The sequence below is a fragment of the Ruegeria sp. CDSC052 genome (genome assembly GCF_059610685.1).
The window spans coordinates 54,980-282,069 of record NZ_JBXWOB010000001.1 but is presented as its reverse complement, the minus strand read 5'-3'; the positions used below and the strand labels follow the sequence as shown (position 1 = coordinate 282,069).

At 56.7% G+C, this 227,090-nt stretch carries 216 protein-coding genes, 2 tRNA genes, 1 pseudogene and 1 riboswitch (2 of these 220 running past the window's edge); of the genes and pseudogenes, 112 read left to right on the top strand and 107 right to left on the bottom strand.

The window, feature by feature from the left end:
* Positions 1–897: the 5' portion of a pyridoxal-phosphate dependent enzyme gene (locus tag AC2FIM_RS01405; RefSeq protein ID WP_142634176.1), read on the bottom strand. It extends 147 nt beyond the left edge of the window; only the first 897 of its 1,044 coding nucleotides appear in the window; the start codon lies at positions 895–897; its stop codon lies beyond the left edge, outside the window.
* Positions 898–983: 86 nt separating this feature from the next.
* On the opposite strand from AC2FIM_RS01405, the gene AC2FIM_RS01400 reads away from it, so the two are divergent.
* From AC2FIM_RS01400 to argE, 3 genes and pseudogenes are all read left to right on the top strand, one after another.
* Positions 984–1,259 (top strand): aminopeptidase P family N-terminal domain-containing protein, encoded by a 276-nt coding sequence (locus tag AC2FIM_RS01400; protein ID WP_496710026.1) that lies wholly within the window; start codon positions 984–986, stop codon positions 1,257–1,259.
* Positions 1,255–1,500 (top strand): annotated as a pseudogene (locus AC2FIM_RS01395) (M24 family metallopeptidase); the annotation flags it as partial. The gene AC2FIM_RS01400 and the pseudogene AC2FIM_RS01395, both read left to right, overlap by 5 nt.
* Entirely contained in the window at positions 1,497–2,654 is a 1,158-nt protein-coding gene (argE, locus tag AC2FIM_RS01390) for an acetylornithine deacetylase (RefSeq protein WP_496677759.1), read from the top strand. The pseudogene AC2FIM_RS01395 and the gene argE, both read left to right, overlap by 4 nt.
* Here argE and AC2FIM_RS01385 read toward each other — a convergent pair.
* The 6 genes from AC2FIM_RS01385 to AC2FIM_RS01360 are packed head-to-tail and all read right to left on the bottom strand — an operon-like array spanning position 2,651 to position 8,339.
* Positions 2,651–3,517 (bottom strand): urea carboxylase-associated family protein, encoded by an 867-nt coding sequence (locus AC2FIM_RS01385; RefSeq protein WP_496677760.1) that lies wholly within the window; start codon positions 3,515–3,517, stop codon positions 2,651–2,653. The two genes, argE and AC2FIM_RS01385, sit on opposite strands and share 4 nt — an antisense overlap.
* A gap of 32 nt (positions 3,518–3,549) precedes the next feature.
* The gene (locus tag AC2FIM_RS01380) at positions 3,550–5,028 is read right to left on the bottom strand and encodes an aldehyde dehydrogenase (RefSeq protein WP_282021310.1); all 1,479 of its coding nucleotides are present in this window, start codon (positions 5,026–5,028) and stop codon (positions 3,550–3,552) included.
* A gap of 8 nt (positions 5,029–5,036) precedes the next feature.
* The gene (locus AC2FIM_RS01375; protein WP_496677761.1) at positions 5,037–6,071 is read right to left on the bottom strand and encodes an LLM class flavin-dependent oxidoreductase; all 1,035 of its coding nucleotides are present in this window, start codon (positions 6,069–6,071) and stop codon (positions 5,037–5,039) included.
* 12 nt (positions 6,072–6,083) lie between these two features.
* A complete protein-coding gene (locus AC2FIM_RS01370) occupies positions 6,084–6,992 on the bottom strand; it encodes a flavin reductase family protein (protein WP_496707836.1) in 909 nt (302 codons plus the stop codon).
* Positions 6,989–7,768 (bottom strand): alpha/beta fold hydrolase, encoded by a 780-nt coding sequence (locus AC2FIM_RS01365; protein ID WP_496677763.1) that lies wholly within the window; start codon positions 7,766–7,768, stop codon positions 6,989–6,991. Before AC2FIM_RS01365 ends, AC2FIM_RS01370 begins: the two co-directional genes overlap by 4 nt.
* Positions 7,740–8,339, bottom strand: coding sequence for an amino acid synthesis family protein (locus AC2FIM_RS01360; RefSeq protein ID WP_271946760.1), 600 nt, complete (start codon positions 8,337–8,339; stop codon positions 7,740–7,742). The genes AC2FIM_RS01365 and AC2FIM_RS01360 overlap by 29 nt, the downstream gene beginning before the upstream one ends.
* A 108-nt stretch (positions 8,340–8,447) precedes the next feature.
* On the opposite strand from AC2FIM_RS01360, the gene AC2FIM_RS01355 reads away from it, so the two are divergent.
* From AC2FIM_RS01355 to AC2FIM_RS01335, 5 genes are all read left to right on the top strand, one after another.
* Positions 8,448–9,296, top strand: a complete 849-nt coding sequence (locus tag AC2FIM_RS01355) for a LysR family transcriptional regulator (RefSeq protein ID WP_271946758.1) — start codon at positions 8,448–8,450, stop codon at positions 9,294–9,296.
* 85 nt (positions 9,297–9,381) lie between these two features.
* Entirely contained in the window at positions 9,382–10,632 is a 1,251-nt protein-coding gene (locus AC2FIM_RS01350; protein WP_271946755.1) for a sarcosine oxidase subunit beta family protein, read from the top strand.
* Positions 10,633–10,646: 14 nt separating this feature from the next.
* Complete coding sequence (locus AC2FIM_RS01345) at positions 10,647–10,934, top strand: sarcosine oxidase subunit delta (protein WP_271946753.1); 288 nt, start codon at positions 10,647–10,649, stop codon at positions 10,932–10,934.
* A complete protein-coding gene (locus AC2FIM_RS01340; RefSeq protein ID WP_496677764.1) occupies positions 10,931–13,876 on the top strand; it encodes a sarcosine oxidase subunit alpha family protein in 2,946 nt (981 codons plus the stop codon). Before AC2FIM_RS01345 ends, AC2FIM_RS01340 begins: the two co-directional genes overlap by 4 nt.
* Positions 13,869–14,429: a sarcosine oxidase subunit gamma gene (locus AC2FIM_RS01335; protein ID WP_271946747.1), complete on the top strand. Its 561-nt coding sequence runs from the start codon at positions 13,869–13,871 to the stop codon at positions 14,427–14,429. The genes AC2FIM_RS01340 and AC2FIM_RS01335 overlap by 8 nt, the downstream gene beginning before the upstream one ends.
* A gap of 7 nt (positions 14,430–14,436) precedes the next feature.
* Here AC2FIM_RS01335 and AC2FIM_RS01330 read toward each other — a convergent pair whose 3' ends face one another.
* Positions 14,437–15,441 (bottom strand): GlxA family transcriptional regulator, encoded by a 1,005-nt coding sequence (locus tag AC2FIM_RS01330; protein ID WP_271946744.1) that lies wholly within the window; start codon positions 15,439–15,441, stop codon positions 14,437–14,439.
* 43 nt (positions 15,442–15,484) lie between these two features.
* Complete coding sequence (locus tag AC2FIM_RS01325; protein ID WP_142634203.1) at positions 15,485–15,733, bottom strand: hypothetical protein; 249 nt, start codon at positions 15,731–15,733, stop codon at positions 15,485–15,487.
* A gap of 211 nt (positions 15,734–15,944) precedes the next feature.
* On the opposite strand from AC2FIM_RS01325, the gene AC2FIM_RS01320 reads away from it, so the two are divergent.
* On the top strand, positions 15,945–16,823 hold the full coding sequence (locus tag AC2FIM_RS01320; protein ID WP_271946738.1) for a LysR family transcriptional regulator: 879 nt from the start codon (positions 15,945–15,947) through the stop codon (positions 16,821–16,823).
* Positions 16,824–16,826: 3 nt separating this feature from the next.
* On the opposite strand, the gene AC2FIM_RS01315 is transcribed toward AC2FIM_RS01320, so the two are convergent.
* The 14 genes from AC2FIM_RS01315 to pyrH form a co-directional block, all read right to left on the bottom strand.
* Positions 16,827–17,504 (bottom strand): YrbL family protein, encoded by a 678-nt coding sequence (locus tag AC2FIM_RS01315; RefSeq protein ID WP_271946735.1) that lies wholly within the window; start codon positions 17,502–17,504, stop codon positions 16,827–16,829.
* A 40-nt stretch (positions 17,505–17,544) separates the two neighbouring features.
* Complete coding sequence (locus AC2FIM_RS01310; RefSeq protein ID WP_496677767.1) at positions 17,545–18,954, bottom strand: hypothetical protein; 1,410 nt, start codon at positions 18,952–18,954, stop codon at positions 17,545–17,547.
* Positions 18,951–19,700, bottom strand: a complete 750-nt coding sequence (locus tag AC2FIM_RS01305; protein ID WP_142634211.1) for a methyltransferase domain-containing protein — start codon at positions 19,698–19,700, stop codon at positions 18,951–18,953. The genes AC2FIM_RS01310 and AC2FIM_RS01305 overlap by 4 nt, the downstream gene beginning before the upstream one ends.
* 9 nt (positions 19,701–19,709) lie before the next feature.
* Positions 19,710–20,096: a GtrA family protein gene (locus AC2FIM_RS01300; RefSeq protein ID WP_271946729.1), complete on the bottom strand. Its 387-nt coding sequence runs from the start codon at positions 20,094–20,096 to the stop codon at positions 19,710–19,712.
* Positions 20,093–21,052 (bottom strand): glycosyltransferase family 2 protein, encoded by a 960-nt coding sequence (locus AC2FIM_RS01295; protein ID WP_271946727.1) that lies wholly within the window; start codon positions 21,050–21,052, stop codon positions 20,093–20,095. Before AC2FIM_RS01295 ends, AC2FIM_RS01300 begins: the two co-directional genes overlap by 4 nt.
* Before the next feature lie 363 nt (positions 21,053–21,415).
* Positions 21,416–21,505: transfer RNA gene (locus AC2FIM_RS01290), tRNA-Ser, on the bottom strand.
* Positions 21,506–21,593: 88 nt separating this feature from the next.
* Positions 21,594–24,020 (bottom strand): DUF3772 domain-containing protein, encoded by a 2,427-nt coding sequence (locus AC2FIM_RS01285; RefSeq protein ID WP_496677768.1) that lies wholly within the window; start codon positions 24,018–24,020, stop codon positions 21,594–21,596.
* On the bottom strand, positions 24,020–25,054 hold the full coding sequence (locus AC2FIM_RS01280; protein WP_142634220.1) for a cysteine synthase A: 1,035 nt from the start codon (positions 25,052–25,054) through the stop codon (positions 24,020–24,022). Before AC2FIM_RS01280 ends, AC2FIM_RS01285 begins: the two co-directional genes overlap by 1 nt.
* Positions 25,055–25,120: 66 nt before the next feature.
* Positions 25,121–26,239, bottom strand: coding sequence for an NUDIX domain-containing protein (locus tag AC2FIM_RS01275; RefSeq protein WP_496707839.1), 1,119 nt, complete (start codon positions 26,237–26,239; stop codon positions 25,121–25,123).
* Between the two features lie 28 nt (positions 26,240–26,267).
* Positions 26,268–26,708, bottom strand: a complete 441-nt coding sequence (locus tag AC2FIM_RS01270; RefSeq protein ID WP_496707840.1) for a TrgA family protein — start codon at positions 26,706–26,708, stop codon at positions 26,268–26,270.
* Positions 26,709–26,724: 16 nt separating this feature from the next.
* Positions 26,725–27,933: a class I SAM-dependent methyltransferase gene (locus tag AC2FIM_RS01265; protein WP_496707841.1), complete on the bottom strand. Its 1,209-nt coding sequence runs from the start codon at positions 27,931–27,933 to the stop codon at positions 26,725–26,727.
* 69 nt (positions 27,934–28,002) lie between these two features.
* Complete coding sequence (locus tag AC2FIM_RS01260; RefSeq protein WP_496677771.1) at positions 28,003–29,427, bottom strand: cryptochrome/photolyase family protein; 1,425 nt, start codon at positions 29,425–29,427, stop codon at positions 28,003–28,005.
* A gap of 48 nt (positions 29,428–29,475) precedes the next feature.
* Positions 29,476–30,702, bottom strand: a complete 1,227-nt coding sequence (locus tag AC2FIM_RS01255) for an aminotransferase class V-fold PLP-dependent enzyme (protein ID WP_496677772.1) — start codon at positions 30,700–30,702, stop codon at positions 29,476–29,478.
* 250 nt (positions 30,703–30,952) lie between these two features.
* On the bottom strand, positions 30,953–31,705 hold the full coding sequence (gene pyrH / locus AC2FIM_RS01250) for a UMP kinase (protein WP_271946712.1): 753 nt from the start codon (positions 31,703–31,705) through the stop codon (positions 30,953–30,955).
* 95 nt (positions 31,706–31,800) lie between these two features.
* Here pyrH and miaA point away from each other — a divergent pair, with 95 nt between their 5' ends.
* From miaA to AC2FIM_RS01225, 5 genes are all read left to right on the top strand, one after another.
* Positions 31,801–32,694, top strand: coding sequence for a tRNA (adenosine(37)-N6)-dimethylallyltransferase MiaA (gene miaA / locus AC2FIM_RS01245; RefSeq protein ID WP_271946710.1), 894 nt, complete (start codon positions 31,801–31,803; stop codon positions 32,692–32,694).
* Positions 32,695–33,014: 320 nt separating this feature from the next.
* Positions 33,015–34,685 carry an ABC transporter substrate-binding protein gene (locus tag AC2FIM_RS01240; RefSeq protein WP_142634235.1) on the top strand — a complete coding sequence of 557 codons (1,671 nt, stop codon included), beginning with the start codon at positions 33,015–33,017 and terminating at the stop codon, positions 34,683–34,685.
* 117 nt (positions 34,686–34,802) lie between these two features.
* A complete protein-coding gene (locus tag AC2FIM_RS01235; protein ID WP_271946707.1) occupies positions 34,803–35,849 on the top strand; it encodes an ABC transporter permease in 1,047 nt (348 codons plus the stop codon).
* Between the two features lie 13 nt (positions 35,850–35,862).
* Positions 35,863–37,326 (top strand): ABC transporter permease, encoded by a 1,464-nt coding sequence (locus AC2FIM_RS01230; RefSeq protein WP_496707842.1) that lies wholly within the window; start codon positions 35,863–35,865, stop codon positions 37,324–37,326.
* 91 nt (positions 37,327–37,417) lie between these two features.
* Positions 37,418–39,505: a dipeptide ABC transporter ATP-binding protein gene (locus AC2FIM_RS01225; protein WP_271946703.1), complete on the top strand. Its 2,088-nt coding sequence runs from the start codon at positions 37,418–37,420 to the stop codon at positions 39,503–39,505.
* A 93-nt stretch (positions 39,506–39,598) separates the two neighbouring features.
* On the opposite strand, the gene AC2FIM_RS01220 is transcribed toward AC2FIM_RS01225, so the two are convergent.
* The gene (locus tag AC2FIM_RS01220; protein ID WP_142634243.1) at positions 39,599–40,177 is read right to left on the bottom strand and encodes a lytic transglycosylase domain-containing protein; all 579 of its coding nucleotides are present in this window, start codon (positions 40,175–40,177) and stop codon (positions 39,599–39,601) included.
* 207 nt (positions 40,178–40,384) lie between these two features.
* On the opposite strand from AC2FIM_RS01220, the gene ssb reads away from it, so the two are divergent.
* A complete protein-coding gene (gene ssb, locus AC2FIM_RS01215) occupies positions 40,385–40,882 on the top strand; it encodes a single-stranded DNA-binding protein (protein ID WP_142634245.1) in 498 nt (165 codons plus the stop codon).
* An 18-nt stretch (positions 40,883–40,900) separates the two neighbouring features.
* Positions 40,901–41,971, top strand: coding sequence for a site-2 protease family protein (locus AC2FIM_RS01210; RefSeq protein WP_496677773.1), 1,071 nt, complete (start codon positions 40,901–40,903; stop codon positions 41,969–41,971).
* Here AC2FIM_RS01210 and aroB read toward each other — a convergent pair whose 3' ends face one another.
* Together aroB and AC2FIM_RS01200 are read right to left on the bottom strand one after the other, a co-directional pair.
* Complete coding sequence (gene aroB / locus AC2FIM_RS01205; protein WP_142634249.1) at positions 41,972–43,078, bottom strand: 3-dehydroquinate synthase; 1,107 nt, start codon at positions 43,076–43,078, stop codon at positions 41,972–41,974.
* Entirely contained in the window at positions 43,079–43,666 is a 588-nt protein-coding gene (locus AC2FIM_RS01200) for a shikimate kinase (protein ID WP_271946690.1), read from the bottom strand.
* Positions 43,667–43,745: 79 nt separating this feature from the next.
* Between AC2FIM_RS01200 and AC2FIM_RS01195 the strand changes: the two genes are divergently transcribed.
* The 10 genes from AC2FIM_RS01195 to AC2FIM_RS01150 all read left to right on the top strand — a co-directional run bounded on the left by AC2FIM_RS01195 (position 43,746) and on the right by AC2FIM_RS01150 (position 55,716).
* Complete coding sequence (locus tag AC2FIM_RS01195; RefSeq protein ID WP_185956616.1) at positions 43,746–43,895, top strand: hypothetical protein; 150 nt, start codon at positions 43,746–43,748, stop codon at positions 43,893–43,895.
* On the top strand, positions 43,885–45,408 hold the full coding sequence (locus tag AC2FIM_RS01190) for a hypothetical protein (RefSeq protein WP_142634253.1): 1,524 nt from the start codon (positions 43,885–43,887) through the stop codon (positions 45,406–45,408). Before AC2FIM_RS01195 ends, AC2FIM_RS01190 begins: the two co-directional genes overlap by 11 nt.
* Before the next feature lie 2 nt (positions 45,409–45,410).
* Entirely contained in the window at positions 45,411–46,364 is a 954-nt protein-coding gene (locus tag AC2FIM_RS01185; protein ID WP_496677775.1) for a site-specific tyrosine recombinase XerD, read from the top strand.
* A 63-nt stretch (positions 46,365–46,427) separates the two neighbouring features.
* Complete coding sequence (locus AC2FIM_RS01180; RefSeq protein ID WP_142634257.1) at positions 46,428–47,735, top strand: HlyC/CorC family transporter; 1,308 nt, start codon at positions 46,428–46,430, stop codon at positions 47,733–47,735.
* A gap of 93 nt (positions 47,736–47,828) precedes the next feature.
* On the top strand, positions 47,829–50,246 hold the full coding sequence (locus AC2FIM_RS01175; RefSeq protein ID WP_496707845.1) for a GcvT family protein: 2,418 nt from the start codon (positions 47,829–47,831) through the stop codon (positions 50,244–50,246).
* A gap of 31 nt (positions 50,247–50,277) precedes the next feature.
* Entirely contained in the window at positions 50,278–50,877 is a 600-nt protein-coding gene (locus tag AC2FIM_RS01170; protein ID WP_142634260.1) for a nucleotidyltransferase family protein, read from the top strand.
* 753 nt (positions 50,878–51,630) lie between these two features.
* On the top strand, positions 51,631–53,067 hold the full coding sequence (locus tag AC2FIM_RS01165) for a Do family serine endopeptidase (protein ID WP_496707846.1): 1,437 nt from the start codon (positions 51,631–51,633) through the stop codon (positions 53,065–53,067).
* A 183-nt stretch (positions 53,068–53,250) separates the two neighbouring features.
* Positions 53,251–53,931 carry a response regulator transcription factor gene (locus tag AC2FIM_RS01160; protein ID WP_142634264.1) on the top strand — a complete coding sequence of 227 codons (681 nt, stop codon included), beginning with the start codon at positions 53,251–53,253 and terminating at the stop codon, positions 53,929–53,931.
* Positions 53,924–55,294, top strand: coding sequence for a sensor histidine kinase (locus AC2FIM_RS01155; protein ID WP_271946675.1), 1,371 nt, complete (start codon positions 53,924–53,926; stop codon positions 55,292–55,294). The genes AC2FIM_RS01160 and AC2FIM_RS01155 overlap by 8 nt, the downstream gene beginning before the upstream one ends.
* A gap of 74 nt (positions 55,295–55,368) precedes the next feature.
* The gene (locus tag AC2FIM_RS01150; protein WP_496677805.1) at positions 55,369–55,716 is read left to right on the top strand and encodes a TfoX/Sxy family protein; all 348 of its coding nucleotides are present in this window, start codon (positions 55,369–55,371) and stop codon (positions 55,714–55,716) included.
* Positions 55,717–55,770: 54 nt separating this feature from the next.
* On the opposite strand, the gene ndk is transcribed toward AC2FIM_RS01150, so the two are convergent.
* A complete protein-coding gene (ndk, locus tag AC2FIM_RS01145) occupies positions 55,771–56,193 on the bottom strand; it encodes a nucleoside-diphosphate kinase (RefSeq protein ID WP_142634270.1) in 423 nt (140 codons plus the stop codon).
* A 117-nt stretch (positions 56,194–56,310) separates the two neighbouring features.
* Entirely contained in the window at positions 56,311–57,513 is a 1,203-nt protein-coding gene (locus tag AC2FIM_RS01140) for a multidrug effflux MFS transporter (RefSeq protein WP_271946668.1), read from the bottom strand.
* 106 nt (positions 57,514–57,619) lie between these two features.
* Here AC2FIM_RS01140 and AC2FIM_RS01135 point away from each other — a divergent pair, with 106 nt between their 5' ends.
* From AC2FIM_RS01135 to AC2FIM_RS01105, 7 genes are all read left to right on the top strand, one after another.
* Positions 57,620–59,473 (top strand): ABC-F family ATP-binding cassette domain-containing protein, encoded by a 1,854-nt coding sequence (locus AC2FIM_RS01135; protein WP_496707848.1) that lies wholly within the window; start codon positions 57,620–57,622, stop codon positions 59,471–59,473.
* Positions 59,470–60,090: a MarC family protein gene (locus tag AC2FIM_RS01130; protein ID WP_142634274.1), complete on the top strand. Its 621-nt coding sequence runs from the start codon at positions 59,470–59,472 to the stop codon at positions 60,088–60,090. Before AC2FIM_RS01135 ends, AC2FIM_RS01130 begins: the two co-directional genes overlap by 4 nt.
* A 40-nt stretch (positions 60,091–60,130) precedes the next feature.
* Positions 60,131–60,712, top strand: a complete 582-nt coding sequence (locus AC2FIM_RS01125; RefSeq protein WP_271946661.1) for a retropepsin-like aspartic protease family protein — start codon at positions 60,131–60,133, stop codon at positions 60,710–60,712.
* 48 nt (positions 60,713–60,760) lie between these two features.
* On the top strand, positions 60,761–61,387 hold the full coding sequence (locus AC2FIM_RS01120) for an ImuA family protein (protein WP_271946659.1): 627 nt from the start codon (positions 60,761–60,763) through the stop codon (positions 61,385–61,387).
* A 61-nt stretch (positions 61,388–61,448) separates the two neighbouring features.
* On the top strand, positions 61,449–62,663 hold the full coding sequence (locus tag AC2FIM_RS01115) for an MFS transporter (RefSeq protein WP_271946656.1): 1,215 nt from the start codon (positions 61,449–61,451) through the stop codon (positions 62,661–62,663).
* Positions 62,660–63,256 carry a YceI family protein gene (locus AC2FIM_RS01110; protein WP_271946653.1) on the top strand — a complete coding sequence of 199 codons (597 nt, stop codon included), beginning with the start codon at positions 62,660–62,662 and terminating at the stop codon, positions 63,254–63,256. Before AC2FIM_RS01115 ends, AC2FIM_RS01110 begins: the two co-directional genes overlap by 4 nt.
* 70 nt (positions 63,257–63,326) lie before the next feature.
* Entirely contained in the window at positions 63,327–64,550 is a 1,224-nt protein-coding gene (locus AC2FIM_RS01105) for an MFS transporter (RefSeq protein WP_496677779.1), read from the top strand.
* A gap of 30 nt (positions 64,551–64,580) precedes the next feature.
* Here the strand turns inward: AC2FIM_RS01105 and AC2FIM_RS01100 are convergent, their stop codons facing one another.
* Complete coding sequence (locus tag AC2FIM_RS01100) at positions 64,581–66,251, bottom strand: flotillin family protein (RefSeq protein ID WP_496707849.1); 1,671 nt, start codon at positions 66,249–66,251, stop codon at positions 64,581–64,583.
* Between the two features lie 34 nt (positions 66,252–66,285).
* The gene (locus AC2FIM_RS01095; protein WP_271946644.1) at positions 66,286–67,002 is read right to left on the bottom strand and encodes an OB-fold-containig protein; all 717 of its coding nucleotides are present in this window, start codon (positions 67,000–67,002) and stop codon (positions 66,286–66,288) included.
* A gap of 54 nt (positions 67,003–67,056) precedes the next feature.
* On the opposite strand from AC2FIM_RS01095, the gene AC2FIM_RS01090 reads away from it, so the two are divergent.
* From AC2FIM_RS01090 to AC2FIM_RS01075, 4 genes are all read left to right on the top strand, one after another.
* Positions 67,057–67,215 carry a hypothetical protein gene (locus AC2FIM_RS01090; protein WP_496677781.1) on the top strand — a complete coding sequence of 53 codons (159 nt, stop codon included), beginning with the start codon at positions 67,057–67,059 and terminating at the stop codon, positions 67,213–67,215.
* Between the two features lie 43 nt (positions 67,216–67,258).
* The gene (metG, locus tag AC2FIM_RS01085; RefSeq protein ID WP_142634291.1) at positions 67,259–68,977 is read left to right on the top strand and encodes a methionine--tRNA ligase; all 1,719 of its coding nucleotides are present in this window, start codon (positions 67,259–67,261) and stop codon (positions 68,975–68,977) included.
* A 289-nt stretch (positions 68,978–69,266) separates the two neighbouring features.
* A complete protein-coding gene (locus AC2FIM_RS01080; RefSeq protein ID WP_142634293.1) occupies positions 69,267–70,445 on the top strand; it encodes an efflux RND transporter periplasmic adaptor subunit in 1,179 nt (392 codons plus the stop codon).
* A 3-nt stretch (positions 70,446–70,448) separates the two neighbouring features.
* Positions 70,449–73,586, top strand: coding sequence for an efflux RND transporter permease subunit (locus tag AC2FIM_RS01075; RefSeq protein WP_496707850.1), 3,138 nt, complete (start codon positions 70,449–70,451; stop codon positions 73,584–73,586).
* Between the two features lie 37 nt (positions 73,587–73,623).
* On the opposite strand, the gene glpD is transcribed toward AC2FIM_RS01075, so the two are convergent.
* Entirely contained in the window at positions 73,624–75,201 is a 1,578-nt protein-coding gene (gene glpD / locus AC2FIM_RS01070; protein WP_496677782.1) for a glycerol-3-phosphate dehydrogenase, read from the bottom strand.
* Positions 75,202–75,406: 205 nt separating this feature from the next.
* Here glpD and AC2FIM_RS01065 point away from each other — a divergent pair, with 205 nt between their 5' ends.
* The 6 genes from AC2FIM_RS01065 to AC2FIM_RS01040 all read left to right on the top strand — a co-directional run bounded on the left by AC2FIM_RS01065 (position 75,407) and on the right by AC2FIM_RS01040 (position 80,159).
* The gene (locus AC2FIM_RS01065; protein WP_271946633.1) at positions 75,407–76,189 is read left to right on the top strand and encodes a DeoR/GlpR family DNA-binding transcription regulator; all 783 of its coding nucleotides are present in this window, start codon (positions 75,407–75,409) and stop codon (positions 76,187–76,189) included.
* Positions 76,190–76,286: 97 nt separating this feature from the next.
* The gene (locus AC2FIM_RS01060) at positions 76,287–76,442 is read left to right on the top strand and encodes a DUF5993 family protein (protein WP_271946630.1); all 156 of its coding nucleotides are present in this window, start codon (positions 76,287–76,289) and stop codon (positions 76,440–76,442) included.
* A 9-nt stretch (positions 76,443–76,451) separates the two neighbouring features.
* Complete coding sequence (locus AC2FIM_RS01055; RefSeq protein WP_496731702.1) at positions 76,452–77,021, top strand: disulfide bond formation protein B; 570 nt, start codon at positions 76,452–76,454, stop codon at positions 77,019–77,021.
* A gap of 34 nt (positions 77,022–77,055) precedes the next feature.
* Positions 77,056–77,418: a DUF3302 domain-containing protein gene (locus tag AC2FIM_RS01050; RefSeq protein ID WP_142634304.1), complete on the top strand. Its 363-nt coding sequence runs from the start codon at positions 77,056–77,058 to the stop codon at positions 77,416–77,418.
* Between the two features lie 21 nt (positions 77,419–77,439).
* Positions 77,440–78,585 (top strand): HlyD family secretion protein, encoded by a 1,146-nt coding sequence (locus AC2FIM_RS01045; protein WP_281994737.1) that lies wholly within the window; start codon positions 77,440–77,442, stop codon positions 78,583–78,585.
* A gap of 11 nt (positions 78,586–78,596) precedes the next feature.
* A complete protein-coding gene (locus AC2FIM_RS01040; RefSeq protein WP_271946619.1) occupies positions 78,597–80,159 on the top strand; it encodes an efflux transporter outer membrane subunit in 1,563 nt (520 codons plus the stop codon).
* A gap of 3 nt (positions 80,160–80,162) precedes the next feature.
* On the opposite strand, the gene mprF is transcribed toward AC2FIM_RS01040, so the two are convergent.
* Complete coding sequence (mprF, locus tag AC2FIM_RS01035) at positions 80,163–82,772, bottom strand: bifunctional lysylphosphatidylglycerol flippase/synthetase MprF (protein ID WP_496731700.1); 2,610 nt, start codon at positions 82,770–82,772, stop codon at positions 80,163–80,165.
* Between the two features lie 98 nt (positions 82,773–82,870).
* Positions 82,871–83,299: an Lrp/AsnC family transcriptional regulator gene (locus tag AC2FIM_RS01030; protein WP_142634311.1), complete on the bottom strand. Its 429-nt coding sequence runs from the start codon at positions 83,297–83,299 to the stop codon at positions 82,871–82,873.
* Between the two features lie 86 nt (positions 83,300–83,385).
* Here AC2FIM_RS01030 and rocF point away from each other — a divergent pair, with 86 nt between their 5' ends.
* The 3 genes from rocF to ocd are packed head-to-tail and all read left to right on the top strand — an operon-like array spanning position 83,386 to position 86,276.
* Entirely contained in the window at positions 83,386–84,306 is a 921-nt protein-coding gene (gene rocF, locus AC2FIM_RS01025) for an arginase (RefSeq protein WP_496677786.1), read from the top strand.
* A complete protein-coding gene (gene ctlX / locus AC2FIM_RS01020) occupies positions 84,306–85,226 on the top strand; it encodes a citrulline utilization hydrolase CtlX (RefSeq protein ID WP_496707854.1) in 921 nt (306 codons plus the stop codon). Before rocF ends, ctlX begins: the two co-directional genes overlap by 1 nt.
* Positions 85,227–85,235: 9 nt before the next feature.
* Positions 85,236–86,276 carry an ornithine cyclodeaminase gene (gene ocd / locus AC2FIM_RS01015; RefSeq protein WP_496707856.1) on the top strand — a complete coding sequence of 347 codons (1,041 nt, stop codon included), beginning with the start codon at positions 85,236–85,238 and terminating at the stop codon, positions 86,274–86,276.
* Positions 86,277–86,343: 67 nt separating this feature from the next.
* On the opposite strand, the gene AC2FIM_RS01010 is transcribed toward ocd, so the two are convergent.
* The 3 genes from AC2FIM_RS01010 to AC2FIM_RS01000 all read right to left on the bottom strand — a co-directional run bounded on the left by AC2FIM_RS01010 (position 86,344) and on the right by AC2FIM_RS01000 (position 89,462).
* The gene (locus tag AC2FIM_RS01010) at positions 86,344–87,747 is read right to left on the bottom strand and encodes a TRAP transporter large permease (RefSeq protein ID WP_142634319.1); all 1,404 of its coding nucleotides are present in this window, start codon (positions 87,745–87,747) and stop codon (positions 86,344–86,346) included.
* Positions 87,748–87,750: 3 nt separating this feature from the next.
* The gene (locus AC2FIM_RS01005; RefSeq protein ID WP_142634321.1) at positions 87,751–88,380 is read right to left on the bottom strand and encodes a TRAP transporter small permease subunit; all 630 of its coding nucleotides are present in this window, start codon (positions 88,378–88,380) and stop codon (positions 87,751–87,753) included.
* Positions 88,381–88,445: 65 nt separating this feature from the next.
* The gene (locus AC2FIM_RS01000) at positions 88,446–89,462 is read right to left on the bottom strand and encodes a C4-dicarboxylate TRAP transporter substrate-binding protein (protein ID WP_496707858.1); all 1,017 of its coding nucleotides are present in this window, start codon (positions 89,460–89,462) and stop codon (positions 88,446–88,448) included.
* Positions 89,463–89,892: 430 nt separating this feature from the next.
* Between AC2FIM_RS01000 and acs the strand changes: the two genes are divergently transcribed.
* The 8 genes from acs to AC2FIM_RS00960 all read left to right on the top strand — a co-directional run bounded on the left by acs (position 89,893) and on the right by AC2FIM_RS00960 (position 99,291).
* On the top strand, positions 89,893–91,857 hold the full coding sequence (gene acs, locus AC2FIM_RS00995; protein WP_142634325.1) for an acetate--CoA ligase: 1,965 nt from the start codon (positions 89,893–89,895) through the stop codon (positions 91,855–91,857).
* Positions 91,858–91,864: 7 nt separating this feature from the next.
* The gene (locus tag AC2FIM_RS00990) at positions 91,865–92,548 is read left to right on the top strand and encodes an adenylate kinase (RefSeq protein ID WP_496677790.1); all 684 of its coding nucleotides are present in this window, start codon (positions 91,865–91,867) and stop codon (positions 92,546–92,548) included.
* Positions 92,549–92,732: 184 nt separating this feature from the next.
* Positions 92,733–93,017, top strand: a complete 285-nt coding sequence (locus AC2FIM_RS00985; RefSeq protein ID WP_142634329.1) for a DUF4212 domain-containing protein — start codon at positions 92,733–92,735, stop codon at positions 93,015–93,017.
* Between the two features lie 6 nt (positions 93,018–93,023).
* Entirely contained in the window at positions 93,024–94,808 is a 1,785-nt protein-coding gene (locus AC2FIM_RS00980) for a sodium:solute symporter family protein (RefSeq protein ID WP_142634331.1), read from the top strand.
* A 111-nt stretch (positions 94,809–94,919) separates the two neighbouring features.
* A complete protein-coding gene (locus AC2FIM_RS00975; RefSeq protein WP_271946600.1) occupies positions 94,920–96,743 on the top strand; it encodes a DUF294 nucleotidyltransferase-like domain-containing protein in 1,824 nt (607 codons plus the stop codon).
* A gap of 26 nt (positions 96,744–96,769) precedes the next feature.
* Positions 96,770–97,288 (top strand): hypothetical protein, encoded by a 519-nt coding sequence (locus AC2FIM_RS00970; RefSeq protein ID WP_142634335.1) that lies wholly within the window; start codon positions 96,770–96,772, stop codon positions 97,286–97,288.
* Position 97,289: 1 nt separating this feature from the next.
* Positions 97,290–98,702, top strand: a complete 1,413-nt coding sequence (locus AC2FIM_RS00965; RefSeq protein ID WP_496677791.1) for a 3'-5' exonuclease — start codon at positions 97,290–97,292, stop codon at positions 98,700–98,702.
* A gap of 88 nt (positions 98,703–98,790) precedes the next feature.
* A complete protein-coding gene (locus AC2FIM_RS00960) occupies positions 98,791–99,291 on the top strand; it encodes a flavin reductase family protein (RefSeq protein WP_142634340.1) in 501 nt (166 codons plus the stop codon).
* Positions 99,292–99,294: 3 nt separating this feature from the next.
* On the opposite strand, the gene AC2FIM_RS00955 is transcribed toward AC2FIM_RS00960, so the two are convergent.
* From AC2FIM_RS00955 to AC2FIM_RS00945, 3 genes are read right to left on the bottom strand one after another with little or no spacing between them, the layout of a single operon-like run.
* Entirely contained in the window at positions 99,295–99,774 is a 480-nt protein-coding gene (locus AC2FIM_RS00955) for a DUF6505 family protein (RefSeq protein WP_142634342.1), read from the bottom strand.
* Positions 99,774–100,469: a biotin/lipoate--protein ligase family protein gene (locus AC2FIM_RS00950; RefSeq protein WP_142634345.1), complete on the bottom strand. Its 696-nt coding sequence runs from the start codon at positions 100,467–100,469 to the stop codon at positions 99,774–99,776. Before AC2FIM_RS00950 ends, AC2FIM_RS00955 begins: the two co-directional genes overlap by 1 nt.
* Positions 100,466–101,527, bottom strand: coding sequence for an Mrp/NBP35 family ATP-binding protein (locus AC2FIM_RS00945; protein ID WP_142634347.1), 1,062 nt, complete (start codon positions 101,525–101,527; stop codon positions 100,466–100,468). The genes AC2FIM_RS00950 and AC2FIM_RS00945 overlap by 4 nt, the downstream gene beginning before the upstream one ends.
* A 110-nt stretch (positions 101,528–101,637) precedes the next feature.
* On the opposite strand from AC2FIM_RS00945, the gene AC2FIM_RS00940 reads away from it, so the two are divergent.
* Complete coding sequence (locus AC2FIM_RS00940; RefSeq protein ID WP_142634349.1) at positions 101,638–102,366, top strand: c-type cytochrome; 729 nt, start codon at positions 101,638–101,640, stop codon at positions 102,364–102,366.
* On the opposite strand, the gene AC2FIM_RS00935 is transcribed toward AC2FIM_RS00940, so the two are convergent.
* A complete protein-coding gene (locus tag AC2FIM_RS00935; protein WP_496677793.1) occupies positions 102,360–104,312 on the bottom strand; it encodes a 4Fe-4S binding protein in 1,953 nt (650 codons plus the stop codon). The two genes, AC2FIM_RS00940 and AC2FIM_RS00935, sit on opposite strands and share 7 nt — an antisense overlap.
* Positions 104,313–104,542: 230 nt before the next feature.
* On the opposite strand from AC2FIM_RS00935, the gene AC2FIM_RS00930 reads away from it, so the two are divergent.
* From AC2FIM_RS00930 to AC2FIM_RS00885, 10 genes are all read left to right on the top strand, one after another.
* On the top strand, positions 104,543–105,097 hold the full coding sequence (locus AC2FIM_RS00930; protein WP_496731697.1) for a DUF3305 domain-containing protein: 555 nt from the start codon (positions 104,543–104,545) through the stop codon (positions 105,095–105,097).
* Positions 105,094–105,675, top strand: a complete 582-nt coding sequence (locus tag AC2FIM_RS00925) for a DUF3306 domain-containing protein (RefSeq protein WP_282021337.1) — start codon at positions 105,094–105,096, stop codon at positions 105,673–105,675. Before AC2FIM_RS00930 ends, AC2FIM_RS00925 begins: the two co-directional genes overlap by 4 nt.
* A 4-nt stretch (positions 105,676–105,679) precedes the next feature.
* Positions 105,680–106,291 (top strand): TorD/DmsD family molecular chaperone, encoded by a 612-nt coding sequence (locus AC2FIM_RS00920; RefSeq protein WP_271946579.1) that lies wholly within the window; start codon positions 105,680–105,682, stop codon positions 106,289–106,291.
* Positions 106,292–106,350: 59 nt separating this feature from the next.
* Positions 106,351–106,539 (top strand): ubiquinol-cytochrome c reductase iron-sulfur subunit N-terminal domain-containing protein, encoded by a 189-nt coding sequence (locus AC2FIM_RS00915; protein WP_142634359.1) that lies wholly within the window; start codon positions 106,351–106,353, stop codon positions 106,537–106,539.
* A gap of 107 nt (positions 106,540–106,646) precedes the next feature.
* A complete protein-coding gene (locus AC2FIM_RS00910) occupies positions 106,647–109,541 on the top strand; it encodes a formate dehydrogenase subunit alpha (RefSeq protein ID WP_281972245.1) in 2,895 nt (964 codons plus the stop codon).
* Positions 109,542–109,552: 11 nt separating this feature from the next.
* Positions 109,553–110,146, top strand: a complete 594-nt coding sequence (gene fdh3B, locus AC2FIM_RS00905; protein ID WP_085821701.1) for a formate dehydrogenase FDH3 subunit beta — start codon at positions 109,553–109,555, stop codon at positions 110,144–110,146.
* A gap of 121 nt (positions 110,147–110,267) precedes the next feature.
* Positions 110,268–111,449: a formate dehydrogenase subunit gamma gene (locus AC2FIM_RS00900; RefSeq protein WP_496707860.1), complete on the top strand. Its 1,182-nt coding sequence runs from the start codon at positions 110,268–110,270 to the stop codon at positions 111,447–111,449.
* Positions 111,450–112,712, top strand: a complete 1,263-nt coding sequence (locus AC2FIM_RS00895; RefSeq protein WP_496707861.1) for a c-type cytochrome — start codon at positions 111,450–111,452, stop codon at positions 112,710–112,712.
* A 13-nt stretch (positions 112,713–112,725) separates the two neighbouring features.
* The gene (locus AC2FIM_RS00890) at positions 112,726–112,851 is read left to right on the top strand and encodes a hypothetical protein (RefSeq protein ID WP_271946568.1); all 126 of its coding nucleotides are present in this window, start codon (positions 112,726–112,728) and stop codon (positions 112,849–112,851) included.
* On the top strand, positions 112,852–113,724 hold the full coding sequence (locus AC2FIM_RS00885; protein WP_271946567.1) for a substrate-binding domain-containing protein: 873 nt from the start codon (positions 112,852–112,854) through the stop codon (positions 113,722–113,724). It abuts the gene before it with no gap.
* A gap of 2 nt (positions 113,725–113,726) precedes the next feature.
* Here AC2FIM_RS00885 and AC2FIM_RS00880 read toward each other — a convergent pair whose 3' ends face one another.
* From AC2FIM_RS00880 to AC2FIM_RS00840, 9 genes are all read right to left on the bottom strand, one after another.
* On the bottom strand, positions 113,727–114,542 hold the full coding sequence (locus tag AC2FIM_RS00880; protein ID WP_271946565.1) for an ABC transporter substrate-binding protein: 816 nt from the start codon (positions 114,540–114,542) through the stop codon (positions 113,727–113,729).
* A gap of 18 nt (positions 114,543–114,560) precedes the next feature.
* Entirely contained in the window at positions 114,561–115,295 is a 735-nt protein-coding gene (locus AC2FIM_RS00875; protein ID WP_496731694.1) for an ATP-binding cassette domain-containing protein, read from the bottom strand.
* Positions 115,288–116,001, bottom strand: a complete 714-nt coding sequence (locus AC2FIM_RS00870) for an ABC transporter permease (RefSeq protein ID WP_281994749.1) — start codon at positions 115,999–116,001, stop codon at positions 115,288–115,290. The genes AC2FIM_RS00875 and AC2FIM_RS00870 overlap by 8 nt, the downstream gene beginning before the upstream one ends.
* Before the next feature lie 153 nt (positions 116,002–116,154).
* The gene (locus AC2FIM_RS00865) at positions 116,155–117,144 is read right to left on the bottom strand and encodes an ABC transporter substrate-binding protein (protein ID WP_496731692.1); all 990 of its coding nucleotides are present in this window, start codon (positions 117,142–117,144) and stop codon (positions 116,155–116,157) included.
* Positions 117,145–117,204: 60 nt separating this feature from the next.
* Positions 117,205–118,050, bottom strand: a complete 846-nt coding sequence (locus AC2FIM_RS00860; protein WP_496731690.1) for an ABC transporter permease — start codon at positions 118,048–118,050, stop codon at positions 117,205–117,207.
* Positions 118,047–118,979 carry an ABC transporter permease gene (locus tag AC2FIM_RS00855; RefSeq protein ID WP_142634380.1) on the bottom strand — a complete coding sequence of 311 codons (933 nt, stop codon included), beginning with the start codon at positions 118,977–118,979 and terminating at the stop codon, positions 118,047–118,049. The genes AC2FIM_RS00860 and AC2FIM_RS00855 overlap by 4 nt, the downstream gene beginning before the upstream one ends.
* Positions 118,972–119,766 (bottom strand): ABC transporter ATP-binding protein, encoded by a 795-nt coding sequence (locus AC2FIM_RS00850; RefSeq protein ID WP_496677797.1) that lies wholly within the window; start codon positions 119,764–119,766, stop codon positions 118,972–118,974. Before AC2FIM_RS00850 ends, AC2FIM_RS00855 begins: the two co-directional genes overlap by 8 nt.
* 54 nt (positions 119,767–119,820) lie before the next feature.
* Positions 119,821–121,275, bottom strand: coding sequence for a dihydropyrimidinase (hydA, locus tag AC2FIM_RS00845; protein WP_281972255.1), 1,455 nt, complete (start codon positions 121,273–121,275; stop codon positions 119,821–119,823).
* Positions 121,276–121,367: 92 nt separating this feature from the next.
* The gene (locus AC2FIM_RS00840; protein WP_142634386.1) at positions 121,368–122,618 is read right to left on the bottom strand and encodes a Zn-dependent hydrolase; all 1,251 of its coding nucleotides are present in this window, start codon (positions 122,616–122,618) and stop codon (positions 121,368–121,370) included.
* A gap of 169 nt (positions 122,619–122,787) precedes the next feature.
* On the opposite strand from AC2FIM_RS00840, the gene AC2FIM_RS00835 reads away from it, so the two are divergent.
* The gene (locus AC2FIM_RS00835; RefSeq protein WP_142634388.1) at positions 122,788–123,396 is read left to right on the top strand and encodes a TetR family transcriptional regulator C-terminal domain-containing protein; all 609 of its coding nucleotides are present in this window, start codon (positions 122,788–122,790) and stop codon (positions 123,394–123,396) included.
* 252 nt (positions 123,397–123,648) lie between these two features.
* On the opposite strand, the gene preA is transcribed toward AC2FIM_RS00835, so the two are convergent.
* The 3 genes from preA to AC2FIM_RS00820 form a co-directional block, all read right to left on the bottom strand.
* Positions 123,649–124,953 carry an NAD-dependent dihydropyrimidine dehydrogenase subunit PreA gene (gene preA / locus AC2FIM_RS00830; RefSeq protein WP_281994752.1) on the bottom strand — a complete coding sequence of 435 codons (1,305 nt, stop codon included), beginning with the start codon at positions 124,951–124,953 and terminating at the stop codon, positions 123,649–123,651.
* A 45-nt stretch (positions 124,954–124,998) separates the two neighbouring features.
* On the bottom strand, positions 124,999–126,333 hold the full coding sequence (locus tag AC2FIM_RS00825) for an NAD(P)-dependent oxidoreductase (RefSeq protein ID WP_496677798.1): 1,335 nt from the start codon (positions 126,331–126,333) through the stop codon (positions 124,999–125,001).
* A gap of 157 nt (positions 126,334–126,490) precedes the next feature.
* Positions 126,491–127,123 carry a cupin domain-containing protein gene (locus AC2FIM_RS00820; RefSeq protein ID WP_142634394.1) on the bottom strand — a complete coding sequence of 211 codons (633 nt, stop codon included), beginning with the start codon at positions 127,121–127,123 and terminating at the stop codon, positions 126,491–126,493.
* A gap of 171 nt (positions 127,124–127,294) precedes the next feature.
* Between AC2FIM_RS00820 and AC2FIM_RS00815 the strand changes: the two genes are divergently transcribed.
* The 3 genes from AC2FIM_RS00815 to AC2FIM_RS00805 all read left to right on the top strand — a co-directional run bounded on the left by AC2FIM_RS00815 (position 127,295) and on the right by AC2FIM_RS00805 (position 130,375).
* A complete protein-coding gene (locus AC2FIM_RS00815; RefSeq protein WP_496677799.1) occupies positions 127,295–128,290 on the top strand; it encodes a GT-B fold glycosyltransferase domain-containing protein in 996 nt (331 codons plus the stop codon).
* 72 nt (positions 128,291–128,362) lie between these two features.
* Complete coding sequence (locus AC2FIM_RS00810) at positions 128,363–129,655, top strand: O-acetylhomoserine aminocarboxypropyltransferase/cysteine synthase family protein (protein ID WP_271946534.1); 1,293 nt, start codon at positions 128,363–128,365, stop codon at positions 129,653–129,655.
* Positions 129,656–129,658: 3 nt separating this feature from the next.
* Positions 129,659–130,375, top strand: a complete 717-nt coding sequence (locus AC2FIM_RS00805) for a GNAT family N-acetyltransferase (RefSeq protein WP_271946531.1) — start codon at positions 129,659–129,661, stop codon at positions 130,373–130,375.
* Here the strand turns inward: AC2FIM_RS00805 and AC2FIM_RS00800 are convergent.
* On the bottom strand, positions 130,372–131,067 hold the full coding sequence (locus tag AC2FIM_RS00800) for an SIMPL domain-containing protein (RefSeq protein WP_271946528.1): 696 nt from the start codon (positions 131,065–131,067) through the stop codon (positions 130,372–130,374). The two genes, AC2FIM_RS00805 and AC2FIM_RS00800, sit on opposite strands and share 4 nt — an antisense overlap.
* A gap of 164 nt (positions 131,068–131,231) precedes the next feature.
* On the opposite strand from AC2FIM_RS00800, the gene AC2FIM_RS00795 reads away from it, so the two are divergent.
* Positions 131,232–133,109, top strand: a complete 1,878-nt coding sequence (locus tag AC2FIM_RS00795; RefSeq protein WP_271946526.1) for a hypothetical protein — start codon at positions 131,232–131,234, stop codon at positions 133,107–133,109.
* 43 nt (positions 133,110–133,152) lie between these two features.
* On the opposite strand, the gene hppD is transcribed toward AC2FIM_RS00795, so the two are convergent.
* Entirely contained in the window at positions 133,153–134,250 is a 1,098-nt protein-coding gene (hppD, locus tag AC2FIM_RS00790) for a 4-hydroxyphenylpyruvate dioxygenase (RefSeq protein WP_496707863.1), read from the bottom strand.
* A gap of 146 nt (positions 134,251–134,396) precedes the next feature.
* Here hppD and AC2FIM_RS00785 point away from each other — a divergent pair, with 146 nt between their 5' ends.
* Positions 134,397–134,852: an Lrp/AsnC family transcriptional regulator gene (locus AC2FIM_RS00785; protein WP_142634408.1), complete on the top strand. Its 456-nt coding sequence runs from the start codon at positions 134,397–134,399 to the stop codon at positions 134,850–134,852.
* 19 nt (positions 134,853–134,871) lie between these two features.
* Positions 134,872–136,752: a monovalent cation:proton antiporter-2 (CPA2) family protein gene (locus tag AC2FIM_RS00780; RefSeq protein WP_142634410.1), complete on the top strand. Its 1,881-nt coding sequence runs from the start codon at positions 134,872–134,874 to the stop codon at positions 136,750–136,752.
* A gap of 28 nt (positions 136,753–136,780) precedes the next feature.
* Here AC2FIM_RS00780 and cobT read toward each other — a convergent pair whose 3' ends face one another.
* Positions 136,781–137,794, bottom strand: coding sequence for a nicotinate-nucleotide--dimethylbenzimidazole phosphoribosyltransferase (gene cobT, locus AC2FIM_RS00775; RefSeq protein ID WP_142634412.1), 1,014 nt, complete (start codon positions 137,792–137,794; stop codon positions 136,781–136,783).
* 79 nt (positions 137,795–137,873) lie between these two features.
* On the opposite strand from cobT, the gene cobS reads away from it, so the two are divergent.
* Positions 137,874–138,638, top strand: coding sequence for an adenosylcobinamide-GDP ribazoletransferase (gene cobS / locus AC2FIM_RS00770; RefSeq protein WP_496707865.1), 765 nt, complete (start codon positions 137,874–137,876; stop codon positions 138,636–138,638).
* A gap of 83 nt (positions 138,639–138,721) precedes the next feature.
* Here cobS and AC2FIM_RS00765 read toward each other — a convergent pair whose 3' ends face one another.
* The 5 genes from AC2FIM_RS00765 to AC2FIM_RS00745 all read right to left on the bottom strand — a co-directional run bounded on the left by AC2FIM_RS00765 (position 138,722) and on the right by AC2FIM_RS00745 (position 143,750).
* Positions 138,722–139,240: a CarD family transcriptional regulator gene (locus tag AC2FIM_RS00765; protein ID WP_142634416.1), complete on the bottom strand. Its 519-nt coding sequence runs from the start codon at positions 139,238–139,240 to the stop codon at positions 138,722–138,724.
* A 282-nt stretch (positions 139,241–139,522) separates the two neighbouring features.
* On the bottom strand, positions 139,523–139,861 hold the full coding sequence (fdxA, locus tag AC2FIM_RS00760) for a ferredoxin FdxA (RefSeq protein ID WP_085821728.1): 339 nt from the start codon (positions 139,859–139,861) through the stop codon (positions 139,523–139,525).
* Between the two features lie 66 nt (positions 139,862–139,927).
* Positions 139,928–140,293: an RNA-binding S4 domain-containing protein gene (locus AC2FIM_RS00755; RefSeq protein ID WP_271946509.1), complete on the bottom strand. Its 366-nt coding sequence runs from the start codon at positions 140,291–140,293 to the stop codon at positions 139,928–139,930.
* A gap of 6 nt (positions 140,294–140,299) precedes the next feature.
* Positions 140,300–143,119 (bottom strand): helicase-related protein, encoded by a 2,820-nt coding sequence (locus tag AC2FIM_RS00750; protein WP_271946506.1) that lies wholly within the window; start codon positions 143,117–143,119, stop codon positions 140,300–140,302.
* A gap of 22 nt (positions 143,120–143,141) precedes the next feature.
* Positions 143,142–143,750, bottom strand: coding sequence for a tetratricopeptide repeat protein (locus tag AC2FIM_RS00745; RefSeq protein ID WP_142634422.1), 609 nt, complete (start codon positions 143,748–143,750; stop codon positions 143,142–143,144).
* A gap of 30 nt (positions 143,751–143,780) precedes the next feature.
* On the opposite strand from AC2FIM_RS00745, the gene AC2FIM_RS00740 reads away from it, so the two are divergent.
* The 3 genes from AC2FIM_RS00740 (at position 143,781) to AC2FIM_RS00730 (ending at position 146,935) form a co-directional block, all read left to right on the top strand.
* Positions 143,781–144,071, top strand: a complete 291-nt coding sequence (locus AC2FIM_RS00740) for an SCP2 sterol-binding domain-containing protein (RefSeq protein WP_142634424.1) — start codon at positions 143,781–143,783, stop codon at positions 144,069–144,071.
* Positions 144,071–145,012, top strand: a complete 942-nt coding sequence (locus AC2FIM_RS00735; protein ID WP_271946500.1) for an alpha/beta fold hydrolase — start codon at positions 144,071–144,073, stop codon at positions 145,010–145,012. The genes AC2FIM_RS00740 and AC2FIM_RS00735 overlap by 1 nt, the downstream gene beginning before the upstream one ends.
* Positions 145,013–145,114: 102 nt before the next feature.
* On the top strand, positions 145,115–146,935 hold the full coding sequence (locus AC2FIM_RS00730; RefSeq protein WP_271946498.1) for a M3 family oligoendopeptidase: 1,821 nt from the start codon (positions 145,115–145,117) through the stop codon (positions 146,933–146,935).
* A gap of 53 nt (positions 146,936–146,988) precedes the next feature.
* Here AC2FIM_RS00730 and AC2FIM_RS00725 read toward each other — a convergent pair whose 3' ends face one another.
* Positions 146,989–147,207, bottom strand: a complete 219-nt coding sequence (locus tag AC2FIM_RS00725) for a GDCCVxC domain-containing (seleno)protein (protein WP_271946496.1) — start codon at positions 147,205–147,207, stop codon at positions 146,989–146,991.
* A 4-nt stretch (positions 147,208–147,211) separates the two neighbouring features.
* The gene (locus AC2FIM_RS00720) at positions 147,212–147,535 is read right to left on the bottom strand and encodes a hypothetical protein (RefSeq protein WP_271946493.1); all 324 of its coding nucleotides are present in this window, start codon (positions 147,533–147,535) and stop codon (positions 147,212–147,214) included.
* Positions 147,536–147,624: 89 nt separating this feature from the next.
* On the opposite strand from AC2FIM_RS00720, the gene AC2FIM_RS00715 reads away from it, so the two are divergent.
* The gene (locus AC2FIM_RS00715) at positions 147,625–148,014 is read left to right on the top strand and encodes a MerR family transcriptional regulator (RefSeq protein ID WP_271946491.1); all 390 of its coding nucleotides are present in this window, start codon (positions 147,625–147,627) and stop codon (positions 148,012–148,014) included.
* 33 nt (positions 148,015–148,047) lie between these two features.
* Here AC2FIM_RS00715 and AC2FIM_RS00710 read toward each other — a convergent pair whose 3' ends face one another.
* The 4 genes from AC2FIM_RS00710 to AC2FIM_RS00695 form a co-directional block, all read right to left on the bottom strand.
* On the bottom strand, positions 148,048–148,317 hold the full coding sequence (locus AC2FIM_RS00710) for a DksA/TraR family C4-type zinc finger protein (RefSeq protein WP_271946490.1): 270 nt from the start codon (positions 148,315–148,317) through the stop codon (positions 148,048–148,050).
* 59 nt (positions 148,318–148,376) lie between these two features.
* Positions 148,377–149,354 carry a Gfo/Idh/MocA family protein gene (locus AC2FIM_RS00705; RefSeq protein ID WP_496707880.1) on the bottom strand — a complete coding sequence of 326 codons (978 nt, stop codon included), beginning with the start codon at positions 149,352–149,354 and terminating at the stop codon, positions 148,377–148,379.
* Between the two features lie 130 nt (positions 149,355–149,484).
* On the bottom strand, positions 149,485–150,381 hold the full coding sequence (rpoH, locus tag AC2FIM_RS00700) for an RNA polymerase sigma factor RpoH (RefSeq protein ID WP_142634432.1): 897 nt from the start codon (positions 150,379–150,381) through the stop codon (positions 149,485–149,487).
* A 145-nt stretch (positions 150,382–150,526) separates the two neighbouring features.
* Positions 150,527–151,561: an RluA family pseudouridine synthase gene (locus tag AC2FIM_RS00695; RefSeq protein WP_271946488.1), complete on the bottom strand. Its 1,035-nt coding sequence runs from the start codon at positions 151,559–151,561 to the stop codon at positions 150,527–150,529.
* On the opposite strand from AC2FIM_RS00695, the gene AC2FIM_RS00690 reads away from it, so the two are divergent.
* Positions 151,560–151,862 (top strand): DUF6476 family protein, encoded by a 303-nt coding sequence (locus AC2FIM_RS00690; protein ID WP_142634436.1) that lies wholly within the window; start codon positions 151,560–151,562, stop codon positions 151,860–151,862. The genes AC2FIM_RS00695 and AC2FIM_RS00690 overlap by 2 nt on opposite strands.
* 2 nt (positions 151,863–151,864) lie before the next feature.
* On the opposite strand, the gene AC2FIM_RS00685 is transcribed toward AC2FIM_RS00690, so the two are convergent.
* The 9 genes from AC2FIM_RS00685 to AC2FIM_RS00645 all read right to left on the bottom strand — a co-directional run bounded on the left by AC2FIM_RS00685 (position 151,865) and on the right by AC2FIM_RS00645 (position 162,413).
* The gene (locus AC2FIM_RS00685; protein ID WP_271946485.1) at positions 151,865–152,848 is read right to left on the bottom strand and encodes a hypothetical protein; all 984 of its coding nucleotides are present in this window, start codon (positions 152,846–152,848) and stop codon (positions 151,865–151,867) included.
* Positions 152,849–152,874: 26 nt separating this feature from the next.
* Positions 152,875–153,873 (bottom strand): glycosyltransferase family 2 protein, encoded by a 999-nt coding sequence (locus AC2FIM_RS00680; protein ID WP_271946483.1) that lies wholly within the window; start codon positions 153,871–153,873, stop codon positions 152,875–152,877.
* Positions 153,874–153,979: 106 nt separating this feature from the next.
* On the bottom strand, positions 153,980–155,995 hold the full coding sequence (locus AC2FIM_RS00675; RefSeq protein WP_496731687.1) for a hypothetical protein: 2,016 nt from the start codon (positions 155,993–155,995) through the stop codon (positions 153,980–153,982).
* Positions 155,995–156,930: a hypothetical protein gene (locus AC2FIM_RS00670; protein WP_271946477.1), complete on the bottom strand. Its 936-nt coding sequence runs from the start codon at positions 156,928–156,930 to the stop codon at positions 155,995–155,997. Before AC2FIM_RS00670 ends, AC2FIM_RS00675 begins: the two co-directional genes overlap by 1 nt.
* 5 nt (positions 156,931–156,935) lie before the next feature.
* Complete coding sequence (locus AC2FIM_RS00665) at positions 156,936–157,919, bottom strand: glycosyltransferase family 2 protein (protein WP_271946474.1); 984 nt, start codon at positions 157,917–157,919, stop codon at positions 156,936–156,938.
* Between the two features lie 266 nt (positions 157,920–158,185).
* A complete protein-coding gene (locus tag AC2FIM_RS00660) occupies positions 158,186–158,968 on the bottom strand; it encodes a dimethylarginine dimethylaminohydrolase family protein (protein WP_496707867.1) in 783 nt (260 codons plus the stop codon).
* A gap of 18 nt (positions 158,969–158,986) precedes the next feature.
* Positions 158,987–160,582 carry a 5-guanidino-2-oxopentanoate decarboxylase gene (locus AC2FIM_RS00655; protein ID WP_496678104.1) on the bottom strand — a complete coding sequence of 532 codons (1,596 nt, stop codon included), beginning with the start codon at positions 160,580–160,582 and terminating at the stop codon, positions 158,987–158,989.
* On the bottom strand, positions 160,579–161,766 hold the full coding sequence (locus tag AC2FIM_RS00650; RefSeq protein WP_496678107.1) for a pyridoxal phosphate-dependent aminotransferase: 1,188 nt from the start codon (positions 161,764–161,766) through the stop codon (positions 160,579–160,581). The genes AC2FIM_RS00655 and AC2FIM_RS00650 overlap by 4 nt, the downstream gene beginning before the upstream one ends.
* Positions 161,763–162,413 (bottom strand): TetR/AcrR family transcriptional regulator, encoded by a 651-nt coding sequence (locus tag AC2FIM_RS00645; RefSeq protein WP_142634456.1) that lies wholly within the window; start codon positions 162,411–162,413, stop codon positions 161,763–161,765. Before AC2FIM_RS00645 ends, AC2FIM_RS00650 begins: the two co-directional genes overlap by 4 nt.
* A 96-nt stretch (positions 162,414–162,509) precedes the next feature.
* On the opposite strand from AC2FIM_RS00645, the gene AC2FIM_RS00640 reads away from it, so the two are divergent.
* The 8 genes from AC2FIM_RS00640 to AC2FIM_RS00605 all read left to right on the top strand — a co-directional run bounded on the left by AC2FIM_RS00640 (position 162,510) and on the right by AC2FIM_RS00605 (position 169,938).
* Positions 162,510–163,286 carry an ABC transporter ATP-binding protein gene (locus AC2FIM_RS00640; RefSeq protein ID WP_142634458.1) on the top strand — a complete coding sequence of 259 codons (777 nt, stop codon included), beginning with the start codon at positions 162,510–162,512 and terminating at the stop codon, positions 163,284–163,286.
* Between the two features lie 31 nt (positions 163,287–163,317).
* Entirely contained in the window at positions 163,318–164,091 is a 774-nt protein-coding gene (locus AC2FIM_RS00635; RefSeq protein WP_271946456.1) for a transporter substrate-binding domain-containing protein, read from the top strand.
* A 47-nt stretch (positions 164,092–164,138) separates the two neighbouring features.
* The gene (locus tag AC2FIM_RS00630) at positions 164,139–164,852 is read left to right on the top strand and encodes an ABC transporter permease (protein ID WP_416383908.1); all 714 of its coding nucleotides are present in this window, start codon (positions 164,139–164,141) and stop codon (positions 164,850–164,852) included.
* Positions 164,852–165,622: an ABC transporter permease gene (locus AC2FIM_RS00625; RefSeq protein ID WP_425595839.1), complete on the top strand. Its 771-nt coding sequence runs from the start codon at positions 164,852–164,854 to the stop codon at positions 165,620–165,622. Before AC2FIM_RS00630 ends, AC2FIM_RS00625 begins: the two co-directional genes overlap by 1 nt.
* A gap of 627 nt (positions 165,623–166,249) precedes the next feature.
* Entirely contained in the window at positions 166,250–166,879 is a 630-nt protein-coding gene (locus tag AC2FIM_RS00620; RefSeq protein ID WP_496678112.1) for a hypothetical protein, read from the top strand.
* Between the two features lie 500 nt (positions 166,880–167,379).
* Positions 167,380–168,369, top strand: a complete 990-nt coding sequence (locus AC2FIM_RS00615) for a hypothetical protein (protein WP_496678114.1) — start codon at positions 167,380–167,382, stop codon at positions 168,367–168,369.
* 166 nt (positions 168,370–168,535) lie between these two features.
* Complete coding sequence (locus AC2FIM_RS00610; protein ID WP_496678120.1) at positions 168,536–169,228, top strand: DarT1-associated NADAR antitoxin family protein; 693 nt, start codon at positions 168,536–168,538, stop codon at positions 169,226–169,228.
* Between the two features lie 86 nt (positions 169,229–169,314).
* Positions 169,315–169,938 (top strand): DarT ssDNA thymidine ADP-ribosyltransferase family protein, encoded by a 624-nt coding sequence (locus tag AC2FIM_RS00605; protein WP_496678122.1) that lies wholly within the window; start codon positions 169,315–169,317, stop codon positions 169,936–169,938.
* A gap of 56 nt (positions 169,939–169,994) precedes the next feature.
* Here the strand turns inward: AC2FIM_RS00605 and AC2FIM_RS00600 are convergent, their stop codons facing one another.
* Complete coding sequence (locus AC2FIM_RS00600) at positions 169,995–170,498, bottom strand: DUF6538 domain-containing protein (RefSeq protein ID WP_496678125.1); 504 nt, start codon at positions 170,496–170,498, stop codon at positions 169,995–169,997.
* A gap of 44 nt (positions 170,499–170,542) precedes the next feature.
* Positions 170,543–170,629: transfer RNA gene (locus tag AC2FIM_RS00595), tRNA-Leu, on the bottom strand.
* A 142-nt stretch (positions 170,630–170,771) separates the two neighbouring features.
* On the opposite strand from AC2FIM_RS00595, the gene AC2FIM_RS00590 reads away from it, so the two are divergent.
* Both AC2FIM_RS00590 and lipB read left to right on the top strand, forming a co-directional pair.
* Positions 170,772–171,431, top strand: a complete 660-nt coding sequence (locus AC2FIM_RS00590) for a DsbA family oxidoreductase (protein WP_496678127.1) — start codon at positions 170,772–170,774, stop codon at positions 171,429–171,431.
* A 38-nt stretch (positions 171,432–171,469) separates the two neighbouring features.
* Positions 171,470–172,129 carry a lipoyl(octanoyl) transferase LipB gene (lipB, locus tag AC2FIM_RS00585; protein ID WP_496678129.1) on the top strand — a complete coding sequence of 220 codons (660 nt, stop codon included), beginning with the start codon at positions 171,470–171,472 and terminating at the stop codon, positions 172,127–172,129.
* Positions 172,130–172,421: 292 nt separating this feature from the next.
* On the opposite strand, the gene AC2FIM_RS00580 is transcribed toward lipB, so the two are convergent.
* A complete protein-coding gene (locus tag AC2FIM_RS00580) occupies positions 172,422–173,348 on the bottom strand; it encodes a cation diffusion facilitator family transporter (RefSeq protein WP_496678131.1) in 927 nt (308 codons plus the stop codon).
* A gap of 81 nt (positions 173,349–173,429) precedes the next feature.
* Here AC2FIM_RS00580 and AC2FIM_RS00575 point away from each other — a divergent pair, with 81 nt between their 5' ends.
* On the top strand, positions 173,430–173,843 hold the full coding sequence (locus AC2FIM_RS00575; protein WP_281972282.1) for a MerR family transcriptional regulator: 414 nt from the start codon (positions 173,430–173,432) through the stop codon (positions 173,841–173,843).
* A gap of 15 nt (positions 173,844–173,858) precedes the next feature.
* Here the strand turns inward: AC2FIM_RS00575 and AC2FIM_RS00570 are convergent, their stop codons facing one another.
* Both AC2FIM_RS00570 and AC2FIM_RS00565 read right to left on the bottom strand, forming a co-directional pair.
* Positions 173,859–174,278: an HIT family protein gene (locus AC2FIM_RS00570; protein ID WP_496678134.1), complete on the bottom strand. Its 420-nt coding sequence runs from the start codon at positions 174,276–174,278 to the stop codon at positions 173,859–173,861.
* Between the two features lie 81 nt (positions 174,279–174,359).
* A complete protein-coding gene (locus AC2FIM_RS00565; RefSeq protein ID WP_496678137.1) occupies positions 174,360–175,115 on the bottom strand; it encodes a glutathione S-transferase family protein in 756 nt (251 codons plus the stop codon).
* 188 nt (positions 175,116–175,303) lie between these two features.
* Between AC2FIM_RS00565 and ctaD the strand changes: the two genes are divergently transcribed.
* From ctaD to AC2FIM_RS00550, 3 genes are all read left to right on the top strand, one after another.
* Complete coding sequence (ctaD, locus tag AC2FIM_RS00560) at positions 175,304–176,977, top strand: cytochrome c oxidase subunit I (protein ID WP_142634476.1); 1,674 nt, start codon at positions 175,304–175,306, stop codon at positions 176,975–176,977.
* 139 nt (positions 176,978–177,116) lie between these two features.
* Positions 177,117–177,716: a 2-hydroxychromene-2-carboxylate isomerase gene (locus AC2FIM_RS00555; RefSeq protein WP_142634478.1), complete on the top strand. Its 600-nt coding sequence runs from the start codon at positions 177,117–177,119 to the stop codon at positions 177,714–177,716.
* A gap of 44 nt (positions 177,717–177,760) precedes the next feature.
* Positions 177,761–178,252: a DUF2244 domain-containing protein gene (locus tag AC2FIM_RS00550; protein ID WP_496695061.1), complete on the top strand. Its 492-nt coding sequence runs from the start codon at positions 177,761–177,763 to the stop codon at positions 178,250–178,252.
* A 21-nt stretch (positions 178,253–178,273) separates the two neighbouring features.
* On the opposite strand, the gene AC2FIM_RS00545 is transcribed toward AC2FIM_RS00550, so the two are convergent.
* Positions 178,274–178,753, bottom strand: coding sequence for a GatB/YqeY domain-containing protein (locus AC2FIM_RS00545; protein ID WP_142634482.1), 480 nt, complete (start codon positions 178,751–178,753; stop codon positions 178,274–178,276).
* A 184-nt stretch (positions 178,754–178,937) separates the two neighbouring features.
* Between AC2FIM_RS00545 and carA the strand changes: the two genes are divergently transcribed.
* Together carA and AC2FIM_RS00535 are read left to right on the top strand one after the other, a co-directional pair.
* The gene (carA, locus tag AC2FIM_RS00540; protein WP_496707868.1) at positions 178,938–180,104 is read left to right on the top strand and encodes a glutamine-hydrolyzing carbamoyl-phosphate synthase small subunit; all 1,167 of its coding nucleotides are present in this window, start codon (positions 178,938–178,940) and stop codon (positions 180,102–180,104) included.
* A 73-nt stretch (positions 180,105–180,177) separates the two neighbouring features.
* Positions 180,178–182,049: a glycosyltransferase gene (locus AC2FIM_RS00535; RefSeq protein ID WP_496707869.1), complete on the top strand. Its 1,872-nt coding sequence runs from the start codon at positions 180,178–180,180 to the stop codon at positions 182,047–182,049.
* Positions 182,050–182,052: 3 nt separating this feature from the next.
* On the opposite strand, the gene AC2FIM_RS00530 is transcribed toward AC2FIM_RS00535, so the two are convergent.
* Positions 182,053–182,700, bottom strand: a complete 648-nt coding sequence (locus AC2FIM_RS00530; protein ID WP_142634488.1) for a GntR family transcriptional regulator — start codon at positions 182,698–182,700, stop codon at positions 182,053–182,055.
* A 99-nt stretch (positions 182,701–182,799) separates the two neighbouring features.
* Here AC2FIM_RS00530 and AC2FIM_RS00525 point away from each other — a divergent pair, with 99 nt between their 5' ends.
* The 3 genes from AC2FIM_RS00525 (at position 182,800) to AC2FIM_RS00515 (ending at position 185,049) form a co-directional block, all read left to right on the top strand.
* Entirely contained in the window at positions 182,800–183,444 is a 645-nt protein-coding gene (locus tag AC2FIM_RS00525) for a pyrimidine 5'-nucleotidase (RefSeq protein ID WP_142634490.1), read from the top strand.
* Positions 183,445–183,529: 85 nt separating this feature from the next.
* Positions 183,530–183,778, top strand: coding sequence for a hypothetical protein (locus AC2FIM_RS00520; RefSeq protein ID WP_271946430.1), 249 nt, complete (start codon positions 183,530–183,532; stop codon positions 183,776–183,778).
* A 74-nt stretch (positions 183,779–183,852) separates the two neighbouring features.
* A complete protein-coding gene (locus AC2FIM_RS00515) occupies positions 183,853–185,049 on the top strand; it encodes a UbiH/UbiF family hydroxylase (protein WP_271946428.1) in 1,197 nt (398 codons plus the stop codon).
* A gap of 10 nt (positions 185,050–185,059) precedes the next feature.
* On the opposite strand, the gene AC2FIM_RS00510 is transcribed toward AC2FIM_RS00515, so the two are convergent.
* Positions 185,060–186,187 carry an aminotransferase class V-fold PLP-dependent enzyme gene (locus tag AC2FIM_RS00510; protein WP_142634496.1) on the bottom strand — a complete coding sequence of 376 codons (1,128 nt, stop codon included), beginning with the start codon at positions 186,185–186,187 and terminating at the stop codon, positions 185,060–185,062.
* 229 nt (positions 186,188–186,416) lie between these two features.
* Here AC2FIM_RS00510 and hutC point away from each other — a divergent pair, with 229 nt between their 5' ends.
* Positions 186,417–187,118, top strand: a complete 702-nt coding sequence (gene hutC, locus AC2FIM_RS00505) for a histidine utilization transcriptional repressor HutC (RefSeq protein ID WP_142634498.1) — start codon at positions 186,417–186,419, stop codon at positions 187,116–187,118.
* A 7-nt stretch (positions 187,119–187,125) separates the two neighbouring features.
* Here the strand turns inward: hutC and AC2FIM_RS00500 are convergent, their stop codons facing one another.
* Positions 187,126–187,584, bottom strand: a complete 459-nt coding sequence (locus AC2FIM_RS00500; protein ID WP_142634500.1) for an Lrp/AsnC family transcriptional regulator — start codon at positions 187,582–187,584, stop codon at positions 187,126–187,128.
* Positions 187,581–188,036 carry an Lrp/AsnC family transcriptional regulator gene (locus tag AC2FIM_RS00495; protein WP_271946422.1) on the bottom strand — a complete coding sequence of 152 codons (456 nt, stop codon included), beginning with the start codon at positions 188,034–188,036 and terminating at the stop codon, positions 187,581–187,583. Before AC2FIM_RS00495 ends, AC2FIM_RS00500 begins: the two co-directional genes overlap by 4 nt.
* A gap of 132 nt (positions 188,037–188,168) precedes the next feature.
* Between AC2FIM_RS00495 and ilvC the strand changes: the two genes are divergently transcribed.
* A complete protein-coding gene (gene ilvC / locus AC2FIM_RS00490; RefSeq protein ID WP_142634504.1) occupies positions 188,169–189,191 on the top strand; it encodes a ketol-acid reductoisomerase in 1,023 nt (340 codons plus the stop codon).
* Between the two features lie 39 nt (positions 189,192–189,230).
* On the opposite strand, the gene AC2FIM_RS00485 is transcribed toward ilvC, so the two are convergent.
* Positions 189,231–189,575: a hypothetical protein gene (locus AC2FIM_RS00485; RefSeq protein WP_142634506.1), complete on the bottom strand. Its 345-nt coding sequence runs from the start codon at positions 189,573–189,575 to the stop codon at positions 189,231–189,233.
* A 77-nt stretch (positions 189,576–189,652) separates the two neighbouring features.
* Between AC2FIM_RS00485 and AC2FIM_RS00480 the strand changes: the two genes are divergently transcribed.
* The gene (locus AC2FIM_RS00480; protein WP_496678149.1) at positions 189,653–190,561 is read left to right on the top strand and encodes a DMT family transporter; all 909 of its coding nucleotides are present in this window, start codon (positions 189,653–189,655) and stop codon (positions 190,559–190,561) included.
* Here AC2FIM_RS00480 and glmM read toward each other — a convergent pair.
* From glmM to AC2FIM_RS00435, 9 genes are all read right to left on the bottom strand, one after another.
* Positions 190,558–191,901, bottom strand: coding sequence for a phosphoglucosamine mutase (glmM, locus tag AC2FIM_RS00475; protein ID WP_271946415.1), 1,344 nt, complete (start codon positions 191,899–191,901; stop codon positions 190,558–190,560). The two genes, AC2FIM_RS00480 and glmM, sit on opposite strands and share 4 nt — an antisense overlap.
* Before the next feature lie 38 nt (positions 191,902–191,939).
* Positions 191,940–192,938, bottom strand: a complete 999-nt coding sequence (folP, locus tag AC2FIM_RS00470) for a dihydropteroate synthase (protein ID WP_496678151.1) — start codon at positions 192,936–192,938, stop codon at positions 191,940–191,942.
* A complete protein-coding gene (locus AC2FIM_RS00465; protein WP_271946412.1) occupies positions 192,935–193,855 on the bottom strand; it encodes a dihydroneopterin aldolase in 921 nt (306 codons plus the stop codon). The genes folP and AC2FIM_RS00465 overlap by 4 nt, the downstream gene beginning before the upstream one ends.
* A gap of 100 nt (positions 193,856–193,955) precedes the next feature.
* Positions 193,956–195,326, bottom strand: coding sequence for a multicopper oxidase family protein (locus AC2FIM_RS00460; protein ID WP_496731684.1), 1,371 nt, complete (start codon positions 195,324–195,326; stop codon positions 193,956–193,958).
* Between the two features lie 74 nt (positions 195,327–195,400).
* Entirely contained in the window at positions 195,401–196,042 is a 642-nt protein-coding gene (locus AC2FIM_RS00455) for a cell wall hydrolase (protein ID WP_496710154.1), read from the bottom strand.
* 186 nt (positions 196,043–196,228) lie between these two features.
* Positions 196,229–198,790 (bottom strand): putative PEP-binding protein, encoded by a 2,562-nt coding sequence (locus AC2FIM_RS00450; protein WP_496731682.1) that lies wholly within the window; start codon positions 198,788–198,790, stop codon positions 196,229–196,231.
* 36 nt (positions 198,791–198,826) lie between these two features.
* Positions 198,827–201,115: a glycine--tRNA ligase subunit beta gene (gene glyS / locus AC2FIM_RS00445; RefSeq protein ID WP_496678156.1), complete on the bottom strand. Its 2,289-nt coding sequence runs from the start codon at positions 201,113–201,115 to the stop codon at positions 198,827–198,829.
* A 9-nt stretch (positions 201,116–201,124) separates the two neighbouring features.
* The gene (gltS, locus tag AC2FIM_RS00440) at positions 201,125–202,327 is read right to left on the bottom strand and encodes a sodium/glutamate symporter (RefSeq protein WP_271946402.1); all 1,203 of its coding nucleotides are present in this window, start codon (positions 202,325–202,327) and stop codon (positions 201,125–201,127) included.
* On the bottom strand, positions 202,324–202,851 hold the full coding sequence (locus AC2FIM_RS00435; RefSeq protein ID WP_271946400.1) for a DUF6446 family protein: 528 nt from the start codon (positions 202,849–202,851) through the stop codon (positions 202,324–202,326). Before AC2FIM_RS00435 ends, gltS begins: the two co-directional genes overlap by 4 nt.
* 92 nt (positions 202,852–202,943) lie before the next feature.
* Between AC2FIM_RS00435 and AC2FIM_RS00430 the strand changes: the two genes are divergently transcribed.
* On the top strand, positions 202,944–203,576 hold the full coding sequence (locus tag AC2FIM_RS00430; RefSeq protein ID WP_142634527.1) for a MarC family protein: 633 nt from the start codon (positions 202,944–202,946) through the stop codon (positions 203,574–203,576).
* Between the two features lie 8 nt (positions 203,577–203,584).
* Here AC2FIM_RS00430 and AC2FIM_RS00425 read toward each other — a convergent pair whose 3' ends face one another.
* Positions 203,585–204,514 carry a glycine--tRNA ligase subunit alpha gene (locus tag AC2FIM_RS00425; protein ID WP_142634529.1) on the bottom strand — a complete coding sequence of 310 codons (930 nt, stop codon included), beginning with the start codon at positions 204,512–204,514 and terminating at the stop codon, positions 203,585–203,587.
* 204 nt (positions 204,515–204,718) lie between these two features.
* On the opposite strand from AC2FIM_RS00425, the gene AC2FIM_RS00420 reads away from it, so the two are divergent.
* A complete protein-coding gene (locus AC2FIM_RS00420) occupies positions 204,719–206,455 on the top strand; it encodes a serine protease (protein WP_496678162.1) in 1,737 nt (578 codons plus the stop codon).
* A gap of 45 nt (positions 206,456–206,500) precedes the next feature.
* Here the strand turns inward: AC2FIM_RS00420 and AC2FIM_RS00415 are convergent, their stop codons facing one another.
* The 5 genes from AC2FIM_RS00415 to metZ all read right to left on the bottom strand — a co-directional run bounded on the left by AC2FIM_RS00415 (position 206,501) and on the right by metZ (position 213,085).
* On the bottom strand, positions 206,501–208,084 hold the full coding sequence (locus AC2FIM_RS00415; RefSeq protein WP_142634533.1) for a thiamine pyrophosphate-binding protein: 1,584 nt from the start codon (positions 208,082–208,084) through the stop codon (positions 206,501–206,503).
* The gene (locus tag AC2FIM_RS00410; RefSeq protein ID WP_496678166.1) at positions 208,084–209,532 is read right to left on the bottom strand and encodes a TrkH family potassium uptake protein; all 1,449 of its coding nucleotides are present in this window, start codon (positions 209,530–209,532) and stop codon (positions 208,084–208,086) included. The genes AC2FIM_RS00415 and AC2FIM_RS00410 overlap by 1 nt, the downstream gene beginning before the upstream one ends.
* 50 nt (positions 209,533–209,582) lie before the next feature.
* Entirely contained in the window at positions 209,583–210,344 is a 762-nt protein-coding gene (locus AC2FIM_RS00405; protein WP_496678168.1) for a hypothetical protein, read from the bottom strand.
* Between the two features lie 275 nt (positions 210,345–210,619).
* A complete protein-coding gene (folE2, locus tag AC2FIM_RS00400; RefSeq protein ID WP_496678170.1) occupies positions 210,620–211,723 on the bottom strand; it encodes a GTP cyclohydrolase FolE2 in 1,104 nt (367 codons plus the stop codon).
* Between the two features lie 171 nt (positions 211,724–211,894).
* Positions 211,895–213,085: an O-succinylhomoserine sulfhydrylase gene (gene metZ, locus AC2FIM_RS00395; RefSeq protein WP_496678172.1), complete on the bottom strand. Its 1,191-nt coding sequence runs from the start codon at positions 213,083–213,085 to the stop codon at positions 211,895–211,897.
* A 62-nt stretch (positions 213,086–213,147) separates the two neighbouring features.
* A riboswitch (SAM riboswitch) is annotated at positions 213,148–213,225 on the bottom strand.
* A gap of 130 nt (positions 213,226–213,355) precedes the next feature.
* Between metZ and AC2FIM_RS00390 the strand changes: the two genes are divergently transcribed.
* The 4 genes from AC2FIM_RS00390 (at position 213,356) to AC2FIM_RS00375 (ending at position 215,947) form a co-directional block, all read left to right on the top strand.
* Positions 213,356–214,045 (top strand): glutathione S-transferase N-terminal domain-containing protein, encoded by a 690-nt coding sequence (locus AC2FIM_RS00390; RefSeq protein ID WP_142634544.1) that lies wholly within the window; start codon positions 213,356–213,358, stop codon positions 214,043–214,045.
* A 60-nt stretch (positions 214,046–214,105) separates the two neighbouring features.
* Entirely contained in the window at positions 214,106–214,732 is a 627-nt protein-coding gene (locus tag AC2FIM_RS00385) for a GNAT family N-acetyltransferase (RefSeq protein WP_496707870.1), read from the top strand.
* A gap of 136 nt (positions 214,733–214,868) precedes the next feature.
* Positions 214,869–215,192 (top strand): 2Fe-2S iron-sulfur cluster-binding protein, encoded by a 324-nt coding sequence (locus AC2FIM_RS00380; protein ID WP_142634548.1) that lies wholly within the window; start codon positions 214,869–214,871, stop codon positions 215,190–215,192.
* Positions 215,192–215,947 (top strand): FG-GAP repeat domain-containing protein, encoded by a 756-nt coding sequence (locus tag AC2FIM_RS00375; RefSeq protein WP_281972302.1) that lies wholly within the window; start codon positions 215,192–215,194, stop codon positions 215,945–215,947. The genes AC2FIM_RS00380 and AC2FIM_RS00375 overlap by 1 nt, the downstream gene beginning before the upstream one ends.
* Positions 215,948–216,033: 86 nt before the next feature.
* On the opposite strand, the gene purD is transcribed toward AC2FIM_RS00375, so the two are convergent.
* Positions 216,034–217,296 (bottom strand): phosphoribosylamine--glycine ligase, encoded by a 1,263-nt coding sequence (purD, locus tag AC2FIM_RS00370; protein WP_281972303.1) that lies wholly within the window; start codon positions 217,294–217,296, stop codon positions 216,034–216,036.
* A gap of 75 nt (positions 217,297–217,371) precedes the next feature.
* On the opposite strand from purD, the gene xseA reads away from it, so the two are divergent.
* A complete protein-coding gene (gene xseA / locus AC2FIM_RS00365; protein WP_271946371.1) occupies positions 217,372–218,865 on the top strand; it encodes an exodeoxyribonuclease VII large subunit in 1,494 nt (497 codons plus the stop codon).
* Positions 218,866–218,877: 12 nt separating this feature from the next.
* Here the strand turns inward: xseA and AC2FIM_RS00360 are convergent, their stop codons facing one another.
* Positions 218,878–219,273: a hypothetical protein gene (locus AC2FIM_RS00360; RefSeq protein ID WP_271946369.1), complete on the bottom strand. Its 396-nt coding sequence runs from the start codon at positions 219,271–219,273 to the stop codon at positions 218,878–218,880.
* A gap of 133 nt (positions 219,274–219,406) precedes the next feature.
* Between AC2FIM_RS00360 and AC2FIM_RS00355 the strand changes: the two genes are divergently transcribed.
* From AC2FIM_RS00355 to AC2FIM_RS00335, 5 genes are all read left to right on the top strand, one after another.
* Complete coding sequence (locus AC2FIM_RS00355) at positions 219,407–220,045, top strand: lysoplasmalogenase family protein (protein ID WP_271946366.1); 639 nt, start codon at positions 219,407–219,409, stop codon at positions 220,043–220,045.
* Between the two features lie 58 nt (positions 220,046–220,103).
* Positions 220,104–221,222, top strand: coding sequence for a signal recognition particle-docking protein FtsY (gene ftsY / locus AC2FIM_RS00350; protein ID WP_271946363.1), 1,119 nt, complete (start codon positions 220,104–220,106; stop codon positions 221,220–221,222).
* An 86-nt stretch (positions 221,223–221,308) separates the two neighbouring features.
* Positions 221,309–222,211 (top strand): EamA family transporter, encoded by a 903-nt coding sequence (locus AC2FIM_RS00345; RefSeq protein ID WP_496678178.1) that lies wholly within the window; start codon positions 221,309–221,311, stop codon positions 222,209–222,211.
* Positions 222,212–222,228: 17 nt separating this feature from the next.
* The gene (locus AC2FIM_RS00340) at positions 222,229–222,834 is read left to right on the top strand and encodes an inner membrane-spanning protein YciB (RefSeq protein WP_142634562.1); all 606 of its coding nucleotides are present in this window, start codon (positions 222,229–222,231) and stop codon (positions 222,832–222,834) included.
* A 142-nt stretch (positions 222,835–222,976) separates the two neighbouring features.
* Entirely contained in the window at positions 222,977–223,645 is a 669-nt protein-coding gene (locus tag AC2FIM_RS00335) for a Crp/Fnr family transcriptional regulator (protein WP_142634564.1), read from the top strand.
* A 215-nt stretch (positions 223,646–223,860) separates the two neighbouring features.
* Here AC2FIM_RS00335 and AC2FIM_RS00330 read toward each other — a convergent pair whose 3' ends face one another.
* From AC2FIM_RS00330 to hflK, 4 genes are all read right to left on the bottom strand, one after another.
* On the bottom strand, positions 223,861–225,351 hold the full coding sequence (locus tag AC2FIM_RS00330) for a Do family serine endopeptidase (RefSeq protein ID WP_496678180.1): 1,491 nt from the start codon (positions 225,349–225,351) through the stop codon (positions 223,861–223,863).
* A gap of 130 nt (positions 225,352–225,481) precedes the next feature.
* The gene (locus AC2FIM_RS00325) at positions 225,482–225,676 is read right to left on the bottom strand and encodes a DUF2065 domain-containing protein (RefSeq protein ID WP_142634568.1); all 195 of its coding nucleotides are present in this window, start codon (positions 225,674–225,676) and stop codon (positions 225,482–225,484) included.
* Entirely contained in the window at positions 225,676–226,572 is an 897-nt protein-coding gene (hflC, locus tag AC2FIM_RS00320; RefSeq protein WP_496678183.1) for a protease modulator HflC, read from the bottom strand. The genes AC2FIM_RS00325 and hflC overlap by 1 nt, the downstream gene beginning before the upstream one ends.
* On the bottom strand, positions 226,572–227,090 hold the end of the coding sequence (gene hflK, locus AC2FIM_RS00315; protein ID WP_496678186.1) for an FtsH protease activity modulator HflK. The gene runs 621 nt beyond the window's last position; 519 of the gene's 1,140 nt are visible here — the last part of the coding sequence; the start codon falls outside the window, past its right edge; it ends in the stop codon at positions 226,572–226,574. The genes hflC and hflK overlap by 1 nt, the downstream gene beginning before the upstream one ends.

The following is a 227,090-nucleotide window of genomic DNA, read 5'->3' as shown; positions in this document are numbered from 1 at the left end:
ATACCGCACCACGTCGTCATCCGAGAGCGTCAGAAAACAGTCTGCATCCCGCGCCAGACCATTCAGCGCGATCAGCGATGGTTCTTTACAGTCCAGCCGCCCCATGATGCTGTCAGGCCCATCCGCAAAGACGCAGGTACCTGCTTCGATACTGGCTTGCAACGCAGGGGCCGCTTCGGGTTCCACGACAATGATTTTGGGTCCATCACCCCAGGCATGGCGCGCATAAGCTGCAACCGACCCTGCCAGCCCACCTACCCCGGCCTGCAAAATGATATGCGTGGGCGCATTTGGGCATTGGCGCACCGCTTCTGCAGCCATCTGCAGATATCCCTCCATCAGGGTGTGCGGCAGCTCGTAATACCCGTCCCACGAACTGTCAGATAGCAATGTCCAACCGTTATCCTGCGCCGCTTTGCCAGCAGCCTCCATACTGGCGGCATAATCCGTACCTTGACGAACGACCCTGGCTTTTTGCGCACGAAGGCGTTCCGCGAAACTTTCAGGCACGGTTTCGGCGATATAGACCACTGCATCAGCCCCAAATATCCGTGCACCTGCTGCTACACTCATCCCGTGGTTACCCGCGCTAGCGGTGACATAGGTTTTCCCGCGTAAAGTAGACTTATCCGGTGTCTGCGCCAGATCAGCAGCGTGGCGGGCGATGACATAGGCAGCCCCCAAAGCCTTGAATGACCCGAGGTTCATGCGCCCACGCTCATCTTTGACCCATAGATCGGCGACATTGGCCAAATCCTTGGCTTCAACCAGATTGGTTTCCGCTGCTGCAGGGCATACTGTTAACAAATCAGCTACGCGAGCCGCGTTTATCGAAGGAAATGGAGCATCAGGAATCAATTTTTCCTTGCCGCGGTGTGGGTTTGAACTGAGTTTCAACAGTATTTCCTTCCTGAGTTGTCCGTTGACGTGATCGGATTCGTAAAGTTCTGTCAACACGTCTCTAATCACGACACGAGGACCCGATGAGCCAAGTGAATCCGGTATTCACACGGGGGGAATTTAACCGCCAGCTGTCCAAAACACGAAAAGCCATGGCCAAGGCCGGGCTGGACGCGCTGTTCTTCGAAGCCCCTTCGAACATGACGTGGCTAACCGGATACGAGGGTTGGTCGTTCTACGTCCATCAGGGCATTTTGGTCTTTCATGACGCAGACCCGATCCGGTGGGAACGCAATCAGGATACGAATGGGGAACGACGTACAGTGTGGATGCCAGATTGTCAGATACGTCCACATTGAATGCCGCGCGTGCTGCGGCTATCCAGTAGGTCTGAGCTATCTTCCGGACTGGGGTGAGCGCACGATATCTCTGCGTCCCGAGGATGAGACAATCCTGGAACCTGGCAAGACGTTTCACTTTATGCCTGGCCTCTGGTTGAATGACTGGGGGTTAGAGATCACCGAGTCGATCCTGATAACCGATACCGGTCCTGCCGAATGTTACTGTAACCGCCCAAGAAAGCTGTTTGTAAAGCCATGACCCTGCAAAGAACCCAAGATATCCTCGCCGATCTGATCGCGTTTGAAACGGTATCTGCAGACAGCAATCTTCAGATCATCAGCTATCTAAGGGACAGGTTGCAGGCCTTGGGTGCACGCTGCATCGAAACCCAGGATGATACTGGCACCAAGGCCAATGTATTTGCTTCCATAGGCCCAGACATTCCCGGCGGCATCCTGTTATCCGGCCACACGGACGTGGTTCCCGTCGCGGATCAGAACTGGACATCAGACCCGTTTTTGATGACCGAGAAAGATGGCAGACTTTACGGACGTGGCACCTGTGACATGAAGGGCTTCATCGCCGCCGCACTTGCACTTGCCGAAACGCTGGATGCCAGAAAACTGACCCAACCGCTGCACTTTGCCTTCACCTATGATGAAGAAACCGGATGTTTGGGCGCGCAGAACATGGTGAACGATCTTTCCGAACGAGGAATTGTGCCAGATATCGCAATAATCGGAGAGCCCACCGAAATGTGCCTGATCGAAGGGCATAAGGGGTGCTATGAATACACGACACGATTTGTCGGGCTCGAAGGACACAGCTCGGCCCCTGATGATGGGGTTAATGCGGCGGAATACGCGGCACGCTATGTAGGAAAACTTCTGGAACTGCGCCAGATATTGAAATCCCGCGCGCCAACAAACAGCCCCTTCGAGCCACCCTGGACCACTATAAACGTGGGGTTCTTCAATAGCGGCGTCGCCCATAACGTCATTGCCAGCAAAGCCGATGTCGGCTGGGAAATGCGCCCGGTTCAGGCCAGCGATGCGGATTTCGTCAAGCAAACCCTGTCTGACTATGTGACCCACAGCCTGCTACCCGAAATGCAGGCCGTCCATAATGAAGCCAACATCACGCAGGATATCACGGCCGAGGTTGCAGGCCTTGAGCCAATGGAAGAAAACGCCGCCCGCAAACTGGTTGCCGAGCTGACCGGGGCGAACGGAACAGGTGTTGTGTCATTCGCCACTGAAGCTGGCCTGTTTCAGCAGCTTGGCACCCATGCGATTGTCTGCGGTCCCGGCTCGATCACACAGGCCCATAAAGCAGATGAGTACGTCGAGATCGAACAGCTCGACCTATGCTGTCGGATGCTGGACCGGCTTGGGCAACGCCTGACCTCTTAACCTGCCCCATGGGTGCGATCATAAGCAGATCGCTTGGGCTGAATATGCGCGTTTCGGATGTCTTCACCGGGGTCATAGACTTCCATAACCAATGGATAACAGGCGGCTGCGTCCGAGGAATGCTCGGACGAGCAATCGCCCCCGGGACAAGCTGAAAGGCCGACGATCAGGTCAATCTCGGCGTAGAATTCCAGATAATCACCCGGACGCACCGGGCTTGCCTTCATGAAGTATTGGCCTGTGTCCTGCTTAAATCCGGTGCACATGAAGACGTTCAACACGTCGTGGACGTGCATTTCGGCCTCATGCAGCGGCAGGCCACAATGGCTGGCCAATGCCCGTGTCAGGTTGGAATGGCAGCAATAATGGTAGTCATCGCCAGACAGCAATCGCCCGGTATAGGGGTCACAGCGGGTCCCGATCACGTCATGCACCGATCCGCCGAATGCATCGAACCCATACCAATCCAGAGTATCCGTAACGATGGTCGCCATGGGCCGCATATTCGGAAAACTTGACCACATCCGATCCCCGGTCGACAGATGCGTGCCATGCAGCGCGCGGGTTTTGCCGGAATAGAACCGTTCGGTCAGGTCGTGCTTGTACCACATGTTCAGATCACCGACCTGCGCGCCATCGACCGACACCACCCGAATAAAGGCCCCCGCGGGCACTTCAATACAGGCCGCATCACGCGGGGCTGCTATGACTTCGGCGGTTTTCACCGCGCGCTGCCTCAGGTCGGTCAACGCAGCCAGATCAGGTTGCGGTATCGTTTCGGGCGGATAGCAAATGACCGGAGGGATCGCCCTCCGGTCATTTGCGTCTGCCGGAGGTTCAAAATTCGGATGTTTCAACTTCATGACCGCGCTCCGATATCTGTCTGACAACAGACCTAGCGCATCACAAACGGGTTCGCCATCGGCTCTTGCGAGGTGCTGATCCAGGTGGTCTTGGTCCGGGTGTAATCCAGGATCGCCTCAACCCCGGCTTCACGGCCATACCCTGATTGATTGAATCCGCCAAACGGCGCGATAGGAGAGATCGCGCGATAGGTATTAACCCAACAAATCCCGGACTTGATCCGCTTGGACACCCGATGCGCCCGCGCCAGGTTCTGCGTAAACACACCTGAACCCAGCCCAAAGACTGTGCTGTTGGCTAACGCGATGGCCTCTTCTTCGGTATCGAATGGCAGCAGAGACATGACCGGGCCAAACATCTCAACTTTCAACGTCTCGGTCTCGGGCGATATGCACTCGACCAGTGTTGGGTTCATGTAATTGCCGGGCCGATCCGCAGGTTGCCCGCCGAAATGGACCACGGCCCCCTGCTCCGCTGACTTGGCCAGGGTCTCTTCGATCTTGTTCACTTGCGCCATGGTACATAGCGGTCCGACATGGGTACCGGCCTCCAGCGGGTCACCCAGAACGATTGCACCCGCCTTTTCTTTGATGCGGCCGATCAGATCTTGCAGAACGGATCGCTGCACAAGCCCGCGCGTGCCCGCAACGCAACTTTGCCCCGACGCGCCAAAGTTTCCGGCGATCAGGCCATTTGCGGCCCCATCCAGATCCGCGTCTTCAAAAACAAGTATCGGCGATTTGCCACCAAGCTCCAGCGAGGTGACGGCGAAGTTTTCGGCGGAATTCCTGACCACATGGCGCGCTGTCTCGGGGCCACCGGTAAAGGCGATGCGATCCAGATCGGGATGGCGGGTTAGTGGAATTGCACAGTTTTCCGCATCCCCGGTGATGACCGAGACAACGCCCGCGGGGAATCCGGCCTGTTCAATCAAACGCGCGAACTCCAGCATCGGGGCGGGTGCGATTTCGGACGCCTTCAGCACGACGGTACACCCAGCCGCAAGCGCTGGGCCCAACTTGGTCGCTGTCAGGAACATTTGTGCATTCCAGGGCACAATAGCCGCGACAACACCAATGGGTTCGCGCGTGGTAAACACATGCATATCCGGCTTGTCGATGGGCAGAACCGTCCCTTCAACCTTATCCGCAAGCCCTGCGAAATAGCGGTAATAATCCGCGACATACCCAGTTTGCGCCGAGGTTTCTGCCAGCAGTTTGCCGCTGTCTGTTGTCTCAAATTCTCCAAGCCGTGCAGCGTTTTCGGCAACCAGGTCGGCCAGGCGATAAAGAAGCTTGCCGCGCGCTGTGGCCGTCATGTCGCGCCATTGCGGATCATCAAGCGCACGTTTGGCGGCGGCGACTGCCCTGTCGACATCCTCAGGTGCCGCACAGGAAAACGTAGCCCACCCCTGCCCAGTTGCGGGATTTGCAGATGTCATGACCTGAGACGTCGCCCCCTCAGACCAGGCGCCATCAATGAAAAGCTGAAAATGCGGTAGATTTCCCATAGTGTTCCTCACTGAAAGGCTGGCATGACATCGTCGATGAACCGCGCCAGAGAGGCACGTTTTCGCTCGTTCGTCATCCCGCTGTCGACCCAGAACGAAAACTCATCATAGCCCAAATCTTCATAACGTTTGATCCGGTCGATAACCTGCTGCGCTGTACCAACCGTCAGGTCGCGCGCCAGCTTATCACTTGTGTACATCTGGTTGGCATCCATCTCGTCCGGGGTGATCCGTTGGATCAACCCTTGCTCGACCGGGCGTTTGTTCATGAACCAGGCACCGAAATAGTTGTAATACCGGCGCAATTCCTGAACGCCTTGCGCAACATCGTCTGTGTCCTTGCCAACATATGTATGATGCAACAGCATGATTTTGGGGCGCGGTCCGGTATGGCTGTCGCAGGCTGCATTGAAGCGGTCCATCAGCGTTTCAATCTCTTCCATGCCCTGCCACAGGGGGGTGACCTGGATGTTAAACCCGTTGTGGACACCGAATTCATGACTATTGGGGTCCCGCGCCGCGATCCAGATCGGCGGACCGTTTTTCTGAAACGGTTTCGGCGCAGATGTGGTCGCCGGAAAGGAATAAAACTCACCCTCATGCGCACAATCGCCCTGCCAGATCTGCGGAAGCAAAGGGGTTGTTTCCCGCATCCGTTGGCCCGCTTCCCAGGCATCCATCCCCGGCATCAGGCGCTCATACTCATAAGAATATGCGCCGCGTGCGATCCCCAGTTCGATCCGGCCTTTGGTAATCTGATCTGCCGCGGCGGCCTCTCCGGCCAATTTGATCGGATGCCAGAACGGGGCGACTACCGTACCCGTCCCCAGCCGTACATTCCGGGTGTGATGGGCCAGATCGACTAGCGAGATAAAGGGGTTAGGCGCGATGGTGAACTCCATCCCGTGATGCTCGCCAGTCCAGACGGCCCGCATCCCGCCCTCGTCCGCCATTTTCACAAGGCTGACGAATTCGTCATACAGAACGTCATGCGGCTGATCTGGCGACAAACGTTCCATATGGGCAAACAGGGAAAATTCCATTGACCTGCTCCTTTATCGTAAGCTGTGAATGTCGCCCTGCGAGGCGTCACCAAGGTAGAGAGAGAAATCCCCCTCTTTGGCTTCCATCGCATAGCGGGTCATCATGTGGCGGACACCGCCGGACACGTATTTCAGGTTCGGAAGGTCATACGTTCTGATCCATTCGGCGCCCTCAAGCGGCGTTGGTCGGGAACAGCTGGCCAGAAAATAGGTGTAATGCTGCTTTGTTTCCGCATCGTCGAATGAGGAATAGACCTGTTCGACCTGTACCTTCAGCCCACGTTCGGACAGGCCCTGGGTCAACCGGTTTCTCTGCCCACCCCGCTCGACCCCGGCGATTTGAATGGGACAATAGGCACCGTTGCTCGGCTCCAGCAAGACGCTGTCGCCATTGCGAATGATCGCGCCGCAGATCGTCGGTACCATGGCGTCCACTTCCCGCTCGAGCCCCAGGCTGAAATACGACCCTCCGACATATCCAAGACCCTGCCCGACCGAGTGCGAGAACTCTGCCACTTCACCGATCAATAAGGTATGATCACCGGCGGGAAGGACCTGATGGGTCTCGCAGCAAAACTGCGCCAGCGCACCGTCGATTAGGGGTAGATCAAAAAGACCATTGCTGTGCGCGACCTTTGCAAACCGGTCCCCTTTATACCCAGCGAAAGTGTTCGATATCTCTTGCTGTCCATCTGCGAGCACATTCACCGCAAACCGGGTGCAGTTGGCGAAAATATCGTGGCTGGACAGAAACTTCCCCGGACACACCAGCAGCAATGGCGGGTCAAGTGACACAGACGAAAACGAGTTTGCGGTGAACCCGACCGGCGCGCCCTGCGGATCCCGTGCCGTCACAACTGTCACCCCGGTCATAAAGCTGCCAAAGGCGTCACGCAAAGCTCGGGGGTCCATACTTGTCATGGCTGGCACCCCCCCACAAATTCCAACAGCTGTGCGTTTACTTCGGCGGAATGAGTCATCGGCAACATATGTGCGGCACCTGCGATGATTGAAGCTTGTCCCGAGGGAACCAAACGCGCCATGTCCCGAGACATTTCAGGCGTCGAATTCGGCTCATCCGCGCCGGTCATGAACAAGGCGGGACAAGCGATACGGGCCAGTTCATCATCGGAAGGACCGTCCGTTTCGGCAAAAGCGGTATACGCGGATTTGTAGGCCGCCGGATCAACCTCAGTTAGCCAGCGCCTGCAGGCCTGTCGCTCGGCGGACGAGGCTTCGCCAAACCAACGTTGCAACGTGACCGTGGGATCATTTGGCCCCGATACCTCCAAGGCCGAGGCACGTGCGACGACAGCCTTGTGCGCGGCAACCGGACGCCGATGGATCGCATTCAATGCCGCAACGCCAAGAACGCTATCTGGCACATCCGCCGCCAGTCGGAGCGCTATCAGGGCGCCCATTGAATGGCCGATCAAGACAGCGGGCTCTGTCAGCACGGACGCCGTGCGGTGCACGTAGGCCTCCAAGCCAGTCGGATGATCAAAGCTCGACTGACCATGTCCTGGCATATCCGGGCACAAGACACGATACCCCGCCGCGACCAGGGCGTCGATCTGCGCGCCCCACGCCTCGGCCCGCAGGCCAACCCCGTGCAGCAGAATAACCAGCGGCCCTTGGCCCTGATCAATCACAGCCAGGGTGCTGAGTTCAGACCGAGGCCGGGTTGTCCACGTCATGGCCCAAATCCTTGAGGTCCTGATAACGGTCGCCGATCCGATGATGGGGACGGCCTGAGGTTGCGCCACCCAGCACGACCACAATTTCATCCGCACGCGGTGCATCGGGGATTGCAAACTGCAGCGTCAGATAATGCGATCTACGCCCGGCATCATTCTTGTCCATCATGGGCACCATGATCGGAGTGTTCGCCGGACCGCGGGTATTGGTGAAGGACAGATAGGACTTGGCCCCAACCGCTTGACGATAGTAATTCCCGAAATGCAGCGTGTGGATCAGGCCCGAGGCATGTTCGACCTCGCCATCCAGCCCAACGACCGCCGCTTTGCCATAGGCTTCGATCATCTCGCCGCCACCTGCAAGCGTGACCATCCGGTCAGTCAACATTTGCCCCAGCACAGGCCCATAGGCCAGAATTTCCGGTCTCAGATCCTCGACATACCGGCCAGCCCAGGGGTTCGACACAACCACCGCAACGGCAAACATGCGCCACGGGCGTTCCGCTGCCCGAAACCCTTCAGCCAGAACCTCTTCGTCGAAAGTCACTATTTTTCTGATATTTGGCTGCACTGCCGTCTCCCCAAATCTGCTTGAGGAAATATCACCGTTAGAAACATCTTTTGACAAACGAAAGAACTTGAGCCTTAGGTGTTAACAATACTAATAGGTCAGTTACCGATGGCAAAAACACTCCCTCCTCTAACGTGGTTTCGGTCGTTCGAAGCGGCCGCGCGGCGGCTCAGTTCGACCGCGGCGGCAGATGAGATCGGGTTGACGCAATCTGCAGTCAGCCAACAAATCAAAGCCTTGGAAACCCGGCTGGGCGTTGTCCTGTTCCACCGCCATGCGCGCGGCCTGTCTTTGACCGATGAAGGGCGGAAGCTGCTGCCACAGGTCGAGGCAGCCTTGGACATGCTGCAATCCGCCGCCTCGCCCTATTTGGCCGAGGAAAAGGCACGCCATATCACGGTGGCAGCCTCTATCAGCATCATCGAATGGGTCATCTCTCCGGCTTTGCCGGAATTTCAGGCCCAGCACCCCGAAACCTCACTCCGATTTGTCAGCACGATCTGGCCTGACGAATACGCAGCATCGCGCGCCGATATTGAGGTACGCTTTGGTTCAGAAAAACAAGTCGGGAAAAATGCGAAACCGTTAAATCCCAATCGCCTTGTCCCGGTGGTGTCGCCGAATCTAAGCGGCAATTGGCTTGAACTGCCCCTGATCGAATCCGTTGGCACATCGGACAGTTGGGCGTCATGGGGTGAAATCACCGGCCAGAAACTGCGCAAGCCATCATATTTTGTGGATTCCTATGGCCTCGCCCTGCAACTTGCCGTTTCAGGCAGCGGTGTTGCGCTGGTGAATTCTATCATCGCAGAGCAAGCCCTGAAATCGGGCAAAGTCCGCCTTGCCAGCAAAGATTCCGCACCCGCCTGTGAGGGCTATTTTTTATCCGTCCTTCGCAACTCAGCCGAGGTATCGGATTTCACCGATTGGTTTTCCGGCCTTATTTCTTGTGCCTAAGGGTCTGATTCAGACACACCCATGTCGCATATGGGGATATCGCTGCGCCCGAAAATAATGAAGTTTGGAAGAAAAGGTCCGATTCATGAGATATTCCGGCTTTCGAGTTATCAAAGAGGCGCTAACCGGCCACAAAGGGTGGAAACCGGTCTGGCGTGAACCTGAACCTAAGGCCCATTACGACATCATCGTAATCGGCGGCGGCGGGCATGGTCTGGCAACCGCGCATTACCTTTCCAAAATCTACGGCCAACGAAATGTTGCCGTAATCGAGAAAGGCTGGATCGGTGGCGGAAATGTGGGCCGAAACACCACGATCATTCGCTCGAACTACCTGCTGGATGGGAATGAGCCGTTCTATGAGTTCTCGCTGAAGCTGTGGGAAGCGCTCGAGCAGGACCTGAACTATAACGCAATGGTCAGTCAGCGCGGTATCGTCAATCTGTTCCATACAGACGGTCAGCGTGACGCCTATACGCGACGTGGGAATGCGATGATCCTGAACGGGGCCGATGCCGAATTGCTGGACGCAGATCAGGTGCGGCGCGAACACCCTTATCTGAATTTCGACGACGCTCGCTTTCCGATCAAGGGCGGCCTTGTTCAACGGCGCGGCGGTACCGTGCGCCATGATGCAGTGGCCTGGGGCTATGCCCGGTCAGCCGACCTTCATGGCGTCGATATTATTCAGAACTGTGAAGTTACCGGGCTGCGGATAGAAGACGGTAAATGTCTTGGGGTCGAAACGACTAAGGGCTTTATCGGCGCCTCCAAAGTCGGATGCGCAGTTGCGGGCAGTTCAGGGCGCGTTATGGGGATGGCCGGACTGCGCCTGCCTATCGAAAGCCACGTTCTGCAAGCCTTTGTATCTGAAGGGTTAAAACCCGTCCTACCCAGTGTCATCACCTATGGCGCGGGGCATTTTTATGTCAGTCAGTCCGACAAGGGCGGGCTGGTGTTCGGTGGCGATCTTGACGGCTATAACACCTATGCCCAACGCGGCAACTTGCCCGTGGTCGAGGATGTTTGCGAAGGTGGCATGGCATTGATGCCGATGATCGGACGCGCCCGGTTGCTGCGGATGTGGGGCGGCGTGATGGATATGTCGATGGATGGCTCACCGATCATTGACCAAACGCCGGTCGAGGGCCTCTATTTCAACGGGGGCTGGTGCTATGGCGGGTTCAAGGCCACTCCGGCTTCGGGCTATTGCTTTGCGCATCTGCTTGCGAAGGACGAACCGCACCCTGTCGCAACAGCCTATCGGTTGGACCGGTTCCGCACCGGCCGGATGATCGACGAAAAAGGCGCGGGCAATCAGCCCAACCTGCATTAAAGGGGACACCAGACATGATAATCAACCACCCCCTTCTTGGGCCTCGCGATGCATCAGAATTCACCTATCTGGGCGACGCCGCGCTGATTGATCGCCCCGATTGGCAGGCGGAAAATGCCGTCGAGGCCTTTCACGACTATGCCTATCTGCGCGACAACCCGGCAGGCGAACACCGTGAACTTTGGTACCACGAAACAGGTGACCGATCCTGGCTGGTAGTCACGCGCAACACGCTGACCCACGAGATTTCAAAGGTGGAACTGGCCCGCGATGTGGCCCGCGAACGGGGGCGCTCCAAATGACGCAGGTGAACCGGCTGAACGGCGGACAGATCGACCGCAATACAACGCTGAACTTCCGCTTTGACGGGCGCAGCTATACCGCCCATCCCGGCGACACTTTGGCATCTGCCCTGCTGGCCAATGATGTGCGTCTGATCGGGCGGTCTTTCAAATACCACCGTCCGCGCGGATTGCTGACCGCAGGATCCGAAGAGCCGAACGGCCTGGTCGAACTGCGCTCGGGCGCCCGCAAAGAGCCCAATACCCGCGCAACAACCATCGAGATGTTCGAGGGGCTTGAGGCGCGATCACAGAACCGCTGGCCCAGCCTGAAATTCGACGCGCTGGCCGTGAATGACATGTTTTCCAACTTCCTGTCTGCGGGTTTCTACTACAAGACGTTCATGTGGCCTGCAGCCTTCTGGGAAAAGCTGTACGAGCCTACAATCCGTCGCGCAGCCGGGCTTGGATCGCTTTCGATGCAAGAGGACCCGGACGAATACGACAAGGGCTTTCGCCATTGCGATCTGCTGATCATTGGTGCCGGACCAGCCGGTCTTATGGCGGCTTTGACCGCGGGTCGTGCGGGCTCGGATGTCATTCTGGCGGATGAGGATTTCGCCCTGGGCGGTCGCCTGAACAGCGAAACACTCACCATAGACGATGCTGCGGCGTCTGACTGGGCGGCGCAGGCTGTGGCCGAGCTGTCCGCGCTTCCCAATGTGCGCCTGATGCCGCGCACCACGGTGATCGGCGCGTTTGACCACGGAATTTATGGCGCGGTCGAGCGTACGGGCGATCATCTGCCCAGCCTGCCCGCAGGCAAACCCCGGCAAATCCTCTGGCGTATCTATACCCAAAAGGCGCTGCTGTGCGCAGGCGCGACCGAGCGGCCAATCGCATTCGAGAACAATGATCGCCCCGGCATCATGACAGCCAGCGCCCTGCGGACCTATGCCAACCGGTTTGGAGCAGCGGCATCGCAGCGCGTCGCCGTCTTTACCAACAATGATGACGGTCACCGCACCGCAGCTGATCTGCACGCCAAAGGTGTTAAAATCACCGCAGTGATCGATGTACGCAAGGACGCACCTATCAGCCACGATTACGAAGTTCTGCAAGGCGCGCAGGTCACAAATACCAAAGGCCGCCTGGGGCTGAGCTTTGTCGAAGTCGCCCTGCCCGATGGCTCAACCAGGACATTGGAATGCGGTGCCTTGGGCGTCTCGGGCGGTTGGAACCCCAACGTCCACATGACCTGCCACCAGCGCGGCCGCCCCGCATGGGATGAGACGCTGGCCGCCTTTGTTCCCGGCGCGGACCTGCCGGTAGGCATGTCCGTTGCCGGCGCGGCAAACGGCGATATGTCTACCCACGGTGCGTTGCGCTCTGGCGCCGAGGCCGCAATCGCCGCTTTGGACCTGACCAACGCCAAACCCGATCTGCCCGAGGCCGAGGACGCACCCATCGCGCAGACCCCATTCTGGTACGTTCAGGGCTGCAAACGCGCATGGCTGGACCAGCAGAACGATGTGACGGTCAAGGATGTCCGTCTCAGCTATCAGGAGGGCTTCCGTTCGGTCGAGCATCTGAAACGCTATACCACGCTGGGCATGGCCACGGACCAAGGCAAGACCTCGAATATCGGCGGGCTGGCGATCATGGCCGAGCTGGCCGGTAAGTCGATCCCCGAGACCGGTACCACCATCTTCCGCCCGCCCTATACCCCCGTCCCGATTGCTACTTTCGCAGGCCGGATGAAGGGCAAAGAGTTCCACCCTACCCGCCTGACGCCCTCACATCACTGGGCCGAAGAACGCGGCGCGGTGTTTGTCGAGGTTGGCAACTGGCTGCGTGCGCAGTGGTTCCCCCTGCCCGGCGAGACCCATTGGCGCGACAGCGTGGACCGTGAAGTGCGCCAGACCCGCGCCTCGGTCGGGGTGTGCGATTGTACGACTTTGGGCAAAATCGACGTCCAGGGCACCGATGCGGCAGCGTTCCTGAACCGCGTCTATGCCAATGCTTTCGCCAAGCTGGCAGTCGGCAAAACCCGCTATGGCCTGATGCTGCGCGAAGATGGCATAGCCATGGATGATGGCACAGCGGCAAGGCTGGCCGAGGATCATTTCGTCGTCACTACCACGACCGCAAATGCCGTAGTCGTCTATCGCCACATGGAATTCGTGCGCCAGTGCCTATGCCCGGACATGGATGTGCAGCTGATTTCCACCACTGAAGGATGGGCGCAATATGCCGTTGCCGGGCCCAATTCCCGTAAGCTGCTGCGAAAAATCATCGACCCGGAATTCGACATCTCGAATGAGGCCTTTCCCTTTATGGCCTGTGGAACCATCACCGTGTGCGGCGGCCTTCGGGCGCGGCTGTTCCGGATTTCCTTTTCAGGCGAGCTGGCATTCGAAATCGCGGTTCCCTCTCGCTATGGCGACGCATTGATGCGCAGGCTGATGGCCGAGGGCGAAGAGTTCGACGTTGTCCCATATGGCACCGAAGCACTGGGCGTCATGCGGGTCGAAAAAGGCCATGCTGCAGGCAGCGAGTTGAACGGCACCACAACCGCCCTGAACCTGGGAATGGGCCGCATGGTGTCCAAAAAGAAGGACAGCATCGGATCAACCCTGTCGGAACGCGAGGCACTGAACCAACCGGATGCACTGATGCTGGTGGGGATCAAACCGTTGGAGCCTGAAAACAAGGTAACCGCCGGTGGCCACCTGATGAAGAACGATGGCCCGGTCGATGCGGCCCATGATCAGGGCTATGTCACCTCAGCCGTCTACTCGCCCATTCTGAACAGTAGCATCGGGCTGGGACTGTTGAAAAACGGCGGCGACAGGCTGGGCGAAAAAATGCGCCTTGTCTCTCCGCTGACGGACCTGACGGTCGAGGTGGAAATTGTCTCGGCCCATTTCGTTGACCCGGAAGGAGAACGTCTGCGTGGATAATCTGGTTGCGATAACCGCCCTCGGCGCGGCTGACCCTCGGGTAGACACGGTTGGGCCTGTCACCTGTTCCGAGATACCGGGCGTGGCGTTGGCATCAGTCGCGGCGCGGCTCGGTCAGGAAACAGCGGCCAAAGCCGCATTGAAGAAACTAATTGGCGCTGAGGCACCAAAGGTCCAGAGGTTTGAAGGAACCGCAATCACCGCCTTTTGGGCGGGGCCAGAGCAATGGATGGTTGAAGCACCGCATGACACGCACGAGGACCTTGCCGCGCAGGTGAAATCTGCGGTTGGGTCTGCGGCCTCAGTCACTGAACAGACCGATGCCTGGGTGCGTTTCGACTTGGCTGGTGCGAACATTCAAGCAGTGCTGGAGCTTTTGTGCCAGTTGGATCTGCGCATATTGACTAAGGGAACGGCGGCGCGCAGCTCGATCCACCATATTGGCTGTTTCGTGCTGTGTCGTAGTTCGGATCACTACAGCCTGTACGGTCCGCGCTCGTCCGCCAAATCTCTGCACCATGCGATCCTGACGGCGATGCGATCGGCGCTTTAGTCAGCGCCTAGACCGAGGGCAAAGGGGCGTTATCCTCAACCCGGAAACGGTTGATGCGGCGCCTGTCCTCGCTGGGGCTCAGGCCAAAAGCCGACCGGTAATGCGTCACCAAGGGCGCGACAGATCCATAGCCGACAGCGGCCGCGATCTGGGAAATGGGGTCTTTGGTATAAACCACCATCTGCCGCGCCGCCTTCATCCGCATGGCACGGTAGTAATGGCTGGGGCTGTGTCCGGTTGCCTGTTTGAATGCCCGTTCGATCTGACGAGGTGTGACGCCCATTTGTTTCGCAACTTCGGCAATCGAGATCGCTTGACCAATATTGGCGGCAAACATTTCAACGCTGCGTGAAACAAGCGGTGGAAGGCGGTCTCCCGTTTTCGGCGCTGTCGCATTGGGCACCTGCTGACGCACTGCCGCACCGCGCATCATCGGATGTTGAAACCAGCACGCAACCTCATGCGCAATGTCACCGCCCAAGCGATCGTGAACCAAATGCAGTGCCAGGTCGAACCCTGCCGCTGCACCGGCGGCGGTATAGCGCGTCACGGTGCGCACGATCACTTCGCTCCGGGCGTCCATATCGGGAAACTCGGCCTCAAAAGCCGCCTCATAGCACCAGTGGACCGAGACCGGCTGACCTGCCATTGCACCGGATCGCACAAGAGGGAATACGCCACCGCTGATCCCACCCAGAACTGTTCCGTGCCTCCCGAGACCACGCAGCAAGGCATTGCCGCTAACAGCGTTGTCAAAGACCGAAGACGGGCTGCTGAGCAGGAATAAAATGTCGATATTCCTGCAGTCCGCCAACGCGCGATCTGCTTCGAACCCAACCCCTGCGCTTGACTGAACCTTTTGGCCACGTTCAGAAACCAGCGACCATCTAAACGCTTGATGACCTGCGATTTCATTGGCCGCCCGCAGGGGTTCAATCACCGATGTCAAACAAGCCATCGGAAATCCATCAAACAGCAGAAAGCCGATATCGATTCTGTCCTGATCCGTCATAGATCCGTCCTAACAAGTTCCTGGCGGCAACCCTACACCAAGTTTATGCCCAACGGATCAGTCCAATAATGGCAGAGGTCGCATAGAACGCCTGCAACAGCAAAAACGTCCAGCGCCGATCAATCAATGCCCATGCGGCAAACAGCGCCGAGGACACCAACAGTAGGGAGAATCCAAGAATCTCAGCGCCAATATTCGAAGCAATCAGCAAGGCATAAGCCATAGCCAGAACCGATCCGGTGATCTCAAACAGTGTTGTCAGGCGGCGGTTAGCTGTTCTGTCTTCCGTCATCAGTTACACTTTCCTTTGCCGAAAGAAGAAGACAGCGTCAGCGGACCAGATTTGCATGCCGACTGATGTTCGAAGTCTGTGATATCCTCCGGGTACAGATTGTTCATTTCGAAGCTCCGCGAACATTGTGTTCGCGATACCTAATCTGACATTTGCCTTTGCCGCAAATGAATGATTATCATTCAATGATCAAAATCTGTCATGGGTATTCATGAACGAACGTTTGGAAATAGACGCTTTGCGCGCGCTGCTCGCAATCGCGACCTATGGTGGTGTGACCAGTGCGGCCCGACACCTTGCGCTTTCGCAATCGGCAGTCAGCCATAAGATCGGCCGTTTAGAGCGCGCACTGAATTGCAAACTGCTGACTCGCCGCAAAGGTGCCCCCCTGTTCACCGAAGACGGGCTGCGTCTTTGTGAATACGCCCGTCGAATTACCACTCTGCATGACGAAGCGGTGGCCTCACTTGGTAACAGGCCGCTCACCGGCCACTTGCGGCTTGGCATGACCGAGGATGCGACAACCAGCGGGATCGCCCAAATTCTTGGACGTTTCACGCGGCTGTACCCCGATGTTCGCGTACGAACCCGCACTGGTCAAAGCCTGAATGTTCAGGATTGGTTGAAGGCTGGTGAATTAGACTTGGCGGTGATTCAGATATTTCGCAACGACGTGCAGCCCGAAGATCTGATCCTGTTTCAGGATTCCCTTCATTGGGTCAAATCACCCGACTATCGTCTGAATCTGTCAGAACCGGTTCCGTTTCTGTCCTTTGACACACAGTGTTTCTACCGAAGATGGGGAATGGAAGACAGTCAGCAGCAGGACCACCGTTTTGACAATATCCTGGAATGTCCAAGTGCAGCAGGAATCCAGTCGGCTGTTCGATCTGGGCTGGGCATAGCGCTATTGAACGGGATGCACATTACACCAGACATGGAAGTCATCAACGATGTCTTTCCAAACCCTCCAGAGCTTGCCTATGTCGCACGGGTTCAGATGAACAACCGCAACGCCGTGACAAAAGCCCTGATTGCGGAGATAGCAAAAGAAGTCGAACGCGCCTTTCCCCTGCGCGTAGCAGTTTAGTGGTCAGGTCTTCATTAAACCAAAGCCACTCGACATCCTCTGTCGCCGGCGGTCGATTGACTTGCGAAACGCTGTTTCGCTGACCAGTGACAGCGGAAAAAGAACCCTCTCGCCAACGCCGTCAATCACGGTCAGCTTGCCGCCTCTTTCCTGCGCACGAACGATGTTTTCGAACCCCATGTCACCCACAATGATCCGGCCGCTTTCGAGATCGTCAAACAGTTCCATCAATTCAGCATGAAGACGTTCACGTCCGGCGTGATCCTTGGCCAACGCGACGCGTTCCGAATGCAGGGTTGGCGCAAGATCTCCGTCCGGGCCGGTCAGTTTTTCCACCACTATCGCCGGGCCCGCTGATGTTGGCGCATATCCCATGAATTGCGCCAACCTTTCGATCTCAGGGCATCCACGGTTGAGCGCCGCCAGATATTCGTTTGCTTCGCGGTTCCATTGGCGCAGATTGCCATAGCGCCATTCGGCATAACGCGGCAGAAAATGGCTACGCACAGGTTCGTCCACCCGCACTTTCAGCAGCGCCCCTTCGACCTCGGGGTGCTGATAAATCAGGTAGTTGCGACTTTTTCGCAGGGGTTTGTGGTCGCTCAGGTCAATCATGTCCGGGTGTTCCAACAGGGGTTGGGGTCTGTGTCCTTGAATGCCGGACAGCCCAAGTGGGCGCATTCATAGAATTTTCTCAAACCTGTTACAACTCACCTTTTGATCAGGGCCCCAGATTGGGACGCGGCAAAAGGATAAAGGCCTGGTCACCAGTTGATGCGACAACAGGCGTCGAGACCCAGTCGCCTGGATCGAACGGAGGTGTAATCCCATCGCATCTATCGGGCTGCTTCCAGCACATGATGATCTCGGCCCCGGTCAGATAGTTTAACCGCAACCGCAGCCCCCGTTCGAATTGAACTCTGGCGTCTGCCGCGCCATTCACGCCAAGAAAATGCCCATAGATATATACGGTTTCGACCTGTTCAGGCAGGCTTTGCGCCAATGCGCTCGTTGCTTTTTGCCAAGGCGGGATGAACATAAACGATGTTTTGCCAATGAGCATCAAATTGATCATCAACACGCACATCAACAAGATACGCGAAACACTTAACCATCTTTTTGAAGACTGCAGAAACTGAACCCCACACGTGGTGAGCACGACTCCAAACAAGATCCAAAGCCAGTTCAATGCCCGAATAGGGACCTGCACCCCCGACATAATCGCCTTGAGGATAAGCGGTGCCAGACCAGCAAGTGCAGCCATCAGGATCGCGACGGCAAACATCCGTCTTCGGGTAAACAGGAACCCCCAGGCACCTGCAAATAGGGCCAAGAGCATCAAGCCATAACCGATTGTCCCTCCGCCCATTGTATAGATGATGGATCGGAGGAATACTTTGACCTTGGTAAGGTTCAGCAGCAGGTCATCGACCGAATTTACTTCGTTGGGCCCACGCCATTCAGCAACCGGAATACCAAATATCCCATGATAAAAGTAGTTCAGGGTGTAAACACTCAGCAACGCCAGAACCAGGCTGACAAAGAAAATGATCAGCGTAACAGCGACGCTGGTATAGGTTTTTGGCGCCTTGTTTGACAGCAGGATCAGTGTCAGTAACAGGAACGGATAGGTCGTGTAGGCCATGAAGGATAAGGGCACTGCCACAACCAAAAGGGCCAGCGACACACGATGCGGCAGAAACAGAACTGCCAGGCTGTACAAGGTGATAACCCAGATCCCCGGCAGCAACGTGTTGAACCAGTATGAAATCAGGAATGCTGGAACCGAAAACGCAATGAATAGCGCAAGATAACCTTTGTACCAGATCGGGTCCGAACGCTCCATGATCGCGACTGCCGCCGCAGCCGAGAACAAGCCCCAGGCTATGTTATAGAGATACATGCTTATCTGTGAGGGCCATAGAAATGGCCGGAACTGCCACCAGTAGTTCAACCAACGACCTTCATCCAAGGCCTTGTGGTAGGCAATCTCGGTCCAGCCCAGCAGCGCCGGGAAATCATCATGACGTACGAAAGGGTCGAAAAGCTGTGGCCAATTGATCAAGAACAACGCAGCGATGCAAAGCAGGGACAGAAAAAAAAACTCCTGCCGAGATGTTTTTTCCGTCATGATTTGTCGCCATATGACCTTGCAATAACAGAGGCCCGGACCTGCGCGATAGCGGTGACAGCCGACCGGGGCAAGGCACGCACAACCAGCTTGCGTAGGGTCCAGCCTAAACTGCCGACCTCTTTCAACGCGCCGGGCGCGACTTTGGTATCCAGCACGTCCTGAGACAGCCGGACTGCCCCTGATTGGTTCGCATAGAGGACAGAATTATACCGATACCAGGGTTCGATCGATTGATCCCCGAACATCTCAGGCCGCAAACAATCATAGGCCGTGTATCCCCGTTCAGCGAACAAACCCTGCCAAAAGGACAGGCGCTGTTCATTTATATGAAACTCGCCGCCCTGCCCCGGAACGGCGGCTGAGAACAGGACCAGATCGCTATGTGTGGTCAGGCTCTGAACCAGGCTGGCCGACGCGTCATGCGGCAAGTGTTCACCGACCTCAAGCGACTGAGCCAAATCAAACTGGCGTCCAAGCTCGACCGGTTTGGACAGATCTGCACCGATAAACGCCTCAGCCGGTATCGCAAGCTTGTCACGATCCACATAGTCGCCATCGACACCGGCAATATCCTTGCAACCCGCGGCCTGCCACTCCGACAGCCACACACCCCGCCCGCAGCCAAAGTCCACGACACTGTCCGCAGAGATTTTTCCTAGAAGGCAAGCAATTAGCCTGTTTGCGGACCGCCTGGCGCCCTGGTCAATATAGTCAAAGAACTCGTTTGAATAGATATGCGACATTGCCAATCTCTAGGTTGAATTCTGCGGTTTATAGACCCATAGCCGTAGGAACGCGAAGTTGATCACAGGCAGAACAACTACAACGACAGCGGCCGAGGCAGCTTCGCTCAGGCCAAAACGAGGACCGGCCAGTCCGGTAATCGCAGCTGAAACCAGCAGCCCAATCCCGACCATGCAAAGAAACCGCCCAAACTGTGCAGGAACCACCAGCGCCTGCCCGAAGGTCCAGACTGTTTGCCCAATATATTGGATCAGGATTGCGGACCCAAAAGCCAATGCATTGGCGATCCAAGGCGAATGAAACACGCGCAACAGGCCCAGATAGGCCAGCATGTAGTAACCAGCCACGCCTAAGCCCACGATGGCAAACCGGATTATGCGGCGCCGTTCGCTCATTTCTGCGCGGTCTTCTCTTCTACTATGGTGTCCGAAATCTCTGAGGTCTCTTGATCTACAAAATAGAGTGGTCGGTTTTTGGCCTCGATATACAGACGTCCGAGATATTCCCCCATGATTCCAAGTGTCAACAGCTGGATACCCGAGAAGAAACTGATCACCAGAACCGTCGACGCCCAACCCGCAACCGCGTTGTAAAGGATCAAGGACCAAAAGACGTAGACCGCCATCAGCGCAGCGATAATCAGTGTCAGAAAGGCCATTCGTGTGGCTATCTGCAGCGGTTTGATCGAAAAACTCGCCAGTGCATCAAGCGCAAAGCGGATCATCTTGGACATCGGGTATTTGGTCTCGCCCGCGATCCGTGGGTCGCGGATGTATTCGATCCCGATTTGACGGAAACCAACCCAAGCGAACATGCCCCGAACGAACCGCGCGCGTTCCGGCATACTCAGAACCGCATCCAGCGCCCGACGGCTAACAAGCCGGAAATCGCCCGTGTCATTTGGAATGGGTACGTCCGAAAGCCGGTTCAATATGCGGTAGAAACCATGAGCTGTTACTTTCTTAATCCAACTTTCGCCTTTTCGCTCACTCCGACGCCCATAAACCACATCATAACCCTGATCCATCATCGCCATCATGTCCGACAAAAGCTCCGGCGGGTCTTGCAGATCGGCATCCAACATGAATATCCGCTGCCCTTGGGCTGCATTCAGCCCCGCTGTCAGAGCGATCTGGTGACCGCGGTTACCCGATAGCTTCAAACCGCGAATACGCGGATGAAACTCGCTTTGGGCACAGATTGCGCGCCATGTTTCGTCATTAGACCCATCATCCACCAGAATAATCTCGGATTCGGCGTTCCACTGTTCAGTCGCAGCGATCAGGCGCTCCACCAGTAAGGGGATCGACTCCTCTTCGTTCATGCATGGAATGACGACAGACAGTAACATCTAACCTCCGGGCGCGATTTTACGGCGCACCTATCGCAAAACGGACCAGCCAAGGAATAACGTTCACTTGGCGTTATAGATGTATTGATATCTCAACAGACGCATCAGCGAACAAGCCGAGCGCCGAGTTTTCACCTGTAGTTACCCAACCGACACAGGAATAGGCCCTACCCAACAGATTGACTGCCTCGCATCCTGAAATTCCCTTGCCTGCAAGAAACAGTAATTCTGGGCCATCTAAATTGGATGAATTCGCTCAACATGGGTTATGTGAATCGCTTACCGAGCCTTTTTTGCTGGGGGGCTCCAAAACAATGTCTGAGATGTGAAACACCTAAGCGTCCAAGACAAGAGCTGGTGTTGTGGCGGAGAGACAGGGATTCGAACCCTGGAGACGGTCTCCCGCCTACACACTTTCCAGGCGTGCGCCTTCGACCACTCGGCCACCTCTCCGTGCGGGCGTTATTTGGACTATCGCCTGGGGATTTGCAAGGCCCGATTAGTGTAAAATTCTCTGGCTCGTTTCAGGCCCGAACTTGCCTCAGGGTTCGTCACCATCACCGTCGGAAAGATCAGCCTCGGTCAATTCGGCGGGCGAAGAGGCCGGGGGCGCTTTTGCCTCTGAAACAGGCTCAGATGGGGGCATTTGCGCGTTATCTGACGATTGAAGAGCCTCGGGGTTTCGCAGCCAGACATCACGCTGAGCAAACGGTATCTCGATCCCCTCTTCCACAAAGCGGCGATTGATCTCATGGTTCATGTCGGACTTCACCGAAAGAACCCAATTCACATCCCGCAAAATGGCGCGGATTTCAAAGTCCAGAGAATCCGCACCGAACCCCTGAAACACAACGTTGGGTGCCGGATTCGCCAATACCATCGGATGTGCGTTGGCGATTTCGCCCAGGATTGTCTCGACTACGCGGGTATCGGTACCATAGGCCACCCCGACCGGGACAATGACGCGTCCGATCGTATTTCCACGGGTATAGTTGGTGACAACACCGCTGATCAGGTCCGAGTTTGGGACAATGACATCTGTTCGATCGAAGGTCTCAATCCGGGTCGAGCGTACCGAGATGTCGCGCACATAACCCATCATCCCGTTTACGTCGATCCAGTCGCCTTTTGAGATCGGGCGTTCGACCAAAAGAATAATGCCGGACACAAAGTTCGAGACAATAGTTTGCAGACCAAATCCGATCCCGACAGAGAGCGCCCCGGCCACGATGGCCAGAGACGACAGATCGAAACCCGCAACCATGATGGCGACCAAGGCTGCCAGGAAGATACCGACATACCCCGTCCCTGAAACAATCGCGTTTTGACCACCGGGATCAATGCTCGTCTTTGGCAGCAAAGAGGTCCGCAACCCACCCTGCAGGGCGCGTGTCAGTCCGTATCCGATCAGGAAAACCACCAGAAAAGTAAAGAAATTACTGGGCGAGACGGTCACGCCCCCAATGTCGAACCCCAAAAGGAGCCGCGACCATGCCTCTAACAAATCGGTCTCGCGTGCGCCCCAGATCAGCGCCAGAACCGGCAGGGCCAAAATGGCCATGGCAAAGCCAATCAGAACCGAAAACAATGTGTCTCGGGCTGCCTCACCCTTGCGGGTTATCAATCCATAAACCGAAGTCAGGAATCGTTGAAGGATGATCAGTGCGGCAATCAGGATCAACGATTTTACCGCTGGAAAAACAATGGCCTCAGCAGCGTTGTTATAACCGATGGCGGCCAGAACTGGGCTGAAAACTCCCAACAGGAACAATGCTCGGCGCAAGAATTCGACCAGCTGGATGACCCCGGTTCCACGGGCATTGCCATCAGGTTCTGCCTGCACCTCGGCAAGCCGTATCTGCCGCGCACGCAACAGAACCAGAGCAGTTGCAAGAATAACTGGGAAGCCCACAACCGCGCGCGTCGCATCCGAAGTATTCTCGATCTGTTCGAAGAGATTCCCAAGATCATGCAAAATGAGAAAAACGGCAAGCAGATCCAGGTAGATTCGAAGCTCGGTGATCCGCTTTGGCGAGAGCTTTCTGAAACCCTGCGCCTGCTGCATTACATAGACCTGACGACCAATCCAGTCGTAGTACAGAACAATGGCCGCCCAGAACGGTACGTTTTGTATCAGAAGGGTTCCCCGCAATCCCAATATCCCCGTCAAGACGACGGCTTTTACCAGCAACAAAACACCCAGCCATGGCAGAATTATCCGAAACAGCGATGTCAGGAATGTCCATACGCCAGTTCCCTGCCCCCCTATGGTACGCAGATAGTTCCCGGCAGCCTCGGACCAACGTTTTCCATAGCCCAGCAAAACAATGGCCACGAAGACCAGCAATAGAATTCCAAGCCCCTGTTTGCGAAGCTGCTCATGCACCACATCTGTTTGGTAGTTCTGCACAGCCTCGTTGAAAAGGCTTCGGCCCGCTTCAGTCAGGTCAACCCAGGCTGGTCGCCAATAGCTGGGGTTCAGTGGCGATGGGCCGCGCTCCAACAGCTCTTTTTTCTGCCTATTTCGCAGGATTTGGTCAATTTCTGCGATCAGTCCGTTGGCGCGACTGAAGGCCTCGTCGGAAATGATATGCGGCACCCGCAGCGCGTTCAGTTGGTTTTCAAGATGTGAACGCAGCGTAGCAATGTCTTCCGGTTCGGTTGCATCACCTTCCGGTCCGGGACCCAAAGCCTTGATCTGGCTTTCAAGGGTCTGAATACGTTCGGTATTTGCACCACGCGCGCTGTTGAAAACATCTCGATAGGTATGAATTTCCGATCGCAGATTTTCCAGCGAAGCGTTCGAGGCCCGATTGGCCTCGATCACATCTTCGGCCCGATCCGCCGTTTTTACCCAACCCTGATAGTAGTCACTTTGCCGATCCGAAAGCTGGGCCGTTGCAGGGCCAGACAGAACTGCAAACAAAAGTGAAACAAGGGCCAGAAACAGGCGGACCTGCCGCAACATCATACGTCCTCGAAAACGCCCGGAATGCTACGCGGCGCCTCGGTCATCCAATCAGGAACAGGCAATTCTTTTTCGCGCAGGAATTCCGGGTTGAACAGCTTGGATTGATAGCGCGTGCCATAATCACACAGGATGGTAACAATGGTATGGCCCGGACCCAGATCCTTGGCCAGGCGCACGGCGCCAGCCATGTTGATGGCGGTCGATCCGCCCATGACCAGACCTTCGTCGCGCAGAAGGTCAAAGATATAGGGCAACGCTTCGTTATCCGTCATCTGATAGGCGAAATCCGGTTTGAACCCCTCAAGGTTCTTGGTGATCCGCACCTGGCCAATACCTTCCGCGATCGAGCTTCCCTCCATCGCGATCTCACCGGTTTTGTAATAGGAATACAACCCGGCCCCCATCGGATCGACCAATGCGATCTTGACGCCTTTGGGCTGCAGGGCCTCGGCCACACCGGCCAACGTGCCACCTGAACCAACCGCACTAACAAAGCCGTCGACTTTACCGCCGGTTTGCTCCCAGATCTCGGGGCCGGTGGTCTCGACATGGCTCTGACGGTTGGCGACGTTGTCGAACTGATTGGCCCAGATTGCGCCATTGGGTTCCGTCTGCGCCAGTTCTTCAGCCAGACGGCGAGAGTAATGTACAAAGTTGTTCGGGTTGCGATACGGCGCTGCCGGGACCTGAACTAACTGTGCGCCCGCAAGACGCAGCATGTCTTTCTTTTCTTCGGACTGGGTCTCGGGGATCACGATCACGGTCTTGAAGCCCATCGACGCCCCGACAAGCGCCAGACCGATACCAGTGTTTCCGGCGGTGCCTTCAACGATGGTGCCCCCAGGTTTCAGATCGCCCCGTGCTATGGCATCGCGAATGATATAAAGAGCGGCACGGTCCTTGACCGATTGACCAGGATTCATGAACTCGGCCTTGCCAAGAATTTCACACCCGGTTTCCTCACTGATACGGCGCAGCCGGATCAACGGAGTTTTCCCTACTGCGTCGGCAAGGTCTTTCGCAATGCGCATGGCGCCCTCATTTCTTTACGTATCAACGAAGATTTACAGATGCTGCGCAACAACCACAAGCCGCGATCACGCCCCACGCAGCCTGTCTCTGTGCCGAGCCAGCCAATGCGCCAGTGACAATAGCGGCAAATCCTTGAACCCATGCCCGTCAACTTGGTCCATGAACTGAGCAAAGGGAATGATTTTGGTGCGGATATCCTCACCTTCCGAGGCAAGCCCGCCATCGTCTATCGTTTTCTCAAGATCGGCCAACCCTACGTAAAGATAGACGTATTCGGTGGACGATCCGCTGGACGAATAGGCCTCTCCGGCAAATTCAAGCGACTTGAGGTTGATCTGGGCTTCTTCCATCGCCTCACGCCGCGCAGCCTGTTGCGGCGTTTCACCGGGGTCAATCATGCCTGCAACGGGTTCCCACATCCACGGCTCGGGGTCTTCGATCAGGAAAACCGGCGTCCTAAATTGTTCAACCAAAAGCACCGCATCACGCCCCGGATCATATGGCAGAACCACCACAGCACTGCCCTGCATCAATCCGTTGCGGTTCAGCACCGACCCCATCGTGCCGTCATTCCTTCGGTGTTGAAGCTGAACCTCCTGCATGCCGAAATAGTCAATATAGGCATGGGTATGCTCGTGTACGATCACATCCTTCTTCGGATCACGCGCGTCACCGGTTCCGCGTTTGCGTGCAGCCAGCTTGGCCCAGGCGCGGGTTCGGATCGACGGAAAACTGCGCGCGATCTTGAGGGCATCGGCCTTGCCGTAATAGCCCATGACCTCTTGCGCGGCGGTTAGGGTCAGATCCGCCCACGCGTCTGCCCAGTCCTGCAAGGACCATAGCTCATCGGGCGACCACAGGTCAGGCTCGGGAAAGAACACGCTGACTTCGACAACAGAGCCATCGGGCAATTCAACGGGCTGCCGCTGCAGATCATAATCAAACCCCCCTTCATAGAAAATCAGTCGCTTGAAATCCTCGGGTTCGAGGCCCTGAACCAGAAGGCCATCCGCAACGGCCCCACGTTCTGGCTTGATCATCGGAAATGCCTCGTCGCGCACGCCGTAAACCGCGTGATCCTTCAGCTTGGCCTCTGACAAAGTCAGGCATGACAGCGAACGGCCAAGCACCAGTTGCAGCAGTGGCAGATGCCGAAGCGTGCCATAGAAAAACAGATCGTTCACAAGGGTATCTCGCGTTGGTGTTTGGGTGCTAGCGCCAGCGGCGGCTTGCTTCTTCCGTCGCCAAACCGGCGATAAGAGCGCCAATAGCCAAAGTCCACAGAATTTCCGGAGCTAACAACTGTTCGCCATAGCCAACGCCAATCTTGAATATCGCCATAAGGGCCTCGAACGGGCCGTCATAGCGGTGGCGCATGGCCAAGCGGAACATCTCATAGGTGCCCTGAACGAAAAGACCCCAAAACACCAGCGAAGCAATGCCTGTCAGTCCGTTATTGACGGCAGCGGTCCACCCTTTGCCGGTTCGCTTACCCATGATTTTCCAACCACACGCGACCCCAAGGGCCATGTTGAAGACAGTGAAGTAGCCATAGCTTTTGCCTTCTTCACCATTTGCTATGATCATGCTGGAAACCAGAAATGCCACCACCGCCAGACAAAGGGCTGCGACAAGACGTGAGGCGCTGGGCATTCTAAAGGTCCGTTTACTAAGTAGGTTTCGCTATGGTGATCTGTGTCACATCACAGTTGCCGGTGTCAAAGGCCGCGCCGCAAGCGGTCAAATAATAATTCCACATGCGGCGAAAACGCTCATCAAACCCCATTCCCGAAATCTCGTCCCATTTGTCATTGAACGTCTCGTACCAGCGGCGCAGTGTCAGATCATAGCTTTTGCCGAATTCTTTTGACTTCACCACGGTCAGACCCGCATTCTCCACCTGCTCCTGCAGAATTGTCGGAGCCGGAAGCATCCCCCCCGGAAAGATATATTTCTGAATGAAATCAACACCATTCTTATACACATCCCAGCGATGATCGCCGACGGTAATGATTTGCAAGGTTGCCTGTGCGCCAGGTTTTAAGCGATCACGGATAGTGTCGAAATAGACCGGCCAATATTTCTGACCAACCGCCTCGAACATCTCAATAGAGGCGATCCCGTCATATTGGCCCCGTTCGTCACGATAATCCTGCAGCTTCAGATCAACTAAATCTGTAAGCCCTTCTTTTTCAATGCGTTGACGGGCAAAGCTCAACTGTTCCTTGCTGATCGTCAAGCCTGTGACCCGCAGGCCACGCTCTTTTGCTGCATATTCGGCGAAACCACCCCATCCGCAGCCAATTTCCAGAATATGGTCACCGGGCTTGGCACCCATTTCATCAACCAGACTGGTGTATTTAGCGGTTTGTGCCTTTTCCAAGCTTTCCTGCCCGGTTTCGAACAATGCACTGGAATAGGTCATGGTATCATCCAGCCATAACCCATAGAATTCATTACCTAAATCGTAATGATAAGAGATATTCTTTTTAGCCTGTCGACGGTTGTTTCGATGCAGCCAAAAGCGCAGGCGTTCATAGGCCTGTACCAGAAATTTCCCGGTGAAATCGTCGTACACGGTCTCGGTACCCAGATGCACTAGATCCATGAAGGCACGCAGATCTGGTGTGCTCCAATCGCCTTCCAGATATCCGTCTGAAAACCCCAGCTCACCCTCCCGGATAAGTCGTGCAAATACGTCCGGATTGTGAATATCGACCCGTGCGACAGGCCCAGGGCGTTTGCCTTCGGTGCGAAATACACGACCGTCTGGCAAGGCAATATCAAGCTGCCCCTGCTCCATCTGGTTCAGCATATTCAGAACATGTGCAAAATATCTTGGCAGGTCTGTCTGCCCTTCGATTGTAGTTAGAACCATCCGCTCTCCCCTGTGCGGTTGTTGTAGAAGGCTAAAACGAGTTTGTGTTTCTGGCAAGTTTTCAGTTCTTTACCGGCTTTTTCGGCCCTCATAGGCCGACAAGGCACGCGCGCGCCCTTCGGCCAAACCCACAACAGGGTTTGGGTATGGCGCAGACGGATCAAGACCCCACTTGCAAGGAATGGCTTCAAAATAATCAAGTGCGCTCGAGGGCGGGTTTGACTGTCCTTCGGCCACCCATTTCCGCACATAGTCGCAATAGGGATCATATTTTTTTTGCTGCGCCTCAGGGTTAAATATACGGAAAAACGGGGACGCATCTGGGCCGGACCCAGCAACCCATTGCCAACCCATCGCATTTGAGGCCGGATCCCAATCGGTCAGGCAATCGGAAAACCAGCCCATACCGATTTTCCAGTGCGCCATCAGATGTTTGGTCAAATAGCTGGCGACAATCATCCGGGCGCGATTGTGCATGCGACCTGTGACGTACATCTGTCGCAACCCAGCATCAACCACGGGAATGCCTGTCCTTGCCTGCTTCCAAGCAATGATCTCGGGGCTAGAGACGTTCTGGCCCCAAGGGAACTGATCCCATTCCGGTTTCCAGTTGTTGCTCAACAAATGAGGCGTATGGAACATCAAATGATAGGCAAATTCACGCCAAACCAACTGTCGCAAATAGGCTTGGGTACTGGACATGCCGAACATCTCTGCGCCCTGAAGGGCGTGCCAGACGCTACGTGGTCCAATCTCACCCAGCGATAGATATTCGGAAATGCCCGACGTTCCATCCTCGGCCAGCTGATCCCGGGCTTCGGGATACCCCGAAAGCCGTTCCAAGAACCGATGGAGCGTTTTGAACGCTGAGTCTTCCCCTGGCTGTACATAGCGGGCGCAAACTGATGCCCCGCGGTTCATTCCCGCGGCCAATCCCCACGACTCCAGAGTATCTGTATGCGGCCATTCCTTCGGCGGGGTCAGCGCGGCGGGTCGCGCATGTGGGAATGGAACCTCGCGTTTCTGTACCGATCGCCACATTGGTGTAAACACGCGAAAAGGCGTTCCGGTCTTGGTCTGGACGGTCCAGGGCTCAAAAAGCAGGTGCCCGGAAAACGATTTGGGCTGTACGCCCAGTTTGGTCAGAGCCGTCTTGATCCTTGTATCTCGGGCAATCGTGTCCGGATCGTAAGCCCGAGACCAATAGACCTCGGTGGATCCGGTTTCCTTGATCAGGTTTTGCAGAACCTCCAACGCATCCCCGCGCCGCAAGATCAGACGGCTTCCCAACTGCGCCAACGCACGGTCAAACACCTCCAGGCCCTTGCCGAGGCGCCATTTAGGAGCCGCACCCAAGGCCTGCCCGAGATCGTCGAAAATATACACCGGAATGATTGGCCGCCCCGTTGCCGAGGCAGCGCTGAGTGCAGGATGGTCCGACAGTCGCAAATCCTGTCGGAACCACACAATTATCGGCGGGCTCTTGGGTCCCATGACTGCTCCGTATTGTTTACCTTTCTACGCAGCAGTCTCAGAACTGGATCACAAAACAGCGTCCAACGCATTCAAAAGCTGATCAATTTCCCGTTTCGATGTGTAATGCGTAAAGCTGACTCGCAAAACACCTTGACCCAGATCCACACCCATGGCCTGCAAAGGACGCACGGCATAGAAATCTCCGCCACCGGCCATAACCCCATGCGAGGCAAGACTGGCAGCAACAGATTCAGCATTTCGGTTCAGCGCCAGCGCGACCGTTGGCGCACGCCGCGAGGCATCAGAGGTTCCGATCAGACGGGCTGCATTACGATCTTTAACCGCATCCAGAACCGGTTGTAGCAGGGCGATCTCGTGCCCGCGCATCAGGTCGTGGACAAACGCTCCCCGCGCTGCAGCACCAGTTCCGGGTCCGTCATGATGTTCGCATAATAGATCGACGTAATCCGCCATGCCCGCGCTGGCGGCGATCTGTGCGTGATCCGGCCCTGCAGGGGTAAATCGTTGATAAAGAACATCGCCGTTGAAATAGTGCCCCTGATTGGGCAACAGCTCCCCCAATGCCCGGCGGATCACCATGCATCCCTGATGAGGACCATAGGTTTTATACGCCGAAAACAGATAGATATCCGGTCCCAGATCACCGACATTCGGAAATCCATGCGGCGTGTAAGAGACACCGTCGACGCAGACAAACGCGCCTGCCGCATGTGCAATCGCAGTTATCTCGGTAACCGGATTGATTTCCCCGACCACGTTCGAACAATGCGGAAAACAGACCAGACGCACCTTTTCGTCCAGAATGTCCTCAAGATCCTGCGGGTTCAGAGACCCGGATTCGGGGTCTATCTGCCATTCGCGAACCTCTATGCCCTCATCAGCAAGACGGCGCCAAGGCCCCGAATTGGCCTCATGATCTTGATTTGTCACGACAATCGCATCACCCGGCTGCATCCACTGTCGGAATGCCTGCGCCAGAACATAGGTGTTCTGCGTGGTCGACGGGCCAAAGCTCAGTTCATCTGCATCCACACCCATGATCGCAGCCATTCGGGCGCGGGCCTCGTCCATTTCCTCTCCGGCCAGACGGCTGGCATCATAGGGGGCATAGGGCTGTACCTTGCGCTGGGTGTAATAGCGCGTCAAACGATCAAGCACCGGCTTGCAAGTATATGATCCACCAGCATTTTCGAAAAATGCCTGCCCCTGCAGGCTGGGTTCGGAAAAAGCCGGAAACTGCGACCGAACGAAATTGATATCCAGAGTGCTCATGGCACGTGCCTCCTTGATCATGCTTGCCTATCCAAGAGGTGCCCGAGCATGATTTCGGAACCCTCAGAAATCATGGCAGGTCTTCCAGCCCAGCCGACACGTTCAGGTGCCCGCAGAACCTGCGCCTTTGCCGCGCAAGTACGCCGACAAATTGCCCACAGCTTTTGCCATCGTCAAGAACACTGTGCCCTGAACCAAAGAAAAAGCCGGGCAACCATGCCCGGCCTTGAAAATGAGTATCGTTCGGGTGTCAGCCCTGAACTTTTGTGTAGGTTCCCTCACCGGCCAGGATACCGCGGAAACCGCCCGGCTCATCCAATCCGAATACGATCAGAGGCAGGTTATTGTCGCGCGCTAGCGCAATGGCCGATGCATCCATGACTTTCAGCCGCTTTGCCAACACGTCATCGTAGCTGACCGAGTCATAACGCACCGCATCCGCATGTTCTTTGGGGTCTTTGTCATAGACACCGTCCACGCCGTTCTTACCCATAAAGATCGCCTCGCAAGCCATCTCATTGGCGCGCAGTGTCGCTGCGGTATCTGTGGTGAAATACGGATTCCCTGTTCCAGCGGCAAAGATGCAGACCCGTTTCTTTTCCAGATGCCGCACAGCGCGGCGGCGGATGTAAGGCTCGCAAACCTCATCCATACGAATGGCCGAGATCACACGAGTAAATACGCCAACCTCCTCAAGCGCCGATTGCATGCCAAGCGCATTCATGACCGTAGCCAGCATACCCATGTAATCCGCCGTCGTCCGTTCCATCCCCTGGGCTGAACCGCTGAGGCCGCGGAAGATGTTGCCACCGCCGATGACCATGCAGATCTCGACCCCAAGGTCATGCACCGACTTTACCTCTTGCGCGATGCGCTGAACGGTGGGGGGATGCAGGCCAAAACCCTGATCTCCCATCAGCGCCTCGCCCGAAATCTTCAGCATCACACGGCTGTATTTCGCCTTGGTCGTATCGACAGTGTCGGTTGTGGGGGAAAGGGTCATATTGCGCTCCGGGCTGGCACGGGTTTAATTCCGGCGCAAAATGAAGCAAAAGCTCCGCAGGTTCAATGCGGATGATGAGGAATGAGGCAACCTGAATGGCCAATGCCGAGATGACGCAGTTTTGGGACCGCCTTCCCCCTATTCCTGACGACAAACCCGTCTTGATCGCCGGGCCCACCGCATCGGGGAAATCAGCATTGGCGCTGAAGATCGCCGAAACGTTCGGCGGCGTGATCGTCAATGCAGATGCAAGCCAGGTTTATGATTGCTGGCGCGTGATCTCGGCGCGTCCCTCCGCCGAGGAAGAAGCCCGCGCGCCGCATCTGCTTTATGGTCATGTGCCTTATGATCAGGACTATTCGACTGGCCACTGGTTGCGCGAGGTCAAGCCATTGCTGTCCGGCGGTAAGCGCCCCATCATTGTGGGCGGTACAGGTTTGTATTTTTCTGCCCTGACCGAAGGTATGGCCGATATCCCGGCGACTCCGACCAAAGTTCGGGCTGCCGCGGATCAACTGGACCTAGCTACACTGATTGATGGGGTCGATGCTAAAACCCTGGCCGGGATTGACACCCGGAATCGCGCCCGCGTTCAACGTGCGTGGGAAGTTCAGCAAGCCACCGGGCGCAGCTTGCGGGACTGGCAAGCCGACACCCCTCCTCCGGTCCTGAACCCGCAAGACGCCGTGCCCATTGTGTTTGATGTCGACAAAGAATGGCTATTGGATCGGATCAGGCGCCGGTTTGACCTGATGCTGGAAAGTGGTGCTTTGGAAGAAGTTGAGGCGATGCGAAACCGGTATGACGCCTCGCTGCCGTCTTTCAAGGCCATCGGCGTTCCCGAGTTGGTAGCCTATCTTGAAGGCCGTATCACACTGGATGACGCGCGCGAGCGTGCCACAATCTCGACCCGTCAATTTGCCAAACGTCAGCGCACGTGGTTTCGCGCACGCATGAGAAACTGGATTCGCGCTGATTTATCAAAGTGATACTTAAGGTCGTTACAAACACATTTTCAAAACAACAGCCGCAGGTTCGAAGTGATCGAATCTGATTGGCGGTCACTTATTTGAATTACCCGGAGCACAGATTAAGCATCCGCGATGACGGAAACTTCGGCCTCAAAATGTCGCTTTTGTGCAGTTGATGACGATTTCCGACATTGACCTCATGGGAAATCTGGTGCCGAATGACGCCATGGGGATGCTGCATATCCAAAAAAAAACACACGAACCTGCTGCCTGACACCAACCGGTCTGAGCGGTTCAGAGCTACTTCATCAAAATCGATGTCACAGGGAGAGACATTAATGAAACACCAAACCATTACCGGAGCGCCGATCCATCGTGCCGCGGAAATGCACGCGCAAGAGTACCGCGACGGGCAACTAAGCCGCCGCGAGTTTTTGGCGCGCGTGACGGCATTGGGGGTTACCGTCCCCGCCGCCTATGGAATGATCGGCCTGGCGTCTCCGGCACAAGCACAAGAGCCACCGCGCGGTGGAACTATCCGCTATCAGATGGAAGTGCGCGCCCTGAAAGATCCACGTACTTATGACTGGACGCAAATTGCGACCTTCACGGCTGGATGGCTGGAATATCTGGTCGAATACAACAATGACGGTTCGTTCAAGCCGATGTTGCTGGAAAGCTGGGAATCCAACGATGACGCGACTGAGCACACGCTGAACGTTCGCAAAGGCGTCAAGTGGAACAACGGTGATGACTTCACCGCAGCGGATGTCGCCCGCAACATCGAAATGTGGTGTGACGCGGCAGTCGAGGGGAACTCGATGGCATCGCGCATGTCATCCCTGGTTGACGAGGCAACCCAGAAAGCGGGTGAAGGTGCAATCACTGTGGTCGATGATCACACGGTCAAGCTGACTTGCAACACGCCCGATATCACGATCATTCCTGGTATGGCCGACTACCCCGCAGCCATCGTGCACAGCAGCCACGATCCCAACAATATGCTGGCCAACCCGATTGGCACTGGCTTCATGATCCCTGAAAGCCACGAAGTGGGCGTAAAGGGTGTACTGGTCCGCAATGAAGAGCACGACTGGTGGGGATATGCTGCGGGCAAAGGTGGCTATATCGATCGGATCGAATTCATCGACTACGGCACCGACCCTGCGGCCTTCCTGGCTGCTTATGAGGCCGAAGAGATCGACATGAACTGGGAGTCGGTCGGCGAATTCGTAGACATCTTTGACAGCATCGGCCTGACACGGTCCGAGATTCCATCGGGCTTTACAATCGTCATCCGCCCGAACCAGCTGGCCGAAGATGCCGACGGCAACAAGATCTACGCCGACAAACGTGTGCGGCAGGCCCTGGCCATGGCCGTCGACAACGCCGTCTGCCTGGAGCTGGGCATGTCGGGATACGGCATTCCTGCCGACAACTGCCATGTTGGCCCGATGCACCCGGAACATGATTCCGCTGTAACCCGCCTGCCCTTTGATCCCGCAGCGGCCAAAGCGCTGATGGACGAGGCCGGAATGGGTGACTTCGAGCATGAGGTTCAGTCCATCGACGACGACTGGCGCCGCAACACGACCGCGGCCGTGGTAGCTCAGTTGAACGATGCTGGCATCAAGGCACGTCATACGGTTCTTCCGGGTTCGACCTTCTGGAACGACTGGACGAAATACGCCTTCTCGTCGACCAACTGGAACCACCGCCCGCTGGGCACGCAGGTTCTGGCGCTGGCCTACAAATCGGGCGTAGCCTGGAACGAGGCTGGTTTCGCCAATGACGAGTTCGACGCGCTTCTGGCCGAGGCAAACTCGATCGCGGATGTCGACAAGCGTCGCGAAGTCATGGCCAAGCTGCAGGCGATCATGATCGAAGAAGGCGTGACCATCCAACCCTATTGGCGGACGGCGATGCGTCACCACCGGGACAATATGGTTGGGGTTGAAAAGCACATCGCCGACCTGCCACAAATCTATAAGTTCGGCGTTCTTTCCTAAGCCGACAGATACAAGCCGCGCCGATTGGGCGCGGCTTTTTCGTCCGTATCGTGGCGACCAAAAAACAGCGAAGTGTGGGGCTTTTGACACCTGCACTGGCCACCAACAGGGGCTAATATGGGACTATTCATTCTAAAGCGTGTCGGCATCATGCTCATCACAGCTTTGTGCCTGACATTCTTGGTCTTCTTCCTCACCAACCTGTATCCGAACCTCGAAAAGCTTGCGAAAACGCAGGGCAATTTTCGGATGTCCGACGAACAGGTTGAAAGCTATCTTCTGAAAAACGGGTATCTGCAGCCGACGCCGATCAAATACGGCGAGTGGTTGGGCGTGCTGCCTTCCTATCGGCACACCAACGAAGACGGCAGCATACAAGGAAGATGTATCCTGCCCGGTGAAACCGCCGAAACCTCGCCAAGTTTCTGCGGCATCCTGCAGGGATACTGGGGATACTCCTCGGTTTTCAAAGAGGAAGTTTCGAAAGTTGTTGGCACCCGGCTGGCCCTGACCGGTCGGCTGATGCTTTGGGTTATGTTGCTGATGGTCCCTTCGGCTCTGATCCTTGGAGTTCTGGCAGGTATGAAGGAAGGATCGGCCACCGACCGGACCCTTTCAACCTTTGCCATCACCACAACCGCGACGCCGGAATATGTGTCGGGCGTGATCTTCATCGCGATTTTCTCTTCATCTGCGGTGGGGTTGAAATGGTTCAAGGGCATTTCAACGCAGGCAATGGAAACGCCGACCTTTGAAAACTTCTTCCTCCCGGTGCTAACCATCTCGCTATACGGAATGGGCTATATCGCCCGCATGACCCGCGCCTCGATGACCGAGGTGATGACGTCGCAATACATCCGTACCGCGCGCCTTAAAGGGGTTTCCTTCCCGAATATCGTCATGAAGCACGCGCTGCGAAACGCGATGATTGCACCGTTCACAGTCATCATGCTGCAGTTTCCCTGGCTGCTGAACGGTGTGGTGATCGTCGAGACCTTGTTCCAGTACAAGGGCTTCGGCTGGGCACTGGTGGAGGCGGCTGGCAACAACGACATCCAGTTGCTGCTGGCGATCTCGGTCGTGTCGGTCTTTGTGGTGCTGGTAACGCAGCTGATCTCGGATATCGGCTATGTCTACCTCAACCCGCGCATTCGCATTTCGTAAGGAGGGACAGAACATGGAACCACTTACCTGGACCGGCTCTATCGCCATTCTGAACCCCTTGCTGATGATCGCACTGGTGGCGTTGGGGGTATCAATCATCGTCTGGATCTTGGGCAGCATCGTGTTGCCCGAAACGCCGGTCGTCGTGAATATCGACGGCACAATCAATGCAGATACCGGACTGCGCGGCCTGACGCAGATCGCGTTGAGGTACAGCTTTTTCGCCTGCGTCGCGCTGTGTCTGGCCTATGTGGTGCTTGGCATTTTGATGGGAACAAGCGCCGGGATCATCGGAGCGATCTCGCGGCAGTTCTTACCTGTCTGGATGTCGCTGATCATTCTGTTTGCAATGTCGATCGCCTTCAAGCGCAAGCTTGGCCTATATGGCAAACTGTTTGACAGCCCCATCGGCATGATCGGTTTTGGCCTTGTGATGTTCTGGGTCTTTACCGGCATTTTTGGTGCGCTGGACCTGATCGTCACGCATGATCCGCTGGCGCAGGTTTCAGGTATGAAGAACAAGTTGCCCGGAACTCCAATGCCCAGCACTGAGGACGGAACATATTCCTGGTATCTACTGGGTGGGGACAATCTGGCCCGCGATGTGTTCAGCCGGATGGTCAAAGGGGCATGGATCGTGGTGCAGATCGCACCGATGGCAACCATATTTGCCTTCATGGTCGGGATTACTTTGGGCCTGCCTGCGGGGTTTTATGGCGGACGTCTGGACACGCTCCTGTCCTTCCTGGCAAACCTGATACTGGCCTTCCCGGTAATCCTGCTGTTCTATCTGCTGGTCACGCCCGAGATCGTGGCAACCGGTGTGCCGAACTATATGGCAGCCGTGTTGTTCGTCTTTCCGATCCTGTTTCTTTGCGTCCTGCTGAATTCGCGGTTCTATACGCGGCCCAATTTCCGAACACCTCTGCTGATCGGAGTGTTGGGCATCGCGATGTGGCTCTATCTATCTCTGATTTCAACAGACGGCTACATCATCGAAACCAACAGCTACAACATCTGGGGACTGCCCACCTATCTGGACCTGTTCAATATCCCCGGCGGCATTCTGGTCGTGTTCGTTTCGGTGGTTTTCGTGAACTCACCCACGGTATTCCGTATCGTGCGTGGCCTGGCGTTGGACATCAAAACCCGCGATTATGTTGCCGCAGCGCAAACCCGTGGTGAAGGTCCATGGTACATCATGCTTTGGGAAATCCTGCCCAATGCGCGCGGGCCGCTGATCGTCGACTTCTGTCTGCGCATTGGCTATACGACCATCCTTTTGGGAACCTTGGGATTCTTTGGCCTCGGGCTACCACCCGAAAGTCCCGATTGGGGGTCGACGATCAATGAAGGGCGCAAGCTCTTGTCGATCTATCTGCACCCTGCCCTGCCACCTGCGCTGGCGCTGTTGACACTGGTTCTTGGGTTGAACCTGTTGGCTGATGGCCTGCGCGAAGAAAGTCTGAAGGACTGATGTATGAGCGGCCGGGGGCCTGCCCCCGGACCCCCGAGGTATTTTTGGCCAGATGAAGGGGATCCCCGGGATCTGGTGAGGAGCAACACAGATGACCAAACTTGCGTCCTATGAGGGCCCGATATTGGAGATCGACAAGCTGTCGATTTCGTTTTTCACGCGGTTGCGCGAGATCCCTGCAGTGATGGATTTTTCGGTCAGCGTGCAGCCTGGTGAAGCTGTGGGGCTGGTTGGGGAATCGGGGTGCGGGAAATCCACCGTTGCGTTGGGCGTGATGCAGGATCTGGGCAAGAACGGGCGTGTTGTTGGCGGATCCATCAAGTTCAAGGGTCGTGACCTATCCGAGATGACGGCCGAAGAACTGCGCGATATTCGCGGCAATGAAATAGCCATGATCTATCAGGAACCTATGGCCAGCCTGAACCCCGCGATGAAGATCGGTCGGCAGCTGATGGAAGTACCGATGATCCACGAGGGCGTCAGCAAGGACGAGGCCTATGCCCGTGCGCTGGAAGTGGTCACCGATGTACGCCTGCCCGACCCTGAACGGATGCTGAATTCTTTCCCCCACCAGCTGTCGGGAGGCCAGCAACAGCGCATCGTGATCGCGATGGCGCTGATGTCCAAGCCATCGTTGCTGATCCTGGACGAGCCCACCACCGCGCTTGACGTGACCGTCGAGGCCGCGGTGGTCGAGCTGGTCAAGGATCTGGGCAAGAAATACGGCACCTCTATGCTGTTCATCAGCCACAATCTGGGGCTGGTGCTGGAAACCTGCGACCGGCTGTGCGTGATGTATTCCGGCGAAGCGGTCGAGCGCGGCTCGATCAAGGATGTGTTCGACGAAATGCAGCACCCCTATACGCAGGCGCTCTTCCGGTCGATTCCACTGCCGGGTGCGGACAAGAACGCGCGCCCGCTGGTGGCCATTCCGGGCAATTTCCCCCTGCCTCATGAGCGCCCTTCGGGCTGCAACTTTGGCCCACGCTGCGACTATTTCGAGGAAGGTCGCTGTGACGCGCAGAACATTCTGATGGAGGCCGTGCCAGGCAATGACCGGCATCATACCCGCTGTCTGAAATTTCAGGAGATCGACTGGAACGCGCCCATCACCCTGGCCGAGCAAAAGGAAAAAGGTGAGATTGGCCGCGTTGTTCTGAAGATGGAAAATCTCAAGAAATACTATGAGGTTGCGGCAAATGCATTGTTTGGCGGCGGTGAAGCGAAGGTAGTCAAAGCAAACGAAACTCTGAGCTTTGAGGCGCATGAATCCGAGACACTTGCAATTGTGGGCGAATCCGGCTGCGGCAAATCCACCTTTGCCAAAGTTCTTATGGGGTTGGAGACGGCAACGGACGGGCAGATCCTGCTGGACAACCGCAATATCGAGGACGTGCCCATCGAAGAGCGCGACGCCAAGACGGTGGGCGAGGTTCAGATGGTGTTCCAGAATCCGTTCGACACGTTGAATCCTTCGATGACCGTGGGCCGTCAAATCATCCGCGCTCTGGAAATCTTTGGCGTCGGTAAGTCCGAGGCCGAGCGCAAGAAGCGGATGCTCGAACTGTTGGACTTGGTGAAACTGCCCCGCGCCTTTGCCGAGCGGATGCCGCGACAGCTATCGGGCGGGCAGAAACAACGTGTCGGCATCGCCCGCGCCTTTGCCGGGGATGCGCGGATCGTGGTGGCGGATGAGCCGGTCTCGGCGCTGGATGTATCGGTGCAGGCGGCGGTAACCGACCTGCTGATGGAGATCCAACGCGAGCACAAAACCACACTGCTGTTCATCAGCCACGACCTGTCGATCGTGCGCTATCTCAGCGACCGGGTGATGGTGATGTATCTGGGCCATGTGGTCGAGCTGGGCACCACTGATCAGGTGTTTGCACCGCCCTATCACCCCTATACAGAAGCCCTGCTGAGCGCGGTCCCCATCGCCGATACATCGGTCGAGAAGCAGCACATCGTCTTGGAAGGCGACATCCCATCAGCGATGAACCCGCCTCCTGGCTGTCCGTTTCAGACCCGCTGTCGCTGGAAATCCGAAGTCCCCAACGGTCTTTGCGAAAGAGATGTCCCACCCGTGAAAACCCTGGCAGACGGTCATCAGGTCAAATGCCATCTGGCAGACGACATCCTGGCACGTATGGAACCCGTCATAAAAATCGCCGCAGAGTGAGGGCGTGAGAACACCAAAGGCGTCGGAGAGCTTCCGGCGCCTTTTTCAAACCAAACAAGCTTGGCCAGCCATTCTTAGAATGCGCTGCCGGGCTTAACCGCCCCAAATCACCTTCACGTAATTCTGGGTTTCCTTGTAGGGTGGTACGCCGCCGTGTTTTTCAACAGCCTGAGGTCCGGCGTTATAGGCGGCCAGCGCAAGCCGCCAGGATTTGAACTTGCGGTATTGCCAGGACAGATACCGGGCCCCACCTTCAAGATTCTGTTTCGGGTCGCGCGGGTTCACGCCCAATAATTGCGCGGTCCCGGGCATCAACTGGGCCAGACCCAACGCGCCTTTATGTGACACGGCATGCGGATTCCATCCACTTTCCTGCTGAACAAGGCGCAGGAACAGCTCTTCGGGAACATCGTGTTTACGAGCCGCTTGCCGCGCCATCGTCAGGTACTCACCCCGATAGTTGCCGGAATATCGCTTACTGAATTGTGGTTGAGGCGTCTTAGGCTTCAACCGATCTGAATCGCGGTACTGGGTGGCCGCACGGCCGTCCAAATATTTGGATTGCTTCAGAAAGATGTCCTTACGGCTTTTGGTAGACAGCGTATCCGCCGCAGCGAGTCCACAGGTCAACGCAAAGCATAGAACCGATAAAAAACAAAATCTGAAACGCATTAATGCCTGTCCCGCACTGTCACGAACCCGAGTGAGTATATGTATTTCAGCCAATAATGAAAGCATGGTAAATTTTCTACGTGCAAACTCCCGACCAGTTCATTTCTCATGATCCATGTTCCAACCATGGTTCAGGGCGTATAGGGTCTCAGAAATACACAGCGCCAGATTCGGGCGCACTCAAGTCAGTTAAGAACGGGGAAATACATGGCGGGTTCTGTCAACAAGGTCATTCTGGTGGGAAATCTGGGGCGTGATCCCGAGGTACGGTCGTTCCAGAACGGTGGCAAGGTCTGCAATCTGCGCATCGCCACTTCCGAGACCTGGAAAGACCGCAACACCGGCGAACGCCGCGAGCGGACAGAATGGCACTCGGTCGCGATTTTTTCAGAACCATTGGCCCGCATTGCCGAGCAATATCTGCGCAAGGGCAGCAAAGTTTATATCGAAGGTCAGCTGGAAACCCGCAAGTGGCAGGATCAGTCCGGTCAGGACCGCTATAGCACTGAGGTGGTTTTGCGCCCCTATCGCGGCGAACTGACTTTGCTGGATGCGCGTGGAGAAGGCGGCGGCGGTGGCGGTGGTCAATCCGGCGGTTACGGTGGCGGCCAGGCAGGTGGTGGCTATGGTGACCCCTATGGCGGACAATCCAGCGCCCCGGCACCCGCGTCTGGTGGAATAGACGACGACGAGATTCCGTTCTAAGCACACCGGAGACACATCATGACATGGTCCTTCTCGCTCGGCCGACTTTTGGGGTCGGAACTGAAGGTCCATGTCACCTTTTTCCTCTTGTTGGCATGGGTTGGATTCGCTGCCTATTCTACCGGAGGGATGCAGGCCGCGATCGGGAATCTGATTTTCGTGCTTGCCCTTTTTGCATGTGTGGTCGCGCATGAGTTTGGTCATGCGCTGATGGCGCGGCGCTATGGCATAAAAACTCCGGACATTACTTTATTGCCGATCGGCGGTCTTGCCCGATTGGAACGGATGCCAGAGAACCCCATGCAAGAGGTATCGGTGGCTTTGGCCGGTCCTGCGGTAAACGTCGTCATCTGGATCATCCTCGTCTTTTTGGGCGCAGGAATGCCATTTGAAACACTCGCCAATATTGATTCACCCGAGACCGGGCTTTTGAACCGCCTCGCCTATGTGAACCTTCTTCTGGCTGCCTTTAATCTCATCCCCGCATTCCCGATGGATGGTGGACGCGTTTTTCGCGCACTGCTCTGCCTGAGGATGGATCGGGTCAAGGCCACGCGCATTGCCGCATTTGCCGGTCAGATAGTGGCGGTAGGATTGGGGTTTCTGGGGCTAAGCACAGGCAATCCGTTGTTGGTTCTGATCGCGGTTTTTGTATTCGTTGCCGCCAATGCAGAAAGCCAGGACGTCGCAATGCGATCAGTGGCGCGTCAGGTTCTGGCCCGCGACGCCATGATCACCGAGTTTCACGCCCTATCGCCAACCGACACGCTTGCGACCGCCGCTCAAGCGGTCATTCACACCACTCAGCATGAATTTCCATTGTTGGATGCAACGGGGAGACTGCAGGGCTTTGTCACGCGCGACCGGCTGTTTGCTGCCCTCGCCAAAGATATTCCCCGGTCAGAATTGGCCAGTTCAATCATGGTTGAGGATATCCCGACAGTGACCCTGAGCAGCGGGTTGGAAGCGGTTCTGAAACAGTTCCACGGGGGTGCCCCCGCAGTTGCCGTCTGCACGCGGTCAGATCAGATGGTCGGCTATATTACCCGTGAAAATATTGGCGAGTTAATGATCATTCGCGGGCGTTGATCAACCCAGCGCGTCCTTGAGGACACTCAAAACCGCATCCCGCGGAACATCCGACGTGACAAATGCCTGCCCGATGCCTCGGGCCAGAATGAAACGCAGTTGGCCATCGATAACCTTCTTGTCTTGCGCCATCAGCTCGACCAGCGCTTCGGCGTCGGGCAAATCCCCGTGGATATCGGAAATGTCGGTTTTCATGCCCATCGCACGCAGATGTGCCCGAACCCGGCTTGGGTCCTCTTGCGAACATAATCCAAGTCGCGCCGACAGTTCGAATGCCAGTGCGCATCCAATCGCAACGCCTTCTCCATGCAGCAAACGATCAGAATACCCGGTAGCAGCCTCAAGCGCATGACAGAACGTATGCCCGAGATTCAGCAGGGCGCGATCCCCCTGCTCGGTCTCATCACGAGCGACGATGTCGGCTTTCATCTGAACGGATCGGGTGACGGCCCGAACCCGCGCGGCCATATCCCCGCCCGAGACATCGGGGCCATTGCCCTCGAGCCATTCAAAGAATGCTGCATCCCCCAACAGCCCGTATTTTACGACCTCACCATAACCGGACAGGAAATCCCTGTCGGTCATTGTGCCCAGAACCGAAGTATCCGCCAGCACCAGTGAGGGTTGATGAAATGCGCCAATCAGGTTCTTGCCCTGCGGTGCGTTGATCCCGGTTTTGCCGCCGACCGAACTGTCGACCTGCGCTAGCAGCGAAGTTGGTATCTGAACAAACCGTACGCCCCGGCGCAAAACGGCCGCGGCAAATCCGGCGAGATCACCTATAACCCCACCTCCGAACGCAACCACCACGTCACGCCGCTCGATTTTCTCGGCTAACAACCATTCGACCGCACGCTCAAAATGCGGCCAGCTTTTGGTGGCTTCGCCCGCGGGCAGCGCCAATGCGGACATTTCGATCCCTGCGCTGGCCAACCCATCCCGCAACGCGTCAAGATGCAGGCTCGCCACGTTTTCATCGGTCAGAACCGCTACTTTGGGTCGCGGCAGCAAAGGTGCTATGCGCTGACCGGCCTGCGTCAGCAGATCGGGGCCGATCTCTACATCATAGGACCGATCCCCAAGCTCAACATGTACGGTTTGGTGCATCTATTTCCGTTCCAAAACATCAGGTCGCGTCATCAGAGCTTTGACGACACGCTCTACCATATCTTCAATCGAGACATCCCCGTCGGACGAAACCGCCAGATCGGCGCGTTCATAGATCGGAACACGCTGATCGTACAATGCACGAAGGGTCGCGAACGGGTTTTCGGTGCGCAAAAGCGGGCGCGTATCCTTGTGGCGAACGCGGTTCCACAACACACCCAAATCGGCGCGCAACCAAACGGACACCCCGCGTTGAGTGATCATGTCGCGGTTTTGTTCGGTCATAAAGGCACCGCCGCCGGTAGAAAGGATACCTTTTTCCTCGACCAAAAGCCGCCCGATGACCTGGCTTTCCTTGCTGCGAAAAAAGGCTTCGCCATCACGCTCGAATATCTCGGGGATGGTCATGTTGGCCGCTGATTCGATTTCGGCATCGCTATCGAGGAAAGGAACCTGCAACCGAGCGGCCAATGCGCGGCCTACGGCGGTCTTTCCGGCCCCCATCATACCTACAAGCACCACTGTTTTGTGCAGTGTATAGTCCGAAACGGCAGATGCCGCATGGGTGTTATGCTTAATTTCGCTCATTTCATCGTGAATGACGTGATCTTAGGAAAAATGCCAGTTATAACTTGGTCAAAAGAGAAAATTGAGGCAGCGTTTGACCATGGGCCGTCTGATCAAGTTCCTGATATATCTGATTTGCCTGTGTTTCATCGGGCTGGTGGGATATGTCTACCTGGGTGAGTTTTTTGGTGCAGATTTCTCTGCGCCGCAAAGCGAGGTCAGGGAGCCGGTAATACTGAATGTCGAATAAAGTGGCGGTGGTTGCACTGTTTCTTGCAGGAACAGCGCAGGCGCAGCAGGAACCCCTTTCTGTTATTGAATGGCTGGCCAATCCTCCGGAAAACCTTCCGGGGACGGTTTTGCTTGAGCCACCCGTGGCGCAGCCCGGCGGTCAGCCCGATGTTCTTGTGACCCCGCTTCAGGCATTGTCACAACCCCTGGGCCTGGTTGCTTCGACTGTCACAGGATTGCCTGTCGACATGTGGCAGAACAGCGATCCCCAACGCCTGTCCGAACTGATCGAAAGCGTCCCGGTCAAGTACAACCCTGCAATGCAGCGTTTGCTGTTCACGTTGCTTTTAACCGAAGCTCGGGCACCGACGTCCAGTAAAGGGGAAGAGATTTTGCTTTTGGCGCGGCTCGACCGCCTCATGCATCTTGGCGCTGCGGACCCCACGCAATCATTGGTACAGCTGGCAGGCCCGACGAACAGTCTTGACCGATTTCAACGCTGGTTCGACGCCACCCTTCTGACCGGGGATGAAGATCGCAGTTGCACGGCGCTGATTGCTCAGCCGCATTTGTCACGGGACTATGCCGCTCAGATTTTCTGCAAGGCCCGGCGTGGGGATTGGGACTCGGCCGCTCTCACGCTTGAGGCAGCCCATGCCCTACAGGTTCTGGCACCACAAGAGCTGGAGGTTCTGGACAGGTTTCTAAGCCCTGAACTGTACGAAGACGCCGAGTATCTGCCGCAACCGGACGACCCCTCGCCCCTGATGTTCCGCTTGTTCGAAGCTATTGGCGAACGTTTGCCCTCGGCTGCTTTGCCCCGCGTCTTCGCAAATGCGGATCTGCGGGATGTTGCGGGCTGGAAGGCTCAGGTCGAAGCCGCGGAACGGTTGACACGCGTTGGGGCGCTAACGCCAAATCAACTGCTGGGGCTCTATACAGAACGGTCTCCGGCTGCGTCTGGAGCCGTATGGGACCGGGTATCGTCGATACAGCGGTTCGAAAATGCACTTGATTCTGGCAATTCGGCAAAGATCGCCAAAGCTCTGCCGGTGGTTTGGAACCAGATGCGCAATATCGGCCTGGAAGTGCCATTCGCTGAACTTTTCGCCGGGCGCCTCTCTCAGGTCAAACTACAGAAACCCGCGGCCGAGGATCTGCGGTGGCGCATTCTGTTGCTGTCAGATCTATATGAAACAGCGGCGTTGTCGGCTCCGGACAATTCTGAAGAAAGTCAGTTTCTGGCTGCGCTGGCTCAGGGTGATCCGGGGCGCGCGCCCTCCCCTTCGCCGCTGGCGGATGCCATCGCAGAGGGGTTTGCATGGGCGGCGCCGGTGCCAACCGATATCAGCAACATGCTGGACGAAGGCCGCCTCGGTGAGGCGCTTCTGGAGACGATGGTGCTGTTTGCCCATGGATCGCGGGGAAATCTGGTCGACCTGACAGCAGCCATGGCAACCCTGCGCCGGGTCGGTCTAGAAGATACCGCGCGCCGCGCCGCGCTGAACCTGCTGATCCTGCAGGGCAAGTGATCATGACGTCTCCGGGCTCTGATGAAATCTGGATTTCGACCTTTCTGGAAGCACAGGCCGCCGAGTTAGGCGCTGCCCAAAATACGCTTGTTGCCTATGGCCGTGATCTCAAGGATTTTGCGGCCTGGCTGCGGCGCCGGAAAATTGGGTTTGCCGAGGCCGACGCCAAGCAGGTTGAGGATTACCTGATCAGTTGCGACGCACAGGGATTGGCTCAATCCACCCGCGCCCGCCGTTTGTCTGCCATAAAACAGATTTATCGGTTCGCATTCGAGGAAGGCTGGCGTTCGACAAACCCCGCGATCAAGATCAAAGGCCCAGGACGGCCAAAGCGGCTGCCGAAAACTCTGGATGTATCCGAGGTGGACCGGTTATTGGTTGCTGCGCGCGAAAGCGGGCGAAACAACATCGAAAAGCTGCGCAATACCTGCCTGATGGAAATCCTGTATGCCACCGGGATGCGTGTCACTGAACTGGTATCGTTGCCGGTGTCATCGGCGCGCGGCGATCCGAGGATGCTCTTGGTATTGGGAAAAGGCGGCAAAGAGCGGATGGTTCCACTGTCCCCTCCGGCTCGACAGGCGCTTTCGGCATGGTTGGCGGCTCGGGATGAGACTGAGGAAAAGCGTGTTACAAAGGGTGGGCAGAGTTCCCGATTTCTTTTTCCCTCACGTGGCAAGGCCGGGCATCTGACACGGCATATGTTCTATCATCTGATCAAGGAACTGGCGGTTCACGGTGGGGTTTCGCCCGAAAAGGTTACACCTCACACCTTGCGTCACGCTTTTGCGACACATCTTCTTGCCAACGGTGCCGATTTGCGATCGATCCAAACATTGCTTGGTCACGCGGATGTGGCGACCACAGAAATCTATACTCATGTCCTGGAAGAACGGCTGGCTGAACTGGTGTTGCAGCATCACCCATTAGCTAAAGATCCAGTTGAAAAGGGCTAACTCCTTGATCCAGTCAAGCCGCGCCCCCATAACAGACGCAGAAACACAAGCAGCTAAGGACCGATGGAACCCTCAACTTCTCTGATCGACGGCACATTCTGGCTTACGTCCGGTGCCATATTGCTATTGCTCTTCTTATCGGGGTTTTTCTCGGGTTCTGAAACGGCTCTGACGGCCTCGTCACGCGGCAAGCTGCGGGCGCAGGCGGACAAAGGGTCGCGCGGGGCGCAGAAGGCGCTGGACATCACCGACGACAACGAACGGCTGATCGGATCGGTTTTGCTGGGCAACAATCTGGTCAACATTCTTGCGGCCTCGTTGGCCACAGCGATGTTCACGCGCCTCTTTGGCGAAAGCGGCGTAGCGTTGGCAACCCTGGTCATGACCTTGCTGGTTCTGATTTTTGCTGAAGTTTTGCCCAAGACTTATGCCATAACCAATTCGGAAAAAGCGGCATCCGCCGTTGCTCCGATCATCAGCGTGGTTGTCACCCTATTCTCACCGGTCGTTTCGGCCGTACGCCTATTGGTACGGGGAGTTTTACGCCTCTTCGGTGTACAGATCGACCCGGATAGCAACATTCTGGCCGTGCGCGACGAAATCGTTGGGGCCCTGCATTTGGGCCATTCCGAAGGCGTGGTCGAGAAGGAAGACCGTGACCGCATTCTGGGCGCTTTGGATCTGGGTGAACGTGCGGTTGAAGAGATCATGCTCCATCGTTCGAATATCGAGATGGTTGATGCGGATGACGCTCCCGAGGCGATCCTGAAACAATGCCTTGAAAGCCCCCATACACGCCTGCCTGTCTTTAGGGACGAACCAGAAAACATCGTTGGGGTTGTTCACGCCAAAGACCTGTTCCGCGCTATGTATGCTCATGCAGGAAGCAGCGAACGTGAAAACAACCGACTGAAAGAGTTCGATGTCTCAAAGGTAGCGAACGCCCCTTATTTTGTGCCTGAAACGACCACTCTTGACGATCAGATGCGGGAATTCCTGCGGATGCATAGCCATTTTGCGCTGGTGGTCGACGAATATGGTTCACTCAGGGGTCTAATCACGCTTGAAGATATCCTCGAAGAAATCGTCGGCGAGATTGCTGATGAGTTTGACATTGATGAGGACGTCCCGGTAACGCGAACCGAAGACGGCCAGTACCTTGTTGAAGGCGCAATGACGATCCGCGATGTAAACCGCGCGATGGAATGGTCTTTGCCCGACGAAGAGGCCAATACCGTGGCCGGTCTGGTCATCCACGAAGCGCAGATGATCCCGATCACGGGTCAGGTATTCTCGTTCCACGGGTTCAGATTCGAAGTCGTCGCGCGCGAAGGCAACAGGATCACAGAGCTGAAGATCCGTCCCCTCTGATCCTCTCGCTGCGACAGCCTTTGTCGTGAACGGAACAGTATCCCTGGTTCTGCGATTGCAGGCTTTGACTATATCGCAAGGGGAGTCTGTGACGTGAAGACAACAACTCAGGTAGCTGTAATCGGTGGCGGCGTTGTCGGGTGTTCGGTTCTTTATCACCTGACCAAGCTGGGCTGGTCGGATGTGATGCTGCTGGAGCGGTCCGAATTGACCAGTGGCTCGACCTGGCACGCGGCGGGTGGTTTCCACACATTGAACGGCGACACTAATATGGCCGCACTGCAAGGCTATACGATCCGGCTGTATAAAGAGCTGGAAGAGATCACCGGCATGTCCTGTGGCCTGCACCACATTGGCGGCATAACGTTGGCCGACGACCGCGACCGGTTTGACATGCTCCTGGCCGAACGTGCCAAGCACCGCTTTATGGGGTTAGAGACCGAAATCGTAGGCCCTGAAGAGATAAGGAAAATCGCACCGATCACCAATACCGACGGCATCATCGGCGCGCTCTATGATCCGCTGGACGGGCATCTTGATCCGTCCGGAACCACCCATGCCTATGCCAAAGCGGCGCGGATGGGCGGCGCAACAATCGAAACCCATTGCATGGTGCACGAAACAAATCAGCGCCCCGATGGCACTTGGGATGTGGTCACCAACAAGGGCACGATTCACACCGAACATGTGGTCAACGCTGGTGGGCTCTGGGCGCGCGAGGTTGGCGCCATGGCCGGTGTCTATTTCCCGCTGCATCCGATGGAACATCAGTACCTGGTCACCGACTCGATCCCCCAAATCGAGGCAATTATCGACGCAGGCGGCGAACATCCCCATGTCATGGATCCCGCCGGCGAAAGCTATCTGCGGCAAGAGGGACGCGGTCTGTGCATCGGCTTTTATGAACAAACCTGCAGGCCCTGGGCTGTCGACGGCACCTCGTGGGATTTCGGTCACGAGCTTCTTCCCGATGATTTCGATAAGATCACCGATAGTATTGAATTCGCCTATCGCCGCTTTCCTGTTCTGGCCGAGGCTGGTGTGAAATCGGTGATCCACGGGCCGTTTACCTTTGCACCGGACGGCAATCCTCTGGTCGGGCCGGTTCCGGGGTTGCGCAACTATTGGTCGGCCTGCGGCGTGATGGCCGGGTTCAGCCAGGGCGGCGGCGTTGGTCTGACACTGGCGCAATGGATGATAGAAGGCGAGCCCGAGCGCGACGTCTTTGCGATGGACGTGGCGCGGTTCGGGGATTGGATCAGCCCGGGCTATACCCGTCCAAAGGTCATCGAGAACTATCAGAAGCGGTTCAGCGTCTCTTATCCGAACGAGGAATTGCCGGCAGCCCGCCCAGCCCGCACAACGCCGATGTATGATATCTTTACCGATCTTGGTGCTGTGTGGGGTCAGCAATACGGGCTTGAGGTGCCCAATTACTTTGCCCAAGGGGATGAACCGGGCTATGAAACGCCCTCGTTCCGCCGATCCAACGCATTCGATGCCACCGGGCGCGAAGTTCGGGCCGTGCGATCAGGTGTTGGCATCAACGAAGTGCACAATTTTGGCAAATACCGCATTGCTGGACCTGCTGCCCGCGATTGGCTGGATCGGATCATGGCGGGTCGAATCCCGAAACCGGGCCGCGTGTCGCTAACCCCGATGCTATCACCAAAGGGCAAGCTGATCGGTGATTTTACCGTTTCCTGTCTTGATGAGACCGAGTTCCGTCTGACCGCCTCCTACGGCTCTCAGGCGTTTCACATGCGCTGGTTCCTGCAAAATGCGCAGAATGGCGTGACTGTCGAAAACATCAGCGATCGGCAGAACGGGTTCCAGATCGCCGGTCCAAAAGCCACGCAGGTTCTGGCGGCCTGCACCCGTGATGACCTGAGCGGATTTCGGTTCCTCGATCTGCGCCGCATGACCGTTGGGATGACCGACTGCATCGTCCAGCGCGTCAGCTATACCGGCGATTTGGGGTACGAGATCTACTGCGATCCCATGGCACAAAGGCAGTTGTGGTGGACCTTATGGCAGGCCGGGCAAGAACGCGGCATCGTTCCATTTGGCATGCGCGCGATGATGAGCCTGCGTCTGGACAAGTTCTTTGGATCCTGGATGCGAGAATTCTCGCCTGATTACACAGCCGCGGAAACCGGTCTGGATCGGTTCATTTCATTCTCTAAGAACGCCGATTTCATTGGCCGCGCAGCTGCCGAGGCTGAACGCGCCTCTGGCCCTGCCCGTCGACTGGTTGCGTTCGAGGTTGATGCCGAGGACGCTGATGTCAACGCGTATGAGCCGGTTTGGCTGGGCGGAAAGGTCGCCGGGTTTTGCACTTCGGGTGGCTATTCACACTATGCAGGCAAGTCCTTTGCCATGGGGTTTCTACCAACAGACCGCGCTGCGGACGGGCTGGAAGTAGAAATCGAAATACTTGGCCAGTTGTGCAAGGCACGCGTGATCTCAGAACCGTTATTCGACGCCGATGGCGCGCGTATGAGGGGATGACACTGCTTTCATACGTCTGCATTGTCGGCGCATGACGCAAATACCCATCATCCTTCTGGCCGCCGGACAATCCCGGCGTATGCGAGGCGCAGATAAGCTGCTGCAAGAAATTGATGGCTGCCCGCTGCTGCTCCGTTCCGCCCAGACAGCACGGGCCGCATCGTCGGTTATTGTTGCCCTGCCGTCCAAGCCTCATCCCAGGTACGACGTGTTGCAGGGGCTGGACCTGCATCTGGTCGAAATCGCAGATGCGGAGGAAGGTATGAATGCCAGCTTACGAGGGGCTCTGTCCGCAGTTGGGCAAGAGGCCGAAGCCGTCATGGTTCTGCTAGCTGACCTGCCTGAAATCACTCTGGATGACCTTCAGACGCTGATCAAGGCAACTAAGGCGTATCCGGATAAGCTGATCTGGCGCGGGTCGACCGCGTCAGGACAGCCTGGCCACCCTGTGATCTTCAGCCGTCTCCTGTTCGATCAGATCAGCCGCCTGACCGGAGACGAAGGCGCACAATCTGTGGTTCGGGACCATCCGGACAAGGTCCATCTATGTGTGCTCCCCGGCCAACATGCCGTGCTGGATCTGGACACGCCCGAAGCATGGGATATCTGGACCAAAAATCGCAACAGTTAAAACGAGTACGGCCCGGTCAATGAAGACCGGGCCGGTTACCCAATTAAGGACTACCACTTTTCACTGATCCTGAAAGCGCGTCCAGAACACACTAGGCATTCCGAATATTCCGCAACCGAACCTAAACAAGACCCCCTCGTTAACATGCCGCTCAGCGCTTCCAGAGACTGTGACAAGCCGTTGGCACCCCCTAGTGCCGCCGACTTCCCTTCGCTTGGGCAAGACCATCGTCACCTATCAGATGCTCTCAAACAACGTAAAATTGGCCTAAACTTGCATTTTCTGATGTATCAGTTTGGTTTTTACGCAACATTTCTCTCAATGTGTTTCTACTATAGGTTGTTCGTCCGAGAAAATCTAAATGCAAGTACACTCCATTTATCACAGACCATATATATAACATGTTCATAATATGATATGTTTCCGGCAAATTCAGCCTATGACATCAGATCAACTCACAACCAATGGCTGTGTCATGAATCCATCAATTTCTGAGCGCTCGCTTTGTTTATCAAACAGATTTAATTCAACTAAAATCATCATTTGACTGCCGAACAGGCAACAATCCACCGATTCTCACCTTATGATTCGGAAGATTTCCGCGAATCTTTGCCACCCGACGCCGGGATAGAGCCTCTCGTTTGTGGCAAAATTAAGATTTATTAACCAACCAATCAGGAAAGTCACAGACTGATGCAGCATCTCTTGATCCAAGGCGCGGCCAGTGTCGCGTGCTTCAATCAGGAGACCAAAATGAGCATCCGTAAATCCTCTCTTCTTATGCCACGCACATCAAACTGGCTAGGCGTCTCAGCGCTGAGTGCGGCATTGTTGGCGACGACTGCCCTGCCCTCGAAAGCTGACGAAGCGCTGGCTGATTTAGTTGAGAGCGTGTCACCTTCTGTCGTGACCATCATCGCGGAACAAAACGCCGCCAAGGGCCCGAAAAATGGACAGCAGTTTGATTTCGAAGGCCAACCATTCGGTGAATTCTTCAAACGCTTTGGCGTGCCTGAAGGGTTCGATGCCCCCCGTCGTGGTCCTTCTCAGGGTTTGGGGTCAGGTTTTGTGCTGGATGAAGCCGGGTACATCATTACGAACCATCACGTGGTCGACGATGCCGCGACCGTGACCGTGCGCCTGAATGATGACCGAACTTTTGAGGCTGAGGTGATCGGTACCGACCCGTTGACCGATATCGCGGTTCTCAAGATCGACGCGGGCGAGCCACTTCAGGCCGTAGAGCTTGGCAATAGCGATGTAATCCGTGTGGGCGAGGATGTCGTCGCCATCGGGAACCCGTTTGGCCTCAGCTCGACCGTGACGACCGGGATTGTATCGGCCAAGGACCGCAATATTTCGCAGGGACCTTATGCCGAGTTCATCCAGACGGATGCGGCCATCAACAAAGGCAATTCCGGTGGCCCGCTGTTCAACATGGATGGTGAGGTTATCGGCGTGAACTCGGCCATCTATTCCCCGAGCGGTGGGTCGGTCGGGTTAGGTTTTGCCGTCACGTCGAACATTGTGGACCATATTGCCGCGGATCTGCGCGATGATGGCCAGGTCAGCCGCGGTTGGCTGGGTGTGTCAATCCAGAATGTCAGCCCTCAGATCGCTGCGGCGATGGGAATTGATGCCTCAAACGGCGCATTGGTTTCGGACGTTGTTGCCAACAGCCCTGCCGAAGGCATCCTGGAACAGGGCGACGTCATCCTGACCTTTAACGGCGAACCCGTCGCGTCCAGCAGCGACCTGCCGATCCTTGTCGGAACTACCAAGGTTGGAACAGAAAGCACGCTTACGGTTTTGCGCAACGGCAGTGAGCAAGACATAAAGTTGACGATTGGACAGCATCAGTCCGCATCGGCCAAAATTGACAAGTCAGTGGATGAAGGCATTTCGGGCACCGCCCTGGGCGTCACCGTTGCACCACTAACAGAAACCAACCGTGCGGAACTGGGCATGGCCGAGAATATTGACGGTGTGATCGTCACGGACCTGAAACCGGACAGCCCTGCAGCCAAAGCCGGTCTTCAGCGTGGCGACGTGATCGTGAAGCTGGGCAACCAGGATACGGCCACTCCTGACGCGCTGAAAGACGCGCTGGACAGCGAAAAAACCGATCCCGCGCTTGTCCTGATCAACCGTGGCGGCAACCAGATCTTTGTTGCGGTGGAAATCGCCTGATCGAACACCTGCGCGCGCCACGTGATGGGGAGATCTGGCGGGCGCCTCTCTGGCATGATTGAATTGTCCGCAATCTGCCGGAGCAGCCGGGTGCGCAACGACGCACCCGGCATCTAAACTGGTCAAATCTTGTACTTTGTTTGAAAAATTGTGTTTAAGTTCCGGTAGAAAGGATTTCAGATCATGAGCCGACGCCTGTTGATCGTTGAAGATGATGAAGACACCCGGGAATTCATAGCAAAAGGGTTCAGCGAGGAAGGATATGTCGTCGAACAGGCCGCGGATGGGCGCGAAGGGCTGTATCACGCCACAGATGGTGGCTTTGACGCCATCGTTCTGGACCGAATGCTGCCCGGTCTAGACGGCCTGTCACTGATCAAATCCATGCGCGCAGCGGGTCTGAAAACTCCGGTTCTGATGTTAACCGCAATGAGCGCGGTCGATGAGAGAGTCAAAGGCCTGAGGGCCGGTGCAGATGATTATCTGGTCAAACCGTTCTCTTTTCAGGAACTGCATGCGCGGATCGAAGCTCTGTTAAGACGCCCGCAGGAATCTGAGGAAAACCCAACCCTGACCTGCCGCGATCTGGATATGGATTTGCTGACCCGCAAAGTCACCCGCAACGGGCGAGAGATTACCCTGACACCGCGTGAATTTCAGATTTTGGAATTCTTCCTGAGACGCAAGAACCGCGTAGTGTCACGCACCATGTTGCTGGAAGGTGTCTGGGATTATCATTTCGACCCGAACACCAATGTGGTTGACGTCCATATCTCGAAACTGCGCCGCCAATTGGATGAAGGCGGAGAGATCCCGTTGATTGAAACAGTCCGGGGCGCAGGTTACATGATATCTGATGGATAACCTACGGCTTTCGTTCAATAATTCCAGAACGCGTTTGGTTCTGGCCAGCATGGTTCTGAGCACATTGCTGACAGCCACCGTGCTGGCCCTTGTCTATGTCACCGCAAATCGCAGTATCGAAAGCGAAACCCGCTCGGTGGTTTCCGCGGAATTGACCGGTCTGGCCGATGAATACGAAAGGCGCGGGCTCATCGGTTTGCTGACAGCCATCGAACGCCGTATTCCCACCGCCTCTGAACGGGATGCCCTCTATTTGTTGACCGACCGCAACGGGACGAAATTGGCTGGCAACCTGAGACAATGGCCCGATGACATCACTGCCGGAAGTGGTTGGGTCCAACTAGAGCTGCGACGCTCGGACAGCGAACAGCTGGTGCCAATCTCGGCTGCATCCATTCGTCTGCCGGGCGGAGAACGCCTGCTTGTCGGGCGGGATGCGCTGGCACGACAGCAGTTTGACCGTGTTCTTTTACGCTCGGTCGGCTTCGCGCTGGCAATCGCGCTGGCGCTGAGCGTCCTGACAGGCTGGCTGTTTACCAGGCTCGTCTTTTCGCGCCTGTCTGACATCGCCTCGACCGCAGAAAATATCGTTTCAGGCGACCTGTCGCGCAGGATGCCCTTGCGCGGGACCGGTGATGAATTCGATCAGGTTTCAGGTACGCTCAATACGATGCTGGACCGGATCGAGGAGTTGGTCAGCAATCTACGGACGACCTCGAATTCGATCGCGCATGATCTACGCTCTCCTTTGTCGCGGTTGAAACAGCGGGTCGAATCCCTGTCAGATAGCCGCAAATCCGAACAGGATCGCGAAATCGACATCGCGCGCGCGACGACCGAGGTTGATCATGTCCTGCGGGTACTGGGCCAACTGACTGAGATTTCGCGTGCCGAAGCAGGTGTCGGGCGAGAGCAGTTCGAAGATGTCGACCTTAAGCAACTCGTGGCGGACGTGGTCGAGCTCTATGATCCGGTTGCCACGGATCAGGGCGTAACACTTGAAGTTACAGGGTCAACTGCCCCCCTTCCCGGCCACCGCCCCCTTTTGTCTCAGGCACTGTCCAACCTGTTAGAAAATGCGCTGCGATACGCGCCTGATGGTTCGACCATCACGATCAATATTGCGGATGACGGCCTGTATACCAACCTCAGCGTGCGAGATCACGGCCCCGGTGTACCACAGGACGATCTGGCCCGTCTGCAGATGCCCTTTGTGACACTCGATCCCGCCCGGACCGAGCGCAATGCAGGTCTGGGCCTGGCTTTGGTCGCAGCGATATCGCATATGCACAAAGGCATGTTCGACGCCCGCAACTGTGATCCGGGCCTTGAAGCCACTATTCGTCTGTCGCGCAAACCCTGATCCGGTGATCATGAACCGCAAAGGTAAAAAAGGATCGGGTGACAGTAATTCTGACACCGGTTAAAACGTCGATTATGTCTGACCCGATCTCAACTATCCGTAATCTCGGCCCGGCCTATGAACAGGCTTGCGCGCGCGCCGGTATCCACTCGGCCCAGCAACTGCGCGAGATAGGCCCCGACGCGGCCTATGCAAAACTCTTGCAGGCAGGATCGCGCCCTCATTTCATCGGCTATTATGTTTTGGTGATGGGGCTGCAAGGCCGCCCCTGGAACGATTGCAAAGGCGAAGAGAAAAAAGCCCTGCGGCAAAGGTTCGACGCAATCAAAGCCAGCAACGGTACTGCGCCGCAGACGAAGATGATTGCCGACTTGGATGCGATCGGCGTCCGGGTATCTTCGGACGACTTGAAACCCGCATAGAAAAAGCCGCCCCCGACCCCGGGAGCGGCTTTATAGGCTTGATCTTAAAGCAGATTAGCCGACCAGTTCGATGCCCGAGAAGAAATAGGCGATCTCAACCGCTGCGGTTTCCGGTGCGTCTGAACCGTGGACCGAGTTCTCGCCAACCGATTCAGCGAACTCGGCGCGGATGGTGCCGGGGGCCGCATCTGCGGGGTTGGTTGCGCCCATGACTTCGCGGTTCTTGGCAATGGCGCCTTCGCCTTCCAGAACCTGTACAATAACCGGCTCGGACGACATGAATTCGCACAGTTCGTCATAGAACGGGCGCTCGGCATGGACGTCATAGAACTTGCCAGCTTGTGCTTTGGTCATGTGAATGCGCTTTTGCGCAACGATGCGCAGACCGGCCTCTTCAAACTTGGCGTTGATCTTGCCAGTCAGGTTGCGGCGGGTTGCATCGGGTTTGATGATCGAGAATGTGCGTTCCAGTGCCATGTCGGCCTCTCCTTAAAAATAGGGCGCGGGGCCCGCGCCGAAATCCATCGCGGGCCGCGTATCATGGTCTGTAGCTTATGAAAAGTGTTATGATGCCCTGCTCCGGCGCTTTGCCGGTCACAATGTGCTGGGCAACGGGTCCAGACTGTCGATCCGACGAACATAGAGCACGGCCAGAAGGCCGATAAAGCTACACCCGCACATCATGCCAAGCACAAGAAAAGGTCCGTTTTCAGGGCTGACAAAGGCGCCGGTGATCGTCGTCAGAACCGCCCCCAGCGCAACGATCATTGCACCTGACAGGCCCGCCGCGCTGCCTGCCAGTTTGGGACGAACCGACATCACGCCCGACGATGCATTGGCGTTGGTCAGTCCATTGCCGAAACCGACACAGATGGCTGAGCCGAAAAAGACCCAAACCGTACCAAGCCCGACCCAAAACAGAAGCAGCCCGCAAAGCGGCCCTGCCGTGGCCACATTCCGCCCTATCAGGATCATCGTTGTTAACTGCGTCCGCGCCGCCAATCGGCCGGTAACAAAATTCCCGACCATGAACCCGCCGGTGATAATGCCGATCCCAAGACCCAGCATCGCGGGGCTCAGATCAAACCAAGCAGCTGCAACCAACGGTGCACCGGTGATAAAACTGAAAAAACCACCGATCGAAAACGCCGCGCATAGGGCATAACCCCAAAACCTTCGGGCGCGGAACAGATGCGGATATTCCTTCAGCTGCGCCGCGAATGTTGGGGCGCGGTTTATATTGGTCTCTCCCATATCAAACCACAGCAAAGCCAGCAGACCGGTGCCAAGTAAGGAATACAGAACAAACCCCGAGCGCCAGCCAAACAGCATGTCCAACGCGCCGCCCAACATCGGTCCCAGCATTGGCGCCAGCGCCATAGCCATTGCGACATAGCCCAGCTTGCTGGCCGCCTCGTTGGGGGGATAGCGGTCGCGGATTGAGGCGCTGGACAGCACAGACCCGGCGACGACCACAGCCTGAATGAGGCGAAAACCCAGAAACACCCAGATTGACCCAGCCAGCACGCAGCCGATGGATGCGACCACGAAGATCGACATGCAGATCAACAGGACCGGCCTGCGCCCATATCGATCCGACAGAGGACCCATAATCAGTTGCAGCACAGCAGAAACCGCCAGATATCCCGCAACCGCCAGATTCATAAGGCCGTAATCCACCTGAAAGTCCACGCTCATATGCGCCAGCGATGGCAGGAACATATTCAGCGTCAGCACCGACAACGCCGTGGCAAAGACCAGCGTGACCAACGACGGAGGTGTTCGGGCTGTATGCATGATGGAACCGTGTGAAAACTTCAGGCAAAACAGCGCTAACACATTGAATGCCGGTTGAACATGCAAGCTGCTGGCGGCGGCATAACGGCTCTGCTAAGAGCAGCATATGTTACGGATTCAAGACATCACCTATGCCGTTGAAGGCCGCCCTTTGTTCGAGGGCGCAAGCGCAACCATCCCCGATGGCCACAAGGTTGGACTAGTGGGGCGCAATGGCACCGGCAAGACCACCCTGTTTCGCTTGATCCGGGGGGTACTGGCGCTGGAATCGGGCAGTATCGCTGTCCCGAAACGGGCGCGTATTGGTGGCGTGGCGCAAGAGGTGCCCTCGTCCGATGCCTCACTGATCAATACCGTTCTGGCCGCCGATACCGAGCGCAGCGCGTTGATGACTGAAGCCGATAGTGCCACGGACCCCGGACGCATCGCCGATATTCAGACCCGGCTGGCCGATATCGACGCCTGGTCGGCCGAAGCGCGCGCAGCCTCGATCCTCAAGGGGTTGGGGTTCGATGACGAGGATCAGTTGAAACCCTGTTCGGACTTTTCCGGCGGCTGGCGCATGCGCGTCGCGCTAGCAGCGGTACTGTTCTCGCAGCCTGATCTGTTGCTGCTGGACGAACCGACCAACTATCTGGATCTGGAAGGCGCTCTGTGGCTGGAAAGCTATCTGGCGAAATACCCGCACACGGTGATCATCATCAGCCATGACCGCGAGTTGCTGAACCGCGCTGTGGGGTCAATCCTGCATCTGGAAGATCGCAAGCTGACCTATTACGCGGTGCCTTACGATAAATTCGCGGAACGCCGCGCCGAACGTCTGGCACAGGCGGAATCGGAAAACACCAAGGCCAAGGCGCGCATCGCGCATCTGCAAAGCTTCGTGGATCGCTTTCGCTATAAGGCGTCTAAAGCAGTTCAGGCCCAGTCGCGCCTGAAGATGATCGAACGCATTCAGTTGGTCTCGACCCCGCAAGAGGCTGCTCTGCGCGCTTTTTCCTTCCCCGAACCCGAAGAACTGTCGCCCCCGATCATTCAGATCGAAGGCGGTGTGACGGGATACGGCGAGACCGAGGTGCTGCGCAGACTGAACCTGCGCATTGATCAGGATGACCGTATCGCGCTGCTGGGCAAGAACGGTCAGGGCAAATCGACCCTGTCCAAGTTGCTGTCTGATCGTCTGCCGTTGATGGCTGGCAAGATGAGCCGCAGCACCAAGCTCCGCATAGGCTATTTTGCACAGCATCAGGTGGATGAGCTGCATGTGGACGAGACGCCCTTGGATCATCTGCGCCGATTGCGCCCGAATGAAGCACCGGGCAAGTGGCGCTCGCGTTTGGCCGGGTTTGGATTGAATGCCGATCAGGCAGAAACCAAGGTCGGGCGGCTGTCCGGCGGTCAAAAGGCGCGTCTGTCGCTGCTGCTTGCCACCATCGACGCCCCGCATATGCTGATTCTGGACGAACCGACCAACCATCTGGACATCGAAAGCCGCGAGGCGCTGGTTGAGGCATTGACCGCCTATTCCGGAGCCGTAGTGCTGGTCAGTCATGACATGCACCTACTGTCGCTGGTGGCGGACCACCTCTGGCTGGTCTCGGACGGATCCGTCAAACAGTTTGACGGGGATCTGGAATCCTATCGGTCCCTACTGCTGGGCCGCGACAAACCTGTTAAGGAAAAGCCGCTGACGGCCAAGCACAAACGCCCATCGCGCGAGGCGGTTCTGAACCTGCGCGCCGATCTGCGCAAATGCGAGGAACGGATCGAGAAATTGACGGATATGCACGAAAAGCTCTCGGCCAAACTGGCGGACCCCAGTTTGTATGAAGACGACAAGATCAACGACCTGGCGACCTGGAACCGGAAATTTGCCGAGGTGGTCGAGGCAATGCAAAAAGCCGAAGCGCTTTGGGTGGTTGCGGCAGAGCGGTTGGAACAGGCAGAGACCGCAGCATGATGGATACAGCCTTTCTCATAACCTCGTTTACAACATTGCTTGTGGTCATTGATCCGCCAGCACAAACGCCGATCTTTGTGGCCCTGACACAAGGCATGGATCGGCATGCGCGTTATACAATAGCGGTGCGCGCCTGTCTGACGGCGGCTGGGATTCTGGCCATGTTCGCCGCATTCGGCGAGGCGGTTCTGGGCTTTATTGGCATCTCGATGGAGGCGTTCCGCGTTGCGGGCGGCGTTCTGTTGTTCCTCACAGCGCTGGACATGCTGTTCGAACGGCGCACCAAGCGGCGCGAAAACAGCGCCGAAGAAGAAGAGCATCCTGATCCTTCGGTATTTCCGTTGGGTATTCCCCTGATTGCAGGACCCGGCGCGATTGCCACAATGATCCTGCTGGCCGGGCAGCATCCGGGCATAGAGGGTCTGGCCGTGGTGATCGGCATGATGCTGATCGTAGTGGCGATGGTGTTCGTCACCTACCTGTCTTCAGGCGCGGTGGCACGAATTCTGGGCAAGACCGGGCTGAATGTGCTGACTCGCCTGTTGGGCATGCTGCTGGCGGCCTTGTCAGTTCAGTTTATCTTGGATGGGCTAAAAGCCTTTGGATTTGCGTCATAAATCCCCATATTGGATTCGAGTGACGCAGTAAGGTAGCGGTATGGACGGCGACAGCATTGCAAATCTGGCCTATCTTGGATTGTTGGGCGCAGCGGTCGTGGCCTGGTTTATCTCTCAGAACCGGCAAAGCCTGAACAAAACGTTGCAACAGGCTCTGGCCTGGGTGTTTATTTTTATCGGCATCATTGCCGCCTATGGACTATGGGGCGATATCCGCAGCACTGTGGGCCCTGCCCCGCAGATGACCGTGACCGGCGAAATCATCGAAGTGCCGCGCGCCTATGACGGGCATTACTATCTACCGGTTCTGGTCAACGGAGAGCCCATCACCTTTTTGGTCGATACCGGCGCCAGCCAGATTGTGTTGAACGAGGCGGATGCCAGACGCATCGGTGTTGACCCCGATCAGCTGAACTATTTCGGGCGGGCCCTGACGGCCAATGGCGAGGTGCGCACCGCCCCGATACGGCTGGACAGCCTTGAACTGGGGCCGATCACGGATCGCAATGTCTCGGCCTGGGTGAATGAAGGTGCGCTGGATCAGTCCTTGCTGGGCATGGATTACCTGCACCGGTTCTCGAATATTCAATTCGCGGATGGGCGTCTGATCCTGTCGCGCTGATGCCCTCTCGATATTGAGAACATAATAAGAACATGCTAGAGTAATAGCATGTCCACACATCTTCTTGGCCGCAAACCCGCACGACAAATGGCAGGGCTGAATCTCCATCCGCAGATCACCCTGCAACTGGCCCGCGTGCACGAGGCCTGCGGCCCCGCCCGGCGCAGCTTTGCCATGTGGTTGGCCGGTCAGGCACAGGGGCCGGTGTTGTGGATTTCCCCCGCGTGGGAGGCAAGCCAGTTGCACCCAGGCGGGATGATGGCCTTTGCCGATCCTGCTCGGTTCCTGTTTGCCCGCCCCAACCATGCCGAGGACCTGCTGTGGTGCATGGAAGAAGCGTTGCGCAGCGGGGCAACCCCACTGGTGATCTGCGATCTGCCCGAGGCGCCCGGCCTGACGCCGGTCCGACGGATGCATCTGGCCGCGGAACAAGGCGGCACGATGGGGCCAGCCCCGCTTGGCCTGTTACTGACCCCTGGCGATGGCGGCGCACAGGGGGTTGAAACCCGCTGGCACATGGCTGCGGATCATCACGCCGGGGTTCCCTGCTGGACCCTGACCCGCCGTCGCGCCCGCGCCCTACCCCCGGTCAGCTGGCAGGCCACCCAGACCAAGCCACATGCCGGGCTGAACCTGACGCGGATCAAGGCCCAAGATGTGTATTGGGGTGAATAAGTTACGCGCCTCACGGCACTTGTGACTAGCCAAGTGCCACATCCAACCCTAGCGTTCCGGTATGAGCCATCCAATCCATGACAGCCGCTATTCTTGGCTTCGCCTTCTGATCACCCTCGCAATCGCTACGGTGGCGAATGTGGGCATGTGGGCGGTAATCGTCGTGATGCCCGCGATCGAGGCGCAATTCAGCGCCGGTCGGGCCGAAGCCTCATTTCCCTATGTCTTGTCGATGATCGGGTTTGCACTGGGGAACATGTGGCTGGGGCAGCTGGTTGATCGGTTGGGCGTGACCAAGGCACTGATCGGTGCCGCCCTTCTGAGCGCGGTCAGCTATCTGTTGGCAACATGGGCGCCGAATATGCTGCTCTTGTCACTGGCCCATCTGCTGTTGGGGCTGGGCACGGCTGTTGGTTTTGGCCCTCTGATCGCAGATATCTCACACTGGTTCATGAAACGCCGCGGGATTGCGGTGGCGTTGGTTGCCAGCGGAAACTACCTGTCCGGGGCGATCTGGCCAACGCTTCTGTCAGGCATCCTTGCACGTGAGGGATGGCAGCAGGTCTATCTGACGCTGGCGGTCATAACGCTGCTCGTTGTCATCCCCCTGTCTCTGCTGCTGCGCCGGCAAGTCCCGATCGAGGCCCATCAGACCGCCGCCGCCAATGCGCAGATCAACGCGCGCAGCGTGGGAATATCGCCGCGCAGCTTGCAATACGTTCTTGGTCTGGCCGGAATCGGCTGTTGCGTGGCCATGTCGATGCCGCAGGTCCATATCGTGTCCTACTGCGTCGGGCTCGGATATGGCCCGGCGGTCGGGGCCGAGATGCTCTCGCTGATGTTGCTGGGCGGCGTGGTCAGCCGAGTGATCTCGGGGTTGGTCGCCGACAAGCTGGGCGGGTTGATGACATTGCTGGTCGGCTCTTTCCTGCAATGTATCGCCCTATTTCTGTTCCTGCCCTATGACGGGATGGCCTCACTTTACATTATCAGCCTCATGTTCGGTCTGGCGCAGGGCGGCATTGTCCCCAGCTATGCGCTGGTCGTACGTGAATATATGCCCCCGCAAGAGGCCGGAGCACGCGTTGGCTTTGTCATGATGATGACCATCATGGGCATGGCACTGGGCGGATGGATGTCCGGGTGGATTTACGACTTAACCGGAAATTATCAACTGGCCTTTATCAATGGCATCCTCTGGAACGGGCTGAACATCGTTATCCTGCTGATGTTGCTAAGGCGATCGCGGCCCCGCAGGCAGGAGGTCATGATATGACCCAACTGACAAGGCGCGCTGTACTGTCCGGGTTGACCGCCCTGCCATTTGCGCGCCCGGCTCTGGCCGGGTTGCGTCCCTATGAACTGGTCCGCAATGGCACTTCCGTAGATTTTACGTTCGAGCTGTCCGGCATCACACAGTCCGGAACCATGCCGATACGATCCGCAGATATCCGAATTGACATGACCGACCTGGCCAACAGCCGGGTGGATGTCTCGCTAAACGTCGCCAAGGCGCGCACCAACCTGCCCTTCGCCCGCAAACCGATGCTCAGCGCTGGGGTTCTGGACGCCACAGGATTTCCCACAATTCATTTCACCTCGACCGATATTCAGCTTGGCAACGGTGGACGTATCTCGAACGGGGCCGAGATCACAGGAGATCTAACCTTGCGTGGCGTAACGCGACCAATCACATTGCGCGCCAATATTTTTCGCCCGCCCGGCAGCGCCCGAGACAACTTGAATAACCTCTCCATCCAACTCAGCGGTTCACTGAACCGTCACGAATTTGGCGCCTCGGGTTATTCCGACCTCGTAAAGGAAACTGTTGGCCTTGATATCCGGGCCAAGATCAAAAAGACTGGATAGATCAAAAACGACGCCACAAAGTCGATAAGCCGCGCGCACCGCGCTGGAAATATCGCAATCTGAGCCCATCATGCGCACGATCATTTCCTTTGCCGCCCTATTTCTTTCCGTCATTCTGCTTCAACTGTCCACCGGTGGCGTTGGCCCGCTGGATGCGATTTCCGGCCTGACCCTGAATTTCACCACCGGGCAAATTGGTCTGTTGGGCTCGGCCCATTTCGTTGGCTTCTTTGTGGGATGCTGGTGGGCCCCGCGCCTGATGGGAAGCGTCGGCCATTCGCGGGCATTTGCCGTTTGCACAGCTTTGGGCGCAATGGGGTTGCTGGGGCACACCCTGACGGACAACGCTTATATCTGGGCGGCCCTTCGGATCGCGTCAGGCGCCTGTGTCGCCGGGTGCTACACAGTGATCGAGGCCTGGCTGAACGCAAAAGTCACGAATGAGACGCGCGGGCGCGCCATGGGCACCTATCGCATCGTCGATATGGGCGCGTCCCTCTGCGCCCAGCTGATCATCGCAGTTCTGCCACCAGCATCATATGTCTCGTATAACTTGCTGGCGATCCTGTGCTGCGCTGCCCTGTTGCCACTGACCCTGACGCGCGCCAGCCAGCCCGAAACGCCCGACGCCCCGCGGCTGCGCCCGAAACTGGCCTGGAACAGCTCTCCTCTGGCGGTGGCCGGGGTGGTGGTTGCTGCGTTAAGCTCGGCGTCCTTTCGGATGGTTGGCCCTGTTTACGGGCAAGAGGTTGGGCTTGGTGTCGATCAGATCGCGTTTTTCCTGGCGTCTTTCGTGCTGGGCGGCGCGTTGGCGCAATATCCGATGGGATGGCTAGCCGATAAATACGACAGGCGCTGGGTACTGATCTGGCTTTCGGTAGCCGCCGTCCTCAGCTGCGGTGTGACCATGGCCGCCAGCAACACCGGGACCGTTGGTGTTATGTTGTCTGCAAGTTTGTTCGGCTTTACGACCTTCCCAATATTCTCGGTCTCGTCTGCGCATGCCAACGACTTTGCGACAACCGAACAAAGGGTCGAGCTGTCGGCCGCCCTGATGTTCTGGTATGCGCTGGGTGCGATTGCCTCGCCTTATCTGTCATCCACACTTATTCAGTCCTTCGGGCCCGGCGCGCTTTTCGCCTTTGTGGCACTTGGCCACGTCTTCCTGATCATCTTTGGACTGGCGCGGATGCGCTCACGTCCGACCCCCGAAGAGCGCACCAACTATGTCTATTCGCCACGAACTTCTTTTACTATCGGGCGCCTGTTGAAACGGTCGCGCGAGAAGCAGTAAAAAGGGCCGGGAAATTCCCGGCCCATTCTTTTAGTGTTCGGTTCGAGGTTTCTGATCAACCACTTCGGCCTCAACTGCTGGTTTAACAGTGGGCTCTAGCGCGCCGTTGACGATGCCCCCGACCCCGTTTTCCATCGACAGGCCCAGCTCTTCGCCCAGCTTTTTCAACGCGGGCATCTGAACGGCCATGGCCATGATCGAATCCAGCGCCTGGTTCACCACCGGCTTGTCGCCATTGGCGCCTCCGCCACCACCGGCGGCACCGATCCCGCCAACCTGATGGATCTTGATCGAGTCGATCTTCTCCGCGGGCTTGACCATTTCCGCAATGATCGTCGGCATCGCCTCAATCCGGGCCAGATCAACCTTCAGACGGATCTGATCAACGGACAGGGCATTGTCAGCCTCGACAATCGCGCGCTTACCTTCCGCTTCGGCCAGCATGTCGTTCTTCTTGGCCTCGGCGCGGATGTTCAGCGCATCCGCTTCGGCTTGCGCCTCTTCGCGGCGCGCCTCAGCACGGTCAGCGGCGGCCTCTTTCTCGGCCTGGGCGGCCAGACGGATGGCTGTGGCCTGACGTTCCGCCTCACGCGTCGCTTCGATCAGAACGATCTGCTTCTGTCGCTCGGCCTCGGCCACCTGACGGGCGGTAACCACCGCTTCGGTCGCTTTGGTCGCCTCAGCGCGGGCCAGATCGGCAGAGGCACGGGCGCGGCTTTCCTCTTCGGATTTCTGCGCGATGATGATCTGACGCTCTTGCTCGGCAACCTCCAACTCACGCTCTTTCGAGATCTCGGCCTCACGGATTTTACGCTCGCGTTCAATGTCAGCCGCTCGAATTGCTTCCTCGCGCGCAATCCGGGCACGCTCGGTTTCACGTACAGAATCCTCGGTCCGCGCGGCGATCTCGGCCTCTTGCGCCACGCGCAGGGTTTCGATCTGTTGCGTCTGTTCGATGCGGGCCTGCTCTTCGTCCTTGTCGATCAACAGCTTCTGACGCTGAGCTTCCATCGCTGCACGGCGCACTTCCACCTCGGCATCCGCATCAATCTGCGCGCGCTCTTTTTTCGAGGTCGCAATCACCTCGGCCAGCTTGCGCATACCCACGGCGTTAAAGGCGTTGTTTTCATCCAGCGCTTCGAACGGTGTCTGATCCAGCGCGGTCAGCGAGACCGATTCCAGCGACAGGCCGTTTTTCAGAAGGTCTTCGGACACCGCATTCTGCACCTCTTGCACAAAGTCAGCGCGGTTTTCATGCAGACCGTCCATGGTCATCTGCGCAGCCACGGCACGCAGACCGTCGATCAGCTTGCCTTCGATCATCTCACGCAGCTGTTCGACATCGAATGTACGGGCGCCCAGGGTTTGGGCCGCGCGTGCGATGCCCTCTTCCGTGGCCATGACCGAGACATAGAACTCGACCCCCACGTCAACACGCATCCGGTCTTTGGTGATCAAAGCAGCCTCGGCGCTGCGCTGCACCTCAAGACGCAGGGTCTTCATGTTGACGGGGCTGACCTCATGCAACAGCGGCACGACGATGACGCCACCATCCATGATGACTTTCTTACCACCAGCACCGGTTTTCACCAGGCTCACCTCGCGAGTTGCGCGGCGGTAGAGTCGGGCCAGTACAAGGCCGATGAACATAACGACCGCTAAAATGGTCACAACTGTGACGGCTAGGAATGTAAGTTCCATGCAAATTCCTCCGAGATTGGGGTTTGAAATTTAGTTAGTTTGACAAGCCGACCAGAACGAACCGGTCTTGCCGTCGGTCGCGCAGGACAAGCACTTCAGTGCCCTGTTCCAGCGTATCCTTGTCCTGCAGGGGCTCAGCGCGCAGGTAATGCGCATTGCCAAAGCGATCCATGACCCGCACTTCGGCCGGGCGGCCACGCGATGCTGTCCCTTGCGAGATGAAACCGCGACGGCGGGCCAGCATCCGTTCGGACATAGCCTCGGTCTCGGTTTTCGGCAGCAGGCGGGCAAAGACCGCGCTAAAGCCACGCGCAAACCAGATGCCTAAGGCCCCAGCCGGGATCGCAGCCATCCATGAGGGCAGATCAAAGCCCATCACATCACGCAGGCCCAGCTGCAAGCCGATGCCAGACAGGCCGAAACCAGCCAGCAGAACCACCAGCCAGATCATGAACGGCACTTTTCCAAAGCCCAGCCAGCTTGCAGGACCGTCCGAGGTCACAACCGGCGTTTCCGCCGCAACCTCGGCCAGCTCGAACTCACCCAGATCGACATCCGCATCCAGATCAAGTTCGAAATCACCGATGTCCAATTCCGGAGCGTCAACCAGATCAAGGTCAACGTCGCCCTCGCCCGCCATCAGGCTTCCACCCAGCATCAGCGCCACCAGTTCCAGCCCCAAAAGGCCAAACAACAGAGCAATCGCGATGGTAAAGGGCACAAATGCACCCTCGAGTAGAAAACTGAACATCAGTGGGCCGTCTCCGTTATTGTATACGATGGTATGCAGTAAATATGGGGAGTCATGACAAAGTTTCAAGAGGTTGTGATTCTATATTTCAACCTATGGGTAATTGACACGGTGACACAGCGGCAGTCGGGAAACCCGTTCTTTGGGGATTTTTCCGTGCATGGGGCCGGAAAGTTGCATCCGTGCAAAAGCCGGGCTTTTGCTGGGCTGTGACATAAGATAGACGGGCCTGCAGTTACATACGCGGAAACGGAACATGGCTCGGATTCTCATCACCTCGGCGATCCCCTACATCAACGGGATCAAGCACCTCGGCAATCTGATCGGCTCGCAACTGCCCGCCGACCTGTATGCGCGGTATCAGCGCGGCCGGGGGAATGAAGTCATGTTTCTCTGCGCCACCGACGAACACGGCACCCCCGCCGAGCTGGCCGCCGCCAAGGCAGGCAAGCCGGTCGCCGAATACTGTGCCGAGATGCATGGCGTGCAGGCCGATATCGCACAGCGCTTTGGCCTGAGCTTTGATCACTTTGGCCGCTCATCCAGCCCCCAGAACAAGGCGCTGACCCAGCATTTCGCAGGCAAATTGGATGACGCCGGGTTGATCCGCGAAGTGAGCGAGAAACAGGTCTATTCCCACGCCGATGGGCGCTTTCTTCCTGACCGCTATATTGAAGGCACCTGCCCCAACTGCGGGTACGACCGTGCACGTGGCGACCAGTGCGAAAACTGCACCAAGCAACTGGATCCGACCGACCTGATCGAGCCGCGCTCGGCCATTTCCGGTTCGACCGACCTTGAGGTGCGCGAAACCAAGCACCTGTATTTGCGCCAGTCATCAATGAAGGATCAACTAAACGCCTGGATCGACTCCAAGACCGATTGGCCGATCCTGACCACCTCGATCGCCAAGAAATGGTTACATGACGGCGACGGCCTGCAAGACCGTGGCATTACCCGCGATCTGGACTGGGGCGTGCCGGTCAAGAAGGGCGATCAGGACTGGCCCGGCATGGAGGGCAAGGTCTTTTACGTCTGGTTCGACGCGCCGATCGAATACATCGCTTGCGCCAAGGAATGGGCTGATGCGACCGGCAAAGCGGATGCCGAGTGGGAGCGCTGGTGGCGCACTGACAAAGGTGCCGATGACGTGCGCTATGTTCAATTCATGGGTAAGGACAATGTGCCTTTCCATACCCTGTCCTTTCCGGCGACCATTCTAGGTTCGGGTGAGCCGTGGAAGATGGTCGACCATCTGAAATCCTTCAACTACCTGAACTATGACGGCGGCCAGTTCTCAACCAGCCAAGGTCGCGGCGTGTTCATGGACCAGGCGCTGGACATCCTGCCTGCCGATTACTGGCGCTGGTGGCTGCTGAGCCATGCGCCCGAAAGCAGCGATAGCGAATTCACCTGGGAGAACTTCCAGCAATCGGTGAACAAGGATCTGGCCGATGTGTTGGGCAACTTCGTCAGCCGGATCACCAAGTTCTGCCGCTCAAAATTCGGCGAGGCGGTGCCCCAAGGCGGCACCTATGGCGACCGCGAGCAGGCCCTGATCGAAGAGCTGACCCGCCGCGTCCGCGCCTATGAAGGGTTCATGGAGGCAATGGAAGTTCGCAAATCCGCCCAGGAATTGCGCGCCATCTGGGTTGCCGGGAACGAGTATCTTCAATCCGCGGCACCCTGGTCGACCTTCAAGGAAGATCCCGAACAGGCCGCGGTACAGGTGCGTCTGGGTCTGAACTTGATCCGGCTCTATGCCGTGCTCAGTGCGCCGTTCATTCCCGAAACCACCGCCCGTATGCTGAGCGCGATGAACACGATGGATACCGCCTGGCCTGACGATGTTGCGGCGGCCCTGTCCGCCCTGCCCGCAGGCCACGACTTTGCCGTTCCCGATGTTCTGTTCGCCAAGATCACCGACGAACAGCGCGAAGACTGGCAGGACCGTTTTGCAGGTGTCCGCACCTAAGACACCCGACCGGGAAAAGAATACAAGGGGCTTAACGGCCCCCTTTTTTCATTTTGCGTTTGATCCAGATTGCCGGAAACGACCTTGCCAGATCAGGGAACTAGCCCTGGCCGATTTGCGTAAACCTGCCGCCCTACAGAAAAATATCCTTGGGTAAGCGATTGCCCTACGGGCTAACACGCTTGAGAAACCTAGCAAAACCAGCCATCCTCACGAAGAGTTTAGGCGACTCGGACCGCTGGCGGCGACCCGAGTTGTGTCCAGTTTTTGTTTCAATGGGGCTTCTGCCATGATCCTTGCATCAACACTTTTCAGCTTTCGACCGAATGACCCCATAGCCAAATCCGTTTGGTATGCCGCAGCTTTGGCCCTGTGTGGGTTGGTGGTGCCAGCTGCCGCGCAGGATAAAAGTGACGCCCCACCGCCCAAAGTGTCCATCGCAGCGGCCTACACGCAAGAAATCACGGACGAGGCGACTTTCATCGGTCGAGCTGAGGCGCTGAACAAGGCCGATATTGTCGCCCGGGTCAGCGGATTTCTGGACAGTCAGAATGTTGAAGACGGCGCGATGGTGAATGAAGGCGACCTTATGTTCACGATCGAGCCGGACCTGTATCAGGCGACACTAGATGCACGGAATGCCGATCTGGACCGTGCCGAAGCAAATCTTGAGCTCGCCAAAGTTGACCTGGCCCGGAAGGAAGAACTTTACAAACGCGATGCCACTCCGGAAAGCGAACGGGATATCGCCCGTGCCAACGAACTTGTGGCCATTGCCGAAGTCAAAGCCGCGAAAGCCGCGATCCAACAGGCCGAACTTGATCTGAGCTATACTAAGGTCCACGCACCGTTCACCGGCCGTATCGGGCGGGTCGCTATCAGCGTCGGGGACGTTGTTGGCCCGAACAACCCACCATTGGTGAATATCGTCAGCGAGGCACCAGTGTATGTGAATTTCTCGTTGAACGAAAAACAGTTTACCTCGGTTCTTGAACAATATGGCGAGAATGCATCGTCTTTGGCCGAAAGCCCCAAAAGCCCGAATGTGCATGTAACGCTGCCCAATGGATCGGACTTGGGCGAAACAGGTTCGATTGTTTTCGTTGACAACCATATCGACCCGCTAACTGGAACGATTGCAATGCGGGCCGAATTCACAAATGCCGACCGGCTGATCCTCGATGGTCAGTTCCTGAGCGTTCATATCGAAGCCCTGGAGCCGACCTTGCAGGTTCTGATCCCGCAGGCGGCCTTGTCACGTGATCAGCGCGGTGATTTCGTTCTGGTCGTTAACGATAAGCAAATGGTCGAACAGCGCTATATCACCACCGGCGACAATGTCGGAACTGCTGTGATCGTTCTAGACGGCCTGCGCGAAGGGGAAAGCGTGATCGTCGAGGGCCTCCAGCGCGTGCGCCCGGGTGTGGCAGTGGATGCTGTCACCGCATCCGAGCAGCCGGGAGAGTAACAGATGTTCTCATCCCTGTTCATCAGCCGGCCCAAGCTGGCCCTAGTTATTTCGCTTGTCCTGACGATCATGGGCGGGATCGGCTATATGGTTCTGCCGGTCGCCCAGTTTCCTGATATTACGCCACCGGTCGTCAGCGTTTCCGCCACCTATACCGGTGCCAATGCCGAAACGGTCGAGAACACTGTCGCCGCGCCGATCGAGGCGCAGGTCAACGGCGTGGATGACATGATCTACATGACGTCCACCTCTTCGGATAACGGATCGTATTCGTTGAATATTACCTTTGAAGTCGGCACCGATCCTGACATTGCATCCGTCAACGTGCAGAACCGCGTTGCGCAGGCCATGTCTTCGCTTCCGTCAGAGGTGACTTCGTCGGGTGTCGTTACGCAGAAGGCATCGACCAATATGCTGATGCTGGTCACGCTGACCTCACCCAAAAGCACCTATGACAGTGTATTCTTGTCGAACTACGCTTCGATCAACCTGAAAGATGCGTTGGCGCGGGTACAGGGTGTTGGTAAAGCCGACGTTCTGACTAACCTTGAATATGCAATGCGGATATGGATGGATCCCGACAAGATGACCGCCCTGTCGATTTCACCGGGTGATGTCATAAACGCTATCCGAGAACAGAATATCGAAGTGTCTGCCGGTTCGATAGGCTCGCCGCCGGTCCCTGAGGGACAGACATTTCAATATACGATCAAGACCAAGGGCCGGCTGACCTCGGCCGCTGAATTTGGCAATATTGTCATCCGTACTGGTGATGCAGGGGCAATCGTACGCATAAGGGACATTGCCAGAACCGAACTTGGAGCGCAGTTCTATTCGGCTTCGGGTTATTTCCAGGCAGAACCCGCAACGGTTATCGGTATTTATCAAGCCCCCGGTGCCAATGCGTTGGCTGTTTCAGATCGTGTTCAGGCCGAATTGGACCGGCTGTCGCGTTCGTTCCCAACAGATGTTGAATATCAGGTTCCGTTCAACACGACCGACTTCGTGGAACAATCTCTGAACGACGTGGTTTCCACCCTGATGCTGACGTTCGTTTTAGTGATTTCGGTCGTATTTGTCTTTTTGGGCAGTTGGCGTGCCACGATCATTCCTGCGGTTGCTATTCCTGTTTCGCTGATTGGCACGTTCGCGTTCCTGCTGGCGTTTGGGATGTCCCTGAACACAATTTCTTTGTTCGCGCTTGTACTGGCCATCGGGATCGTGGTCGATGATGCCATCGTGGTGGTTGAAAACGTTGAACGCATTATCGCCGACGAAGGGTTGTCCCCGCCTGAGGCGACACGGAAAGCAATGGGCCAAATCACCGGACCCGTCATCGCAACCACACTGGTTCTGCTGGCCGTTTTTGTGCCCGTAACCTTTATGCCTGGCATCTCGGGGCGACTGTATTCTCAGTTTGCAGTCACCATCTCGACTGCGGTCGTGATTTCTTCAATCAACGCTTTGACCTTGTCTCCGGCGCTTTGCGGACTGGTTCTGCGCGCGCGCTCGGGTCCGCCCAAGGGTATTCTGGCCCTGTTTGAGCGTTTCATCGGAACGCTGCGTGACGGTTATGTTGTCATTGTCCGAAAACTGTTAATTCTGCCAGTCGCCGGACTGGGCGTCATCGTTGTTCTGGCCATGGGTACAGGGACGATCATGTCGAACACATCAAGCGGTTTTATTCCGCTTGAAGACAACGGCTATCTCTTTGTGGACATCCAGTTGCCAGATGCGGCAACGCTGGAACGCACCGAGACTATCGCAGGTCGGGTCGACGACCAGATCCGCGATATCTCGGGGGTTGCCAGTACAGTTTTGATCAACGGATTTTCGCTACTGAACGGCACAACCACAAATGGAGCGACCGTTTTTGTAAACCTCGACAACTGGGACGAGCGGCAAGATCCCGACCTGTCTGCCGATACCATTCTGGGCAAGGTTCTGGCGATTGCAAATGGCGAATCCGCAGCTTCGATCGTGGCCTTCAACCCGCCACCGATACAGGGCCTCGGCATGTCAGCCGGTGTGGAAATGGAGGTTCAGCAAGTCGGGGGCGGTACGCCTCAGGATCTGGCCTCGGCCGTTGGGTCCTTCGTCTATGCTGCAAACCAGCGACCCGAGATTGGTCAGGCCTATACAACATTCCGGGCCAATGTTCCTCAGCTATTTGTCGATCTGGACCGTGAGAAAGCGAAAACCCTGGAAGTGTCTGTTGCTGAGATTTTCCAGACGATGCAAGCCCAGCTAGGCTCGTACTATGTGAACGATTTCAACCTATTCGGCCGCGTATACCGCGTGATGATTCAGGCCGAGGGGAGCTATCGGAACAAGGTCGAAGATATTTCGAACCTGTATGTGCGCTCGACCAAGGGCGATATGGTTCCATTGGGTACGTTGATCGACGTGGAAAACGTGTTGGGGCCAGTCCTGTTAAAACGGCATAACCTGTTCCGTTCGGCAACTGTTACAGCTGTACCTGCGCCAGGGCTGTCCAGTGGCGACGCTATCACTGTGATGACAGAAGAATCCGCCAACGCCCTACCCTCGGGATACGCGTTTGAATGGACAGGTACCGCGCAACAGCAGCTTGCATCCGGCAGCCTTGTGATCATTATCCTCGGGCTTGCTGTCCTGTTCGCCTATTTGTTCCTGGTGGGGCAATACGAAAGCTGGTCGATGCCGGTGTCCATTCTTCTATCGGTTATTGTTGCCCTATTCGGGGCGGTTGCGGCAGTGGCCATCGTGGGCAGCGACATAAACCTGTACACGCAGATCGGGATGATCATGCTGGTGGGGCTTGCGTCGAAGAACGGTATCCTCATCGTTGAATTCGCAATGGAACAGCGTGCCAATGGCCTTTCGATCAAAGATGCTGCAGCCGAAGCCGCCCATCAACGTTTCCGCGCGGTGATGATGACTGCCCTCTCCTTCCTGTTGGGTGTTGTACCGTTGCTTGCCGCGAACGGCGCGGGTGCGGCTAGCCAGAAGGCCATCGGTGTCGCCGTCTTTGGCGGAATGCTGGCGGCAACTCTGGTTGGCGTTATCCTTGTGCCGGTACTTTACGCCCTGATGCAGGGGCTGAGGGAATGGCTCAAAGGGACAAAGAACGACCCCGACCCTTCGGAAGAAGCCGCATAAATCAAAAAAAGCCCCGCCAAAAACGCGGGGCTTTTCTTTAATGGGCCAGGCGCTTTTCGATCCAGCGCTGGATGGCAGCGATCTGATAGGCATCAAGTCTTAGGCCCAGCTTGTTTCTGCGCCAGATGGCATCTTCAGCGCAGCGCACATATTCCTTGGTGACCAGCCATTCCATTTCGCGTTCGGTCAGAGTCGCCCCGAACTCTTCCCCCAGATCCTCAGCGGTCTTTGCATCGGCCAGAATAGCGCGCGCCTCGGTTCCATAGGCGCGCACCAGCCGTTCCGCCCATGTGCGATTCAAAAAGGCATAGTCGAATTCCAGACCGGCAATAAGGTCTTGCACTGCGCTAACGGGGAAATCGCCACCCGGCAAAGAAACACCAGCGGTCCATGGACCGGGCAAATCCGGGAAGTACTCAGCGATTTTCTCAAGCGCACTTTCGGCCAATCTGCGATAGGTCGTAATCTTGCCGCCGAAAACATTCAAAACCGGAGCACCGCCAAGCCCATTGACCTTCAGAGTATAGTCTCTGGTCGCGGCCGTTGCGCTGCTAGCCCCATCGTCATACAGAGGGCGCACACCGGAATAGGTCCAGACGATGTCTTCGTGGGTCACAGGCTGCTCAAAATATTTTGACGCAAACGCACACAGATATTCCTGTTCAGACTCGGTACAGACTGGAGGAACCGATGGGTCTGGATGATCCTGATCAGTTGTTCCGATAAGGGTGAAATCTCTCTCATAGGGAATGGCAAAGATGATGCGCCCGTCTTCGCCCTGAAAGAAATAGCATTTGTCATGGTTGAATAACCTGTGGGTTACGATATGGCTGCCGCGGACCAACCGAACCCCCTCGCGCGAGTTCACGTGGATTTTGTCCTGAATAATGTCCCCGACCCAAGGGCCACCGGCATTGATCAGCATCTTGGCCTGGACGACGCGCGTTTCATCACTCTGCTTGTCGCGGATCGTGACATGCCACAGGTCATCGACCCTTTCGGCAGACAGAACCTCTGTCCGGACCAGAATTTCGGCACCTCTGGCCTCGGCATCACGGGCGTTCAGAACCACCAGACGGGAATCCTCAATCCAGCAGTCGGAATATTCATAGGCAGTTTCGAACCTGTTCTGCAGCGGGCCGCCTTCGGGCGCAGACCGTAGATTCAGCGACGAAGTTCCCGGCAGAATTTTACGCCCCCCGAGGTGGTCATACATGAACAGGCCCAGACGGATCAGCCAGGCCGGGCGACGACCGCGCATCCAGGGCATCACCATGCTCAGCAGGCGCGATGTCGGCGTGTCCGAGTCAAAGCGCATCCCATCGTGGTACGGAAGCACAAAGCGCATCGGCCAACTGATATGCGGCATTGCCCGCAGCAAGGTCTCACGCTCGATCAGCGCCTCGCGGACCAGTCGGAATTCAAAGTACTCAAGATACCGCAGGCCGCCATGGAACAGTTTGGTCGAGGCAGAGGACGTCGCCGATGCCAAGTCGTTCATCTCGGCCAATGTCACCGACAATCCCCGCCCGGCCGCATCACGCGCGATCCCGCAACCGTTAATACCGCCACCGATGATGAATAGGTCAGTAACCTGGCCAGTCTGCTGTGCCATTTGCAGGTCAGTCCTTTTGCTGAAAACGTGCGGCAATTAACCCGTTCGATACTCGGTTCGTCAATGTGAATTTTTTCGTTTTTTTTCGCGTAACGAACAAGAATAGCGATTTTTTGTTGTTGTCCAAACGATGTTTGATTTCTGCCGGTTGCAATATTGCGAAAAAAGGAACAAAAACGAAAGAACCCAATAACCGGAGCTTCCCTTGTCTCTTTCGTTCCGCCAGTCAGACATCATAGAAATCGCCAAGCAGAATGGTCGCGTCATGGTCGAGGATCTGGCGTTGCAGTTTGGTGTCACGGTCCAAACGATCCGGCGTGATCTTTCCGAGCTTGCGGAACTGGGCAAGCTGGACCGGGTTCATGGCGGCGCGGTCCTGCGATCCGGCGTTTCGAATATCGGTTACGAGGACCGGCGCGCCCTGAATGCTGAAATCAAGACCCGTATCGCACAGGTTTGCGCTGCCAACATACCGGATGGTGCATCGCTTTTTTTGAACATCGGTACATCGACCGAGGCTGTCGCGCATCAGTTGCTAAACCACAAAGATCTTATGGTGGTGACAAATAACATGAATGTCGCGCGTATCCTGGTGGAAAACACGAACTGCCAGATCGTCGTCGCCGGTGGTGTTCTGCGCCGGTCGGACGGTGGTCTGATCGGCAACCTGACCAATTCAACGATTGAACAATTCAAGTTCGATTATGCGGTAATCGGGTGTTCCGCACTGGACGCCGATGGTGATCTTCTGGATTTCGATTTCCAAGAAGTCCGTGTCAGCCAGACTATCATTGCACAGGCCAGACACAGCTTTCTGGTTGCCGATCATTCGAAATTTCAGCGCTCGGCCCCTGCCCGTATTGCCTCGATGTCCGAAGTTGACGTTTTCTTTACAGATCAACCTCTTCCAAGTGGGCTTGCACGTAAATGTAAGGAATGGGGAACGCGGGTCGTATACAGCGGCCGAACCACTGGAGATTCGCATTAAACGCGTAATTCCAAACGTGGTTCTTGTCATAGGCGACCGGCCCTGACAGTATCACAACATATTGCAATCAGTGCACGGCAAGGGGGAGATCCGGGCCATGATCGCGCTTTTATTTGCGTTACTCACAGCCACTATGGGGCTGAATTATTATAGAAAAACCAAAGCGGCCAATGTTGTGTTCTTCATTACCATGGCCCTAAGTGTTTATTGGCTGAAGTTTCATGCCACCAGCCAACTGACCATTCAGCTGTAGGAGGCCACAATGACACCCGAGCTTTCCCGCACCCTGAACGCGTTGGGAACCCTGGCGGTCAGCCTCGTTCTTGTACTGGCCTTCGGATACCAGCTGGCGCTGAACGAACTGCCCTGCCCGCTTTGCTTATTGCAACGGGTCGGGTTCGTAGCGGTGGGCGTTGGTTTGGGCCTGAACCTGCTATACGGAGCCCGGCCGCAGCATTATGCGTTGATGTTGCTTGCGGCACTGTTTGGGATCAGCGTTTCCGTTCGCCAGATCTTGCTGCATATCGTACCGGGTACCGGCCACTATGGTTCGCCTGTTTTTGGGTATCACTACTACACATGGGCCGCGATCTGCTTTTTTCTGATCCTGCTGGGCACGGCAATCATGCTGCTTTTCGACCGTCAATATCAGGACACAACCGTCGATCAACCACGGTTCGGGGGCAATACGCTGGCCAAAACCGCGTTCTTTGTGATGCTAGGGCTGGCCGCGCTGAATGCGGGGTCGACCTTGTTGGAATGTGGACCAGGTATCTGCGCTGACCCGCCGACAAGATACAAATTGATTGACGAACTGGACACCAACAACTGAGGATGGATAAACCTTCCCTCATGGAGGCATCGGAATGGGACTACTGGGGCAGCCGCTAGGCTATTATGACTATCTGACATTTATCGCACTTATACTGCTGCTGGCCGCTGTAATGGCGCTGTTTCTGTTCATAATGGGACTACCCGGCCGCATCGCAATCAAACGCAACCATCCCCATGCCGAGGCAGTCAAGATCATGGGCTGGATGGGGTTTCTGGCCGTCGTTCCCTGGATTCACGCCTTTATGTGGGCTTTCCACGATGCAGCCACTGTCGATATCCGCCGTATGCCTGATGATGAACGCGATGCGATACGGAAGGACATCAAACGGTTAGGCGGTGATCTGACCGAAGAATATCGCGATCCACTGGACCCGGACGAAACACAAAAAAGCTAAGGCTAAAGGAAGTCCCACAATATGTTTGTCGCTCTTGGCATTACGCTTTTCTACATCATTTTTGTCTGGCTGATCTTCTTCAAACTGCAATGGCTTAAGTTCAGTATCGCCTGGGGCATCGTTTCCTTCTGGGTGGGTGCTCATCTGTTATTGATCTTTATGGTTGCGCTGCGGTTCTTCCAGCCATTTTCGATCGACAGCCACGTGGTCCGCTCAACCATACAGATCGTACCGCGCCTGACTGAACCAACCATCCTTTCCGAGGTTCTGGTCGAGCCGAATACAGAGGTGAAGAAAGGGGATCCGCTGTATCGGTTCGACGACACCGTCTTTGCGCTTGAATTCGAAGAGGCATCCGCACAGTTGGTTGCAGCCCAGCAGAACGCCAAAATTCTGGAACAGGATGTGATCGTCGCGGGTGAAGCCGTCGAGCGAGCCAACGCGCAACTGGCATATGCGCTGACCCAGCAAGCACGGTATGAAAACCTTGTCCCTGCGGGTGGTGCCCGAGAGGATGAGCTGGATCGCTGGAACGAGCAGGTCACGGAAGATCAGGCTAAGATAAAAGAGGCCGAAGCCAATCTGGAAAAGGCAAAGCTGGCGCTGGATTCGCAGATCGACGGGGTCAATACCGGAATCGTTCAAGCTCAGGCTCAGTTGGAAAAGGCCCGGTACTTTCTGGACAATACTACGATCTACGCGCCCGAAGATGGTATGATCGTTTCACAACAGGCACGCCCGGGTCTGGTTGTCGGTGACATCCGATTGGGCGCAATCGCCAGCTTTGTGACCAAGGAAAATCCTTATATTCTCGCCACTTACCGGCAGCAGAACCTGAAATTTGTGAAACCCGGGCAACAGGTTGAGGTCGCGCTGGACTTATATCCCGGAGAAATCCTGACCGGCAAAGTCGAGGCGATCTGGTGGGCAACCCGCCAGGGTCAATATCTGCCATCAGGCCGCCTGCCCGGATTTGAACTGCCAAAAATTCCCGGACATATTGCCGTGCAGATTTCGGTCGAAATTCCAGATGGCCACGTCTTTCCCGCCGGTGGACATGCCGCGGTGGCAATCTATACCGGCCAGGGCAAAAGCTTTGAGTTCCTGCGGCGCATCAATATCCGCCTCTATTCCTTCGCAAACTTCATCCGACCATTGGACATTTAAGGACACGCTGTATGACACGCGCCAGGCTAAACCGCAGTTTGATGGGCACAGCCCTGTGTGCCGCGCTGCTGGTGGGATGCGCACCTGTCGGTCCTGATTTTGTGCGACCGAACTCTCCGGTCGTGAAGGAATGGATCGAGGTAAACAACCCCTCAGTCGGTGCCAGCGGCCTCACCTCGCGTAGTGCCCCTGTGGCAAAATGGTGGGAGACCTTCAACGACGCCACTTTGAACCGGTTGATCGCCGAAGCCTATGCCCAGAACCTGGCGCTACAGGTGGCCGGTGCGCGCGTATTACAGGCCCGCGCACAGCTTGGGATTGCCTTTGGTGAGCTTTACCCCCAATCGCAGGCCATCGGAGGTTCGATCGAGCGGCGCCAGATCAGCGATAATATCGGGCCGATTTCCGATATCAATCGGATCATCCCTCTGGATACCGAATTCTCGACCTCGCAGGTTGGCTTCGACGCCCAATGGGAATTGGATGTGTGGGGGCAGCAACGCCGGGGTGTGCAGGCCGCACGATCCAATCTGGCACTTCAGGTCGCTAATTACGATGACGCTTTGGTCACGCTGACCGGCGATGTAGCAGCGTTATATGTAAGCTTCCGCGCGCTGCAAGAAACCCTGTTCGTGGCACGAGAGAATATCAAGCTGCAACAGGAATCGGTTGATCTGACCCAGCTGCGTTTCAACAACGGCGTCACCACCGAACTGGATGTGCAAGAGGCCACCGCCCTGCTGAACAATACCATGGCGCTAGTGCCGGAAATTGAAAGCGATCTTCAGCAGACCAAGAATGCTTTGGCTGTTTTACTGGGAACAACACCCTCGCGCATGGCCGGGTTGCTGGGTAATTCCGGTCGTATCCCTTCGGCCCGATCCAACGTCGCCGTTGGAGTACCAGCGGAATTGCTGCGCCGACGCCCGGATGTACGCGCCGCAGAACTGGCTGCTGCCACACAGTCTGCGCAAGTTGGGATCGCGATTGCTGACCTGTATCCCCAGTTCATCCTGTCCGGTTCGATCGGCCTGCAGGCCTCGGGCAGTCAGGACCTGTTTTCATCCGCCAGCAATACTGGGCTGGCCAGTGCCGGAGTGGTCTGGAATGTGCTGAATTATGGGCGGATCAAGAATAATGTCCGCGCCCAGGACGCAGCTTATCAGGCCTTGATTGCGAACTATCAAAACACCGTCCTGACCGCCTATTCCGAGGTCGAAAGTGCTATGGTCGCCTATACGCAATCACGCAAACAGGTGACATTCTACCAAAACAGCGTCACCGCATCGCGCAAAGCTGCCGAGATCGCGGTGAACCAATATCGGGATGGCATCGCCAGTTATTCCCGCGTTCTGAACACGCAAACCGCATTGCTGCGATCACAGGCCAACCTGATCGAAGCCCGCCAGCAGGTCTCGAGCAATCTGGTTGCAGTCTACAAAGGTTTAGGCGGTGGTTGGCAAATCCGGCAAAATCAGGAGTTCCTGCCGGAAACCGTGCTGGCCGAAATGGCCTATCGCACCGATTGGGGAGACCTGCTGCAACAGGCTCCGACCCAAGCCAGCCTGAACTGAGCGCTATTTCGTCAGACCGCGCAAGCCGCCCGAAATCAGAATGTTGACCTCGTAGAGAATACGCGGCGCGGCCAGTCCTCCGGGGCTGGCCAAATAGTTCGGGCTCCATTCTGGTTCGAATTTCTGCTTGAACGAGCGCAGCCCCTCGAAGTGATAAAACTGTTCGCCATGTTCATAGACAAAGCCGCCAATGCGGTTCCACAGCGATGCCAGTTGCCGGTTTTCGATCCCGGAAAACGGTGCCGCCCCCAGCGAGAACCAGTGGAACCCCTGCTCGGCGCCCCATGACATCATCTCGGCAAACAGCGCATCCATAACAAAACTTGGGCTATCTGGTTCATACCGCATCAGATCCAGCGACAGTTCTGATTTTTGCCCGCCCTGAAACAGGTTAGCAAACGCGACGATCTCACCTGTTTCGCCATTCCGCAGCACCGCGTGGTCGAAATAGGACAGATAGGTTTCATCAAATCCGCCAAGCGCAAAACCTTTCTCGGCCCCAGCCTTTTGCGCCAGCCAGTCATCCGAAATCTTGCGCAACTCGGGCAGGATCGGGGTTAGTTCCTGTTTTGGGATAATCTCGAAAACATACCCTTCGCGTTCGGCACGGTTCTTGGCCTGACGGAACCGCTTGCGGGATTTTCCGTCCAGCGAAAAATCTTTCAGCGGCACCCGCGCTACTTCGCCAATTTTCAGGATCGACAGGCCAAGGTCCAGAAAGGTCGGCAGGTATTTGGTGGAAACGCTGTAGAAGGCACAAAGTTTACCCTCACGGTCCGCCATCTCGCGCAGCTGCCATATCAGCTGTTTACCGGCGGTTTCATCCCCTACTGGTTCACCTTTGGTGACCAGTGCGTTGCCGGTATCGGCATAAGCCAGAAAAGCGGTTTCATCCGGCGCGATCAGGAACTGCTTGTCCCCGGTCAGGGAAATCTGGGATTCCGTGTCTTCGCTTTCCATCACCAGACGTTCGACTACTTCGGGGATTTCTGTGCGGACTGGAACAGGAATCTCGCGCCCGAACAGAGAGCTAACGGCAACCACCCCAAGGATGACCGCAACCACAAGGCTGGATCGTAGGAACCGCGAAGCGTCGCCGTTCCAGGCAAACTCCCACCACAGGGCATTTTGATATTCGACATGGGAATAAGCAAACAGACCCACCCAAAAGATCACGGCAAGCAATGCAAGAACGCTGACCAGCCAAGGTATGTTCAACCTGAAGATCGACGCGCCGCTAACCCGATAGAACGCATCCCGGAACATGGCCAGCAGAACGATGCTACCTACCATGCTGAGCGCTTCGTGCGTATCGAGCCCTTTGGTCAGCGAAGCGACAAAACCGGCCAGCATCAACAGCATGGCCACAACCCAAGCCCGGTAAAGCTTGCGAAACAACCCCCGTGACACAAGGATCAGTAAGACCCCTACCGCGCTTCCGGCCAGGTGGGACGCTTCGACAAAGGACAGGGGCAGGAAATCCCGTAGCACACCCAGGTTACCGCTGCTTGCAGGCAACGCGCCGGAGACCAGAAGTATCACACCGGCCACTGCGGCCACGCCTGCGGCCACCATGGGCACGATCGGACGGATCACTCGATAAACCCAAGTGGCTGCACCAGTAATATGTCGCCGGTGGCTCAGCGCTGATGCCACAGCGATTGAAAGCGTGGCGATGAGGAAGGGAAGAAACGTATAGACCAGGCGGTACAGCAGCAGCGCGGCAATGACATCCGACCGGCCTGACGCGCCAAGTCCCGCGATCATAGTCGCCTCGAAGGCGCCAATTCCACCCGGCGCATGGCTGAGGATACCGACCGCAATCGCGCCAATAAAGATGGTGAAGAAATAGGGGTAGCCGATCCCAAGGTCTGTCGGCAGCAGCACATACAGAACCATCGACGCACCAAAAACATCGCCCAAGGCCGCCAGCGTCAGCAACCCGGCCAGTTTGCCGCCGGGAAGGTTAAATCCAACCCCGCCATAGGCCAGCCTGCGCCCGCCTTTCGACAGCCAGATGAACAGCGTTGCCAAAGCGATCAAAAGGCCCAATCCTATGACCGTCTCGACCGTATCTCTGATTGGCAAAACCTTCGATATCCCGTCGGGATGAAAGGTCAGCAAAGCCCCCAACAGCAAGGTCATGCCAGACCAGAAAGCGATCCACGAGGTCGCAATAACCCCAGCGACGCGCCCCAGATCCAGCCCCAAAGATGCGTAGATCCGATACCGGATCGCCGTGCCCGTGATGTAGGAAAACCCAAGGCAGTTTGACACCGCATAACCACAGGCCCCGGCCATGCCCGCAACCGGCAAAGGGACCTCACCGTCGGCAACGCTCTGGACTGCAAAGACGTCGTATAAAGACAGGGAAACAAAGCTAAAAGCGGTCCAGCACAGGGCGATGAACAACAGCGTCCAAGAGGTGTTCGCCACATCCGTCTGAACGGATGACCATTTCACATGTGCAGACAGTTCATGCAGCACGGTCAGGGCGACCAGCATGACGATTACGGGAATGGCGATTCTGACCAGGGGTCGTTCCAGAAAACCGGATACTCTTTCGGCAAGTCGGATGGCCCAGAGTTCTTTGCCTGTATCCTGATCAGTCATGTGATTTCCCTGTTTCAGGTTCGCAGCTGCCTTTGCGCGGGTGGCGAACGCATCGCAACTTTTACACATATTCCTTGCTGCTCAAAGCACTACAGCAATCAGACGCGGCCTTTCCGAGTAGAAAGAAGCAAGTTGGTTTCAGATCGCGTAATCCCCTCGATCCTGCGGATGCGAAACAGGATTTCATCCAGTTCGGCCAGGGTTTCGGTTCCAATCTCGGCAATCAAGTCCCAACCGCCATTTGTCGAATGGACAGCCCGCACCTGCGGCATGGCGGCAATTTGGGCCATGGTGCGCTCGGTGCCGCGCCCTTCGATTTCCAGCATCATCAACCCTCTGACCGGGCTTTGCGCCACATCCTGCCGTGTCAGAACCGTAAAGCCCACAATCTCGCCGGATTGCTTCAAACGTTGCAAACGGCTGCGCACTGTTGTGCGTGTGACCCCCAGTGTTTCCGCCAGTTCCGAGAGTGAAGCACGGGCATCCCGGTGCAGAGCGCTGAGAAGCTTGCCATCCAAATCGTCCATTCAGTACTTCCGTTATGTCAGTTGCGGTTCCATTTTGAGCATTTTGATCCCTATCCGCAAGCCACATTGCCGGAGTAGTAGTACATATGGATACAAACAACGTAATTCTGGTTGGCGCCCCGATGGATTCGGGCAAGCGTCGACAAGGCTGCCGGATGGGCCCCGATGCCTATCGGGTTGCGGGGCTTCAATCAGCTCTTGCCGATCTCGGTCTTCACCTACGGGATCTCGGCGATATCACACCTGACATTCCGGATATGTCCGAACATTCGCATCTCTTCGCCCTGCCCGAGTGTGTCGGTTGGACCAAAGCTCTCAGCCGTGTTGCGCAGGATGTCGCCCCACAAGGCCTGCCAATTTTCATGGGTGGCGATCATGCGCTTTCGATGGGCACGGTTTTAGGCATGGCACAGCACGCCGAGCGGATCGAACGCCCACTGTTCGTTCTCTGGCTGGACGCGCATAGCGATTTCCACACACCCGAGAGCACCGATAGCGGCAACCTGCACGGGACACCCGTAGCCTATTTCACCGGACAGCCCGGATTTGACGACTTCCCACCGGTTTCATCGCCAGTTCCGACCGACCGGGTCGGCATGATCGGTCTGCGCTCGGTCGACCCAGCCGAACGGGCTCGGCTGGAACAGGATCGCGCAATGCTGGCCGATATGCGAAGCATCGACGAAAACGGCATCAAAGCACCGCTGATGGCCTTTCTGGAGCGGGTCCGGGCAGCGGATGGCATCCTTCATGTTTCGCTGGATGTGGATTTCCTTGATCCGTCCATTGCTCCTGCAGTTGGCACAACAGTTCCAGGTGGCGCGACCGAACGCGAGGCCCATCTAGTGATGGAACTGCTGCACGAAAGCGGTCTTGTCTGCTCGCTGGATCTGGTAGAATTGAACCCGTTTCTGGACGAACGCGGCCGCACTGCAAAGCTGATGGTCGATCTGGCCGCCTCATTGCTGGGTCGCCGCATCTTTGACCGCCCCACCCGGAGCTTCTGATGCAATCTCTACAAGCCCCACCAGCCGTTGTGATGATCCGGCCCCATGCGTTTGCTTCGAACCCCGAGACACGCGACGACAATGCGTTCCAGACCTTGGCCAACCGCTCCGCAGCGGCCACGTCTGTCCAAGCGCGCGATGAACATGATCAGGCGGTGGCGCTGCTGCGCGATGCGGGTGTTAAGGTTCATGTCTTCGACGATTTCGGAGACCTCGACACACCAGACAGCGTATTTCCGAACAACTGGTTCTCGACCCATCCCGGCGGACATGTGGCAATCTATCCGATGTTTGTGCCGTCGCGCAGGCGCGAACGTCGCGCCGACGTCATAGAAATGTTGAAACAGGAGTATCGTGTTCAGGACGTGATCGATTATTCCGGGCTTGAACAGGACAGACTGGCGCTGGAAGGCACCGGAGCGATGGTTCTGGACCACATTGGCCGCGTGGCCTACACGGTCAAATCCAACCGCGCCGACCCCGTTCTGTTGGAGCGTTTCTGCACCCATTTCAACTATGAGCCCATCGCATTCGAGGCGCATGATGCCGCAGGACGTGATGTCTATCACACGAATGTTCTGATGGGCATCGGCTCCAAATACGCGCTGATCTGTCTTGAAATGATCGCGGACCCCGAACGCCGCGCGACAGTGAAAGCCAGGCTGGAAGAATCCGGTCGCACGGTCATTGACCTGACCCATGATCAGATCGCTGAATTTGCTGGCAACGCCATCGAACTGAGCGGCCTGAATGGTCCCGTACTGGCGCTGTCCAGCCGGGCACTTGCTGCCCTGACCCCGGTACAAATCGCTACAATCGAAGCCAGCGCGACACCTCTGCCGCTTTCGATTCCCACCATTGAAACTGCCGGTGGATCCGTGCGCTGCATGATTGCGGGCATCCACCTGTCCCGCCGATAGGAGCCCCTAATGCAACCATCCGAAAAGGCCCTGGTGCCGTTCGTGTCTGTCGACAATATGATGAGACTGGTCCACCATATCGGCGTCGAACGTATGATCACCGATATTGCGGCGCAAATCGAAGCTGATTTCAAACGGTGGGAAAGCTTTGACAAAACACCCCGCATCCCTGCCCACTCGCCGCATGGGGTTATTGAACTGATGCCAACTTCAGACGGTGAGGCCTATGGGTTTAAATACGTCAACGGCCACCCCAAGAATACCTCCGAGGGCCTACAGACCGTTACCGCATTTGGATTGCTGGCAGACGTCTACACAGGCTATCCGACCCTGCTGACCGAAATGACCATGCTGACTGCATTGCGCACCGCAGCAACCTCTGCCCTGGTCGGCAGTTATCTTGCGCCCAAATCGGCCTCGACGATGGCAATGATCGGGAATGGCGCGCAATCCGAATTTCAGTGCCTCGCCTTCAAGGCCATGTGCGGGATTGATACTGTTCGCTTGTACGATACCGACGCGGCTGCCACCGAAAAATGTGCGGCCAATCTGGCGGGCTCTGGCCTCTCGGTCGTGAAATGCAAATCCCCTGAGGACGCCATCGAAGGCGCGCATATCATCACGACCTGCACGGCGGACAAGAAGAATGCCACGATCCTGACCGATAACTTGGCCGGCCCCGGCGTCCACATCAACGCGATCGGCGGCGACTGTCCCGGCAAAACCGAACTGCACAGGGATATCCTGCTACGCTCTGAAATATTCGTCGAATACCCGGAACAAACCCGTATTGAGGGCGAGATTCAGGCCCTTGAAGACGATCATCCCGTCACCGAGTTGTGGCAGGTCATGACGGGACAGGCCGAGGGTCGCAAAGATGATCGTCAGATCACGTTGTTTGACAGCGTAGGCTTCGCGATCGAGGATTTTTCAGCCCTGCGCTACATCCAGTCCGCAGTCCGGGGCACAGATTACTACGAACCCCTGGACATGCTGGCAGACCCTGACGATCCGCGCGATCTGTACGGAATGCTGATGCGAGCGAAATAGAGATACCCTGCCCCCGTGCGCCAGCCGGGGGCAGGTATCACCAAAGATTGGCTTCGCCAGATGCCAATTACCCGGCCAGCGAAGGCAGGTACAGAACGATGCCCGGAAAGGCGACCAGCAGCGCAATCGTCACGGCGTCGGCGATGAAAAACGGCGTCACGCCCTTGAACACGTCCTGAACGCTCAGATCAGGGCGGACGCCGGCAACGACAAAGCAATTCAAACCGATCGGTGGCGTGATCAGGCAGAACTCGGCCATTTTCACCACCAAAATACCAAACCAGATGGCGCACATCGGACCGGACATCCCAAACGTACTTTCCGCAGCGGTGACGGCCTCGCCCCCGTTCAGCGCCATAACTGCCGGATAGACAACCGGAAGAGTCAGCAATAGCATCCCGATGGCATCCATGAACATGCCGAGCACCGCATAGGCCAGCAGGATGCAGATCAGGATCAGCATGGGTGACATTGTCAGCGACGTGATCCAGTCGGAAAACGCGCTTGGCAAATCGGCGAAACCCAGGAACCTGACATAGATCAGCACGCCCCAGATGATCGAAAAGATCATCGCGGTCAATTTGGCGGTCTCAAGCAGTGCGGATTTCAACTCTGCCCATCTCATGCCGTGGAACAGCGCGAAGCAGAACACGATAAAGGCACCGATTGCCCCGCCTTCGGTTGGCGTGCCCCAGGCTTTTTCACCAAACGGGTTATAGACGAAGCAGATGATGATCAGGATCACCGCAACAATCGGTAGGGCACCAGGCAGCGCGGCAAAACGCTGTTTCCAAGTAAAGCCAGTGACCGGCGGGCCGACATTTTTGAACACAACGGCGATGCCGACGATCAGCAGACCATAGATAACCGCCGAAAACGCTCCCGGTATGAACCCGGCGAGCAGCAGTTTGCCCACATCCTGTTCCACGATGATCGCATAAATCACAAGGATCGCCGAGGGCGGGATCAGTGAGGCCAAAGTGCCACCTGCAGCAACTACGCCCGCCGCAAATTGTTTGTTGTACCCGACCTTCAGCATTTCCGGGATCGCGATCCGGGCAAATACCGCAGATGTCGCGACCGATGCCCCCGAGACCGCAGCAAAACCAGCGGTGGCGAACACGGTTGCGACCGCAAGCCCACCCGGAACCCATGCTACCCAGCGCTTGGCGGCCTCGAACAGCGCGCGCGTCAGGCCTGCGTAGTAGGCAAGGTAACCGATCAGGATAAAGGTCGGAATCAGGCTGAGCGTATGGGCTGCAACCTTGGAATGCGGCACTTGCCCTGCGGTTTTTACCGCAACGGTCAGCGCCTTGCCGAACCGGTCGGGATCATATCCGAATTTGGCCCAGAATATCCAAACCAGACCGATCAGCCCCGCCAAAGCCGCGGCAAAAGCCACACGCATTCCGGTGATAACCAGAACCAGCAGACCACCGGTGACCCAAAGGCCAATCTCAATCGAGTCCATTTACTAGTCCTGCCCTTCGAATTGTTCGGCTTCAGCGGCAGCCTGCGCAGCAGCGTCCTGTATCATCGGCACCGCAACGGGGTTTTGTAGGCCCAGCACAAAGGCCCGTCCATAACCCCAGATTTGCAGCACAAGCCGCAAGCAAAGTACCGAAAACGCGATAGGTGCCAGTAACTTGGCAGGCCAGAGCGGGATGCCAATGTCGATCGAGCTGTCCCGGCTCCACAGAGGTGCGCCAAAGTCGAATGATCTGTCGAAATGGGACCAGCTGCCCCAGACCAATGCCAACATGAGCACCAGGATGAGAACGACCGAAATCAACTCGAACAGCCACAAAGCCCGTCCGTGTAGCCGCGAAATGACAATATCCATCCGGATATGGCCCCCATCGCGTTGTACGTAAGAGATACCTAGAAACGCAATCAAAGGCATGGCTTGCTCGATCCAATCGACATAGCCCGGCAATGGCGCGTTATAGGCGTTGCGCCCACTCACCGAGACAACTGCCAGCACCATTAACCCGAACACGGCAATTCCGCTGATCAGTGCAAGCGTACGCTCGGCCCTTAACAGCAGCTGGTCCAGCCTGCTCAGACGGCTATCATCCGCAAGCACCGTCGCCTGTCCTGCCATTCCGCTGGCCCTCTCTGTATTGGAATCAGTGTCCGGGTACCGCGCTGGGTACCCGGAACGCGTGATCAGTTCCCGCCACGCTGTTGTTTCAGCGTCAGTTGAACAAGATCATATAGATCCTGCGCAGGCAGACCCTGCGCGGACATGTCAGCGATCCACTGCTCGCGGATCGGATCAGCAGCCTTGGTGCGGAATTCCTCCAGCACGGCTTCATCGATCTGAACTTTCTGCACGCCTTTTTCGGTCAACACACCATCCCACTGCTCCAGCAGACCGCCGTAATTGGCGAGATAATGGGCAATGGCCTCGTCGACAGAACTGTTAAGCGCTTCACGATGTTCCGCAGGCAGCGCTTCGTAGGCGTCGATATTGACCACAACCGGACAGTTTACTGTGCCGGGGTTCAGGTTGGCCGTCCACCAGTCGGCTTCGTTGATAGTGCCGAAAGACAAATGTGCGTGCTGAGCAAAGGCCACTGTATCAACAACACCGGATTCCATCGCATTAAACGCCTCGGTCGCGGGCACCGATGTTGGAACACCGCCAACGGCCTCAAACGCCTGGCCCAGCCCGCCAGTCGCACGTACACGCATGCCGTCAAAATCTGCAAGCGTTGAGCGCGGATCACCGGTTCCAACGATATTATACTGGGGCATTGGCGACGTCATGATGATCCGGGCATTCCACTGAGCCATCTCATCCTTAACGGCGGGATGATCATATACAGCGTGGCTGACGGCCACCTCTTCTTCCAAATTGTTCACACCCAGGAACGGCAGTTCAAGTACAGTGATCGCCCGATTTTTGTCGCGGTGATAGCCTGCGCAGAACTGCGCCATCTCGAATGCACCGATCTCAATCCCGTCCAGATTCTCTTTCGGCTTTGACAGCCCGCCATAGCTGACATTGATCGTGAATTCGCCACCGGTTTTTTCGCTGACCAGTTCAGCCAGTTTCTCGACATGTTCGGTAAAGGCCCGGCGTTTGCCCCAGACCGAAGCATTCCATTCTGTTGCTGCAGCTTCGGTAACGAATGCAATAGTCAGGGCGGCGACGGCGGCACCGCTCAACATTTTAGTCATAGTGATTTCTCCCATTAATGCGCCCCCTTTTTTTTGGGTCGCTTGCGCGCAAAGCTAGCGCCAACATCGATATGTGCCAACCCCTGCCAGACCACCCACCAAAATCTGCAAACCGCCCGCCAGCGCTAACAATCATAAGGTGAATATGAAATGTGTAAATTTCACGGGCAAGCGCTTTGAAAACAGTGAAAATGTGATTAACATCTATATTATTGTTTTAAATATATTTTTTTGATATCTAACGATTTCCTTTACAATTCCCTCAAAGGGATTGAAATTTATTAACAAATAAACCCTGCTATTTCTGTAATTTATTTCTTTGTTTTCTGATCTCCGTATTATCCTGCATCGGGAGGAAACAGGTCGACATTGCCTGTTCAGCGGGCAAGATTGTCCCAGTGAATTTAAGTCCAGAGGGAGGAACCTCAGAATGACAACCGCTGCTCAGGCAGATGCCAAAGTTTATCCGCCATCCGCAGAAATTTCAGCGCGTGCGCATGTCGATGCCAAGAAATACGGCGAAATGTACACGGCTTCTATAAACGACCCCGTTGCATTCTGGGGCGAACAGGGCAAACGCGTTGACTGGATCAAACCCTATACCCAAGTGAAAGACGTCAGCTATGATTTGGGCTCGGTCGGGATCAACTGGTATGCGGATGGCACTCTGAACGTTTCAGCCAACTGCCTGGATCGTCATCTGAATACACGCGGCGATCAGACTGCGATCATCTGGGAACCTGATGACCCGAATGAACCCGCCCAACACATCACCTATGCCGAACTGCACCGCCGCACCTGCCGGATGGCGAATATCCTGGTTTCCATGGGCGTGCGCAAAGGCGACCGTGTAGTCATTTATCTTCCGATGATCCCCGAGGCTGCATATGCCATGCTGGCGTGCGCACGTATCGGCGCAATCCACTCGATTGTTTTTGCAGGGTTTTCCCCTGATGCCCTGGCTGCACGCGTCAACGGATGCGACGCCAAGGTTCTGATTACAGCTGATGAGGCCCCTCGCGGCGGCCGTAAGACACCGTTGAAGTCAAACGCAGACGCGGCCCTGCTGCACTGCAAGGACACGGTGAAATGCTTGGTTGTCAAGCGTACCAACGGCCAGACCACATGGATCGACGGGCGCGACTACGACTATAACGAAATGGCGCTCGAGGCGGATGACTATTGCGCGCCTGCGGAAATGGACGCCGAAGACCCTCTGTTCATTCTGTATACCTCCGGGTCGACCGGTCAGCCGAAAGGTGTGGTGCATACCACCGGCGGATATCTGGTCTATGCGGCAATGACGCATGAGATCACCTTCGATTACCATGAAGGCGACGTCTATTGGTGTACCGCCGATGTCGGTTGGGTGACCGGCCACAGCTATATCGTCTATGGCCCGCTGGCCAATGGCGCGACCACGCTGATGTTCGAAGGTGTTCCGACCTATCCGGATGCATCCCGCTTTTGGCAGGTCTGTGAAAAGCACAAGGTCAATCAATTCTACACGGCCCCTACCGCTTTGCGCGCCCTGATGGGGCAAGGCAATGAATGGGTCGAGAAATGCGATCTGAGCGATCTGCGCACGCTGGGCACTGTGGGTGAGCCGATCAACCCGGAAGCGTGGAACTGGTACAATGACGTTGTCGGCGGTGGGCGCTGCCCGATCGTGGACACCTGGTGGCAAACCGAAACCGGTGGTCACCTGATGACCCCCCTGCCCGGTGCCCACGCGATGAAGCCCGGCTCGGCCATGAAGCCGTTCTTTGGCATCCAGCCTGTGGTTCTGGACCCGCAATCCGGGGTCGAGATCGACGGCAACGGCGTCGAAGGCGTGCTGTGCATCAAGGACAGCTGGCCCGGCCAGATGCGTACGGTCTGGGGCGATCATGAACGGTTCGAGAAGACTTATTTCTCGGACTACAAAGGCTACTACTTCACCGGTGACGGCTGCCGCCGGGACGAGGATGGCGATTACTGGATCACCGGACGTGTGGACGATGTGATCAACGTCTCGGGGCACCGCATGGGTACGGCCGAGGTTGAAAGCGCTCTGGTGGCACATGCTGCCGTGGCCGAGGCCGCGGTTGTGGGCTATCCCCATGATATCAAAGGGCAAGGCATCTATTGCTATGTCACCTTGATGAATGATCGCGAACCCTCGGACGAGCTTGTGAAAGAGCTGCGCACCTGGGTTCGGACCGAGATCGGACCGATTGCCAGCCCGGATGTGATCCAATGGGCTCCTGGCCTGCCAAAAACCCGCTCGGGCAAGATCATGCGCCGTATCCTGCGTAAGATCGCCGAGAATGATTTTGGATCGCTCGGTGACACATCGACCCTGGCTGATCCGTCCGTGGTCGACAACTTGATCGAAAACCGCGCAAGCAAGTGAGGATGTGATGGACGCTGCCACGATCACTACACCCACCGTACTGATCCTTCTCGGCCCCCCGGGCGCCGGGAAGGGTACACAGGCCCGTATGCTCGAAGACAAGTTCGGGCTTGTCCAACTCAGCACGGGTGACCTGTTACGGGCGGCAGTTGCCGGGGGAACCGATGCCGGAAAAGCCGCCAAAGCTGTCATGGAGGCGGGTGATCTGGTCAGTGACGATATCGTAATTGCAATCCTGCGGGATCGTCTGGCCGAACCGGACTGCGCCAAGGGCGTCATTCTGGACGGCTTCCCCCGCACCACGGTTCAGGCACAGGCGCTGGACGCGCTGCTGTCAGAGACCGGTCAGCAGATCAACGCAGCCATCAGTCTTGAGGTTGAAGACGCTGAAATGGTGATCCGTATTTCCGGCCGTTACACATGTGCCGGATGTGGCGAAGGGTTCCATGATCGGTTCAAAACGCCCGCAGTCGAAGGCAAATGCGACAAATGCGGCAAGACCGAGTTCAAGCGCCGCGCAGATGACAATGCTGAAACCGTCGCCTCACGGCTGGCTGCCTATCACGCGCAGACCGCGCCGCTGATCACTTATTACCAAGACCATGGCGTTCTGAAAGGTCTGAACGCAATGGGCAATATCGAAGACATCGCCGGCAATCTGGAACGGATCGTCAGCGACACAATGAACTAGGGGAATATGGCCCGCCCTCAATAAGGGCCGAATTCCTAAAGGAAAACTTCAAAGGACCCGCTCTGGCGGACCAGAGAAGTCTTGCCTGATGCCACCTGGCATCAAGCATATCGAAAAGTGGCCCCGCGCGCTGGAGGGTTAGGACAACGGGCCGCTCAAAGAGGAAGCGAAGGAGGAACCCGCGATGGCGGATCAATCAACACACTCCGCGCAGACTGCCGAAGCCGATAAGGGCTATTGGCAGGCCAACCTGCGTCTTATCTACATCAGCCTGGTGATCTGGGCGCTGGTGTCGTTTGGATTCGGCATTTTGCTGCGTCCACTTCTGTCCGGCATTTCCGTCGGCGGAACCGATCTCGGCTTTTGGTTCGCGCAACAGGGATCCATCTTGGTCTTTCTGCTGCTGATCTTCAACTACGCCTGGCGGATGAACAAGCTAGACGCTGAATACGGCGTTGAGGAGGAGTAAGGCCCTATGGACCAGTTTACCATCAACCTGCTGTTTGTGGGCGCGTCCTTTGCGCTTTACATCGGCATCGCGATCTGGGCCCGTGCTGGGTCCACATCAGAATTCTACGCCGCCGGTCGCGGCGTTCACCCGGTCACCAACGGTATGGCGACAGCGGCAGACTGGATGTCTGCGGCCTCGTTCATCTCGATGGCGGGCCTCATCGCCTTTACCGGCTATGACAACTCGTCCTTCCTGATGGGTTGGACCGGTGGTTATGTGCTGCTGGCGCTGCTTCTTGCCCCTTACCTGCGTAAGTTCGGCAAGTTCACCGTGTCAGAGTTCATCGGCGACCGCTTTTACAGCCAGACCGCGCGTATCGTGGCGGTGATCTGTCTGATCGTAGCGTCTGTGACCTACGTGATCGGCCAGATGACCGGCGTTGGCGTAGCTTTTGGCCGCTTCCTTGAAGTGTCAAACACCACCGGGTTGTTAATTGGTGCAGCCGTTGTTTTCGCCTACGCGGTGTTTGGGGGGATGAAGGGCGTGACCTACACACAGGTCGCTCAGTACTGCGTGCTGATCACCGCCTACACAATCCCAGCCATCTTTATTTCCCTGCAACTGACTGGCAATCCGGTTCCGGCTCTGGGTCTGTTTGGTGATACCGCCAGCGGTGAACCGCTGCTGACCAAGCTGGATGCGATCGTGACCGAGTTGGGCTTTAACGAATACACCGCCCACCACTCGGACACGCTGAACATGGTGCTGTTCACGCTGTCGCTGATGATCGGTACGGCCGGTCTGCCGCACGTAATCATGCGTTTCTTCACCGTGCCGAAAGTGGCTGATGCCCGCTGGTCTGCCGGTTGGGCGCTGGTGTTCATCGCACTGCTTTACCTGACCGCCCCTGCGGTTGGCGCAATGGCCCGTCTAAACATCAGTGACATGATGTGGCCAAATGGCGGCATCGAAGGTGGCGCCGTATCCGTCGAAGATATCGACAACGACGCCCGTTATGACTGGATGGCCACATGGAAGAAAACCGGCCTGCTGGACTGGGAAGACAAGAACGGCGACGGCAAGATCCAGTACTATAACGACAAGAATGCCGACATGCAGGCGCTTGCGGAAGAGAAGGGCTGGGTCGGAAACGAGCTGACCAAGTTCAACCGTGACATCCTGGTTCTGGCCAACCCCGAAATTGCCAACCTGCCGGGTTGGGTGATCGGTCTGGTCGCTGCCGGTGGTCTTGCGGCTGCTCTGTCGACCGCTGCGGGCCTGTTGCTGGCGATCTCGTCCGCTGTGTCACACGACCTGATCAAAGGCGCGATCAACCCGCAGATTTCGGAAAAATCCGAGCTTCTGTCGGCGCGGATCGCAATGGGCGTGGCCATTGTTGTGGCGACATATCTGGGCCTGAACCCTCCGGGTTTTGCAGCGCAGACCGTTGCCCTGGCGTTTGGTCTGGCAGCTGCCTCGATCTTCCCGGCGCTGATGATGGGGATCTTCTCGACCCGCATCAACAACACCGGTGCGGTTGCTGGTATGCTGGCTGGTCTGACTGTGACCCTGGTCTACATCTTCCTGCACAAGGGCTGGTTGTTCATTCCGGATACCAACTCGTTCACGGATGCTGATCCTCTGTTGGGTACGATCAAGTCGACTTCGTTCGGTGCGATCGGTGCATTGGTCAACTTCACTGTCGCCTATGTGGTGGCTGGCATGACCAAGGAAACCCCGCAAGAGATCAAGGATCTGGTCGAAAGCGTCCGCATTCCCCGTGGCGCGGGTGCCGCTCAGGATCACTGAGTAGAGATGCGGCCCCTGAGCACCTTGCCAAAGGCCGTGTCTTTCGACTGACTACTCCCGCCCGGCATTCCACCGGGCGGGATTTTTCGAATAGAAACCGAGGAGTATCCGATGCCCCTGCCCCAAGCCGAGATCACGCGGTTTCTGAAATCCGTTCACCCTTATGACGCCCTGCCCGCCGATGATCTGGCAACGCTGTCTGATCAGATCGAAGTTTGGGAGGTCGAAGAAGGATCCCCGGTGTATCAACTGGGCGCGCCCCTGCCCGGCGTATTCGTGATTTACGAAGGACAGGTTGAAATCACTGACAGGAACGGCGCGATTGTCTCTCATCTGGGGCTGCGCAATTCTTTCGGGGAACGCGGTTTACTGAAAGACGGTAAAGCCGCGACCAAAGCGCAGGCGCACGCAAACTCGGTTTTTCTGGTGATCCCGCCCAACCTGATCCGAGACCTCATTGACGAACATGAAATCGTCGCCAAATTCTTTGATCGGACCCGCACGGAACGCTCCAGCCCCCAAAGCCTTGCAACCAGCGCTATCGACGTTCTGATGGCACATAACCCCGCAACCTGCCCCCCTATTACCACCGTTCGCGAAGCGGCGCAGATGATGAGGGACAGACATATTTCCTCTCTCTGCATCACCGAGGGGGACATTCTTTTGGGGATCGCCACCTTACGAGATATCTCGGGCAAATACGTTGCCGATGGGATGTCTGTGGATACCCCTGTATCGGCAATAATGACGGCAAACCCGGTGACGCTGTCGCCGTCGGATATCGGATCGGATGTTCTTCACATCATGATGGAGCGCGGCATCGGCCATATTCCGGTATCCGAAGCTGGGCGTCTGGTCGGAATTGTCACCCAGACAGACCTGACCCACTATCAGGCGGTCAATTCCGCCGAGTTGGTGCGCCGGATAGCAAATGCGCAAACCGCGCAGCAGATGGCAGAAGTGACCGAAGAGATTCCCCAGCTTCTGGTCCAGCTTGTCGCTGCCGGAAATCGCCACGAGATCGTTACGCGCCTGATTACCGATATCGCCGACACAGCCACCAGACGTTTGCTGGCAATGGCGGAAAAACAGCTTGGACCACCACCTGTGCCTTACCTATGGCTGGCCTGTGGATCGCAGGGACGACAGGAACAAACCGGGGTGTCGGATCAGGACAACTGCTTGATGCTGGATGACAAAGTAACCGATGACGACCTGCTATATTTCCAGGCACTGGCAAAAATCGTGTCGGACGGGCTGGATAAATGTGGGTACTTTTATTGCCCGGGCGACATGATGGCGACAAATCCACGCTGGTGCCAACCGGTAAGTGTCTGGCGTGATTATTTTCGCGGGTGGATCGCCAAACCAAACCCCGAGGCGCAGATGCTGGCCTCGGTCATGTTCGACCTGCGCCCCATTGGCGGCGCATTTCACCTGTTCGATGACCTGCAGGCCGAAACGCTGGCCGCGGCCCAAGCGAATTCAATCTTTGTGGCACATATGATCTCGAACTCGTTAAAGCACACGCCGCCGCTGGGCCTGTTACGCGGGTTTGCCACGGTACGCTCGGGTGAGCATCGCAACACGCTGGATCTAAAGCATAATGGCGTTGTGCCTGTGGTTGACCTGGCCCGGATATACAGCCTTCAGGGGCAACTGTCCCAGGCCAATACACGTGCCCGCCTGAAAGCAGCTGGGGCGGCAGGCGTCCTCAGCCCCTCAGGTACCCGCGACCTGCTGGACGCTTACGATCTGATCGCCGAAACGCGGCTGGACCATCAGGCCCGTCTGGTGAAAGGCAACAAGAAGCCGGACAATTTCCTGCCCCCTTCCGATCTTTCGGACTTTGAGCGAAGTCATCTGCGAGATGCCTTTGTCGTGGTAAAAACAATGCAATCGGCGGTCGGCCACGGTAAAGGAATGCTGGGCTAAACCCTCAGGAACCTTGGAGAGTATTCATGTTCTTAGAACTGATCGGCACGATATTTGCAGGCGTCGCCCTAGCCGGCATCGTGATGGTGATCAACAAACTGACAGGTGGACGCCTGCCTCGTTGGTCCGCACCAGTCGCGGCGGGCATTGGCATGATCGGGATGACGATCAACAGCGAGTATTCATGGTTTGACCGCACGCGCGATACGCTTCCAGATGGTCTGATCATCATTCAAGAGGTCGAAAGCCGCGCTTTGTACCGTCCCTGGACCTATGCGATGCCCTTTGTTGATCGTTTTGCCGCAATCGACACCCTATCTGTGCGCACCAATGACCAAGTGCCTGAGCAGCGCCTCGTTGAACTGTATTTCTTTGGTCGTTGGGCACCGGTTTCAAAATTGCCGGTCGCTGTGGATTGCGACAAGAACCAACGCGCCAATCTGGCGGATGGGGCAGAGTTTGGTGACAACGGCCAGTTGCTGAACGCAGATTGGGTAACAGGCTCTACCAACGATCCGATCATCGAGGCCACTTGCGGAGTGTAACATGCTGACCCGATTAAGCCTGCGCCTGCGGATTTTCCTCTTCTTCTGCCTGCTGGCGGTCGGCGGGGTTGCCGTCAGCTCGGTTGCGCTTTGGGTCAGCTACAGGCGAGCGGCGGATCCGGCCCTTTTCGACGCGTTCATCTTTGCAGAGATCGTCATCGGGTTCGGTCTGCTGGCCCTGATCGCCGCTGTCTGGCTATTGTTCGACGATAATGTCGCCAAGCCGATCGAAAGGCTTTCCGCTGAACTGCGCGCACGAGCGCATGCCGGTGTCAGCCGCGACCTCGATCTGCAAGCCGCGCGGTATCTTGGCGACCTGGCCCCTGCGGCTGCCGGTCTGGCCAACCAACTGTCCGACAAGACCATGGGCGTGGCAGAGGCTGTCGCTGCTGAAACCGCGCATCTGGCTGTGGAACAGCAAAGGCTTAGGGCGCTTTTGACTGAAATTCCTGTAGCCATATTGCTGGCTAGCCCCTCTCACAGGCTCGTTTTGTATGACGGACAGGCGGCCGAGGTACTGGCACAGATTTCGCATCCACGCCTGAATGCGCCACTGTTCGATTACTTCCAGCCAGACGCGCTGCAGAAAGCCTATGCCAAACTGGCCAAGACCGGGATGGAGGCATCCTGTTCGCTGACCAGCATTGATGGGGCGCAGACCTATTCAGCCCGCATGAAACCGCTGGGGGAAACTTCCGGCTATATGCTAATCCTAGATGACAGCGCCGCCAATATAGCGCCTGAGGCTGCCAGACCTCTGGTCTATGACTTTGGTTTGCTGAACACATCCACCGACCAATCATTCGAGACATTGCCTCTGCGCGAGCTTTGTTTTGTTGTCTTCGACACCGAAACCACAGGCCTGCTGCCGCACAAAGACGAGATCGTCCAGATCGGCGCAGTCCGTGTGGTAAATGGACGGATGGTCGAAGGCGAAAGGCTGGATATGCTGGTGAACCCGGTCATGCCGATCCCTGCCGCCTCGACCAAGGTTCACAAGATCACGGATCGAATGGTCGAAGGCGCGCCGGAAATCGCCGAAGCCGGGCGTATCTTTCACGAATTCGCGCGAAATGCCGTAATCGTGGCGCATAATGCACCTTTTGATATGGCGTTTCTGCGACGCCACGCCGACCGTATGAAAGTTGAGTGGACGCATCCCGTACTGGATACGGTCCTGCTATCAGCGGTCCTGTTCGGCGCCAGCGACACGCACACTTTGGACGCGCTGTGCGAACGGCTGGACATTACAATTCCGCATGAGCTGCGCCATACGGCATTGGGTGATGCAGTTGCCACCGCCGAGGCGCTGGTTCGGATGCTTCCGATGCTGCAAGCGCGCGGGATGAATACGTTTGGCGAGGTCATCGAAGCAACCCGCCGGCACGGTCGTCTGCTTGAGGACCTGAACTGAGGGCGTAATATGCACCTCAGGCGCAGCTTTTCATGGACAATCCCGACTTGCCGTGGCACCTGAGGCGCGGCCACAGAATGAGCGTGAGATGACGGACCGCACCTTCACCCCAACCCCGGACAACAGCACCGCGTTTCGCGAAGCATTGGGGTGTTTTGGAACCGGGGTCACGGTCGTCACCACCGAAACAGCGCTGGGGCCCCGCGCAATCACGGTCAATTCGTTTTCCTCGGTCTCGCTGACGCCTCCGCTGGTGCTGTGGTGCCTGGCGAAGGATTCGAACCGGTTCGACGCTTTCAAAGACTGCGATCACTATTCGATCCATGTGATGGCTGAGGAACAGCAGGAACAGGCCCTAAAATTCGCGCGCGAGGGTGCGGATTTTTCACATGTCAACTGGGCCGCAGATCACCGTGGTCGCCCTCGTCTGGCGGATTGTCTGGCGCGCTTCGACTGCCAGCTTCATGCCCGGCACGAGGCAGGGGATCATCTGATCATCGTGGGTGAAGTCGAACAGGCCATGTTCCGCACCGGCAAAGGTCTGATCTTCAAACGCGGTCAGTTCGGCGGGTTTGCCGATCTTCTATAAGCCCTATTCGTCCAGCGATCCGTGGACGGCCAGCGCCTCAAGCTGGGTTTCCTGCGGTGTGATGATGCGAAACGCCTCAAGCACCCCGGTTTCAGACAGCTCACGGGCGACCGTCAGCAAGGTATTGGCGGCGTGATCATCGCATAGCTCTGCCATATGCGCGATCTCTTCCTGCGCAACACCCATGGCGGCCTCGACCGATGGGGCTCCGTAAAATTGCACGAAATGTTCCGCCAAATTCCGGGCAATCTGGTCGATCTCAGCCTGTTCAACCTGCGTCACTGCTACAAAGGTCACCCGGCCGAATGTCTCAACCCCCAACCAACCATTCGCAAAGGCCTGGCGGGCTTTACCCTCCAAATCGCCTTCGCCCCAATTCGAAAACTCGAACCCGCCGGAAATGCACCATTCACCCGTTCTCGCCGGAGAATGAAACACATTCATGTCGCTTTCATCGAAATGGATCGCACGGGCCAGTTTCATCATCCGTTCTCCAGTAAGTCAGTCAGCGGGTGCAGGCGGGTGTCTGCACCATTGCGGATAAGCATGCCAAACCGTTCATCAGTGCCCAAAAAAACCCCGATCTCGCCAAAGGGTTCGCCAACACCACGCAGCAGCCCCAACCATTCGCTGTGCAGGGGCGCGTTGCCGTCTTCTTGCCAACGGTTGAGCCATGTCAGCATGTGGCGCGACCAGCTTTCGACCAGCTGGACAGGCTGGACCTCGGCACACCCTTCATCATAGAGCGCTGTGATATCCGGGGTCTGGCCTGGCGCAGTGCTGGTCTGTAGCAAGGCCAGCTCCCAGCCGACAATCAACCAGTCAGGCTCAATCTGAGGGTCTGAAGTCGACGCAGCAACCTGAAACTTGCCGCAGGTCGCACCATTCACACAGATAGGGCCGCCCCAGTCCAGATGAACGGCAACCTCGGGCGGGGCCAGAGCGCCCAGCGCATTCTGAAACCCAACTCCGCAAAGCGGCAACATCACCATGGCGTCCTGCAATGGAACCTCAGGTGCAAATACAATGGCAACGCGCAAACGGTTGGCCTGAATATTGTAGACCACCGTTCCGGCATCACAGCCCAGCGCCGCCATCGCCTGGGCGCGTTCGAACGGGTCTTCCCCGCCCTGAACGGCATGTCCAGTCAGCAACGGAGGAAAGACCGGCTGGGTCATGCATTGCCCTTGGTGATCATGTCGCGGGCAATCTTGCGGAAAGCTTCGGCCTGTGCGCTGTCTGGCTTGCTGACAACGATGGGCGCCCCCCCATCCGCCGCAACCCGGATATCCAGATGCAGCGGAATCTCACCAAGCAGCGGAATGCCCAGCGCCTCGGCCTCAGCGGCGACGCCGCCATGTCCGAACACATGTTCCTCATGCCCGCAGTTGGAACAGATATGGGTCGACATATTCTCGATCATCCCAATAATCGGCGTCTTGAGCTGATTGAACATATCGATCCCTTTGCGCGCGTCGATCAGGGCCACGTCCTGCGGGGTCGACACCACGATGGCCCCGTCCACCTTGAACTTCTGGCTGAGCGTCAGTTGCACATCGCCGGTGCCCGGCGGTAGGTCGACAATCAATACATCCAATGCTCCCCACTGAACCTGCCCCATCATCTGCTGAAGCGCGCCCATCAGCATCGGACCACGCCAGACGACCGCCTGCCCTTCGTTGGTCATCAGTCCCATCGACATCATCGTGACGCCATGATTGCGCAGGGGCAGGATCGTTTTGCCATCCGGGCTGGCCGGGCGGCCAGAGACACCCAGCATCCGAGGCTGTGATGGGCCATAGACATCAGCATCCAACAACCCGACACGCCGCCCTTCTGCAGCCAAAGCACAAGCCAGATTTGCGGATACGGTGGATTTACCGACTCCGCCCTTACCGGATGCAACGGCGATGATCCGATCGACACCCGGAACGGCCTGCGGACCTGTCTGAGATGGTTTCGGCTTGGGCTTCAGTTCAGGCGGGGCCTTTTCGGAATGCGCAGTCATCATGGCGGAAACCTTGTCGACCCCCTCCACCAACTGCGCAGCCTGCTCGGCGGCGGCGCGCACCGGCTCCATCCGCTCTGCCTGTTTCGGATCAATCTCAAGCACAAAGCGCACTGTATCGCCATCGACATTCAACGCGCGGACAACTCCGGCGCTGACGATATCCTGGCCTGAAACCGGATCGGTGATTTTCTTCAGGTTCGCCAGAACCGCGTCACGAACACTCATGCCATTACCCTTTTGGTTTGCCCGGTCGTTGGGATACGTTTCATTGCATGTGTCTCCGTCTTTTTTTCGTTCATTTGACGCATTCGGGCGCAGGCCGATAAGCTGCCTCCATGCGGGTTACCTTCTTTTGCCTGAGCTTGCTGCTCTCTGCTACCCCCTCTTGGTCGCAAGAGGCGCTGGGGCTTGCCGCCCCGGATGAGGTTACAGACTCTGGTCTGTTGCAACATATTCTTCCGCGTTTTTCTCTCAAGACCGGGATACGCGTCGTTGCGGACGATACCGGCGCTATGTCTCTGGGTGGATCACCGCCAGGCGATCCGGTTTTCGCGCGTCACGGGGTCACTTACCACCTGCGCATACTGGACGACACAAAGCAGCTTCGGTTTCGGGACTGGCTGCTGTCTGACATCGGCAAGCGCACCGTTGAGAGTTTCGCGCCCGAAAGCGGCCCGCCCTATTCCGCCAGCTTAACGGTCGAGGCCGCGACCGAGACCGACAAGATCGACGGCGACGCTGTCCTGGGTGCGGAGCTGTCGATGACCCATTGCGGGCGCTGCCATGTGATCGGTCCGCAGAACCAGATGAACGGGCTTGGCTCCACCCCCTCATTCGCTGTGCTGCGGGCGATGCCAGACTGGTCTGATAGGTTTCAGGCCTTCTTTGCCCTGAACCCTCATCCTGCTTTTACGCAGATTGAGGACGTAACCCCGCCCTTTGACCCTCTGCGTCCTTCGCCAATCCACCCGGTCGAGATGACGCTGGAGGAGTTAGAGGCGATTCTGGCCTTTGTCTCGGCCATCGAGGCAGCAGATCTGGGCGCGCCGCTACAGCTTCAATGATCCTTTCTTTTCGAGAAATAGTCCTCGGTCGTGACGACTTTGGGTTTCGGGTTTGACTGAAACGGGTTGTCCTTGTGCTGGAACTGCGCGTTCACACGACAGTTGTCACACATCTGGATCATGCGCGCCTGTTCGGATGTCGCAAACATCGGATGCGTACCAGACAGCTTTTCCATGATACGTTCGACGGTCGATTTGACACCAAAGAGGGCACCGCATTCCACACACGCAAAAGGGTCTTCTTCGTTCAACACGTCCTGAGACAGGGCCGCATCACTTAAATCCAGTTGCGGTACCAGAGTTATCGCATTCTCGGGGCAGATTGTTCGGCATAGGCCACATTGCAGACAGGCATCCTGTTGGAAGTTCAGCTGCGGCATATCCGGGTTGTCGGCCAAAGCGCCTGACGGACAAAGGGACACGCAGCTGAGGCACAATGTACAGGCGTCCGTATCCACCGCGATGGCCCCATAGGGTGCATTCTCGGGCAAGGGCAACGGGGCTGCGGCCTGCGGGTTCAGCGCCTGTGCGGCCAGTCGCGTAATCTGCCTGCGATTTCCCAGCGGCAGAACCGTGTCGGCCAAGGGGGGCGGCACGTCCTGCGCATATAGCAGGTCGGACAGCGCATCGGGATCAGCCTCATCGATCAGTGCCAACACTGCAGTCCCAGCGATAGCCTGCGCCAGCGCCAGTTCGCGATCCAAGGCATCCCTTTCGGTTGTTGGGGCCAGCAGCACATCAACCCGCGCAAACCCATGCGCCAGCGCGGCCAGCATCTCGGCATGGCCAAAGCCCGAGATCACGTTCAGTTCTAGCGGGATCACATCCGCTGGAATCCCGCGTCCGAAACGGGCGGACAGGCGGATCATTTCGGCCCCATGCGCGTCATGCACCAACAGCCGGGGTGCTTGCCCGCCTGCACGCCGGTAGGTGCGCGACAGAATGTGCATCCGTGACAGCAGCGCAGAAACGGGCGGATCCTCGTAAGTTATCGCGGTAGATGGGCAAACCGCCGCGCATTCTCCGCACCCTGCGCAAACCATAGGGTCGATGGCTACATGTTCGCCCGCAGGGGTGATCGCCCCCGTCGGGCAGATATCCAGGCAATTCGTACACCCGACCTGTTCTGCACGGGAATGCGCACATAGGGATTCTTCCAACCGGACATAGAGAGGCTTTTCAAATGTCCCGACCAGTTGCATGGCCTCAAACGCCAGCCGTTCGACAGCGACCGCATCTTTGGGATCAGCTCGCAAATACCCTTCGCGCTTGGCTGGGGCCTGAACCAGAGGCGTGCCGCCGGTCAGATCCACAACTATATCGCATGAGGAGTTCGCCCCGTCGCGCGGTTCGGTCCAGCCAAAGGCCCCGCGCCCACCGGGTTCAAGCTGTTGCAACGCATCCAGCTTAATCGAAAACCCGCCCAGCGCACCTTTCACAGTACGAACGCGCCCGCGCACCACATCAAAGCTGCGCGACATGGGGTCCATGTCATCAGTAGCCAAGACCGTCACGGCCAACTGGTCCGACAGGCGTTCTGCCACTTCAAAGCTCAGCGCGCCGGGCCCGACGATGAAACACGTCCCTTCGCTGACCACATCGACACTGGGTGTGATCGGCTGAGGCAACACCGCCTCAGCAGCCAGCGCGGCCATTTTGGGGGCAGCATCCTGCCCTTGTTCAGACCACCCGGCACGATCGCGAAGATCGACAAACCCTGGCACTTCGACACCTAACTCATCGGCCAGTGCCAGAAAAACATCCTGCTCTTGTGTACAGGCTATTACGACTTTGCCCTCTTGCAGCGGCTGTGCGACGCTTTCCAGTTCTTTCGTACATAATGCGGTGTGAATTCTGGAGCAGGCGACATCGCAAGCTGACGATAGTTTCTCAGCGTCAATGGTTTGCGTTCCCGCACAGTCACATAGCAGCAATCTCGTACCCATAACCTCCCCCGGATGTCCTCCCCAGTCCAAGGTCAGCTTAGAACCTCTGAAGAAAGTAGCAATGCCCGTGGGGGCCGGATCGCAGGAACAAGGCCCGATAATAGCCGCGAGGACCGTAAACAATCGGTGAGGGGTACATATTCGACCACCCAAGGACTTGGCAGGAAGCTACTTTGTGTACCATAGTAGACCCTGAGGAAGGCAGGGGAGAGCTTTCCAGGGAGGACTTAGTGGCCAAGGCCGCCAGCCAGATTGAAATGCCAATCGGCGTCGTCGTGCGCAAAACACCCGGGGTTACACGCTGGGCGCAATGGAATTGGCGCGCCGTCGCCGTGCTGCCCGGCGCTGGACCGGCCGATTGGCTGGAGATGCGGCGCGAGGGCGAAGCGGTCGAATACCACGCGGCCACCCTGCCCCTGACCCTGTGGTCAGATGAGGCCGAAGCCTACATGGTCAACCTGTCGGACGGGCAACCCTCGATCTATCTGGTCCTGCGCGATGCGCTGGATGGAACACAGCCGATGGACGCTGTGCTGGTGACCGCCTCACCCTACGAAGGACAGGACTACGCCGATACCGGCGAAGAGCTTGTCGAGAAAATCCCAATGACTGATGGGCTGATCGCTTGGGTACGTGATTTCGCACTGGAGCATCATCGCAACGAGGTCTTCGTCAAACGTCGCCGTGATAAGAAACGCACCGATCTGGTTGAGGACGGCAAAGGGGATGTACGCATCCGGCAGGACTCGGATGTTTTCCGCGCCCCGCGGAGGATTGTGCAATGACAGAAACCCGCGATTTCTGGTCGCGCCGCAAAGCCGCCGTTCAGGCTGAGGCCAAAGCCGAGGTTGTAGCAGCACAAGAACAGGCTTTCGCTGAACAGCGGGGCGAGCTGGAAGAAAAGACTGACGCTGAAATTCTGGCGGAATTCAATTTGCCCGACCCTGATCAGTTGCAAGTTGGTGACGACGTCTCGGGCTTTATGGCCAAGGCAGTGCCTGACCGATTGCGCCGCCGCGCCCTTCGGCAGCTCTGGCGTCTGAACCCGGTTCTGGCCAATGTCGATGGGCTGGTGGATTACGGCGAGGACTATACCGACGCCGCCTGCGTGATCGAAAATATCCAGACCGCCTATCAGGTCGGCAAGGGAATGCTGGCCCATATCGAGGCTTTGGCCGCTCAGACCGAAGAGGAAGACGCAGCGCCTGAGGTTGAAGACCCAACATCAGAGCCTGAGCCTGAGTTGCCCGAAACGCCCGAGGTACACTCGGCAGAACCTGTAATGATTTCTGAAATCGACGACCCGGATGAGGCAGAGCTTACGCCTGCCCCACGCCGCATGAAGTTTGAATACGAAGGATAACCGTATGACCGCAAGCAACGCGCAAAACCTGGACGTCTCAGCCGAGGATCGTCTGCGTGCGGATTTCTATAACTTCCTTGGGCTGCTGCTTGCGGCGCCTCCGGATCAGATGCTGCTGTCTCAGGTTACTGGTCTGACCGGCGATGAAACCGATCTGGGTCAGGCTATCAAGGCCATGTCGCGGGTCGCCAAGGTGACCAAACCCGCGGCTGCCGAACGCGAATTCAATGCCTTGTTCATCGGGCTGGGGCGCGGGGAACTGCTGCCCTATGCCAGTTTCTACCTGACTGGTTTCCTGAACGAAAAACCGCTGGCGCAACTGCGCAACGACATGGCGGTTCGTCAGATCACACGGGCGCAGAACGTGTTTGAACCCGAAGACAATATCGCCTCGTTGATGGAGATGATGGCGGGTATGATCGTCGGTCGCTTTGGCGCGCCCGCCTCGTTGGAGGATCAAAAAGCGTTCTGGAACAAGCACATCGGCCCCTGGGCCGCACATTTCTATTCAGATTTGGAAGCTGCGGAAAACTCGGTTTTCTATGCCTCGGTCGGCACCGCCGGTCGGGTTTTCATGGAAATCGAGCGTGAAGCCTTTCGAATGACGGCGGGATGATCCCGCCACTCGCCAGCGCCCCCAAAGGCGCTAGATCGCAATTGGGAAAGGAGGATCCCATGAGCAAAACCAAGGAAGAAGGCGCCACGCGCCGTGACTTCTTGAAACTGGCCGGAACCGCAGCGCCCGCTGCAGTCGCCGCCGCCAGCCTGAGCGGACAAGCCGAGGCAGCCGAGCTGCCAACGGATGAAACCCGCATGCAGGACACCGCGCATACGCGCGCATATCTGGACAGCGCCCGGTTCTGAACCCCGGACGATGTCACCACCCGACTGACGGTTGCGATTGGCCCTGACGTCGGCACCAACAGTACCAAGCCAGCCATAGCTAACATGGCCAGCAAGGGAGGAAAGAAATGCTTAGGAAAAAGACCAACGGGGTTGCGAGACGCTCCCAGCGGACAAGTATCCTGTCCCAGGTCGGCGAGAAAACCGTCGATCGCCGCGCGTTCCTGCGCGGATCGGGCCTGACGATCGGCGGGTTGGCCGCGATCAGCGCCACGGGTGGAACCGTGACGCCAGCCAGTGCCCAGTCAGCGGCCAATCAAGCCGTCGAAAACATCAAATCCATATGCACGCATTGCTCGGTCGGCTGTACCGTAGTGGCCGAGGTGCAGAACGGCGTCTGGATCGGGCAAGAACCCGGCTGGGACAGCCCTTTCAACCTGGGTGCGCACTGCGCCAAGGGGGCCTCGGTCCGTGAGCACGCCCATGGTGAGCGCCGCCTGAAATATCCGATGAAAAAGGAAGGCGGCGAGTGGAAGCGCATCAGCTGGGAAGAGGCGATCAACGAGATCGGCGACGGCATGATGAACATCCGCGAAGAATCCGGACCGGACAGTGTGTACTGGCTTGGTTCCGCGAAACATAACAACGAACAGGCCTATCTTTTCCGCAAGTTCGCCGCCTATTGGGGCACGAACAACGTGGACCATCAGGCCCGTATCTGCCACTCGACCACTGTTGCTGGTGTTGCGAATACATGGGGCTACGGCGCCATGACCAACAGCTACAATGACATCCACAACTCCAAGGCTATCTTCATCATCGGTGGCAACCCGGCTGAGGCACACCCGGTCTCGCTGCTGCATGTTCTGCGCGCAAAAGAGCAGAACAACGCGCCGCTGATCGTTTGCGACCCGCGCTTTACGCGCACCGCCGCGCATGCGGATGAATATGTCCGCTTCCGCCCCGGCTCTGACGTGGCTCTGATCTGGGGTATCCTCTGGCACATCTTCGACAACGGCTGGGAGGACAAGGAGTTCATCCGCACCCGTGTCTGGGGCATGGATCAGATCCGTGAAGAGGTCGCCAACTGGAACCCGGAAGAAACCGAGCGTGTGACCGGCGTACCCGGATCACAGCTTAAGCGCGTGGCGCGCACCATGGCCAATAACCGTCCTGGCACTGTGATCTGGTGCATGGGCGGCACCCAGCACACCAATGGTAACAACAACACACGCGCCTATTGCGTGCTGCAGTTGGCATTGGGCAACATGGGGACGTCGGGCGGTGGCACCAACATCTTCCGTGGCCATGACAACGTACAGGGCGCGACGGACCTTGGTGTTCTGTCCCATACCCTACCCGGCTATTATGGCCTGTCCGCAGGGGCATGGGGCCATTGGGCGCGCGTTTGGGGTGAAGACCCTGAATGGCTGTCCGGCCAGTTCGCCTCGATCAAGGACAAGGAGGGCAAGGATAAACCGCTGCAGAACGAGCGCGGCATCCCGGTCTCTCGTTGGATCGACGGTGTTCTGGAAGACCCCGCCAACATGGATCAGGACAACAATGTCCGCGCCATGGTTCTGTGGGGGCACGCTCCGAACTCGCAAACCCGCGGGCCGGAAATGAAGACGGCGATGGAAAAGCTGGACATGCTGGTCGTGATCGACCCGTATCCCACCGTTTCCGCCGTTCTGCATGATCGGACCGATGGCGTTTACCTGTTGCCCGCCTGTACGCAGTTCGAAACCCGTGGCTCGGTCACGGCCTCGAACCGCTCGTTGCAGTGGCGCGACAAGGTGGTCGAACCGCTGTTCGAAAGCCTGCCGGACGAGGTCATCATGGCCAAGTTCGCCAACAAATTCGGCTGGGCGGATCGGTTCTTCCGCAATATCGAGATGGAGGATGCCGAAACCCCGAATGTTGAAAGCATCACGCGTGAGTTCAACTCGGGCCTCTGGACCATCGGCTATACCGGCCAGTCGCCAGAGCGTTTGAAAAGCCATATGGCCAATCAGCACACGTTCGACAGAACCACGCTGCAAGCTATTGGTGGACCAAACGACGGCGAATACTACGGTCTGCCCTGGCCGTGCTGGGGAACGCCAGAGATGGGTCATACGGGGACACCAAACCTCTATGACATGTCCAAACCGGTGGCCGAAGGTGGCCTGACCTTCCGCGCGCGCTTTGGCGTGGAACGTGATGGTGACAACCTGTTGGCGGAAGGGGTCTATAGCGTTGGGTCGGAAATTCAGGATGGATACCCTGAGTTTACGATGCAGATGCTAATGGATCTTGGTTGGGACGGCGATCTGACGGCCGAAGAACGTGCGGCCATCGATGCCGTTGCGGGGCCAAAGACCAACTGGAAAACCGACCTGTCGGGCGGCATCCAGCGGGTTGCGATTGCACATGGCTGTGCGCCCTTTGGCAACGCCAAGGCCCGCACCGTGGTCTGGACTTTCCCGGACCCGATCCCGTTGCATCGCGAGCCGCTTTATACCAACCGGCGTGATCTGGTAGAAGACTATCCGACCTATGAGGATCGTCAGTCCTATCGCCTGCCAACCCTGTATGCCTCGATCCAGAAGAACGATTTTTCAAAGGATTACCCGATAATCCTGACGTCAGGTCGTTTGGTCGAGTATGAGGGCGGAGGTGAGGAATCCCGGTCGAACCCGTGGCTGGCCGAACTGCAACAGGACATGTTCGTCGAGATCAACCCCCGTGATGCCAACAACCTGGGCATTCGCGACGGGGCTCAGGTCTGGGTCGAAGGGCCTGAGGGTGGTAAGGTCAAGGTGATGGCGATGCTGACCAACAGGGTTGGTGCCGGCGTGGCCTTTATGCCATTCCACTTTGGCGGCCATTTCCAGGGTCAGGATTTGCGGGACAAATACCCCTCAGGCGCTGATCCCTATGTGCTGGGTGAAAGTTCCAACACCGCCCAGACATATGGTTATGATTCAGTAACCCAGATGCAGGAGACCAAAGCGACTCTCTGCAAGATCTCAGCAGCGTAAGGAGGACGACAATGGCTAGAGCAAAGTTTCTCTGCGACGCTGAACGCTGCATCGAATGCAACGCCTGCGTAACCGCGTGTAAGAACGAGCACGAGGTGCCTTGGGGCATCAACCGCCGCAGAGTGGTGACGATCAATGACGGCGACCCGGGCGAACGCTCGATCTCGGTTGCCTGTATGCATTGTTCGGATGCGCCCTGTATGGCGGTGTGCCCGGTTGACTGCTTCTATCAGAACGAAGAAGGGGTCGTCCTGCACTCCAAGGACCTGTGCATTGGCTGCGGCTATTGCTTCTATGCGTGCCCGTTCGGCGCGCCGCAATACCCACAGGCAGGCAACTTCGGATCACGCGGCAAGATGGACAAATGTACCTTCTGCGCCGGTGGCCCCGAGGAAACGCACTCGACCGCAGAGTTCGCCAAATACGGTCGCAACCGGATCGCAGAAGGCAAACTGCCCATCTGCGCCGAGATGTGTTCCACCAAGGCCCTGCTTGCCGGTGACGGCGACGTGGTATCGGCCATCTATCGCGAACGCGTCGTGGCGCGCGGTTTCGGGTCTGGCGCCTGGGGGTGGGGCACAGCCTACGACCAAAAAGACGGCTGATCCTTGGCCAAACCTTCCCCGGCGCGCAAACCGTGTGCCGGGGAGCACTAAGATTTTTCGACGAAAAATCTCTGCCCGCCCGGAAAAGGGCCTACGCCAATGACCGCGTCACGAGGTTCATATGACTTTCCTGCGACTTCTGTTCTGTCTCATTGTTTTGACTGTTCCTGCCCTTGCTCAGGATGCTCCGGATCGCAATTCGACGGGTGGGGCGACCACGCTCGAGGATATCTTGGCCCGGCAGCGTGGCGAGACGGTCGATAACGGTTATCGCTCAGGTAACACCGGTCAAGGCAACGCCGAAGGTCTGATGGGCCAGTTGGGCACACGTGGCGTGGCGTCTGACAGCGACGTCTATCGCGCTTTGCGCTATGGCTCGGCGGATGTGACCGTTTCGTCGAACGGTCCTGCGGCCAGCGTCTTGATACAGGACGGAGGCATGTGGTGGTTGAATTTCCGAACAGGCCCGTTACGCGATTACGGCACGTATATTCTGGCCGGGATGCTTGGCATCCTGCTGCTGTTCTTCTTGATCCGGGGTAAAATCCGCATTGATGGTGAAAAGACGGGACGCACGGTTACGCGTTTCTCGGGCTTTGAGCGGTTCGGACATTGGCTGTTCGCGGGCTCTTTCCTTATCCTTGGCCTGACCGGATTGCTGACCCTTTATGGTCGAGACTTTCTGATCCCAATCTTCGGGAAAGAAGGCTTTGCGACCATAGCGCAGGGCTGCAAATGGCTGCATAACAACCTCGCCTGGGCCTTCATGCTTGGTTTGATCATGGTCACTGTGAACTGGATCGCCCACAACATCCCCAACCGCACCGACCTGAAATGGCTGGCCGCCGGCGGCGGGTTGTTCACGAAAGGCAGCCATCCTCCGGCCAAAAAATTCAACGCGGGTCAAAAGATCATCTTCTGGGCCTGTATCCTGCTGGGCGTATCGATCAGCCTGTCTGGCCTGTCTCTGCTGTTCCCGTTTGAGATGCCGCTGTTTGCTAAGACCTTCTCAATCGCAAATGCCACCAGCATCCCGCAGATGTTGGGTCTGAACCTTCCGGTGCAGATGTCACCACAAGAAGAGATGCAATATGCTCAGGTTTGGCACGTGATGGTCGCCTATGTCTTCATCGCCATCATCATCGCGCATATCTACCTGGGCTCGGTGGGGATGGAGGGCGCTTTCGACGCGATGGGCACCGGCGAGGTCGAGGAACAATGGGCGCGTGAGCACCACTCGCTTTGGCTCGAAGAGGTACAGGAAAAAGAGGCCAATAAGGCAGTGGCCTCGCCTGCGGAATAGATGCGCAGTCTAATCCTTGCACTGGTGTTGACCCCCCTGCCCGGTTTGGCCGAGTTCTTCACGCTGAAAGGTCATGGCGGTCCGATCATGGGGATTGCCTCCGCGCCGGACGGCCGGATTGCGACGGCCAGCTTCGACAACTCCGTCGGCCTGTGGTCAGACCGCACGCCGCAATGGCTTGAAGGGCACGAGGCTGCCGTGAATAGCGTCGCCTTTGGCGACACAGCGATCTATTCCGCTGGTGACGACTTTACCCTGCGCCGGTGGCCGGATGGCCAAATCCTCGGGCGGCACAAGGGCAAGATCGTCGATATTGCTGTTTCAAACTCCTACATCGCCACTGCCAGTTGGGACGGCACGATAGGGGTTTGGCCGCTCGACGGGTCAGAGCCAAGGATATTGGGGCCCACAGGCAGCGGTGTGAATGCTGTTGTGTTCACACCAAACGGAGATGCGGTGTATACCGGCGGGGTTGATGGGGCGGTTCGTCTTTGGGATGTCGCAACCGGTCAGGAAAAACTGCGACTGGTTGATAACGGGTTCGGCATCAACGAACTGGTCCTGAATCCCCATGAAAACTGGATTGCCTATGGGGCCGTCGATGGCGTCACGCGCATTCGTGATCTGACTACAGGCGACGAGCATGATTTCACCCTGGACCGCCGTCCAATCCTTGCGCTGGCTCTCAGCCCGGACCGCAGCTTGCTGGCGGTGGGGGACGGAGAGGGTCATATCATGTTGGTCGATACCATCGACTGGCGCATCGCACAGGATTTCCGGGCCACATTGCGCGGCCCGGTCTGGGCGCTGGCCTTCTCAACCGATGGTAAAAACATCTATGCAGGTGGTATAGATGAGGCGATGTATAGCTGGCCGGTATCTGACCTTGGCGACCAACAACAGATGGCCGCGATTGAACCTAGTTTTCTGAAGAACCCTGACCAGATGGACAATGGCGAGCGCCAATTCGTGCGCAAATGCTCGATCTGCCACAGCCTGACGGCGGACGGGCACAGACGTGCTGGACCTACGCTCTCTGGTGTATTTGGTCGCCGGGCGGGCAGCTTACCGGAATATTTCTACTCGGACACGCTGCAAGACTCTGATATCATTTGGAATGGCGAGACGATAAATGCCCTTTTCGACCAAGGACCAGACCATTACATTCCGGGATCGAAGATGCCCATGCAACGGATTACGCAAGCGGATGACCGCAAAGATTTGATCGCCTTTCTGCGCCGCGTCACGGCACCGGAAAACTGAACCGGAGGTAAATATGAAAGCCTTTCTAGCCGCAGTTGCCACGATGGCTGTAATTGCCGTCGCTGCGCCGTTTGCCTTAGGCCAATTCGGATTCAGCGCAGCGAATGCCAGCGCGGGTTCGGCCGTGCGCCTCGACTGAATGTCAGAATACCTGACCACCAAAGAACTGGCGGACCTGCTGCGCATTGGCGAGCGTAAAGCCTATGACCTTGCCTCATCCGGCGAGGTCCCCTGTGTCCGTGCCATGGGCAAACTCTTGTTTCCAAGGGCCGAAGTCATTGCCTGGCTGAACGCATCGCGCAGCGGACCGCAGGTCGCAGAACCGTCGCTGCCGCCGATCGTGGCGGGCAGTCATGATCCGCTGTTGGATTGGGCTCTGCGGGAAAGCGGGTCGGGCCTGGCAACTTATTATGACGGCTCATTTGACGGCTTGAATCGCCTGAAAGAACGATCAGCGCAGGCTGCGGCGCTGCATATCCACGAGACAGACGGATTCAACACGCAATCTCTGCAGGACCATCTGGGAGAGGCGCCCGTCATTCTGTTCGAACTAGCAAAACGCCAGCGTGGGCTACTGATGGCCCCCGGTGTGACTGGGATATCGGACTTTTCTGACCTCAGGGGCCGTCGCGTTCTTCTTCGTCAGGACAGTGCCGCCAGTCAACGGTTGTTCGACACGCAACTGCAGGCGCACGGCCTGAACCGAGACGATCTGGATACCCTGCCGACCTGCGCACGTACCGAAGAAGAGCTGGCCATAGCCCTGCATGACAATAAAGCCGATGCCGGATTCGGCCTGGGTGCGCTTGCAGGGCTGTACAATCTGGGCTTTGCCCCGACCCATACCGAACGCCTGGACCTTGCTATCTGGAGGCGCGCCTATTTCGATGGCCCGATGCTTCGGTTGCTCGGCTTTGTGCAATCAGACCGCTTTGCCACCCGGGCAGAAGAATTCGGCGGGTATGACTTGTCGGATCTGGGAACCATCCATCACAATGGAGCCAGCGGCTGACCCTATTGGGCGTTGGGAAAGAACAGCTGCTGGCCGTCCAGCGTGTAAGATGCGATGGCCGCCTGCCCTTCGGGTCCGGTCAACCAGTCAATAAAGCGCTGCCCCGAGGCCGCCCGCACTTTGGGATGCTTGTCAGGGTTCACAAGAATAATCCCATATTGATTAAACAGGCGCGGATCGCCCTCAACCATAACCTCTAGGTTTCCCTTATTGCCAAAGCTCTGCCAAGTCGCGCGATCCGTCAGCGCATAAGCCCCCATCCCGCTGGCCACATTCAGTGTCGCCCCCATCCCGGATCCGGTTTCCCGGTACCAGGTGCCCGAGGCGCCGGTCGGGTCAATACCGGAGGTGGCCCAATGGCCCAGTTCCGCCTTATGCGTCCCGCTGTCATCCCCGCGAGAGGCGAAGGGCGCCTCGGCCTCAGCGACCGCAGTCAGCGCCGCGATAATGTCAGTCCCACCTTTCACTTTGGCGGGATCGGATTTTGGCCCTACAAGGACAAAATCATTGTACATCACGCCCGACCGCTCAACACCCCAACCATCTGCCACAAACTTCTCTTCGGCAGGTTTGGCGTGAACCAGCAAGACGTCCCCGTCACCGTTGATCGCATTGCGGATCGCCTGCCCTGTACCAACAGCCACCACGCGGACATCAATCCCGCTTTCGGCTTCAAAGCCTGGCAGGATATGGTCGAACAAGCCCGAATTCTGAGTCGACGTGGTTGATTGGACTACAATAAATGGTGTTTCGGTCAATGCGGCTGTAGTGTTCAGGCCAAGCGCGATTACTGCAGCCCCGACGAATTTGCGGATCATTTGAACTCCATATTCTGATTAGGTTACCAGACCACCGGCAACAAACCGGCGCGCGGCGTCACTTGTCGGGGCATCCAGAACTTGTTTGGCAGCACCGTGTTCGACCACGTGCCCGGCCTGCATCATGACGATATCCGCCGCCAGACGGCGTGCCTGACCGATATCGTGGGATACCATGACAATGCGCACCCCTCGGTTCGAAGCGCGCAAGATCATCCGTTCGATCATCTGCGTAGCACCGGGATCAAGCGAACTGGTTGGTTCGTCCAGGAACAAAGTCTCCGGGTCCAGCGCCAGCGCGCGCAGGATGGCCAGCCGTTGCGCCTCGCCCCCGGACAGCGATCTGGCGGACTGGCGCGCCTTACCCTCTAGCCCACCTTCGGCCAGCAATTCGTCGATCCGGGATTTGCGAGTTGCACGGGACATGCCCTGACGCTTTAGCACAAAATCAAGATTGGCTGACACGGACCGGCGCAACAGAACCGGTCTTTGAAACACCATCGCCTGTCGTGATTTGTGATACACATTCAGGGCAATCCCGTCCTGCTGAACCCTGCCGCTATCCGGGACGATAAGCCCGTGCAAACAGCGCAAAAGCAGGCTCTTGCCCGCTCCGTTCGGCCCAAGGATCAAAGTTGGTCCCAGCCCCTTCAGGGGTAGCTCTGGTACTTGAAGCAGTGTCTTTCCCTTGCGGGAAATCTGTAAACTGTGAACAGAAAGACATTTCACCATCTCGGGCACCAGATCACGCATGGCGCAACCCTTCCTTCTCGGCCCGCAGGCTAAGCGTGCTGACCATGGCGTTTACTGCGATGGCTATGGCAATCAGGATGGCCCCAAGCGCAAGCGCCAACGCCAAATTTCCCTTGGACGTTTCAAGGGCGATCGTCGTCGTCATCACCCGCGTGACGTGGTTGATATTGCCGCCAACGATAATAACCGCTCCAACTTCGGCAATCGCACGGCCAAACCCCGCCAGCAATGCCGTAACAAGAGACAGCCGCGCATCCCACAATAGCACCGGAATCGATGCCATCCGCGACAGGCCGAGTGAGCGGAGTTGCTCGGAATATTCCTCGGCCAGCATTTCGACCACTTGACGTGTCAGTGCGGCAACGATCGGGGTCACCAGAACGACCTGAGCAATAATCATAGCCGTCGGTGTGTAGAGCAATTCAAGGACCCCCAACGGGCCGGAACGCGACAGCATCAGATAGACCAGCAAACCTACCACAACCGGGGGCAAGCCCATCAAAGCATTCATCAAGACGATCAGAATCCGCCGCCCTGGAAAACGCGCAACGGCCAAAGCCGCGCCCATGGGCATCCCGATAACGGCAGAAATCAGAACGGCAAAAACAGAGACTTTCAGGGACAACAGAACAATCGCCCACAGCTCCGGATCCCAATGAAGGATCAAAGCAAGCGCAGACCTGAATTCTGTTGTAAAATCCTGCATTACCTACCTAATATCCCCCATGTTGAACAGTTTGCTATAATTTACAGGTAATTACTATGACAAACGCCCTACAAGTGCAGTTACATTTTCGACGCTTCCAACAAAAAACGCGGCCCCGTTTGGGACCGCGCCATATTCCATCGTGAACCTGACTCAGTTCAGTGCTGCATCCGAAATCTGATGCGTCCAGGCACCTTCGGGTTGTTTGGTGATAACGGGATCAGAACCACCGGCAAGCAGCGTCCCTACAGTGCGCTCAAAATCCGCCGGATCAAGCGATCCGTTTGAGCCCGCAGTCAGCTTGGCAATCTCACCCATCATACGTTTCTGATGCGCTTCGGTCTGGGCGCCAGTCGCGTCATTTTCAAGCACGATATCGGCCGCTTCATCTGGGTTCTCTTCGGCATATTTCCACCCCTTCATCGACGCCCGCACGAAACGTTCCATCTTGTCGACAAATGCCGCGTCGCTCAGGTTCTCTTCAAGAACGTACAGGCCGTCTTCCAGCGTCGCGACGCCCTGATCTTCGTATTTGAATGTGACCAGTTCGTCGGGGCTGACGCCGGAATCTATGACCTGCCAGTATTCGTTATAGGTCATGGTGCTGATGCAATCAGCCTGACGCTGCAGCAGCGGGTCGACATTAAAGCCCTGCTTCAAAACCTCGACGCCATTTTCGCTCTTGCCACCGGTATCAATGCCCAGCTGGCTCATCCAGCTCATGAAGGGGAATTCGTTGCCAAAGAACCAGACGCCCAGTGTCCGGTTCTTAAGGTCTTCTGGTGCGGAAATACCGGCATCTTTCCAGCAGGTCAGCATCATACCCGAGCTTTTGAAAGGCTGGGCAATATTCACCAGCGGCAGGCCCTTTTCGCGCGCGGCCAACGCAGCTGGCATCCACTCGACCGTCACGTCAGCGCCGCCACCGGCAATGACCTGTGTCGGCGCTATGTCCGGGCCGCCTGGCAGAATGGTGACATCAAGACCTTCTTCTTCGTAGAACCCTTTGTCTTTGGCCACGTAATAACCTGCGAACTGAGCTTGCGTGACCCATTTCAACTGCAATGTCACCTCATCCGCCGACCAGGCTGCACTGGCGGCCAGGCTAAAGGCGGCAATCGCCCCGCTGAGTATCTTTTTCATCTTCACATCTCCTAGTTTCAGTTGGCGCCCCATTTTTCATTTTTGGGGTCTGTTGAATTTTTATCCGCGCTGCGATGGGTGCCAGAAGGTCACCGCCTTTTCGATCATGGCCACCAGACCATAGAATGATGTCCCAGCCAGAGCCGCCACTACGATCTCGGCCCAGACCATATCCAGTGAGAGCTGCCCCACGCTGGTTGATATCCGAAACCCCATGCCAAGCGTCGGTGAGCCAAAGAACTCGGCCACGATAGCGCCGATCAATGCAAGGGTGGTGGATATCTTGAGACCATTGAAAACAAATGGCATCGCGGCAGGCAAGCGCAGCTTCAGAAAGCTCTGCCAATACGTGGCGGCATAAGTCTCCATCAGGTCACGCTGCATTGCTGTCGCCTCGCGCAGCCCGGCGACGGTGTTCACCAGCATTGGGAAAAAGACCATCACGACAACCACCGCCGCTTTGGAGTGCCAGTCGAACCCGAACCACATGACCAGAATCGGCGCGGTGCCAACAATCGGCAGAGCGGCCACGAAGTTGCCCACGGGCAAAAGCCCAAGGCGCAGAAAATCCCACCGGTCTACTGCAATCGCCATCAGGAAGGCCGCTCCACAGCCGATGATGTAACCTCTCAGCGCGCCCTTGATGATGGTTTGCACGAAATCCATCCAAAGCGTTGGCAAGCTGTCCCAGAACCGAATCCAGATAACCGATGGAGCGGGCAGAATGACCAAAGACACCTCAAGGCCGCGCACCAAAAGCTCCCAGATGATGATGATAGTCAGACCAAAGATCAGCGGAGCCAGAAACCGGACCATCCGCGTATCAGCATAGGGCCCGCTGGCCAAGCGGCTGTTCAACCACCATCCCAACAGCCACACACCGAGTGCGCCCAGAATTGGTATCATTGCGCAATCCCCATCCGTTTCAGGACCGACTTTTCAATCAGCCCCAGAAGCCCCACAAGACAGGCCGCCAGAATCGCCGCCGCAAACAGGGCCGACCAGATTTGCACGGTCTGACCATAATAGCTGCCTGCCAGCAGGCGCGCGCCCAGTCCCGCAACTGCCCCGGTGGGCAATTCCCCCACGATGGCCCCTACCAATGAAGCCGCAATGCCTATCTTCAGCGATGTGAACAGATACGGCATCGAGGCCGGCAAACGCAGCTTCCAGAACCCCTGCGCGTGGCTCGCGCTATAGGTACGCAGCAAATCCAGTTGCATCGCATCCGGGCTGCGCAAACCTTTGACCATGCCCACCACGACAGGAAAAAAGCTGAGATAGGCCGATATGACCGCCTTGGGGATGATCCCCTGCACACCAACGGAATATAGGACCACAATGATCATCGGGGCCAGAGCGATGATCGGGATGGTCTGGCTGACTATCGCCCAGGGCATGACCGACAGGTCCATGACCCGGCTATGTACGATCCCAACAGCCAGCAGAATTCCCAGGCCGGTGCCAATGGCAAAACCCAGTATCGTCGCACTCAGCGTCACCCAGCCGTGATAAACCAGCGAGCGCTTTGAGGTGATTTTCTTCTGAACTGTTGTCTTCCATATCTCAACGGCCACCTGATGCGGAGCGGGCAACCGCGGACGATCCTGTTCCCACGTGGCTGGAATGGCAAAGCTATTGTCCAGAACCAAGCTGAATTCGGACAGATCGCGACGATCTTTTGCCGAGGGTGGCTGAACTGTGGCCCCGGCCCGTTCTTGTTCGGTCAGAACGCCTTTGATATTCATCGGAATACAAGCGGCGTACCAAAAGGCTACTATGACGGCCAGTACCGTCAATACAGCCCAGAATGCCTTGAACCCGCTGCTATTCATCCGAATGCCCCGCGCGCAACCCTTCTCGCACCCTATGGGCAACTTCGATGAATTCCGGCGTGTCGCGAATATCGAGCGGCCGCTCTTTCGGCAACGGACTGTCGATCACGTCAGTGATCCGTCCGGGCCGAGGGCTCATTACAACGATCTTGGTGCTCAGATAGACGGCCTCAGGGATGGAATGGGTGACAAACCCAATGGTCTTTTCAGTCCGCGCCCAAAGCGCCAGAAGCTGCTCGTTCAGGTGATCGCGGACAATCTCATCCAACGCGCCAAAAGGTTCGTCCATAAGCAGGATATCCGCATCAAAGGCCAGCGCCCGTGCGATGCTGGCCCGTTGCTGCATTCCCCCCGACAACTGCCAGGGAAACTTTCCACCAAACCCTTCAAGATCAACAAGTTCCAAAACCTTGTTTACGCGTTCTTCCTGCTCGGCAGCTGTAAACCCCATGATTTCAAGCGGGAGCTTGATGTTCTTGGAAATGGTGCGCCAAGGGTACAGACCCGCGGCCTGAAATACATAACCATAGGCCCGTTTCCGCCGCGCTTCATCCGGGGTCATACTGTTGACGGTCAATGTCCCGCCAGTCGGTGTTTCCAACGCAGCGATGCACCGCAAAAAGGTGGTCTTACCACAGCCGGAAGGTCCGATGAAGCTGACGAATTCTCCCTTTTCGATGGTCAGGTTCACATCCTTCAGAGCGTGGACCGGCCCGTCATTGGTCTGAAAGGTCAGATCCAGTTGCCGCGCCTCGATTACAGGCGGTGCAGCGGTTTCAATATTCATTCCATCCCCTTGAACTTAAACCGTAATAAGACGTGATATCTGCCACATATTCTGTCATACACCGGTTGCTGGAATACCCGTGCGTACCACCGGTCGCGGCGCTGTCAGCTCTTTCCAAGTACTAAGCGCCTTGTTGACGGTTGTATTGGCCTCGCGTTCAACAAATTGGCCATGGCCTTCCTGAGTCCTGATCTCTCCGTCATGCACTGCAACCTGCCCACGGGTCAGAGTAAAGCGCGGCAAGCCTTTGACCTCTTTGCCCTCAAACACGTTGTAGTCGATCGAAGATTGCTGCGATTTCGCGCTGATCGTCTTGCCTTTCTCAGGATCCCACACCACCAAATCGGCATCGGCACCTACAAGAACTGCGCCCTTTTTTGGATAACAATTCAATATCTTGGCGATGTTTGTTGAAGTGACTGCCACAAATTCATTTGGCGTCAGCCGACCAGTGTTCACCCCATGAGTCCACAGCATCGGCATCCGGTCTTCCAACCCTCCGGTACCGTTCGGGATCTTGGTGAAATCCCCCACGCCAAAGCGTTTCTGATCCGTCGTAAAGGCGCAATGGTCGGTGGCCACGACACTCAACGAACCAGATTGTAATCCGTTCCACAGGCTATCCTGATGCTGCTTGTTTCGGAACGGAGGGCTCATGACCCGCCGCGCCGCGTGGTCCCAATCCTGGTTGAAATACTCGCTCTCATCCAAGGTCAGATGCTGGATCAAAGGTTCCCCCCACACCCGCTTGCCCTGCATCTTGGCACGCCGAATGGCCTCATGCGCCTCTTCGCACGAAGTGTGCACCACATACAGCGGCACTCCGGCCATATCCGCGATCATGATCGCGCGGTTGGTCGCTTCGCCCTCGACCTGCGGCGGACGGGAATAGGCATGTGCCTCGGGACCTGTATTGCCTTCGGCCAACAGCTTGGCGCTGAGCTCGGCAACAACATCGCCATTCTCGGCATGCACCATGGCCGTTCCACCCAGCTCGGCAAGACGCTTGAACGAAGCATACATTTCATCGTCATTGACCATCAACGCGCCCTTATAGGCCATGAAATGCTTGAACGTGTTGATGCCGCGTGTCTCGATCACCGTCTTGAGGTCATCAAACACCTGCTCGCCCCACCAGGTCACCGCCATGTGGAAAGAATAGTCGCAATTTGCACGTGTCGACTTGTTATCCCAGCGCTTGAGCGCATCCAACAGGCTTTCACCTGGGTTGGGCAGAGCGAAATCAACCACCATCGTGGTTCCTCCGGCCAATGCCGCCCGGGTTCCGCTCTCGAAATCATCGCTGGAATAGGTGCCCATGAACGGCATTTCCAAATGCGTATGCGGGTCGATCCCGCCAGGCATCACATAGCAGCCTGTCGCATCCAGTTCCGTATCACCTTTTAGGTCCGGCCCAATCTCGGTGATCACCCCATGCTCGACCCTCACATCCGCCTGGTAAGACAAATCCGCGGTTACGACGGTCCCGTTCTTGATAACAGTGCTCATATCAATCTCCCTGATGCGGTCTGCGCCGCTTGCTTCATCTGGCTACAAAAACCTCGGGGGAGTCGCCCAACGGGCGACGGGGGTAGAGCCCCCTATTCCACAATCCCAGCCGTCTCTACGACCGCATGAAACAGAACATCCGCCCCGGCGGCAGCCCAATCCTTGCTGATTTCTTCAGCTTCGTTATGGCTTAGCCCATCCACACAAGGGCACATCACCATCGCTGTTGGTGCAACCCGGTTGATCCAGCAGGCATCATGACCGGCGCCCGAAATGATATCTGTATGAGAATAACCCAACCGTTCAGCCGCATCGCGCACGGCTGCCACGCAGCCTTCATCAAATTGCACCGGATCAAATCCGCCGACCTTCTCGAATTCGATCTGTAGGCCCATCTCATCCACGATATCTTCGGCCGCTACGCGCAGACGATTTTCCATATCGGTGATCACGTCCAGATCGGGCGAACGGAGATCGACAGTAAACACAACTTTCCCCGGGATCACGTTACGCGAATTCGGAAACACATCAATATGCCCCGCCGCACCCACCGCGTGGGGCGCATGGGACCAAGCAATCTCGTCAACCTTTTCAAGGATACGCGCCATCGCCAATCCGGCATTCTTGCGCATCGGCATCGGCGTAGACCCGGTATGGGCGTCCTTTCCGGTAACTGTAATCTGGGTCCAGCTGAGACCCTGACCATGGGTGACAACGCCGATATCCTTCCCCTCGGCCTCAAGAATGGGGCCCTGTTCGATATGCAGCTCAAAAAAGGCGTGCATCTTTCGGGCGCCAACCTCTTCGTCACCGCGCCAGCCAATGCGGCTCAGCTCATCTCCGAACTTCTTAGCTTCGGCATCCTCACGGTCATAAGCCCAATCCTGCGTATGCATCCCGGCAAAAACCCCCGAGGACAGCATCGCAGGTGCATAGCGCGTGCCTTCTTCATTCGTCCAGTTGGTCGCGACGATTGGATGTTTGGTCTTGATCCCCAAATCATTGAGCGTGCGGATGATTTCCAACCCGCCCAATACACCCAGAACACCGTCATATTTGCCGCCTGTCGGCTGCGTATCCAGATGTGAACCCACATAGACCGGCAATGCCTCGGGGTCCGTGCCCTCTCGATGCGCAAACATATTGCCCATTTGGTCCAGCCCCATGGTGCACCCGGCCTCTTTGCACCATTTCTGAAACAGCGCGCGGCCTGCCGCATCTTCATCCGTCAGGGTCTGACGATTATTGCCCCCCGCAACACCCGGGCCAATCTTGGCCATCTCCATCAGGCTGTCCCACAACCTGTCGCCATTGATCCTGAGGTTCTGCGCCGGAGCTGCCATCCTAGTCTTCCCTGTTGCTTGCGATTTGCTCGCTTTTGGTGTCTTGATTTGACCATCTGGTCAAACTCACGCTATCACGGGTTCGACATCAGTCAAGAAATAGCAGAGCTCGGTGGGAATTTTTGGCATATTCCGCACTTGCGAGCCCAAAAATCAGACAGGCAAAGACATGTCCAAAGACCGCGCACCAACACGAATTCAGAAAAAAAACCGCGCTGCAATTCTAGAAGCCGCTTTGAACGTGTTTTCTGCCTACGGTTTCCGCGGTGCCACCGTCGACCAGATTGCTGCCGAGGCCGGGTTGAGCAAGCCGAATCTTCTATATTATTTCCCCTCAAAAGAAGCGATTCACACGGCCCTTCTATCTGGCCTTCTCGAGATTTGGCTGGCCCCTCTCCATGATCTCGACGCCGACGGGGACCCATTGGAAGAGATACGCGCTTATATCCATCGCAAACTGCAAATGAGCCGGGAACTTCCGCGCGAAAGCCGTCTGTTTGCCAATGAACTGGTCCAGGGTGCGCCACGCATACACGATGCATTGTCCAATGATCTCAAAACTTTGATGGATGAGAAGACCGCAATCCTTACGGCCTGGATGGAACAGGGTAAAATCGCGCGCCTCCACCCCTACCACCTTATTTTCTCCATCTGGGCTTTGACACAGCATTATGCGGATTTCGATGTCCAGGTTCGGGCCATTCTTGGCGACGAAGACCCGTATGAAGGTGCTGAACCGTTTATCGACACGCTCTACCGCAAATTGCTGGCGCCTTAGGTTTTCGTTAGCCGGAACCCGCTCACCCTGAGCCTAGGATGACGCTACTCTTTTCTTCCCTGTCCACACACAGGTGCCGTGGTAAGGCTTTCGTTGGGTGGGTAGAGCGAGAAGTGGGACATAAGGCGTTCCAAGACGAAGTGAGGAGGCGCGGATATCATCTGATCCGCACCGCCACCCAAAATGTCGCAAACTGCCACAACGCCCCCCAACGACATCCTGCTCTAAGAAAATTCGACGAATTTTCTTGGACTACTCGGCGGCTTTCGCCATTGGATTGTTGGGATGGGTTGTCCAGTTGCCATATTCGGGCTGCACTTCCTGTCCCGTGCGCGGGTCGATTTCGCCAGCGTCCATCGGCACCATGGAAATACATCCCTCGACCGGGCACACATCCACGCACAGGTTACAGGCCACACATTCGTCATCCATAACCTCGAATACGCGCTCTTCGGACATTGAAATGGCCTGGTGGCTGGTGTCTTCGCAGGCGGCATAGCAACGACCACACTTGATGCACTGATCCTGATCAATCTTGGCCTTGGCGACATAATTCAGGTTCAGATATTGCCAGTCGGTCACGTTCGGAACCGCAAGACCGACAATTTCCGAGACGTCCTGATACCCTTTTTCATCCATCCATTTCGACAGGCCCGCCGTCAGTTCGTCAATGATCTTGAACCCATAGGTCATCGCCGCCGTGCAGACCTGAACATTGCCGCAACCCAATGCCATAAACTCTGCTGCATCGCGCCAGGTGGTCACACCGCCAATACCCGAGATCGGCATTCCGTTCGTTGCCTGTCCACGCGAAATCTCGGACACCATCGACAGGGCAATCGGTTTCACCGCAGGGCCACAATAGCCGCCGTGGCTGCCTTTGCCGTCAATCGAGGGTTCAGGGCTGAAGCTATCCAGATTGACACTGGTAATCGAGTTAATCGTGTTGATCAGCGATACCGCATCCGCACCACCATTCTTTGCGGCTTCTGCCGGCTTGCGGATATCAGTGATATTCGGCGTCAGTTTCACGATGACCGGACGGTCATAGTATTTCTTGCACCAGCGCGTCACCATCTCGATATATTCCGGAACCTGCCCTACGGCCGCCCCCATCCCGCGCTCGCTCATCCCGTGTGGACAGCCAAAGTTCAGTTCGATCCCGTCGGCACCGGTTTCGGCAACACGCGGCAGGATAGCCTTCCAGGCTTCTTCTTCGCACGGCACCATGATCGAGGCGATCAGGGCGCGATCTGGATAATCAGCCTTAACCCGCGCCATTTCTTCAAGGTTTACCTCTAATGGGCGGTCTGTAATCAGCTCGATATTGTTCAGACCCAACAACCGACGGTCTGCGCCGTAGATCGCCCCATACCGCGGGCCATTAACATTGACGACCGGTGGACCTTCGGACCCGAGTGTTTTCCACACGACCCCCCCCCATCCGGCCTCAAAGGCACGGCGGACGTTATATTCCTTGTCCGTCGGCGGCGCAGATGCCAGCCAATATGGGTTGGGGCTTTCAATTCCCAGAAAGTTCGATTTCAAATCAGCCATTTATCCGGCCTCCCTGATGCTTGCAGGCATCTTGATCATTGAGTTTCACGCAATCAGACTTGCGTGGATATCCATCGCGGCATCGCGCCCCTCGGCCACTGCGGTCACGGTCAGGTCATCCCCGCCTGCGGCGCAGTCGCCTCCGGCCCAGACCGCTTGTACCGATGTGCGCCCGGCGCCCGTGACGGCGATCTTGTTCCCGTCCAACGTCAGCCCTTCGGGCGCTCCTTCCAGCGTCTGACCTATTGCCTTCAGCACCTGATCGGCAGGCAGGCGGGTTTTCTCGCCGGTGCCCTTCAACTGACCGTCATGGCTGGCAGTATACTCCAATTCGATCTCGGCGGCTGCCCCGTTGCCGTGTACGGCTATGGGCTGAACATTGGTCATGATCCTGACGCCGTGCGATGCGGCCAGATCCTGCTCATAGCGGCTGGCACCCATCGCCTCGCGTCCGCGCCGGTAGGCGATGGTGACGTTTTCCGCGCCCAGCAATTTCGACTTTACAGCTGCGTCAACCGCGGTCATGCCGCCTCCGATGACGACGACATTCCGCCCAACGGGCAGCTCAGCCAGATCGGCCGCCTGACGCACATCCGAGATAAAGTCGACCGCGTCGCGCACGCCGGTCAGATCCTCGCCGCCCGCCCGCAATGCATTCACACCTGTCAGACCGATGGACAGGAAAACCGCATCATAGTTGTCAACAAGGCCATCCAGCGACAGGCCCTCGCCCAGCACCGATCCGGTCTCGATGGTGATGCCGCCGATCCTCAGCAACCAATCGATCTCAGCCTGAGCGAAATCATTGGTCGATTTATAGGCGGCAATTCCATATTCATTCAGACCGCCGGGTTTTGGGCGGCTTTCGTGAATGACCACATCATGCCCCAGCATCGCCAGCCGATGCGCACAGGCCAGCCCTGCGGGCCCTGCCCCGATCACGGCCACCGTTTTGCCGGTGAATGCGGCGCGCTGGAACGGATGGTCGCCCGATGCCATAACGCTGTCAGTAGCAAACCGCTGCAAACGCCCGATCTCGACTGGCGATCCTTCGGCGGTTTCGCGTACGCAGACTTCCTCACACAGAGTTTCGGTCGGACAAACACGGGCGCACATGCCACCCAAGATATTCTGACCAAGGATGGTTTCACCCGCAGCTTCAGGCTGACCGGCCTGAATCTGGCGCATGAACAATGGAATATCAATGTCTGTCGGACAGGCCGTCACACACGGCGCGTCATAGCAGAAATAGCACCGATCCGCGGCCACTGCGGCCTCATGCGGGGCAAGTGGTGGATGCAGATCCGTGAAATTCGAGGTCAGTTCATCGCTGGAAAGCCTCCCGGAGACTATGCCGGGGACCATCTGGCCCTGTGCCATCGCTCTACTCCCTGTAGATATGTTGTTATGGCCTCAGCTTGGCACAATCTGATTTTTTATCAAATGGTAAATTTTGCCAAATGGTCAAAAAATGAATAACCAGGCCGAAACACCCGGTTTTTTACTGTACATTGCTGGTTTTTTGGGCCGGAACCGCTCAGATCATCTGTGACAGGTGCCCAGATTTGATCCAAATTCGCGCGCCCTCTGCTCCTGCCAAAGCAGTGGAACGCGCACCTGGCGGTAATCTCAACCAGTCCCAGACCGAAAATTCTTCGTCGGATTCCTGCACCGAACCTGCGATGACAAACAACTCCAACCCATCGACTGCATCCAGATCCAGCTTTTCGCCAGGTGACAAGTTCAATACGCGAACATCTTCGCGTGAGTCCTTGAAAAGCTGAAGATTCGAATCCCCAGTAATCGACCGACGAATTTCGGTCCTGTCCTCAGGGTCAAACTGGTGCAGTTTGACTAGTATCGTCGCGCCTTCTTTTGCCGAAGGCGTATGGGAAGATGTCGGAGGATTGCGCACATAACTACCTGCAGGAAAATCACCGGTCTCGTCCTGAAACACACCGTCCAGCACCAGATACTCCTCTCCTCCATCATGCGTATGGGCGGCAAAGGCGCTTCCTGGGGCAAAGCGGACAATCGTGGTGGCGCGGGCGACCTCTTCCCCGATCCGGTCCAACATCTTGCGCTCGACCCCTGCGGCAGGTGACGCAATCCAGTCATTCCGGTCGAAATGCACAGCAACACGTTTTGTGAAATCTGCGTTAACTCTCATGCGGCTTCTCCTGTTGGGTCTGGTCTCTAGATGGTTGCGCAAGTCCTGAATTCAAAATTCAGATGCATGATCTATGATCACATCTGGTTTTGTGCCACGTCTCTACCTAGTGTACGCCCAACCAAAATTCGAGCAGTGCTGGCCCAACGCCACGAACCCGAGAGACGCCCGATGCAGACCGCAAACAATAAATTCAATATCGTGGTCATCGGCCAAAACAACCGGCTGCAATACGAGGCACTGCTGTTTGCAGCCTCGTTACGACACAGCTGTCCCGATTTCGCTGGCCGCCTGTTTGTAGCCGTTCCTCAACCGGGGGCCCGATGGTCACAGGACCCCAGCATTCAGGATGAGGATGTCCTGAAAGCGTTACACCAGCTTGGGGCCGAAATTCTACCGTTTGAAAACCGGGCCTTCGGTGGAAGCTATCCCTATGGAAACAAGATCGAGGCGCTCTTGGCCCTGCCCGAGGGGGAACCGTTTGTCTTTTTCGACAGCGATACGCTTGTCACCGGAGACCTGAATAGTGTGCCCTTCGATTTTGACCGCCCCGGTGCCTCGCTGAAAGTTGAGGGGACATGGCCGCGCCCGACCCTGTATGGTCCGGGGTATGACGGTATCTGGCGCGCCCTGTATGAGCGGTTCGAACTGGATTTCGACAGCTCCTTGGACAAGGCCCAACCAGCCGAATACTGGCGGCGCTACCTGTATTTCAATGCGGGTTATTTCTTTTACAGATGCCCACGCCAGTTCGGCGAACGGTTCCTGGAATATGCCTGCACCATCCGGGATGAGGATATCCCGGAACTCGCGGGCCAAACACTGGACCCATGGCTGGATCAGGTCGCATTGCCGCTGGTTATCCATGCCCTTGGCGGCGGCCGCGACGCACTGCCCACTGGCCTGCTGGACGGGTCGGTCACGTGCCACTACCGTCTGTTTCCTCTGCTGTATGCACGCGAAAGCGACCATGTGATCGAGGTTCTGGAAACTGTGGTTGCGCCCAACAAGTTCAAGAAAGTGCTCAAGGGCTATGACCCAATAAAGAAACTGGTGCTCCAGCGCAAAGGGCACAAAATACGCGAGATGTTCGATCGCGAAAACCTGCCTCAGCGCGAGCAGGTCATTCGCAACAAGATCAAAAGCAAAGGTCTATGGATGCGCTGACAGCAATGTTGTGCGCACGCGTCCAATCGCCTAGAGATTCTGCAACACATAGTCCAACAGGAGATTTCCACCATGTCTGACGGCCCCACCTACGGTTTCGACACGCTTCAAATTCACGCAGGCGCGCGCCCTGATCCGGCAACAGGTGCCCGTCAGACGCCGATTTATCAAACAACGGCATATGTGTTTCGCGATGCAGACCACGCGGCGGCTCTGTTCAACCTGCAGGAAGTCGGCTTTATCTATTCCCGCCTGACCAATCCCACCGTGGCGGTTCTGCAGGAACGCGTGGCAACGCTTGAGGGTGGCGTTGGAGCAGTTTGCTGCTCGTCCGGTCATGCCGCCCAAATCATGGCACTGTTCCCGCTGATGGGACCTGGCTGCAACGTGGTGGCCTCGACCCGGCTGTATGGCGGCACGATCACTCAGTTTAGCCAGACGATCAAACGGTTCGGCTGGTCTGCCAAGTTTGTGGATACTGACGATCTGGATGCTGTGAAGGACGCGATCGACGAAAATACACGAGCGGTGTTCTGCGAATCCATCGCCAACCCTGGCGGCTATGTCACCGATATACGCGCACTGGCGGATGTGACAGATGGCGCCGGCATTCCGCTGATCGTCGACAACACCTCGGCCACACCCTATCTGTGCCGCCCGATTGAGCACGGCGCGACGCTGGTTGTGCATTCAACCACCAAATACCTGACCGGCAACGGCACTGTCACCGGCGGCTGTATCGTGGATTCGGGCAAGTTCGACTGGTCCGCGAATGACAAATTTTCCTCGCTCAGCCAGCCGGAACCGGCCTATCACGGGCTGAAATTCCACGAGACATTCGGTCCGCTGGCCTTCACATTCCACGGCATCGCCATCGGCCTGCGTGATCTGGGCATGACGATGAACCCACAGGCGGCGCATTACACGCTGATGGGAATCGAGACCCTGTCTTTGCGAATGGAGCGTCATGTAGAGAACGCGCAAAAGATCGCAGCCTGGCTAGAGGCCGATGACCGCGTGGAATATGTGACCTATGCGGGCTTGCCGTCCTCGCCCTATCACGACCGGGTCAAGACGCATTACCCCAAAGGGGCCGGTGCGCTATTCACTTTTGCGGTCAAAGGCGGCTATGACGCCTGTGTCAAACTGGTGAACGCGCTGGAGATCTTCAGCCATGTGGCCAACCTGGGCGATGCGCGGTCGCTGATCATTCATTCGGCCTCGACCACCCACCGTCAGCTGACCCCGGAACAGCAAGAGGCCGCAGGCGCCGGTCCCGGCGTTGTTCGGGTTTCCATCGGCATCGAAGACGCCAACGATCTGATTGCCGATCTGGATCAGGCGCTGGCCAAGGCGACGGCCTGACAAATGGCCGGGCACGATACCAACGATCTTGGCCAACCCGTCGGCCGGCCGGTTTCGGGCAGTTTTCCGCGCCCGACGCCGCCATATACGCCGATGGAAGGCCACTATTGCTCGGTCGTGCCCCTTGATGTGAACAGGCATGCGCCCGGTCTGTACCGGGCGTTTGCCAATGACACTGATGGGCGGAACTGGACTTATCTGCCCTATGGCCCATTCGACAGCGAAGAAGATTTCGCCGCCTGGACCCGCGCGTCCTGTATTGATGCCGATCCCATGTTCCACACAGTGCTAGACGGTGATGGCACCCCGATTGGCATGGCCTCGTTCCTGCGGATAGAACCTGCGGCCGGTGTGGTCGAGGTTGGGCACATCCATTTCTCACCGCTATTGCAACGCAGCCCGAAATCCACCGAGACGATGTACCTGATGATGCGCCGCGTGTTCGACGAGCTGGGGTATCGCCGTTATGAATGGAAATGTGACGCTCTGAATGCCCCGTCCCGCAGCGCAGCCCAAAGGCTGGGCTTTACCTTCGAGGGCATCTTTCGGCAGGCCACCCATTATAAGGGGCGCAACCGCGATACGGCCTGGTACTCGATCCTCGATACAGAATGGCCGCGCATCCGCTCTGCTTTCGAGGCCTGGCTTTCACCAGAAAATTTTGATCAGTCGGGCCAGCAGCGGCAATCCCTGATGGCCCGAACCAGCGACACATCCTAGTCGGAAATCAGAAATTCCATCGACACGTTGACCGAGACCGAAATTTCGCCCCCGGAAACCGGAACGCCGCCCTCAGCCGCCATGTTCATTGCACGCATTTGAGGCATGGGATTGAACCCTCCGGCCTGTTCGCGGATCATCTGAACCGGTCCCAGCGTGACTTCGGCCGCCTGTGCCAGTTGGTTGGCCTTTGCCCGCGCCTCACCGACAGCTTTGGCCCGCGCCTGTGCCTCGAGCGGTGCAGGGTCCTGAATTCCGAAACTCAGCCCGCCGAAATTGTTGGCCCCGTCGTCAATGACCGCATCCATGATGGTACCCAACTGCGACAGATCGCGAACACGCACCACGACGCTGTTGGATGCGACAAAGCCGGAAATCTCGGGCCGCTCTCCGCTAGAACTGTTCCGCCCAGACCATACCGGCGACAAAGACAGATCACGTGTTTGCACATCACGGGTTTCGATCCCCATCTCATCCAGTCGAGTCAGAATTTTGGCAACCGCGTCCGAAGTCGCCTGCATCGCATTTGATGCCTGTGCATCTTCGTTTGTTACACCCAGGGTAATGGTGGCCATATCCGGGGCCGCATGCACCATGCCTACCGCATCAACAATGATGCGACGTTCTTCCGCAGTTGCCATCCCTACCGACGTCATGGCCAGCACAGCGGCCAGAAAAGCGATTTTCTTCAATATCTTCCCTCCAATTATCCTGATTTCAACATGGGGCTGCACCGGGTCACGGGGCAAGAGGAGACGCAGGCTTTTTCTTTCCCTCGGCGAGATCCTGCTTTAATGTCGGTCTGCGGACGAGGCATCGTTTGCATTGCAACTGACAATTATGGTTCCTCCGGATTATGAAACCCGCTTTTGCGCTGTCCATTTCTACAACCGGAATTTCTTTGCACCACAATTCCGATGGCGACTGGTTCGCCATAGGTGAGGTGTCGTTGGATGCCTCCAACTTGGAAGAGCAGTTGAAAGTGCTTCGGGACAAGGGGTTTGCGCTTGAAAATGACCTGAGTTGCAAGGTCGTTATCCCAAGGGATCAGGTCAAATTCATCAAAGTCGATACGGCCGGATCATCCTTCGAAGACACCGAACAGGCTGTGCAAAATGCTGTATCCGATGCCACCCCTTATGACCTGACAGAGCTGGTATATGTCACGGCAGATGACGGGGCGACCACATGCGTCGCCGTCGTTCCACGCGATACACTGGAGGAAGCTCGGGGGTTTGTGCTGGGATACGGATTCGTTCCGGTCGCGTTCAGCGCTGCATATGAAACAGATGACTTTCCGACCGAACCGTTTTTCCCGCTTGGGGACGCGCCTGCGACCACAAACGCGCCCAAAGTGATCCCCACAGACCCCGCGCAGGATATTACGGTTGTTCATGCGATCGCCGATTCTACCGCTCCGACCAGCTTTTGGCCTGTCCAAAAAGTGGCCGCACCTAACTGGACCTCTCTGCCATCAGTGCGAATTGCAGCGGCGGTGGCTTTGATGTTGGTGGCCGGTGGCATATGGAGTCTTTTCAGAGACGACAGCCCTGCCCCTGCTGATTCAGAACTCGCCCTGCTGGACGAAACAATATCCCAACCCGAACCGAGTTCTGGACCTGTCGAGCCCGCAGAGACACCCGCAGAACAGGCAGAAGTCACAGAGCCCGAGACTGCAGAGCCAGAAATGGCACCGACCTCTGAATCAGAGTCCGAGCTGTCTGCAACCGACCAGGCCATTCTTGAGGCGCTGAACGTTGCGCCCGCGTTGGTAGACGAAATCGAGCTTGAGCCTGAACCTCAGTTAGTTCCGACACAGCCGGAGATCGAAATCACGTCACCGGGCCTTTTGATAGCGCCAGCGCAGGATCCGCAAATTGAGCTGTATCTGGCCTCCAAAGACGACTCGAATCTGTCGCGTGATGCAATCGCATTGCCGCCAGTACACACATACGACACCGACCTACCATTTGATTTCGAACCACTTTCAACCGCTGCCGGGGCAAGGTTCAGCCTTGACGAGCGCGGGCTGGTAATACCAACCAAAGAAGGCGTCTTGAACCCGGACGGAGTGGTTGTCTATTTGGGAACACCTTCGAAAACTCCCCCTCCATCGGCTTTGGTCCGGCTGGAAAAGGCACCTGTTGAGGAAGTGGTCGACAACAGGCTGGCGACATTGCGACCAAAACCAAGGCCCGAGAACCTGACCGAAAATTTTGAACGGCAACGGCTTCAAGGGCGTACATTGAAGGAATTGTCCGGAATTCGCCCGAAACCGCGCCCGGAATCCCTGTTGCGTGCTCCGCCGCCCCCGGAATCGACTGAGCCCCTTGCGGAAATGAGGGTGCCGCGCCCCAAACTCCGACCGGCCGGACTGACCCGGCAGGCCAGTGCAGGTACTGCGACTTTGGGTTCGGCAGCTGGAATTGAACAGCTCAACAATGAGGTCGGAACGTTCCAGCCCAAAACCACAGCGCCCAAAATCCCATCCTCGGCTTCGGTTGCACGGCAGGCCACAATCGACAATGCAATCAACCTGCGGAAACTGAACCTGATCGGGGTTTACGGCAGCCCATCCAATCGCCGCGCATTGGTTCGGCTGCCCAGTGGCAGGTACAAAAAGCTCAAGATCGGGGACAGGCTTGACGGCGGCAATGTCATTGCTATCAGCGACAATGAATTGCGCTATCAGAAACGCGGGCGAAACGTGGTTCTCAAGATGCCACGTGGTTAAGGGGCGGCCTGCGCGAGTGACCACGCAGGATTACCTTCTTGCATCAAGCTGCTGAAATTTCTCCACTTTCAATCTGCTCTCGCTCGATGGATTCGAACAGCGCCTTAAAGTTTCCCTCGCCAAACCCATCGTCGCCTTTGCGCTGAATGAACTCGAAGAAAATCGGTCCGATGACCGTTTTCGAGAAGATTTGCAGCAGAATCCGGGTCTCACCACCGTCCAGAACGCCCTCTCCATCAATCAGAATGCCGTGCTTCATCATCCGGTCCAACGGCTCTTCATGATCGACCACGCGGGTTTTAGACAACTCATAATAGGCTTCGTTCGGGCCGGGCATGAACTTCAGCCCCTTTTCGGCAATCGCATCGGTCGAGGCATAGATATCCTCGCTGCCCACAGCGATATGCTGGATGCCCTCGCCCTTGTATTTCTTCAGGTAGGAAACGATCTGCCCGGTTTCACCGCGATCTTCGTTGATCGGAATGCGGATACGCCCGCATGGAGACGTCAGCGCGCGACTAAAAAGACCGGTGAATTTGCCCTGAATGTCAAAAAAACGGATTTCACGGAAGTTGAACAAATCACCATAGAACTTGAACCACTTGTCCATATTGCCCTTGTAAACATTGTGGGTCAGGTGATCGAGATAATAGAACCCATCCCCCCGGGGCTTGGGCTGTTCGGTCCATGTGAATTCCTGATTATAGGGCGATGTTTCGTAATATTGATCAATGAAATAGATCAACGATCCGCCAATCCCCTTGATTGCAGGCACATTCAGTGTCTTGTCTGCCGCGTCATAAGGTTCAGCCCCTTTCGCTACAGCGTGCTCATAGGCTTTCTGCGCATCCACTACGCGCCATCCCATCGCCGGAGCACAAGGGCCATGCTCGTCCACGAACCGGGCAGAATAGCTGTCGGGATCTGCATTCAGGATGTAAGTCACATCACCCTGTTGCCACAACTCAATCGCAGGCTTGTCCTTGTGGTGACCTACCAGCGCGAATCCCATCTTTGCGAACAGATCGCGCAGCTCTTGCGGCTCGGGATGTGCGAACTCGACAAACTCGAACCCATCGGTTCCGGCGGGGTTTTCATCCGATATGATTGATTTCGGGGCGTTGTGAGGGAAAGGACCCATGGCGCGTCTCCGTTAATACAGGAATTTATTTGCTGATTTCAAAATACGTCTTAATCGGCACTTTTTTCGCGCATAGTTTTCCAATAACTTAAAGGGGCGCGCGTAAATTGCGCATAAGATTGGCCAATCACGGAGTTTTTCCGCACATGCTTGATTCCACTGATACGCGCCTGCTGTCAGCGCTGCAGAAAAACGCCCACCTAACAGCACACCAACTTGGAGAGATGTTGAACCTGTCGCCCAGTCAGGCTGGTCGCCGGCGCCAACGGCTGGAGGCTGAAGGGTATATCACCAGCTATGTCGCTCGCCTCGATCCTCTAAAGTTAGGGTTGCAGGTGCAGGGTTTTGTTCAGGTTCATCTGAGTACGCACGGCCCCGAGCAATCTGAAGGCTTTGCCCGTATGGTCGAAACACGCGCCGAAATCACCAGCGCATGGACAATGACAGGTGAGGCCGATTATTTACTACATGTCTATTGCGACGATCTATCCGCGCTTAATCGCTTGCTTCATCAGGTAATCCTTCCACATCCTGCAGTGGCTCGGATACAAAGCCAAATCGTTATGGATCAGCTCAAACGCGACGCCCCCCTGCCCACCTGAGCGCATTGAAAGGACGATCATGGACAACTTCCTTTACCAGGCGACGATCTATCTGGCTGCGGCTGTGATCGCCGTGCCGCTTTCGGCGCGTCTGGGACTGGGCTCTGTACTGGGATATCTGGCCGCGGGCCTTGTCATAGGGCCGTTGTTCGGATTGGTGGGTGCGGAAACGGAAAACCTGCAGCATGTGGCTGAATTCGGCGTAGTCATGATGCTGTTCCTGATCGGACTTGAACTGGAACCGCGCGCTCTTTGGGATATGCGGGACAGGCTTTTGGGGCTTGGCGGCCTCCAGGTGCTTTTATCGACCGCAGTGATCGCCAGCGTCGCCATGTATGCAAATCATCCATGGTCCGTAGCCCTGGCAGTGGGGTTGACGCTTTCCCTGTCATCAACTGCGATTGTTTTGCAGACCCTGTCGGAAAAGGGCTTGATGAAAACGAATGGAGGACGGGCGACCTTTTCAGTACTGCTGACTCAGGACATCGCGGTCATACCAATCCTGGCACTGCTTCCACTGCTGGCTCTGCCTGCCATTCCCCAGATTGCAAATGACGGATCTATCAACCGCATATCCACGGGGCACCACGGCGCGGCGCATCATAGCTTGTCATTGGTCGAGGGGTTGCCAGGGTGGGCGGTAACGCTTGTCACCATTGCCGCGATCGGTTTCGTCATTCTCGCCGGAGTGTACCTGACCAGGCCCTTGTTCCGCTTTATTCATGCGACCCGCCTCCGCGAGATGTATACGGCGCTGGCGTTGATGATTGTGGTTGGCATTTCCTTCCTGATGACGCTGGTTGGCCTGTCACCCGCTCTGGGCGCGTTTCTTGCAGGTGTGGTGCTGGCCAGTTCCGAGTTCCGGCATGAAATGGAGAGCGACCTAGAGCCGTTCAAAGGCCTTTTCCTTGGTCTGTTTTTCATCACCGTTGGCGCGGGCATCGATGTCGCCTATTTCTTTGACGATCCCTTCGACCTGATCGGACTGGCCCTGTTGGTAATCTTGGTCAAAGGGATCATTCTGTTCCTGGTTGGCCGCGCCTTTAAACTGCGCGGACGCGATCACTGGCTGTTTACACTGGGGCTGGCGCAAGCAGGTGAGTTCGGCTTTGTCCTGCTGGCGTTTTCGACCCAGCAGAATGTGATTCCAGGGGATCTGTCACAAAAACTTTTGATGATCATTGCGCTGACCATGCTGATCACGCCGCTTTTGTTCATCATTTATGATCTTCTCTCGCGCCGGATGGGGGATGGCACACCGGCACCCGAACCGGATGAGATCGACGAGAAAGGCCCGGTCATCATCGCCGGGATCGGGCGATTTGGTCAGATCGTCAATCGTCTGGTGCAGGCAAGCGGGTTCAAAACCATCGTTCTTGACCATAACATCGAAACCATCCAGCTGATGCGTCGCTTTGGCGTAAAAGGGTTCCTGGGGGATCCGACCCGTCCGGAATTGTTGCGCGCGGCCGGCCTTGAAAAAGCATCTGTTCTGGTGGCTGCGATGGATGATCGCAAGAAGGTGACGCGTCTTGTCGGCTATGCGCGCCGCCAGCGCCCAGACCTACACATCGTCGCGCGGGCACGGGATCGGACCCATGTGTACGAGCTGTATCAAGCCGGCGCGAACGACATTGTGCGCGAGACATTCGATGGCTCATTGCGGGCCGGGCGATATGTGCTCGAGAATGTGGGTCTCAGCGAATACGAGGCAGCGCAGGCCGAACAGACTTTCTACCACCATGATCGCATGTCGGTTCGTGAACTGGCAGAGCTCTGGATTCCCGGGCTGCCCACCGCCGAGAACAAAAAATACATCGAGCGGGCGCAGCAGCTGGAAAAAGACCTTGAGACCGAACTGCTGGAATTGGCGGAAGAAAACGACAAAAAATCGGCCTGACCTTCAACTGACGGTCAGGCCGCGCGGATCAACTGTCCGAGACGCCAGCTTCGGCAAAGGTCGCCATGCCGGAATGACAGGCAACAGCGCTTTTGAGGATATTGATCGCCAGCGCCCCGCCAGAGCCCTCACCCAGTCGCAGCCCCAGCTTCAGCAAAGGCTCTTTACCGAGCTTGGCCAACACAGCGCCATGCGCACCTTCCGCGCTCTGGTGCCCGGCGATCGTGTGATCCAGCGCGCTCTCTGAAATGTCAGACAGACACGCGGCGGCCGCTGAGCAGATAAAGCCATCCAGAATAACCGGAATGTGCAGCGCGCGTGCGGCGGCAATGGCTCCGGCCATAGCGGCGATCTCGCGTCCGCCCAGACGGCGCAGAATCTCTAGCCCATCGCCCGAACCGCCATGTAGCATAACACCTTCGGCCACCACACGGGTTTTGTTTGCTAGTCCCGCATCATCGACACCTGTTCCGCGACCAGTCCAATCACCCGCCTCACCTCCGAACAAGGCGCAAGCAATCGCCGCTGCGGGGGTCGTGTTGCCGATACCCATTTCACCAACAACAAGAAGATCGGCGTCTGGTCTGACCGCAGCCCACCCGGTGCGCAGCGCCTGCAACAGGTCGTCCTCTGACATAGCTGGACCTGATGTGAAATCCGCGGTCGGTCGTTCAAGCTCCAGCGCGTGGACATCCATCGTAGCACCAGCCGCCTTGGCCAGCTGGTTGATGGCCGCCCCGCCATGTTCAAAGTTCAACACCATCTGCACGGTCACTTCCGGCGGAAAGGCCGAAACACCCTGTGCTGTGACACCGTGGTTTCCGGCAAACACGATAACCTGCGGCGAGGTGATCTGCGGGCGGGCATCCCCGCGCCAGCCTGCATACCAGATTGCCAGGTCTTCCAACCGACCAAGCGCGCCCGGAGGTTTGGTCAGCTGCCCATTACGGTCAGTCGCCCCTTGCGCAGCGGCATCATCGGGCCCGGAGGCTTGCCGGACAGCTTCGCGGAAAGAATTCAGATTGTTAATTTCGGGCAGCATCCAAAGCCTCGTTGCATCAGAGTGGTCCTGCGTGTTTAACCGAAGCGATCAAACCGACAAGACCCTGAAAGGCGCAGGAGTGCTAAAAAACGACACCAAGCTCATTTCTGCCTGGGATATTCCGCTGGCTTTGGTCCTGTTGACGCGTTTGCCCGTGCCGCGGCTGCCTGACAGAGTGTTCTCGCGTCAGGCCAGTGCCGTTTGGGCCTTTCCATTGGCGGGGCTTGTTGTCGGCCTATTGGCCTGTGCCGTGGGATGGATGGCGACGGCCATGGGGCTGCCGTCGATAGCGTGTGCCATACTTGTCGTTCTTGTCCTGACCATCACCACCGGCGCGATGCACGAGGATGGGCTTGCAGATACCGCCGACGGGCTGTGGGGCGGTTTCACGCCTGAACGGCGGCTAGAGATCATGAAGGACAGCCACATCGGCACCTATGGCGTCCTTGCCCTGACTTCTTCGCAACTGCTGCGCGTGTCGTTGATTACTGCGATCCTTTCGAATGCGGGTTTTACCACCATATTGGCCGCATGCATCGTTTCGCGGGCTATGATGCCTGTTGTTATGTCCTTCCTTCCAAATGCCCGCCAATCAGGCCTTAGCCATTCAGTGGGCGCACCCGGATCGACCGCGGTGATACTCGGCGGGGCCATGGCGCTGCTGCTCACTCTGCCAATGATCGGGTTGCAGGTGGTTTTCCCTACGCTGATTGCCGCTTTGTCTGCGGTGGCAATGGCGATGCTAGCCAAGGCCAAGATCGAGGGTCAGACCGGTGATATACTGGGCGCCACTCAACAACTGGCCGAGATAGGGTTTCTTATGGCCGTAGCTACGCAGGTTTAGTGGCCCCGATTTCATCTGGTGACTGCAATATAAAAAGGCCACCTCCTTGCGGGGATGGCCCTAAAATTTTGATTTCAGCAGGTTCAGGCCGCCGCTGCCGCGCGCGAGGTCAGAACCTCATCCACCTGCCTGGCCGCAGACACTTCGCCTGCGCCGGATACTGCCGCGACTTCGCGGGTCAGACGCTCAAGCGCGGCTTCATAAAGCTGACGTTCGGAATAGCTCTGTTCGCGCTGATCATCGGTGCGGTGCAAATCGCGGACCACTTCGGCAATCGAGATCAGATCGCCCGAGTTGATCTTCTGTTCATATTCCTGTGCCCGGCGGGACCACATGGCGCGCTTGACCTTGGCCTTGCCCTTCAGCGTCTTCATCGCCTGGCTGATGACATCCGGCGAGCTGAGCGAGCGCAGACCGGACTCGGTCGCCTTGTTGGTCGGCACGCGCAGGGTCATTTTGTCTTTCTCAAAGGAAATGACGAACAGCTCGAGCGAGTATCCCGCAACTTCCTGTTCTTCGATCGAAATGATCTGACCGACACCATGGGCCGGGTAAACAACATAGTCGTTGGGGCGAAACTCAAGCTTCTTCGACTTAGACATACAGGTTCTTCCTTGGTTACGAGAGCGCGGGACAGACAACAAAACGACCCACCCCGTGCCAGTACGGCCCGGTCAGGTTGCTGTGTTTTCAACTAATCAGAACTCCAAAGCGAGCATACTTACGGAGTCATCCCCATCTCAATCAACGTTCAATTTCCGAGTATATCACAAAATTGAGACACTCGAAAGGCTGCCCCTTTCCACTTGAAAGAAAGGTGTTAAGAAACAGATAGATAAGGCGCCATCCCACTGCTGAACTGACAAGTTCAGAGCGCGAATCGCTTAGCCGCCTTCGCCGGGGGCCTCAGAGAAGTATTTCTCCATCTTACCCTCTTCGCCATCACGCTCTTCTGCATCAGGCAGCGGGTCTTTCTTGGTCACGATCACCGGCCACTGCTCGGAGAACTTGCGATTAAACTCGACCCATTGATCCATGCCCGGCTCAGTATCCGGACGGATCGCATCAGCGGGACATTCAGGTTCACATACTCCGCAATCGATGCATTCATCGGGATGGATGACCAGTGTATTCTCACCTTCATAGAAACAATCCACCGGACACACTTCGACACAGTCGGTGTATTTGCAGGCGATGCAGTTTTCAGTGACAACATAGGTCATGGTGAATTTCCCGTTTGCGGTTTGGGCGTCTAGCTAAATCAGTATGGCGTCAGCTTCAAGATATGTTCAGCTATCTTGATTGCGAGAAAGATCAAGTAGACGCCGATCCTTCTTGGTGGGACGACCTTTTCCCTCAAACCCTGGATTTCGCGGCTGCGTGTCCTGCTTTTCGGTCAAATCGGTATACAGTGTCTGCGCCTCGGTTGCCGGTCCGCGCCGATCACCCAGTTTTTCGATACGCACAACGCGCACAATCCGCCCCTGAGGGAAGGTCAGAACATCACCGGGGGCCACAGGCTGCGCCGGTTTCAGGATCCGGTTTCCGTTGACGCGGACATGGCCGCCACTGACCTGTTTGGCGGACAGGCTGCGGGTCTTGAAGAACCGAGCCTGCCACAGCCATTTATCGATCCGAAGCCGGGCCTCGGTCATAAGGCGTTAATTGCCTTCCTTCAAACCCATAAGCGCGGCCGCGAACGGGTTATCGGGATCAATGGGCTTTTCCTTTTTCGGCGGACGAGACGAGAAGGTCTTGGCACCCTGCGGCTTGCCACCTTTCTTGCCCTGCGGCTTGCCCCGGCCATCCTGAGGCTTACCGCGCGGCTTACCTTTGCCCTGCCCCTGCCGCTGTTCACGGCGTGGGCCTTGGTTGGCCTGACGCTGACGGCCCCAGGTGAAGGTATAGAAGACCTCAACCTCGGGTTCATCTGTTGCTGCTGTCGGCGCGGTGGCCTCGGCTGCTGCCTCGGTGCTTTCGGTGGCCTCGGCTGACGCCTCGGTTGGTGCGGCGACCTCTTCGGGGGTTCCCTCTGGTGCGGGTACTTCCTCGGAGGCAGCTACTTCCGTGGCCTCTGCGGCAGGTAGCTCTGCTGGTGCGGGCTTAACCTTTTCACGCTCGGCGCGTTCGGCCTTGTAGCCCAGCCCCTGCATCAGGTCGGCGAATTGTTCCAGCGTCATACCGGTGATCGACAGCATGTCAGGCTTGGCCTCGAACCCACCACGGCTGTCTTCAGCGCGCAGCATGTCGGCCAGACGTTCCAGCATATCGATCCGGATCGAGCGTTCGCCCGCATCGCGATAACCACACATAGTGTCATAACCGTCAGGTGCGCCCTTGGCGATGGGCACAGTAACAAGACCCGGAGGCGGCGCGTCGGGAAATTCCTGCAGGCCATTTGCCAATGCCCACAGAACAAGACGCAGACGCGTTGGGGCCGGTTTCAGCAGCAGCGGCATGAAAATGGTGAACTGACCAAAGCGGATACCGTGTTTGCGCAGCGCGCCACGGGCGTCCTGATCCAGATCCTTGACGTCTTGCGCGACACCTGCGCGCGGCAATACGCCCAGCGCCTCAACCATGCGGAAGGCAAAGCCCCTGGCCAGCCCATTGAGTTCTTCATCGCGCGACAGGTTCAGCAGCGGCTCGAACAGTGCGGCCACTTTGCGGTCGATGAAATGTTGCAGGCGACGCTGAACTTTCTGTTCAACATCGGGGCCCGCGGCCTCGTCCACAAAAACCTCGACCAGCGGCTTGAGAGGCTCTGCCCCGGCAACCAGCTTGCCAACGGCATATTCACCCCACATCAGGCCACCCTGATCGGTAAAATCAATTTCGGTATCGGGTGCATTATAGAAGCGATCGGCACGCAGATGGAATTGCGGCGCGAGGGCTTGCAAGGACGCCGATTTCAAGGCTTTCGCCTCGGCTCCTTGCGCGCTTTTGTCCGGACTGAACCGGAACCCTTCCAGACGACCGACGAATTCACCTTCGACGGTCACTTCACCCTTGTCATTTACTTCGGCCAAAAGGGCCTCCTTCTGTTTGAGCCGGCGCAACAAAACGGATGTGCGCCGGTCCACAAATCTCTGAGTCAAACGGTCATGCAGAGCGTCTGACAGCCTGTCTTCTACAATGCGCGTCTCATCACGCCAATGGGATTCGTCACGCACCCAACCATTTCGTTGCGCAACGTAAGTCCAGGTGCGAATATATGCCAACCTTTTTGACAGTGCATCTATATCGCCATCCGTTCGGTCGATCCGGCGGATTTGCCGCGCCATAAAGTCATCCGGGATCGAACCACCTTCATGCAGGTGGCCAAAAATCACTTCGAGCAGGCTGGCATGTTCGGCATGGCTGATGCCGCGAAAATCGGGGATTCGGCACACATTCCATAACAAACGAACGGATTGCGGATCACTGGCACGGGCCGCAATTTCGGCAACTTGCGACAAGGATTTAAGCACATTCAGATCATCTGCCGGACGGGCTTTGATCAGGTGTTCGCTATCCGGGCTAATCTCGAGCGTGTGGATCAGAGCGTCAATCGAACCAAACTGCAAGGCGGCATTCCGCCAGTTCAGTTTTTTCATCGGCGCAAAGCGGCTGTCCATAATGGCCTGCGCGACACCGTCGTCCAGAGGCGGCGCCTCGCCGGTCACGCCGAAGGTTCCATCGGACATACCGCGCCCAGCGCGGCCAGCAATTTGGGCAAGCTCATTCGGGGCCAGGGGCCGCATGCGCCGGCCATCGAATTTGGTCAGGGACGAGAACGCAACATGGTTCACATCCAGGTTCAACCCCATCCCGATGGCATCGGTGGCAACCAAATAGTCGACCTCACCATTCTGATAGAGCTCAACCTGCGCATTCCGTGTACGCGGACTGAGCGCCCCCATGACCACAGCCGCCCCACCCTTTTGACGGCGTAGCAGCTCGGCGATGGCATAGACGTTGTCGACCGAAAACCCGACGATGGCGCTGCGTGGTGGCATGCGGCTGATTTTCTTGGAGCCGGCATAGACCAGTTGCGACATCCGCTCCCGCCGGACGAATTGTGCTTCGGGCACAAGTGCCGCGATGGGACCGCGCATAGTATCGGATCCCAGAAACAGGGTTTCATTGGTGCCGCGCGCGCGCAGCAACCTGTCGGTGAAGACGTGGCCGCGTTCCGGGTCGGCGCAGAGTTGGATTTCGTCGATAGCCACAAAATCGGCACCCATGCCTTCGGGCATCGCCTCGACCGTACAGACCCAATATTTCGCACGCGGCGGTACGATACGTTCTTCCCCGGTGATCAGCGCCACCACCGACGGTCCGCGAATGGCGACGATTTTGTCGTATACCTCGCGCGCAAGCAGGCGTAGCGGCAGGCCGATCACCCCCGTGCGGTACCCCAGCATACGTTCGATTGCGTAATGGGTTTTGCCTGTATTGGTCGGACCAAGTACGGCCACGATTCGGGATGACCCGCTCACCTTTGCCCCCTGCCCCCGGTTCTCAGAGGGCCGAGCCCTCGACCTGGGCTTTCAGTCGATTCACTGCATTGGTTACTTCTTCGTAATGGGGATGTATAGCCAAGGCATGGGAATAGGCCGCAAATGCCTTTTCGGGCTGACCCAGAATCTCAAATATCAATCCAAGCCCGTAGATGGCCTCATAGTTGTTCGGGTTCAGCGTCAGGGCATGTTCCAGATCTGCGGCAGCCATCCCGAACCTTTCGATCCCAAAAAACGCAGAGGCCCGCGCGTGCCAGCCTTCGGCGAAATCAGGCGCGTGGTCTGTCAGGGCCGTCAAATGCTCGATCGCGGCATAGGTGTCACCATCATCCAGTGCTTCGCGCCCACGCTCCAGCAGCAGGTCGGCGGAGGCCGAACCAGATTGCGACCAGAGCGCCCGTAACTGGCGGTCGATTCCAGTCGCCTGGTCCGGTGTGGCCTGCGCAAGGTTCTGCAACAACTCGGCCTCGTCGCGGGAATCCTCCTGCTGTGCAAGGCAAGTGGAGGAAAACATGACTAGGACAAAAAGTGCCGCAACGGTACCTTTGAGATTGTTGATTGCATTGCTCATAACAAGTGTCAGTGTAGCGTTGCGACCGAGGATGTCCATTCACGGCGTACTAACAAAATGAGGAAGATCATGAGCGATTCATTGGAAAAAGCCGCAGCAGTGCTGAATGAGAAACTGTCGGGCGGCGATTTCGACGCATCGGCTAAATTTGCCATCGCGGATTTGGGCGCGATCGTAGTTGATGCAAGCGGCGCGCGCATCAGCGATGAAGAAACGGACGTGACTTTGAACGCTGATGCGGACACGTTCGAGCAAATTCTCAATGGTGATCTGGACCCGACAAGCGCCTTCATGGCCGGAAAACTGAGCATTGACGGCGACATGGGCGCGGCAATGAAACTCGCCTCGGCCCTGGCCTGATGGAATACCCGTCGGCCCCTTTGTTCGAAGACGTGGCTGGCGGCCCCGCTGGCGGTGTTGCTCATTGGTTGAACACCGCCGACGGTACCCGAATTCGCGTGGCGCATTGGCGCCCCGAAGGTACAGCGAACGGGACTGTCATGCTGTTTCCCGGTCGCACTGAATACATCGAAAAATACGGTGATGCGGCGAGTGAATTCGTCAAGCGTGGCTTTGCCGTGTTGGTGATCGACTGGCGGGGTCAGGGATTGGCAGACCGGTTGCTTGACGATCCGCGGGTTGGCCATGTCGATAAATTCACTGACTATCAGCAAGACGTAGATGTGTCGCTAGAGCTGGCCACAAAGCTTGATCTGCCCAGGCCCTGGCATGTTATTGGCCACTCTATGGGCGGTGCCATTGGATTGCGGGCAGTTTTGGAAAACGATTGTTTTTCTACCTGTGTTTTTACCGGTCCGATGTGGGGGATTTTCTTTACGCCCCTTATGAAACCCATCAGCCGGTTGACCGCAAATTGGGCCCCACGACTGGGGTTTGGCGAAAAGACGCCCCCGACCACATCACTGGACAGCTATGTTCTGACACAGCCTTTCGAAGGCAATAGCCTGACGCGCGATCCTGCCATGTACAAAATGATGCAGGATCATCTGGCCAAGTATCCCGAACTGTCCCTTGGTGCACCGTCGACGATCTGGCTGCGCGAGGCATTGGATGAATGCGACTGGTTGATGGTGCAGACTGCCCCAGCCATTCCATGCCTGACATATCTTGGCTCCCACGAGCAGATTGTGGACCGCAAGGCCATCCGCGCACGCATGGCAAACTGGCCCAACAGCACGTTGATCGAAATTCCAGACGGTGAACACGAAGTCCTGATGGAACCACCAGAGGTGCGCGACCCTGCATTTGACCAAATCGCCGCGCATTTCAAAGCTGCATAGACGGAACACCCCCTGGAACCGGCGCTTTCCCTTTGACTGTCCGCTTGTGATCCTCGTCGGTCGCGCCTAGATGTTTGCCAAAGCAGATTTTCGAGGTGATCCATGCGCGACCTTCCTTTTCCAGTACGTGACGCAAACGCGGTCGGCGGGGCCGATAATCTTGGCAACCTGCCGGAATGGGATCTGACGGATCTCTATGCTTCGGAAGACGCGGCCGAGCTTGCGCGTGACCTGGACTGGTTGGAAACCGAATGCGCCGCCTTTGCCGCAGATTACGAAGGCAATTTGGCGGATCTTGATGCCCTGGGCTTGCTGACCTGCGTGTTGCGGAACGAAAAGATCAATTCGATCGCCGGGCGTATCATGTCCTTTGCCGGACTGCGCTATTATCAGCTGACGACCGACGCCGAGCGCGCCAAGTTCCTCTCGGACATGCAGGAAAAGATCACTGTCTTTACCACGCCGCTGGTGTTCTTCACGCTGGAAATCAATCGCCTCGACGACGACGCGCTAAAAGCGCATTTCGACGCCAACACCGATCTGGCCCGTTACGAGCCCGTATTCCGCCGCATCCGCGCGATGAAACCCTATCAGCTATCTGACGAGCTTGAAAAATTCCTGCACGATCTGGGTGTTGTTGGCGATGCCTGGGAACGCCTGTTCGACGAGACCATCGCGGGCTTGACCTTTGATGTTGACGGAGAAGAGTTGAACATCGAAGGCACACTCAACCTACTGACCGAGCAGGACCGCAGCAAACGCGAAGCGGCTTCTCGCGAATTGGCCCGTGTGTTTCAGGACAACGTCAAGACCTTTGCGCGCGTTCACAACACGCAGGCCAAGGAAAAGGAAATCGTCGACCGCTGGCGCAATATGCCGACTGCGCAGACTGGTCGCCATCTGTCGAATGACGTCGAACCCGAGGTCGTCGAGGCCCTGCGCGAGGCGGTCGTGGCTGCCTACCCCAAGCTGAGCCACCGGTACTACGAGCTGAAACGCAAATGGCTGGGTCTGGACGTGATGCAGGTCTGGGATCGCAACGCACCCCTGCCGATGGAAGACACGCAGATTGTCGGCTGGGATGACGCTGAGAAAACCGTGATGGATGCCTATGAGGCCTTTGATCCGCGTATGGGTGAAATCGCCGCGCCGTTCTTCTCGAAGGGTTGGATTGATGCGGCGGTGAAGCCGGGCAAGGCGCCAGGCGCATTTGCGCATCCCACTGTTACCGACGTGCATCCTTACGTGATGCTGAACTATCTGGGCAAGCCGCGCGACGTGATGACCCTGGCGCATGAGCTGGGCCACGGCGTCCATCAGGTGCTGGCCGCCGATCAGGGCGAGATGCTGTCATCCACCCCGCTGACGCTTGCCGAAACCGCTTCGGTTTTTGGTGAAATGCTGACCTTCCGCAAAATGCTGGACAAGGCCGAAACCCCTGAGCAGCGCAAGATTCTGCTGGCTGGCAAGGTCGAGGACATGATCAACACGGTCGTGCGCCAAATCGCCTTCTATGACTTCGAATGCAAATTGCACGCCGCACGCCGCGAGGGCGAGTTGACCCCGGACGACATCAACGCCCTGTGGATGAGCGTTCAGGCCGAAAGCCTCGGCCCCGCATTTGAATTCATGGAAGGGTATGAGACGTTCTGGGCCTATATCCCACATTTCGTGCACTCGCCCTTCTACGTCTACGCCTATGCCTTTGGCGACGGCCTCGTGAACGCGCTCTATTCCGTCTACGAAAGCGGCGCCGACGGGTTCGAGGACAAATACTTCGATATGCTGCGCGCCGGTGGATCAAAACACCACAAAGAGCTGCTGGCCCCGTTCGGTCTGGACGCCAGCGATCCCAAGTTCTGGGACAAAGGCCTGTCGATGATCTCGGGCTTTATTGATGAATTGGAAGCGATGGAGGGCTGAAGTCGCATGAAGCGGAGACGGTGATGTCTGCTTTGCGGACAAAGCGGACTTTGTCATCCGCAACAACTATCGCCATTCTGGATCGGTGGGCAAGGCACCGTGGCATAGGAGCAGTAGACACAACAGTCCCCTTCCAATGGCTTCAAGACCGCTGCGCAAGACTTGCATTCATAGAACCACTGGCAAGCATCCGTCGGCATTATTTCGCTTTCGCTGTGACCGCATTTCGGGCACGTCAGGGTGCTTTCAAGCACTACAGTTTGCTCTGTCATTGTTTCACATCTGCATTATCAGGTAATCGTTGATACGGGCCTCGTTATAGACGACGACCCAAGCTGACGCGGTGATTGCGGTAGTCCCCGAAAGCCACCATTTCAACTTTGTTAGGGAACCGCGCTGATAAGATACAAGCCACGATATAGCGACAAGCGCCGTCGATATCGCCAATACGTAGTAGCTTGCCGCCGCGATCTTTCCGAAAATGGCTAGCCAACTGCCCCCCAGTCCCAGCAACATCATTGTCATGGGCAATACACAGCAAGTCGCGACGCCAAGTGCTGTCAGTGATCCCAGATAACTAACGCTGAGGTACTTCTGCATCTCATTCCCTTGATTAGTTGGAGTTGTCAAAGTGACTGCTTCTCGTATAACTTCTGTAGTCGCTACAGGATCAAGACGGGAAAACTCACATGTTTGCGATTGGGGAAGCATCCCGGCAAAGCGGTGTCGGCATTGAAACGATCCGCTACTATGAACGCGAAGGGATCGTGCCCAAACCAGAACGAGCACCTAATAACCGGCGGATGTACTCCGCGCACGATGTTGGAAGGCTTCGTTTCCTGAAAAAATGCCGTAATTTGGGCTTTCCACTAGCCGATACAAAGACGCTTCTAAGCCTGTCCGAAGGCGACGGAGAAGATTGCCGATCCGTAAAAGAACTGGCTGAGCTTCATATCTTCAATGTGCGTGAAAAGATAAACGAGCTGAAGCGATTGGAAGCAGCGCTGAACGAACTCACAGCCAACTGCGACAGCGGGAATGTCTCTTGCCCCATGCTCTCAAAACTGCGTACCGACTAGTGAAGCTTTGGGCTCAAAGCAAACATAATAAACTCACCTCAACTGACTGTCCTTCGACCCGCGCCGGTTGATACCGCCGCGCATTTTGTGCGCCCCGTCACGTTCTTGCTGGCACTCGAGGCACAGTTTCACGCCCGGCAGTGCTGTGCGGCGGTTTTCTGGGATTGGTTCTTCGCATTCGGCACAATGGGTCAGGCTTTCGCCTACGGGCCGTTTCTGGGCCTGCATTCGGGCCAACTCATCCGAAATGGATGCCTCGATCTGTTCGCTTACTGCGCCGTCGCGCGCCCAGCCACCTGCCATCGGGATGCCTCCTGTTAAGGTGTTAGCCGATTTTGCGGCGATTCAAGAAGCGTGGCAAGTCATGGCAGCGCCACTGCATTCTCCAGCACAAGGTCAATCACTTCCTGCGTGCCGCGTGAAAACTCAAGCGGGCACGGATATTCGGCACCCTCACGGACCGACCGACAAAAAGCTTCGACCTGCAGCTTATAGTGATCGTCCGCGGGGAAACGTGTGACCTGTATTTCCAGGCCGGGGCGGTGCAATTCGACACGCGCCTCTCCGAACACACGCGGATTGAACGGCGCAGTCAGCCGGATCATGCCGCGGTCGCCATGAAACACCATCTCTTGATGCGGATGCATTCGGATCGAGACATAGCTGGAATAGGTGAAATTCGGGAACTGAGCGCGAATCTCGGTAAAAGCGTCGACCCCATCCTCCCACCGGATGGCGGATTCGACCTGAACAGGCTCCTGCCCGGTGACAAAGCGCGCGCTGCCAATCACATAGACGCCAATATCACGCAGCCCACCTCCGCCGGTCTCAGCCCGGTTGCGAATGTTTGCCGTATCCGCCCGGCTGTCAAAGCTGAACGCACCCGTCACATGGGCCAAATTCCCGATCGCCTTGTCGGCGATCAGCTTGCGTACAAACTTCCATTGAGGGTGTTGGACGATCATATAAGCCTCGGCCGCCAACAATCCGGTCTCATCCCGTTTGTTGATCAATGGGGCAAATTCGGACACGGTCATAGCCATCGGCTTTTCACACAGCACATGTTTACCGGCGTCCAGTGCCTTAAGGCTCCATTCGACATGCAAATGGTTGGGCAGCGGGATGTAAACGGCCTCAATCTGTGGGTCGTTCAGCAACGCATCATAGCTGTCATAAACCGTCAAATCCGGGCAAAAGGCCTGAAACGGTTCGGCTTTGGTGGGATCGGACGTCGCAAGGCCTGCCAGACGCGCGCCCTCAGCTGCGTGGATTGCTGGGGCCATATATTGCCGCGCGAATTTCGCAGCTCCCAATACGCCCCAATTCACCGGATTCTGCATCATGGACACCCCTTATGGCTTTGATCCGGTCTGTTGTAATCGCCCTCAGTCCGAGTGTCATTAGCGCTAACACAAATAGAAAACCCGGCACGACCAATGTCGCACCGGGCCCGTTCAATTAACGAAGAGGTCAGGCTGTGGCCAGCATCCCCTTTTCTCGGGCAAGCTCTCGCATCTTCTTCTGAAGTTTCTCAAAAGCGCGGACTTCAATCTGGCGAATGCGTTCGCGACTGACATTGTACTGCGTACTCAGCTCTTCCAGTGTGACGGCCTGATCCATCAGGCGGCGTTGGGTCAGAATGTCTTTTTCCCGGTCATTCAAAACTTCAAGAGCAGCCGCCAACAGCTCGCGGCGGGCGTCGAGCTCATCGCGGGCCTCATAGTCGCCCGCCTGATCGGCATCCTCGTCCTCAAGCCAGTCCTGCCATTGCATGGTGCCTTCGCCCTCGGACCCGACGGTCGCATTCAGAGAGGCGTCGCCACCGGACATCCGGCGGTTCATGCTGATCACTTCTGCTTCGGTCACACCAAGGTCATTTGCGATCCGGGCCACGTTTTCCGGACGCAGGTCGCCCTCTTCAAGCGCACCGATGCGTGCCTTAGCTTTGCGCAAGTTGAAAAACAGCTTTTTCTGCGCCGAGGTTGTACCCAGTTTGACCAAAGACCATGACCGCAGAATGTATTCCTGAATTGAGGCGCGAATCCACCACATGGCATAGGTCGCCAGCCGGAATCCTTTTTCCGGGTCAAACCGTTTCACGGCCTGCATAAGACCGACATTGGCCTCGGAGATCACTTCGGCCTGTGGCAGCCCATAACCGCGATAACCCATAGCGATCTTGGCCGCCAACCGTAGGTGGGAAGTCACCATTTTATGTGCAGCTTCAGTATCTTGCTTCTCAACCCAGCTTTTGGCCAGCATGTATTCTTCTTCTGGCTCCAGCAGGGGAAACTTCCGAATTTCCTGCATATAGCGGTTCAGCCCGCCTTCCGGCGTCGGCGCGGGGAGATTTGCGTAATTGGCCATGTTTCTTGTCCCTCCGACAAATGTTTAAGTCGTTAACATGGATATGGGAGGTCGTCCCGATCCGTTCAAGAGGTACCGTTAACAGTTTGAAATTAACGTTTGATAAAGGAAACCTAAGAAAACGTTATTCACGCAACTTTGCTTATTATGTCAGCGGTGTGCGCAGCTGTTCAATCAGATTTTCCATATCATCCGGCAACACAGCCTCGAAGCGAAGGTTTTCACCCGATATCGGGTGCTCAAAACCCAAAACCGCAGCATGAAGCGCCTGACGAGGAAAGTCTCGTACGGCCTCTGCGGCAGCCGCGCTAAAGGCTTTGGCTGCGAGTTTCCGCTTGCCCCCATAAACCGGATCACCGACCAGACCATGACCGGCATGGGTCATGTGAACCCGAATCTGATGTGTGCGGCCCGTTTCCAGCCAGCATTCGATCAGAGCCAGCCCCTGCGGCGCCCCAAACGTTTCGACCAGGCGGGCGCGCGTGACCGCGTGGCGACCACCGTGAAACAGCACAGCCTGTCGTTGCCGGTCTGTCTTGTGACGGGCCAGCTGAGTGGTGATCCGCATGATGTTTCCGGGCTCAAAGCTGACACCTTTGACGCCGCGCAACCGGGGATCATTGGCATCCGGGACACCGTAACAGATGGCGCGATAATAGCGTTCGACACTATGCGCCTCGAACTGCGCGGCAAGCCCGTGATGGGCCGCGTCGGATTTGGCCACCACCAGCAACCCGCTGGTTTCCTTGTCGATACGATGCACGATGCCGGGGCGCTTTACGCCGCCTACGCCAGACAGGTCATCACCGCAGTGATGCAGCAACGCATTGACCAATGTCCCGTTCGGAGAGCCGGGAGCAGGATGCACGACCATACCCGCAGGTTTATTGACCACGATCAGGTCGGTATCCTCGAATACGACCTCCAGCGGGATGTCTTCCGGGCCGATATGGCTGTCTTCGGCCTCGGCCACAGTGATCGCCACCACTGCGCCTTCGGCCACCTTGGCCTTGGGGTCGCGGGCGGCGGTTCCGTTGATCATCACGGCCCCCTCTTCGATCAGCTTCCCCAATCGGGTCCGCGACAGGCTTTCCCCCGCTGGCACATCGCGGGAAAGCGCCTTATCAAGGCGGGGCGGCGGATCGGCCGCGATTTGAAACTCAATCTGGCGAGTGCCCATGACTGTCCCTTCCGAACCCCAAGAACCGCAGGAAACGCCGCAGCTTCGCCTGCTGCGGAGAATGGTCATGCTGCTGACCGCGGTGATGATTGGCGGGGTTCTAGTGACATTCGCACTGATTGTCATCCGGCTATCGGACCGGACCCCTACCCTGCCCGATCAGGTTGAGTTGCCCGATGGCGCAAAAGCGCAGGCGGTCACCATTGGAAACAACTGGTTTGCGGTTGTGACTGATGACAATCGCATCCTGATCTTTGACAAAACCACTGGCCGGCAGCGCCAGGAAATTACCGTCGAATAAGGTCAACCCTCTAGCGCCATGCGAAACACGACCTCGGATGCTTGGCGCAGCGCCTGATATTCCGCGGCTGTGTCCCGGCGAAACGACTGATCATGCATGCTCAACCTGACAGGGGCAAAAAGCTGCGTCCGGTCGGGAAAGAACTCTTGATGAAAACTCACATCTTCATTTGCCATAAACGAGTCCAGCCAGGTGCGTTCATCCGGTTCAAGCACATCATTTTTACGCATCATCACGGGATCATCGACAGCCCGACGTCGCAACTGGCGACTTTTCTTGCGTCCCATAGCCCTAGTGACCACACCAAACGCCTCACACGCGGCCCTTGAATGCGAAGGATTGGACGATGTTTCGGTCTTGCTGCCCAAGGGCAGTTGGACGCCGATGCGATCCAGAAAATCATCAACAATATTGCCATTGGCCATTTCAGAGCGCTCATACAGCATAGGCACCAATGAGACGCCCGGAAAAGCTGACCTTATCCGAGCCGCAGCGCTGGCAAAGCTGAAACGCTCAGGATGCGCACGTATCTCGTCCAGCTGGGTACGAATATATTCAGAGCCGCCCCCGGCAAGCCTGCCGTTCTTTGCCCTTTGTTTATAGTCGGCTTCGAAAAAGTCAGAATATCTACGACAGTAGAAAGCAATCCTCATCTCACGCGCGGGGATCTCAGCGAAAATCTCGGCCAGTTTGTGCAGATCGACTGAATACAACATCTCAGACGATACCAAGCATGCCTTATCCTCATGCTCAGCATATTCCCTTGCCATCGCTTCGCGCAGGGCGGTGACCGGCTGATCGGTTTGGTTCATGTGAAAGGCAATCAGGTTATGACTGCTGGCCAGACGCCCATGCCCCTCGGTTCGCCTGCGGCCCGTTTCCATATAGTGTAATCCGGCCCCAGCCATCACTTGACCGTTTTTGCGAACAAACCCCTGTAACGCGGTCGACCCGGTCTTGGGCATTCCTATGTGTAGCCAAAGCATGAAACGTTCCTATTCGCCAAGCGACCTCAGGTCTCGGCCTTGGCTGAGAACCCGGCGGTCATCTGACGCATGAGGTCTTGCATCTCGGGTTGTTCGCGCAACTGGGCAACCTGTTGGCGATGCAGATCGCAGGTCATATGGTGCAGGCGGGCCGTCTCAGCGTCTGACAGCATTTCGTAATACAAAGCCCGTTTCCGATCGAGGATTGTGTCAATCGAGGTCTCAGTTTCGGCGTTTTGGTTCATCATGTTCCAATATTCCATGCCAAGGCTTTCCCCCAGATGATGGGCCCGACCACGCATTTTCTTGACCAGATAGCTTTCGCAGGATTTCAGAGCATAGTGATTGATCTGAACATGCTCGTACCCAACGGAGTCCCGCGCCGATCGCCAACTGGCAGTAAAATACCTTTCGGGCATCGGTTGACCGGATCCGTTGTACCAATGGCATTCTTCCATCGTTTCAACGGTCGGCCTTTTCGGTCGATGGACACCGAGCGCATCCCACAGGCCGCGTTGGAACATGGTCTTAAAGCCCCAAGCTTGCGGCGGTCGAAAAATACGCTCAGGTGCAGCTTGGCGAAACTGATCCGACAGGAAACGGTCCTCGTACCGAACAATGCCGGCGTTTCCGAATAGACGCCAAGTCATTGAAATCGTTTTTGCATCCGGCATGGCACCTGTCAGCGCACGCAATGTATGGTCGCCGGTTCTGACGTTAATATGTTCATCCGCGTCGATAACGATCACCCAATCCTGTGGACGGGCCACTTCCATTTTCAGAAAGGCGTTATAGGCGCGTTTTTGCGGGCTGGTCTGACGTCTCGAGTTGTTGTCGACATGTGTGACAATGCCAAGGTCATGCAATCGCTGCAGCAAGGCATCTGTACCATCGGTACAGTCATTGGTCATGACCACAATCTGGTCCACACCAATGGCACGATTATGGGCGATCCATTCAAGAACGAATGGTCCTTCGTTCTTCATAGGGGTAACGCTGATATATCGAGGATCCTGTTCGGCCATACCTGACTGCCCTGCTTGTTTTCATTGCCCCGGTGGTATCGGAGATTTGTTTAAGATTTTGACCGCAAACTACCGGTATTCAAGCTGGTCACCAAGAGAAATCCGTCTATTTTCCACCTGCACGTTTCAGCTGATTGGAATATCGTTTAAGGGTTGGGCACAGCGCGTGGGCCTTGGAAAGATGAACACGCGCATTCTGCTTTTCACCTCGTTGCAGATATATCCTGCCGGCCTCGCCTTGAATCGCCGCTGTATTGTCATCCAGTTCCGCAGCCTGAATAATTTGGTTTTGCCCCTGTTCTTCGGCCCCGTTCCTTTCAAGGTATTGCCCCATCGCAAAGACCAGAAATGGGTTTCCCGGATCACAGGCCAACGCATCTGCCATGGCCAGCCTTCCGTTTGCAAAATCTCCATCTTTCTCATACAGTTCGGCCAGTCGCTTTAAGTATAACGGGTTATCCGGAAGGCGCTTGGCCACTTTCCGCGCAATATCCAAAGACTGCGCCAAAGAAGTATCTCCCAAATGCAAACGCAGCAAAGATTGGACCCCTTCAAAGCGCGGGTCTTCGCGGGAAATGCGAACGTCCTCGGGCAACTGAGTTGAGCTTTCTAGCCCGTCAGCCAAAGTCTGCAAGCGGGATCGGTTGGAGGTTAGACGGCGCGCCCTTTGATCTACGGACAGACTAGCCCAATCCAATAGGATCAGGTCGAAATTACAGGGCGGGCGACCCAGTACCTTCCTCTGCGCAACGTGCGCATTGTAGTTGAACCAAGGCCTCCGAACAGCCTTCTGCATCACCCAATCCATTGGCGGCATTGCGCGCTGCGCAATCTGTTCACGATACAAAAGCCGAGAGCCAAATATGATGACATCCGGGCGCATTGGTTTTGTCCAAAACGCCCTGCTGAACACCTGCGCAGCCTTCCAGCGTTTCTTCTGCCCTCCAAATATCGCGGCTTGAAGTGCAGTTACCACAGCAAAATCTTCGGGCCAGATATGCGGGTTTTCGAAGGCTGCTTCAGTCATCTCTAACGCTTCGGCCCAACGATTCAGATAAAAGTAATTCAACGCCTGAAGAAGTGGAAGGAATGCATTATCCGAACCTGCATCCATCAACGGCTGCACCAGTTCCAATGCCTCTTCGGCCCGATCTCCCGCGCCCAAACCATGAAGATAAAACGAAGCCTTGGCATAGATATGAGCGGCTTCTGAGAGATTCAGAAATTCTTCTGGACCGCGGTGCAGGCGTGCGATCACTTGTTCGTTGGCGCGTTTGACTTCATCTTCGTTCAAAACATCGCGAAAAACTTTTCCCTGCTGCCCTGAAATTCGCGCCGCTGCCATGGAAAAGGCGGAAACGTATGGCGCTATCACCTGATCCGCGCGCGACATGGTATAGAGTTCCAGAAAGTCTCGTTGTGCGCGGGTCAGCCTGGAAAGATCCGCGATATCTGACATTTGCATAAGGTGCGGAAACTGCACTTGGAATCGGGCCACAAGCTCGGGCTGATCTGAAAACATGATCGCGGCACACCCTGCGTTTTTTTCAAGATGTGCCGCATACAGTTCTTCCGGTTCGATCTTTGCCGGCCAGGTCGTATGCTTCCACGGCAGACCATTCAGGATGTCGCCACGGCGAATGTGATAGGCCGACACCCCCTTGCCACTTAGTTTGGCATCTGCCTTTTCCATAATGTTCCGGATTTCATCCGTGAACCCGATCTTATGGATGAACTCTCGGTACCGGGGACGGATCTGCTCGACATCTTCCCATTGAAAGGCCAGAACCTCAAAGCCTTCCTCGACGACAACAGAGCGGCCGGAATTCAGATGGGATATCAGCCGATCCGGTGTCGCATCGCCCTGAAACGACCATATCGGCAGGGAGTTCTCGCCTAGAGTATCAAAGGATTCGGTGCTCAGGAAATGCTCATCCATCCACTCTAGTGAGAACAATTCTTGCGGCTGGTCCAGCTCTGGCGCATCCGCACCTTTGGGAAACCAGTTGACCCGATAGCTGGTGTCAAAATCCTTGGCCAACCGGATGCAGGTCAGCATCATCAGCAACCGGGCACCCATCCGGTCTTTGCGCTGGCCGATAAAGACCCCCTTTTCGGGCATCATGAGGCTGCTTCGGCCAAGGCTGCGCGCCGCAGCCGTCGGAACCTCTGCCTTGCTTGCGCAACAAGCTGTGGGTGACGTTCGCCGCCAATCGCCTCGATCCCACGCATATACAAAGGCAGTCGCCGCCGCGCCCGCATCATCCGGTAATAGGCCTGGGGTTCCAGTGTGCCGTCCATCGCCTCGAGCATAACCGGCTTCAGTATATCCAATTTGCGCAGCATCGGGGCCGCGAAATGGTTTGAAAACCATGTCTTCAGCAGCACGACATTATCGCCTTTCAACCGCGTCACCTGCTGGCGATCAAGATCAAAAAAGGGATCATAGAAAACGTAGGCTTTCCCCACATTTTCTACGGTTTGCGCGGCATCGCTAAAGGGAAGATCCCAGTCTTGCACCTGCCCGAACCGATACCGGGTCTCCCACGGGACCAGCCGTTCATCCAGCGTTGTCTGCGGATTGAAAGCGATGACATTGGCGCCGGGAACAAGGGCCGAGAATGTCAGCGCTCCAAATCCGCCCATCGAAGCGCCCGCAAACACAACCTGATCAAACTGTGCAAAAAAACCCTGATCCGCTTGGGTCTGAAAATACGAGATGATCTCGGGATCGCGGTACCAAGCTTTGGTCCGCGCAAATATCCCCATATGGGACCAGCCTTCGTCACGGAAGAACTTCCAGCCCCAGGGTTCGCGGGAAAAAGACAGGTCGTTGGCATTGGCAATGTTGTCAAAGCTGACCACAAGCCGGGACGCAGACCTTTGGTGAAACAAAACCGAGTGTCTGTTCAGCTTTTGCAGAAACCCGGTCCCGTCCCCACCTGGATACAGCTCGACAAACCAAGGGGGCGCAGGGTCTGTCAGAATCCGTTCATACCCCGTCTTACGATCGGGGTGATCAGGCTTGAGCTGCTCTTTTGAAAGGTCTTCTGCCATGGTGATCAGACCAGATTTTCCGCAAGCCAGAGGCGGAAATCCACCCAGTCAGGCCGCAACTTGATCTCTGATATCTTGGTGCGATGCCAGTCACATGCCTGCGCGTGCAGGCGGCCGAGTTCTTCATCGGCTTTCAGTTCGGCCAGCAGTGGGGCCGCGCGATGTGCTGCTGGCAGTATCGAGTGATCTGTTTCTTTGTTGGCATTCATGTCCTGCCAATAGGCTTGCCCTTGGTCTACGCGGATATGATTGGTCCGGCCCCGATCCCTTTTGACCAGAAACCCATCCAAAGACCGGACGGAATAGTGATGAATCCGCCCCAGCGAATGATCAAATTTCCTCCATGCGCGCCACCCGACCTTCTCGGACGGAAACAGCCTGCCACCTGCATCGGACCAAGCGATTTCGCTTTCTTTCCCTTCTTCGACCCCTTTCGGGCGATGCGGGCCGAACCGCGTAAATTTTCCGTTGTTACGAAACAGGGTTTTCAGACCATAGGCCCGGCCGGAATGATACGGGAATTCCTGATCCCCCATCGAAAAGGACTCGGTCACAGGTTTGTCTTCAAAGCTGATATTCCCCGAACTACCAAACAATTTCCACGCGAATGAGATCGCATCCACCGGCTTTCCGGCCCGCTGTTCGGTTTCTGCGATCAGCGCCGCAAAGCTGTTGTCACCGCAGCGGATGTTCCAGAATTCATCAACATCCAGACACATCAGCCAGTCGGCCTCTTTCACTTTGGGCTGACGCCGCGCGCGCCGTAGCATCTGATGCTGCGGGTTTCCCCCTTCTTTGACCTCGTTCGGGACATGTGTGGCAAGACCCAATTCCTGCAGCCTGCGGGCAATGGCATCCGTGCCGTCTTCACAGCTATTGGTGAAGATCGCAAAGTGATCGACTCCCAGTGTTTTGTGGAATGCTACCCATTCCAGCATATAGGGGCCTTCGTTCTTCATCGTTGTGAATACGGTGAGCGCCTGAGACATGTATTTCCTGCCATAACTTCTTTGCCCAAGTCATACACAACCCGGCAAGCACGAGCGAGATGGGATTTGGGTGCAAAAGAAATACTGCGCGAAACTGGTGCAAAGCTACACCCACTGGATAGGGATCATACTATTTCGAATGAATATCCAAGCGGTTGAAGCCGCTAACCTTAATCACGCCAAAATGCGCCCACTCTTTCTTTGGTTGCAGCAGGACGCATTTGGCTGGTTCAAGGTTAGTCGGTTCTGAATCGTCGTGAATCAGGTCAGAATCTCAGCGACAGACATGACATTCCGCCATCCAGTTTGGCGCATTCCACATTGTCGATTTCGACCACATCATAGCCGTTCTGGCGCAACATCTCGGTGGTACGCGGGAAGCCGGCCGGAGCCAGGACAAATTGGTTGAACCGGATCGAGTTTGCAGCGGCTTCTTCGCCTTCTGCCACATGCAGAACCCGATACCCTTCGAAGCAGCCGGATGCGTCCAGCCGCTTCGTGGACAGGATGGTTTCCCCATCCAGCAACGAACAATCCGTTTTGAAGTGCAACACGCCCGGTGGTGTAAAAACCTCGCGTACAGTGTGGCCCCAGTCGGAAACGATTTCGGTCAGCTCTGTGACACCGGCCGCATCGGTCCGATCTGACCGGCCAACCAGAATTTCGCGACCCGTTACCAGAATGTCCCCGCCTTCAATATGGCCGGGCCCAGCGATCTGCCGAACCTCGTCATAAACGCCGCGGATTGTCGGCTCCATCTCGGCCACCTCACCCATGCGGCTGGGTGCACCGGGGCGCATCATCACCGCACCCTGAGGAAGACACAGTGTGGTATCTTCAACAAAGACGGCATCCGGATACGTCTCAAGGGGAGCCAGTTCGATAACCTCTGCTCCGGTTTTCTTGAGGGTTTCAACATAATGCGCATGAGATGCAAGCATTCGGTCTAGGTCCGGCGTACCGATATCTTCTGCACGCAGACCATCGATGATGGACGCTGCTGGGCGACGGGTGATCGCGCGCGAGAACTCATAGGTCGGGTCAGTCATTTTCGGTCTCACTTTTCATCAAGAGTGTGATTGGTTGGGCGCGCGGATTTCAACAAGCCGCGGGCCATCTTGGGATTGTGCAGACGACAAAGCTTGGGCCACGTCCAACGGGTCAGGGCCTGTGCGCCAGAACGGCATGCCGCAAGATCGGGCGACGTTTTCAAAATCCGGCGGGGTCGGATCACATCCCAGCACGGTCACGCCGACCGCCTGCATTGATGTTGCGATTTCCTGATAACCGTGATTGTTCCAGATCACGAAGGTGATCGGCAGTTTTTCATCAACGGCGCACATCAGTTCAGGAAGGCTGAACTGCGCCCCGCCGTCGCCTGCGATACAAATGACCGGAGCGTCAGGGTCCGCCAATGCAGCGCCGATCGCGGCGGGTATGCCATATCCAAGCGCTCCGAACCCGGTCGCGGCGTTGAACCACCCGCCGGGCCGATCATGATCGTAGTACAGGTTTCCTGCATAGATCGGATAAGCAGAATCGCCCACCATGATCGCGTTAGGGACTGCATCGCGCATGGCGTTCAGCACATCGAGTAACGCCTGCATTTCTGGCCCGATTTCTTCGGCCGCGTTCTGCCGCGAAGTAGCCGCGCGCGCGGCACCGTTTGCCGACTTGGGCGATGCGGCAAACCGATCCACAAGCTCGGCCGCTGCCATCGCCGCATCACCAACAATGGCGATGTCCGCCGCGTGTCGCTTCAGCTGATCGGGGCATAGGTCCACACGGATCAGGGATGGCATTTCAACCATCGTGCCGGTGGCGTACATATCGTAGTCCGTCTGGCCCAGCTCAGTCCCCAAAGCCAAAACCACGTCGGCCTGTTCGATCAAAGCACGCACTGAATTCAGGCTTGGGCTTGCTGGCACGCTCAACGGGTGATCGTACATCAACCCGCGCGCATTCACGGTTTGAACAACCGGCGCATCCAGCGCTTCGGCAAGCTGCCGGATCGACCTGCCCGCGCTGCGCGCACCGCCGCCGACCAGAATGACCGGTGCTTTTGCCGACCCCAGTAGCTTGGCAGCACGGTCAAGAAGCGTCGGATCAAGAGACTTATCGACGGGACCTTTCGCAGCATCGGTCGGACCAGCAAACTCGTCCCCCGCAACGTCTAGCGGGATTTCGATATGTGTTGGCCCTGGGCGACCGGATTGAAACAGGGCGAAGGCGCGGTCCAACGCGGCGGCTAGTTCAACTGACTTTTCAACTCGGTCCGATGACAGAGCGACTGTGCGCGCCATCGCTCGTTGATCCGGTAACTCATGCAAGTGACCAAGCCCTTTGCCAAGACTGGACAACGTGTTGACCCCCGACACCACCAGCATCGGAACGCTGTCTGCCCGAGCCTGCCCCATCGCCGTGAGTGTATTGGTCAGACCGGGGCCGGTAATCACAAAGGCAACGCCGGGCTTGCCGGATATCCTGGCATAGCCATCAGCCATGAACCCTGCCCCCTGCTCGTGTCGTGGGGTGACATGGCGAATGCCCGATGCGGCCAGCCCGCGGTACAGTTCGACCGTATGCACGCCGGGGATGCCAAACACGGTATCCACATCGCGCCTGACCAGTTGATCAACCAGCGCCTCACCAATGCTCGTCATGCGTTTTCCAGTTGCAGTTGGGTCGCGTGGGCAACGATCCGGTCACAGGCTTCGGTAAAGATCGCGTCGTCCACCGTCAGCGCGATACGGACCCAGTCATCAACCGTGTCACCGAAAGACGGCCCCGGCATCACCGCGACTTTGCCATGTTCGAGCAGATGAAAGGCGTACTCGTTTCCATTCATCCCTGTGGCCGAGACATCAATCATCGCAAACATACCTGCCTGTGGAAGATGCACACGCAGATGTGTCTCGTTCGGCAGCCTGTCGTTCAGCATCCGGGCGCGGCGGGCGTACCGTTGCGCCATGCCTTCAGCCACGGTTGAACCGTTGCGAATGGCCGTCTCGGTCATGTCGGCGATGAAGGGCTGATTTCCAAACAGCATGGTTTCCGACAGCGACAAAAGGCGCGCGGTAAATTCCTCGGGACCAATGCACCAACCGCTGCGGAATCCGGGGGCGGCATGGGATTTTGATATCGAAGAGACGACGATTACCCGATCCGCCAACTCGGACAGCGACAGGGGTGAGGAAAACACAGATCCGTCAAAGATCAGTTCTTCATAAACCTCATCAGAAATGATCCATAGATCATGCTCGATGGCCAGCTTGCCGATTGCGTCGATGTCTTCGCCTGTCAGGATCGACCCGGTAGGATTATGCGGTGTGGTCAACAAAAGCGCAGTGGTCTTCGCGGTAATCCTGTCCGCGATATCATCCGCAGAAATACGAAAACCGTTTTCCGGCCGCAATGGTACCGGCACAATATCCGCACCGCTTGCGCGTACCACACCTTGATAGGTTGCATACATCGGATCGCCCACCAGCACCTCACAACCCGCCTCGGCCACGCCCATCAGGACGGTAAAAAGCGAGGTCTGGGTGCCTGGAAAACACAGCACTTGATTATCCGTGATCGTGCGCCCGGATCTGGCCGAATAACGATCGGCCAGTGCAGAGCGCAGTCCAGCCTCACCACGCCCATTGGAGTAGGTGGTTCGCCCGGCGCGCAAAGCGTCCACAGCGCTTTCCACCAGTTCGGTGGGCGTTGGCACATCCGGCTCGCCAATGGTCAATTCGATGATATCCTGCCCCTGCTCGACAAGTTCTTTGGCCCTGAGATAAACTTCCCATTTGGCGCCACCCAGGCCGGCAAGGCGTTCGGTAATCGCTGTTTTCTTCATGTCTGCCTCTGCTCAAGATCCGTCAATTCAACACCGATAATTGCCCCAACCGAAGCCAGCCCAATCTTGGGCAGCTCATCCGGCTCAAAGGCGTATGGCAGGGCGCCGCCTTCCATCCACAAGCCGTCGACCACGGCGTTGCATGCGATAGCCAACCTGCGCAGTTCCGCCGGGCTGGCTGGTATGCCTACCTCGTTCAGCGCATCTGCAATGAGTGATTCCAAGCGGTCACGAAAATCCCGATATGTCTGTTCGTGGATCGCTTGCATTTTGTCGTCCGCCAGAACTTTGTTCAAAAAGCCCGCCCATAGGGACACTGACCCCGGATCGACCACTGGATGGGTCAGCCCGGTCGTTACAAACGTCGCCAGCCGCAATCTGGCTGTGCTATAATCTCCGTCTGCAGGGGCCGACGTCATATCCGTCAGTCGCCGCATATGAAAGTCATAAGCTGCTGTAATTAAATCTTCTTTCGAAGAAAAATAGTGCCGGATCAGACCCTGAGTTACACTGGCCCGCTCGGCAATCGCCCGAACGGTCGCACCTTGCAAACCTTGCTCGGCGATCAAAGACAGCGTGGCCTGGATCAACGCCTCTTTGCGCTGCTCCGCGGGTTCTCGCTTGAATTTTGTTGCGTGATCCGACATCTATCTTTCCAGAAATTATAATTATACAGTTGCATAATTGTAGGGATTTGCTAAAGCTGCAAGTAAAAAAACGGTTGAGAGGGATGAAACTGCAAAATGAACGCTGACCCAGAAACCACGCCGGATGAAGCCATTCGGGTCACTGACTTGCACAAGTCTTTTGGCTCGCTCGAAGTTCTCAAAGGCGTTTCACTTACTGCCCATCAGGGTGATGTCGTCGCCATCATCGGAGGCAGTGGTTCGGGGAAATCCACGTTCCTTCGCTGTATCAATTTCCTTGAAACGCCCAGTTCCGGAGAAATCGTCGTAAACGGCGAGCCGATTGAGATGCGCCCGGATGGCACGCCTAAGGACCGGCGTCAGCTGGAACGCATCCGCACCCGACTGGCAATGGTGTTTCAGGCCTTCAACCTTTGGACCCACCGCACGTTGCTGGAAAATGTCATCGAGGTGCCCGTTCACGTGCTGAAAGTACCGCGGGACGAGGCGATCAAGCGCGCGCACCAGCTGCTGGAGCGCGTTGGGCTTGGCGACAAGGCGGATACCTTCCCTTCCTTTCTGTCAGGCGGTCAGCAACAGCGCGCTGCGATTGCGCGTGCTCTTGCCGTTGATCCCAGCGTAATGTTGTTTGACGAGCCAACCAGCGCGTTAGATCCAGAACTTGTTGGTGAAGTACTGACCGTAATTCGCGATCTGGCGGCCGAGGGCCGAACCATGTTGCTGGTCACGCATGAGATGAAGTTTGCGCGCGAGGTTGCGACCCATGTTGTGTATCTTTTCGAAGGAAAGATCGAGGAACAGGGGCCACCCGACGAACTTTTCGACAATCCGAAATCCGCAAGGCTGCAACAATTCCTAAAATCAGTCGGCTGAACAAACAAAATATCAAACAGGGAGAATATCAATGAAAAACAAAAAGCTAATCGTGGCCGCTTTGGCTGCTGCTGTGCTTTCGGCTGGAACGGCTGGCGCAGATGAAGTCAAGATCGGGATCGCAGCCGAGCCTTATCCGCCTTTCGCATCGCTGGATGCCTCTGGCGAATGGGTCGGTTGGGAGATCGAGGTTATTGATGCGGTCTGTGCCGCCGCCGAGCTTGAGTGTGTGATCACTCCGGTTGCGTGGGACGGGATCATCCCATCACTGACCGGTCAGCAGATTGATGCCCTGATGGCGTCGATGTCGATCACCGAAGAGCGCATGAAAACGATCGATTTCAGCGACCCTTACTACAACACTCCGGCCGTTATCGTCGCCGACAAGTCGATGGACATTGAACCGACACCAGAATCTCTGGCCGGTAAGATCATCGGCATTCAGGCGTCCACGATCCATCAGGCCTATGCCAACGAGCATTTCAAAGATGCGGCAGAAATCCGGGTGTATCAGACTCAGGACGAAGCCAACCAGGATCTGTTCGCCGGCCGTATCGACGCGACCCAGGCCGACAGCATCGCCATGGCAGATTTTGTCTCTTCTGACACTGGTGCCTGCTGTGAAATCAAAGGCGCGGTCGAAAATGACGTCTCGATCCTGGGTCGCGGCGTCGGCGCGGGTGTCCGCAAGGGCGATGACGCGCTGCGTGAAAAGCTGAATGCGGGTATCGCGGCAATTCTTGCCGACGGCACGCATGACGAAATCACCTCGCGCTATTTCACAGCCAGCATCTACAGCGAGTAAGATCCGTCGTGGAAGCTATCCTCGAAAGCCTGGGTTTGGCCCAAAGCATGGAGTTGCTTGCCCTTAGTCCTCCGGGATGGGGCGGCAACCTTCTGCGTGGCCTCGCTAACTCGTTGCAGATCGCTTTTGGAGCGTTCGGGTTCGGGTTGATCATCGGGCTTTTCGGGGCCTATGGAAAACTATATGGCGGGCCGGTCACACGTGACCTGCTCGGCATATATACGACTGTAATGCGCGCCGTGCCTGAACTGGTGCTGATCCTGATCCTGTATTACGTCGGGACCGACCTGATCAATCAGGCCGCGCAGGCAATGGGATACGCCCGGGTCGAAATCAGCGGCGTTGTCGCCGGTATATGGGTTTTGGGCATTGTTCAGGGCGCCTATGCGACCGAGGTCCTCAGGGGGGCGATTCAAGCGGTTCCTACTGGTCAGATCGAAGCCGCCCGTGCCTATGGCATGCCCTCTCTTTTGCTGATGCGACGGGTGACGATACCGGCGATGATGTCTTTTGCCACGCCTGGATTGGCCAATCTGTGGCTCATTGCAACCAAAGATACGGCCCTGCTGGCCATTGTCGGCTTTAGCGAATTGACGCTGGAGACCCGTCAGGCTGCGGCCAGCACCCGCGCCTATTTCACCTTCTTCCTTGCTGCAGGTGCCTTGTACTTGATCGTCACGCTTTGTTCCGGTGTCGTGTTCGCGCGTATCGAGAAATGGGCCCGTCGTGGGCAGCCTTCGCTGAAGGGAGGAAGCCGATAATGGACTGGCGAGCACTCATGCAGCCGCATCGGATCGTGCTGATGGCACTTTTTGCTGCTTTCGTTATCTGGTGCGCCGTCTCACTGCGCTGGGATTGGATTCCAACCTATGCCCCGCTGGCGCTTGAAGGTCTGTGGAGGACCATTTGGCTGTTGGCCGTCACCTGTGTGCTTGGGTTCTTGCTCGCCGTTCCACTGGGTCTCGCTCAGGCGATTGGTCCCTGGTACCTTTCGGCACCGGCAAAAGTGTTCTGCACCGTCATTCGCGGCACCCCAATTCTTCTGCAAATCTGGCTGTTGTACTATGGGCTTGGATCGCTTTTCCCTCAGATTCCATGGATACGCGGCAGCGAGCTGTGGCCCTATCTGCGACAGGCTTGGCCCTATGCGGTTCTGGCCCTGACCCTGTCTTACGCGGGCTACGAGGGCGAAATCATGCGCGGTGCCTTTGCCAGCGTTAAGAAGGGTCAACTCGAAGCGGCGCAATCCTTTGGCATGCCTCGGTTTACCATGTTCCGCAGGATCTGGCTGCCTCAGGCCATTCGCAGCGTGCTGCCGACACTAGGCGGTGAGACGATCCTACAGCTGAAAGCAACCCCGCTGGTGGCGACGATAACAGTGGTCGAGATCTACGCTGTGTCGTCCAGAATTCGGGCGGACACCTTTGTTGTCTATGAGCCATTGTTGCTGTTGGCGCTGATCTATCTGATCATTGCAGGCATCATCACGCTGATATTCCGGCGAATTGAATTGCAGGTCCCTGCCCGGTAAGTCGACGCCGAATAGTTCCACAACCTGAATTCTAAGATCGGACAGTTATCCAGCTACCTGTCCTTGTCAGCTGTCTACTTGTGGGCGGCTTTCGCATCGTTGATTGAAGGCGCCCAGAGCGTCGCGAATTTCGGCCTAAAAAGAATGAAATCCAATCACTTGGTGCGGTCGAGAAGACACACTGTGTGCAGCAGAGCGTTGCAGGCTGAGGCACGAACAATTTATATTCAACAACTTACCAGAGGCACCGTTGCCAGTCGCCGCATGCTGATGCAGAGAAACGCAAGTCAAATGTGGGGCTAATCGCCCGTCAATTCCTGATTCAAGATCTGCTAGCTGAACACAACGTTATGGGCAATTCGAAAGCGCAGCCAACTCCACACATACGTGGAGGCTAGAGGGTAACGGTCTTTCGAAAATGCCATTGAAATGCTTGTTCAGTTCTTCTGGCAGAGCGGAAATGTGCTGATGGCGGGCTTGTCGAAGTGTAGCTTTCGGCACACGGCCCAACTTTTCCGATTTGTATAGCCGCTTCGATGCAACCGGGCATCGCTATCATTCGCAGCGGACACACAAACTGATGGATTCTGTTCGTAGAATGTTGCTAAGGTGCACACAATCAGAAGTGTGCAAGGCAAATCAGGCAACAATATGTGGAACTGGGATCAAGGGCGGCTCGACTATTTCCAATTCGACAATTTGAAAAAAATTGCCCGTTTTGCACTCAAAAACGATCTGCGGCAAGCCGGGCGTGACAAACTTGTACCCGCGACTGGATTACCGTTTCTACCCGAGCATTACCATCCTTGGCGAAATTACAGCCGCGTCTTCCGTCTTTCCATGATTTGTGCTCAGAAAGGATCCGGTTCAGAAGCGACCCCAATTGCAAAACTTCTTGCTTCTGATGGCTCAATCACAACTGATGAGTACTTTCATTTCCTGGCGGAAGCGACAACGGATCCCTCCCCCGCTCTACAGGGGTGGGACAGTACCGCTGCGCTTCGTTATCCTTTGCTATTTTCCTTAAAGTTTTTGCTGGCGCGTTGCGCTTTAGGGTTTGATACAACCGATATCTCTCAGATTGCAGGCTCATACGAAAAGTCTGGCTTTGTTGGAGATGAAGACCAATCTGCATACATCAAATTGGTCAAAGCAGACCACGACATGACTTCCGTTCCTCGCCAAGCAGCCGAGAGTATCCAAGTCATCGCCCAGATATCCTACTTGTCCTTGGATAGCCGATCTTTCTGCTCATAATAATTCCTTTGTTCGTTTTTCATCTAGAACTTAGCTGGAAATTGTTAAATTGGATTGAACGTAACCCTAGCTGGACACTTTGCTCCGTTTTTTTTGATTGCTCGGCCTGTTGCCTAAGGGTCCACTCAATTTTGACAACGAGGAACATCAGCGGTTGCAGTCAGGCCACATACTAGCCGAGGCTGCTCTCAGGTCTGAGACTATAATCGCACCCCTTGGAGTAATTCAGCCTAAGTGGAATTTGGGCTACCGTGTGTGCCCATGTGCTTTTGGCTCTGCGTCGATTTCCCGTTCGCGGCATCTTTGGCGGAAAATAACAAGAAGAGGGCACCTCTTCGCAGTCATCGTGGCGAGGTATTCATACATACAACCCTGATTGAACCTTTAGAAACGCAATTGAGGCAGGCTGATAGTTGAGATCGAAGAGGCTACTAAAACTATTACTTTCCATTTTGCTTGTAGGTTCTATTGCCGTTACGGGACTGAACCTTTGGCAAATCGTGAGTAATCCAGCCTCTACCCTTTTGGTAGAGCGCGGGTTGGAAGAGTTGCAAATACAATATGAAGTATCGTTGTCCAAAGCGGCTTCACCTAAACTAATCGAGCAAAGGCTAAGGGCCAGATTGAGTGAAGCACCAAGAGACTGGATAGCAATTGAAGCTCTGCGAGGAGTGGCAGAAGATAAAAACATCCAGTTGAAGGAAGTTACACAAGAGCAAATCCAAGCAGCGGAATCCGAAGACTTTGGGTTTTTCAAGACATCTGGGAAGTGCTTGAAATGTGCTTGGGATGCTGCGCAGTGCGAACTATCCGCAGTTTTGTTTTGCCAAGTACCTATAGCTCTTACTCCAATCGGGGATGTAGGCGGTGTTGTGAAGGGAGGGCACGCTTACTACACGGGTCAAGACGTGGATGAAGTTGACGTCATTCTGTCGGTGGTTGGGCTTACAGCGGTCGCAGCTGCTTACCCTTCCGCGGGCACGTCGCTGTCGATTAAGGCGGGCGCCGGGATGGCAAAACTTATGAACTCAGTCGGTGCTTTGCCTACCAGTATCAGAAAACAGCTCGTCCGCTCCGTTGAGGAAGGGGTCGAGTGGAACCAGGTGAAAAGTGCCCGAAGTACTGAAGACCTTCGTGCACTGATAAAACCGGCTGTGTTGAATGAAACGGTTGAGATGGTTTCGCACATCGGCAAGATCAGTGGCAGTATGAGTACCATCGACGCGATTTACGTAGTTAAACGGGTGGATGGAATAGAGGATCTCGCACCAATATCCCGTGCTTCAGAAGCTTTAAAAGGAAAGACGGTTGGTGCGATGGAAGTAATGGGAAAAAACAAGTTCATTCGCACCACAATGAAATGGTCCGATGAAGCCGCGTCGTTGCTTTTGGGTCTTGTGGGACTTTTGTCGGCCCTTGTTGGCTTGTTCTGGTCCGTACTAACGTCTGCGATGCTGCGTGCAGCTCGCAGAACCGCAAACAAAAGTTGATCGCTGTATCTGACAGGTTTCCACTCAAGTTTGATAGCCATAGAAATGGGATTTGGTCCCGCAACTTCTCGGTCCGAAACTATCAATCAATTATCCTTGCCGACAGCGTAAAGTGGATATCGAAGTTCTATAGGGGCCGTACAGACTACGAGCAGTGGAAAGAGTAGTGGCAAAGAGATACATTTATGCTCCAGATCTTGCGAAACCTGGCGTCAAGGAAATAGCGCTTGTGTTCGATTGGTATCCAGGTTTTGCCGTAAGCCAGAAGCAAAAATCCATTCTTTCTCTGCACAAGGCGGCAGATGAAGCGGGCTTCCACCCGATCCTCGAAATTTCGAGCAAGTCTGAAAACGACGTCGGGGTGCGCGCAAGCGCGTTCAACTTGTCGTTCTTCACCAAGTCAACTAATCGCAAGGTATCGGTGGAGTCAGCTTTTCAGGGAAGCAAGGTCTTTTCGTTCGCAGGCCCATTCCCTGACATTTACGAGATGACCGCAAGAGAGGCTAAGAAAGAAATTCGTATTCGACAAAGTGGCGATCTCAAAGAGTTTCGTTTTTTTGGCAAACATTTTCCGCTTCGACCGCGAACGTTCTTCTACGACTGGCTATACATCAACACTCTTCACATGGATGTAGAGCTTTCAACGGATATTTGCCATTTTTCCGGCTTCTCGGATATCGAATTCAACCCCGAAAAATCCGTTAACTGCCAAGCATTCTCTGCCGCACTATACGTTTCCTTGCTTCGTTGTGGTGTTCTTGACCAAGCACTGGAATCGGAAAGCTCATTTAAAGATCTGTTGTCAGGTTTCTACGAACGAAGAGAAAGAAACAACCCTCTCCAGAGATCTTTGCTTTGATCATCAAATATCCCTAACAGAAAATAAAATCATGCCATGGTTGCTGCAATCACGAAGAGATCCGCCTTACACAATCAGGATTTTTCATGAACTCCGCAAAGATCCGTAGCGAGTGTCGCCGACGCGGCATCTCAAATTTGTACCACTTTACTCCGATTTCAAACCTTTCCAGTATTCTGGTGAATGGCTTAGTTTCAAGGAGCATCCTTGATGCAAACCAAGTTATCTACACCTACACCGATGATTTACGCTTGGATGGGCAACTCGACGCGGTTTCGTTTTCAATCCATAGCATCAACCAATCAATGTTCTCTCGCAAGCTAAGCGAATTGGACTGCCCATTCGTAGTTCTTGAAGTCGACGCATCCGTACTCTGGACGCACGCTTGCCGGTTTTGCTGGACTAACGCCGCATCATCAGCAATAACGAAACACTCGGGCTACATAGGCGGCCCGTGGGCATTCAATCAAATGTTCGCAGACTGCGCAGTCAGCGCGAGGGATTCTCGTTCCGCCAGGCAATATCACAACACACCCAACAACTTACCAACCAGAAACGACGCTGAGGTTCAAGTTCTGGAACCAATAGAACCAGATCTCATCCGAGATATCACAGTTGCTGACGAGAATGTTCGAATAGCTACAGAGGCGTCAATGAAAGAGGTCGGGCGTGTTCTACCTATAGCAGTAGTCCCTGAGGTGTTCGTTTAGTCCACTCTTCCAAGAACAATTTTTGCACGTGGACTACTATCGCTCAGATTAGTGCTTTAGGCAACACTGATAGGACTGCAAAGACCGGCAGAGAGAAGTTCGCCTGTACGTTCAGAAGGTGTCCTCTTGAGGTACTCCATGAAATCCAGAGCCAACGTCCTGTTGATCTCTGTAACTTCAATGTTCCCCGCGAACGCTTCAAAGCCTTCAAGGTGTTGTCTGTACCTCACCTTTGTGGATTCTTTGATACCGTCCGCTTCGGTTATCCAGCGATGTGCCGTGTCTCTTACGGTATTCCCTTCTTGCGGGTTATGTCGTGCGATCTGCTTAACAATAGGCTCGGGCATAGAACCTTCACCAATCGACGCAAGAATTTCCGACACGACTTCTTTTCGCCTGATCAAAGCCTCAGCTAAGTCCTGCGTTCCGAGACCACGCACGATCTCTTTCTTACCGATGATAGCTTGGTACTCGTTGGGAACTGCGACTCTGACCGCGTATACTTTGCCTCTCTTAAAGAGGCCCTTTGGCACCCGTACATCCATCTCAAAAGGCTCCATTTACCGTTACATTCGGCGAAGAAACCTGTTGAAATCCAATCACTTGGTGCGGTCGAGAAGACTCGAACTTCCACGGGTGTTACCCCACAGCGACCTCAACGCTGCGCGTCTACCAATTCCGCCACGACCGCACTGTTAGTGACTTGGTAGTGGGGCGTATAGACCTTGATGATCAAGATGTGAAGAGGCAAAAATCACGTTGGTTTGAATTCCCATTCGGCGCTCTTATCTTTAACAGGTTGTCGTCCAAATGACCCCGTCAGGAGCCCCGCCATGACCTCGCCCGACCCTCGCCCCATCGTTCAGATCGACATAGTCTCGGATGTGGTTTGCCCCTGGTGCATTGTTGGATTCCGGCAGTTGGATCTGGCGCTCAAACAGCAAAATATTCTGGCAAAGCTGCGCTGGCATCCGTTCGAATTGAACCCAAACATGGCGTCCGAGGGTCAGAACCTGCGTGAGCACATTGCCGAGAAATACGGCTCCTCGACGGAACAAAGCCAAGCGATGCGGGATCGATTGACGCAAATCGGGGCTGACTTGGGCTTTACCTTCGCCTTTGATGAAGAAAGTCGCATCGTAAACACATTTGCTGCACATCAGCTTCTTGACTGGGCTGAGGCTCAGGGTCGCCAGCATCCACTGAAACTGGCTTTGTTCGAGGCCTATTTCACCAAGCAAATGGACGTTTCGAATATTGAAGTTCTGCTTGAGGCCGCGGAAACTGCCGGTCTGGATCGGAATGCTGCGCGCAGGGTGCTTGAATCAGGTGCTCATGCCGCGCCGGTTCGAGAGAAGCAGCAATACTGGACCGGTCGCGGTATTTCCGGCGTTCCCGCAATGGTGTTTGGCGGAAAGTATCTGCTGACTGGGGCGCAGGGGGCGGACACCTATGCGCAGGTCCTGCAGCGCTGTTTGACCGAAGCAGCCTAGGTCTTTCCATCCATGCATCCAGCCGCTAAGGAGCCGACATGGAATGGAAGATTACTGACGGATTGACCGACTATGATGAGGCCATCGCCTTTATGGAGGCGCGCGTGGCCGATATCGCGGCGGGTGAGGCGGATGAGTGTATCTGGCTACTTGAGCACCCTGCCCTGTACACAGCGGGCACTTCAGCCAAGGTCGAAGACCTGAAAGACCCGGACAGATTTCCAGTCCATACGTCAAAACGCGGTGGTGAATACACCTATCATGGTCCGGGGCAGCGCGTTGCTTATGTCATGCTGGACCTGAACAAACGCGGCAGGGATCTGCGCAAGTTTGTAAAGCAGCTTGAGAATTGGGTGATCGCAGCTTTGGCCGAGTTCAACGTGACCGGGCAAATCCGCGACGGCCGTGTTGGTGTCTGGGTGCAACGGGATGACAAGCCGCTGACGCCAGCAGGCGAAAAAGCCGAGGACAAAGTCGCGGCGATCGGCCTGCGATTGCGTAAATGGGTCAGCTTTCACGGCATCTCGATCAATGTCGAACCGGATTTGAGCCATTTCTCTGGGATCGTACCCTGCGGCATCTCGAACCATGGCGTGACTTCTCTGGTCGATCTGGGTCTTCCGGTCGCGATGGATGATGTGGACAACGCGCTTAGAAAAACCTTCGCTGAGGTTTTTGGACCCGCGGGGGCGGATTAACTCGGATCACGAATCGAAAAACAGCCCGGCACCGACTACAATCCAGCCGTCAGATCCGCTCTGTTTCAAAATTTGGAAACAATTCCCGATTGGTCCGTCTGGTTTCCGACGGAATCTAGATAAATTTCACAAATATGAATACTTGGGTCCCATTAACGCCTAGTATGGATTTACCGTTCTAGAGTGAGTGGTGTGTTAAGCCGGTGATCGCAGGTATACCCTGGGAAAACAGGTAAGTGTTTTGGTTACGAGTCTGCCGTTCCGACCCCAAATCGGAACGGCAATTTCTTTTTTAGTGCTCGTGTTTGTCATGTCCAAACCGGGCCAGATGGCCACAAACCTCTTCCCCACTTTCAATTTCAAGCGTTGCATGGCCGATCCCGAACTGATCCTGCAGCGCATTCTTGATGGTTGTGGAAAGCCACCTGGCAACTTCGTCTGCGTGGCTGGTCGCAACCACATGTGCAGTCAGGGCAGGTTCATGCTCCTGCATACTCCACAGATGAACGTGATGGACCGAAACAACGCCCTCGGTGGCCTCGATCATCGAAGCGACCTCTTCTGGGTCAAGGTCGGATGGTGCACCCAACATCAAGACGTGAATGGTTTCGCCAATTTCAGATTTCACATGCCAAAGGATGTAGACCGAGATCAGAATGGTTACGGCGGGATCCACCCATGTCCAGTTGAACACGATGACCATGGTCCCGGCGACGATCACTGCCAACGAGCCCAATGCATCTGCCACATTGTGCAGAAAGGCCGCCCTGATATTCATACTGTCCTTTGCCATCGAATAGGTCAGTGCAGCCGTGATCAGATCGACGATCAGGGCCAGCGCTGCGATCCAGACGACGATCCAGCCATTCACCGGTTCGGGCTCGATAAACCGCATGACACCTTCGTACATCAGATAAACGGCAAGAACGACAAGAGTGGTGTAGTTAACAAGAGCGGCCACAACCTCTGCCCGACCATAACCAAAGCTCATCCGTGGATCTGCCGGGCGTCGCGCAATCTTACGAGCGAAAAACGCGATGATCAGCGCGATGGCATCTGAAAAATTATGCAAGGCATCTGCGATCAAGGCCAGTGAGCCAGACAAAATGCCCCCCACTATTTGTGCAAGCGTCAATACCATATTGACGCCGATCGCTCCGACCACCCTCCGGTCACCGGCATTCGGATCAATGTGAGAGTGGGTGTGGTTATGTGACATGGCAGATCAGATCCTTGTTTTGAACTGCCATCTTATGTAATTCCTCTAGTCACTAGAGGTTCAAGAGGCAAAAAGCACAAAATGTACTCAATCGGAGATTTGTCGCGGCAAACCGGGGTCAAGGTGCCCACGATCCGTTTCTATGAGGAAAAAGGCTTGTTGGCCAAACCGTATCGGACGGCGGGCAATCAGCGCAGATATGACGAGACTGCTCTGAAACGCCTCCAATTTATCCGCCACTCGCGTGATCTGGGCCTGCCTTTGCCGGATGTCGAGGCGTTGCTTTCTTTGGAAGGGGCGCAGGGGGCGGATCTGGACCATGTTCATGAAATCGCGGATCGTCAGCTGACTGAACTGCGCAACCGGATAACATTGCTGCGCAGCCTTGAGGCCGAACTGGAACGCATCACAGCCGCCTGTGACGGCACCCACGACCATGTATGTGAAGTGCTGAACGCGTTTGGCGACCATAGCAAATGCCTTGGATCGCACTGATCCTGTAGCGGGTGATCAGGCCAGCGCGTCTTTGATTTTACCGGCGTTTTTAGCGATCAGGTCAAAATCACCCATATTGCCCGGCGGTCGCATCGAAACGCCTTCGTGCCGCGGCAAAACGTGGAAATGCAGATGAAACACTTCTTGCCCACCTGCAGCCTCGTTGAACTGTTGGATGGTGACACCATCCGCACCAAACGCCGCTTTCACCGCCTGCGCCATCTTCTGAACCGTTGAGATCACAGAAGCAAGCTGTTCTGGGCTGGCATCCAGCACGTTGCGACAAGGCGTTTTCGGGATCACCAGCAGATGCCCGTCCGTGCGCGGCATGATGTCCATGAAGGCCAGTGTGTCGTCGTCTTCATAGACCCGGTTTGCAGGGATTTCACCACGCAGGATCTTGGCGAAAATGTTATCGGGATCATAGGCAGACATACTCGGCCTCCGTTTGGACGTTTTTCATGAGGTGTTTGTGCGGTGCCGCACCTTGGCGGTCAAGACGCAATGCACATGCGATCAGAGCGACAAAGGTGTTTCCAGAAAATCGCGGTATACCCTGTCCCGATGCAACAGCAAACCTGCCGAAAGAGTATCCCGTACAGGATCGGATATATGCTCGAAAACCCTTCGGGTACTCAGCCGCATAGCACACAACTCTTCCGGCAACGGTGCGAACAAAGCCATGAAGGCAGCGCAATAGATATCTGCTGCAGTGAGCGTGTTGCCAAACAGAAAATCACCACTTTCTGCGAGCTTGCTACTGACGCGTTTCAATATTCCATCAGCGCGACCGGCAGCCATTTCACCTGCTTCTGTATCATAACCGTATTTCTTGCCAAGATAGTCGGCAATCTTGGGATGGAACCCACCTTCTTGGCCTCGCATACCAGCATGGATTTTCTGAAGCCGCCTTTGCCAGCCCAATCCATTGGGGGCCGCCAGTAAGTCAATGAAGGCGAGAATGTCGGGCGCCATTGATGCTGGCAACAAATCTGGTTCAGGCGCGATTCGTTGTGCCAAGGCGACAATATCGGCCGTTTCGGAAAGCGGTGCCTCATCTTTCCAGAACACAACCGGTGCGCTGTCCGTTTGCGCCCAGATGGTCTGCGCCCGGTCCTGATGGTCCAGATAAACTGGCAGCCAAGGCAGACGTTTTACGTGAAAAATACTCTTTGCGGCTTCGCTCCAGGGGCTTGGCACACCTCCGACAACGATCATGCGTAGCCCGGTGGCCGCCTGAGCCTTTTCGGTCGTCACGTAGTTCAGAACCATCCGGTCTCCTCCATTTGCCGAAAGTTGTGCTCTTTTTCGAAGCCCTGCAACCGGCACCCGCGACAATTAATCTTGATCCAGATCAAACTCGACCATTGAAGGTCGCCCCCACGCAATCTAAAACCAGCAGGAATCCCGCGCGTTGGAGAGGTCCGACAGCGCGGTGTAGTTGCAACAGGAGGCACCTAATGGCAGACGCAGCCATTCATGGTCACGACCATGAAGACCAGCGCGGGTTCTTTACCCGCTGGTTCATGTCGACCAACCACAAGGACATCGGGATTCTGTACCTGATCGTCTCGGCCCTGGCCGGTCTAATCTCGGTTCTGATGACTGTTATCATGCGGATCGAATTGATGGAGCCCGGGGTACAGCACATGTGCATGGAAGGGTTCCGCTTGTTCGGCAGCGGTGCCGAGCTCTGTACTCCGAACGGGCATCTGTGGAACGTGATGATCACCTACCACGGTGTTCTGATGATGTTCTTCGTGGTCATCCCTGCCCTATTCGGCGGATTTGGCAACTATTTCATGCCGTTGCAGATTGGCGCGCCGGACATGGCGTTCCCGCGGATGAACAACTTGTCCTTCTGGCTCTATGTCGCCGGTACTTCGCTGGGCGTGGCCTCGCTGCTGAGCCCCGGTGGTAACGACCAGCTTGGTTCGGGCGTCGGCTGGGTTCTATACCCGCCGCTGTCGACGAGCGAGGGCGGCATGTCCATGGACCTTGCGATCTTTGCCGTGCACGTATCGGGCGCCTCCTCGATCCTCGGCGCGATCAACATGATCACCACCTTCCTGAACATGCGTGCTCCGGGCATGACCCTGTTCAAGGTGCCGCTGTTCAGCTGGTCGATCTTCATCACCTCGTGGCTGATTCTTCTGTCGCTGCCGGTTTTGGCAGGTGCGATCACCATGTTGCTAATGGACCGCAACTTTGGTTTCACCTTCTTTGATCCGGCCGGTGGTGGTGATCCAATCCTGTATCAGCACATCCTGTGGTTCTTTGGCCACCCAGAAGTGTACATCGTAATCCTACCTGGATTTGGCCTTATCAGCCACATCATCGCGACCTTCTCGCGCAAGCCAGTCTTCGGTTACCTGCCGATGGTTTGGGCACTTATTGCGATCGGTGTACTGGGCTTTGTCGTGTGGGCACACCACATGTACACAGTTGGCATGTCGGTCCAGCAGCAAGCCTACTTCATGCTGGCAACGATGGTCATCGCGGTTCCCACCGGCGTTAAGGTCTTCTCGTGGATCGCCACCATGTGGGGCGGCTCGATCGAGTTCAAGACACCGATGCTGTTTGCCTTCGGCTTCCTCTTCCTGTTCACCGTTGGCGGTGTGACCGGTGTGGTTCTGTCGCAGGCTGGTATCGACCGCGCCTATCACGACACATATTATGTGGTTGCACACTTCCACTATGTGATGTCGCTGGGCGCTGTGTTTGCGATCTTTGCTGGGATCTATTTCTACTTCTCCAAGATGACAGGCCGTCAGTATTCAGAGTTCTGGGGCAAGGTTCACTTCTGGCTGTTCTTCATCGGCGCCAACTTGACCTTCTTCCCGCAGCACTTCCTGGGTCGTCAGGGCATGCCACGTCGCTACATCGATTATCCTGAAGCGTTCGCGCAGTGGAACTATGTCTCGTCGATTGGCGCCTTTGTATCCTTCGCCTCGTTCCTGCTGTTCTTTGGTATCGTGTTCTACGCCTTGTTCCGTGGCGCACGTGAGACCCGGAACAACCCGTGGAACGAATACGCGGATACGCTGGAATGGACCCTGCCCTCGCCGCCGCCCGAACACACGTTCGAGCAGCTGCCCAAGCAAGAAGACTGGGACAAGGGCCACGCGCACTGATCCCTCTGAACCAACAGAAAACCCCGCCAACTTGGCGGGGTTTTTCATTTCTAAGTGGCGTGCCACCGGAAATTCGCCAGATCGGTCAAAATAGGGTACTCTGGTAAAGGCAAAACAATCGGCAACCCCGAGGGTTCATATGCCCGATCTTGATTTCTGGTACTCTATCGGAAGCACCTACAGCTTTCTGACGATCATGCGCCTGGACGATTGGTGTTCTGAACACGATGCGTCCGTCACATGGCGGCCGTTCAATGTACGCACAGTGATGTCGCAGCAGAAGAACATCCCCTTTGCAGGGAAACCCGTCAAATCCGCCTATATGTGGCGCGACATTGAGCGTCGGGCGGCTAAGTACCATATGCACGCCCAGCTTCCTGCGCCCTACCCCATTTCTGACCTTGCCTTGGCAAATCAAGTAGCGCTGTTGGGAATGGAAGAAGGCTGGGGCAAGAACTTTACGCAAATTCTATATCGGATCTGGTTCGAAGAAGGTGTAGAGGCCGGTAGCGAAACCGCCCTGTCCGAAGCGCTACACCGCAGTCAGCAGGATCCCCGACTGATCCTGTCCCGCGCGCGCAGCCCCGACATTGTCGCCGCACTTGAGGCTGAAACACTACGCGCAATCAAGCTGGGCATTTTTGGCGCCCCAAGCCTGGTTGTGGGGAACGAAGTCTTTTGGGGGGATGATCGGCTGGACGATGCCCTATCGTGGGCCCGCGTCGGGCACGTCATCTGAATTTTCAGCGTCGACTCGGACGCGCTTTGGGCTATCTTCCGGCCATGCCCTACAGATGGAATCAAACCACCACATCAGAACTTGAGCTGCGCTTGTGGCCGCATAACTCACTGCCGCGTCCTTGGGCGGTGCGAGTTGTGTTTGGGGTCTTTCTATTCGGGCTGATCCCACTTTTGGCCGTTCTTGGCTCGGCCTTGCTTTGGGGGTTGCTGCCCTTCCTGCTGCTAACAGTAATTGGCCTTTGGCTGGCGCTCCGGTCAAACTATCGGGCCCGTAGCATATTCGAAGTCCTGACGCTGACCGGAACACAGGCGCATCTGATACATCATGACCCGCGACGGGGGCAGCAGGAATGGGCCTGTAATCGCTATTGGGCCCGCCCCGAGATCCATCAGAGCGGCGGCCCGGTTCCGAACTACGTCACCCTCAAGGGTGAAGGTCGCGAAGTCGAAATCGGCGCATTCCTGTCCGAGGAAGAGCGGATTGCGCTTTACGATGACCTCAAAGAAAAACTGCGCGAACCAGTCGCGCAGTAAACTTTCAGCATGTCACGGCAGTCAGCCGCTGGCAGCCGCACAAAGCTGATCTTTGACCATGGGCCCAACTTTCCCAAAGTCCATCTGGCCAGTATAGCGTGTCTTGAGCTCGCCCATGACCTTGCCCATATCCCGGATCGACCCGGCACCAGTGGCCGTAATCGCTGATTGGATGGCTTTCGTCACCTCATCGTCGTCCAGTTGCTCGGGCAGGAATTCTTCTATGACTTCTATCTCGCGCAGTTCACGCTCCGCCAGATCGAGGCGTCCACCCTCTTCGTAAGCACGCGCACTTTCCTTACGCTGCTTGGACATTTTCCCTAGAATTTCAAGAACTTCGGCATCACCGCAACCCTTGGCTTCCTCGTTGACCGCAGCACGAGACGCGATATCCCGGTCCTTGATTGCTGCATTGATCAGACGTAGGGTCGACAGACGCTCGGCGTTCTTGTCTTTCATTGCTTGCTTCAGGGCGGAATTCACCCGTGATCGCATATCCATTTAGTTTGTCCATCCCCATGACAAAAGGAACCCCGACCATATCGAAACAAAAAGCGTGATACAACCGGGGGTCTCAACATCTAAGTCATTGATATTGCTCAATAGCCCAAAAATTGAACACACTTGACCCAAGCGCATAACCCCCTTAGGTATGCGCCGATTTACCCTGCAGGAGAGTCGCGCTATGGCCCAGAACGCCCCGTCCAAGCCCACCGCATGTCTGGCTTTGGCCGATGGAACACTGTTCTACGGGGTCGGTTTCGGCGCCACAGGCCAGACCGTGGCCGAGCTGTGTTTCAACACCGCAATGACCGGCTATCAAGAGATCATGACCGATCCTTCTTATGCCGGGCAGATCGTGACCTTCACTTTCCCTCATATCGGAAATGTTGGCGTGAACCCCGAGGATGACGAAACCGGTGATCCTGTCGCGGCCGGAATGGTCGTCAAATGGGACCCAACCGAACCGTCCAGCTGGCGGTCTGCTGAAGAGCTGAAATCATGGCTTGCCCAGCGTGGGCGTATTGCCATTGGCGGTGTCGATACCCGCCGGTTAACCCGCGCAATTCGCCAGCAAGGCGCACCTCATGTGGCATTGGCCCATGATCCTGAGGGCAATTTCGACATCGAAGCTCTGGTATCGGCTGCGCGTGGCTTTGCCGGGCTTGAAGGTATGGATTTGGCGAAGGAAGTGACTTGTGCGCAAAGCTATCGCTGGGATGAGATGCGTTGGGCTTGGCCAGATGGCTATAAACGGCAAGAGGCCCCAGTACATAAGGTTGTGGCACTGGATTTCGGGGCAAAGCGCAATATCCTGAGATGCCTTGCCTCGACCGGGTGCGATGTCACTGTGCTGCCCGCAACGGCCACCGCGGCTGAGGTTTTGGCCCATAGTCCCGACGGCGTATTCCTGTCCAATGGCCCCGGTGATCCAGCGGCTACGGGTGAATACGCAGTACCGATGATCAAAGAGGTATTGGACACCACCGACCTACCCGTATTCGGGATTTGCCTTGGTCATCAGATGCTTGCGCTGGCCCTTGGCGGTCAGACTGTCAAGATGAATCACGGCCACCACGGGGCGAACCACCCGGTAAAAGATCTCGAGACTGGGAAGGTGGAAATAACGTCTATGAACCATGGGTTTGCGGTAGACGCTCAAACCCTTCCCGACGGTGTCGTTGAGACTCATCGTTCGTTGTTTGATGGTTCAAACTGCGGAATTCGCATGACGGGTCGACCGGTCTATTCGGTACAGTACCACCCAGAGGCATCTCCAGGTCCACAAGACAGCTTCTACCTGTTCGAGCGGTTCTCGCATGCGATGGCCGCCCGGAAAGCACAGGCATAATCATACAGTCTTAACGGCCTATTAACCTTAATCGCTCCACCCTGACGCAGATTACCACGTCTGGGTTGATTGAATGGTTGAACTGAACCTGCAGCATTTCGCATCGGCCGCGCCGATTTCTACAACGGTGCGCAAGCCTTTGGGGGCTTGCCTGATCGACCGCGGGCTACTTTCGAACCATCAGTTGCAAAAAGCCCTGCACCTGCAATCCAGACAAAATGTTGCACTGGGCGAAATCCTGGTCGGCGAAGGCTGGGTAGATCGGTCCGAGGTTCTGACGGCGCTGTCTGAACAAACAGGATTGCAGATCGCGGACCTGGATCTGCATCCACCAAATCCGGACCTTTGCAAAACCCGCCCCGCCAGCTTTTGGCTGGATCACAACATCATTCCCTGGATGCGCATCGGTCCCATTCTGCTGGTCGCTACCGCCAATCCCGATCAGTTCGACGCAGTTCGCAAGCAGTTGGCAAAGGAAAAGCAAACGATCATACCCGTGCTTGCCGATGCGGACCGGATCGACGATGCAATCGCCAGCATTTTCTCGGAAAGCCTTGCTGAAAAGGCTGAAACCCGTGTGGCAATAGCTCAGAGTTGCCGGTCCTGGACTCGGCACTCGCGTATTGGGCCGATTGCCATAGTGCTTGGCCTCGCCACACTGTTCCTGGCGCAACCCATTCCGGGGCTGCTGGCTCTGGTCGTATTGGCCGTTACGTCGCTTGTATTATTCCTGACATTGCGACTGGCGGGATTGCTCTCGTTTCTATGTTACAAAGGAAAACGCCACAGTCAGACCGCCACCACGCTTCCTCTTCGACTGCCTCGCGTTTCCATCATGGTCCCTTTGTACAAAGAGCGAGAGATTGCTGGCGCTCTGATCCGTCGATTGCGACGTCTGACATATCCCAAAGCTCTTTTGGACGTCATTCTGGTTTTGGAAGAAACGGATATGGTAACCCGTGCAACCCTGGCCAAAATCGAGCTGCCCTGTTGGATCCGCACGATCGAAGTACCGGCATTAAGCGGGCTGACGACAAAACCGCGCGCGATGAACTATGCGCTGGATTTCTGTCGTGGTGATATTCTGGGCGTTTGGGATGCCGAGGACGCCCCTCTTCCCGATCAAATCGAACGCGTCGTCGGACATTTCACCCAAGCCAGTGAAGACGTCGTCTGCTTGCAAGGCGTTCTGGACTATTACAACCCGCGCACCAACTGGCGGTCTCGCTGCTTTACCATCGAGTATAACAGTTGGTTTCGGGTCATCCTGCCTGGCATTGCCCGGTTGGGACTGGTGGTTCCACTTGGTGGTACAACCTTTTTCTTTCGTCGCGAAAAGCTGTTGGAACTGGGCGGTTGGGATGCCCATAATGTGACCGAAGACGCAGATCTGGGCGTCCGCCTCAGCCGCGCGGGTTATCGGACCGAGATGGTTGATACCGCCACTTTCGAAGAAGCAAACTTTCGGGCCTGGCCTTGGGTCAAACAGCGTTCACGATGGCTCAAGGGCTTTATGGTCACATATCTTGTCCACATGCGCGCGCCGATCCATCTGCTGAAAGAGCTGGGTGTGCTGCGCTTCCTTGGGCTTCAGGCGTTTTTTCTGGGCACCGTCGGACAATTCCTGCTGGCCCCGGTTTTGTGGCTGTTCTGGCTTACCACATTCGGATTGGCCAGCCCGCTGGATCCCGTCATTCCGGGCAAGGTCATGACCATACTGATAGCTCTGTTCGTATTTGCAGAGATCACGAATGTGACCATCGGGATACTGGCTGTCTCTGCCCGTGAAAGACGGTTTCTGATGCCGTGGGTGCCGACAATGCCGTTGTATTTCCCCTTGGGTGTGCTGGCAGCTTACAAAGCCCTTTGGGAATTGGCTATCAACCCGTTCTTCTGGGACAAAACCCAACACGGTCAAGCCAGTGAAGAAGCCTTCGACATGTGACCGTCAGCTTTCGCGACGAACCGCATCCTGCTTGAGACGCGTCATGAAAGCGACCGAGATATGCTCTTTCAACGCACGTTCCGCGGCTTGCTCGTCACGGGCGGCTATCGCCTCGACGATGCCTTTGTGTTCACTTTGCGCGATCTCACCGCGCCCGGAAACCGCAAGCGATGTCGTTGCCATCAAGGCCATTGTGCGGTGCACAAGGTTCAGCTGTTGCACCAAATAGCGGTTGTGCGAGGCCAGATGGATCTGTTCGTGAAACCGCCGGTTCGCCCGAGACAGGGCGTTTGGATTGTCCACCAGCGCATCATCTTCGGCAACCATTTCCTGCAGCACCTTGATCTCTTCCTCGGTCGCGTGCTTGGCGGCCAAACTTGCAGCGAGACCTTCAAGTTCACGGCGAACGACATATAGCTCTGCCATCTGATTGTGGTCCAATGAGGCCACAATCAGCGAACGCCCGTCGCGTTCAAGCAAGGATTGGGTCTCTAACCGCTGCAACGCCTCGCGGATTGGCGTGCGCGAAACACCGAACCTTTCGGCCAGCTCGCTTTCGACCAGCCTGTCACCGGGCTTGTAGATGCCCACATCAATCGCTTCGAGAATAAGGCTGTAGGCGTCGCTGTTGGACTGCTTGGATTGGGGCATCTTTTGTTTTTCTCCTCGTTCGGACATGTCTATCCGTCTGCAGTGCGCACAATCAAGTACTGCATTGAAAACCTGCGCTGCGCCGCTTAAACGGCAGGTATGGTCAAACCTGCCTTCAGCCATGTCTCCCAATGGGTGTTCGATCTGGACAACACCCTGTACCCGCCGCATATGCGCCTGTTCGATCAGATCGAGGTGCTGATGACGGATTATGTGGTTCAGGCCATCGGCGTCGACCGGGCCGAGGCCGACCGACTGCGATCCCATTACTGGCGCGAATATGGCACCACGCTGGCCGGGCTGATGGCCGAACATGATCTGGATCCCGACCCTTACCTGCATGCCGTGCATCAGGTGGATATGAGCCATATGGACCCGGACGTGGATCTGGCGGCACATATTCGTGCTCTGCCCGGTCGCCGCATTGTCTATACCAATGGCAGCGCGCCCTATGCCGAACGCGTCCTTGCGGCGCGTGGCCTCAGCGGTTTGTTCGATGCCATCTATGGGGTCGAGCATGCGGGATACCGTCCTAAACCCGAGAAGGCCGCATTCCAGGCCATCTTTGCGCAAGACGGAATCAAGGCAGAAAAAGCGGCCATGTTCGAAGACGATCCGCGCAATCTGGCGGCCCCGCATGAGATGGGGATGCGCACGGTTCATGTCGCGCCCGAACCGCACATGGCCGATCACATCCACCACCATACAGACGACCTGACCGCCTTTCTGGCCCGCCTGCGATAGGCTGTCACACTGCGACGATCTGCACGTACTGCGACCCGGGCGCCGCCCCTATATCCCAACTGCGACGAACAGAACGGAGACCCAGATGTCCGCAATCGAAATGCCCCCGCGCTCACCCATCTGGCAGCGCCTGCTATTTGCTGTTCCTCTGTTTGGCTGGATGGCGCGCGATGCGGCCGATGCAGATGGGGACGACTGGTATTACACCGCTGCCGCCATCTTCAGCATGTGGGGCTGTTCAGTGATGCTGTTTGGCTTGCCGGGCTTGTATATCCCCGCCGTCGTGATGGTGCCCGTGATATTCCTGATCCTCATCCTGATCTCGCGCGGCTGACCTGCGAGACAGGATGTCACTTGGCGCGGGAAGTCGAACCGCTCTAGGGTCGGGTTAGAACCAAAGAGGGCGCCATGAACGACCAGTGTGACATCCTGATTTCCGGCGGCGGAATTGCCGGTTTGACCGCAGCGGCGGCCCTTGGCGCGGCTGGATTCAATGTGGTCTGTGTTGATCCTACCCCACCTGTGACCCAGCGGGACGTGGACGGATCGGATTTACGGACCACCGCGTTTTTGCAACCAGCCCACGGTCTTTTGGAACAATGCGGGCTGTGGGAAAAACTCGACGCGCATGCCGCCCCTCTTCAGATCATGCGGATTGTGGATGCAGGCGGCGATGTGCCCGAGCCGCGCGTGGTGCGCGACTTCAATGCCGCGGATATCTCGGACCAGCCCTTTGGTTGGAACCTGCCAAACTGGCTCTTGCGGCGCGAAATGGTGGCCCGTCTCGCTGAACTGCCCAATGTCGATTTTCGCCCCGGAACGGGCACGGTCAGCTTGTTCACCCGTACAGCCGAAGCCCGCGTTGGCCTGAGCGACGGGACGCGCATCCGCTGTAAACTGGTGATCGCCGCAGATGGTCGCAACTCGCCCATGCGAGAGGCCGCCGGGATCAACGTGCACACCACGCGCTATGGGCAAAAGGCGTTGGCCTTCGCGGTTACACACTCGATCCCGCATCAGAACGTCTCGACCGAGATTCACAGGTCCGGCGGCCCGTTCACGCTCGTTCCCCTGCCCGACTGGCAGGGTCAGCCCTCGTCCGCGATTGTATGGATGGAGCGTGGCCCGCGCGCGGTAGAGCTGTTGAACACCGATCCGGAAAGCTTTGAAGCGCTGATGACCGAACGGTCCTGCGGGTTGTTCGGTCCGTTGAAACTGGCCTCTCGTCGGACCATCTGGCCGATCATCAGCCAATCGGCAGAGCGTCTGTCGGGCGAACGCGTGGCCCTGATGGCCGAAGCCGCCCATGTCGTGCCCCCCATCGGTGCGCAGGGGCTGAACATGTCCTTGGGTGATCTGCGATGCCTGCTGGATTTGGCACAGGCCCGTCCCGAGGGCCTGGGTGACGCGCAGATGTTGGATGCCTATCACAAAGCGCGTCATACCGAGATCGAGGCCCGGGTCAAGGGTATCGACCTGCTGAACCGCGCCTCGATGATCGAAGCGCGGCCTTTACGGGACATACGTGCAATGGGGTTGAACGCGCTGTATTCGCTGCCGACCGTGCGCAAGACGCTGATGCAGATGGGCCTCGGCGTCCGCTAAAGCCCGATGGTCACAAAACCTGGTCCAGCACGCGCTTTAGACGCGCGATTGTGCCGTCAACATCGTACAGCTTGTCCAGACCGAACAGGCCCAGACGGAAGGTGCTGAACCCGTCTGGCTCATCACATTGCAAGGGTACACCAGCAGCGATCTGCATGCCCAGGGCGGCGAATTTGCTGCCGTTCTGGATATTGGGATCCGAGGTATAGCTGACCACCACACCCGGCGCACCAAACCCATCGGCGGCGACAGAAACAATGCCCTTATCCTTCAGCATTGCCCGTACACCGTCCCCCAATGCCCACTGGGCGTCACGCAGTTTGTCAAAGCCATAGTCTCGAGTCTCGGCCATCGTGTCGCGGAAGGCTTTCAGCGCATCTGTTGGCATCGTGGCGTGATAGGCGTGACCGCCATTTTCATAGGCTTGCATGATCTGACGCCATTTCTTCAGGTCGACGGCAAAACTGTCCGAAGTCGTCTCCTCCAGCCTTGCCTCAGCCTGTTCGGACAGCATGACAAGACCCGCGCAAGGCGATGCGCTCCACCCTTTCTGAGGGGCCGAGATCAGGACATCCACACCCGTCGCCTTCATGTCCACCCATGCGCAGCCCGAAGCGATGCAATCCAGAACCATCAGCGCCCCAACCTCGTGGGCTGCGGCTGCCATCGCCGAAATATAGTCGTCGGGCAGAATGACCCCGGCCGCTGTTTCGACATGCGGCGCAAAGACCACATCCGGGCGCCCATCGCGGATCGTTTCGATGACTTCCTCGATCGGAGCAGGCGCAAATGGGGACGTTGCCGAGTTGCCGGTCTGGCGCGCCTTCAGAACTGTTGCCGACGCTGTCAACCCACCGGACTCGATGATCTGGCTCCACCGATAGGAAAACCAGCCATTCCTGACCACCAGAACATTGGCATTGCGGGCAAACTGGCGCGCGACTGCTTCCATTGCATAGGTACCACCACCCGGGATAACGGCCACACCGTCAGCGTTGTAAACGCCTTTCAGCATCTCAGAGATGTCGCGCATCACATGCTGAAACTGAACCGACATGTGATTAAGCGAGCGATCGGTGAAGACGACCGAAAACTCCTCTAACCCATTGGGGTCAATTTTGTCCAAAAGCGGGGGCATTGGTATTCCTTTCAAATTCCACGAAACGAGCGGGTGTTCGCAACTTCGCTCACTGCCTCTCAGTTATTACTGAAAATTGACCCAACGGAACCCGGTTTCCTAAGAAAATTTTAACGCCTCAAAGGCCCTATCGACAACTAATGACGCCAAACAGTGTCAGCAACCCTTTACACCCCTACGTGTTTCTGACCAGATACATACACTTTGGAGAAGAAAGGTATTTTCACTCGTGACTGCGCATAAGCGGATCAGTTTTCAGTTTGTACGTGACGAAGTAAAACGACGAATAGAAACCAGAGTTTGGCCACAGGGGTCGGTGCTGCCGACAGAAACTCAGTTGGCAGAAGAATTTAATTGTGCCCGTGCCACGGTGAATCGTGCTTTGCGGGAACTGGCAGATCAGGGCTTCGTTGAAAGAAAACGTAAAAGCGGAACGCGGGTCAAAAAAGAACCCAGCAAACACGCAAAACTGGAGTTTTCCCTGACCCGACTGGATGTCGAGGGGCAGAACTCCACCTATCGTTATGCGCTGGTCGAGCGTAATATCGTCTCCAGCCCCGGATGGCTTGCCTCTCAGTTAAGCGTCTCGCAAGAAGCGCGTGTTTTGCATATTGTCTGCATGCACTATGCAGACAACCGGCCGTTTCAACTGGAAGAGCGCTGGATCAATATCGATGCAGTTCCAGAAGTGGAACATGCTGACCTCGACACCAAAGGCCCGCATGAGTGGCTGTTGCACGCCGCCCCCTTCACCGATGCTGAAGTCGCCTTTTGCGCGATTTCGGCAGATGGACGGCTGGCTGAATTCATGGGGACAACCTCGGGGACGTCCATGATCCAATTAGAGCGCACGACATGGAAAGACGGGCAGCCAATTACCTTTGCGCGCATGACACATCATCCCGGATATTACATCCGTACCAGGTACTAAAACGGGCCTAGCCGATAGGCCCGGGTAGCCTCTCTTCGCTCAGCAATACATTGGCTTCGACATCTCCGGCCCCGGGCAAAGTCATTATCCGGCGGCGCAGAACACGTTCAAAGTCCGAGAGATCCCGTGCCACGACGCGCAAACGGTAATCATAGAGGCCCAACACATGTTCAACGGTTTGAACCTCGGGGATCGCACTGACGGCACGTTCGAAATCTTCAAGGCTGACCTGACCTTTCCGCGCTAACTTGACCCCCAGAAAAACTGTCACCCCAAACCCCAACGCTTCTGCATTCAAACGCAGGTGGCGCCCCTTTATGATCCCCGTCGTTTCAAGCCTCCGGATACGGCGCCACATCGCGGGCTGAGACAGGCCAAATCTACGCCCCAAGGCACCCGCGCTTTGCGTTGCATCCTGGATCAGAGCGCGCAGAATTTTGCGGTCGAGCTCATCCAATTCGGTCATAGCGGCAGCACCTCATCGCTTTTGACCCGCGCGATATGCATCAATGCCTCGATATCTGCGATATGCGGCAAAGTCAGGATACGGTCACGATACAGCTGCTGGTAATGTGCCATATCCTTGGCAAGCACAGATAAGCGCACATCCACGCGGCCCAAAAAGGTCTGAATCTCGATCACCTCGGGAACCTCGCGCGCGACACCCATGAACTCGTCGAATGCACGCGGTTGGGTCTTATCCAGCGTCACCCGCAATGAAACCTCGACTGCATATCCCAATGCGGCCCAGTCAATGATCGCCTCTTGGGCTTGAATAATCCCGGCCTCTTGCATTTTTTCGATACGTCGCCAGCAGACACTTGTGCTGATGCGACAAAGCTCGGCCAACTCAGCGGTTGTCAGTGTCGGGTCGGCCTGGAAATGACGCAGAAGCCTGCGGTCAACATCATCAAGCATGATTTTTTCTTTTTTACTATACTTCAAGAATAGATACTCGAGTTATCCTTGATAATTCAAGGATAACAGTATCGCTATCCTTGGAAAATCGCCTTAAAACCCACAGCAATCGAAACAGAAAGGACCAGCATCATGCGCGTCTATTACGATCGCGATTGCGACATCAACCTGATCAAAGATAAAAAAGTGGCCATCCTGGGTTATGGCAGCCAGGGTCATGCACACGCGCTGAACCTGCGCGACTCGGGCGCGAAGAATCTGGTCGTTGCCCTGCGCGAAGGCTCGCCTTCGGCTAGGAAAGCCGAAGCCGAAGGCCTGGCGGTCATGGGCATTGCAGAAGCGGCAGCCTGGTGTGATGTCATCATGTTCACCATGCCCGATGAATTGCAGGCCGAAACTTACAAGAAATACGTGCATGACAACATCAAGCCGGGTGCTGCGATTGCGTTCGCCCACGGCCTGAATGTTCACTTTGGCCTGATCGAACCGAAAGCAGGCGTAGACGTCATCATGATGGCCCCCAAAGGCCCCGGCCACACCGTCCGTGGTGAATACACCAAAGGTGGCGGCGTTCCCTGCCTTGTGGCTGTTGACACTGACGCAACCGGCAAAGCGCTGGAAATCGGTCTGTCCTATTGCTCGGCCATCGGTGGCGGCCGTTCGGGCATCATCGAGACCAACTTCCGCGAAGAATGCGAAACCGACCTATTCGGTGAACAGGCGGTTCTGTGTGGCGGTATCGTCGAGCTGATCCGCTGCGGCTTTGAAACTCTGGTCGAGGCAGGTTATGCACCCGAAATGGCCTATTTCGAGTGTCTGCACGAAACCAAGCTGATCGTGGACCTGATCTATGAAGGCGGAATCGCCAACATGGATTACTCGATCTCGAACACTGCTGAATACGGTCAGTACGTCACTGGTCCGCGCATCCTGCCTTATGAGCAGACCAAGAAGGCAATGAAAGAGACCCTGTCGGACATCCAGAGCGGCAAATTCGTACGCGACTTCATGCTGGAAAATGCTGTGGGTCAACCCACCATCAAAGCCTCGCGCCGTTCCAATGACGAGCACCAGATCGAAGTGGTCGGCAAAAAGCTGCGGGACATGATGCCCTGGATTTCGGCCGGTAAACTGGTCGATCAGGAAAAGAACTGATCCTATCGTGACGCCGCCCCCCGGGGCGGCGTCATTCATTTAATGGGCGTCAAAAATTTCTATCGACGGCCCGCCAACAATATCCACATGGGTATACATCGGGTTCGAATGCTGCTCGAACCGCACCGGCTTGTCGACAACCACCGAGGGCCATTTCCCGGGCTTCTGACAGAGGAAGATGTTGAGCAGCAAATGGCTGGGATTGATCCCCTGCGGATTGGCGATAACCAACATGGGCTCGACCCCTGGATTACCAACCGTGACAATGCCCGTCACAATCAACCTAGCGGGCCCCGGAGGCATCTTGTTGTTCCAAGCATACCAATCTCGTGAAGCCACATCGTCTCCGGGCTGGCAAACAGCATTCACTTCTTTGTAGTCCATAATTTGTCTCCAAATTCTTTTTCCAATACCCCTACAATACCACACTCGCAGCTAATTGTGACGAAGCAGGCAATACCATGAGAGAACCCTCTGAAATCACCAACAAAAACTGGCTTATGGTCGCTGTACTTGGCTTCATCTGGGGCGGCACATTTATGGTCGTGGCCATCGCGCTCGAAGGGTACGGGCCCGTCACAGTAGCAACAGCGCGCACGACTCTGGGCGCGCTCACCCTTATACTGCTGATGGGGGCGACGGGTCGCAAATTGCCAACAACCACGCGGGGCCTTTGGCCCTCAATCATCGTGATCGGGATTCTGTCGACGGCCCTACCTTTTTTGCTGCTCAGCTGGGGCCAGCAATATGTTCCGTCCGCCTTTGCGGGCCTGTCGATGGCGGCCATCCCGTTGATGGTGTTGCCACTGGCACATTTCTTTTCGGATGAGCCCCTCAACGCGCGGCGTTTTGTTGGCGTATCACTTGGATTTGCAGGCGCGCTGGTTCTGATTGGCCCTGGCCTTGCACAGCTTGGTCAAGGTGCGGAACCACTGGCACAGCTGGCCTGTATTGGTGCTGCACTGTGCTATTCCTGCGCTTCTATATTCACGCGCAGATGCCCTCCGGTCGATCCGGTTGTTCTGGCTGCGTTCACTTTGCTGGTCGGCGCGGCGATCTTGTTGCCCATCATGCTGGTAACCGAAGGGGTGCCAAATTGGCATGGCGCACGGCCTAGCCTCGCCATAATCGCATTGGGCCTTGTTCCAACCGCCTTTGCCACGTTGCTGCGCGTCTCGATTATTCGCAGCGCCGGGTCTGTTTTTCTGACGCTGGTCAACTACCAAGTTCCGATATGGTCGATGGTGTTTGGCGCGTGGGTTCTGTCCGAGGCATTGCCGATACGGTTTTACGTTGCTCTAGCGATGATCCTGACCGGGCTAGCGATCAGCCAGTGGTTCAGCCTGCGCAGAATGCTGGCCGGTCGCTAGCCTGCAACCGCCGCGACCTCAGCAACGATACTGTCAACGACTTTGGCCAACAGCTGATCATCTTCACACTCCGCCATGACGCGGATCAGAGGTTCAGTGCCGGATTTACGGATCAGTAATCGGCCTTTTCCTTTCAGACGCTCTTCGGCATCCGAGATTGCGGCTTTCACACCAACTGTTTCCAGCGGGGCCTGCCCCTCGCCATAGCGCACGTTCTTCAACAGTTGCGGTACTGTTTCGAACTGAACCGACAGTTCGGATGCGTTGCGCCCGGAATGTACCATTTCAGCCAGGAAATGCAGGCCCGCCATGAGGCCATCGCCTGTGGTGGCATAATCGCTCATGACGATGTGGCCAGATTGTTCACCACCCAGGTTGAAATCTCCTTCACGCATCCGCTCGACTACATAGCGGTCGCCTACGGCCGTTCGTTCAAGCTTGAGCCCCTGCGAACCGAGATGGCGTTCGAGACCAAGGTTGGACATGACTGTCGCGACCAAAGCGCCGCCGCGCAAGCGGTCGGCCTTGGCCCAAGAGGTCGCCAACAACGCCATCAACTGATCGCCGTCGGCCACGTGTCCGTGCTCATCCACGATCACAACCCGATCGGCATCACCATCCAGGCAGATCCCCACATCGGCCCCGTGCGCCACCACCGTTTCAGCTGCTAGCTGAGGTTTGGTCGAACCGCAATTCAGATTGATATTCTTACCGTTAGGAGAGGTGCCTACAGGAATGACCTCGGCCCCAAGTTCCCACAAAACTTCGGGCGCAGTACGGTGCGCGGCGCCATTGGCGCAATCCACCACCACTTTCAAACCGTCCAGCCTAAGATCGCGGGATAGCGAAGATTTCACCCGCTCGCCATAGCGAAACCGCGCATCGTCTACCCGGCGGGCCCGACCGATATTTTGGGCCTGCGCAGGCTTAACCCCTTCTTCGATCAGCCGTTCGATTTCAATTTCCGCCTGATCCGACAGTTTGAAGCCATCAGGCCCGAAAAACTTGATCCCGTTGTCTTCGGCGGGGTTGTGACTGGCCGAGATCATCACGCCCAGATCGGCGCGCATTGACCGCGTCATCAGGCCGACAGCCGGCGTTGGAACTGGTCCCAGCAGCAAAACATTCATCCCGGTCGAGGTCAGCCCCGCCGTCAGCGCGTTTTCCAGCATATACCCAGACAGGCGCGTATCCTTGCCAATAACAACACGGTGCACGCCGGATTGGTCACGTCGGAAGTACCGCCCAACCGCGGCCCCCATGCGCAGGGCCATCTCAGCCGTGATCGGATGCGTATTGGCGGTGCCACGCACCCCATCGGTTCCGAACAGCTTGCGCATTGGTATCTCTCCGTAAATTCTTGCTTGTTGCGACCGGATTACCGGACGGCGGCCCATAGACGCAAGGCCTGAGCGGTTTCAGCGACGTCATGAACACGAAGGATCTGTACACCCTGTGCCAATCCGGCCAGCCCCACGGCGATGGATCCCGGCGCACGGGCATCTTTGCCGGGTTCTTTGCCTATCTGACCAATAAACCCCTTTCGGGACACGCCCAGCAGGATCGGACACCCCAAACCGTGAAACAGGCTGAGATTCTGCAGAAGGATAAGATTGTGCTTTTCGGTTTTGCCAAATCCTATGCCCGGGTCGATAACGATCTGGTCCCGGCTCATGCCGAGGTCTTCAAGAAACCCGACCTGCCCATGTAGGAAGTCATAAACATCCAGCAAAACACTGTCGTAAGTCGGGTCGTCCTGCATCGAACCGGGATCGCCCTGCATGTGCATCACACAAACGGACGCACCAACCTGGGCACAGAACGGCGCAAGGTCCGGATCGAAGGTAAAGCCCGAGACGTCGTTGATCAGCCCTGCCCCGGCTTTCCAAGCGGCTTTGGCAACGGCGGCTTTGCGGGTATCTATGGAAATCAACGCATCGGTCGTCGATCTGATCGCCCGAACCAAAGGTTCCGTACGGGCGATTTCCTCATCTTCAGGGACAAAGGTTGCACCCGGGCGTGTCGACTCGCCTCCGATATCGAGAATACTGGCGTCCCGCGATACCATGTCCCGAGCCGCAGCCTGTGCCGCCTCGACCGAGTTATGCACCCCGCCATCCGAGAAACTGTCCGGCGTGGCATTGAGGATGCCCATGATCTGGGGCCGATCCATCGCAACGCCAGAAATAGCGGCCCGTGGACGTGTCAGCCGATCCAGCACATCGCCGGGAACCTGCGCAGCCGGGAGGATGCGCGCGGCTTCGGTCCGGCTGAGGCGTTCGACATGGGTGAACCACAGCGTCTGACCGGCCAAGGCGACCGCCCCCTCGGGGCACGCCTCACCATGTTGAACCAAAGGGCGATAGTAAGTGGTCACAGGGTCGCCTGATCCACCGGCACAGCGCGCAGCGGAGTCTGGGGTGAGTCCGGCAAGGCGCCTCCGAATACCATCAGCTCGCTCGCTTCGAATGTCGCGGCAAACCACGCCGCCAGAGCGACCGCATCCGAGGGCGCAGCCGACGGGCCGTCCACTGCATCAAGCACGATCTTGGACGGCGCCCAGACGCAAATCTGCCCGTTCTTCATGGCCCAATCCAACTCGGTCCGGGTGGAAACGACGACACAGCGCAGGTCACGCGCGGCCAGTACCCAGGCGTTCTGTTCAATGGCCAGCAGGTCGATCCGGCGCTGAGTCATCGCGTGACCGGTTTGCGAAACGGCCATATCCGCCGCCCCGACGCAGAGGATCAGGGGGCGTTTCCGGTTTTCCAACTGGTCAATCCAGCCGGTCAGATTGTCCGACGCGATTGCTTCGTTTGACAGGAAGGCCAAACGCGGGTGCGGACGCTCTTCCTCGACCAGATCGTGGTGAGTTGCATCTTTACCGCGCACGATCTCGACGCCCAAAGCGCCGGGTCCTCGATCCAGTTTTTCTATTCTGACAAAAGCTCTTACGGCCTGAGGTTCAAGCAGAATTCTCTCAGCAATCCGGTCCGCCAGAGTTTCCAGCAGGTTCAACCGCTCGGCCGACAGCTCAAAGGCGATGGCCTCGGTCACACGATCATAGGACAGGATGCGATCAACATCATCGTCAATAGGATCGGTCAGCGGGCGCACCTCGACAACGATATTGAAGCAGATGCGTTGCGTCGTTCCACGCTCGGCCTGAAAGGCGCCGATCTCGACCTCGACAATATGGTCACGCAGAGAGATGCGATCCAGAGGTCCCCGCGTGGCTGTCGCTTCGGACCGCTCGGAGGGGTGCGCAAAGGCAAGACGGATTTCAGAACTCATGCGGTTGACCCTTTGGGCTTGGTGGACTTTTCGGACCTATTTACATATTGCAGGCCCTATAACACTGCAACAAGCGCCATTCCAGTCTTCGAATGCGGCGTCAGCTGACGCGAAACCAGCTCATCATTCCGGATGCGGAATGACCCAGCATATGGCAGTGTAACAACCAGTCGCCTGGATTGTCAGCAATCAGCGCGATTTTACGGGTCTGACCCCGCCCTATCAGTATCGTGTCGCGCCAGGGGCCCAGCGTGCCGTCATCCAGGATGATGCGGAAATGGTGCCCATGCAGGTGCATAGCGTGGGGAAACGCCGTTTCATTGACAAACTCAATCTGATGAGCACTTCCCAATCGCGCATCCAGAAACGGCTCATCCGGTCGATCAGAATAGCCATTCAATGCCCAAAACCTCCCGAGTTGGGCCAATTCACGGCCTGATAGTTCGGTCTCGCCCATATTGGCGGAATCCAGCCATCGCATGGCCCCGCCTTGCAGCGTCATGCGATGGATCGGTGCGTCGTCCAGCCGAACCTTAGGCATCTCATTTGCTGGCAAAGGGCGGATTCCAGTCCTGTTTGCCGCCGCCTGACCGGCCACCGCAAGCCGAACCAGACCGAAGCTGTCACCGCGTTCTTGACTTACAAGCCCGGCAATCTGACCCTCATCACTTTGCACATCCACAATCAGATCCATCCGCTGAGCAGGTGCAAGCGGGACGTTCCCGGAAACCGGCAAAGGGTCAACCAGAGGCATTCCATCCAAAGCGACGATCCAACCTGTCAGACCATCCAGCCCCAGATCGAATATCCTGGCATTTGCCGCATTGATCAGCCGCAGCCTCAGGCGCGCGCCGCGCGCCACTGCATATTCTGGATCAAACTGGCCATTAACTGTGACGAGATTGCCCAAACGCCCGGCGTGGCTGAGGTCGTGCTGGTTATCAAAATCTTCTACGATCTGCCCGGTTTCCGGGGCTAACCTCCAGTCGTCCAGGACAAGGGTCAAATCCTGATCCACATCAGGCAGATTATCTTCTTCGACAATCAATGGGCCGTAGAGGCCACGCGCAACCTGCTCCATGGATCGGTTATGGGCATGATACCAATATGTCCCCGCATCCGGGACCACAAAGTCATAGGTAAAACTGTGGCCTGGCTGAACAGCGTCCTGCGTCAGACCCGGAACTCCGTCCATTGCATTGACAATCCGAATGCCATGCCAGTGGATCGTAGCGGGTTGGGGCAAATCGTTTACCAATCTGCGCCGGACGCTTTGCCCTTTGCGCAGGCGAATTTCTGAACCGGGCACATTTCCACCAAAGGACCAAACCGAGGTCTCGGGGTACCCGTCAGGGGCCAGCTGTCGGGAGACGATCTGGGCAACCAAATCATCTATTGCGGCATGCACTGCCTTGGGCAACAGCAACATTGCTGTACCGGATTGCAAAATCTGTCTGCGTGATAACAACAATACGGGCCTCCTTGGCCCGCAATCTAAAGCGATTTTCGTCCCGCGCCAGTAGGGTTCCAGCGCGGGTGCGTCAATCAGTTACTCGCCGTCTGATAGTTGTGACGGTAGAAAATATGGACACCGATACGCGCGGTTTCCTTGTAGACCTTGGCCCAAGACGGGCGCACTGCGGTCGTGTGATAATGCGTAGCCCCTTCGGTCAGCTTTTTGGCAGCCCCGTCGATGGCTGTACGCGCAACTTTTGCCACACGCTCATAGGCCTTCTTTTCACGGATCACTTCCTCTTGACCGTCACAGGTATAGGTGAACTGGCACTGGTATTTCTTACCTGTGCCCTGATTGATCACACCACACAGCGTGTCGGGAAAGCGGCTGCTGGCAACACGGTTGAGGATAACCTCCGCCACAGCAAACTGACCGCGCACACCTTCGCCGCGCGCTTCAAAGTACAACGCCTCGGCCAGGCACTTGAATTGTTCGCCTCCGGTGGCGGTGGGTTGCTCGTCCAACCAGCTCTTGGAGTAGGACACTTCTTTCGGCTCAGGCTCCTGTCGGGGCTTGAACAAATTCAGATAATCGCGAAAATTCTGACCGGGCAGTTCGCTACGGGCGACCAGCTCACGTTTCGCAGTATCGGTTGCTTCCCTCTCAGCGAAGGACACACTAGGCAGCATGGTTGTCGCCATAACGGCAACAGCCAGAATATATCTTAGCATCAGATAACCTCGCACAGGCACATTCTGCGCCATACCCTCCCCCGGCGGGCGCGATGAGGCTCATACCGAATTGAATCGGAAACGTCCAGATCAGAAGAAGATGCAAGTGGAAAATCGCCGTAACGTCAAAATATGTTGACGACGGCTACCTTCTTTTCCCACTAATCCTTGGGTCGGCAGTTACTGTCAACCCCCAAGTCTGGACGAAATCGCCAGTTGAGCGGCAGCCAGCCGAGCGACAGGTACCCGGAAGGGTGAACATGACACATAGTCGAACCCCAAATCCCGACAAATTGCGATTGATTCGGGGTTTCCGCCATGTTCGCCACAGACCGACAGGGTCACGTCCGGCTGAACCCGGCGTCCGCGTTCAGACCCCAGCTTCAGCAATTCCCCTACACCATCGGGATCTAGCACGTGGAACGGATCCTCGGCGAAAACACCCTGACGCACATAAGCAGACATGAAACGACCAGCGTCATCACGAGACAATCCATAGGTCATTTGGGTCAAATCATTGGTGCCGAAGCTAAGGAACGCAGTTTGTGGAGCGATTTCGTCCGCCCGCAGGCAGGCACGCGGCGTTTCCACCATGACCCCCAGCCGATATTCGAACTCTTGCCCTCGTTCAGCAGCTACCGACGCCGCAACCGTGTCTATCCGAGATTTGACAAGCTCAACCTCGCGCTTGGCCGAAACCAGCGGTATCATCACCTCGGGGACCACCAGAGCGCCCTCTTCGCTGGCCTCAAGCGTCGCCTCAAAGATTGCCCGGGCCTGCATATCATAGATTTCCGGCACCGTGATGCCCAGCCTGACGCCGCGCAATCCCAACATCGGATTGTATTCGGTCATCTCGGCGACACGGCGTTCCACATCCGAAACCGGCAGATCAAGTGCCTCTGCTAATTCACGCTGGCCACTGCGAGTCGTGGGCAGGAACTCATGCAACGGCGGGTCGAACAGGCGGATACAGACCGGTTGACCTTCCATAATTCGAAAGAGTTGCACGAAATCTGCGCGTTGCATCGGAAGCAGACGTTCCAGAACCGCCGCACGACCGGAAGAGGTTTGGGCAAAGATCATTTCGCGCATCACGATCAGGCGGCCGGGATCAAAGAACATATGTTCCGTCCGGCACAGGCCGATCCCTTGTGCCGAAAAGTTCCGAGCGGTCTGCGCATCCGCAGGCGTATCGGCATTGGCGCGGATCTCAATATCACGTTCGGCGTCTGCCCAGCTCATAAGCGTCTGAAAACAATCGTCTAGCGCCGCCTCAAGCATCGCGGGTTGCCCCGCCAGAACCTGCCCCGAAGTTCCGTCTATCGTCAGCTTGTCGCCCGTTTTGAAAACACGGCCATCCTGGGCTGTCAACATCTTCTCTTTGGTCTGAAACCGCATTTCAGAGGCGCCAACGATGCAAGGCAGGCCCAAGCCGCGACCGATCACGGCCGCATGGCTGGTCATCCCACCCTTTTCGGTCAGAACAGCCACTGCGGCGTGCATTCCCCGGACATCTTCCGGGGACGTCTCTCGGCGCACCAGAATACAGGGCTCGCCCCGCGCGGCACTGGCCTGCGCCTCGGCCGCAGTAAACACAAGCTTTCCGGTTGCCGCCCCTGGACTGGCTGCAATGCCTGTGGTCAGCACATCGCGGCGCGCGTCGGGGTGAACCTGCCGGTGCAGCAACTCGTTCAGAGAATGCGGATCGACCCGCATCACCGCCTCTTGCTGAGGAATGATGCCATCCTCGGCCAACCGAACAGCAATCCGCATGGCGGCACGGGCACTGCGCTGCACGCGCACACCGTCCAGAATGTGAACGTGCCCATTTTCGATGACGAATTCGACCTGCATTTCCTCACGCAGCTTTTCGCGCATGATTGCAGCATGTGCCTTGAGTTCCGCGAATGCCTTGGGCGCAACTTCCTCAAGCGACTTACCACGCGGATCCTTTTCCAGATACAGCGCCGCGACCCCCTCGCCCAACGCATCGCGACCCTGGCTTTGGCTGAGGTAACGACCGGTTATCTGCTGCAGCCCTGTTGTCGGATCAATCAGTTGCAGAACGCCGGACCCGCATTCGCCCTGCCCCACACCCGGGACCATCTCCTGAATGACTAGGCCCAGACCTGCATCCGCTGGCGCACCTTTTGCCTGGCGTAACAGCCGGGCTGAGGTTCCATCCCAGGCCCGCGCCATCGAACGCAGAACCGCAACCAGCTGCTCACCACGATCCTGTGGAAAGGGCTCGTCGGTCTCATCCTCATAGGCCCGCAACGACTGGCGCAGACCTTCCAGCCCATCGGCCTCGATGTCGTCAAACACATCCGCATCCAGACGCGCCACATGAATGGCATAGCTTTGAACAAAGCGCAGCGACAGTGCAGCCGCGGCCTCGTTCCCCATCTCGTCTGACAGATCCACATAGCGCGCATCATTCATACCGATGTTGAGGATTGCCCCAGGCCCGCCCCAATCGGGGTCTTCGGAACTTGGACGAACACATAGCAGCGCCGCCTCGTCGAACTGTTCGAGAATAGCCGCAATGTCGGGCACCTGCCCGCCGGCGATCCGCTGCACTGCATCAAAGGACAATGCAACCGTTCGTGGTACGGGAAAATCCAGCCGAACCAGACGCTGCAGGCATTTCGCGCGCCCGCCATGAGTATTCGCCGCTACGGGCGCATCGGCTGTGATCAGAGTGGTATGCGGGTTATTCTGCACTGCGGCACCTTTTGGTTTCACCGCAGCATAGGCCCCTGCGCCCGTGGCGCAAGAGCGTTAACCTTCGATTCGGGCCAGATCGGCCACGCTGGAACAGACCTTCCTGATCTGGCTGAGCAGGTTCAGACGGTTGCGGCGCAGGATGTCATTGTCGGTATTGACCTGCACATCCTCAAAGAACGCATCCACCGGCCCGCGCAGCGCGGCCATGGCCGTCATCGCGGCCGGGAAATCCTCGGACGCCAGCGCTGTGTCGATCTGTGCCTGAGCCTGATCCAATGCTGCAAACAGTGCTTTCTCGCTGTCTGTTTCGGCAAACTTCACATCCGCCCCATAAGAGTACTCGACCCCATCCTTTTCCTCGGCCTGAGTCAGGATGTTGTTGGCCCGCTTGAACCCCTGCACGAGGTTCTCGCCATCCTCGGTCGCAATCACCGCATTCAGCGCCCGGGCACGTTTGACCAGCAGATTGAGATCGTCATTGCCGTCCATAGCGATACAGGCGTCGATGATGTCGTGGCGGATGCCCTCATCCCGGAGGAAGGTCTTGAGGCGGTCGTGGAAGAAGGAGAGGAGGTTGTGAGGAACGTTTTCAAGCAATAGCTCGCCGTGTCGCAACTCGTTATCAATCGAAACAAGCTCTTCGGCGGCAAACTCGACTTCTTCACCGAATAAGATAACCTGTTGACGAAGCGCTTCTTGCGATGGGCCTTTAGCTATGTTTGATGCCTCGGCTTGGTACTCGGTGATCTTTCGCTGCAACTTGGAAATCCTTGTCTCCAACTCTAGGCGCCTTTGAATCGCGCTTGGGTCCGCAACGTTGTATTGTAAAGCACTGGCACAAAAACCAAGCAGCGGAACGTATAATTGATTCTCCAAAACCAACCGAATTACCCCCAACGCGGCACGGCGTAGGGCAAACGGGTCTTTCGACCCGGTCGGCTTCTCATCAATCGCCCAGAATCCGGTCAGCGTGTCCAACTTGTCGGCCAGCGCCACGGTCACCGACAGCGGCGCTGTCGGAACGTAATCTGACGGGCCCAGCGGCGAGTAGTGCTCTTGCGCCACGGCGGCTACGGCAGCGTCTTTGCCCGCCTCCGCAATATAGTACCGCCCCATAAGCCCCTGAAGTTCAGGGAATTCATAGACCATCTCGGAACTCAGATCGGCTTTGGCCAGACGCGCGGCTTTCTCGGCCTGATCTGCGTCCGCTCCAACAATCGGTGCCAGCTCGCGGGCCAGTGCGGCAATACGATTGATCCGTTCAGCTTGACTGCCAAGTTTCAAATGAAATGTAACGTTGCTCAACGTTTGCACCCATTGCTCAATATCGGATACTGCAATCCGCAGATCATTGTCCCAGAAGAACTTTGCATCTGCCAACCGAGCTGCACAAACCTTCTGGTTCCCCGCCAGAATTGTCGCGCCATTGTCGGCGGTCTCGCGGTTGGCGACGGTGATAAAGCGTTCAATCCGGCCGGTTTTGGGGTTCTTCACAGAAAAGAATTTCTGGTGTTCCTTCATCGAGGTCTGCAGCACCTCGGGCGGCAGTTCCAGAAACTCCTCGTCAATCTGCCCCATCAGCACCACAGGCCATTCGACCAGCCCCGCAACCTCGGCTAGCAGACCCTTGTCGTCGACCACTTCCAGACCGGCGGCAAAAGCCATGTTCTGCGCGTCGTTCCAGATGTGTTCGGCGCGTTCCTCAGGTGACAGCACAACAAAGGCGCGTTTCAGCTTGGCGGCATAATCCTCAAACGACGTTACAGAAAACCGGTTCGGGGCCATAAAGCGGTGACCCTCGGTTGTGTCGCCGGATTTGATCCCTTCAACTTCCAGAGGCACGACCTGCGCTCCGGTCTCATCATTGAGGATGCACAGGATCGAATGCAGCGGACGCACCCAGCGCATCGACCCACGTCCCCAACGCATCGACTTGGGCCAGGGGAAGTTACGGATGGTCGCCTCAAGCACTTCGGCCACAATATCAGCCGCCGGGCGACCGGGCTTTTCGATCATCGCGAAATACACCGCGCCTTTGGGCGTTTCGCGCTCTTCAAGCTGATCACGGGTTACACCGGCGCCGCGCAGGAAGCCTTCGATGGCCTGATCCGGCGCGCCCACTTTCGGACCCTTGCGTTCTTCGCGGATGGACGGGCTTTCGGCCAGCAAGCCTTCGACTGCCAACGTCAGACGACGGGGCGTGGTCAGTGAGACGGCTGCGGCATAGGTCAGACCGGCCTCGACCAGACCATCGGTGATCCGCTTTTTCAGGTCTTCACCGGCACGGGTTTGCATGCGTGCAGGGATTTCCTCGGAAAACAGTTCGATCAGCAGGTCGGGCATAGTCGGTCCTTAGAAATTGACGATCGTCTGGATGACGATGGCATTAGCGATATCCACAAAAAAGGCGGATACAAGGGGCAGTACGATAAAGGCAATAGGGGACGGGCCATATCGCTTGGTTACAGCGGTCATATTGGCGATGGCGGTGGGGGTCGCGCCCAGCGCAAACCCACCGAAGCCTGCGGCCAGAACTGCAGCGCGATATCCTGACCCCATCACCGGAAACAACACGTAGATAACGAAGATTACCGTAAAGGCGGTTTGTGCCGCCAGTACGACCAAAATGGTCACACCAAGTTCCGCAATCGTCCACAACTGCAGGCTCATCAGCGACATGGCCAGAAAGGTACCCAACGCAAGCTCTGAAACCAGCCCAAGCGCGGATGTGCGGCTGACGGGAACTGCATTTGGCCGCAACCAGCTGCGCAGGTTGCCGATCAAAATGGCAATGATCAGACAAGGTACAAACAGGGGAAGTTTCAGGCCGGCCTCTGCGATCAGGACATTCACGCCATAGCCAATGATAATGGCAAGATGGAGGTACAGCATGACCCGCATCAGACCAAGCGGCGTAATATCAGGATAACGCTGTTCTTCGGTTGCGACACCAACTGTCAGTTCTTCATTGGGGCGGTCGGGGGTCAGAGTATAGCGTTCGACAAGATACTTGGCCACAGGACCACCAACCACCGCGGCCAACACCAGGCCCAATGTCGCCACTGCGACCCCCAACTCGGTCGCGCCTTCCAACCCAGTTACGGCACCAACGTCCGGCGCCCATGCGATGGCGGTTCCATGCCCGCCGATCAGTGCAGCTGATCCGAATAACACTCCGGATTGGGCAGGAAAACCAAATGCAACCGCCCCGACCGCACCAATGCCGTTTTGCATGATGATGGTGATCAGTGTCAGAACCAACAGCAAGAACAGAGGTTTGCCGCCGGTAAGCAGATCCAGGAACCGGGCATTCAGGCCGATTGCCGCAAAAAACAGCACCAGCATGTAATCCCGCGTGGCCATCTCAAAATCGAAAGAGATGCCTGTGGCCATGTATAATCCCAACATCACCAGCGCTGCGACCAACCCGCCGCTGACCGGTTCGGGTATATTGAAGCGCTGAAGCAGCTTCACCTGCTGGTTCAACTCCGCCCCCAAAAGATAGACAGCCAGCCCCAACGTGGCGGCGATCATATCCGGGATGAGATAAGTCATTGCCCCGTTTCCGGTTGCTGCGGGCATTCCTCTCCGACGACCGTGCCGTCATAGGCCTTTTCCCCGCAGTTGTTCAGCGCGTGCCAAACATAGCCTTTTCCATCCTGGGTTACAGCGACGATCCGGTCCACGCCAAAGTGTATATTCTTAGCCCCGATAAAGGCCTGCGCCTGACCGGTCTGCAACGCGTTGGCAATCATTATGGCATCGTAGCACTCAAACCATCCGGGCGCCGTCAACGGTTCGGGGTCATTGGCGGTCTGATAACCAGCCAGATCTGCTGGCGTCAGGTCAGTTTCAAAGCAGGCGCGGTATCGAATCGGAGAGCTGTCCGCATCAATCGCCTGAAAGTCCGTATAGGCGATGGTCTCGGGCTCATCTGCGCCGATTGCTAGCAAACGGACATCCTGTCCCGGCTTTGAGACCACTTCATAATAAAAGCCGTAAACTTGCAGATAGTACATGGCCCCACCAGCCAGAACAGCCGACCCAAGAAGGAGAATAGCAAGTAGTTTTCCGGTCATCGTTCGAGCATCCTATTCACGTGGCCTCTTTCATTGAGGTCGAAAATGGGCCAGTTTCCAACCTGATACAGGCTGACTTTAGGGTAATGAAAATGGACACGACTCTCGCCGCAGGTTTTTTCGGCGCGCTTTTTGCGATCATGAACCCGATCACCAACTTGCCCGTTTTTCTGAGCGTGACTGATGGTCTGACCCCCGCAGATCAACGCAAGGTTGCGGTGAAAACCGTCACCTACTGTCTGATCCTGGGCGGTGCTTTTGCAGCCATTGGCAGCAAGACATTGGGACTGTTCGGCATCAGCGTCAATGATCTGCGCGTTGCGGGCGGTCTTGTTGTCCTGATGATCGGCCTGAACATGCTGAGCGGCACCGAGAGCACGGCGCATCACGGAACCGAAGGCGAAAAGAAATCTTATCCCGAGGCCGACACCGTCGCCTTTTATCCGTTGGCCTTTCCCATCCTCGTTGGGCCTGGCACAATCACAACGTTGATCCTCTATGCACATCAAATGTCCAAACCTATGGACGTCATACTCTATGCGGGCGTTTTTCTGGCAGTGCTGTTTTTGCTGTTCGTCACATTCTGGAACGCCGCGGCGCTGTCCAAGCGGCTTTCGGACAACGCTCGGGTGATCATGAGCCGCTTTATGGGTATGATCCTGTCTGCCATCGCAATCAGCATGATCGCGGACGGACTTAAAGTTCTGCTTCCCGGTTTGGCGTAACTGCCGCATCAGACCTCGTACCCGGCGGCTTCGGTCTGGACGAAGGCGTCGGCGCATTGCTTGGCCAAGGCGCGCACGCGTCCGATATAGGCCTGCCGTTCCGTCACCGAGATCACGCCACGCGCATCCAGCAGGTTAAAGATGTGCGACGCCTTGATGCACTGATCATAGGCCGGATGCGCCATGATGATGCGTTTGCCGGTCTTGGGATCGTCATGATCCTGCGCCAGAATGGTGGCACATTCAGCCTCGGCCTCTTTGAAATGGTCGAGCAGCACGTCGGTATTGGCCACGTCAAAGTTCCAGCGGGCATATTCTTCTTCGGTCTGTTTGAATATGTCACCATAGGTCAGCGGGCTGGGTGACTGCGGATCGTTGAAGGGCATGTCCATCACGTGATCAACACCCAGCACATACATCGCCAGCCGCTCCAACCCATAGGTCAATTCACCTGAAACCGGCGCGCAGTCATGGCCTCCGACCTGTTGAAAATAGGTGAACTGGCTGACTTCCATGCCGTCGCACCAGACCTCCCAGCCCAGGCCCCAGGCGCCCAGGGTTGGGCTTTCCCAGTCATCCTCGACAAACCGGATGTCATGCAGGTCCATGTCGATGCCGATTGCCTCAAGGCTGCCCAGATACAACGCCTGCAGGTCCGGCGGGCTAGGCTTGATCAACACCTGATACTGATAATAGTGCTGCAAGCGATTGGGGTTCTCGCCATAGCGCCCATCTGTTGGGCGGCGCGAGGGCTGTACATAAGCTGCGGCCCAGGACTTGGACCCCAACGCGCGCAAAGTAGTCGCGGGATGGAATGTCCCTGCCCCCACTTCCATGTCATAGGGCTGCAGAATGGCGCAGCCTTTTGACGCCCAATAGGTCTGAAGGCGCAGGATGATCTCCTGAAAAGAGCGAGGTGCGTTGGACTTAACGGTCATCACATTCCCTTTGGACGCCATTGCGCCCTGTTCCGGTGGGTTTTGCCCTTCCTATGCAAGGGGCCAAGGGGCGTCAACGGGACAGTGTGCCCGGGAAGCCACTGAGCGGCCGAACTGGAAATTCCCCGTATTCCAGGCATGGTGTTTCAACCCGCATATCGCGTACTCTTCATCGCAGAAAAACACCGCGGACACAGGCACACAATGAGACGCATATTAACGGTAATTTCAGTTCTTTTCCTTTTCGGCGTGCGGGCATCATTTGCTCAGCAAGACGGAGGTGTTTGGGTCCAGGTCGAGGCGCAGCCTTCGCTGCGTGAAGCCCAGGAACGCGCACAAGCCTATTCTGGCGCGTTGCCAGACGTGAATGGATTTCGCCTGAATTCGGGCTGGTATGCCATTGTGATCGGCCCGTATCTGCGCGGCGATGCCGAGCAAGTTCTGCGGGTGTACCGCGCAGAGGGGCAAATTCCAGCCGACAGCTTTATCGCCTTCTCGAACACACTGCGGCAGCAGTTCTGGCCGGTCAGTGCGAATACTCAGGACCAGGCCGCTGTGACAGCGCCGGTCGCACCTGAACCGGAACAGCCAGTGGCCGAGGCAACCCCGCAAATTGCCGATGAAACCAGATCACAGGCGCTGCAAAGCGAACGATTGCTGAGCGCGCAGGAGCGTATGGGCCTTCAAACCGCACTTCAAGCAGCCGGTTTCTACAACTCGACGATTGACGGTGCCTTTGGACAGGGAACGCGTCGCTCGATGGGCGACTGGCAAAGTTTCAACGGATACGAGGCGACCGGGGTTTTGACGACGGCACAGCGCAACGCCTTGATGGATGACTATAACGCGCCATTAATCAGCGCCGGAATGCAGCGCTACACAGACCCACAGGCAGGTATCGAGATGGCCATGCCGCTGGGTGTTGTTGCATTCGACCGTTACGAGGCCCCCTTCGTGCATTTCAACGGCTCGACCGACCTGAATGCTCAGGCCCTGCTGATCAGTCAGGATGGCACCAAAGCAACCCTGCGGGCCCTTTTTGAAGTCATGCAGTCGCTGGAAATCGTTCCGCTTGAAGGCCCTCGCCAGCTGCGCGGTGACAGCTTTACGCTGGAAGGTCGCGGCAATGACATTGTATCCTATACCGAGGCCAAGCTGAAAGATGGTCAGATCAAAGGTTTTACTCTGGTCTGGCCCGAAGGGGACGAGGCGCGCCGTACCCGCGTTCTTGCCGCCATGAAAGCGGACTTTAGCACCACTGATGCGGTTCTTGACGCCGCCGCCGGATGGGACGCTGCGCAAAGCATTGATCTTGTATCCGGCCTGCAGGTTCGCAAACCGCGCCTGTCACGCTCGGGGTTCTTTGCGGATGCCAAAGGCACCGTCCTGACCGTGACCGAGGCGGCAGATAGCTGCTCGCGGATCACGCTGGACGGCGCGCACGAGCTTGAGGTCGCCTCGACCGATCCCAATATCGGCATCGCCGTTCTGCGGCCAAGCCGCGACCTTTCCCCGATCAGCGTGGCCGAGTTCAGCAGCACCAAGCCGCGGATTCAGTCCGAGGTTGCGGTCTCCGGATTCTCGTATCAGGGCGTTTTGGGCGGTCCGACGCTGTCATATGGGCAGATCGCCGACCTGCGCGGCCTGAACGGTGAGGATGGCGTGAAGCGTCTGGCGCTGGCCACCCAACCCGGCGATGCAGGAGGCCCCGTGTTTGACGGCAACGGTCAGGTGGTCGGGATGCTTTTGCCGACCCCGACGAATGGGCGGACCCTGCCCGCCTCGGTCAGCCTGTCTGCCAATACAGAGAGCCTGAACAAGGCGCTGAGCAAGGCTGGGCTGGCAGGTCAATCCAGCGCCACCGCCGCCACGCAGGTCTCACCCAATGAGCTTAGCCGCCGGGCAAATGGGATGACTGTTCTGGTACAATGCTGGGATTGAGTTCGTAAAATCGCGCATTAACGCCGCCCATCCGGGCGGCGTTTTTTATTCTGCGCGCCATATGTCCGGAGTGATCCGGATCAATGTCGGCCCCTTAGCGGAAAACGCTTTTCGCACCGCAGACTGCATGTCATCCAGTGTTGAGGGCGCAGCAGACAAGGCGCCGAATGCCTCGGCCAGTTTGCAAAAGTCAGGGTTTCGCGCAACGACAGCATTCGGCGCGATCTGACTGCCCACCATGCTGTCTTCGATCTCTTTCAGCTTGCCATTGTCCCAAAGAATGATCGGCAGGGGCAAACCCAGCTCTACCGCCACGCCCAATTCCATCATCGTGTAGTGAAAGCCATAATCCCCAGCAATCACAGCAGTCGGCCTGCCCGGCCGCGCGATAGCGCCACCTATTCCAGCCGGCAACGCATAGCCCAGCGTGCCAAAGCCGTTCGGGTGGTGCCAATGATAGGGGAAAGGCATTTCCCACACCCCCTTGGCAACATAGGCGAACTGGGTCATGTCCGAATACACCATCACATCCGCTGGCATTGCCTTACGCAAGGCATCCAACACCGGGACAATACCGGGCCGTTCCGCATCAATCTCGGCGCGCCATTTACTGCGGGCTTCGGAGACCTCATCCGAGGACCAGCCATTTGCCGGTTTGACATGGTCAATAGACGCCCACATCGCGTGGGCAAAGCTTCCGCCATCCGCCTGCAACTTGACAGAGGCCCGATGATGGTCCGACAGGACCTGAGGGTCCAGATCAATGCGGATCATATTGGCCGTATGCCCCAGCGCATCGCGCCACAGATCGACCTCACCCAGCTCGGCTCCGACGACCACCACAAGATCGGCGGAGGCGATGATCCGGGCGCTTTCGGGACGAGACAAGGCAGCGCCAAAATCCAACGCATAATCCAACCCCACCATTCCACGCCCCGCATAGGTGGTGAAACAGGCGGCTCCGATCTGTGTCAGAATCTGCCGCCACAAGTTTGATCTTGCACCACCTCCCAGAACGAACAGCGGCCTGCGCGCAATGTTCAGCATCGACAAGACCGGCGCGACGTCCGGCGGCAGAGCCTTTGTCCGCAAACCCGGCTGGTTCGGGAATGGGGCTGGGTCAGCCTGTGCCTTAAGTTGCGAAATCGGCACCTGTATGTGCTTGGGTCTGGGGCGGCTCAACGCGAACTCTTCGAAAGCACGTTCAACCAGGCCATAGGCGGCCGAAGCTGTATTAGCCTGCAACGACCAATCCGCGACCGTTTCTCCGGCGGCACGTTGATCCTTCATCTGATGAAGCTGTCCCTGCAGCGCCTGATCATCATCAAGGCAGGAGGACAGCACCAGCATTGGCACCGAATCCGAATACCCCTGCCCCATGGGTGTCATGATGTTGCACAGCCCAGGCCCTGTGATCACATAGGCCACGCCAGGATTGCCGCTTGCGCGCGCATATCCGTCCGCCATGAAACCGGCCCCCTGCTCGTGACGCGCAAGAACATGGGTGATGCCGGCTTCTTCGATCCCGCGATACATCTCTTGATTATGGACGCCGGGGATACCAAAAATCACATCAACACCCCGATCCCGGAGCATGTGCGAGATTTGAGCGCCAAGTGGTCTTTTCATCAACTTCTCCAGAAATGGACTGTGAACAGCGCATAGACCGCGAGCAGTTCAAGCCGACCGACCAGCATCCCCGCAGATAGTAACCATTTGGCTGTATCGCTGAGCCCGCTGAAATTACCCGCTGGTCCGATCTGATCCCCAAGGCCCGGACCAACATTGGCCAACGCTGTTGCTGCACCCGAGACAGAGGTAATGAAATCCAGCCCGGTCAACGCCAGCGCCCATGCCAGAAAACCCAAAGACAATACGAAGAACATGAAAAAGCTCATGACCGAAGTCAGGACATCCGTTCCGATGGGACGCCCATCATAGAGAGGCATGAACACCCCATGCGGTGAACGGATACGCCGGATTTGAGTTTTGATGGATGCAAACAGCAGTTGATAGCGGAAAATCTTGATCGAACAGGCAGTTGATCCCGCACACCCTCCGATCAGGCCAATCAGGAAGAACACCATGATCGGAAAACTGCCCCAACCCATATAATCGACGCTGGCATAACCGGTACCTGAAATGATCGACGTGATGTTGAACAGCGATTCCCGCACCGCCTGTTCCCAGTGATGCGGAAAGACAGAGGTCAAAAACACCGCCATGACGGCTACAAGAACCACGATCGTGGCCAAAAACGCCCGAATCTGACTGTCGCGGAACAGGGAGCCGGTGCTGCCATTGGCAAACTGAACATAACGCACAAATGGCAGGGCAGCGAGGATCATGAAAATCGACGCCGCATATTCCGCCGGACCCGAGAAGGTACCGAACGATGCATCATAGTTTGAAAACCCACCGGTCGAGATTGTGGTCATAGAATGAACCACGGCGTCAAAAAAGCTCATGCCAAGACCGGTGTAAACAAGCGCGCAGACCACGGTCAGGAACACGTAGATCAGGGAAATCTGGCCTGCGATTTCTTGCGCCCGCGGCAGGATCTTACCCATGGTTTCGAAACCTTCCGAACGGAAGATCTGCATTCCTCCGACCCGAAGCTCGGGCAGAAAAACCATTGCAACAACGATGATCCCGATACCGCCCAGCCACTGCAGCACACCGCGCCACAAAAGCAACCCCTGCGGCAGCCCGTCGAGCCCCGAAATCACGGTCGAGCCCGTGGTCGTAAGGCCAGACATGGCCTCGAAATAGGCATCTACAAAGCGCAACTCGGTTTCCCCAAACAGGAAAGGAATTGCCCCAAATAAAGGCAAAGCCACCCAAACGCCGGTCGTGAGCAGAAAGGTCTGACGGATCGTCAACCCTTCGCCAACGCCATTTGAGCAGCTCATAGAAAGGACAGCGCCGGTCAGAATGGTGATAACGCTGCTTTCAAGGAAAACATGCCATTCGCCGCGGCCCTCGATAAGGTCCGCAAGCATGGGCAACATCATGGTCGCCCCAAGAATGGCGACCAACAGGCCAATCACATATCCTACCGGGCGCATGTCCGTCATGAGGCGCAGCGTTGGCGCGCCTGCACGACTGTGTCAAGCGGATGTCCCGATTACTTTTCGGTTTTGCCGCTCGAGACGGGCATCACGGGCGGTTTCGAAGGCGCGCGTGACCGGCGTGCAGCTGCCGCCTGTCCCGCCTGAGTCTTCGACGCGGCCGGATTTGCGGGTGCAGGTTTGGCTGTTGCGACCCGATCTGCCTTCACCTTGGACGCTACGGGTTTAACAGCTGCGGTTTTTGCAACAGCAGCGTCGATCGCAGCGGCGGGAGCAGCAGATTTTACCACTGCAGACCTAACTGCAGCAGGTTTAGCGGCTTCTACTTTGGGCGTTTCAGATTTGGCAGTTACGGTTTTGGTAACAGCAGGCTTTGCCGTAGCGGCTTTGGGGGCAGCGGACCTAGCTGCGACTTTTGGGGCTGCGGCTTTTGCCACTGCAGGTTTTGCCGCGGATTTGGTCTGTGCCTTTTTCGCACCCCCCGACGCTCTGGCTTTTGTCACAGGTTTCGCCAGGGCGGGCTTGGGCGATTCGGCCTTTACCTTGACTTCTGCCTTCTTCTGGACGGCCACTTTGACCTTTGCCGCAGGTTGCGGATCAGCATTGACCACAGGCATCGCCTGAGATTTGAACTCAGGTGCCTTCACGTCAGCAACAGTCTTTTCGGAGGCGACACGCAGGGCCTGAACCTGGGCGAAGGGCAGTTCAATCGCAGAGTTAGTCAGAATTTGCATGATTTTCAAATGGTTGGTCATTGCCTCACCGGCAAATCGAATTGCTGCTGCCTGAAATTCAAATGGCTGGGTAAACGGGTTCATGAGGTTGTTCTCCTGTGAAAGTGATGCAACCCGCGAATGAGTAAAGAACCCTGCCCGCCCTGACTAAACGGGCGGATTACGTTGCCTTGCAGTCCTTGGCGTCGCACGTGCCGGCTTCCTGATTGAGTGAAATGATCACCAGAACAGTGACCACGAGATGGCTGCATTCAAGGATAGTTTACAGCAAGAACTTCGCGCTTGCAGCATTTATCGCTGCAATGCGGCGAAATTTCACCGCATCGACACTTAATCAAGGTTTTACAAAAGTTTAGCGCCTATCCGACGTGAAACAATGTCGTAAACAGTCTCGGATCCAGGCTAGAGGACACAAAGGTCGGGCCCTCAGTCAGAACAGAAACGGCATCATGGCTGTGCAGGCTTTCTTGATGGCTGGCGATCACGCGGAAATCGCCGATATGATGGTCGGCCAAAAGTTCGGCACAAAACAGGCGTGCCGCGTCTTCGACAAAAATCGGGTTTGCGGCGTTCAGCTCGGCAAATGCCTGCTCATCTTCACGTTTGACCATGACCTGCGTCTCGGTCGGCACCGCCCTGCGACACAGCGCAATCAGATCTTCGAACCAGAGGCAATCGGCATCGCAATCGACCGCAACCGATATCCGCGCAACCGAGCGCTGCGAATGCGGCGTCGCCAGTTGCCCTCGTGTAGACCGCGCATGCTCGCTGAGCTCCAGAGAACATGGGCACGTCGAGGAATACACATAATCCAGATGCATGATCTTTTGGCGCACGCCATTCTGTTCAACCAGTTCCAGCGCGATATCGTAATATTGATAGCCTTCCAGACCCGAACGCAGGCTTTGAGTCCTGTCCGGGTAAGAGAACCGCATCTGGATACGTGCGTCAAAGCTGTCCAGATCGGTCATATAGTCGTTCAGCGCAGCCTCGATCACCTCAAAGCTGAACGTGCGCTCAGCATGTTTGTAGAACGAACGCATGATACGGGACATGTTGATGCCCTTCTTTTCCGCATCAAGGCTGACAGTGCCAGTCACTGAGGTCTCCAGCGTCAGGTCGTCGCCCTGCTTGCGGTGAAACCGGATCGGCAGGCGGAAATTCGATATGCCAACATGTTGAATCTGTTGCTTTGCCCCACGGATCAGGCTGGAAGGTCCATTCTGAAGGTCAGGCAACGAGGCGCGGTAGGCCTCATCCACAGCAAACCCCTCGGGGTAATGCCGCGACAGGGATGGGTAGTTGACCGGCAGGAGCCCCGGCACAAGCCGCGCGACAGCAGGATCAAGCTGACCGATATCTGCCTCGGTCGCGTTCTCGGCCCATTTCCGCAGGGTTTTCAACGCTGCCGCGGCCTCATCATTGTTGGGGGCGTCATCAATGTCACGGGGATACACGTTCATCGATCAGGGCTCCTCGGGTTGGTCGCCGGACTATATATATGTTCGACGCGATTTCCAGTCTAATGGTATACGCGCCGAAACACAGCCCGGATCGAAACTTCGTGATGGGCGCATCATGCGCACAAGTCACAAACCGTTTTCGAACTATGCCTAACAGTCCAGCAGACACCCCTATTGCTGAGAAACGTCCAATGCGCGCTTGATATCGGCAAGAAGATCATCGGCGTCTTCCAAACCTACCGAGAACCGGATGAGGCCCGGAGCAATGCCCAGCTCAACTTTTTGGTCGTCACTCAATCTTTGATGTGTGGTGGTTGCCGGGTGGGTCGCAATCGACTTGGCATCGCCCAGATTGTTCGAAATCACCGGAATCGTCAGGGCGTTAAGGAAGAAAAATGCCGCCTCTTTTCCGCCCTTGATATCCAACGACAGCACTGTCCCGCCTTTGCCGCCAAGCTGCGTTTGTATCAGATCATTCTGCGCATGAGACTTCAGACCGGGGTAAAGCGTCCGCTCCAACGCCGGATGGCCCTCTAGCGCCTCGGCAATCCTCTGGGCGGTTTCGGCCTGTGCGTTGACCCGCAAGGCCATGGTCTCAAGCCCTTTCAGCATGATCCACGCGTTGAAGGGGCTAAGCGCGCCTCCGGTGTGTTTCATATAGGGCTCGACCGTACCACGGATGAACTCTTTGGTGCCGATGATGACACCACCCAGGGCGCGGCCCTGCCCGTCAATATGCTTGGTTGCCGAGTAGACAACCACGTCAGCCCCCTGAGCGATCGCGCGCGAGAAAACTGGGGTCGAAAACACATTGTCCACGATGACCGTTGCACCAACCGCATGGGCCAGAAGGGAAACGGCTGAGATGTCGATGACCTCAAGCGTCGGGTTGGACATGGATTCGAAGAAAACCGCTTTGGTGTCCGGGCGGATCGCAGCCTCCCATGCGTCAAGATCGGTACCGTCCACAAAGGTCACTTCAACCCCGAACCGGGTCAGCACGTTTTCCAGAATATACAGGCACGACCCGAACAGAGCCTTGGCAGAAACAACGTGGTCACCGGCTTGCAACATCGAAGTCAGTGCCGCATTCACCGCAGCCATTCCAGAGGCGGTGGCAAAAGCGTCTTCGCCCCCTTCCAGAGCCGCGATACGCTGTTCAAACATCGAAACTGTCGGGTTGCCATACCGAGCGTAAATGAACTCATCAGGGCCGGTTTCGATGAACCGCGCCTCGGCCTGCTCGGCCGTATCATAGACAAATCCCTGGGTCAGAAAGATCGCCTCACTCACTTCGTTGTATTGGCTGCGGCGGGTGCCGCCATGGACAGCTTGTGTGCGCTTGTTCCAGCTCTCGCTCATGTCATTCCTTTCAGCCCCTTGAGGGACGTAAACAAAAAACCCCAGACGCGGCCAAGCGAAAGGGGTCTTTCATCCTGACCTTTTAGCGGTGTTGTTTAGCGTGGCCCGCAATCCGGTAACAAATCGCCACGTGGTGAGGATGCATTTACGCCCCGTCCCAGATCACGTCAAGACCGGCTGCACCAAGGTCACGCTTTCGTAACACACCTGCGCGCCCTCTTGCCGAACGCGCTGAAACCTCCATGATCGCGTCCAGTTTGAGGAGATGACATGATCGATCTATATTTCTGGCCCACGCCCAACGGCTGGAAAGTGTCCATCGCTTTGGAAGAGATGGAGCTGCCCTATAAAACCCACCTGATCAACATCGGCCAAGGCGACCAGTTCGACCCCGAGTTCCTTAAGATCGCCCCCAATAACCGGATGCCCGCGATCGTCGATCCGAACGGACCCGGAGGGACGCCGGTATCTGTATTCGAAAGCGGCGCGATCCTGATGTATCTCGCCCGAAAAACCGGACGCTTCTATGGTGAAACTGAACGTGACCGGATCGCTGTCGAAGAATGGCTGATGTGGCAGATGGGCGGCATCGGCCCGATGGCGGGACAAGCACACCATTTCCTGAAATACGCACCTCAGCTGGACCCGCCGCAAGACCTGCCCTACCCCAAGGATCGCTACCGTGCCGAAGTCGGACGTCTTTACGGCGTTCTGGATCGCAGGCTGGCCGAGAACGAATATGTGGCCGGCAATTTCTATTCCATCGCCGACATGTCGATCTGGGGCTGGGCGAGCTTGTGGGAAGGGCAACAACAGGTGTTGGAAAACAAGCCTCACTTTACCCGCTGGTTGGAAACCGTAAGCTCTCGCCGCGGTGTGCATGCGGGCCGCGCCTTGCATGCCGAGTTGCGCGGAGATCACCGTGACAGGCAATCGCAGGGCGTTTTGTTTAAACGATAAGCGAGGGTATTGTTTACACGGTATGTCGCATTTTCTGGATGCCAGAATCAGGAGTGAATTTTGACCGTCCTAGTACAACCGGCCTCCAAATCTGTTCCACCCGAGGCTCTCGCCGATCTTCTATGGAGCACAGATCCAAAACTAAACGGTTACATATTTGGAAAAATGGATGTCTTGCTTAAGATCATCGGAACAGAATGGCCCGCGCAACTAGGTTTGTATTCGTTCAAACATGCCTTCACGGCCATGCACCGTGGCAAAGTCGCCGGCCTCCTTATTGGGCAAACAGAAGAAGAATATGCTGCGAATTTCGATTTTTCCGTCGATCATCAAGCTAATGCTCTTGGCGAAGATGAAGCCCGTCATCTAAAATCTGCCTTGCATTGGATGGATCGGTTGTTTCCCGCCCCGCGTCAAAACTCTTACTACATTCTCGAATTCGCTGTGAACCCAGACATGCAGGGTACAGGCATTGCCAGCCAACTCTTTGCAATAGCAACGAAACGGGCTTTGGCGGGTGGGTGCAATCAAATATGCCTTGATGTAGCTACCAACAATGAAGCCGTTAGTTTTTATGAACATATTGGATTTAGCGTCGAAATTGAATCGCGCGTGCCCGTTTTGGACGACGAGCATGGAATAGGAATGCACCTGCACATGGTTCTAGAGATCGGTCAAAGCGACTGACATCGGTGCAGGCTCGATTGCAATATTGTCGATAAGAATATTCAGCCGCGACCGTTCATGTCGCAATTCCCACTGGAAACAGGCAACGCCCTTCACTAAGGAAGAAATCGACAATCGAAAAAGGAAGACGCACGCAATGGCAAAGATCACCTATGTCGAGCATGGCGGTACTGAGCACACTGTCGAGGTCGCCAACGGACTAACCGTCATGGAAGGAGCCCGTGACAACAACATTCCCGGCATCGAAGCGGATTGCGGCGGCGCCTGTGCCTGTTCGACCTGCCATGTCTATATCCACCCCGACTGGGTTGAGAAAATTCCCGGCAAGGATGACATGGAAGAAGACATGCTGGACTTTGCCTATGAGCCCGACCCTGCCCGTTCGCGCCTGACCTGCCAGATCAAAGTCACAGACGAGATGGATGGCCTGATCGTTCAGATGCCGGAAAAACAGATCTGATGCCCTGCAAAGCGCCGCGCCTACCCTACCGAACTTGGCAGGGTCAGGCCCGCGGCGCAGCGCTGACGTTGTGCTTCTGGCTGACGGGCCATGTCCCGCTGGCACTGGCAGAGACCGTCCCAGCCGCTCGTTTCACCGAGCCGACTACACGTTACGCCCACGGAGTTCTGGGTGATAACATCGAATATGGCGCGTTGGAGCTGACTATCCAAAGCGGAAACGTGACCATCCGTCTTCCATCTGATCGCGTATTTGAAGATCTCGCTCCACGGCTTGTGGACGTGGATCAGGACGGGACCCCCGAGGTCATTGTCATTGAATCTCAGGATCAAACGGGCGCTCAGTTGGCCATCTATGATGCCAGAGGCGATAAAATCGCCGCAACTCCGCATATCGGTACCCGCTTTCGATGGCTTGCTCCGGTCGGGGCGGCGGATCTGGATGGGGATGGCAATATCGAAATCGCCTATGTCGACCGCCCTCATCTGGCCAAGACATTGCGCATTTGGCGCTTTGTCGACGGCGAATTAATCCAGATTGCCGCTCTACCAGGGCTGACAAATCATCGGATCGGCGAAGGTTTCATCACAGGGGGCCTGCGCGACTGTGGCAATGGCCCGGAACTGGTAGTCGCGTCTGCGGACTGGCGCGAAATTGTCAGCATCCGCTTTGACAATGGCTGGGTGCAGCATCTGGTCGCCCCCTTTAGCCCGAAAGCAATGACCTCTGCGCTTAACTGCGTACCCTCGCCCTGACTGCAGCCCGCGTCAGAGGGCTGCCCGGCCCAAGTCCATTGACGCTGCATCTCTGATGCAGTGGCTGAGCGCGGGAGCCGTCGCGATTACAGCGCCCGCCATCCGATATCCCGGCGAAAGAACCCCTCTGGCCAGTTGATCCCGTCGATCAGCTCATAGGCGCGGTCACGCGCTTCCTGCAGGTTCCGTCCGCGTGCGGTGACATTCAATACCCGGCCACCACTAGAGACGATCTGACCGTCGGCTTCTTTGGTTCCTGCGTGAAACACCATATTACCGCTATCTTCAGATACGTCATCCAGCCCTTTAATCACGCTGCCTTTTTGGTAGGCGCCCGGATAACCATTTGCGGCCATGACTACCGTCAAGGCGTGATCATCCGCCCAGTTTACACGCGCCTCGGCCAACCGGCCTTCTGCTGCGGCGTGCATCAAGTCCATCGCCTGCGCGCCCAGGCGCATCATCAGCACCTGACATTCCGGGTCGCCGAAACGCACGTTATATTCAACCAACCGTGGCTGGCCGTCCTTGATCATCAAACCAACATAAAGAACGCCCTGAAACGGCGTTCCGCGCCGCTTCATCTCTGCCATGGTGGGGCGCACAATCTCGTTCATCGCGCGCTCTTCGATTACAGCGCTTAACACAGGAGCCGGAGAATACGCGCCCATGCCGCCGGTGTTCAGACCGGTATCGCCCTCGCCTACCCGTTTATGGTCTTGCGCCGTGCCAATGGACAGGATGCTTTCCCCGTCGCATAGCACGAACAGAGATGCCTCTTCACCTTCCATGAACTCTTCGACCACAACTTCGGCACCGGCACCACCAAAGGCTCCGCCAAACATGTCATCGATCGCATCCAAGGCCGTCGCTTCGTCCATCGCAACGATCACACCCTTGCCCGCGGCCAAGCCATCAGCCTTGACGACGATAGGTGCGCCCTGCTTTTTGATATAGGCTTTGGCTGGCTCGGCCTCGGTAAACCGGGCGTATCCTGCGGTTGGAGCATTGGCGGCGTCGCAGATCTCTTTAGTAAAGCTCTTGGACGCCTCGAGACGTGCAGCCGCGGCCGAGGGGCCAAAAACCAGCACACCGGCCTCGCGCAAACGATCCGCAACCCCCGCAGCCAATGGCGCCTCGGGGCCGACGATCACAAAGTCGATCGCGTTCTCATCCGCAAACCTGACCACCTCACCGCCGTTTTCGATATCCAGCGCTGCACATTCGGCAATCTGGGCGATCCCGGCATTGCCCGGCGCCACAATCAGGCGGTCGCATTTCGGGTTTTGCATCACCGCCCAGGCCAGGCTGTGTTCGCGCCCACCACTACCGAGAATGAGGATGTTCATGACTGCTCTCCGATCTGCTTGGCCTCGCCTTCCGCGCGTTCTAAGCTGGCCGAGCATTTGACACAAGGCGCTGAAATGTCCGACCTACTTGACGACCCCATTCCCGGCCAAAATACCCCAGAATACACTGTTTCCGACATCTCGGGCGAGGTGAAGCGGACGCTGGAAGGCAGTTTCGGCCGAATCCGTGTTCGGGGTGAAGTCGGTCGCGTGTTCAAAGCCAGATCTGGTCATCTGTACTATGACATCAAGGACGACAAGAACGTACTGGCCTGCACCACTTGGAAAGGCCAGGTTGCTGCCCTGTCCGTGGTTCCCGAGGAAGGTCTGGAAGTGGTCGTCACAGGCCGTCTGACCGCTTTTGGAGCGCAGTCCAAATACAATCTGAACGTGGATGAGGTTTCGGTGGCCGGACAGGGTGCCCTGATGGCCCTGCTTGAAAAGCGAAAGAAACAGTTGGAATCCGAGGGCCTGTTCGCACCCGAGCGTAAAAAGCCTCTGCCCTATCTTCCTCAGATCATCGGCGTAGTGACTTCACCCTCGGGCGCGGTGATCCGCGATATCCTGCACCGGTTGCGTGACCGGTTTCCGCGCAAAGTGTTGATCTGGCCTGTCGCCGTGCAAGGTTCGAATTGCGCGCCTGAGGTGGCGAACGCGATTACTGGTTTCAACCAACTGACTCCTGGCGGTGCGCTGCCACGACCGGACCTGATCATCGTCGCCCGTGGTGGCGGGTCAATCGAGGACCTCTGGGGGTTCAACGAAGAGATCGTGGCCCGCGCTACGGCGGCATCAGAGATCCCGGTGATCTCGGCCGTTGGGCACGAGACCGACACGACCCTGATTGATTTTGTGTCGGACCGCAGGGCCCCAACCCCCACAGCCGCAGCCGAACTTGCGGTGCCTGTCCGCATGGAACTTCTGGCCTGGACCGGAGAGCAAGGCGCCCGCCTGTCCCGTGCAGCCACGGACGCTGTGCAAAGACGGTCGCAACGGTTGCGGGATTTATCCCGCGCATTACCACGCCCGGATAGCTTGTTGAACAACCCGCGACAACGCCTTGATTTAATTGCGGACCGACTGACACCAGCACTTGAGCGCGGCGTGCAAAACCGCCGTTTGCAAGTAGTGGAGTTGTCCGCCCATCTGCGCCCGTCGACATTACGCTCACTGGTCGGAACCCGACAGGAAACGCTGCGCAGCCTTTCGTCGCGCCTGTCTGTCCGGCCGATCCAGCGCGAAATCGACAGCCAACGGCAAAACATCAACCGCCTAGCCGAACGCTTGAGTACAGCGCAAGCCGCGCGTCTGGACCGGATGCGTCAATCCCTGGAAACCGCAGACCGGCTGCGTGAAACGCTCAGCTACAAGGCAACGCTGCAACGTGGATATGCGGTCGTACGCGCCGAAGGACAGGTACTGACAACCCGAAAACAGGCGGCAAAACACCAATCCTTTGACATTGAATTTGCAGATGGCGAATTGAAGACCGGCCCGTCTACCACGTCACCGTCAACTTCGAAAAAACCGCCGAAGAAGGATGCGCCGGATCAGGGGTCGTTGTTCTGACCCCTGCACAGGCTAGACACCGACTTCGGGACCGTAACAGACCATCTCGGCGTCTGTGTCTTCTTTCTCATATAGTTCGGTCATCTCAGGATTTCCCTCGAACTGAGCGATCAGACCGCCGCCAGATTCGGTGAATACCCAACATTGCGGGTCATGCCGGTCTTCATAGACGAAACAGATCTGTCCTTCTTGCTCGTACCAGAGCCCTTCTTTGCAGTTCCCATCCAGAAAAGACCAAATCACGCGGCGATCCGGCAGATAACGCTCGACCCCATAGATCCTGCCTTCAAAGCCATAGAACAGGGTTTTTCCCAGCGTATAGCGGTCAAATTCGGCGCCGGATAGAGATGTGTCAGCACAAACCGCCGGGGCAGCCATTGACAACAGAATCGCAATTCGTTTCAGCATGGGTTCATTCTGTCAGATGGCAGGCCGCTAGGCCAATTCCCTTTTCATTCCAACCGGGTGCCTTCACGTCACCGATTGAGTTTTGCGGTTATGCGCTGCGAAAGTGTTCAGTACATGCTGCGGAGATAACTCTATGAACAATGCTCTCTTTCTGATTGCGACAGCTTGCGCTCTGGCTTACCTGCCATTGACCTCGCGTGGCGCTGGCGCTGTTCGGTCAATCCTAAAGACCCTATCCGTCGCAGTTCTGGCGGTCATTGCCGCCCAAAGTGGCGCTCCATTTCTATTGATCCTTGCGCTGGCATTCTGTGCGCTGGGGGACGCCCTTCTGTCCCGGGAAAGTGATGCCACCTTCATGGCCGGGATCGGTGCCTTTGCAACTGGTCATCTGGCCTATATCGGGCTGTTCTTGTCCCATCCGGCCAGCGACGCCGCGCTTATTCTGGAGAAGCCCGGATACTTCTGGTCTTTGATCCTCCTCGGTATTGTCGTTGTCACCCTATTACCGCCGCGTGCCGGAGATCTGAAATGGCCCGTTTTCGGGTATATTCCGATCATTCTGGGCATGGGCATCACGGTCCTGGCCCTGCCCGAAACAGGCGCGCTGCGTTGGGCTTTACCTGCGGCTTTGTCCTTTATCTCGTCCGACCTGATCCTGGCGACTGAGAAGTTTCTTTTGCCAGTGGACCATCCCAGCCGCCGTTTCACCTCCTATCTGGTTTGGGTATTGTATTGGGGGGCGCAAGCCGGTCTTCTGATCGCCTTCCTCTGAACCTTTGCAACTGCTGCAATTCCGCATTAGGTGAGAGGAACACCTGCGGAGACCAAAAATGGCGCTATTCTCAAAGCTCAAGGACAAGCTGTTCAAATCCTCATCCCGCCTTGAACAAGGGTTGGATGCCATCGTTGAAGATGGGGGCGAGGAAACAACTGCACCTGATTCAATCCCGCCAGCGCCAGCGCCGCATTCCGAACCGGGACCCGAAGTCGCGCAACCGGACATGGCACCGGAACAGGCAATTGCCAAACCGGTGTCCACTACAGCCGAGTCTGCGCCGTCGAAATCCATGCTCGGGCGGCTTTTCGGGCGCGCCGAGACCGAGACAACAGTTCGCCGCACGCTGGATGACGACATGCTGGAACAGCTTGAAGAGCTGTTGATTGCATCCGACATGGGTGTGGACACAGCGCTGCGCGTCACCGCCAATATGGCCGAGGGCCGTTATGGCCGCAAACTTTCGACACAAGAGATCAAGCAGCTTCTGGCGCAGGAAGTCGCCCGGGTTATGGAACCCGTTGCAAAGCCCATGCCGCTCTATTCCAAACGCCCACAGGTGGTACTGGTCGTTGGCGTCAACGGATCGGGCAAGACCACCACGATCGGCAAACTAGCAAGCCAGTTCAGGGCGGCCGGCAAGAACGTAGTGATCGCAGCTGGAGACACCTTCCGCGCAGCCGCCGTAGAACAGCTGCAGGTCTGGGGCGACCGCGCAGGCGTTCCGGTCCTGACAGCCCCCGAAGGCTCGGACCCCGCCTCCCTGGCCTTCGATGCGTTGACCCGCGCACAAGAGGATGGCGCCGATCTGTTGATGATCGACACCGCCGGTCGTCTGCAAAATCGTGCCGACCTGATGGAGGAATTGGCCAAGATCGTCCGGGTGATCCGCAAAGTCGACGAAACCGCACCGCACAATACCCTTTTGGTTTTGGACGCCACCACCGGTCAGAATGCACTCAATCAGGTCGATACCTTTCAGAAACTGGCCGATGTCTCCGGCCTGGTGATGACCAAGCTGGACGGCACCGCAAAAGGCGGCGTGCTGGTGGCACTGGCCGACAAGTTCGGCCTGCCCATTCACGCAATAGGCGTCGGAGAACAGATCGACGATCTCGCCCCTTTCGATCCCGATGAATTCGCCGCTGCTCTAACCGGCCTCGATCAACGCTGATCCGAACTTCAACTGGCTAAAAATATCTTCGGGGGTGTGGGGGGCAGACAGCTCCCCACCCTCTCCACCCGCGAAAGGTCGATGTCTTGAGCGACTGGCTCATCTCTCTGGAAGGCACGCCCAAGGGCCATGACCTTGCCCTTGGGCTCGCGCTGATGGCCGCCTTCTTGCACGCGGTGTTCGGAGCATTACAAAAGGGCCGTCACGACCCGTGGCTGTCTCGCGGGGCCATAGACGCCAGCTACTGTCTTCTGGCTGCACCTTTCGCGTTTTTTTTAGTGCCCTGGCCCGAACCCTATATGTGGCCAATCTTCGCCACCGTCTGGCTGATCCACATCGCTTACAAGATACTGCAGGCAATGGCCTATACCAAAGGCTCTTATACAGTGGTCTATCCTGTTGTGCGCGGCACCGGGCCGCTGTTCACCGTTTTCGGCGCCTATCTTTTGTTTGGCGAGACCTTCTCTGCCACCCAATGGTTTGGCGTCGCGGTCTTGCTAGCGGGGATATTCGGGCTGGCGGCCTATAATTTGCGGTTTCTTGAAACCAACCGCGAAACGCTTGGGATCGCCCTAGCCTTGGCCCTCGCAACCGGCCTGTTTGTGGCGTTATATACCACCTATGACGCCTATGGCATTCGTGCGACGGCCGATCCGTTCACCTTTCTGGCCTGGTTCTTCATGATCGACGGGGCGACGATGCCGATCTATGCGTTCTTTCGCTGGCGCGCGATGGCCCATCGCCCGGCCTTGGGACCCTTGGCGCTGCGCGGCATCGCCGGCGGGATCATCGCCCCTCTATCTTTCGGAGCCATCATGCTGGCCACGCGGTTGGACAAGGTCGGCGAAGCCGCCGTTCTGCGGGAAACCTCCACCGTCTTTGCCGCCCTGATCGGCTGGCTGGTTCTGAAAGAAACCGTCGGCCCAAGGCGGATCGCGCTGATGGCATTGATTGCACTCGGCGCCGTAATAGTTGAAATGGGCGGGTAAGCAGCAGGACAAAAGACATGACAGGCAAGACCGACATAAATCCATTTCTGAAACAGGTGCTGGAACTGGGTCCTCCGCTGGCCTTTTTCTTCATCTACCTGCGCTTGCGCGATGACAGCTTTATGATCGGCGGCATCGAGTATTCCGGCTTTATCATTGCCACGATCATTTTTGTGCCGCTGATGCTGGGGGCAATGGGCATCTTGTGGTACCTGACCGGCAAGCTAAGCCGGATGCAGATATTTACAGCTTTCATGGTCATTTTCTTCGGCGGCCTGACCGCCTGGTTCAATGACGAGCGGTTCTTCAAGATGAAAACCACGCTTGTTTATGGCCTGTTTGCTCTGATCCTGGGGATCGGGCTGCTGCAAAAGAAATCCTATCTTGCCTATGTTCTGGACGAGATGCTGCCCATGAAACACGAAGGCTGGATGATCCTGACCCGTCGTCTGTGTGCGTGTTTTGCTGTTCTGGCCGTCGCAAATGAATTCGTGTGGCGCACGATGTCGACTGACCTGTGGGTCAAGATTGAAACCTTCGGATTTCCCATTGCCCTGATGGCGTTCCTGATGCTGCAGTTCAGCCTGTTGCAAAGCTATATGGATGATCCCGATCATCAATGACGGCTAAATCCTCAACCGCCCTTCGGATGACTTTTCCGTGAAGCGCGGGAGGCCATAAAACCTAACAAAATCCTTGGCTAAACGCTTGGGCTATGAAAAGTTGTGTCACCACTCACCTTTTCCCGCCGGAGCACCACACCAAATGACGGCTTTCCCAAATAGTGGCTTTCTATCCGAAGCTTCAGACCGGCTGAGATCAATGCTCTCGGCACAGGCGACAGAGATTTCTCTCGAACCTGGTGATATCCTTTTCGAACAAGGGGATGAAGGGGATGCCCTCTATGCCATTCTTGCCGGCACGCTAGAGGTGTCCTTCTTGGCGATGAGCGGTCGAAAACTCTCGTTGACATTGATGAAGCCTGGCGAGGTCTTTGGTGAAATCGGCTTGTTCGACAATGGCCCCCGCACCGCAACCGTGGCCGCGGCCGAGGCCTCTCGGGTGCTGCGTGTGCGTAGGTCCGATGTCATGAACCAGATCCGCCAACATCCTGACCTTGCGGTGGATATGATCCGACTGGCCGGTTTGCGCATGCGGTGGATGGGGTCGCAACTGAATGAACAGGTCTTTTTGCCGATGCCTATCCGGCTTGCGCGCAAACTGCTGCATCTGTCCAACCTTCAAGACGATCCAACCACTCGCATTACCCTGTCCCAAAGCGAGCTGGCCGAATTCGTTGGTGCCACGCGCGAAGCTGTCTCAAAGACAATTTCAACCTGGAAACGCGACAAGGTTGTCGAAGCTTCGCGGGGCGGCCTGATGATCCATGATTTTGAGGCGCTGCGGGAACTGGCGGATTCCGACCTCATTTGACCTGTTGTGACCTGCTTCACATACGACGGATCGCATTAAGATTACGTTAGGAACTGTTACCGTAGGAGGTCAGAGAATCATCCCCGATATCTGTCCACTGACCTCTCCCTGTACCAGAGCCATACGCCTTCCCCGGCGTGTGGCTCATCTTTTTTCAGCACAGAAAAAAGGCCAGAGCAGGTGCCCTGGCCTTTCTGTTTGTTCAACCTAAGAGATCACTCTTCAAGGCTCAGCGCGACAAAGCGTGGATCTCCACCGCGCCGCACCAAAAGCAGCAGTGACTTCCGCCCGGCAGTGCGGGCTTCTTCCATTCGGTCCTCGAGATCAGAAATCGCAGTGACCTTCTGCTGGCCAGCCTCGGTGATCAGATCACCGGCGCGCAAACCCTTGGCATAGGCTTCTGACGCCTCGTCCACTTCGGTCACAACCAGCCCCTCGGTATCCGGCTCCAGCCCCAGATCAGCACGCAGGGCTTCAGTCACGGGCGATATCGTCAGCCCCAGAATATCGGCATTTTCCTCAACCGGGGCTTCTTCGGCCTCACCCTCTTCGCTTTCGGCCCGCTCGGCATCTTCGCGGCGGCCCAGAGTCACAAGCACTGTCTGCGTGCTGCCATCCCGATGCACCACCACACGGACCGACTTGCCAACCGTTGTCTCACCAACCTGACGTACCAATCCACGGGTGTCATCGACCTCGACACCATCAAAGCTGAGGATCACATCGCCCGCCAACAGGCCTGCCTCTTTGGCCGGGCCCTCGGGTACATCGCTGATCAGCGCGCCACCCGGCTTGTCCAGGCCCATCGCATCGGCCATATCCTCGGTCACATCCTGAATGCGGACACCCAGCCAACCGCGGCGGGTCTCTCCGAACTCGCGCAGTTGGTCGACAACCTTGACCACCACATTCGAGGCCATCGAGAAGCCAATCCCGATCGAACCACCATTCGGCGACAGGATCGCCGTATTCACGCCAATCACCTCGCCATCCATATTGAACAGCGGCCCGCCCGAGTTCCCCCGGTTAATCGCAGCATCGGTCTGGATATAGTCGTCATAAGATCCGCTGAGCGCGCGGTTCCGCGCCGAGACGATCCCCGCCGAAACCGAAAACCCTTGCCCCAGGGGATTGCCCATCGCAATCACCCAGTCGCCAACGCGCGCAATGTCACTATCACCAAACTTGACGTATTTCAGCGGCCCGGTGGCTTCGACCTTCAAAAGCGCGATATCGGTTTTTTCATCTGTTCCGATCACTTTCGCAGGCAGTTCTTTCTTCGGTTGACCGTCGCCCGGGAAGAATTCGACCAGTATCTCATCAGCCTCGGCAATAACGTGGTTGTTAGTAACGATGAAACCATCCTCGGATATCACAAACCCCGAGCCCAGCGAATTGCTGCGGCGGGGGCGGTTATCTTCATCCCCGTTACGGTCTTGAAACTCGCGAAAGAAATCTTCGAACGGAGAGCCTTCGGGAACGATCCCCTGTGGGCCGGTCTGGCCCTCGATCAGTGTCGAAGTGGTGATGTTGACCACCGCTGGGCTGATCTTATCGGCCAGCGGAGCCAGGCTTTCGCCCCGCGCCTGGGCGGCCACTGACTGCGCCAATACAAGCAGCATCCCGGCAAAGGCCAGCCACATCAACCGCATGAAACCAACAACGTCGCCCCGCCGGACGGATATACTGCGCGCTTGTGACTGCACGTGGGAACTCCTTGTCGTCAACACTATCTGGATCGCCCGCAGGCGGCCCTTCTTGATATCCAATGTAGCTGGTTTGTCCTTGCCCGCAACTGAGGATCGCGGGGAAATCACCATGAAGTGTAGCCGTTGTTCAAAACCCGACCTGATATGCACCCCATAGCAACACGAGACCTCCCACCATACATAACAATCCTGCAAGCCGACGTGCCTGCTCTGGCATAGACCGCAACGCCTCTAGCATACGTTCAATAAGCGAAGGGGCCAGCGCATAGGCCAGCCCCTCAACAATCAACACCAGCCCAAAGGCCAGAAGGATCATACCCATTATTCAGACGCCTGCCCCGCCGATTGGCCCCGGCCGGTGGGTGATTTGAGATAGTTGAAGAACTCGGAATCCGGGCTCAATACCATCGAGCTGTTACCGCCCTGCAAAGCATTCTGATAGGCGGTCAGCGAACGATAGAATTCAAAGAATTCAGGGTCCGCTCCGTAAGCTTCGGCAAAGATCGCATTGCGTTCGGCGTCAGCCTCACCGCGAATGATCTCAGCCTCGCGCCGCGCATCCGACACCAGTTCGACAACGGTCCTGTCGGCCTGGGCACGTACGCGCTGTGCCGCCTCATTACCACGGGCACGTTCGTCCGTTGCTTCGCGCTCCCGCTCGGCCTTCATCCGGTCGAACGTCGCTTCGAGGTTGGCCTGCGGCAGATCGGTCGCTTTCAGACGCACGTCAATGACGGTCACACCCAGCGCACGTGCCTCGGCAATCGCACTATTGCGAATACGCAGCATCAGCGCAGCCCGGTCCGAGCTCAGGATGTCACGGGATGAAACTGAGCCCAGAACTTCGCGGGTTTCAGCACGTAGAATGCTGTCCAGCCGATTCTCAGCTACCGGAATACCACCACCGCCAACTGCCTGACGAAACTGCTCAAGATCCGAAATCCGGTAGCGGGCGAAAGCATCGACCACCAGACGGCGATCATCCAAGGGAGTGACTTCAAGTGGCTGCACGTCGATGGACAGGATACGGTCGTCATACCGGACAACTTCCTGAAAAACAGGGATCTTGAAGGCCAGACCAGGATCTTCTTTCACCGCGACCACACGGCCGAATTGCAGAACCAGCGCACGCTCGCGTTCATCAACGATAAAGATCGAAGACAGCCCAGCGACGCCAAGGATCACCACAAGGATGAGGATAATGGGTGATTTACGCATTAGTTGCTCTCCCCTGATTGATTGCGGCGCAGTTCGTTCAGCGGCAGATATGGCACGATGCCCTGTCCCTGACCGGTCGAGTTTTCATCCAGAATGATCTTGTCAACGTCACCCAGAATCTGCTCCATCCGCTCCAGATACAGACGCTTGCGCGTTACATCCGGCGCTTTCGAGTATTCCTCGAGAACCGCGCTAAAGCGGCTGGCCTCACCTTGGGCGCTGTTGATCTGTTGGGCGCGATATCCTTCGGCCTGTTCGACAACTTGCGCAGCTTCACCACGAGCTTCGGCGAGGACACGGTTTGCATATGCATCAGCAACGTTCTGCAAGCGGTCACGTTCCTGCGCAGCCGCCTGAACATCGCGGAAGGACGCGATCACGTCCTGCGGCGGGTCAGCCTTGTCAAAGTTCACACGTACGATGTTCACGCCGGAATCATAGCTGTCCATCGTCGACTGGATCAGTTCCTGCAGACGGTCGGCAATCACACCGCGATCTCGGTTCAGGATCGGGGCAAG

Excerpts from the sequence above, each read along its gene's own strand:
- AC2FIM_RS00825 (WP_496677798.1), bottom strand. The coding sequence starts at position 126,333 with ATGGCACAGGGCCAGATGGTCCCCGGCATAGTCTCCGGGAGGCTTTCC.
- AC2FIM_RS01270 (WP_496707840.1), bottom strand. The coding sequence starts at position 26,708 with ATGCCCAGCGCCTCACGTCTTGTCGCAGCCCTTTGTCTGGCGGTGGTG.
- AC2FIM_RS00975 (WP_271946600.1), top strand. The coding sequence starts at position 94,920 with ATGCCCCTGCCCCAAGCCGAGATCACGCGGTTTCTGAAATCCGTTCAC.
- AC2FIM_RS01200 (WP_271946690.1), bottom strand. The coding sequence starts at position 43,666 with ATGAGCGAAATTAAGCATAACACCCATGCGGCATCTGCCGTTTCGGAC.
- AC2FIM_RS00425 (WP_142634529.1), bottom strand. The coding sequence starts at position 204,514 with ATGACCGTTAAGTCCAACGCACCTCGCTCTTTTCAGGAGATCATCCTG.
- glpD (WP_496677782.1), bottom strand. The coding sequence starts at position 75,201 with ATGGCACAGCAGACTGGCCAGGTTACTGACCTATTCATCATCGGTGGC.
- lipB (WP_496678129.1), top strand. The coding sequence starts at position 171,470 with ATGGAATGGAAGATTACTGACGGATTGACCGACTATGATGAGGCCATC.
- hflC (WP_496678183.1), bottom strand. The coding sequence starts at position 226,572 with ATGCGTAAATCACCCATTATCCTCATCCTTGTGGTGATCCTTGGCGTC.
- AC2FIM_RS00850 (WP_496677797.1), bottom strand. The coding sequence starts at position 119,766 with ATGAATATTGAAACCGCTGCACCGCCTGTAATCGAGGCGCGGCAACTG.
- AC2FIM_RS00420 (WP_496678162.1), top strand. The coding sequence starts at position 204,719 with ATGAGACGCATATTAACGGTAATTTCAGTTCTTTTCCTTTTCGGCGTG.
- AC2FIM_RS00605 (WP_496678122.1), top strand. The coding sequence starts at position 169,315 with ATGAACTCCGCAAAGATCCGTAGCGAGTGTCGCCGACGCGGCATCTCA.
- AC2FIM_RS00880 (WP_271946565.1), bottom strand. The coding sequence starts at position 114,542 with ATGATCCGCAAATTCGTCGGGGCTGCAGTAATCGCGCTTGGCCTGAAC.
- AC2FIM_RS01005 (WP_142634321.1), bottom strand. The coding sequence starts at position 88,380 with ATGGCAGGACAGGCGACGGTGCTTGCGGATGATAGCCGTCTGAGCAGG.
- AC2FIM_RS00730 (WP_271946498.1), top strand. The coding sequence starts at position 145,115 with ATGCGCGACCTTCCTTTTCCAGTACGTGACGCAAACGCGGTCGGCGGG.
- rpoH (WP_142634432.1), bottom strand. The coding sequence starts at position 150,381 with ATGGCCAATTACGCAAATCTCCCCGCGCCGACGCCGGAAGGCGGGCTG.
- AC2FIM_RS00970 (WP_142634335.1), top strand. The coding sequence starts at position 96,770 with ATGTTCTTAGAACTGATCGGCACGATATTTGCAGGCGTCGCCCTAGCC.
- AC2FIM_RS01380 (WP_282021310.1), bottom strand. The coding sequence starts at position 5,028 with ATGGGAAATCTACCGCATTTTCAGCTTTTCATTGATGGCGCCTGGTCT.
- AC2FIM_RS01165 (WP_496707846.1), top strand. The coding sequence starts at position 51,631 with ATGAGCATCCGTAAATCCTCTCTTCTTATGCCACGCACATCAAACTGG.
- AC2FIM_RS00360 (WP_271946369.1), bottom strand. The coding sequence starts at position 219,273 with ATGCTGAAACGAATTGCGATTCTGTTGTCAATGGCTGCCCCGGCGGTT.
- AC2FIM_RS00965 (WP_496677791.1), top strand. The coding sequence starts at position 97,290 with ATGCTGACCCGATTAAGCCTGCGCCTGCGGATTTTCCTCTTCTTCTGC.
- AC2FIM_RS01150 (WP_496677805.1), top strand. The coding sequence starts at position 55,369 with ATGTCTGACCCGATCTCAACTATCCGTAATCTCGGCCCGGCCTATGAA.
- AC2FIM_RS00555 (WP_142634478.1), top strand. The coding sequence starts at position 177,117 with ATGCCCGATCTTGATTTCTGGTACTCTATCGGAAGCACCTACAGCTTT.
- mprF (WP_496731700.1), bottom strand. The coding sequence starts at position 82,772 with ATGACTGATCAGGATACAGGCAAAGAACTCTGGGCCATCCGACTTGCC.
- AC2FIM_RS01100 (WP_496707849.1), bottom strand. The coding sequence starts at position 66,251 with ATGGAACTTACATTCCTAGCCGTCACAGTTGTGACCATTTTAGCGGTC.
- xseA (WP_271946371.1), top strand. The coding sequence starts at position 217,372 with ATGTCCGACCTACTTGACGACCCCATTCCCGGCCAAAATACCCCAGAA.
- AC2FIM_RS01155 (WP_271946675.1), top strand. The coding sequence starts at position 53,924 with ATGGATAACCTACGGCTTTCGTTCAATAATTCCAGAACGCGTTTGGTT.
- AC2FIM_RS00380 (WP_142634548.1), top strand. The coding sequence starts at position 214,869 with ATGGCAAAGATCACCTATGTCGAGCATGGCGGTACTGAGCACACTGTC.
- AC2FIM_RS01400 (WP_496710026.1), top strand. The coding sequence starts at position 984 with ATGAGCCAAGTGAATCCGGTATTCACACGGGGGGAATTTAACCGCCAG.
- AC2FIM_RS00745 (WP_142634422.1), bottom strand. The coding sequence starts at position 143,750 with ATGGACATCCTCGGTCGCAACGCTACACTGACACTTGTTATGAGCAAT.
- AC2FIM_RS01365 (WP_496677763.1), bottom strand. The coding sequence starts at position 7,768 with ATGACGTGGACAACCCGGCCTCGGTCTGAACTCAGCACCCTGGCTGTG.
- glmM (WP_271946415.1), bottom strand. The coding sequence starts at position 191,901 with ATGCGCAAGCTGTTCGGAACCGATGGGGTGCGTGGCACCGCCAATACG.
- AC2FIM_RS01325 (WP_142634203.1), bottom strand. The coding sequence starts at position 15,733 with ATGACGGAAGACAGAACAGCTAACCGCCGCCTGACAACACTGTTTGAG.
- AC2FIM_RS00715 (WP_271946491.1), top strand. The coding sequence starts at position 147,625 with ATGTTTGCGATTGGGGAAGCATCCCGGCAAAGCGGTGTCGGCATTGAA.
- carA (WP_496707868.1), top strand. The coding sequence starts at position 178,938 with ATGGCCCAGAACGCCCCGTCCAAGCCCACCGCATGTCTGGCTTTGGCC.
- AC2FIM_RS00665 (WP_271946474.1), bottom strand. The coding sequence starts at position 157,919 with ATGTCTCAGGCGCTCACCGTATTCACAACGATGAAGAACGAAGGCCCC.
- hppD (WP_496707863.1), bottom strand. The coding sequence starts at position 134,250 with ATGGGTCCTTTCCCTCACAACGCCCCGAAATCAATCATATCGGATGAA.
- AC2FIM_RS00535 (WP_496707869.1), top strand. The coding sequence starts at position 180,178 with ATGGTTGAACTGAACCTGCAGCATTTCGCATCGGCCGCGCCGATTTCT.
- AC2FIM_RS00645 (WP_142634456.1), bottom strand. The coding sequence starts at position 162,413 with ATGTCGGATCACGCAACAAAATTCAAGCGAGAACCCGCGGAGCAGCGC.
- AC2FIM_RS00865 (WP_496731692.1), bottom strand. The coding sequence starts at position 117,144 with ATGAAAAAGATACTCAGCGGGGCGATTGCCGCCTTTAGCCTGGCCGCC.
- AC2FIM_RS00670 (WP_271946477.1), bottom strand. The coding sequence starts at position 156,930 with ATGGCAGAAGACCTTTCAAAAGAGCAGCTCAAGCCTGATCACCCCGAT.
- AC2FIM_RS00405 (WP_496678168.1), bottom strand. The coding sequence starts at position 210,344 with ATGAACCCGTTTACCCAGCCATTTGAATTTCAGGCAGCAGCAATTCGA.
- AC2FIM_RS00570 (WP_496678134.1), bottom strand. The coding sequence starts at position 174,278 with ATGTCTGCCTATGATCCCGATAACATTTTCGCCAAGATCCTGCGTGGT.
- AC2FIM_RS00435 (WP_271946400.1), bottom strand. The coding sequence starts at position 202,851 with ATGACCGGAAAACTACTTGCTATTCTCCTTCTTGGGTCGGCTGTTCTG.
- AC2FIM_RS00335 (WP_142634564.1), top strand. The coding sequence starts at position 222,977 with ATGACGGCTTTCCCAAATAGTGGCTTTCTATCCGAAGCTTCAGACCGG.
- AC2FIM_RS01375 (WP_496677761.1), bottom strand. The coding sequence starts at position 6,071 with ATGGAATTTTCCCTGTTTGCCCATATGGAACGTTTGTCGCCAGATCAG.
- AC2FIM_RS00500 (WP_142634500.1), bottom strand. The coding sequence starts at position 187,584 with ATGACCGAATTGGATGAGCTCGACCGCAAAATTCTGCGCGCTCTGATC.
- gltS (WP_271946402.1), bottom strand. The coding sequence starts at position 202,327 with ATGACTTATCTCATCCCGGATATGATCGCCGCCACGTTGGGGCTGGCT.
- AC2FIM_RS00525 (WP_142634490.1), top strand. The coding sequence starts at position 182,800 with ATGGTCAAACCTGCCTTCAGCCATGTCTCCCAATGGGTGTTCGATCTG.
- AC2FIM_RS00515 (WP_271946428.1), top strand. The coding sequence starts at position 183,853 with ATGAACGACCAGTGTGACATCCTGATTTCCGGCGGCGGAATTGCCGGT.
- AC2FIM_RS00940 (WP_142634349.1), top strand. The coding sequence starts at position 101,638 with ATGCGGGTTACCTTCTTTTGCCTGAGCTTGCTGCTCTCTGCTACCCCC.
- ftsY (WP_271946363.1), top strand. The coding sequence starts at position 220,104 with ATGGCGCTATTCTCAAAGCTCAAGGACAAGCTGTTCAAATCCTCATCC.
- AC2FIM_RS00655 (WP_496678104.1), bottom strand. The coding sequence starts at position 160,582 with ATGACGAGCATTGGTGAGGCGCTGGTTGATCAACTGGTCAGGCGCGAT.
- AC2FIM_RS01350 (WP_271946755.1), top strand. The coding sequence starts at position 9,382 with ATGAGATATTCCGGCTTTCGAGTTATCAAAGAGGCGCTAACCGGCCAC.
- AC2FIM_RS00725 (WP_271946496.1), bottom strand. The coding sequence starts at position 147,207 with ATGACAGAGCAAACTGTAGTGCTTGAAAGCACCCTGACGTGCCCGAAA.
- AC2FIM_RS01000 (WP_496707858.1), bottom strand. The coding sequence starts at position 89,462 with ATGACTAAAATGTTGAGCGGTGCCGCCGTCGCCGCCCTGACTATTGCA.
- AC2FIM_RS00985 (WP_142634329.1), top strand. The coding sequence starts at position 92,733 with ATGGCGGATCAATCAACACACTCCGCGCAGACTGCCGAAGCCGATAAG.
- AC2FIM_RS00840 (WP_142634386.1), bottom strand. The coding sequence starts at position 122,618 with ATGGCAGCTCCGGCGCAGAACCTCAGGATCAATGGCGACAGGTTGTGG.
- AC2FIM_RS01240 (WP_142634235.1), top strand. The coding sequence starts at position 33,015 with ATGAAACACCAAACCATTACCGGAGCGCCGATCCATCGTGCCGCGGAA.
- AC2FIM_RS01300 (WP_271946729.1), bottom strand. The coding sequence starts at position 20,096 with ATGAGCGAACGGCGCCGCATAATCCGGTTTGCCATCGTGGGCTTAGGC.
- rocF (WP_496677786.1), top strand. The coding sequence starts at position 83,386 with ATGGATACAAACAACGTAATTCTGGTTGGCGCCCCGATGGATTCGGGC.
- aroB (WP_142634249.1), bottom strand. The coding sequence starts at position 43,078 with ATGCACCAAACCGTACATGTTGAGCTTGGGGATCGGTCCTATGATGTA.
- AC2FIM_RS01235 (WP_271946707.1), top strand. The coding sequence starts at position 34,803 with ATGGGACTATTCATTCTAAAGCGTGTCGGCATCATGCTCATCACAGCT.
- AC2FIM_RS01045 (WP_281994737.1), top strand. The coding sequence starts at position 77,440 with ATGTTTGTCGCTCTTGGCATTACGCTTTTCTACATCATTTTTGTCTGG.
- AC2FIM_RS01315 (WP_271946735.1), bottom strand. The coding sequence starts at position 17,504 with ATGCGCCCACTTGGGCTGTCCGGCATTCAAGGACACAGACCCCAACCC.
- AC2FIM_RS00355 (WP_271946366.1), top strand. The coding sequence starts at position 219,407 with ATGAACAATGCTCTCTTTCTGATTGCGACAGCTTGCGCTCTGGCTTAC.
- AC2FIM_RS00900 (WP_496707860.1), top strand. The coding sequence starts at position 110,268 with ATGACTTTCCTGCGACTTCTGTTCTGTCTCATTGTTTTGACTGTTCCT.
- cobT (WP_142634412.1), bottom strand. The coding sequence starts at position 137,794 with ATGCTGCCCGAAATTAACAATCTGAATTCTTTCCGCGAAGCTGTCCGG.
- AC2FIM_RS01075 (WP_496707850.1), top strand. The coding sequence starts at position 70,449 with ATGTTCTCATCCCTGTTCATCAGCCGGCCCAAGCTGGCCCTAGTTATT.
- AC2FIM_RS00410 (WP_496678166.1), bottom strand. The coding sequence starts at position 209,532 with ATGACGGACATGCGCCCGGTAGGATATGTGATTGGCCTGTTGGTCGCC.
- AC2FIM_RS01090 (WP_496677781.1), top strand. The coding sequence starts at position 67,057 with ATGACAAAGTTTCAAGAGGTTGTGATTCTATATTTCAACCTATGGGTA.
- ctlX (WP_496707854.1), top strand. The coding sequence starts at position 84,306 with ATGCAATCTCTACAAGCCCCACCAGCCGTTGTGATGATCCGGCCCCAT.
- AC2FIM_RS00650 (WP_496678107.1), bottom strand. The coding sequence starts at position 161,766 with ATGAAGAAAACAGCGATTACCGAACGCCTTGCCGGCCTGGGTGGCGCC.
- AC2FIM_RS01285 (WP_496677768.1), bottom strand. The coding sequence starts at position 24,020 with ATGTTGCGGCAGGTCCGCCTGTTTCTGGCCCTTGTTTCACTTTTGTTT.
- AC2FIM_RS00935 (WP_496677793.1), bottom strand. The coding sequence starts at position 104,312 with ATGGGTACGAGATTGCTGCTATGTGACTGTGCGGGAACGCAAACCATT.
- AC2FIM_RS00780 (WP_142634410.1), top strand. The coding sequence starts at position 134,872 with ATGGACAACTTCCTTTACCAGGCGACGATCTATCTGGCTGCGGCTGTG.
- AC2FIM_RS00485 (WP_142634506.1), bottom strand. The coding sequence starts at position 189,575 with ATGGACTACAAAGAAGTGAATGCTGTTTGCCAGCCCGGAGACGATGTG.
- AC2FIM_RS00955 (WP_142634342.1), bottom strand. The coding sequence starts at position 99,774 with ATGAAACTGGCCCGTGCGATCCATTTCGATGAAAGCGACATGAATGTG.
- AC2FIM_RS01010 (WP_142634319.1), bottom strand. The coding sequence starts at position 87,747 with ATGGACTCGATTGAGATTGGCCTTTGGGTCACCGGTGGTCTGCTGGTT.
- AC2FIM_RS00415 (WP_142634533.1), bottom strand. The coding sequence starts at position 208,084 with ATGAAAAGACCACTTGGCGCTCAAATCTCGCACATGCTCCGGGATCGG.
- purD (WP_281972303.1), bottom strand. The coding sequence starts at position 217,296 with ATGAACATCCTCATTCTCGGTAGTGGTGGGCGCGAACACAGCCTGGCC.
- AC2FIM_RS00740 (WP_142634424.1), top strand. The coding sequence starts at position 143,781 with ATGAGCGATTCATTGGAAAAAGCCGCAGCAGTGCTGAATGAGAAACTG.
- AC2FIM_RS01330 (WP_271946744.1), bottom strand. The coding sequence starts at position 15,441 with ATGACGGATCAGGACAGAATCGATATCGGCTTTCTGCTGTTTGATGGA.
- AC2FIM_RS00915 (WP_142634359.1), top strand. The coding sequence starts at position 106,351 with ATGAGCAAAACCAAGGAAGAAGGCGCCACGCGCCGTGACTTCTTGAAA.
- AC2FIM_RS00660 (WP_496707867.1), bottom strand. The coding sequence starts at position 158,968 with ATGACTGACCCGACCTATGAGTTCTCGCGCGCGATCACCCGTCGCCCA.
- AC2FIM_RS00510 (WP_142634496.1), bottom strand. The coding sequence starts at position 186,187 with ATGCCCCCGCTTTTGGACAAAATTGACCCCAATGGGTTAGAGGAGTTT.
- AC2FIM_RS00910 (WP_281972245.1), top strand. The coding sequence starts at position 106,647 with ATGCTTAGGAAAAAGACCAACGGGGTTGCGAGACGCTCCCAGCGGACA.
- AC2FIM_RS00835 (WP_142634388.1), top strand. The coding sequence starts at position 122,788 with ATGTCCAAAGACCGCGCACCAACACGAATTCAGAAAAAAAACCGCGCT.
- fdxA (WP_085821728.1), bottom strand. The coding sequence starts at position 139,861 with ATGACCTATGTTGTCACTGAAAACTGCATCGCCTGCAAATACACCGAC.
- AC2FIM_RS01280 (WP_142634220.1), bottom strand. The coding sequence starts at position 25,054 with ATGCGCATTGCGAAAGACCTTGCCGACGCAGTAGGGAAAACTCCGTTG.
- AC2FIM_RS01170 (WP_142634260.1), top strand. The coding sequence starts at position 50,278 with ATGACGCAAATACCCATCATCCTTCTGGCCGCCGGACAATCCCGGCGT.
- ocd (WP_496707856.1), top strand. The coding sequence starts at position 85,236 with ATGCAACCATCCGAAAAGGCCCTGGTGCCGTTCGTGTCTGTCGACAAT.
- AC2FIM_RS01050 (WP_142634304.1), top strand. The coding sequence starts at position 77,056 with ATGGGACTACTGGGGCAGCCGCTAGGCTATTATGACTATCTGACATTT.
- acs (WP_142634325.1), top strand. The coding sequence starts at position 89,893 with ATGACAACCGCTGCTCAGGCAGATGCCAAAGTTTATCCGCCATCCGCA.
- AC2FIM_RS00765 (WP_142634416.1), bottom strand. The coding sequence starts at position 139,240 with ATGTCTAAGTCGAAGAAGCTTGAGTTTCGCCCCAACGACTATGTTGTT.
- AC2FIM_RS00950 (WP_142634345.1), bottom strand. The coding sequence starts at position 100,469 with ATGACCCAGCCGGTCTTTCCTCCGTTGCTGACTGGACATGCCGTTCAG.
- AC2FIM_RS01220 (WP_142634243.1), bottom strand. The coding sequence starts at position 40,177 with ATGCGTTTCAGATTTTGTTTTTTATCGGTTCTATGCTTTGCGTTGACC.
- AC2FIM_RS00920 (WP_271946579.1), top strand. The coding sequence starts at position 105,680 with ATGACCGCAAGCAACGCGCAAAACCTGGACGTCTCAGCCGAGGATCGT.
- AC2FIM_RS01190 (WP_142634253.1), top strand. The coding sequence starts at position 43,885 with ATGTCGAATAAAGTGGCGGTGGTTGCACTGTTTCTTGCAGGAACAGCG.
- AC2FIM_RS01260 (WP_496677771.1), bottom strand. The coding sequence starts at position 29,427 with ATGGGACCCAAGAGCCCGCCGATAATTGTGTGGTTCCGACAGGATTTG.
- AC2FIM_RS00465 (WP_271946412.1), bottom strand. The coding sequence starts at position 193,855 with ATGAGTTCTGAAATCCGTCTTGCCTTTGCGCACCCCTCCGAGCGGTCC.
- ndk (WP_142634270.1), bottom strand. The coding sequence starts at position 56,193 with ATGGCACTGGAACGCACATTCTCGATCATCAAACCCGATGCAACCCGC.
- ctaD (WP_142634476.1), top strand. The coding sequence starts at position 175,304 with ATGGCAGACGCAGCCATTCATGGTCACGACCATGAAGACCAGCGCGGG.
- AC2FIM_RS00945 (WP_142634347.1), bottom strand. The coding sequence starts at position 101,527 with ATGAGTGTTCGTGACGCGGTTCTGGCGAACCTGAAGAAAATCACCGAT.
- AC2FIM_RS00590 (WP_496678127.1), top strand. The coding sequence starts at position 170,772 with ATGACCTCGCCCGACCCTCGCCCCATCGTTCAGATCGACATAGTCTCG.
- AC2FIM_RS01110 (WP_271946653.1), top strand. The coding sequence starts at position 62,660 with ATGACCCAACTGACAAGGCGCGCTGTACTGTCCGGGTTGACCGCCCTG.
- AC2FIM_RS00705 (WP_496707880.1), bottom strand. The coding sequence starts at position 149,354 with ATGCAGAATCCGGTGAATTGGGGCGTATTGGGAGCTGCGAAATTCGCG.
- folE2 (WP_496678170.1), bottom strand. The coding sequence starts at position 211,723 with ATGAACGTGTATCCCCGTGACATTGATGACGCCCCCAACAATGATGAG.
- AC2FIM_RS01115 (WP_271946656.1), top strand. The coding sequence starts at position 61,449 with ATGAGCCATCCAATCCATGACAGCCGCTATTCTTGGCTTCGCCTTCTG.
- AC2FIM_RS01385 (WP_496677760.1), bottom strand. The coding sequence starts at position 3,517 with ATGAAGTTGAAACATCCGAATTTTGAACCTCCGGCAGACGCAAATGAC.
- AC2FIM_RS00550 (WP_496695061.1), top strand. The coding sequence starts at position 177,761 with ATGCCCTACAGATGGAATCAAACCACCACATCAGAACTTGAGCTGCGC.
- ssb (WP_142634245.1), top strand. The coding sequence starts at position 40,385 with ATGGCGGGTTCTGTCAACAAGGTCATTCTGGTGGGAAATCTGGGGCGT.
- miaA (WP_271946710.1), top strand. The coding sequence starts at position 31,801 with ATGGCCAATGCCGAGATGACGCAGTTTTGGGACCGCCTTCCCCCTATT.
- AC2FIM_RS01125 (WP_271946661.1), top strand. The coding sequence starts at position 60,131 with ATGGACGGCGACAGCATTGCAAATCTGGCCTATCTTGGATTGTTGGGC.
- AC2FIM_RS00885 (WP_271946567.1), top strand. The coding sequence starts at position 112,852 with ATGTCAGAATACCTGACCACCAAAGAACTGGCGGACCTGCTGCGCATT.
- AC2FIM_RS00815 (WP_496677799.1), top strand. The coding sequence starts at position 127,295 with ATGCAGACCGCAAACAATAAATTCAATATCGTGGTCATCGGCCAAAAC.
- AC2FIM_RS00925 (WP_282021337.1), top strand. The coding sequence starts at position 105,094 with ATGACAGAAACCCGCGATTTCTGGTCGCGCCGCAAAGCCGCCGTTCAG.
- AC2FIM_RS00820 (WP_142634394.1), bottom strand. The coding sequence starts at position 127,123 with ATGAGAGTTAACGCAGATTTCACAAAACGTGTTGCTGTGCATTTCGAC.
- AC2FIM_RS00860 (WP_496731690.1), bottom strand. The coding sequence starts at position 118,050 with ATGATACCAATTCTGGGCGCACTCGGTGTGTGGCTGTTGGGATGGTGG.
- AC2FIM_RS00375 (WP_281972302.1), top strand. The coding sequence starts at position 215,192 with ATGCCCTGCAAAGCGCCGCGCCTACCCTACCGAACTTGGCAGGGTCAG.
- AC2FIM_RS01105 (WP_496677779.1), top strand. The coding sequence starts at position 63,327 with ATGCGCACGATCATTTCCTTTGCCGCCCTATTTCTTTCCGTCATTCTG.
- AC2FIM_RS01120 (WP_271946659.1), top strand. The coding sequence starts at position 60,761 with ATGTCCACACATCTTCTTGGCCGCAAACCCGCACGACAAATGGCAGGG.
- AC2FIM_RS01160 (WP_142634264.1), top strand. The coding sequence starts at position 53,251 with ATGAGCCGACGCCTGTTGATCGTTGAAGATGATGAAGACACCCGGGAA.
- argE (WP_496677759.1), top strand. The coding sequence starts at position 1,497 with ATGACCCTGCAAAGAACCCAAGATATCCTCGCCGATCTGATCGCGTTT.
- AC2FIM_RS00810 (WP_271946534.1), top strand. The coding sequence starts at position 128,363 with ATGTCTGACGGCCCCACCTACGGTTTCGACACGCTTCAAATTCACGCA.
- AC2FIM_RS00575 (WP_281972282.1), top strand. The coding sequence starts at position 173,430 with ATGTACTCAATCGGAGATTTGTCGCGGCAAACCGGGGTCAAGGTGCCC.
- AC2FIM_RS01040 (WP_271946619.1), top strand. The coding sequence starts at position 78,597 with ATGACACGCGCCAGGCTAAACCGCAGTTTGATGGGCACAGCCCTGTGT.
- AC2FIM_RS01140 (WP_271946668.1), bottom strand. The coding sequence starts at position 57,513 with ATGCATACAGCCCGAACACCTCCGTCGTTGGTCACGCTGGTCTTTGCC.
- AC2FIM_RS00390 (WP_142634544.1), top strand. The coding sequence starts at position 213,356 with ATGATCGATCTATATTTCTGGCCCACGCCCAACGGCTGGAAAGTGTCC.
- AC2FIM_RS00710 (WP_271946490.1), bottom strand. The coding sequence starts at position 148,317 with ATGGCAGGTGGCTGGGCGCGCGACGGCGCAGTAAGCGAACAGATCGAG.
- AC2FIM_RS01185 (WP_496677775.1), top strand. The coding sequence starts at position 45,411 with ATGACGTCTCCGGGCTCTGATGAAATCTGGATTTCGACCTTTCTGGAA.
- pyrH (WP_271946712.1), bottom strand. The coding sequence starts at position 31,705 with ATGACCCTTTCCCCCACAACCGACACTGTCGATACGACCAAGGCGAAA.
- AC2FIM_RS00340 (WP_142634562.1), top strand. The coding sequence starts at position 222,229 with ATGACAGGCAAGACCGACATAAATCCATTTCTGAAACAGGTGCTGGAA.
- AC2FIM_RS01265 (WP_496707841.1), bottom strand. The coding sequence starts at position 27,933 with ATGGTTCTAACTACAATCGAAGGGCAGACAGACCTGCCAAGATATTTT.
- AC2FIM_RS00680 (WP_271946483.1), bottom strand. The coding sequence starts at position 153,873 with ATGGCCGAACAGGATCCTCGATATATCAGCGTTACCCCTATGAAGAAC.
- AC2FIM_RS00805 (WP_271946531.1), top strand. The coding sequence starts at position 129,659 with ATGGCCGGGCACGATACCAACGATCTTGGCCAACCCGTCGGCCGGCCG.
- AC2FIM_RS00455 (WP_496710154.1), bottom strand. The coding sequence starts at position 196,042 with ATGCTAAGATATATTCTGGCTGTTGCCGTTATGGCGACAACCATGCTG.
- AC2FIM_RS00735 (WP_271946500.1), top strand. The coding sequence starts at position 144,071 with ATGGAATACCCGTCGGCCCCTTTGTTCGAAGACGTGGCTGGCGGCCCC.
- AC2FIM_RS00720 (WP_271946493.1), bottom strand. The coding sequence starts at position 147,535 with ATGCAGAAGTACCTCAGCGTTAGTTATCTGGGATCACTGACAGCACTT.
- AC2FIM_RS00480 (WP_496678149.1), top strand. The coding sequence starts at position 189,653 with ATGAGAGAACCCTCTGAAATCACCAACAAAAACTGGCTTATGGTCGCT.
- AC2FIM_RS01130 (WP_142634274.1), top strand. The coding sequence starts at position 59,470 with ATGATGGATACAGCCTTTCTCATAACCTCGTTTACAACATTGCTTGTG.
- glyS (WP_496678156.1), bottom strand. The coding sequence starts at position 201,115 with ATGCCCGACCTGCTGATCGAACTGTTTTCCGAGGAAATCCCTGCACGC.
- AC2FIM_RS00635 (WP_271946456.1), top strand. The coding sequence starts at position 163,318 with ATGAAAAACAAAAAGCTAATCGTGGCCGCTTTGGCTGCTGCTGTGCTT.
- AC2FIM_RS00685 (WP_271946485.1), bottom strand. The coding sequence starts at position 152,848 with ATGCTTTGGCTACACATAGGAATGCCCAAGACCGGGTCGACCGCGTTA.
- AC2FIM_RS01055 (WP_496731702.1), top strand. The coding sequence starts at position 76,452 with ATGACACCCGAGCTTTCCCGCACCCTGAACGCGTTGGGAACCCTGGCG.
- AC2FIM_RS00600 (WP_496678125.1), bottom strand. The coding sequence starts at position 170,498 with ATGGAGCCTTTTGAGATGGATGTACGGGTGCCAAAGGGCCTCTTTAAG.
- AC2FIM_RS00795 (WP_271946526.1), top strand. The coding sequence starts at position 131,232 with ATGAAACCCGCTTTTGCGCTGTCCATTTCTACAACCGGAATTTCTTTG.
- AC2FIM_RS00695 (WP_271946488.1), bottom strand. The coding sequence starts at position 151,561 with ATGGGCACTCGCCAGATTGAGTTTCAAATCGCGGCCGATCCGCCGCCC.
- AC2FIM_RS01370 (WP_496707836.1), bottom strand. The coding sequence starts at position 6,992 with ATGACAAGTATGGACCCCCGAGCTTTGCGTGACGCCTTTGGCAGCTTT.
- ilvC (WP_142634504.1), top strand. The coding sequence starts at position 188,169 with ATGCGCGTCTATTACGATCGCGATTGCGACATCAACCTGATCAAAGAT.
- AC2FIM_RS00895 (WP_496707861.1), top strand. The coding sequence starts at position 111,450 with ATGCGCAGTCTAATCCTTGCACTGGTGTTGACCCCCCTGCCCGGTTTG.
- AC2FIM_RS00545 (WP_142634482.1), bottom strand. The coding sequence starts at position 178,753 with ATGGATATGCGATCACGGGTGAATTCCGCCCTGAAGCAAGCAATGAAA.
- AC2FIM_RS00565 (WP_496678137.1), bottom strand. The coding sequence starts at position 175,115 with ATGGTTCTGAACTACGTGACGACCGAAAAGGCTCAGGCGGCCACCGGG.
- hydA (WP_281972255.1), bottom strand. The coding sequence starts at position 121,275 with ATGAGCACTGTTATCAAGAACGGGACCGTCGTAACCGCGGATTTGTCT.
- AC2FIM_RS00960 (WP_142634340.1), top strand. The coding sequence starts at position 98,791 with ATGACGGACCGCACCTTCACCCCAACCCCGGACAACAGCACCGCGTTT.
- AC2FIM_RS00980 (WP_142634331.1), top strand. The coding sequence starts at position 93,024 with ATGGACCAGTTTACCATCAACCTGCTGTTTGTGGGCGCGTCCTTTGCG.
- AC2FIM_RS00325 (WP_142634568.1), bottom strand. The coding sequence starts at position 225,676 with ATGGGTATGATCCTTCTGGCCTTTGGGCTGGTGTTGATTGTTGAGGGG.
- AC2FIM_RS01060 (WP_271946630.1), top strand. The coding sequence starts at position 76,287 with ATGATCGCGCTTTTATTTGCGTTACTCACAGCCACTATGGGGCTGAAT.
- AC2FIM_RS00625 (WP_425595839.1), top strand. The coding sequence starts at position 164,852 with ATGGACTGGCGAGCACTCATGCAGCCGCATCGGATCGTGCTGATGGCA.
- AC2FIM_RS01255 (WP_496677772.1), bottom strand. The coding sequence starts at position 30,702 with ATGAGCACTCTGGATATCAATTTCGTTCGGTCGCAGTTTCCGGCTTTT.
- AC2FIM_RS00495 (WP_271946422.1), bottom strand. The coding sequence starts at position 188,036 with ATGCTTGATGATGTTGACCGCAGGCTTCTGCGTCATTTCCAGGCCGAC.
- metG (WP_142634291.1), top strand. The coding sequence starts at position 67,259 with ATGGCTCGGATTCTCATCACCTCGGCGATCCCCTACATCAACGGGATC.
- AC2FIM_RS01295 (WP_271946727.1), bottom strand. The coding sequence starts at position 21,052 with ATGTTACTGTCTGTCGTCATTCCATGCATGAACGAAGAGGAGTCGATC.
- AC2FIM_RS01095 (WP_271946644.1), bottom strand. The coding sequence starts at position 67,002 with ATGTTCAGTTTTCTACTCGAGGGTGCATTTGTGCCCTTTACCATCGCG.
- preA (WP_281994752.1), bottom strand. The coding sequence starts at position 124,953 with ATGGCTGATTTGAAATCGAACTTTCTGGGAATTGAAAGCCCCAACCCA.
- AC2FIM_RS00430 (WP_142634527.1), top strand. The coding sequence starts at position 202,944 with ATGGACACGACTCTCGCCGCAGGTTTTTTCGGCGCGCTTTTTGCGATC.
- AC2FIM_RS01180 (WP_142634257.1), top strand. The coding sequence starts at position 46,428 with ATGGAACCCTCAACTTCTCTGATCGACGGCACATTCTGGCTTACGTCC.
- AC2FIM_RS00640 (WP_142634458.1), top strand. The coding sequence starts at position 162,510 with ATGAACGCTGACCCAGAAACCACGCCGGATGAAGCCATTCGGGTCACT.
- AC2FIM_RS00875 (WP_496731694.1), bottom strand. The coding sequence starts at position 115,295 with ATGCGTGATCTGGTGCCCGAGATGGTGAAATGTCTTTCTGTTCACAGT.
- metZ (WP_496678172.1), bottom strand. The coding sequence starts at position 213,085 with ATGAGCGAGAGCTGGAACAAGCGCACACAAGCTGTCCATGGCGGCACC.
- fdh3B (WP_085821701.1), top strand. The coding sequence starts at position 109,553 with ATGGCTAGAGCAAAGTTTCTCTGCGACGCTGAACGCTGCATCGAATGC.
- AC2FIM_RS01195 (WP_185956616.1), top strand. The coding sequence starts at position 43,746 with ATGGGCCGTCTGATCAAGTTCCTGATATATCTGATTTGCCTGTGTTTC.
- AC2FIM_RS00855 (WP_142634380.1), bottom strand. The coding sequence starts at position 118,979 with ATGAATAGCAGCGGGTTCAAGGCATTCTGGGCTGTATTGACGGTACTG.
- AC2FIM_RS01320 (WP_271946738.1), top strand. The coding sequence starts at position 15,945 with ATGAACGAACGTTTGGAAATAGACGCTTTGCGCGCGCTGCTCGCAATC.
- AC2FIM_RS00530 (WP_142634488.1), bottom strand. The coding sequence starts at position 182,700 with ATGCCCCAATCCAAGCAGTCCAACAGCGACGCCTACAGCCTTATTCTC.
- AC2FIM_RS00785 (WP_142634408.1), top strand. The coding sequence starts at position 134,397 with ATGCTTGATTCCACTGATACGCGCCTGCTGTCAGCGCTGCAGAAAAAC.
- AC2FIM_RS01355 (WP_271946758.1), top strand. The coding sequence starts at position 8,448 with ATGGCAAAAACACTCCCTCCTCTAACGTGGTTTCGGTCGTTCGAAGCG.
- AC2FIM_RS00890 (WP_271946568.1), top strand. The coding sequence starts at position 112,726 with ATGAAAGCCTTTCTAGCCGCAGTTGCCACGATGGCTGTAATTGCCGTC.
- AC2FIM_RS00675 (WP_496731687.1), bottom strand. The coding sequence starts at position 155,995 with ATGCCCGAAAAGGGGGTCTTTATCGGCCAGCGCAAAGACCGGATGGGT.
- AC2FIM_RS00755 (WP_271946509.1), bottom strand. The coding sequence starts at position 140,293 with ATGACCGAGGCCCGGCTTCGGATCGATAAATGGCTGTGGCAGGCTCGG.
- AC2FIM_RS01305 (WP_142634211.1), bottom strand. The coding sequence starts at position 19,700 with ATGTCGCATATCTATTCAAACGAGTTCTTTGACTATATTGACCAGGGC.
- AC2FIM_RS00630 (WP_416383908.1), top strand. The coding sequence starts at position 164,139 with ATGGAGTTGCTTGCCCTTAGTCCTCCGGGATGGGGCGGCAACCTTCTG.
- AC2FIM_RS01030 (WP_142634311.1), bottom strand. The coding sequence starts at position 83,299 with ATGGACGATTTGGATGGCAAGCTTCTCAGCGCTCTGCACCGGGATGCC.
- AC2FIM_RS01080 (WP_142634293.1), top strand. The coding sequence starts at position 69,267 with ATGATCCTTGCATCAACACTTTTCAGCTTTCGACCGAATGACCCCATA.
- AC2FIM_RS00520 (WP_271946430.1), top strand. The coding sequence starts at position 183,530 with ATGTCCGCAATCGAAATGCCCCCGCGCTCACCCATCTGGCAGCGCCTG.
- AC2FIM_RS01340 (WP_496677764.1), top strand. The coding sequence starts at position 10,931 with ATGACGCAGGTGAACCGGCTGAACGGCGGACAGATCGACCGCAATACA.
- AC2FIM_RS01225 (WP_271946703.1), top strand. The coding sequence starts at position 37,418 with ATGACCAAACTTGCGTCCTATGAGGGCCCGATATTGGAGATCGACAAG.
- AC2FIM_RS01230 (WP_496707842.1), top strand. The coding sequence starts at position 35,863 with ATGGAACCACTTACCTGGACCGGCTCTATCGCCATTCTGAACCCCTTG.
- AC2FIM_RS01345 (WP_271946753.1), top strand. The coding sequence starts at position 10,647 with ATGATAATCAACCACCCCCTTCTTGGGCCTCGCGATGCATCAGAATTC.
- AC2FIM_RS00690 (WP_142634436.1), top strand. The coding sequence starts at position 151,560 with ATGACTGTCCCTTCCGAACCCCAAGAACCGCAGGAAACGCCGCAGCTT.
- AC2FIM_RS00580 (WP_496678131.1), bottom strand. The coding sequence starts at position 173,348 with ATGTCACATAACCACACCCACTCTCACATTGATCCGAATGCCGGTGAC.
- AC2FIM_RS00990 (WP_496677790.1), top strand. The coding sequence starts at position 91,865 with ATGGACGCTGCCACGATCACTACACCCACCGTACTGATCCTTCTCGGC.
- AC2FIM_RS01310 (WP_496677767.1), bottom strand. The coding sequence starts at position 18,954 with ATGACGGAAAAAACATCTCGGCAGGAGTTTTTTTTTCTGTCCCTGCTT.
- AC2FIM_RS01210 (WP_496677773.1), top strand. The coding sequence starts at position 40,901 with ATGACATGGTCCTTCTCGCTCGGCCGACTTTTGGGGTCGGAACTGAAG.
- AC2FIM_RS01135 (WP_496707848.1), top strand. The coding sequence starts at position 57,620 with ATGTTACGGATTCAAGACATCACCTATGCCGTTGAAGGCCGCCCTTTG.
- AC2FIM_RS00870 (WP_281994749.1), bottom strand. The coding sequence starts at position 116,001 with ATGCAGGATTTTACAACAGAATTCAGGTCTGCGCTTGCTTTGATCCTT.